At 60.1% G+C, this 228,117-nt stretch carries 213 protein-coding genes, 2 tRNA genes and 1 other RNA gene (2 of these 216 cut by a window edge); 91 read left to right on the forward strand and 125 right to left on the reverse strand.

Going from position 1 to position 228,117, the window contains the following annotated elements; translation table 11 throughout:
- From RCH06_RS00260 to moeA, 5 genes are all read left to right on the forward strand, one after another.
- Positions 1-457: the final stretch of an aldehyde dehydrogenase family protein gene (locus tag RCH06_RS00260; protein ID WP_327079427.1), read on the forward strand. Its footprint begins 977 nt before the window's first position; the window shows 457 of its 1,434 coding nt (coding positions 978-1,434); its start codon lies off the left edge, out of view; the stop codon is at positions 455-457.
- A 230-nt stretch (positions 458-687) separates the two neighbouring features.
- Positions 688-1,449, forward strand: a complete 762-nt coding sequence (locus tag RCH06_RS00265) for an SDR family oxidoreductase (RefSeq protein ID WP_327079428.1) — start codon at positions 688-690, stop codon at positions 1,447-1,449.
- Positions 1,450-1,576: 127 nt separating this feature from the next.
- Positions 1,577-2,698 carry a GTP 3',8-cyclase MoaA gene (moaA, locus tag RCH06_RS00270; RefSeq protein WP_327079651.1) on the forward strand — a complete coding sequence of 374 codons (1,122 nt, stop codon included), beginning with the start codon at positions 1,577-1,579 and terminating at the stop codon, positions 2,696-2,698.
- Between the two features lie 269 nt (positions 2,699-2,967).
- On the forward strand, positions 2,968-3,612 hold the full coding sequence (gene mobA / locus RCH06_RS00275) for a molybdenum cofactor guanylyltransferase MobA (protein WP_327079429.1): 645 nt from the start codon (positions 2,968-2,970) through the stop codon (positions 3,610-3,612).
- Entirely contained in the window at positions 3,609-4,970 is a 1,362-nt protein-coding gene (gene moeA / locus RCH06_RS00280) for a molybdopterin molybdotransferase MoeA (protein WP_327079430.1), read from the forward strand. The genes mobA and moeA overlap by 4 nt, the downstream gene beginning before the upstream one ends.
- Positions 4,971-4,982: 12 nt before the next feature.
- Here moeA and RCH06_RS00285 read toward each other — a convergent pair whose 3' ends face one another.
- The 8 genes from RCH06_RS00285 to RCH06_RS00320 form a co-directional block, all read right to left on the reverse strand.
- Positions 4,983-8,153 carry an efflux RND transporter permease subunit gene (locus RCH06_RS00285; protein WP_327079431.1) on the reverse strand — a complete coding sequence of 1,057 codons (3,171 nt, stop codon included), beginning with the start codon at positions 8,151-8,153 and terminating at the stop codon, positions 4,983-4,985.
- Positions 8,150-9,808, reverse strand: a complete 1,659-nt coding sequence (locus RCH06_RS00290; RefSeq protein ID WP_442799567.1) for an efflux RND transporter periplasmic adaptor subunit — start codon at positions 9,806-9,808, stop codon at positions 8,150-8,152. Before RCH06_RS00290 ends, RCH06_RS00285 begins: the two co-directional genes overlap by 4 nt.
- Positions 9,805-11,094, reverse strand: a complete 1,290-nt coding sequence (locus tag RCH06_RS00295) for a TolC family protein (RefSeq protein ID WP_327079432.1) — start codon at positions 11,092-11,094, stop codon at positions 9,805-9,807. The genes RCH06_RS00290 and RCH06_RS00295 overlap by 4 nt, the downstream gene beginning before the upstream one ends.
- A 72-nt stretch (positions 11,095-11,166) precedes the next feature.
- The gene (locus RCH06_RS00300; protein WP_327079433.1) at positions 11,167-11,574 is read right to left on the reverse strand and encodes a hypothetical protein; all 408 of its coding nucleotides are present in this window, start codon (positions 11,572-11,574) and stop codon (positions 11,167-11,169) included.
- Positions 11,575-11,760: 186 nt separating this feature from the next.
- Entirely contained in the window at positions 11,761-14,904 is a 3,144-nt protein-coding gene (locus RCH06_RS00305) for an efflux RND transporter permease subunit (protein ID WP_327079434.1), read from the reverse strand.
- A gap of 46 nt (positions 14,905-14,950) precedes the next feature.
- Positions 14,951-16,294: an efflux RND transporter periplasmic adaptor subunit gene (locus RCH06_RS00310; RefSeq protein ID WP_327079435.1), complete on the reverse strand. Its 1,344-nt coding sequence runs from the start codon at positions 16,292-16,294 to the stop codon at positions 14,951-14,953.
- A gap of 189 nt (positions 16,295-16,483) precedes the next feature.
- Positions 16,484-16,966 carry a ribonuclease HI gene (gene rnhA, locus RCH06_RS00315; protein ID WP_327079436.1) on the reverse strand — a complete coding sequence of 161 codons (483 nt, stop codon included), beginning with the start codon at positions 16,964-16,966 and terminating at the stop codon, positions 16,484-16,486.
- Positions 16,967-17,014: 48 nt separating this feature from the next.
- Complete coding sequence (locus RCH06_RS00320) at positions 17,015-17,851, reverse strand: class I SAM-dependent methyltransferase (protein WP_327079437.1); 837 nt, start codon at positions 17,849-17,851, stop codon at positions 17,015-17,017.
- Positions 17,852-17,863: 12 nt separating this feature from the next.
- Here RCH06_RS00320 and gloB point away from each other — a divergent pair, with 12 nt between their 5' ends.
- Positions 17,864-18,634 carry a hydroxyacylglutathione hydrolase gene (gene gloB / locus RCH06_RS00325; RefSeq protein WP_327079438.1) on the forward strand — a complete coding sequence of 257 codons (771 nt, stop codon included), beginning with the start codon at positions 17,864-17,866 and terminating at the stop codon, positions 18,632-18,634.
- Complete coding sequence (locus tag RCH06_RS00330; RefSeq protein ID WP_327079439.1) at positions 18,631-20,214, forward strand: transglycosylase SLT domain-containing protein; 1,584 nt, start codon at positions 18,631-18,633, stop codon at positions 20,212-20,214. The genes gloB and RCH06_RS00330 overlap by 4 nt, the downstream gene beginning before the upstream one ends.
- 47 nt (positions 20,215-20,261) lie before the next feature.
- On the opposite strand, the gene RCH06_RS17880 is transcribed toward RCH06_RS00330, so the two are convergent.
- From RCH06_RS17880 to RCH06_RS00365, 7 genes are all read right to left on the reverse strand, one after another.
- A complete protein-coding gene (locus RCH06_RS17880; RefSeq protein ID WP_442799568.1) occupies positions 20,262-20,567 on the reverse strand; it encodes a DUF3096 domain-containing protein in 306 nt (101 codons plus the stop codon).
- Between the two features lie 8 nt (positions 20,568-20,575).
- Entirely contained in the window at positions 20,576-21,625 is a 1,050-nt protein-coding gene (locus RCH06_RS00340; RefSeq protein WP_327079440.1) for an ABC transporter substrate-binding protein, read from the reverse strand.
- 150 nt (positions 21,626-21,775) lie between these two features.
- Positions 21,776-22,189, reverse strand: coding sequence for an MAPEG family protein (locus RCH06_RS00345; RefSeq protein ID WP_327079441.1), 414 nt, complete (start codon positions 22,187-22,189; stop codon positions 21,776-21,778).
- Between the two features lie 66 nt (positions 22,190-22,255).
- On the reverse strand, positions 22,256-22,882 hold the full coding sequence (gene recR / locus RCH06_RS00350) for a recombination mediator RecR (RefSeq protein WP_327079442.1): 627 nt from the start codon (positions 22,880-22,882) through the stop codon (positions 22,256-22,258).
- 28 nt (positions 22,883-22,910) lie between these two features.
- Entirely contained in the window at positions 22,911-23,243 is a 333-nt protein-coding gene (locus RCH06_RS00355; RefSeq protein ID WP_327079443.1) for a YbaB/EbfC family nucleoid-associated protein, read from the reverse strand.
- Positions 23,244-23,316: 73 nt separating this feature from the next.
- Positions 23,317-25,140, reverse strand: a complete 1,824-nt coding sequence (gene dnaX, locus RCH06_RS00360) for a DNA polymerase III subunit gamma/tau (protein ID WP_327079444.1) — start codon at positions 25,138-25,140, stop codon at positions 23,317-23,319.
- A gap of 313 nt (positions 25,141-25,453) precedes the next feature.
- Positions 25,454-26,221, reverse strand: a complete 768-nt coding sequence (locus RCH06_RS00365; protein WP_327079445.1) for a ParA family protein — start codon at positions 26,219-26,221, stop codon at positions 25,454-25,456.
- Between the two features lie 80 nt (positions 26,222-26,301).
- Here RCH06_RS00365 and ffs point away from each other — a divergent pair.
- The 5 genes from ffs (at position 26,302) to RCH06_RS00390 (ending at position 30,103) form a co-directional block, all read left to right on the forward strand.
- Positions 26,302-26,398, forward strand: an RNA gene (ffs, locus tag RCH06_RS00370) — signal recognition particle sRNA small type.
- Between the two features lie 94 nt (positions 26,399-26,492).
- Positions 26,493-26,888, forward strand: a complete 396-nt coding sequence (locus tag RCH06_RS00375) for a response regulator transcription factor (RefSeq protein ID WP_327079446.1) — start codon at positions 26,493-26,495, stop codon at positions 26,886-26,888.
- Positions 26,885-27,640 carry a YaiO family outer membrane beta-barrel protein gene (locus RCH06_RS00380; protein ID WP_327079447.1) on the forward strand — a complete coding sequence of 252 codons (756 nt, stop codon included), beginning with the start codon at positions 26,885-26,887 and terminating at the stop codon, positions 27,638-27,640. Before RCH06_RS00375 ends, RCH06_RS00380 begins: the two co-directional genes overlap by 4 nt.
- A gap of 22 nt (positions 27,641-27,662) precedes the next feature.
- A complete protein-coding gene (locus RCH06_RS00385; RefSeq protein ID WP_327079448.1) occupies positions 27,663-28,679 on the forward strand; it encodes a HEAT repeat domain-containing protein in 1,017 nt (338 codons plus the stop codon).
- Positions 28,680-28,702: 23 nt separating this feature from the next.
- Positions 28,703-30,103 carry a glycosyltransferase family 2 protein gene (locus RCH06_RS00390; RefSeq protein ID WP_327079449.1) on the forward strand — a complete coding sequence of 467 codons (1,401 nt, stop codon included), beginning with the start codon at positions 28,703-28,705 and terminating at the stop codon, positions 30,101-30,103.
- 34 nt (positions 30,104-30,137) lie between these two features.
- Here the strand turns inward: RCH06_RS00390 and RCH06_RS00395 are convergent, their stop codons facing one another.
- From RCH06_RS00395 to RCH06_RS00430, 8 genes are all read right to left on the reverse strand, one after another.
- The gene (locus tag RCH06_RS00395) at positions 30,138-32,417 is read right to left on the reverse strand and encodes an ATP-binding protein (RefSeq protein ID WP_327079450.1); all 2,280 of its coding nucleotides are present in this window, start codon (positions 32,415-32,417) and stop codon (positions 30,138-30,140) included.
- Positions 32,418-32,557: 140 nt separating this feature from the next.
- Positions 32,558-32,839: a hypothetical protein gene (locus tag RCH06_RS00400; protein WP_327079451.1), complete on the reverse strand. Its 282-nt coding sequence runs from the start codon at positions 32,837-32,839 to the stop codon at positions 32,558-32,560.
- Positions 32,840-33,296: 457 nt separating this feature from the next.
- Positions 33,297-33,372, reverse strand: a tRNA-His gene (locus RCH06_RS00405).
- 36 nt (positions 33,373-33,408) lie between these two features.
- Positions 33,409-35,343 (reverse strand): SurA N-terminal domain-containing protein, encoded by a 1,935-nt coding sequence (locus RCH06_RS00410; RefSeq protein WP_327079452.1) that lies wholly within the window; start codon positions 35,341-35,343, stop codon positions 33,409-33,411.
- 80 nt (positions 35,344-35,423) lie between these two features.
- Positions 35,424-35,499 (reverse strand) — tRNA-Val (locus tag RCH06_RS00415).
- An 18-nt stretch (positions 35,500-35,517) separates the two neighbouring features.
- On the reverse strand, positions 35,518-35,790 hold the full coding sequence (locus RCH06_RS00420) for an HU family DNA-binding protein (RefSeq protein ID WP_327079453.1): 273 nt from the start codon (positions 35,788-35,790) through the stop codon (positions 35,518-35,520).
- A 253-nt stretch (positions 35,791-36,043) separates the two neighbouring features.
- Positions 36,044-37,150, reverse strand: coding sequence for a tartrate dehydrogenase (locus tag RCH06_RS00425; protein WP_327079454.1), 1,107 nt, complete (start codon positions 37,148-37,150; stop codon positions 36,044-36,046).
- A gap of 18 nt (positions 37,151-37,168) precedes the next feature.
- Positions 37,169-38,047 carry an alpha/beta fold hydrolase gene (locus tag RCH06_RS00430; RefSeq protein WP_327079455.1) on the reverse strand — a complete coding sequence of 293 codons (879 nt, stop codon included), beginning with the start codon at positions 38,045-38,047 and terminating at the stop codon, positions 37,169-37,171.
- Positions 38,048-38,264: 217 nt separating this feature from the next.
- On the opposite strand from RCH06_RS00430, the gene RCH06_RS00435 reads away from it, so the two are divergent.
- Positions 38,265-39,242: a LysR family transcriptional regulator gene (locus RCH06_RS00435; RefSeq protein WP_327079456.1), complete on the forward strand. Its 978-nt coding sequence runs from the start codon at positions 38,265-38,267 to the stop codon at positions 39,240-39,242.
- Here RCH06_RS00435 and RCH06_RS00440 read toward each other — a convergent pair.
- The 4 genes from RCH06_RS00440 to RCH06_RS00455 all read right to left on the reverse strand — a co-directional run bounded on the left by RCH06_RS00440 (position 39,187) and on the right by RCH06_RS00455 (position 44,436).
- Positions 39,187-40,068, reverse strand: coding sequence for a DMT family transporter (locus RCH06_RS00440; protein ID WP_327079654.1), 882 nt, complete (start codon positions 40,066-40,068; stop codon positions 39,187-39,189). The genes RCH06_RS00435 and RCH06_RS00440 overlap by 56 nt on opposite strands.
- A gap of 71 nt (positions 40,069-40,139) precedes the next feature.
- Positions 40,140-40,706 (reverse strand): CDP-diacylglycerol--glycerol-3-phosphate 3-phosphatidyltransferase, encoded by a 567-nt coding sequence (gene pgsA / locus RCH06_RS00445; protein ID WP_327079457.1) that lies wholly within the window; start codon positions 40,704-40,706, stop codon positions 40,140-40,142.
- Positions 40,707-40,768: 62 nt separating this feature from the next.
- Positions 40,769-42,736: an excinuclease ABC subunit UvrC gene (gene uvrC / locus RCH06_RS00450; RefSeq protein ID WP_327079458.1), complete on the reverse strand. Its 1,968-nt coding sequence runs from the start codon at positions 42,734-42,736 to the stop codon at positions 40,769-40,771.
- 5 nt (positions 42,737-42,741) lie between these two features.
- Positions 42,742-44,436, reverse strand: coding sequence for a DUF2235 domain-containing protein (locus tag RCH06_RS00455; RefSeq protein ID WP_327079459.1), 1,695 nt, complete (start codon positions 44,434-44,436; stop codon positions 42,742-42,744).
- A 60-nt stretch (positions 44,437-44,496) separates the two neighbouring features.
- Between RCH06_RS00455 and earP the strand changes: the two genes are divergently transcribed.
- The 3 genes from earP to RCH06_RS00470 all read left to right on the forward strand — a co-directional run bounded on the left by earP (position 44,497) and on the right by RCH06_RS00470 (position 47,326).
- Positions 44,497-45,624, forward strand: a complete 1,128-nt coding sequence (gene earP, locus RCH06_RS00460) for an elongation factor P maturation arginine rhamnosyltransferase EarP (RefSeq protein ID WP_327079460.1) — start codon at positions 44,497-44,499, stop codon at positions 45,622-45,624.
- 147 nt (positions 45,625-45,771) lie between these two features.
- Positions 45,772-46,326 (forward strand): elongation factor P, encoded by a 555-nt coding sequence (efp, locus tag RCH06_RS00465; protein ID WP_327079461.1) that lies wholly within the window; start codon positions 45,772-45,774, stop codon positions 46,324-46,326.
- Positions 46,327-46,462: 136 nt separating this feature from the next.
- A complete protein-coding gene (locus RCH06_RS00470; protein ID WP_327079462.1) occupies positions 46,463-47,326 on the forward strand; it encodes a TIGR00730 family Rossman fold protein in 864 nt (287 codons plus the stop codon).
- On the opposite strand, the gene RCH06_RS00475 is transcribed toward RCH06_RS00470, so the two are convergent.
- The 12 genes from RCH06_RS00475 to RCH06_RS00530 form a co-directional block, all read right to left on the reverse strand.
- Positions 47,323-48,540, reverse strand: a complete 1,218-nt coding sequence (locus RCH06_RS00475; RefSeq protein ID WP_327079463.1) for an MFS transporter — start codon at positions 48,538-48,540, stop codon at positions 47,323-47,325. The two genes, RCH06_RS00470 and RCH06_RS00475, sit on opposite strands and share 4 nt — an antisense overlap.
- Positions 48,541-48,550: 10 nt before the next feature.
- Complete coding sequence (gene rmuC / locus RCH06_RS00480) at positions 48,551-49,897, reverse strand: DNA recombination protein RmuC (RefSeq protein ID WP_327079464.1); 1,347 nt, start codon at positions 49,895-49,897, stop codon at positions 48,551-48,553.
- 15 nt (positions 49,898-49,912) lie between these two features.
- Positions 49,913-50,899: a 2-hydroxyacid dehydrogenase gene (locus tag RCH06_RS00485; protein WP_327079465.1), complete on the reverse strand. Its 987-nt coding sequence runs from the start codon at positions 50,897-50,899 to the stop codon at positions 49,913-49,915.
- Positions 50,900-50,920: 21 nt separating this feature from the next.
- The gene (locus RCH06_RS00490; protein ID WP_327079466.1) at positions 50,921-52,330 is read right to left on the reverse strand and encodes a sodium:proton antiporter; all 1,410 of its coding nucleotides are present in this window, start codon (positions 52,328-52,330) and stop codon (positions 50,921-50,923) included.
- Between the two features lie 65 nt (positions 52,331-52,395).
- Positions 52,396-53,592 carry a nicotinate phosphoribosyltransferase gene (gene pncB / locus RCH06_RS00495; RefSeq protein WP_327079467.1) on the reverse strand — a complete coding sequence of 399 codons (1,197 nt, stop codon included), beginning with the start codon at positions 53,590-53,592 and terminating at the stop codon, positions 52,396-52,398.
- Positions 53,593-53,688: 96 nt separating this feature from the next.
- Positions 53,689-54,039, reverse strand: coding sequence for an FKBP-type peptidyl-prolyl cis-trans isomerase (locus RCH06_RS00500; protein ID WP_327079468.1), 351 nt, complete (start codon positions 54,037-54,039; stop codon positions 53,689-53,691).
- Between the two features lie 70 nt (positions 54,040-54,109).
- Entirely contained in the window at positions 54,110-54,751 is a 642-nt protein-coding gene (locus RCH06_RS00505; RefSeq protein WP_327079469.1) for an ABC transporter ATP-binding protein, read from the reverse strand.
- Positions 54,744-55,514, reverse strand: coding sequence for an ABC transporter ATP-binding protein (locus RCH06_RS00510; RefSeq protein WP_327079470.1), 771 nt, complete (start codon positions 55,512-55,514; stop codon positions 54,744-54,746). The genes RCH06_RS00505 and RCH06_RS00510 overlap by 8 nt, the downstream gene beginning before the upstream one ends.
- On the reverse strand, positions 55,514-57,391 hold the full coding sequence (locus tag RCH06_RS00515; RefSeq protein ID WP_327079471.1) for an ABC transporter permease: 1,878 nt from the start codon (positions 57,389-57,391) through the stop codon (positions 55,514-55,516). The genes RCH06_RS00510 and RCH06_RS00515 overlap by 1 nt, the downstream gene beginning before the upstream one ends.
- Positions 57,392-57,644: 253 nt before the next feature.
- Positions 57,645-58,421 (reverse strand): nitroreductase, encoded by a 777-nt coding sequence (locus RCH06_RS00520; protein WP_327079472.1) that lies wholly within the window; start codon positions 58,419-58,421, stop codon positions 57,645-57,647.
- Positions 58,418-58,861, reverse strand: coding sequence for an acyl-CoA thioesterase (locus tag RCH06_RS00525; RefSeq protein WP_327079473.1), 444 nt, complete (start codon positions 58,859-58,861; stop codon positions 58,418-58,420). Before RCH06_RS00525 ends, RCH06_RS00520 begins: the two co-directional genes overlap by 4 nt.
- A 22-nt stretch (positions 58,862-58,883) precedes the next feature.
- On the reverse strand, positions 58,884-59,840 hold the full coding sequence (locus RCH06_RS00530) for a histone deacetylase family protein (RefSeq protein WP_327079474.1): 957 nt from the start codon (positions 59,838-59,840) through the stop codon (positions 58,884-58,886).
- A gap of 287 nt (positions 59,841-60,127) precedes the next feature.
- Here RCH06_RS00530 and RCH06_RS00535 point away from each other — a divergent pair, with 287 nt between their 5' ends.
- The 4 genes from RCH06_RS00535 to RCH06_RS00550 all read left to right on the forward strand — a co-directional run bounded on the left by RCH06_RS00535 (position 60,128) and on the right by RCH06_RS00550 (position 65,043).
- Positions 60,128-60,673, forward strand: a complete 546-nt coding sequence (locus RCH06_RS00535) for a phasin family protein (RefSeq protein WP_327079655.1) — start codon at positions 60,128-60,130, stop codon at positions 60,671-60,673.
- 331 nt (positions 60,674-61,004) lie between these two features.
- Positions 61,005-62,063 carry an extracellular solute-binding protein gene (locus RCH06_RS00540; protein ID WP_327079475.1) on the forward strand — a complete coding sequence of 353 codons (1,059 nt, stop codon included), beginning with the start codon at positions 61,005-61,007 and terminating at the stop codon, positions 62,061-62,063.
- A 157-nt stretch (positions 62,064-62,220) separates the two neighbouring features.
- Positions 62,221-62,988, forward strand: a complete 768-nt coding sequence (locus RCH06_RS00545; RefSeq protein ID WP_327079476.1) for a 3-hydroxyacyl-CoA dehydrogenase — start codon at positions 62,221-62,223, stop codon at positions 62,986-62,988.
- A gap of 180 nt (positions 62,989-63,168) precedes the next feature.
- Positions 63,169-65,043, forward strand: coding sequence for a gamma-glutamyltransferase family protein (locus RCH06_RS00550; protein WP_327079477.1), 1,875 nt, complete (start codon positions 63,169-63,171; stop codon positions 65,041-65,043).
- A 310-nt stretch (positions 65,044-65,353) separates the two neighbouring features.
- Here RCH06_RS00550 and RCH06_RS00555 read toward each other — a convergent pair whose 3' ends face one another.
- The 5 genes from RCH06_RS00555 to RCH06_RS00575 all read right to left on the reverse strand — a co-directional run bounded on the left by RCH06_RS00555 (position 65,354) and on the right by RCH06_RS00575 (position 70,208).
- On the reverse strand, positions 65,354-66,598 hold the full coding sequence (locus RCH06_RS00555) for a RidA family protein (RefSeq protein ID WP_327079478.1): 1,245 nt from the start codon (positions 66,596-66,598) through the stop codon (positions 65,354-65,356).
- 221 nt (positions 66,599-66,819) lie between these two features.
- Complete coding sequence (locus tag RCH06_RS00560; protein ID WP_327079479.1) at positions 66,820-66,957, reverse strand: hypothetical protein; 138 nt, start codon at positions 66,955-66,957, stop codon at positions 66,820-66,822.
- A gap of 167 nt (positions 66,958-67,124) precedes the next feature.
- A complete protein-coding gene (locus RCH06_RS00565; RefSeq protein WP_327079480.1) occupies positions 67,125-67,712 on the reverse strand; it encodes an IMPACT family protein in 588 nt (195 codons plus the stop codon).
- A gap of 10 nt (positions 67,713-67,722) precedes the next feature.
- Positions 67,723-69,009, reverse strand: a complete 1,287-nt coding sequence (locus RCH06_RS00570) for a mechanosensitive ion channel family protein (protein WP_327079481.1) — start codon at positions 69,007-69,009, stop codon at positions 67,723-67,725.
- A 302-nt stretch (positions 69,010-69,311) separates the two neighbouring features.
- Complete coding sequence (locus tag RCH06_RS00575; protein ID WP_327079482.1) at positions 69,312-70,208, reverse strand: YihY/virulence factor BrkB family protein; 897 nt, start codon at positions 70,206-70,208, stop codon at positions 69,312-69,314.
- 127 nt (positions 70,209-70,335) lie between these two features.
- Between RCH06_RS00575 and dnaG the strand changes: the two genes are divergently transcribed.
- The 4 genes from dnaG (at position 70,336) to RCH06_RS00595 (ending at position 76,000) form a co-directional block, all read left to right on the forward strand.
- On the forward strand, positions 70,336-72,342 hold the full coding sequence (dnaG, locus tag RCH06_RS00580; RefSeq protein ID WP_327079483.1) for a DNA primase: 2,007 nt from the start codon (positions 70,336-70,338) through the stop codon (positions 72,340-72,342).
- Positions 72,343-72,839: 497 nt separating this feature from the next.
- Positions 72,840-75,059, forward strand: a complete 2,220-nt coding sequence (rpoD, locus tag RCH06_RS00585; protein ID WP_442799574.1) for an RNA polymerase sigma factor RpoD — start codon at positions 72,840-72,842, stop codon at positions 75,057-75,059.
- Positions 75,060-75,206: 147 nt separating this feature from the next.
- Complete coding sequence (locus RCH06_RS00590; protein WP_327079485.1) at positions 75,207-75,695, forward strand: hypothetical protein; 489 nt, start codon at positions 75,207-75,209, stop codon at positions 75,693-75,695.
- A gap of 77 nt (positions 75,696-75,772) precedes the next feature.
- The gene (locus tag RCH06_RS00595; RefSeq protein WP_327079486.1) at positions 75,773-76,000 is read left to right on the forward strand and encodes a hypothetical protein; all 228 of its coding nucleotides are present in this window, start codon (positions 75,773-75,775) and stop codon (positions 75,998-76,000) included.
- Positions 76,001-76,056: 56 nt separating this feature from the next.
- Here RCH06_RS00595 and RCH06_RS00600 read toward each other — a convergent pair whose 3' ends face one another.
- The 11 genes from RCH06_RS00600 to RCH06_RS00650 all read right to left on the reverse strand — a co-directional run bounded on the left by RCH06_RS00600 (position 76,057) and on the right by RCH06_RS00650 (position 87,911).
- Positions 76,057-77,025, reverse strand: coding sequence for a Bug family tripartite tricarboxylate transporter substrate binding protein (locus RCH06_RS00600; RefSeq protein WP_327079487.1), 969 nt, complete (start codon positions 77,023-77,025; stop codon positions 76,057-76,059).
- Positions 77,026-77,115: 90 nt separating this feature from the next.
- A complete protein-coding gene (gene glxR / locus RCH06_RS00605) occupies positions 77,116-77,997 on the reverse strand; it encodes a 2-hydroxy-3-oxopropionate reductase (protein WP_327079488.1) in 882 nt (293 codons plus the stop codon).
- A gap of 40 nt (positions 77,998-78,037) precedes the next feature.
- Positions 78,038-78,820 (reverse strand): 2-dehydro-3-deoxyglucarate aldolase, encoded by a 783-nt coding sequence (garL, locus tag RCH06_RS00610; protein WP_327079489.1) that lies wholly within the window; start codon positions 78,818-78,820, stop codon positions 78,038-78,040.
- A gap of 228 nt (positions 78,821-79,048) precedes the next feature.
- Positions 79,049-80,488, reverse strand: a complete 1,440-nt coding sequence (locus RCH06_RS00615; protein WP_327079490.1) for an aldehyde dehydrogenase family protein — start codon at positions 80,486-80,488, stop codon at positions 79,049-79,051.
- 92 nt (positions 80,489-80,580) lie between these two features.
- Positions 80,581-82,170, reverse strand: a complete 1,590-nt coding sequence (garD, locus tag RCH06_RS00620; RefSeq protein ID WP_327079491.1) for a galactarate dehydratase — start codon at positions 82,168-82,170, stop codon at positions 80,581-80,583.
- A gap of 17 nt (positions 82,171-82,187) precedes the next feature.
- The gene (kdgD, locus tag RCH06_RS00625) at positions 82,188-83,099 is read right to left on the reverse strand and encodes a 5-dehydro-4-deoxyglucarate dehydratase (RefSeq protein WP_327079492.1); all 912 of its coding nucleotides are present in this window, start codon (positions 83,097-83,099) and stop codon (positions 82,188-82,190) included.
- 180 nt (positions 83,100-83,279) lie between these two features.
- Positions 83,280-84,563 carry a TRAP transporter large permease gene (locus RCH06_RS00630; RefSeq protein WP_327079493.1) on the reverse strand — a complete coding sequence of 428 codons (1,284 nt, stop codon included), beginning with the start codon at positions 84,561-84,563 and terminating at the stop codon, positions 83,280-83,282.
- Complete coding sequence (locus tag RCH06_RS00635; protein WP_327079494.1) at positions 84,563-85,090, reverse strand: TRAP transporter small permease; 528 nt, start codon at positions 85,088-85,090, stop codon at positions 84,563-84,565. The genes RCH06_RS00630 and RCH06_RS00635 overlap by 1 nt, the downstream gene beginning before the upstream one ends.
- A gap of 70 nt (positions 85,091-85,160) precedes the next feature.
- Complete coding sequence (locus tag RCH06_RS00640) at positions 85,161-86,150, reverse strand: TRAP transporter substrate-binding protein (RefSeq protein WP_327079495.1); 990 nt, start codon at positions 86,148-86,150, stop codon at positions 85,161-85,163.
- A gap of 32 nt (positions 86,151-86,182) precedes the next feature.
- Positions 86,183-87,094 carry an SMP-30/gluconolactonase/LRE family protein gene (locus RCH06_RS00645; RefSeq protein WP_327079496.1) on the reverse strand — a complete coding sequence of 304 codons (912 nt, stop codon included), beginning with the start codon at positions 87,092-87,094 and terminating at the stop codon, positions 86,183-86,185.
- Between the two features lie 7 nt (positions 87,095-87,101).
- Positions 87,102-87,911: an NAD-dependent epimerase/dehydratase family protein gene (locus RCH06_RS00650; RefSeq protein WP_327079497.1), complete on the reverse strand. Its 810-nt coding sequence runs from the start codon at positions 87,909-87,911 to the stop codon at positions 87,102-87,104.
- 137 nt (positions 87,912-88,048) lie between these two features.
- Between RCH06_RS00650 and RCH06_RS00655 the strand changes: the two genes are divergently transcribed.
- The 12 genes from RCH06_RS00655 (at position 88,049) to mnhG (ending at position 101,385) form a co-directional block, all read left to right on the forward strand.
- The gene (locus RCH06_RS00655) at positions 88,049-88,885 is read left to right on the forward strand and encodes a FadR/GntR family transcriptional regulator (RefSeq protein ID WP_327079498.1); all 837 of its coding nucleotides are present in this window, start codon (positions 88,049-88,051) and stop codon (positions 88,883-88,885) included.
- A gap of 66 nt (positions 88,886-88,951) precedes the next feature.
- Positions 88,952-90,049 (forward strand): Gfo/Idh/MocA family protein, encoded by a 1,098-nt coding sequence (locus tag RCH06_RS00660; RefSeq protein ID WP_327079499.1) that lies wholly within the window; start codon positions 88,952-88,954, stop codon positions 90,047-90,049.
- Positions 90,050-90,258: 209 nt separating this feature from the next.
- On the forward strand, positions 90,259-90,588 hold the full coding sequence (locus tag RCH06_RS00665) for a winged helix-turn-helix transcriptional regulator (protein ID WP_327079500.1): 330 nt from the start codon (positions 90,259-90,261) through the stop codon (positions 90,586-90,588).
- A 228-nt stretch (positions 90,589-90,816) separates the two neighbouring features.
- Positions 90,817-91,389, forward strand: a complete 573-nt coding sequence (gene grpE / locus RCH06_RS00670; RefSeq protein WP_327079501.1) for a nucleotide exchange factor GrpE — start codon at positions 90,817-90,819, stop codon at positions 91,387-91,389.
- Positions 91,390-91,530: 141 nt separating this feature from the next.
- The gene (dnaK, locus tag RCH06_RS00675) at positions 91,531-93,474 is read left to right on the forward strand and encodes a molecular chaperone DnaK (RefSeq protein ID WP_327079502.1); all 1,944 of its coding nucleotides are present in this window, start codon (positions 91,531-91,533) and stop codon (positions 93,472-93,474) included.
- A gap of 192 nt (positions 93,475-93,666) precedes the next feature.
- Positions 93,667-94,809 (forward strand): molecular chaperone DnaJ, encoded by a 1,143-nt coding sequence (gene dnaJ, locus RCH06_RS00680; protein ID WP_327079503.1) that lies wholly within the window; start codon positions 93,667-93,669, stop codon positions 94,807-94,809.
- A gap of 416 nt (positions 94,810-95,225) precedes the next feature.
- Positions 95,226-98,171 (forward strand): monovalent cation/H+ antiporter subunit A, encoded by a 2,946-nt coding sequence (locus tag RCH06_RS00685; protein WP_327079504.1) that lies wholly within the window; start codon positions 95,226-95,228, stop codon positions 98,169-98,171.
- Complete coding sequence (locus tag RCH06_RS00690) at positions 98,171-98,536, forward strand: Na+/H+ antiporter subunit C (protein WP_327079505.1); 366 nt, start codon at positions 98,171-98,173, stop codon at positions 98,534-98,536. Before RCH06_RS00685 ends, RCH06_RS00690 begins: the two co-directional genes overlap by 1 nt.
- Positions 98,533-100,254: a monovalent cation/H+ antiporter subunit D gene (locus RCH06_RS00695; RefSeq protein WP_327079506.1), complete on the forward strand. Its 1,722-nt coding sequence runs from the start codon at positions 98,533-98,535 to the stop codon at positions 100,252-100,254. Before RCH06_RS00690 ends, RCH06_RS00695 begins: the two co-directional genes overlap by 4 nt.
- Positions 100,251-100,742, forward strand: coding sequence for a Na+/H+ antiporter subunit E (locus RCH06_RS00700; RefSeq protein WP_327079507.1), 492 nt, complete (start codon positions 100,251-100,253; stop codon positions 100,740-100,742). The genes RCH06_RS00695 and RCH06_RS00700 overlap by 4 nt, the downstream gene beginning before the upstream one ends.
- Complete coding sequence (locus RCH06_RS00705) at positions 100,739-101,017, forward strand: K+/H+ antiporter subunit F (RefSeq protein WP_327079508.1); 279 nt, start codon at positions 100,739-100,741, stop codon at positions 101,015-101,017. Before RCH06_RS00700 ends, RCH06_RS00705 begins: the two co-directional genes overlap by 4 nt.
- The gene (mnhG, locus tag RCH06_RS00710; RefSeq protein ID WP_327079509.1) at positions 101,014-101,385 is read left to right on the forward strand and encodes a monovalent cation/H(+) antiporter subunit G; all 372 of its coding nucleotides are present in this window, start codon (positions 101,014-101,016) and stop codon (positions 101,383-101,385) included. Before RCH06_RS00705 ends, mnhG begins: the two co-directional genes overlap by 4 nt.
- 62 nt (positions 101,386-101,447) lie before the next feature.
- On the opposite strand, the gene RCH06_RS00715 is transcribed toward mnhG, so the two are convergent.
- The 3 genes from RCH06_RS00715 to RCH06_RS00725 are packed head-to-tail and all read right to left on the reverse strand — an operon-like array spanning position 101,448 to position 105,599.
- Positions 101,448-102,641, reverse strand: a complete 1,194-nt coding sequence (locus RCH06_RS00715; RefSeq protein ID WP_327079510.1) for an FAD-dependent oxidoreductase — start codon at positions 102,639-102,641, stop codon at positions 101,448-101,450.
- Positions 102,638-103,435 (reverse strand): DUF3047 domain-containing protein, encoded by a 798-nt coding sequence (locus RCH06_RS00720; protein WP_327079511.1) that lies wholly within the window; start codon positions 103,433-103,435, stop codon positions 102,638-102,640. Before RCH06_RS00720 ends, RCH06_RS00715 begins: the two co-directional genes overlap by 4 nt.
- A gap of 1 nt (position 103,436) precedes the next feature.
- Complete coding sequence (locus RCH06_RS00725) at positions 103,437-105,599, reverse strand: FAD-dependent oxidoreductase (protein WP_327079512.1); 2,163 nt, start codon at positions 105,597-105,599, stop codon at positions 103,437-103,439.
- Positions 105,600-105,824: 225 nt separating this feature from the next.
- Here RCH06_RS00725 and mtnP point away from each other — a divergent pair, with 225 nt between their 5' ends.
- From mtnP to RCH06_RS00745, 4 genes are read left to right on the forward strand one after another with little or no spacing between them, the layout of a single operon-like run.
- Positions 105,825-106,703, forward strand: a complete 879-nt coding sequence (mtnP, locus tag RCH06_RS00730; protein WP_327079513.1) for an S-methyl-5'-thioadenosine phosphorylase — start codon at positions 105,825-105,827, stop codon at positions 106,701-106,703.
- Positions 106,704-106,734: 31 nt separating this feature from the next.
- Complete coding sequence (gene arsS / locus RCH06_RS00735) at positions 106,735-107,697, forward strand: arsenosugar biosynthesis radical SAM (seleno)protein ArsS (protein WP_327079514.1); 963 nt, start codon at positions 106,735-106,737, stop codon at positions 107,695-107,697.
- A gap of 7 nt (positions 107,698-107,704) precedes the next feature.
- Entirely contained in the window at positions 107,705-108,388 is a 684-nt protein-coding gene (locus RCH06_RS00740) for a TIGR04283 family arsenosugar biosynthesis glycosyltransferase (RefSeq protein WP_327079515.1), read from the forward strand.
- The gene (locus RCH06_RS00745) at positions 108,385-109,017 is read left to right on the forward strand and encodes a TIGR04282 family arsenosugar biosynthesis glycosyltransferase (RefSeq protein ID WP_327079516.1); all 633 of its coding nucleotides are present in this window, start codon (positions 108,385-108,387) and stop codon (positions 109,015-109,017) included. The genes RCH06_RS00740 and RCH06_RS00745 overlap by 4 nt, the downstream gene beginning before the upstream one ends.
- Positions 109,018-109,198: 181 nt before the next feature.
- Here the strand turns inward: RCH06_RS00745 and RCH06_RS00750 are convergent, their stop codons facing one another.
- Complete coding sequence (locus tag RCH06_RS00750) at positions 109,199-112,789, reverse strand: hydantoinase B/oxoprolinase family protein (RefSeq protein ID WP_327079517.1); 3,591 nt, start codon at positions 112,787-112,789, stop codon at positions 109,199-109,201.
- A gap of 40 nt (positions 112,790-112,829) precedes the next feature.
- A complete protein-coding gene (locus RCH06_RS00755; RefSeq protein ID WP_327079518.1) occupies positions 112,830-113,369 on the reverse strand; it encodes a winged helix DNA-binding protein in 540 nt (179 codons plus the stop codon).
- 166 nt (positions 113,370-113,535) lie between these two features.
- Here RCH06_RS00755 and RCH06_RS00760 point away from each other — a divergent pair, with 166 nt between their 5' ends.
- The 4 genes from RCH06_RS00760 to crcB are packed head-to-tail and all read left to right on the forward strand — an operon-like array spanning position 113,536 to position 116,768.
- Complete coding sequence (locus RCH06_RS00760; protein ID WP_327079519.1) at positions 113,536-114,522, forward strand: TRAP transporter substrate-binding protein; 987 nt, start codon at positions 113,536-113,538, stop codon at positions 114,520-114,522.
- A gap of 10 nt (positions 114,523-114,532) precedes the next feature.
- Entirely contained in the window at positions 114,533-115,042 is a 510-nt protein-coding gene (locus RCH06_RS00765) for a TRAP transporter small permease (RefSeq protein ID WP_327079520.1), read from the forward strand.
- A 33-nt stretch (positions 115,043-115,075) separates the two neighbouring features.
- Positions 115,076-116,377 (forward strand): TRAP transporter large permease, encoded by a 1,302-nt coding sequence (locus RCH06_RS00770; protein ID WP_327079521.1) that lies wholly within the window; start codon positions 115,076-115,078, stop codon positions 116,375-116,377.
- A 4-nt stretch (positions 116,378-116,381) separates the two neighbouring features.
- Positions 116,382-116,768 carry a fluoride efflux transporter CrcB gene (gene crcB / locus RCH06_RS00775; RefSeq protein ID WP_327079522.1) on the forward strand — a complete coding sequence of 129 codons (387 nt, stop codon included), beginning with the start codon at positions 116,382-116,384 and terminating at the stop codon, positions 116,766-116,768.
- A 27-nt stretch (positions 116,769-116,795) separates the two neighbouring features.
- On the opposite strand, the gene RCH06_RS00780 is transcribed toward crcB, so the two are convergent.
- The 9 genes from RCH06_RS00780 to RCH06_RS00820 form a co-directional block, all read right to left on the reverse strand.
- Positions 116,796-117,380, reverse strand: coding sequence for a hemerythrin domain-containing protein (locus tag RCH06_RS00780; protein ID WP_327079523.1), 585 nt, complete (start codon positions 117,378-117,380; stop codon positions 116,796-116,798).
- A gap of 180 nt (positions 117,381-117,560) precedes the next feature.
- Positions 117,561-118,037: a copper chaperone PCu(A)C gene (locus RCH06_RS00785; RefSeq protein WP_327079524.1), complete on the reverse strand. Its 477-nt coding sequence runs from the start codon at positions 118,035-118,037 to the stop codon at positions 117,561-117,563.
- A 64-nt stretch (positions 118,038-118,101) separates the two neighbouring features.
- Entirely contained in the window at positions 118,102-118,368 is a 267-nt protein-coding gene (locus RCH06_RS00790) for a DUF1775 domain-containing protein (protein WP_327079525.1), read from the reverse strand.
- Positions 118,369-118,377: 9 nt separating this feature from the next.
- Positions 118,378-118,563 (reverse strand): hypothetical protein, encoded by a 186-nt coding sequence (locus RCH06_RS00795; RefSeq protein WP_327079526.1) that lies wholly within the window; start codon positions 118,561-118,563, stop codon positions 118,378-118,380.
- Between the two features lie 171 nt (positions 118,564-118,734).
- Positions 118,735-119,112 (reverse strand): DUF2946 family protein, encoded by a 378-nt coding sequence (locus RCH06_RS00800; protein WP_327079527.1) that lies wholly within the window; start codon positions 119,110-119,112, stop codon positions 118,735-118,737.
- Positions 119,113-119,262: 150 nt separating this feature from the next.
- On the reverse strand, positions 119,263-120,012 hold the full coding sequence (locus tag RCH06_RS00805) for a molybdate ABC transporter substrate-binding protein (protein ID WP_327079528.1): 750 nt from the start codon (positions 120,010-120,012) through the stop codon (positions 119,263-119,265).
- 47 nt (positions 120,013-120,059) lie between these two features.
- Entirely contained in the window at positions 120,060-120,887 is an 828-nt protein-coding gene (locus RCH06_RS00810; RefSeq protein WP_327079529.1) for an extracellular solute-binding protein, read from the reverse strand.
- Complete coding sequence (locus RCH06_RS00815; protein ID WP_327079530.1) at positions 120,884-121,573, reverse strand: ABC transporter ATP-binding protein; 690 nt, start codon at positions 121,571-121,573, stop codon at positions 120,884-120,886. Before RCH06_RS00815 ends, RCH06_RS00810 begins: the two co-directional genes overlap by 4 nt.
- Complete coding sequence (locus RCH06_RS00820; RefSeq protein WP_327079531.1) at positions 121,570-122,334, reverse strand: ABC transporter permease; 765 nt, start codon at positions 122,332-122,334, stop codon at positions 121,570-121,572. The genes RCH06_RS00815 and RCH06_RS00820 overlap by 4 nt, the downstream gene beginning before the upstream one ends.
- 147 nt (positions 122,335-122,481) lie before the next feature.
- Between RCH06_RS00820 and RCH06_RS00825 the strand changes: the two genes are divergently transcribed.
- The 3 genes from RCH06_RS00825 (at position 122,482) to RCH06_RS00835 (ending at position 124,352) form a co-directional block, all read left to right on the forward strand.
- Positions 122,482-123,585: a substrate-binding domain-containing protein gene (locus RCH06_RS00825; RefSeq protein ID WP_327079532.1), complete on the forward strand. Its 1,104-nt coding sequence runs from the start codon at positions 122,482-122,484 to the stop codon at positions 123,583-123,585.
- A gap of 259 nt (positions 123,586-123,844) precedes the next feature.
- Positions 123,845-124,120 carry a BrnT family toxin gene (locus RCH06_RS00830; RefSeq protein WP_327079533.1) on the forward strand — a complete coding sequence of 92 codons (276 nt, stop codon included), beginning with the start codon at positions 123,845-123,847 and terminating at the stop codon, positions 124,118-124,120.
- On the forward strand, positions 124,077-124,352 hold the full coding sequence (locus RCH06_RS00835; protein ID WP_327079534.1) for a BrnA antitoxin family protein: 276 nt from the start codon (positions 124,077-124,079) through the stop codon (positions 124,350-124,352). The genes RCH06_RS00830 and RCH06_RS00835 overlap by 44 nt, the downstream gene beginning before the upstream one ends.
- Before the next feature lie 229 nt (positions 124,353-124,581).
- Here RCH06_RS00835 and senA read toward each other — a convergent pair whose 3' ends face one another.
- Positions 124,582-125,808: a selenoneine synthase SenA gene (gene senA, locus RCH06_RS00840; RefSeq protein WP_327079656.1), complete on the reverse strand. Its 1,227-nt coding sequence runs from the start codon at positions 125,806-125,808 to the stop codon at positions 124,582-124,584.
- 37 nt (positions 125,809-125,845) lie between these two features.
- On the opposite strand from senA, the gene senB reads away from it, so the two are divergent.
- The 4 genes from senB to RCH06_RS00860 all read left to right on the forward strand — a co-directional run bounded on the left by senB (position 125,846) and on the right by RCH06_RS00860 (position 130,617).
- Complete coding sequence (senB, locus tag RCH06_RS00845; protein ID WP_327079535.1) at positions 125,846-126,883, forward strand: selenoneine biosynthesis selenosugar synthase SenB; 1,038 nt, start codon at positions 125,846-125,848, stop codon at positions 126,881-126,883.
- Positions 126,883-127,956 carry a selenide, water dikinase SelD gene (gene selD, locus RCH06_RS00850; protein ID WP_327079536.1) on the forward strand — a complete coding sequence of 358 codons (1,074 nt, stop codon included), beginning with the start codon at positions 126,883-126,885 and terminating at the stop codon, positions 127,954-127,956. The genes senB and selD overlap by 1 nt, the downstream gene beginning before the upstream one ends.
- A gap of 239 nt (positions 127,957-128,195) precedes the next feature.
- Positions 128,196-128,795 carry a TRAP transporter small permease subunit gene (locus RCH06_RS00855; RefSeq protein ID WP_327079537.1) on the forward strand — a complete coding sequence of 200 codons (600 nt, stop codon included), beginning with the start codon at positions 128,196-128,198 and terminating at the stop codon, positions 128,793-128,795.
- A 16-nt stretch (positions 128,796-128,811) separates the two neighbouring features.
- Positions 128,812-130,617: a TRAP transporter large permease gene (locus RCH06_RS00860; protein ID WP_327079538.1), complete on the forward strand. Its 1,806-nt coding sequence runs from the start codon at positions 128,812-128,814 to the stop codon at positions 130,615-130,617.
- Between the two features lie 91 nt (positions 130,618-130,708).
- Here RCH06_RS00860 and galE read toward each other — a convergent pair whose 3' ends face one another.
- The 4 genes from galE to RCH06_RS00880 all read right to left on the reverse strand — a co-directional run bounded on the left by galE (position 130,709) and on the right by RCH06_RS00880 (position 134,169).
- A complete protein-coding gene (gene galE / locus RCH06_RS00865; RefSeq protein ID WP_327079657.1) occupies positions 130,709-131,686 on the reverse strand; it encodes a UDP-glucose 4-epimerase GalE in 978 nt (325 codons plus the stop codon).
- Positions 131,687-131,846: 160 nt separating this feature from the next.
- Entirely contained in the window at positions 131,847-132,737 is an 891-nt protein-coding gene (gene ypfJ, locus RCH06_RS00870) for a KPN_02809 family neutral zinc metallopeptidase (RefSeq protein ID WP_327079539.1), read from the reverse strand.
- Positions 132,738-132,860: 123 nt separating this feature from the next.
- On the reverse strand, positions 132,861-133,703 hold the full coding sequence (locus RCH06_RS00875) for a 2-keto-4-pentenoate hydratase (RefSeq protein ID WP_327079540.1): 843 nt from the start codon (positions 133,701-133,703) through the stop codon (positions 132,861-132,863).
- A gap of 79 nt (positions 133,704-133,782) precedes the next feature.
- Complete coding sequence (locus tag RCH06_RS00880; RefSeq protein WP_327079541.1) at positions 133,783-134,169, reverse strand: hypothetical protein; 387 nt, start codon at positions 134,167-134,169, stop codon at positions 133,783-133,785.
- A gap of 140 nt (positions 134,170-134,309) precedes the next feature.
- On the opposite strand from RCH06_RS00880, the gene RCH06_RS00885 reads away from it, so the two are divergent.
- Positions 134,310-135,257: a delta(1)-pyrroline-2-carboxylate reductase family protein gene (locus RCH06_RS00885; RefSeq protein ID WP_327079542.1), complete on the forward strand. Its 948-nt coding sequence runs from the start codon at positions 134,310-134,312 to the stop codon at positions 135,255-135,257.
- 270 nt (positions 135,258-135,527) lie between these two features.
- Positions 135,528-136,247: an outer membrane beta-barrel protein gene (locus RCH06_RS00890; RefSeq protein WP_327079543.1), complete on the forward strand. Its 720-nt coding sequence runs from the start codon at positions 135,528-135,530 to the stop codon at positions 136,245-136,247.
- 280 nt (positions 136,248-136,527) lie between these two features.
- On the opposite strand, the gene RCH06_RS00895 is transcribed toward RCH06_RS00890, so the two are convergent.
- The gene (locus RCH06_RS00895; protein ID WP_327079544.1) at positions 136,528-136,737 is read right to left on the reverse strand and encodes a DUF2788 domain-containing protein; all 210 of its coding nucleotides are present in this window, start codon (positions 136,735-136,737) and stop codon (positions 136,528-136,530) included.
- Positions 136,737-137,606, reverse strand: a complete 870-nt coding sequence (locus RCH06_RS00900) for a DUF2189 domain-containing protein (protein WP_442799570.1) — start codon at positions 137,604-137,606, stop codon at positions 136,737-136,739. The genes RCH06_RS00895 and RCH06_RS00900 overlap by 1 nt, the downstream gene beginning before the upstream one ends.
- 178 nt (positions 137,607-137,784) lie before the next feature.
- Between RCH06_RS00900 and RCH06_RS00905 the strand changes: the two genes are divergently transcribed.
- Both RCH06_RS00905 and RCH06_RS00910 read left to right on the forward strand, forming a co-directional pair.
- On the forward strand, positions 137,785-138,123 hold the full coding sequence (locus RCH06_RS00905; RefSeq protein ID WP_327079545.1) for a TraR/DksA family transcriptional regulator: 339 nt from the start codon (positions 137,785-137,787) through the stop codon (positions 138,121-138,123).
- Positions 138,124-138,341: 218 nt separating this feature from the next.
- Positions 138,342-139,226, forward strand: coding sequence for a DUF2189 domain-containing protein (locus RCH06_RS00910; protein ID WP_442799571.1), 885 nt, complete (start codon positions 138,342-138,344; stop codon positions 139,224-139,226).
- A 36-nt stretch (positions 139,227-139,262) separates the two neighbouring features.
- Here RCH06_RS00910 and RCH06_RS00915 read toward each other — a convergent pair whose 3' ends face one another.
- From RCH06_RS00915 to murJ, 6 genes are all read right to left on the reverse strand, one after another.
- Entirely contained in the window at positions 139,263-139,976 is a 714-nt protein-coding gene (locus tag RCH06_RS00915) for an SOUL family heme-binding protein (RefSeq protein WP_327079546.1), read from the reverse strand.
- Complete coding sequence (locus RCH06_RS00920; RefSeq protein ID WP_327079547.1) at positions 139,973-140,194, reverse strand: TIGR02450 family Trp-rich protein; 222 nt, start codon at positions 140,192-140,194, stop codon at positions 139,973-139,975. Before RCH06_RS00920 ends, RCH06_RS00915 begins: the two co-directional genes overlap by 4 nt.
- On the reverse strand, positions 140,191-140,394 hold the full coding sequence (locus RCH06_RS00925; RefSeq protein ID WP_327079548.1) for a hypothetical protein: 204 nt from the start codon (positions 140,392-140,394) through the stop codon (positions 140,191-140,193). Before RCH06_RS00925 ends, RCH06_RS00920 begins: the two co-directional genes overlap by 4 nt.
- A 28-nt stretch (positions 140,395-140,422) precedes the next feature.
- On the reverse strand, positions 140,423-140,995 hold the full coding sequence (gene dcd, locus RCH06_RS00930) for a dCTP deaminase (protein ID WP_327079549.1): 573 nt from the start codon (positions 140,993-140,995) through the stop codon (positions 140,423-140,425).
- 186 nt (positions 140,996-141,181) lie between these two features.
- Complete coding sequence (locus tag RCH06_RS00935) at positions 141,182-142,030, reverse strand: SirB1 family protein (protein WP_327079550.1); 849 nt, start codon at positions 142,028-142,030, stop codon at positions 141,182-141,184.
- 94 nt (positions 142,031-142,124) lie between these two features.
- Positions 142,125-143,690 carry a murein biosynthesis integral membrane protein MurJ gene (murJ, locus tag RCH06_RS00940; protein ID WP_327079551.1) on the reverse strand — a complete coding sequence of 522 codons (1,566 nt, stop codon included), beginning with the start codon at positions 143,688-143,690 and terminating at the stop codon, positions 142,125-142,127.
- Positions 143,691-143,946: 256 nt separating this feature from the next.
- On the opposite strand from murJ, the gene RCH06_RS00945 reads away from it, so the two are divergent.
- Both RCH06_RS00945 and rpsT read left to right on the forward strand, forming a co-directional pair.
- Positions 143,947-146,094, forward strand: coding sequence for a TonB-dependent receptor family protein (locus RCH06_RS00945; protein WP_327079552.1), 2,148 nt, complete (start codon positions 143,947-143,949; stop codon positions 146,092-146,094).
- Positions 146,095-146,209: 115 nt separating this feature from the next.
- On the forward strand, positions 146,210-146,530 hold the full coding sequence (gene rpsT / locus RCH06_RS00950; protein WP_327079553.1) for a 30S ribosomal protein S20: 321 nt from the start codon (positions 146,210-146,212) through the stop codon (positions 146,528-146,530).
- Between the two features lie 248 nt (positions 146,531-146,778).
- Here the strand turns inward: rpsT and RCH06_RS00955 are convergent, their stop codons facing one another.
- Positions 146,779-147,096, reverse strand: coding sequence for a DUF3579 domain-containing protein (locus tag RCH06_RS00955; protein WP_327079554.1), 318 nt, complete (start codon positions 147,094-147,096; stop codon positions 146,779-146,781).
- 252 nt (positions 147,097-147,348) lie between these two features.
- Here RCH06_RS00955 and RCH06_RS00960 point away from each other — a divergent pair, with 252 nt between their 5' ends.
- Positions 147,349-148,563, forward strand: a complete 1,215-nt coding sequence (locus RCH06_RS00960) for an aspartate aminotransferase family protein (RefSeq protein ID WP_327079555.1) — start codon at positions 147,349-147,351, stop codon at positions 148,561-148,563.
- A gap of 9 nt (positions 148,564-148,572) precedes the next feature.
- Positions 148,573-149,502, forward strand: a complete 930-nt coding sequence (gene argF / locus RCH06_RS00965) for an ornithine carbamoyltransferase (protein WP_327079556.1) — start codon at positions 148,573-148,575, stop codon at positions 149,500-149,502.
- Between the two features lie 26 nt (positions 149,503-149,528).
- Here argF and RCH06_RS00970 read toward each other — a convergent pair whose 3' ends face one another.
- The 4 genes from RCH06_RS00970 to RCH06_RS00985 form a co-directional block, all read right to left on the reverse strand.
- Positions 149,529-149,765 (reverse strand): hypothetical protein, encoded by a 237-nt coding sequence (locus RCH06_RS00970; protein WP_327079557.1) that lies wholly within the window; start codon positions 149,763-149,765, stop codon positions 149,529-149,531.
- Position 149,766: 1 nt separating this feature from the next.
- Positions 149,767-151,656, reverse strand: a complete 1,890-nt coding sequence (gene feoB / locus RCH06_RS00975; protein WP_327079558.1) for a ferrous iron transporter B — start codon at positions 151,654-151,656, stop codon at positions 149,767-149,769.
- Entirely contained in the window at positions 151,653-151,943 is a 291-nt protein-coding gene (locus RCH06_RS00980) for a FeoA family protein (protein WP_327079559.1), read from the reverse strand. The genes feoB and RCH06_RS00980 overlap by 4 nt, the downstream gene beginning before the upstream one ends.
- A 174-nt stretch (positions 151,944-152,117) precedes the next feature.
- On the reverse strand, positions 152,118-152,870 hold the full coding sequence (locus tag RCH06_RS00985) for an SDR family oxidoreductase (protein WP_327079560.1): 753 nt from the start codon (positions 152,868-152,870) through the stop codon (positions 152,118-152,120).
- A gap of 205 nt (positions 152,871-153,075) precedes the next feature.
- Here RCH06_RS00985 and kynB point away from each other — a divergent pair, with 205 nt between their 5' ends.
- Genes kynB through kynA form a run of 3 tightly spaced genes read left to right on the forward strand, consistent with a single transcriptional unit; the run spans position 153,076 to position 155,899 of the window.
- Entirely contained in the window at positions 153,076-153,747 is a 672-nt protein-coding gene (kynB, locus tag RCH06_RS00990) for an arylformamidase (RefSeq protein WP_327079561.1), read from the forward strand.
- A gap of 18 nt (positions 153,748-153,765) precedes the next feature.
- Entirely contained in the window at positions 153,766-155,049 is a 1,284-nt protein-coding gene (kynU, locus tag RCH06_RS00995; protein ID WP_327079562.1) for a kynureninase, read from the forward strand.
- 1 nt (position 155,050) lies between these two features.
- Positions 155,051-155,899 carry a tryptophan 2,3-dioxygenase gene (gene kynA, locus RCH06_RS01000; protein ID WP_327079563.1) on the forward strand — a complete coding sequence of 283 codons (849 nt, stop codon included), beginning with the start codon at positions 155,051-155,053 and terminating at the stop codon, positions 155,897-155,899.
- A 77-nt stretch (positions 155,900-155,976) separates the two neighbouring features.
- On the opposite strand, the gene RCH06_RS01005 is transcribed toward kynA, so the two are convergent.
- The gene (locus RCH06_RS01005) at positions 155,977-156,729 is read right to left on the reverse strand and encodes a hypothetical protein (protein WP_327079660.1); all 753 of its coding nucleotides are present in this window, start codon (positions 156,727-156,729) and stop codon (positions 155,977-155,979) included.
- 264 nt (positions 156,730-156,993) lie between these two features.
- On the opposite strand from RCH06_RS01005, the gene RCH06_RS01010 reads away from it, so the two are divergent.
- The gene (locus tag RCH06_RS01010; protein ID WP_327079564.1) at positions 156,994-157,242 is read left to right on the forward strand and encodes a DUF3297 family protein; all 249 of its coding nucleotides are present in this window, start codon (positions 156,994-156,996) and stop codon (positions 157,240-157,242) included.
- 152 nt (positions 157,243-157,394) lie between these two features.
- Here RCH06_RS01010 and RCH06_RS01015 read toward each other — a convergent pair whose 3' ends face one another.
- Both RCH06_RS01015 and RCH06_RS01020 read right to left on the reverse strand, forming a co-directional pair.
- On the reverse strand, positions 157,395-158,657 hold the full coding sequence (locus RCH06_RS01015; protein WP_327079565.1) for an FAD-dependent monooxygenase: 1,263 nt from the start codon (positions 158,655-158,657) through the stop codon (positions 157,395-157,397).
- A 265-nt stretch (positions 158,658-158,922) separates the two neighbouring features.
- The gene (locus RCH06_RS01020) at positions 158,923-161,898 is read right to left on the reverse strand and encodes an aconitate hydratase (RefSeq protein ID WP_327079566.1); all 2,976 of its coding nucleotides are present in this window, start codon (positions 161,896-161,898) and stop codon (positions 158,923-158,925) included.
- 389 nt (positions 161,899-162,287) lie between these two features.
- Between RCH06_RS01020 and RCH06_RS01025 the strand changes: the two genes are divergently transcribed.
- Positions 162,288-162,791, forward strand: coding sequence for a pyridoxamine 5'-phosphate oxidase family protein (locus RCH06_RS01025; protein ID WP_327079567.1), 504 nt, complete (start codon positions 162,288-162,290; stop codon positions 162,789-162,791).
- 116 nt (positions 162,792-162,907) lie between these two features.
- On the opposite strand, the gene RCH06_RS01030 is transcribed toward RCH06_RS01025, so the two are convergent.
- The 4 genes from RCH06_RS01030 to RCH06_RS01045 are packed head-to-tail and all read right to left on the reverse strand — an operon-like array spanning position 162,908 to position 168,318.
- Positions 162,908-165,526: a bifunctional aconitate hydratase 2/2-methylisocitrate dehydratase gene (locus RCH06_RS01030; protein WP_327079568.1), complete on the reverse strand. Its 2,619-nt coding sequence runs from the start codon at positions 165,524-165,526 to the stop codon at positions 162,908-162,910.
- Positions 165,527-165,579: 53 nt separating this feature from the next.
- Positions 165,580-166,242 (reverse strand): hypothetical protein, encoded by a 663-nt coding sequence (locus RCH06_RS01035; protein WP_327079569.1) that lies wholly within the window; start codon positions 166,240-166,242, stop codon positions 165,580-165,582.
- Positions 166,243-166,272: 30 nt separating this feature from the next.
- A complete protein-coding gene (locus RCH06_RS01040; protein WP_327079570.1) occupies positions 166,273-167,316 on the reverse strand; it encodes an HpcH/HpaI aldolase/citrate lyase family protein in 1,044 nt (347 codons plus the stop codon).
- Between the two features lie 15 nt (positions 167,317-167,331).
- Positions 167,332-168,318, reverse strand: coding sequence for a malate dehydrogenase (locus RCH06_RS01045; protein WP_327079571.1), 987 nt, complete (start codon positions 168,316-168,318; stop codon positions 167,332-167,334).
- A gap of 270 nt (positions 168,319-168,588) precedes the next feature.
- Here RCH06_RS01045 and RCH06_RS01050 point away from each other — a divergent pair, with 270 nt between their 5' ends.
- The 18 genes from RCH06_RS01050 to accD all read left to right on the forward strand — a co-directional run bounded on the left by RCH06_RS01050 (position 168,589) and on the right by accD (position 188,420).
- Positions 168,589-169,392, forward strand: coding sequence for a GntR family transcriptional regulator (locus RCH06_RS01050; protein WP_327079572.1), 804 nt, complete (start codon positions 168,589-168,591; stop codon positions 169,390-169,392).
- Positions 169,393-169,516: 124 nt separating this feature from the next.
- Entirely contained in the window at positions 169,517-169,963 is a 447-nt protein-coding gene (gene sdhC, locus RCH06_RS01055; protein WP_327079573.1) for a succinate dehydrogenase, cytochrome b556 subunit, read from the forward strand.
- Positions 169,964-170,038: 75 nt separating this feature from the next.
- Positions 170,039-170,404 (forward strand): succinate dehydrogenase, hydrophobic membrane anchor protein, encoded by a 366-nt coding sequence (gene sdhD, locus RCH06_RS01060; RefSeq protein WP_327079574.1) that lies wholly within the window; start codon positions 170,039-170,041, stop codon positions 170,402-170,404.
- 59 nt (positions 170,405-170,463) lie between these two features.
- Positions 170,464-172,257, forward strand: a complete 1,794-nt coding sequence (gene sdhA / locus RCH06_RS01065) for a succinate dehydrogenase flavoprotein subunit (RefSeq protein ID WP_327079575.1) — start codon at positions 170,464-170,466, stop codon at positions 172,255-172,257.
- A 45-nt stretch (positions 172,258-172,302) separates the two neighbouring features.
- Positions 172,303-173,007: a succinate dehydrogenase iron-sulfur subunit gene (locus RCH06_RS01070; RefSeq protein ID WP_327079576.1), complete on the forward strand. Its 705-nt coding sequence runs from the start codon at positions 172,303-172,305 to the stop codon at positions 173,005-173,007.
- Between the two features lie 23 nt (positions 173,008-173,030).
- Positions 173,031-173,339 carry an FAD assembly factor SdhE gene (locus RCH06_RS01075; RefSeq protein WP_327079577.1) on the forward strand — a complete coding sequence of 103 codons (309 nt, stop codon included), beginning with the start codon at positions 173,031-173,033 and terminating at the stop codon, positions 173,337-173,339.
- A 34-nt stretch (positions 173,340-173,373) separates the two neighbouring features.
- Positions 173,374-174,684 (forward strand): citrate synthase, encoded by a 1,311-nt coding sequence (gltA, locus tag RCH06_RS01080; RefSeq protein ID WP_327079578.1) that lies wholly within the window; start codon positions 173,374-173,376, stop codon positions 174,682-174,684.
- Between the two features lie 272 nt (positions 174,685-174,956).
- Positions 174,957-175,892 (forward strand): LysR family transcriptional regulator, encoded by a 936-nt coding sequence (locus RCH06_RS01085; RefSeq protein WP_327079661.1) that lies wholly within the window; start codon positions 174,957-174,959, stop codon positions 175,890-175,892.
- Between the two features lie 35 nt (positions 175,893-175,927).
- The gene (gene leuC, locus RCH06_RS01090) at positions 175,928-177,379 is read left to right on the forward strand and encodes a 3-isopropylmalate dehydratase large subunit (protein WP_327079579.1); all 1,452 of its coding nucleotides are present in this window, start codon (positions 175,928-175,930) and stop codon (positions 177,377-177,379) included.
- 214 nt (positions 177,380-177,593) lie between these two features.
- Entirely contained in the window at positions 177,594-178,244 is a 651-nt protein-coding gene (leuD, locus tag RCH06_RS01095) for a 3-isopropylmalate dehydratase small subunit (protein WP_327079580.1), read from the forward strand.
- Between the two features lie 75 nt (positions 178,245-178,319).
- Positions 178,320-179,390 carry a 3-isopropylmalate dehydrogenase gene (leuB, locus tag RCH06_RS01100; RefSeq protein ID WP_327079581.1) on the forward strand — a complete coding sequence of 357 codons (1,071 nt, stop codon included), beginning with the start codon at positions 178,320-178,322 and terminating at the stop codon, positions 179,388-179,390.
- Positions 179,391-179,659: 269 nt separating this feature from the next.
- Positions 179,660-180,799 (forward strand): aspartate-semialdehyde dehydrogenase, encoded by a 1,140-nt coding sequence (gene asd, locus RCH06_RS01105; RefSeq protein WP_327079582.1) that lies wholly within the window; start codon positions 179,660-179,662, stop codon positions 180,797-180,799.
- A gap of 252 nt (positions 180,800-181,051) precedes the next feature.
- Positions 181,052-183,616, forward strand: coding sequence for a FimV/HubP family polar landmark protein (locus RCH06_RS01110; protein WP_327079583.1), 2,565 nt, complete (start codon positions 181,052-181,054; stop codon positions 183,614-183,616).
- A gap of 44 nt (positions 183,617-183,660) precedes the next feature.
- Positions 183,661-184,455, forward strand: a complete 795-nt coding sequence (gene truA, locus RCH06_RS01115; protein ID WP_327079584.1) for a tRNA pseudouridine(38-40) synthase TruA — start codon at positions 183,661-183,663, stop codon at positions 184,453-184,455.
- The gene (locus RCH06_RS01120) at positions 184,452-185,237 is read left to right on the forward strand and encodes a phosphoribosylanthranilate isomerase (protein ID WP_327079585.1); all 786 of its coding nucleotides are present in this window, start codon (positions 184,452-184,454) and stop codon (positions 185,235-185,237) included. Before truA ends, RCH06_RS01120 begins: the two co-directional genes overlap by 4 nt.
- A gap of 28 nt (positions 185,238-185,265) precedes the next feature.
- Positions 185,266-186,570 (forward strand): tryptophan synthase subunit beta, encoded by a 1,305-nt coding sequence (trpB, locus tag RCH06_RS01125; RefSeq protein ID WP_327079586.1) that lies wholly within the window; start codon positions 185,266-185,268, stop codon positions 186,568-186,570.
- Positions 186,567-187,385, forward strand: a complete 819-nt coding sequence (gene trpA, locus RCH06_RS01130; protein WP_327079587.1) for a tryptophan synthase subunit alpha — start codon at positions 186,567-186,569, stop codon at positions 187,383-187,385. Before trpB ends, trpA begins: the two co-directional genes overlap by 4 nt.
- 162 nt (positions 187,386-187,547) lie before the next feature.
- Positions 187,548-188,420 (forward strand): acetyl-CoA carboxylase, carboxyltransferase subunit beta, encoded by an 873-nt coding sequence (accD, locus tag RCH06_RS01135; protein ID WP_327079588.1) that lies wholly within the window; start codon positions 187,548-187,550, stop codon positions 188,418-188,420.
- Between the two features lie 6 nt (positions 188,421-188,426).
- On the opposite strand, the gene RCH06_RS01140 is transcribed toward accD, so the two are convergent.
- Positions 188,427-189,491 (reverse strand): integron integrase, encoded by a 1,065-nt coding sequence (locus RCH06_RS01140; protein ID WP_442799575.1) that lies wholly within the window; start codon positions 189,489-189,491, stop codon positions 188,427-188,429.
- A 677-nt stretch (positions 189,492-190,168) separates the two neighbouring features.
- Here RCH06_RS01140 and RCH06_RS01145 point away from each other — a divergent pair.
- The 3 genes from RCH06_RS01145 to RCH06_RS01155 all read left to right on the forward strand — a co-directional run bounded on the left by RCH06_RS01145 (position 190,169) and on the right by RCH06_RS01155 (position 192,596).
- Positions 190,169-191,521, forward strand: coding sequence for an IS110 family transposase (locus RCH06_RS01145; RefSeq protein WP_442799576.1), 1,353 nt, complete (start codon positions 190,169-190,171; stop codon positions 191,519-191,521).
- 65 nt (positions 191,522-191,586) lie between these two features.
- Complete coding sequence (locus RCH06_RS01150; RefSeq protein WP_327079591.1) at positions 191,587-192,054, forward strand: hypothetical protein; 468 nt, start codon at positions 191,587-191,589, stop codon at positions 192,052-192,054.
- A gap of 53 nt (positions 192,055-192,107) precedes the next feature.
- Positions 192,108-192,596 carry a YcxB family protein gene (locus RCH06_RS01155; RefSeq protein WP_327079592.1) on the forward strand — a complete coding sequence of 163 codons (489 nt, stop codon included), beginning with the start codon at positions 192,108-192,110 and terminating at the stop codon, positions 192,594-192,596.
- Positions 192,597-192,656: 60 nt separating this feature from the next.
- On the opposite strand, the gene RCH06_RS01160 is transcribed toward RCH06_RS01155, so the two are convergent.
- On the reverse strand, positions 192,657-192,920 hold the full coding sequence (locus RCH06_RS01160) for a hypothetical protein (protein WP_327079593.1): 264 nt from the start codon (positions 192,918-192,920) through the stop codon (positions 192,657-192,659).
- 37 nt (positions 192,921-192,957) lie between these two features.
- On the opposite strand from RCH06_RS01160, the gene RCH06_RS01165 reads away from it, so the two are divergent.
- Both RCH06_RS01165 and lysS read left to right on the forward strand, forming a co-directional pair.
- Positions 192,958-193,632, forward strand: coding sequence for an LON peptidase substrate-binding domain-containing protein (locus tag RCH06_RS01165; RefSeq protein WP_327079594.1), 675 nt, complete (start codon positions 192,958-192,960; stop codon positions 193,630-193,632).
- Positions 193,633-193,804: 172 nt separating this feature from the next.
- Positions 193,805-195,370 (forward strand): lysine--tRNA ligase, encoded by a 1,566-nt coding sequence (lysS, locus tag RCH06_RS01170; protein ID WP_327079595.1) that lies wholly within the window; start codon positions 193,805-193,807, stop codon positions 195,368-195,370.
- Between the two features lie 151 nt (positions 195,371-195,521).
- Here the strand turns inward: lysS and RCH06_RS01175 are convergent, their stop codons facing one another.
- Entirely contained in the window at positions 195,522-196,706 is a 1,185-nt protein-coding gene (locus RCH06_RS01175) for a patatin-like phospholipase family protein (protein WP_327079596.1), read from the reverse strand.
- A 201-nt stretch (positions 196,707-196,907) separates the two neighbouring features.
- Here RCH06_RS01175 and RCH06_RS01180 point away from each other — a divergent pair, with 201 nt between their 5' ends.
- Positions 196,908-197,417 (forward strand): YgjP-like metallopeptidase domain-containing protein, encoded by a 510-nt coding sequence (locus RCH06_RS01180; RefSeq protein ID WP_327079597.1) that lies wholly within the window; start codon positions 196,908-196,910, stop codon positions 197,415-197,417.
- A gap of 24 nt (positions 197,418-197,441) precedes the next feature.
- Here RCH06_RS01180 and nagZ read toward each other — a convergent pair whose 3' ends face one another.
- The 24 genes from nagZ to RCH06_RS01300 form a co-directional block, all read right to left on the reverse strand.
- Positions 197,442-198,500 carry a beta-N-acetylhexosaminidase gene (gene nagZ / locus RCH06_RS01185; RefSeq protein WP_327079598.1) on the reverse strand — a complete coding sequence of 353 codons (1,059 nt, stop codon included), beginning with the start codon at positions 198,498-198,500 and terminating at the stop codon, positions 197,442-197,444.
- Positions 198,501-198,558: 58 nt separating this feature from the next.
- On the reverse strand, positions 198,559-198,957 hold the full coding sequence (gene acpS / locus RCH06_RS01190) for a holo-ACP synthase (RefSeq protein WP_327079662.1): 399 nt from the start codon (positions 198,955-198,957) through the stop codon (positions 198,559-198,561).
- Between the two features lie 10 nt (positions 198,958-198,967).
- Positions 198,968-199,798, reverse strand: coding sequence for a pyridoxine 5'-phosphate synthase (locus RCH06_RS01195; protein ID WP_327079599.1), 831 nt, complete (start codon positions 199,796-199,798; stop codon positions 198,968-198,970).
- A 14-nt stretch (positions 199,799-199,812) separates the two neighbouring features.
- A complete protein-coding gene (recO, locus tag RCH06_RS01200) occupies positions 199,813-200,562 on the reverse strand; it encodes a DNA repair protein RecO (RefSeq protein ID WP_327079600.1) in 750 nt (249 codons plus the stop codon).
- 134 nt (positions 200,563-200,696) lie between these two features.
- Positions 200,697-201,656, reverse strand: coding sequence for a GTPase Era (gene era / locus RCH06_RS01205; protein WP_327079663.1), 960 nt, complete (start codon positions 201,654-201,656; stop codon positions 200,697-200,699).
- 176 nt (positions 201,657-201,832) lie between these two features.
- Positions 201,833-202,540 carry a ribonuclease III gene (gene rnc / locus RCH06_RS01210; protein WP_327079601.1) on the reverse strand — a complete coding sequence of 236 codons (708 nt, stop codon included), beginning with the start codon at positions 202,538-202,540 and terminating at the stop codon, positions 201,833-201,835.
- Entirely contained in the window at positions 202,541-202,882 is a 342-nt protein-coding gene (locus RCH06_RS01215) for a DUF4845 domain-containing protein (protein WP_327079602.1), read from the reverse strand.
- A gap of 71 nt (positions 202,883-202,953) precedes the next feature.
- Positions 202,954-203,919, reverse strand: coding sequence for a signal peptidase I (gene lepB / locus RCH06_RS01220; protein WP_327079603.1), 966 nt, complete (start codon positions 203,917-203,919; stop codon positions 202,954-202,956).
- Between the two features lie 11 nt (positions 203,920-203,930).
- Positions 203,931-205,742 carry a translation elongation factor 4 gene (gene lepA, locus RCH06_RS01225; protein WP_327079604.1) on the reverse strand — a complete coding sequence of 604 codons (1,812 nt, stop codon included), beginning with the start codon at positions 205,740-205,742 and terminating at the stop codon, positions 203,931-203,933.
- Positions 205,743-206,126: 384 nt separating this feature from the next.
- Positions 206,127-207,584 (reverse strand): DegQ family serine endoprotease, encoded by a 1,458-nt coding sequence (locus RCH06_RS01230; RefSeq protein ID WP_327079605.1) that lies wholly within the window; start codon positions 207,582-207,584, stop codon positions 206,127-206,129.
- 117 nt (positions 207,585-207,701) lie between these two features.
- Positions 207,702-208,682 carry a MucB/RseB C-terminal domain-containing protein gene (locus RCH06_RS01235; RefSeq protein WP_327079606.1) on the reverse strand — a complete coding sequence of 327 codons (981 nt, stop codon included), beginning with the start codon at positions 208,680-208,682 and terminating at the stop codon, positions 207,702-207,704.
- A gap of 79 nt (positions 208,683-208,761) precedes the next feature.
- Positions 208,762-209,403, reverse strand: coding sequence for a sigma-E factor negative regulatory protein (locus RCH06_RS01240; protein ID WP_327079607.1), 642 nt, complete (start codon positions 209,401-209,403; stop codon positions 208,762-208,764).
- Positions 209,404-209,464: 61 nt separating this feature from the next.
- On the reverse strand, positions 209,465-210,100 hold the full coding sequence (gene rpoE, locus RCH06_RS01245) for an RNA polymerase sigma factor RpoE (RefSeq protein ID WP_327079608.1): 636 nt from the start codon (positions 210,098-210,100) through the stop codon (positions 209,465-209,467).
- Positions 210,097-210,708: a hypothetical protein gene (locus tag RCH06_RS01250; protein WP_327079609.1), complete on the reverse strand. Its 612-nt coding sequence runs from the start codon at positions 210,706-210,708 to the stop codon at positions 210,097-210,099. The genes rpoE and RCH06_RS01250 overlap by 4 nt, the downstream gene beginning before the upstream one ends.
- A 47-nt stretch (positions 210,709-210,755) precedes the next feature.
- Positions 210,756-212,000, reverse strand: coding sequence for a beta-ketoacyl-ACP synthase II (gene fabF / locus RCH06_RS01255; protein ID WP_327079610.1), 1,245 nt, complete (start codon positions 211,998-212,000; stop codon positions 210,756-210,758).
- Positions 212,001-212,072: 72 nt separating this feature from the next.
- A complete protein-coding gene (acpP, locus tag RCH06_RS01260) occupies positions 212,073-212,312 on the reverse strand; it encodes an acyl carrier protein (protein WP_327079611.1) in 240 nt (79 codons plus the stop codon).
- 175 nt (positions 212,313-212,487) lie between these two features.
- Positions 212,488-213,234, reverse strand: coding sequence for a 3-oxoacyl-ACP reductase FabG (gene fabG, locus RCH06_RS01265; RefSeq protein ID WP_327079612.1), 747 nt, complete (start codon positions 213,232-213,234; stop codon positions 212,488-212,490).
- On the reverse strand, positions 213,231-214,181 hold the full coding sequence (gene fabD / locus RCH06_RS01270) for an ACP S-malonyltransferase (RefSeq protein ID WP_327079613.1): 951 nt from the start codon (positions 214,179-214,181) through the stop codon (positions 213,231-213,233). The genes fabG and fabD overlap by 4 nt, the downstream gene beginning before the upstream one ends.
- Before the next feature lie 89 nt (positions 214,182-214,270).
- Positions 214,271-214,915: a hypothetical protein gene (locus RCH06_RS01275; RefSeq protein ID WP_327079614.1), complete on the reverse strand. Its 645-nt coding sequence runs from the start codon at positions 214,913-214,915 to the stop codon at positions 214,271-214,273.
- Positions 214,893-216,311 carry a sialidase family protein gene (locus RCH06_RS01280; protein WP_327079615.1) on the reverse strand — a complete coding sequence of 473 codons (1,419 nt, stop codon included), beginning with the start codon at positions 216,309-216,311 and terminating at the stop codon, positions 214,893-214,895. The genes RCH06_RS01275 and RCH06_RS01280 overlap by 23 nt, the downstream gene beginning before the upstream one ends.
- Positions 216,312-216,359: 48 nt before the next feature.
- The gene (locus RCH06_RS01285; RefSeq protein WP_327079616.1) at positions 216,360-217,337 is read right to left on the reverse strand and encodes a beta-ketoacyl-ACP synthase III; all 978 of its coding nucleotides are present in this window, start codon (positions 217,335-217,337) and stop codon (positions 216,360-216,362) included.
- A 4-nt stretch (positions 217,338-217,341) separates the two neighbouring features.
- Positions 217,342-218,454 carry a phosphate acyltransferase PlsX gene (plsX, locus tag RCH06_RS01290; protein WP_327079617.1) on the reverse strand — a complete coding sequence of 371 codons (1,113 nt, stop codon included), beginning with the start codon at positions 218,452-218,454 and terminating at the stop codon, positions 217,342-217,344.
- Between the two features lie 85 nt (positions 218,455-218,539).
- Positions 218,540-218,722, reverse strand: coding sequence for a 50S ribosomal protein L32 (gene rpmF / locus RCH06_RS01295; protein WP_011802449.1), 183 nt, complete (start codon positions 218,720-218,722; stop codon positions 218,540-218,542).
- 230 nt (positions 218,723-218,952) lie between these two features.
- Positions 218,953-219,498, reverse strand: coding sequence for a YceD family protein (locus RCH06_RS01300; protein WP_327079618.1), 546 nt, complete (start codon positions 219,496-219,498; stop codon positions 218,953-218,955).
- A gap of 25 nt (positions 219,499-219,523) precedes the next feature.
- On the opposite strand from RCH06_RS01300, the gene RCH06_RS01305 reads away from it, so the two are divergent.
- Entirely contained in the window at positions 219,524-220,195 is a 672-nt protein-coding gene (locus RCH06_RS01305) for a Maf family nucleotide pyrophosphatase (RefSeq protein ID WP_327079619.1), read from the forward strand.
- Positions 220,192-220,956 (forward strand): SAM-dependent methyltransferase, encoded by a 765-nt coding sequence (locus RCH06_RS01310; RefSeq protein ID WP_327079620.1) that lies wholly within the window; start codon positions 220,192-220,194, stop codon positions 220,954-220,956. The genes RCH06_RS01305 and RCH06_RS01310 overlap by 4 nt, the downstream gene beginning before the upstream one ends.
- 77 nt (positions 220,957-221,033) lie before the next feature.
- Here the strand turns inward: RCH06_RS01310 and RCH06_RS01315 are convergent, their stop codons facing one another.
- From RCH06_RS01315 to RCH06_RS01330, 4 genes are read right to left on the reverse strand one after another with little or no spacing between them, the layout of a single operon-like run.
- Entirely contained in the window at positions 221,034-222,116 is a 1,083-nt protein-coding gene (locus tag RCH06_RS01315; protein ID WP_327079621.1) for a S49 family peptidase, read from the reverse strand.
- A gap of 21 nt (positions 222,117-222,137) precedes the next feature.
- On the reverse strand, positions 222,138-222,503 hold the full coding sequence (locus RCH06_RS01320) for a Rieske (2Fe-2S) protein (protein ID WP_327079622.1): 366 nt from the start codon (positions 222,501-222,503) through the stop codon (positions 222,138-222,140).
- Positions 222,504-222,521: 18 nt separating this feature from the next.
- Positions 222,522-223,181 carry an HAD family hydrolase gene (locus tag RCH06_RS01325; protein ID WP_327079623.1) on the reverse strand — a complete coding sequence of 220 codons (660 nt, stop codon included), beginning with the start codon at positions 223,179-223,181 and terminating at the stop codon, positions 222,522-222,524.
- Positions 223,182-223,235: 54 nt separating this feature from the next.
- Positions 223,236-224,300 carry an RluA family pseudouridine synthase gene (locus RCH06_RS01330; RefSeq protein ID WP_327079624.1) on the reverse strand — a complete coding sequence of 355 codons (1,065 nt, stop codon included), beginning with the start codon at positions 224,298-224,300 and terminating at the stop codon, positions 223,236-223,238.
- 715 nt (positions 224,301-225,015) lie between these two features.
- Here RCH06_RS01330 and RCH06_RS01335 point away from each other — a divergent pair.
- Positions 225,016-228,117: the 5' portion of an Rne/Rng family ribonuclease gene (locus tag RCH06_RS01335; RefSeq protein WP_327079625.1), read on the forward strand. It continues 207 nt past the right edge of the window; 3,102 of the gene's 3,309 nt are visible here — the first part of the coding sequence; it begins with the start codon at positions 225,016-225,018; its stop codon lies beyond the right edge, outside the window.

Here is a 228,117-nt window from a genome sequence, read left to right on the forward strand (position 1 = left end):
GCAGCAACGCGTCTGGGACTTTTTAAGCGATGCGCATGTGGCGGGCATCCCCATCGTGGCGCAAGGCCAAATCGTCGATGAAGCGCCCGACGGCGGCTTTTACCAAGCCCCGACCTTGCTCTGCGACGTGCCGCCCGACCACCGGCTGGCACAAGAAGAAATCTTCGGCCCGGTGCTGTGCGCCATGAGTTTCCAGGACGAAGACCATGCCGTCGAACTGGCCAACGCCACGCAGTTCGGGCTGGCCGCCGGCATCTGGACGGCCGACGGCGCGCGCCAGTTCCGCATGGCCAAACGCGTCAAAAGCGGCCAGGTGTTCATCAACAATTACGGCGCCGGTGGCGGCGTGGAACTGCCCTTTGGCGGCGTGAAATCGTCAGGTTATGGCCGCGAAAAAGGCTTTGAGGCGCTGTATGGCTTCACCACGCTCAAGACCGTGGCCGTGCGCCACGGCTGATGGGGTAGCCTGCACCACACCGTGCGCGAAGGGCTGAAACCCGCCGCAAGCGCAACGGTTTGAGGCAGAACAGCGCATCAAACGACAGCATTGCCGCGCTGGCAGCTTCAATTTATCCATTTGCTGCGCCCAAAAGCCGTTTTATGAATGAAACAGGCCGCTTGCGCACAACAGGCGGGCGCAACGCGCTATTAAATCAGTAGTAAAAAACCCACTCAGGAGACAAACCCATGCGAGTCAAAGACAAATCCATCATCGTGACCGGTTCCGGCGGCGGCATCGGCGAAGGCATTGCCATGCGGCTGGCCGCTGAAGGCGCCAAAGTCATCGTCAACGACATCAACGTCGCGCTGGGTGAAAAAGTGGTGGCAGCCATCACCCAGGCCGGCGGCACGGCGTCATTTTTTGCCGCTGATGTCACGAAATCCGATGACGTCAAGGCCTTGGTCGATTCCGCCGTGCAGCGCTACGGCAAGCTCGACGCGATGGTCAACAATGCCGGCTGGACGCACCGCAACCAGCCTGCCCTGGATGTCAGTGAAGACGATTTCGACAAGTGCTACGCCATCAATGTCAAAAGCATTTACCTCGCCACCATTCACGCCACGCCGGTTTTCCGGGCGCACGGCGGCGGCAGTTTCATCAATATTGCCTCGACCGCCGGGGTGCGGCCGCGTCCGGGTTTGACCTGGTACAACGGCTCCAAGGGCGCGGTCATCACCACGTCCAAGTCGCTCGCGGCTGAACTGGGCCCTGACAACATCCGGGTCAACTGCATCAATCCGGTGTTCAACCCCGACACCGGCCTGTCCGCCGAATTTGCCGGCGGCCCGCTCGATGAAGAACGCAAGGCGCGCTTTCGGGCCAGCATTCCGCTGGGCCGCTTTTCGACGGCGCTGGACGTGGCCAACGCGGTGCTGTACCTGGCCAGCGACGAGGCCGACTTCATCAGCGGCGTGTGCATTGAAGTGGACGGCGCGCGCTGCGTTTGAAAAAAGACGCCGTCCTTTGACCTGCGTCACCCAGATCACGCGTATCTGCAGAGGGTAAAGCCGACAATGTGGTGGCTGGGCGGGCCAATGGGGTAAATTCACCGCAAGGCCCATCACCATGACAGACATACCACGCAAAATCATTCCCCTGGCAGACCTGCGTTATGCCAGCCGCATTCCCGCCGTTCCCGCTCACTTGACCGCGCCAACCGGCCTGCTCAGCGACACGCTGGGCCGGCCGCTGCGCGACCTGCGCATCAGCGTCACGGATCGCTGCAACTTTCGCTGCAACTACTGCATGCCGAGCGAGATTTTCGACAAGGACTATGCGTTTTTGCCGCAATCTTCACTCCTGAGTTTCGAAGAAATCACCCGTCTGGCAACCATTTTTGTCGCTCATGGCGTCGAAAAAATCAGGCTCACGGGCGGCGAGCCTTTGCTGCGCAAAAACCTTGAAGTGCTGATTGGCATGCTGTCGCGGCTGCAAACGCCGCAAGGCAAGCCGCTCGACATCACCTTGACGACCAACGGTTCACTGCTGGCCCGCAAAGCCCAGGCGCTGAAAGACGCCGGTTTGCGGCGCGTCACGGTCAGCCTCGATGCGCTGGACGACGTGATTTTTCGCGGCATGAACGATGTGGATTTTCCGGTGGCCGACGTGCTCAAGGGCATTGAAGTAGCGCAAAAAGTGGGGCTGGCACCGATCAAGGTCAACATGGTCGTCAAGCGCGGCACCAACGACAGCCAGATTTTGCCGCTGGCCCGGCATTTCCGGCACACCGGCGCGGTGCTGCGCTTTATCGAATACATGGACGTGGGCGCGACCAACGGCTGGCGCATGGACGAAGTGTTGCCGTCAGCGCAGGTCATTGACCATTTGCAGACCGAATTTCCGCTGGTTGCCATCGACCCCAACTACCCTGGCGAAACCGCCGAACGCTGGCGCTACCTGGACGGCGGCGGCGAAATCGGCGTGATCAGCAGCGTGACGCAAGCATTTTGCGGTGAATGCAACCGGGCCCGGCTGTCGACTGAAGGCAAGCTGTTCTTGTGCCTGTTCGCGAGTCAGGGCCATGATTTGCGCGCGCTGCTGCGCGGCAACTATACGGACGATCAGATTGCAGCGGCAGTAGGGCCAATCTGGCAGGCGCGCTCAGACCGTTATTCGGAACTACGCGCTGCACTGCCGCCCGACGCCAGCCCGCAAGGCAGCGCCAAGCGGGTTGAGATGAGCTACATCGGCGGCTGAGGATGGCCCCCACGCTTGTCGCTTCGCGTACTGCGCTGCCCCCCGAGGGGGCTGCTGCGCCTACGGCCCGGCGAAGCCGGTTCCGTGGCCCCGGCTGGTGGGGACGTGGCGACTCCAACGCTTGTCGCTTCGCGTACTGCGCTGCCGCTCGAAGGGGCGCTGCGCCTACGGCCCGGCGAAGCCGGATCTTTGGTCCCGGCTGGTGGGGATGTGTCGACTCCGACGCTTGTAGCTTCACTTCACTTGTTAAGAATTTTTAGGAACACTGGATGACGATGACTATAAAAACTCCCTTGCATGCTGAAGCCATTACCGGCGTGATTCTGGCGGGTGGGCGCGGCTCGCGCATGGGTGGGGTGGACAAGGGGCTGCAAAACTTCAATGGCGTGCCGCTGGCCTTGCACACCTTGATGCGCTTGTTGCCGCAGGTGGGCGAAATCATGGTCAATGCCAACCGCAATCTGGCCGCTTACGAAGCCTTTGGCGCGCCGGTCTGGCCCGATAGCACCAGCCTGGGCGACTATGCCGGGCCGCTGGCCGGGTTTATCACCGGGCTGGAGCGCTGCGAAACGCCGTATTTACTGACCGTGCCGTGCGACACGCCGCTGTTCCCGTCTGACCTGGTGGCGCGCATGGCCGACGCGATGGCACGCGAAAACGCCGACTTTGCCGTGGCGGCCGCCCGCGAAGAAGATGGGCAGCTACGGCCGCAGCCGGTGTTTTGCCTGATGGGCGTTGACATGCTCGAAAGCCTGGCGCGCTTTACGCAATCGGGTGGCCGCAAGATTGACGCCTGGACAGCGCAGCACAAAACCGTCATCGTGCCTTTTAATCAGCCGGGCGACGACACGCACAGCTTTTTCAATGCCAACACGCTGGCCGAGTTGCACCAGCTCGAATCGCATCAGCCATGAAGACGTTGGCGCAAATTGCAGCCGAACTGCAGGGCTACGACCCGCAGGCGATGACCGCCGAAGGTGTGCAGCACTTTTTGTCGCAACTGGTGACGCCGGTGCAGCAGACGCTTGAACTGCCGCTTTTTGAAGCACTGGGCCGCGTGCTGGCCGCTGACGTGATTTCGCCGTTTGATGTGCCGCCGCATGACAACTCGGCAATGGACGGTTATGCGTTTTTCGGCCAGGAACTGGTTCCCACCGAAGCCGCTTCGCCGGCTGCGCTCAACTTGCAGGTGGTGGGCACGGCGCTGGCCGGCAAGGCCTGGCAAGGCAGCGTGCAGCCCGGCCAGTGCGTGCGCATCATGACCGGCGCGGTCATGCCGGCCGGTCTGGACACCGTCGTGCCGCAAGAGTTCGTGCAATTGCAGCGCTCTGGCGACGTTGAAACCATCACGATTCCACCCGGCATTTTGCGCACCGGCGACAACCGCCGGCTGCGCGGCGAAGACCTGATGCAAGGCAAGTCAGCACTACAAAAAGGCGAGCTGCTTACGCCCGCCCGGCTTGGACTGGCGGCCTCTTTGGGCCTTAAAACACTGACCACATGGCGGCCTTTGCGCGTCGCCTACTTTTCTACCGGCAACGAAATTTTGTCGCTCGGCGAAGCACCGCGTGAAGGCGCGGTGTACGACAGCAACCGCTACACCGTTTTTGGCCTGCTCAGCCGTCTGGGCTGCCAGGTGATCGACATGGGCGTGGTGCGCGACGAACCGCATCTGCTGGAGGCCGCCTTCACCGAAGCGGCCTTGCAAGCCGATGCCATCATCACGTCGGGCGGCGTCAGCGTGGGCGAGGCCGACTACACCAAAGCGATGATGAAGAAGCTCGGCGACGTGGCTTTCTGGCGCATTGCCATGCGGCCGGGCCGCCCGATGGCCGTGGGACGAATATTACCGCTCAAATCAGCCGCCTGCGCAAGCAGCACGGGCGCAAGCAGCTATGAAAAAAATAGCACTTCTGCGGGTGCCGTGATGTTCGGCTTGCCAGGCAACCCGGTGGCAGTGATGGTGACTTTTCTGGCCTTTGTTCGCCCTGCCCTGCTGCAGATGATGGGTGCCATTACCGAACCCCTACCGCTGCTCAAGGCGCACAGCAGCGAGGCCATCCGCAAAAAGCCGGGCCGGACCGAATACCAGCGCGGCCGCGTGTCGACCGCGCCCGACGGCGCATTGCAGGTCAAGACCACCGGCAGCCAGGGCTCGGGCGTACTGCGTTCGATGGCCGAGGCCAATGGACTCATCGTCTTGCATCACACCCAGGGCAATGTCGCCGTAGGCGATGAAGTGGATGTGCTGATGTTTGAAGGCGCGGTCTAGCTTTCCATGGGCTCAGGAGGGTTCACGACGGTTTCTCCAAAACTGCCGGCGCGATGTCGTCTGCAGACGTGGTCTGCGCATCAGCAGGTAGACGGCCGGGATCACGAACATGGACAGCAGCGGCGCGGTAATCATGCCGCCCACCATAGGCGCGGCAATGCGCTGCATCACCTCTGAGCCAGTGCCCGCGCCCCACATGATCGGAAGCAGGCCGCCCAGGATCACTGCCACCGTCATGGCCTTGGGCCGAACGCGCAGCACGGCGCCTTCCCGAATGGCATCCAGCAGATCGTCGGCAGTGGTCTTGCCGCTCTTAATACGTTCGTTCCACGCTGTTTTCAAATACAGCAGCATGATCACGCCGAATTCCGCTGACACCCCTGCCAGTGCGATGAACCCGACAGCGCCCGCCACCGAGAAGTTGTAGTTGAGTAAATACAGCAGCCAGATACCCCCCACCATGGCGAAGGGCAGTGTCGCCATGATCAGCAACGCTTCCCCGAAAGAGCCAAAGCACAGGTAGAGCAGCACAAAGATGATGAGCAGCGTGAACGGCACCACCACCTTGAGCTTGGCCGTGGCGCGCTCCAGAAACTCGAACTGACCTGACCAGGAAATCGAATAACCTGGCGGCAAATTAACCTGTTTGGCCACCGCCTCTTGCATGTCTTTCACAGCAGAGCGCAAGTCCCGGTCGCGTATATCCACATAAACATAGCCTGTCAGCCGGGCGTTTTCGCTGCGAAGCATGGGGGGGCCGTCTGTGACTTTTACATCCGACACGTCGGACAGCACCAGACGCTGGCCACGCCCGGTGATGATGGGCAGATTTCGAAGTTTTTGCAAAGAATCCCGCATCTCTCGGGGATAGCGCATATTGATTGGAAAACGCTGCAGTCCCTCGACGGTTTCCCCGATATTTTCACCCCCGATCGCAGACGAGATGACCGACTGCACGTCTGAGATATTCAGCCCGAAGCGCGCGGCGTCGTCGCGCCGGATGTTGATGTCCACGTAACGTCCACCCGTCAGACGTTCGGCAAGCGCGCTGCTCACACCCGGGACATCTTTGAGCGCCAGCTCGATCTCGCCGGTAATCCGGTCAATCGTGGCAAGGTCGGCACCCGCCACTTTCACCCCCACCGGGCTCTTGATGCCCGTGGCCAGCATGTCAATGCGGTTGCGGATCGGCGGCACCCAGATGTTGGACAGGCCCGGCACCTTGACGATGCGGTCAAGTTCCTCGACCAGCTTGTCGGCGGTCATGCCGGCACGCCACTGGTCCTTGGGTTTGAACTGGATGGTGGTTTCAAACATTTCCATCGGTGCCGGGTCGGTGGCAGTTTCGGCGCGGCCCGCCTTGCCATAGACGCTGGCCACCTCAGGAACGGTTTTGATCAGGCGATCGGTCTGCTGCAGCAGTTCGGCCGCCTTGCCCGCCGAAAGACCCGGCAAAGCCGTGGGCATGTAAAGCAGGTCGCCTTCGTCAAGTCGCGGCATGAACTCGCTGCCGATGTGCTGCAACGGCCAAAGGCTGAGCACCAACGCCACGCCAGCCACCACCAACGTTAGCTTGGGCGCACGCAGCACCACTTCCAGCAAGGGGCGATACACAGCGATGAGCAGACGGTTGAGCGGATTGCTCTTTTCATCGGGAATACGGCCCCGAATCAGGTAGCCCATCAGGACCGGAATCAAGGTGATCGACAAGCCGGCGGCGGCGGCCATGGCGTAGGTTTTGGTGAACGCCAGCGGCGAGAACAGGCGACCCTCCTGGCCTTCCAGGGTGAACACCGGAATGAACGACAGCGTGATGATCAGCAGCGAGAAAAACAGCGCTGGTCCCACCTCGGCAGCCGCCTCGCCAATGACATGCCAACGGGCATTCCCTTCCAGCTTTTCGCCCGGGTGCTTGTGGTTCCAGTGTTCGAGGTGTTTGTGCGCGTTCTCGATCATCACCACCGCCGCATCGACCATGGCGCCAATGGCAATCGCAATGCCGCCCAGCGACATGATGTTGGCGTTGACGCCCTGGTAGCGCATCACGATGAACGCGGTCAGGATACCCAGCGGCAGAGAAATGATCGCGACCAAGGCCGAGCGCATGTGAAACAGGAAAATAAAACACACCACCGCCACCACCAAAAACTCTTCCAGCAGCTTGTACGTCAGGTTATCCACCGCCCGCTCGATCAGGCCCGAACGGTCGTACACCGGCACGATTTCCACGCCCTGGGGCAGGCTGGCCTGCAGCGTCTTGAGTTTTTTCTTGACCGCGGCAATGGTCTCCAGCGCATTTTTGCCGGAACGCATCACGATCACGCCGCCGGTGGCTTCGCCTTCACCGTCCAGCTCGCCGATGCCGCGCCGCATTTCAGGCCCTATCTGGATACGTGCCACATCGCCCAGGCGAACCGAGACACCGGCGTCGGTGGTCATGAGCGGTATTTTCCGGAAGTCGTCCAGGCCTTGCAGATAGCCTGATGCCCGCACCATGTATTCAGCTTCACCCATCTCGAGCACCGAGCCGCCGGCTTCCTGGTTGGCGTTCTGAACCGCTTCAACCACCTTGGTATGCGGGATGCCGTAAGCCGCCAGCTTGTCGGGGTCGAGCACGATCTGGTACTGGCGCACCATGCCGCCCACCGAAGCAACCTCGGCCACATTGGGAATGGTCTTCAATTCATACTTCAAAAACCAGTCCTGCAAGGCCCGAAGCTGCCCGGCATCCTGCGTGCCGCTGCGGTCGACCAGCGCATACTGGTAAATCCAGCCGACACCCGTCGCATCCGGCCCAAGCGTGGCCTTGGCACTTGCGGGCAAGCGCGACTGCACCTGGTTCAGGTACTCCAATACCCGCGAGCGCGCCCAGTACAGGTCGGTGCCATCCTCGAACAGCACATAGACATAGGAATCGCCGAAGAAGGAGTAACCGCGCACCGTCTTGGCGCCGGGCACCGAGAGCATCGTCGTCGTCATCGGGTAGGTGATCTGGTTCTCGACAATGCGCGGCGCCTGGCCCGGGTACGTGGTCCGGATAATCACCTGGACATCGGACAGATCCGGCAAGGCATCGAGCGATATTTTGAGCACCGAATACACGCCCCAGGCGCCCAGCATCACGGTCGCCAGCAGCACCAGAAAGCGGTTGACGATTGACCAGCGAATGAGTTTGGCAATCACTTAACGCCTCCGGCGGCTTGAGGCGCGGGAGCCAGCGGGGACACGCGGGTGAGTTGCGGCAATCCCTCGGCATCCATGTAAAACTCAAAACTCACCCGGTCGCCAGCTTGCAGATTGGGCGGCAGTTTCCCGGCAAGCGGGCGCTTGAAATCCATGGTCATCGGGCCCCACTTCAGCGCCGCAATGGCACCATGGGACAGGGTCAATGCATCAGGACCCATGGCATCGAGCTTGGCTTCACTTTCATAACGCGGTGATGTGCTCGCAGCCGCTGGCTTGGGCGCCTCGTTAAGACGGGCCTCGACCCCTTTGAGGCTGGCTTCGGAATCGATCAGGAATTGTGAAGACACCACCACACGCTGGCCGGCCTGCAGACCACGCTTGATCTCGGTCTGTCCGCCGCTTTCAATCCCGGCCTCGACATCGACCGGGCGGAACCTGCCATTGTCCTCAGCCAGTATCACTACCATGCGCTTGCCGGTCTGGATCACCGCTTCGGTCGGAATCAGCAAGGCTTTTTCGGCGCGCATGTCCTTGAACTCCATCTGAACGAACATGCCAGGAACCAGGCGACCGCCAGGATTGGCCAGTTCCAGCCGGGCTTTCAATGTTCGGGTGGCCGCGTTCACTTCCGGCAGGATGGCCTGCACCTTGCCCTCAAACGTCGTTCCCGGCGCGGCCGGACTACTGGCTTGCACCTTGGCCCCCACGCGTACCAGCGCGGCCTGGCCCTCAGGTACCTCGGCATTGGCCCAGACCGTGGACAAGCCGTTGATGCGGAACAAGGTGGCCCCTGGCATCACGGTCATGCCCTCGCGGGCCATTAATTCCACCAGCACTCCGGCGATGGGTGCCACGACGGTGAAGCGCGCTTGGGTTTTTCCAGAGGTTTCCACCCCCCGGATCTGCGCGTCGCTCATGCCGGCCTGGCGCATGCGCTGGCGGGCACCGTCGACCAGCGCGGCCAGGTCAGTGCCTTGCATGCGACGCACCGAAAGGAATTCCTCTTGAGCGGCCACCCAGTCCGGCACATAGAGATCGGCCAGTGGCTGGCCCTTGGCCACCCGATCGAGCGTGGCACGCACATGCAGGCGTTCCACGTAACCGGTCGCACGGGCCTGGACGATGGCTTGGTCGCGCTCGTTGAAGGCGATGCTGCCGACTGCGGACACCCGTGGCGACAGTGTGCCTTCGGTGACCTGTGCGGTTCGGACGCCCAGGTTTTGCTGGACGCGGGCACTCACGGTCACCTTGCCCTGGTCACCATCACTGCCGGCATAGACAGGCACCAGCATCATGTCCATAAAGGGGGATTTGGCCGGGTTGTCGAACTTGTTGCCAGGCACCATCGGATCCTGGTAATACAGGACTTTCTTGCCAACGACGGGGTCCATATCGCCCGCCTTGATGCCCGCGCTGATATGCCGGCGGGTGGCATCTTCGCCTTCGGCGATGCTTTGGGGAACCGTACCGGTCGCAGCAATGGGGCCCTGAGGGATGGAAACGGCACCGGTGCCCTTACCCGTACTCATGCCCATGCCGCGCTGCATCCCGACCATGTACAAGCCGTAGCCGGCTGCACCAAGAAAGCTGGCCATGACCAGAGCGATAACGAGGGGTTTGAGTTTCATGTTCTTTTTTGTTGGCGTGTTCATGGGCGTGCTTCAAAAGTTGCGTCTTTGGCCGATGGAATCAAATAGTTGATCTGGGCCCACAGGCGCGCGGTCTCCATCTCCAGGCGGAGTCGTTCCATTTGCATGTCGACTTCCCCACGCCGTGCTTCCAGCACGGCAGTGAGCGACCCCGCCGCACCGCGATAGGCTGCGATGGCAGCGCGCGTTCGTTCAGAGGTCAGCGGCAACAGCGAAGCGTCATAGCGGCCCAGGCGTTCACGGTTGCTTCGCCACGCCTGCAACATCGCCAGCGTCTGCGCGACTTGCATGCGCGTGCCTTCTTCGCGTTCGGCGCGCACCTGCTCCAGCAAAGCCAGCTTGGCCCCGAGTTCCCGGTCCTGGCGGTTTTTTTGACTCCATTGCAGCGGAATTGACATATTCAGCGAAAGCATGTTGGAAAAAGCCGGCCCGCGCTGGCTATACATCAGCTCGACACTCACGTCGGTTTTTTTGTTCGCCTGCGCCACCTCGACATCGGCTTGTGCCGTGGCCTCCTTGCTCATCAAGACCTCAATTTCGGGCTGGTTGACAAGGTGGGTTTCAAGATTTTCGGAATGCAAGCTGACCGTATCCAGGGCGGGTGGCGTACCCAGCGGCTTGACAGCCTCGGCACCGACCCATCGGGCCAGTTGGGTGGTTGCCGTTTCAATTTGCCGTTCCGCCTGCGCCAGACGGTCGTCAAGTTGCGCCACCGCAGAACGCGCCGCAAAAAGGTCAGCCTGCGACCCACGTCCACCACGGTAGGCCGCGTCTGCCGCTTCGATCTGCAGCTTGGCTTCGTCGCGCTGGGTAAGCAGCAACCCGCGCATCCGTTCCTGGTAAAAACGGTCCAGCCAGGCGATGGCGGTCTCGCGCTGCAAGCTGGCAAGCGCCACCCGGCGCCCCGCCTCGGCCGTTTCGGCTTCTCGCTCAAAACGGGCAGACCGCGCCTGTCGCTTGTCACTGCGGGTAATTTCCTGCATGACGCCCACCGAGCGCATCGTCATGAAGTCACGCGTCAGGCTGAATTGGTCCGGGCCATCGGCCGGCAGGTTGGTCACGCCGAGTTTGAGGACAGGATCAGGCAGCTGGCCGGCCGACACCGCCATTTCCCGCGCTGCTTTCGCGGTGGCATCCTGGGCCACCAATTGCTGGGACCGGGCAGCAGCCAGCTGCTGCGCTTGCGGCAAAGACAGGGATTCGGTCGCCCACAGCGGCACCGAGAAATGAGCCAGCAGCGCAGCCGCTGCGACCCGTCGAATCAGACGAACGAAACAAAGAGAAAACATAAAACCTCCAGACAACAAAACAAGCTGCCGAAGCACATGGCGTGCTCAGGCAGTGGCTAGGGGTTGGAGGGTTTAAATACGGAAGCAGCAGTTGCGCACGGTCAGAGGCGGCACCGTGGTGCGCCTGAGAAGCGGGGCCTGCAGGGCGGCACCCATAGGTGCGGGGGCAACGCGGGGCAGCGGGAAGTCAGTCCCCAGATCAGCCAGGGTCGCGAATCCAGGCACCTGGTATTTATCGGCGCTCTGCTGGCCGTCCTGGCAGTGCGCATGGCACAGACTGGGCTGCTCGTTGTCCATGGTGAACACCACGGATTCGGCGCACGGCATGTCGGCCTGTGCCATCAGGGTCATCTCAGCCGACTTGACCACCGTTGCAAGACCGCCAGTGCAGGAATAAGCAGCGACGGCAAATTGCATGAACAGCAGACTCACCAGCGCTAACAGCACTGTAGCGAGACGGTTGCGGCGGTTCCAGGTCATGAGAAGTGATTGGTAGGCGTGGCAAAAAATTGGAGGGATGGCTATAGGGCAGTGTAAATGCATCAAGGCAACTTGCCGGAAAACTCTGCCACGTGAAATTGATACTTCAAAAAAAATTAATGCTCGTTCCTGCAAATCCATCCGGGCCTGCGAATAGACGACCTCTGAAGACCTGCGTCCGGCTGCTTATCTCGCTGCAAACTCCGGCTGCTCTTTGGCCACCGTCGTATTGGCGCCCGGCACGGCCTTGCGGGCAAGCAAAGCGTACATGGTCGGCACCACAAACACGGTCAGCAACGTGCCCAGCGACATGCCGCCCACAATCACCCAGCCAATCTGGATGCGGCTTTCAGCGCCCGCGCCGTGCGCCAGCGCCAGCGGCAAAGCGCCCAGCACCATCGCGCCGGTGGTCATCAAAATTGGCCGCAGCCGCTGCGACGACGCCTTGACCAAGGCATCAATCATCTCCATGCCTTGAGCGCGCAACTGGTTGGTGAACTCGACAATCAAAATGCCATGCTTGGTGATCAGGCCCACCAGCGTGATCAGGCCGATTTGTGAATAGACGTTGAGCGAGCCGCCGCTCCATTTCAGCGCCAGCAAAGCGCCAATCATCGACAGCGGCACCGACAGCATGATGACCAGCGGGTCGATAAAACTTTCAAACTGCGCGGCCAGCACCAGGAAAATAAACACCAACGCCAGCACAAACACAATGACCAGCGCGCCCTGCGAATTTCTGAACTCTCTGGACGTGCCGTTCAGGTCAGTGCTGTAACCGGTCTTGAGCACCTTGGCCGCCGCCTGGTCCATGAAGCGCAGCGCCTCGCCCAGCGAGTAGTCGGGCGCCAGGCTGGCCGTGATGGACACCGAGCGGCGCTGCCCGAAGTGGTTCAGCTCGCGCGGCGACACGCTTTCACTCACCTTGACCAAGGCCGACAGCGGGATCATGGCCTCATTGCGGCCGCGCACATAAATGCGTTCGATGTCTTCGGGTGTGCTGCGGCCGCTGGCCTGGGTTTGCACCACCACATCGTATTGTTCGGCATCGCGTTTGTAGCGCGTCACATTGCGGCCGCCGAGCAGCGTTTCGATGGCTTTGGCGACCACTTCGACGCTGACGCCCAGGTCAGCCGCCTTGTCGCGCTCTACTTCGATACGCAGCTCGGGCTTGTTCAGCCGCAAGTCCACATCGGGCGAGAGAATGCCGGGGTTTTTCGCCATCTCGTCCAGCATCTGGCGCGCCACGGCGCTGAGGTTCTGGTAGCTGTCCGAGGTCTGGATGACGAAGTTGAGCGGCCGCTCGCGAAAGCCCTGGCCGAGTGACGGCGGTGTGATCGAGAACGCCGTGACGCCCGGCAGCGCGTTGAATTTGGGTTGCAGTTCGCGCGCCATGTCCATCGTCGAACGCGTGCGTTCGTCCCAGTCCACGGTTCGGTAAACCACGCTGGCCTGGGCCACGGTCGGGTTGCCGACGTTGGCAAAAATGCGGTCAAATTCCTTGAAGGGCTGGCCCATTTTTTCAAGGGCTTGCGCGTACCGGTTGGTGTAGTCAAGAGTCGACCCGTCGGGCGCATTGACGCTGGCCAGAATCACGCCCCGGTCTTCCATCGGCGAGAGTTCTTGCTTCATGGTCGGAAAAATCAGCAAAATAGCCGCGCCGCTGACCGCCATCACCGCCAGCACCAGCCAGCGCGCCTGCAACACCCCCGCTTTGGCGCGCTGGCCCAGACCGCGCGCGCCAGCCGGAGCCTGGTAACGCGTCGTCACGATCCAGCGCAGCAGCGCGCCGTAGCGGTCCGAAATACGCGTCAGCACGCGCTCCATCGTGCTGTCGAAGCGGTTCGGCGCGGGGTTGTGCTTGAGCAGCAAGGTACACAGCATGGGCGTGAGCGTCAGCGCCACCACGCCGGACACCACCACGGCACCGGCCAGCGCCAGCGCAAATTCAACGAATAGCCGGCCAGTACGCCCCGGTGTGAAGGCCAGCGGCGCATACACCGCCACCAAGGTAGCGGTCATGGTGATGATGGCAAAACCAATTTCACGCGCGCCCTTGATGCCGGCTGAAAACGGGTCCATGCCTTCTTCGATGTGGCGAAAGATGTTTTCCAGCATCACGATGGCGTCATCGACCACCAGCCCGATGGCCAGCACCAGCGCCAGCAGCGTCAGGGTGTTGATGGTGAAGCCGGCCAGGGCCATCAGCGCAAACGTGCCAATCAGGCTGACCGGAATCGTGATGATCGGAATGATGGACGCACGCAAGGTGCGCAAAAACACAAAAATCACCAGCGCCACCAGCAGCACGGCTTCAAAAATCGTGCGGTAGACATTCTTGACCGAGCGGTCGATGAACACCGAGTTGTCGTTGGCAATATCAATCAGCACATCGGGCGGCAAGTCGGCCTTGAGCTTCGGGATGGCCTCTTGCACGCCCCGGGACAAGTCCAGCGGGTTGGCCGTGGCCTGGCGGATCACGCCCACGCCGACCGCTGGCCTGCCATTCAGCCGAACCACCGTGCGCTCGTCGGCAGCGCCCTCCTCGACCCGCGCCACATCGCGAACCCTGACCGAAAACCCGTTCACAGTTTTAATCACGATGTCGCCAAACTGGGCTGGCTTGAGCAGGTCGGTTTGCGAGGTCACGCTGAATTCGCGCTGCTGCGACTCGATGCGCCCGGCGGGCAGCTCCAGATTGCTGCGGCGAATGGCGTCTTCGACATCCTGCGTGGTCAGCCGGTAGGAAGCCAGCTTGTCGGTATCCAGCCAGACGCGCATGGCGTATTTGCGCTCGCCAAAAATACGCACGTCGGCCACGCCGGTCACGGTTTGCAGGCGCGGCTTGACGATGCGGTTGACCAGGTCGTTGATCTGCAGCGGCGTCATGGATTCGCTGGAAAACGCCAGCTGGATGACCGGAAAGGCATCAGCCTCGACCTTGGCGATGACAGGCTCTTCAATCGCTTGCGGCAGTTTGTTGCGCACGCGCGACGTGCGGTCGCGCACCTCGGCAGCGGCTGAATCGGCGTCTTTTTCCAGGCGAAAGCGCACGCTGATCTGGCCCTGGTCGGCACGGCTGATTGAGGTGATGACGTCCACGCCGTCAATGCCGGCAATCGAGTCTTCAAGCGGCTTGGTCACCTGCGTTTCGATGACCTCGGCTGAAGCGCCGGCATAGCGCACGCTCACGGTCACAACCGGCTCGTCAATCTTGGGGTACTCGCGCACCGTGAGCCGGTTGAAGCTGACAGCGCCAATCAGGACGATGAGCAGCGACAAGACGGTGGCAAATACCGGGCGGCGGATGGAGATTTCAGCAAGTTGCATAAGAGGCGGTGACGGCAGTCACTCAAGGTATGGCGTGTTGCAGAAATCAGGCGGGATGACGCAGGGCCGGGCCAGCCGGTTGTTTTTCCGGCAGCTCAGCGCTGCGGGCAGGCATAGAGTCCGAGGCTGGCGCTGTGGAAATGACCGTGCCGCAAGGATTCGGGCCTGAAGCAGCCGCAGGTTTTGTACCGGTAAGCGCGCCTGCTGCTGACGACGCAGAAGACCGGGATGCTGCACTGGCAGGTCCGCTGGCCGGCCTGGCTGCCGGCGCATTGGCCAGCTCCACCACCGTCACCACCGTGCCGTCTTTTTGCACGCGTTGCTGGCCGGTTCGGACTACGGTATCGCCCGGGGCCAGGCCCTGCAGAATTTCCACCTTGCCAGGGCTTCGCAAACCGACCTTGACCTCGACGCGCTGCGTGGTGCGGGTCTGCTGGCCGAGGCCGTCCAGCAGCTTGATGACAAACTGTTTGCCGCCCTGCGGAATGAGGGCCTCTTCGGGAATGACGCTGGCGTTTTCACGCACGCCAAACACCGTGTTCACGCGCGCAAACATGCCGGGCCGCAATTGCAATGCCCGGTTGTCAATACAGCCGCGAATGCCGACCGAGCGCCCATTCGCATCAATCAGCGGATCAATCGCCTGAATCTGCGCGGTGTAGGCTTGTCCGGGCAGCGCGTCTATGTCGAGCAGCGCCGTCTGGCCGCGCCTGACTTTGGCCTGAAAGCGCTCGGGCAGCCTGAAATCAACATAAATGGCGTCAATGTCTTCAATATTCACAATGTCAGCGCCATCCTTCAGGTAGTCGCCGACATTGACCTGGCGAATGCCCACGATGCCATCGAACGGCGCAATGATCTTGAGGCGTGCGGCAGTGGCTTTGGCCAGCGCCAGTTTGGCCTGTGCCACCTGCAGGTTGGCAGCGCTTTCGTCCAGCGAACGCTGGCTGATGAAGCTTTGCGCGACCAGTTCCTGGTTGCGTTTCTGGTTGGCTACGGCAATCGAGAGTTCTGCCTGGCTTTGCTGGACTTGCGCCTGCGGCAACTGGTCATCAAACTGCACCAGCACTTGCCCCTTGCGCACCCGCTGTCCATCGGTGAAGTTGAGCCGGGTAATGCGGCCGCTGATTTCAGGGCGCAACATCACGCCCCGGCGCGAACGCAGACTGCCAACGGCGCGGGTGTCGTCGACAAGCTGCGCCAGTTCTACCCGAGCCACCTCCACCGAAGGCGGCTTGCCGGCAGCCGCGCCATTGGGTGCTTTTTGGGCGGAGGCTGCTGCGTTGACAACAGCATCGCCCGACTTTGGTTTTTGATGCCACCATGCCGCGCCTGAAGCCGCTGCAATGCCCACCACGGCGACCACGGTATAAATTACTCTTGATGCCATGAGGTGACTGAAAAATAATTTGTTATGAGAAGAAACAATCTTTCAATGTAGCAGGATGACCCTGAAAACGCAGAATTTGCCTTGGCATTCAGAAGCCGAGACGCCTGCTCTACAAAACCTTCACCCGCTTGGCTGTCAGCGCGTCTGCTGCCAGATTGGCAATGCAGGGCAATTCATTCTTTGGCGTTGTCAGATACGGCCCAGGGCACGCTCAACGCCCTTGTTGGCCAGCGCATCGGCCCGCTCATTTCCGGGGTCGCCGTTATGGCCCCTGACCCAGCGCCAGTCGATGGTGTGACCACTCGAAACCAGCAACGCATCGAGTTTTTGCCACAAGTCAACGTTCTTGACGGGAGCTTTGGCCGCCGTGCGCCAGCCCCGGGCTTTCCAGCCGTGAATCCATTCAGTAATGCCCTTGAGCACATACTGACTGTCGATGTAGAGCGTGACGCTGCAGGGCCGTTTCAGTGCGGCCAGCGCTTCGATGACGGCCATCATTTCCATGCGGTTATTGGTGGTGCCCAGCTCGCCGCCGAACAATTCTTTTTCAATGCCGCCCATGGCGAGCAATGCACCCCAGCCTCCGGGGCCGGGATTGCCTTTGCAGGCGCCGTCGGTATGAATCACGACATGTTGTGAGGAAAGGCCGGGCTCGGCAGCTGAATCGGTCATGGGTTGCTTGTGGTTTCAGGCGAACCTGGAGGTTAAAAAATCAAAAACTCAGCGTTGCGGTGTGGCGCGGCTGGCCGGCTCTTTATTGGCGACAGCGACGGCGGCGGGGGCTGGCGCTTTACGCCCTTTCCAGCCGGGCTCCAGCAGGCGCATGCCGCGCACACGCTTGACGGCCACCAGAAAATAAACCGCGCCGAAAATGGGCCACCAGCGCTCACCCGCCTTGTCCATCCAGTCAAACCGGTCCAGCCAGGGCTGGCTGGCCAGCGCGGGGCGGTAGCAGCCAAAATGCGCTGACTCTACCTCAAAGTTGAGCAGCCTGAGCCAGTCCCTGATCCGCCAGTAGCCGATGTATTCGCCGGCCTCGGGCAAAAAGGGTTCACCGTACCCAAACCGCTGGTAAAGATGCGCCCGTCGCTGGCGCAAGCCCCACAAACTGGCGGGGTTGAATCCGCTGATGACCACGCGGCCCTCGGGAACCAGCACGCGCGCGACTTCGCTCAGGGCAGAATGCGGGTCACGCCCAAGCTCCAGGGCGTGCGGCAATATCACCAAGTCCAGACTGCCTTCAGGAAAGGGCAACGCCGCCGAATCAGCCAGCAGGTCTGCGCGTGGGGAACTTATGAAATCGGCCCCCATCCCATTGACCGGGTATCCTTGCGCAGCAAGCAAAGTGGCACGCCCCGGCAAACCCGTCTGGGCCAGCCATTTGTGCGGCATGCGATTGGTTTGAAGCGCATCGAGCTCTGGCAGGCCCAGTTGCAAGGCATGGTAGCCAAAGATATCGCTCACGGCCTGGTCAAAATGTGTCTGCTCCCATGCCAGCAGGTAAGTGCCTGGCGGAGTTTTCAGCCAGTCTGTCAAACCTATAATTTCCGAGTTCATCGAGACCACTGCATGTATTTGATTCCCATTCCCGCCTTTGCCGACAATTACCTCTGGTTGTTGCATGACGGCAAACGCGCGCTGATAGTCGATCCTGGCGACGCCGAGCCGGTCTTGCGCACGCTGGCGCAATACGATCTGCAACTGGAATCAATTCTAGTCACGCACCACCATGCAGACCACACTGGCGGCGTGGCTGCGCTGCGCCAAGCGACTGGCGCCAAAGTCTATGGCCCGGCGACCGAACGCATTCCAGAACCTTTCGCACCCTTGCGGGAAGGCGACACGGTGCGTGCGCTGGGACTTGACTTCCAGGTGCTGGATGTACCGGGCCACACGGCGGGTCATATTGCGTTTTACACCCCTCACATGGACGGCAAACCACTGCTGTTTTGCGGCGATACGCTTTTTTCAGGGGGCTGCGGTCGCCTGTTTGAAGGCACGCCGGCGCAAATGCTGGCATCACTTGACAAGCTGGCGGCCCTGCCGGGTAACACCCGGGTCTGCTGCGCCCATGAGTACACGATGGCCAATCTGCGCTTTGCAATGGCCGTCGAGCCCGACAATGCAGAGCTGGCAGCCTACCAAGCGCATTGCCAGGAACTGCGCGCGCAAGGCCAGCCCACTTTGCCCAGCTCGATTCGCCAGGAAATCCAGATCAACCCCTTTTTGCGTACACGGCAAGCCAGCGTTCTGGCCGCCGTTCACCGTTTCGATGCGTCAACCCATGACGAAACCACCGTATTTGCCGCCCTGCGGCAATGGAAAAACCAATTCAAATGATGCCTCACTCCCGAATCGCCAGTTTTTCCCCTTCTTTTTCTTTTCCCAACGTTCGTCTTGTTTCGCTGTCACTGCTGCTGGTGATGTCGGTGCTGGCCGGTTGCGCCACAAAGCCGGGCCTGCCCGATGACCCCGTGCTTGCAACCGGTCCCGGCTCCGTTGCCGGGCAACACGTTCCGAAGGGGCCATTGCGCACCATTACGCCGGGCCAGATAGGTTCGCATTCGATTGCGTCCACCGAGCCGCCGAAAGAGTTATGGGATCGCATTCGCCGGGGCTTTGCCATGCCCGACCTGCAAAACGAACTGGTCACTGACCGCGAGCAGTGGTATGCCAGCCGCCCGGACTACATCCAGCGCATGACCGAGCGTTCGAGCAAATACCTGTTCCACATCGTCGAAGAGCTGGAGCGCCGGCAAATGCCGACCGAACTGGCGCTGCTGCCCTTCATTGAAAGCGCTTTCAACCCGCAAGCCGTTTCCAGTGCCAAAGCGGCCGGCATGTGGCAATTCATGCCCGCTACCGGAAAATATTTTGAGCTGAAGCAAAACGTCTTTCGGGATGACCGCCGCGACGTGCTGGCCTCGACCCGCGCTGCGCTGGATTACCTGCAAAAACTGTATGGCATGTTTGGCGACTGGCACTTGGCTCTGGCGGCCTACAACTGGGGCGAAGGAAGCGTCGGACGCGCGATTGCAAAAAACCAGAAAGCCGGTCTGGGAACCAGTTACGAAGAGCTGAACATGCCGGCAGAAACGCGGCTTTACGTGCCCAAACTGCAGGCCGTGAAAAACATTGTGGCCCATCCGGAAGCCTTCAGCGCCGAGTTGCCGCTGATTGAGAACCATCCCTATTTCCAGCAGGTTCAGATCTCGCGTGACATTGATGTGGCGCTCGCAGCGCGGCTGGCCGATGTACAAATTGAAGACTTCAAGGCGCTGAACCCGTCAGCCCGCCGCCCCGTTATCTTGGCCGCCGGCACGCCGCAAATTTTGCTGCCCTGGGACAACGCCCTGGTTTTTCAACGCAATTTTGCGGCCTACAGCCAGGGGCAATATGCTAGCTGGACGGCCTGGACAGCGCCAAGCACCATGAACGCGACAGAGGCGGCAAGGCACACCGGAATGAATGAATCCGAATTGCGCAGCATGAACAACATTCCACCCCGCATGCTCATCAAGGCCGGCTCCACACTGCTGGTGCCGCGCACTGCACTGATGGCAAACGACGTGAGCAGCCAGGTGGCCGATAACGCGCAGGTGTCACTGGCGCCTGAAATCGTGACACGCCGCACGACAGTCAAGGCACGCAAAGGCGAATCCGTCACCAGCATTGCCAGTCGTTATGGCGTGGCCGCCGCCAGCGTTGCTGGATGGAACAACGTCAGCGTCAATTCAAGCTTCAAAAAAGGCCATCAAATCGTGTTGCATCTGCCTTTTTCAGCGCGTTCAGCCGGTTCAGCACGGCCTGCACGGTCAGCGGTCAGGTCAGTGCATCAGCCCGCTTCCTCAGGCCGCACGGCGATCAAAGCGGAAAAACGAAGTGCCAGCAAAACGATTGTCAAGAGCAAAAAACGCTGAGTACTGCTACACACCAGAAACGCATCAAGCCGGGACTCGCTGCCGGGTTAAATCCGCAGCGAACCGGCTCCCAGCAGCCCGATCAGTCCGATAACGATCAGGTACACCGCCACGATAGAGTTCAAAAGTCGGGGAATCATCAAAATCAGGATGCCGGCCATAAGAGAGACGATGGGGCCGAGGCTGACTGAAACATTCATGAAGCATTCCTTGTTGTTGACTGTCAGTTTTTGGGCGGTGTTGCTCGCAGCCACACCGCCCAAAAAGTATTCAGACTGTAGGGACGCGGGCAGCTTGATACTGTAGGACAGCAGGAAGAGTTTTGAAAAGCGCTTGGTGATGCGCAGTAACAAGCCCCCGCTCAGGCCTTGAACCGTTCCTTGGCCCGCTGCGCAAAATTGTTGGTATAGGTCTTGGCAAGGTCGATCCTGTCGGGCTTGATGCTGGCATCACAACTGACCAGCGCTTTCAACGCAGTACGCGGCCCGTCTTCGGGAATGATGCCGTCAAGCGATAGGGACTCGCGAACCTTGCTGAATGACGCCAGGTAAAGCGCACGGTCATCCAGAAAATAACTTTCCGGGACGGTTTTGATGATGTCTCCGGGCCCTGCCGTTTGCAGCCACTTGAGGCCGCGAACAATGGCATGGGCAAGGGCCTGGCAGGTGTTGGGGTTTTTGCGAATGAATTCCATAGGCGCATACAGACAGGCCGCCGGCATCGGGCCGCCAAACACCTCCGCCGTGCCCTTGAGCGTACGCGTGTCGGTGATGATCCTGACATCGCCTTTTTGCTCCAGTATGGTCATCACAGGGTCAATATTGCTTAACGCGTCAATCTGGCCGAAACGCAAGGCGTCAAGCGCGCCATAAGAGGTTCCTACGCCGACGAAGCTGACATCGCCAGCACTCAGTCCGCCGCGCGACAAAGCCAGGGTGGCGATCATGTGGGTGGACGAGCCCGGTGCAGAGACACCGATTCTGCTGCCCTTCAGATCGGCAATGGACTTGTAGTTCGGCAGCGTTCTGGCAGAGACACCAAATGCAATTTGCGGTGCCCTGCCCTGCAAAACAAACGACTGGAAGAACTGGTTTTTGGACTGCAGATTGAGGGTGTGCTCAAAAGCGCCTGAACACACATCAGCCGAACCCGCCACCACGGCCTGCAAGGCTTTGGCGCCGCCGGGAAAATCATGAATCTCCACCTCCAGACCTTCGGCCTTGAAATAGCCGAGTTGCTCGGAAATGGTGAGCGGCAAATAGTAAAAAGAAGCTTTTCCCCCTACGGCAATGGTGATTTTCCGGGCTTCAGGCTGCGGCTGGGCGCGCAAATCGGGCAAGGCAAGCGCGGCTGCAGCCAGAATCGTGCTGCTGGTAAAGACACGGCGGGAAATAGGAAGCAGCCGACTCATGGAGTTTCCTCCTCCTCTCTTTTTTGTATTCCACCCAGCTTATAGGGGCGCAAAAAAACCCGCATCGGGGTCATCCCGTGCGGGTTATTACCAGCGCCTATCCCGTCGTAATGCGCCGTAACGCACCGTTACTTTAAAACCGCCAAGACTTCAGCGCCAGCCCGAAAAAAGAATGCCGATATTGACGAAAAGACCCAGCGCCCAAACGATTGACCGTGCGCTGGCATGGTTGCCCACATACATCACGATGTAGAGCCCGCGCAATGCAATGAACGCCACCGCCAAAATGTCCAGCCGCATCTGGCTGGCTTGCAACTGGTGTGCAATGACGACGGCGGCAAAGAAAAAAGGCAGCGCCTCAAAGGTATTGGCCTGGGCTGCGTTGGCCCGGGCGCGCCAGTCAGTCTGCAGGGCCAGCCAGGCACGCGGATTGTTGTTGTCGTAACCCCCTTCATGCGGGGACGTGCGCATCGTGCCGTACTTGGCAATGCCCGCGCAGACGATAGGCAGCAAGGCGGCGACCAGCACGCACCAATAAGCCACAGTGAAATGAATAGATTGCATGAGAAGCCTTAATTTTTGCTGATTCGGTGCAAAAACACCTTAACGCGCGGCCAGCGTGTGGCCAGCTTAACGCCGGTCGATCAAGGCGTGCGCAATCGTGCCAAGGTCAACATATTCCAACTCGCTGCCCACCGGCACGCCGCGCGCCAGACGCGTCACCTGCATGCCACGGCTTTTCAAGGCCTGGCCAATCACATGCGCCGTGGCCTCGCCTTCTGCCGTGAAATTGGTCGCCAGAATGACTTCCTGCACTTCGCGCGAAGCCGCCGGCAAAGGCTGGCCGGCATCGTTTTTTGGAATAACCCGGTCAAACAATTTTTGCAGGCCGATGTCGTTGGGGCCCACGCCGTCGAGCGGACTGAGCTTGCCCATCAGCACAAAATAAAGGCCCTGGTAAGCCAGCGTGCGCTCCAGCGCGGCCTGGTCGGCAGGGGTTTCAACGACGCACAGCTTGCTGCGGTCGCGCTGAGGGTTGGCGCAGGTCACGCACAACGCCTGCTCGGTCAGCGTGTTGCACAGGGCGCAGTGCTGGATGCTCTGAACCGCATGGTCGAGCGCACGCGCAATCTGCAGCGCGCCCGGCCGGTCGTGCTGCAGCAGGTGAAAAGCCATGCGTGCAGCCGATTTCGCGCCTACGCCCGGCAGTTTGCGAAAGGCCTGCGTCAGCCCTTCAAGTGCATTGGAATCTGCCATAACGCGTGCTGAAAACGAACGCTGTGGACTAGAAAGGGAACTTCATGCCGCCGGGGAGCGCCGGCATTTTGGCCGAAAGATTGCCCATTTTTTCCTGGCTGACTTCCTCGGCCTTGCGCACAGCCGCATTGAAGGCGGCCGCCACCAGGTCTTCGAGCATGTCTTTGTCTTCGGCGAGCAGGCTGGGGTCGATTTCAATGCGCTTGACATCGTGCTTGCAGGTCATTGTGACTTTTACCAGGCCGTTGCCCGCGTCTGCCGTGACTTCGACAAAAGCCAGGTCGTCCTGGGCTTTTTTGACGCTGTCCTGCATCGCTTGCGCTTGTTTCATGAGACCGGCGAGTTGTCCTTTGTTGAACATGTTTTTTCCTTTGAAAGAGAGGTTGTTAATAACTGTCGATGATCATATCGGCCCGGACAGAAGCCCGGCCCGTCTAGGGCGAAACGCTCTTGATGCTGCCCGGAACAATTTTTGCACCCCAGTTGCGCATCATGTCCTGCACAAACGGGTCATTGTGAATCAGGGCTTCGGCGTCGCGCTGGCGCTCGGCCAATGCGGCGCTGTTGCGGCGTGCTGGCGTGTCGCTGACGACTCCGGTTTCCACGCTCAGCGTCAGCGCCGTGTCGTTCAATGCGGCTTGCAAGGCGGCCTGCAACTTTTCACGCGCCGCAGGTTGGCTCAATGATTCGCGCTCTACCCGCAAAACCCAGACGGCGCCGACCCGGCTGCACAGCTCGGACTGCAAGGCAAGTTCACGCGTCAGGGCCGCAATGGTTTCGGCGGCAACCAGCTGGTTCACGATCTGGCTCCAGCCATCGCCCAGCGAAGCCTCCTGAAGGGAAATATCGGGGGATGGCGCCGCAGGCACGGCGGCTTGCGCTGCTAGAGCTTCAACAGTCGCTTCTGAATTAATAGCAGTTTGCGCATATCCAGCCTGCACAATTGGCTTATTTGGCTGATAATTTTCCTGCAAAACAGGCGCTGGCGTCGCTTGCGCAACGACGGGCAACGCGGCGGCGCTGCCCTGCGGCGAAAGGGCTTGAGGCTGCGCAGCGGGCTCAGACAGCGGCTTTTTTCCAGGCTCGGCGGCACTCCCTGGCGCTGTGGCCGGTCGTGCAGACGCCGGCGGCACAATCGCCGCGCCAGCATCGGCGGGTTTGAAGGCCAGCAAGCGCAGCAGCACCATCGTCAGGGCCGCATATTCGTCGGGCGCCAGCCCCAGCTCGCCGCGTCCGTGCAGGCAAAGGCTGTAGAGCAACTGGGTTTCGTCGGCCGGCATAAACTGCGCCAGCCGGGCCGTCTCGGCGATCTCGGGGTCATTGTCATCGTCGCCCGCGCCCATGCCCGGAACCGCCTGGAGCACCGCCATGCGCTGCAGCACGGTGGCCATTTCTTCCAGCGTGGAGGCGGCGCTCAGGCCGTTCAGGCGCAGCACTTCGGACGTTTCAACGATGGTGCGGCCATCGCCGCGCGCCAGCGCATCAAGCAGGCGAAACACATAACTGCGGTCCACGCTGCCCAGCATGACGCGTACGCTGGCTTCGTCGAGCCGGCCCGAGCCAAAGGCAATCGCCTGGTCGGTCAGCGACAGCGCATCGCGCATTGAGCCACGCGCGGCGCGTGACAGCAGGCGCAGCGCTTGCGGCTCGGCTTCCACGTTCTCAAGCGCCAGCACCTGAACCAGGTGTTCGCGCACGGTTTCGGGGGCCATCGGCCGCAGGTTGAACTGCAGGCAGCGCGACAGCACGGTGGCGGGCACTTTTTGCGGATCGGTCGTGGCCAGCACGAACTTGAGGTAGTCGGGCGGCTCCTCCAGCGTCTTGAGCATGGCGTTGAAAGCCGTGTTCGTCAGCATGTGAACCTCGTCGATCATGAAGACCTTGAAGCGGCCCACCACGGGTTTGTAAACCGCCTGCTCCAGCAACTGGGCAATTTCATCAACCCCCCGGTTGGACGCAGCGTCGAGTTCGGTGTAGTCAACAAAGCGGCCGCTGTCAATGTCCCGGCACGCGTCGCAAACATTGCACGGCTCAGCGGTGATACCGCCCTGCCCGTCAATGCCTGTGCAGTTGAGCGACTTGGCCAGGATGCGGGAAACGGTGGTTTTGCCCACGCCGCGCGTGCCGGTGAACAGATAGGCATGGTGCAGCCGTCCGGTGCCAAGGGCATTGCCCAGCGCCTGCACGACGTGCGACTGGCCGACCATTTCAGAAAAATTCTTGGGACGGTATTTGCGGGCGAGCACTAGATAGGACATGGACGCATTCTAAATTGGCTGTGGCCGGGCATTGCAGTCGCGGGATGGCGGGCGTGTCGCTGGCCGATGAAACCGTGGCGGCGGGTTTCGAGGCAGCGGATGCCTGAAAATCCGGCCCTCAGGCAGCTTGCAAATGCCATTTTCAGATAAAAACAGCCTCTGGTGCATGAAGAACGGGCGCAATCAGCTATTATTTTTATAGCATATCGTTTTTGGCGCGTCGTGGCCCGCAAGCCCGCCAGAACGGCGGTGCGCCTGCACGCCTGTCGGTGTGAGGGCTTGCGGTTTTCAGGAGAGGGTTTCGGCTGACAGGTCAGCGTGGCAGCGCGGCATGCAGCGCCACGAACGCCTGCGTCAGCTTGTGGCCGGGGTCCAGGTAGATCATGGGCAAAGACTGCTGGTGGGATTCGCGCACCCTGATGGAGGATGGCAGGTAAGGCTTGAGCACGGGCAACCCTTCGGCAATCAGTTCGTCAACGATGCGCTGCGGCAGGTTGGCGCGCGACTGGAACTGGTTGACCACAATGCCTTCAACCACCAGATCGGGGTTGTGGTCGGCCTGGATTTCCTGCACGTTTTCCAGCAGCGTGTAGAGCGCCTTGCGCGAAAAATCGTCGCAATCAAACGGAATCAGGCAGCCGCGCGCGCCAATCAGCGCCGAGCGGGTGTAGAAATTCAGGGCGGGCGGCGTGTCGATGTAAATGCGGTCGTAGCCTGCGGCCAGTTGCTCCAGCGCTTCCCGCAGCTTGAGGATTTTGTGGCGCGACTCCAGCTTGGCCTGCAATTCGTCGAGCCGGGGGCTCGAAGGCATCAGGTCCAGATTCTCGTGCGGTGTGGCCACGATGAATTCTGAAGGCAAGACCTTGTGCAGGCTGAAGCTCAAGGTGTTTTCAAAAAAATCCGCGACGCTCGGCAGCCCTTTAGCGACATGCCCGCCCATCAGGTAGGCGCTGGAATTGCCTTGCGGGTCCAGGTCAATGACCAGGGTGCGCAGGCCCTGGCTGGCGCTGATGGCGGCCAGATTGCAGGTGATGGTGGACTTGCCCACCCCGCCTTTTTGGTTGAATACGACGCGTGGCATAGGCGATTCCTTGTGCAGCAAACTTGAAACCGTGATTGTGCCTTTTTGCGCTGGCAAAACCTTCCCCTATAATCAGCGGCGACGGGCCTTCCCGCATGGTAAAGCGGCCAACCGGGTCAGATGGGGAACCAAGCAGCCCTAACTGCGGAGCCAGTGCCGGGGTCAAGGCTCGTCACCTTATTTACTGGAGCGTCTTGTCAGCTCTCCTCCTTTACTGGACATTCTGAGGCATCATCAGGAGGCAGCAATCTGCTGGATTCTGGACATGCCCATGACAACGCCTCCCAACCCGCCCGCCTCCGTTCTGGCGGCGGAAGATGATGAACATATCGCGTATTTGCTCAACTTCATGTTGACGCGGGAAAAGTACACCGTTCATCTGGCGGCCAATGGCAAAGAAGCCAAACGGTTCATCGAAAACAATCCGCCACCCTCCATCGCGCTGCTGGACGTGATGCTGCCCTTCTTTGATGGTTTTGCGCTGCTTGGAATCTTGCGCGGGCAAGCCGGCTGGAAAGCCACTCCTGTCATCATGCTGACGGCCAAGACGCAAGAGCAAGACATCGTCAGGGCGCTCAGCGCGGGCGCCAACGACTATATTGTCAAGCCATTTCAGCCAGCTGACCTGCTGGCCCGCATCAAACGACTTTCACTGCCCCGCTCATGAAAAAATTGGCTTTGTCTTTTTTAATGCTGGCGCTTTCGACCGCTTCTTTTGCCGATGTTGCCATTGCAAAGACCGTGGTCGGGGTAAGCGCTGAAACCAGCCAGTTAAGCAACAACAGCCCGGACTGGCATTCCGAATCGTTGCGCGTGGCGCGCAAGCTTGGGCAGCGCGATGTCAAGGAACTGACATTGACGCAAACACGCCGTTTTGACCTGACCGACCAGCAAATCAGCGGTTTGTATGTCACGCCGCTGTCTGACAAACTGACGGCAAGCGTTGAAGCGAACATCAGCCCTTCGCACCGGGTACTGGCCAAACACGGCATTGATGCCACCCTGCAGTATGAGTTTGCGCCGGCATGGCTGGTGCATGCCGGCCTGGGCAACAAGCGCTATGACAGCGTCAATGTCAACCAGGCCAGCCTGACGCTGGAGCACTACTTTTCATCCTTCAGCGTAGCAGCGACATGGCGGCCCGTGCGGGCATTGGGCACCCACGCCAGCGGCACGGAATTACGCGGCAGCTACTACTATGGCAATGCCAATTCCGTCGGCTTTATTGCCAGCAGCGGCCAGGAAGCGACAACCGTGAATGCAGGCACCGTGTTGCTTGCAGATGTTCGCGCAACCGCGCTCCTGGGCCGCCACTGGCTCGGCCCGCAATGGGCGGTCAATTACGCACTGTCCCACACCCGTCAAGGCAATTTCTACAACCGAAACAGCGTTTATCTCGGTGCCGAATACGTTTTCTGATCCGTATCTGACGCTAGCGTTCATGATCGGAGTGTCGGCTATCGTGTTGACGATAGTGATGATTCTGGTCATCGTCTACCTCCGTCTGAGCCTGCGAAAGAGCCTGAAGCGGGAAGCACAATTCATCGCTCTGTGGCGCCCCATCCTTCTCGAAGCCATCAGTGCCGACACGCCCCAAACCGTCCCCGAGTTCGACAGCCGGGACCAGTTGCTTTTTTTGAAGCTCTGGAGTTACCTGCAGGAATCTCTGCGCGGCACGGCCAACGACCGGCTCAATGCGCTGGCCCGGCAGGTGCATTGTGCTGTTGCAGCAAGAAATTTTTTGGCGCATGGAAACCGCTCTGAACGACTGCTGGCCATCCTGACGCTGGGCCACCTGCGGGACCAGCTTTCCTGGGAAAGCCTAGCCCTTCAGGCCACCCAACCCGACCGGCTGGCCTCGATTCATGCCGCACGCGCATTGATCAGAATCGACCCCTTGCGCGGCACCGAATGGCTGCTTCCCCTGATGCTGGCGCGGCGCGACTGGGACATTAGCCAAATTGCCAATTTTCTGGATGAAGCCCGGCAGGCATTCTGGCTGCAACTGGCGACAAAAATCCTGACCATTGACCAGAGCCAATGGACGCGCGCGCTGCAATTGGCCGATGCACTCCAGCTTCAGCTCCCGTTGAAAGCCATGCGTTTCATACTGGCTCACTGCAAATCGGTCACGACGCTGGTCGCAGCCCTGCACCTGGCCTCTGATGCCAAACTGCTGCCGTTCGTACGGCATTGCGGGCAGCATTCCGACTGGCGCGTAAGGGTTGAAGTCGCGCGCTTTCTGGGTGATTTTGGCGAGGCAGACGACATTCCCCTGCTTCAGCAGTCTTTACATGACGCGCATTGGTGGGTGCGCTACCAAGCCGCCCGGTCACTGGCCAGCCTTCCATTTTTTGGCTATGAACAGCTTCAGGCGCTGAGCAAGAAAACGGCTGATGTGCTGGTTCTTAAAATGCTGAGCCACGTCCTGGCCGAACAGCGCAGTCCAGCGACCTGAGGCCGCATGAAGACTCTATCCCGATGATCGAATTCACGACCTGGTTCATATTCGCGTATTTCATCCTGCTCAATGCAGGCTATCTGGGCCTTAATTTTTTGTCGATTTTTGCGCTTCAGAAAACCCGGCAGGAAAAGCTTCTGGACGATCTGCCCCAGGCATTCAGTGGCCTTGAGCCCGGCATCAGCATTCTGGTTCCGGCCTACAACGAAGAAGCCACGATCACGGCATCGATTCGTTCGATGTTTCAGCTGACGTATTCGGATTTCGAAATCATCGTCATCAACGATGGCTCCAAAGACCAGACCCTGGAAGTGCTCAAGCGGGAGTTTTCCCTGCTGCCGTTTCCGGATGCCGAGCGCGACGGCTTGACGACCCAGCCGATCCGGGGCGTCTACCGTTCGATCATCCATCCCAACCTGCGTGTCATTGACAAGGAAAACGGCGGCAAGGCCGACTCCCTGAATGCGGGCATCAATGCCGCCCGCCATCCGCTGTTTTGCGGCGTCGATGCCGACTCCATCCTGTCGCGCAACAGCCTGCAGCGGGTCGCAAAACCCTTCCTGAATGACCCCGACATGGTGGCTACCGGCGGCACGGTGCGGGTGGCCAACGGCTGCGAAGTCAGCGAAGGCTTCCTGACCAAGGTGGGGCTTCCGACCAATATCTGGGCCTTGTTTCAGGTCGTCGAATACCTGCGGGCTTTCCTGTTTGGCCGACTGGGCTGGTCCCAGATCAATGCCATGCTGATCATTTCAGGCGCTTTCGGCCTGTTCAAAACAGAAGTCGTGGTGGCGGCAGGCGGCTACCGCAGCAACACCATTGGCGAAGACATGGAACTGGTAGTGCGCATCCACCGCATGCTCAGGGAACAAGGAAAGCGCTACCGGATCACATTTGTCGCGGAGCCGGTTTGCTGGACGGAAGCGCCCGAGAACCGAGTCACCCTCAGAAACCAGCGCATCCGCTGGCAGCGTGGCCTTTCTGAAAGCCTGAGCAGCAACTGGGGGCTGATGTTCAGCCGCAATGGAGGCGCGCCCGGCTGGGTGGCTTTTCCGTTCATGATTCTTTTTGAATGGCTGGGGCCGCTGGTCGAGCTGGGCGGCTACCTTTTCATGCTTTATGCCTACGTCTTTGGGCTGATTTCCTGGCAGGCGTTTTCGGTGTTCCTGTTCATGGCCATCGGTCTGGGCATCCTGCTTTCGGCATCGGGTTTGCTGCTGGAGGAAATCTCGTTTCACATCTATCCCAAATTCCGTCAACTGGCGTTGCTCGCACTGGTCGTGGTGCTTGAAAACCTCGGCTACCGCCAACTCAACACCTGGTGGCGGCTGATCGGCCTTTACCGCTGGGCGCTCCAGCAGGAATCGAGCTGGGGCGAAATGAAACGCAAGGGCGTGGGGCAGCAGCCCCGGGTGCCCTGAAACGGCCTTTTTGTCAAAGGTTGCGCGCCCTGCATCAGCCAGGCGTTGCCAGCGGCAAATCAAAATAAAACTCGGATCCTTTGCCGGCTTCGCTGACGAAATCAATTTGGCCCTCATGCGCTTCGATGATGCTTTTGCAGATACTCAGACCCAGACCGGTGCCGCCCTTTTGCCGCTGGTCCGAAGCGTCTGCCTGCGCAAAGCGGTCAAAGACACGGCTGCGAAAACTTTCAGGAATGCCGCAGCCTGAATCGGTCACACTGACGCGCGCAAAGCCGGGCAGGCGCTGCAGGCGAACCGTCACTTCAGCACCGCCCGCTGGCGAAAATTTGGCCGCGTTGGACAGCAAGTTGACCACCACCTGGATCACACGGTCGGCATCCACCTTGGCCTGGGCGTCTTGGCCACTTTCACAAACCAGTTCAAACCGCACCTGATACTGGTCAGCATAAGCCTGGGTTGCCCGTATCGACTGCTCAAGCAGCGGCAATACAGGCTGAACCACCCGCTCGTAAGTCATGCTGCGCGACTCTATCTTTTCCACATCCAGAATATCGTTGAGCAGGCGCACCAGCCGCTCTGCACTCCGGTAGGAAATCCCGATCAACTCTTTGGCATCGGGTGACAATTCCCCAACCAAGCCCGAATTCACCAGACTCAGAGCGCCATAAATTGCCGTTAAAGGGGTGCGGAGTTCATGCGAGGCGGTTGAAATGAACTCATTTTTCATGCGTTCGACCTGTTTTCGCTCTGAAATATCATGCAAAAAAGCGCTGAAAAATTTCAGCTTCGGCGTGTTGATCAGGCCAATCCTGATCTCCACCGGCAGTTCCCGGCCATCGTTCGTCAGCACCAGTCGCTCCAGGTGGGTATTGATGAAGTTTGCGGAACCCGTGTTTGCAAAAACCTGCATCGTCTTGCTGATAGTGGCCTTGAATCGCTCGGGCACAAGCGTGTCGAGCGGTTGGCCCAGAATGTCTTCACGACGCCAACCCAGCATTTTTTCTGCCTGCGTGTTCCAGTCGGTAATACGACCCTCGAAATTCACGCCGATAAACGCACCCTGGGCTGTTTCAATGATGGTGTTGATGCGGTTTTCATTGTCGCGCACGCTCTCCAGCGCCTGCTTCAATTCAACCGTCCGTTGGTCTACCCGGTTTTCCAGCGTGGCATTGAGGTCTTTCAAATCAGCTTCTTTTTGCTGCAAATTGCCGATCAGGGAATTGAGCGAACCGCTCAATGTATTGACCTCTGTATAAGCGGCCTTGATGACATCGATTTTCACCGGCTGCCCTGCTTCGAGCTGCTGCGCCGAGCGCGACAGCACCTTCAAAGGTCGCGTCACGATACGTGCAACCCGCCAGCCCAGCAGCGAAAACAACGAGGCCACGGCGATGCCGATCCAGAGCACCTGCATCTGAAGGTGCTTGACTGGCAAATAGGCGTCTTCAAGGCGTTCCCTGACCAGCACTTTCCAGCCCAGTCCAGGATAGGAGTCATACCCATTGCCTCGGCTGATGCCCACCAGATACTCGTGATCATCCAGCAAACGTTCGGTATTGAAGCTATTGGTACCCAGCTGTAATTTTTTCAGGCTGTCCAGCTCCAGTTTCTGACCCTGCAGACCAGGCGGCCCCAGCAGGACGATGTTGTCAGCTGACAGGATCAGGGCATCGAGCTTGCGCGCAGCATCCACAGGCTCCATGATGGAGCGCTGGATGTCAAGCGCCCATACCCAGGAAAGGTGGGCTGCCAAAACCCCCCTTGTCGTGCCGTCAAGTCCGCCATAAGGAAAAGCGATGTCCACGAAACGCAGCGGCTCACCTGTGTTGTTGGACAAGAGTTTGGCCAGCATTTTGGCTTCATGGACGTCGCCCACATGCAGATTGTTTTTCGCATTCTGAAACCAGGGCCTGGCGGACACATCCGCATTTTCAAGCACGCCACGAGTCGCCACCAGCACCTTGCCTTGCTCGTCCGTGGCGCCTATCCATGCGTAATTGGGGTACGTTCGCTGAAGCGCATCCAGCATCCTGCGGTTTTCCGGCCCGCTGACAGGTTTGCCGTCCCGCCCGATCCGGTCGGCCATCAGCTGGACTTCACGGTAACGCTCAAACATGGCCCGGTCCAGCCGGTAGCTCATCTGGTGGGCCAACTCGGCCAGGTTGCCACCAATGCTGGCCTTGGCCTGTTTGGTGACGGTGACGTCAATCACCACCAGCAAGATGAGGGTCAGCAAAACTGACAGCAGCGAAAAACAAACCGCCAGGTAAAGACCCAAACTTTTGGCGCTGATCTGCGTGGAAGATTTCATGGCATGGGGTGGGAATATGGCAAGACTGAGGGCGTTCCGGGAATTTTCATCGGGTTTGGCGCGCCGCATCGATCGACCCGCATCGTGGCCACAAGGCTGCGGCGAAAAATCTTTCGGATGGGCACCCTACGCCAAAAGACCTACAGGAGAACCTCCTCGACAGCCAGCGTGGTCTGCAACGCATGGTCAGCAATTTGCGCCGTCATCAGCGCCAGCGACGCCAGTGGATAAGTGCCGCTGAGGATTCCTTTGTACGAGATTTCGGCGGCCACTGCCTCCTGGTCCAGCCCCTCGGTAGCGGCCACGATGCAGTCTTCCATGCTGCCCAGGCCCACATCGGCATACAGCGTCTCGCCTTCGTAGCTGACGCTGTACTCAAACAGATCTTGCTCCATCGGATCAATGTGGAAACGAACAATCATGCAATCCTCTTTTCTTCAATAGCGGGGGTGGGCCAGCATTCAGAAGATGCCAGCCGGGTTTAACCGAATCGGGTTAACGCAGGATAACCGAATAGGATATGCAATTTTTACTATCAAATTAATAGCTGCTTACGCCCGCTGATATTGCGCAAGATGCCGTTTGAATGACTATTCAAGCAGTTTTCCTGCTTTGAGGACGGACGGCCAAGGTGATGCGCCCGCTGATCTTGTTTGGCCACGCTATCAATCGCCATGTCCAGAGAAGGCTGGATGATGAATGAAATCTGTCACCTGGATTGCGGCGGCACGATTTTTCAGCTCGCAGAACCTAAAAGCTCTGTTTTTGATAGCTGTCAGTGCTTGCACAGTATGTACAGAACTCGTATTGAGACACTAAATCGACCAGACAAGAAAAAACCCTGCTACCAGATTGATAACAGGGTTTCTTTGTAAATAGTGGGGTGGCTGATGGGGCTCGAACCCACGACAACAGGAATCACAATCCTGGACTCTACCAACTGAGCTACAGCCACCGCAGCCGCTAATTATAGCGATAAAGTGACCATAAATTATGGCGTTACGCTTCCTTCTGCATTTAGCTTGCTTGGCACAGGCTTGGCAACCAAAATTTCAGCCTTTACACCTTGCTTCAAGCCGTTGTAGTAAGCCAGTGTTTCAGCCGACGTCCACCATTGGGTGTACTGGCTGCGCTCCTGCTTGGCCACAGCTTCAGCAGGCGCATCGCGCACTGCGACTTTATCGACCTTGACGATCGCATAGCCTTGAGGGCCCAGGTCAACTCCCGCAAAAACCGGCAAAGCGCTGGAATCTGCGCGCAATGCGGCATCCACAATCTGGACTGGCAGTTGCTGCGTCTGTTCACGCGATACCAAAACGGGTGCGTTCAACGTAGCATGGGCTGGTGTGGTTTTCCAGTCAGCCAGTTTGGCTGTGCCGTCCTTGCGCGCTTCTTCAGCGCTGCGCTGCGCCAGCCAGCGCTGACGCACGTTGTCCTTGACATCCGCCAACGGCTGGGTGCGCGCCGGGGTGTACTGCAGAACACGGGCCGATACCAGCTGGTTGGGCCCCACTTCAACGGCTTCCGTATTGCGTTTTTTCTCGATTGCATCAGGCGAAAAAAGGGCATTGAGAAATTTTGGATTGGCCAGCACGCCTGTCACGCCAGCGGCAGGCTGACGGGTGACGTTGGCTGCCGTTTTGATGTCGAGCTTCAAGCGCTCAGCAATAGGCTTGAGGCTGTCTGACTGTTCATACACACCGTTGGAAAACACTTCCGCCGCTTCAGAAAACTTCTTCTGGGCTTGCTGCTTTTTCAGGTCATCCTCAAGCGTTGGCTTCATTTCTTCAAAGCTGCGCTGCTTAGGCGACCGGATATCGGTCAGCATGATGATGTGATAGCCAAAATCAGACGCCACTACACCGCTGATGTCGCCTTTTTTCATGGAAAAAGCAGCATCTTCAAACGGTTTGACCATAGCGCCCCGGGCAAAAAAATCAAGATCGCCGCCATTGGGGGCAGAGCCTGGATCCTGCGAGTTTTTCCGGGCTACATCGGCAAAGGTATCAGATGACTTTTTAACGATTGCAAGCAACTCATCGGCCTTGGCCTTGGCTTTTTCACGTTCGGCAGCTGACGCAGTCTGCGAAACAGGAATCAGGATGTGGCTGGCGCGACGCTCCTCGGCACTGCTGAGTTGCTTGGCATTTTGCTCGTAGTAGGTTTTGAGGTCTGCTTCGTTGACAGTGATTCCCTTCTTGACCGTGTCGAGATCAAGCAAAACATATTCGATGTTGGCCTGCTCGGGAGCCTGAAAAAGCTTCTCGTTGGCTTTGTAGAACTGCTCAAGGTCAGCATCCGTGGGATTGAGCTTGGCGGCGTAATCGGCGGCATTGAAACGGGCAAGTTGAATCTCGCGCTTTTCAAAATAAGCATTAAGTGCCATATCCGCAGCAGGGGCAGAAGCGAAACCGCTGTTGGCCACGCCAGCCAGTACCTGACGGTTTGACAGATCAGCGCGTATGTTTGACTCGAACATTTCAGGACTCATGCCCTGAGCACCCAGCAACTGCCGGTAGCGATCCATATCAAGCGTGCCGTCTGGCTTGCGCAAGGCAGCAATCTCGGGACTGTCACGCAATTCCCGCGCCAGGCGCTGGTCACTGGTGGCAAGGTTCAGCTTGGTTGCAGTGGCGGCAACTACCCGGTCACGTACCATGCGCTCCAGCGTTGCATAGCGGGCTTCAGGCGTATCCAGCAGCTTGACATCAAGTGTCGGCATTGACGCCCGAAGACGATCCACCTCTTGCAGATGCGCGCGGTCCCATTCCGGCTGGGTGATTTCGGTTCCATTGACCTTGGCGACCACACTTCCTTTTTCAGCAGAACGATTGCTGTTCATTCCGACCAATATGAAGGACGGCACGATCAGTAAAAACAGCAGTGCCATGGTCCACTTGGTGTGCTTGCGAATGAAATCAAACATCTCGAATTTCCTGTACAACAGCCCGAACTGGGCGCAATAACAAAAAAGGCGAACCTTGGTTCGCCTTTTGTTTGAGTGGGTGGTGGGTGCTGACGGACTCGAACCGCCGACCTACGCCGTGTAAAGGCGCTGCTCTACCAACTGAGCTAAGCACCCCACTGTAAAAATTCTCTTTCAGTTCAATGCGTCCTTGAGCGCTTTGCCCGGACGAAACTTTGGAACTTTGGCTGCCTTGATCTTAATCGCATCGCCGGTGCGTGGATTGCGACCGGTACGCGCAGCACGCTTGCCGACTGCAAAAGTGCCGAAACCCACCAGAGACACAGAGCCTCCTTTTTTTAACGTGGCTTTGACCGCACCAATGGTGGAATCCAGAGCGCGCGTAGCTGCGGCTTTGGAAATATCGGCATTTTTGGCAATGTGCTCAATCAATTCAGTCTTGTTCACAAGAAGCACCTCGTTATCGGATCAATTAATCTGTTCAGCTTTAAAACGCATTTCCTGCAAGACGGCATGCGCGGTGTTCGCAGGGGCGGCATGTACGGCTTGGGAAGTGGATCCATTAAAGACATGGACTTCCGGGCTGTCAATACGGCGCAAGTTTTTAAAGCTGTGGAGCGGGATTCTAGCTTTTTTTTGGCTGACTCCGGCCCTGTTGCCAAGCGCCAAGGTTAATTTTCATGCTTGACAACATCGCGTTTCACAGTTCGACCAACGCCTGGGCAATGGCTTTACCCACGTCAGCTGTGCTGGCCTGGCCACCCAGATCAGGGGTGCGTGGTCCGCCGTTCTCGGGTTTCAAAATATGTTCAATAGCGGCAACGATGCCGTCATGCGCGTCCTTGTGGCCCAGGAACTCCAGCATCATGGCGCCGCACCAGATTTGACCGATAGGATTGGCAATATTGCGTCCGGCAATGTCCGGAGCCGAGCCATGAACCGGCTCAAAAAGTGAAGGGAACTTGCGCTCGGGGTTGAGGTTGGCACTGGGGGCAATGCCGATGGTTCCGGTGCAGGCCGGCCCCAGATCACTCAAAATGTCGCCAAACAAATTACTGGCCACCACCACATCAAAAAAGTCTGGCCGCTGGACAAAATGCGCCGTCAGGATGTCGATGTGAAACTTGTCCAGCTGAATTGCCGGATAGTTTTTCGCCATCTCGGCCACGCGTTCATCCCAGTACGGCATGGAGATTGAAATGCCGTTCGATTTGGTCGCGCTGGTCAGGTGTTTTTTAGGCCGCGTCTGGGCCAGCTCGAAGGCAAACTTCAGCACCCGGTCAACGCCGATGCGTGTGAACACCGACTCCTGCAGCACAAACTCCCGTTCGGTTCCAGGAAATGCCCTGCCGCCGATGCTGGAATATTCACCTTCGGTATTTTCCCGAACAATATAAAAATCAATTTCACCGGGCTGGCGCGGACTGCCGTCGCGCCTGACCACCGGCGCAACGATGCCCGGCATCAGCCGTGCAGGCCGCAAATTGATGTACTGGTCAAATTCGCGCCGGAACAGCAGCAGCGAACCCCAGAGCGACACATGGTCGGCAATTTTGTCGGGCCATCCCACAGCGCCAAAGTAGATGGCATCGTGCCCGCCAATCTGGTCTTTCCAGTCGTCGGGCAGCATCTTGCCGTGCTTTTCAAAATAATCCCAGCTTGAAAAATCGAAATGATCGAACTGCAGCTCAATGCCGTATTTGACGGCAGCCGCCTCCAGCACGCGAATGCCTTCGGGCATCACTTCCTTGCCAATGCCATCGCCGGCGATCACGGCGATTCTTTTTTTACCGGTTAGCTTGCTCATTACTTTTTGTCCTTGGGTTCAGGGTTTGAAAAATTGAAATGCCTCGGCCAGCAGCAGCGCCGGCGCTTCTTCGGCAATGTAGTGTCCGCACGGCAGGCGGGCACCCGACACATCATGGGCGCGCGCATGCCAGAGCTGCAGCACGTCAAAACACCGGCCAACCGCGCCATGCTCGGCCCACAAAACGCGCAGCGGCTGCGGCAATTTCATGCCGGTGGCCACGTCTGCACGGTCGTGCACCAGGTCAATCGTCGCTGAAGCGCGGTAGTCCTCGCAGATGCTCATGGCAGTGCCCGGAATTTGCGCGCAACGCTCGTACTCGGCCAGCGCAGCCGGCGCAAATGCCGCCAGCCCCGCATGTCGCGCGCCCATCACGCTGTGCAGATAGCGCACCGGATCAGACTCGATCAGGGCTTCAGGCAGAGGTGAAGGCTGGATCAGAAAGAACCAGTGCCAGTAAGCCCGGGCAAACGCATCTGACGTGTGGTCGTACATGGCCAGCGTCGGTGCGATGTCCAACAACATCAGCCGCTGAACCGCCTCGGGATGGTCAGCCGCCAGGCGATGCGCCACCCGCGCGCCCCGATCGTGAGCCAGTACCTGAAACTGCGAAAACCCGTGGTGATGCATCACGGCCATCGCATCAAGCGCCATCGCCCGCTTGGAATACGCATGGTGGCCAACGTCTGATGGCACCCGCACCGAATCGCCATAGCCGCGCAAATCCAGCATTACCACGGTGAACAGGGTGGCCAGCTCATCGGCCACGGCATGCCACATCACATGCGTTTGCGGATGGCCGTGCAGCAGCAAAAGGGGGGCGCCCTGCCCGCCCCGCAACGTGCGCAAGCGTCCGGCCGGCCCTTCAATATCGGACGCGATAAAGTTTTTAAACATCTGCAGGCCTTGATACCTCGGGCCGCAGCCATCGGGCGACGGCTTGCCGCAAGATGCCCGCAGAAGAGCGTCTCAGTGAACGCCCGCCCTGATCAGGACAGCGAATGGATGGCATGCAAAGTCTCCGTGCGTATGGTTGCTGACAGCTGATTCTGCACAAGCTGCAAACTTTATTCAATCAATAATCAGGCAATCAATTATTTCCGTATGGGCAAGAATGGAACGCAGCGATCTGGAATTGGTAGTGGCCGTACGTGATCACGGCAGTCTGGCGGCGGCGGCGCGCAGTCTGGATGTAGCCGCACCAGTGGTCACCAAACGACTGGCCGCGCTGGAAGCACGGCTGGGCCAGCGTCTGTTTCAGCGCACCACGCGGCGCGTCAGCCCGACAGCAGAGGGCGAGACGATTTGCGCGCGCGCAGTGGTGTTGCTGCAGGGTTTTGCCGCACTGGAGGCCGAGCTGCAGGAGCGCAAGGCAGAACCGACCGGCTTGATTCGGCTGGCCGCCACTTTTGGCTTTGGCCGCCTGTGGCTGGGGCCGGCGTTGGCCAGATTTCAGGAGCGCTATCCGCGCATCGACATTCAGCTGCAACTCACCGAGCAATTACCTGATCTGGCTGCTGAAGGATTTGATGGTGCCATCTGGCTCTGGTCGGTACAGGGCCGGCAAGCGGCGCAATGGGTGTCGCGGCGGCTGGCGTGCAACCAGCGGGTTCTGGTCGCCACGCCCGGCTACCTGCAGCAGCACGGCGCACCGATTCGTCTGGAAGACCTTGGCAGCCATGCCTGCCTGATCGTTCGGGAAAACGGTAATGCCCAAAACCAGCAATTCAACACCTGGACGCTGCACAAAGGCGGCAACAAGCTCCCTGAGCGCGTCAAGGTTCAGGGCCCGCTGGCGAGCAATTCAGGCGAACTGGTGCGTGACTGGTGCCTGGACGGGCGCGGCATCATGCTGCGCAGCTTGTGGGACATTGCGCCGTGGCTGGCTTCAGGCCAACTGGTGCGGGTGCTGGCCGACTACGCCATGCCTGACGCCGACATTCACTGGCTGGCGCCTTATCGCACCGATTCGCCCCGGCGTATCCGGCTGCTGATCGATTTTCTGGTCGCCCAATTTCAGGATTCGCCCTGGAAAACTAGGCGGCCTGCGGCTTCGCAGGACGCACCACCAGGCTCACACCTAATGCCGTAATCGCCGTACCAATCACGGTCGCCAGCGTGATGGCTTCACCAAACAGCAGCCACGCCATCACGACGGTAGTGGGCGGCACCAGGTACAGCAAGCTGGTGACCGAAGTCGCTGCGCCGCGCTGGATCAGCAAGTAAAGCAGCGAGCTGCCGCCCAGCGTCAGCGCCAGCACTGACCAGGCCATAGACCCCATGAACTCGGCATTCCAGACAATGGCTTCGCTTTCCATCAAGGCGAACGGCAAGGTCACCAGCAAGGCCGCCGCCAGCTGGATGGCATTGGCGCTGCGTACATCGGTCGGTTGCACAAAATGCTTCTGGTACAGCGTTCCGACCGTGATGCTGAACAGCGCAAATACCGCACAGCCCAGCGTCAACGCAGTGACTTCACTGCCGCTGCCAAATTTTCGGGCCACCACCAGCAGCAAGCCACCCAGCCCCAACGCCAGCCCCGTCCATTGGCGCGGCGTGACCTGGGTTTGCGACGAATTCAGCTCCGCCGGCGCTGCGGCCCAAGACAGCCAAAGCGCTGTCAGCACCGGCTGCAGGCCGACGATCAGCGCCGTCAGGCCCGACCCCATGCCGCCTTTGACGGCAACCCAGACACCGCCCAGATAACCGGCATGCATCAGCACGCCGGTTACGGCCAGATGCTGCCATTGCTCGCGACCTTGCGGCCAACGCGCACGGGCAAACCGGATCCAGATCAGAAAACAAACAATGGAAAAGGCATAGCGCAGCACCAGAAAAGTCAGCGGCGGCGCGTACGGCAGGCCGAATTTGGCCACGATGAAACCGGTGCTCCAGATCAGCACGAACACGGCCGGCATGGCCCGGATCAGACGATTGGAAGAGGTAGCGGCGCTCAAAACCAGGCCGCTTCAGCAAGCGTGAGTGCGCGTCATTTGGCCCGCTTGCGGATTTCAGGAATCGCTTTTTGCAGGTAATACACCATCGACCAAACGGTCAGGATGGCTGAAATCCAGATCAGCCAGGTGCCCCAGATCGGCGTGTTGATGACACCGAACAGGCGTCCGTCATACAGCAGGAAAGGAATCGCAATCATCTGCACGGTGGTCTTGACCTTGCCGAGCATATGAACGGCCACGCTGCGCGACGCGCCAATCTGCGCCATCCATTCGCGCAGCGCCGAAATGGCGATTTCGCGGCCAATGATGATGAGCGCTACAAACACATCGGCGCGCTGCAAATGCACCAGCACCAGCAAGGAAGCACAAACCAGAAACTTGTCCGCCACCGGGTCCAAAAATGCACCGAAAGAAGACGCCTGGTTCAGCTTGCGGGCCAGATAGCCGTCCAGCCAGTCGGTGGCGGCAAACACCACGAACATCACGGTAGCAATCAAGTTGCGTTCGGCAAAAGGGATGTTCAGGTAAAAAACTCCCACGATCAGCGGAATCGCGACGATGCGCGTCCAGGTCATTAAAGTGGGGATGGTCCAAAACATAGTGCCGATTTTGGCATGCGCCGATGACTGGCCGCACAAGCCGGTGCAAGCCGCCGTGTTTATCAGTGCAAGGCGCGGTAAATCTCTTCGGCCAGTTCGGTGGAAATGCCGTCCACCATCGCAATGTCCTCGACGCTGGCCGATGCAATGCCGCGCACGCCGCCAAAGCGTTGTAGCAGGCTGGCGCGTTTTTTCGGGCCAATGCCGGGAATATCTTCCAGCCGGCTGCCGCCGACCCGCACCTTGGCCCGCTTGGCGCGCATGCCGGTGATGGCGAAGCGGTGCGCTTCGTCGCGAATCTGTGCAATCAGCATTAGCGCCGCCGAATCCCGGCCCAGATAAACTTTCTCGCGCCCGTCGGCAAACACCAGCTCTTCCAGCCCCACCTTGCGGCCCTCGCCTTTTTCAACACCGGCAATCAGCCCCAGGTCCAGCCCCAGCTCGACAAACACTTCACGCGCCATCGACACCTGGCCCTTGCCGCCATCGACCAGCACCAAATCCGGCAGCGTGGCTTCGCCATTGCGCGCCGCCTCGGCCAGCCGGGTGTAACGGCGTGTCAGCACCTGGCGTATGGCCGCGTAGTCGTCACCGGGCGTGATGCCTTCGATGTTGTAACGCCGGTATTCGCTGTTTTGCATCTTGTGCTCCTTGAACACCACACAAGACGCCTGCGTCGATTCACCGGCGGTGTGCGAGATGTCGAAACACTCGATGTGCAAGTCGTCCAGGTTGTCCATCGGCAACTCCAGCGCTTCGGCCAGCGCCCGGGTGCGGGCTTGCTGCGAGCCCTGCTCGGCCAGCAGCCGCGCGAGCTGCAAGCTGGCATTTTTCTGCGCCATTTCCAGCCAGACGCGGCGCTGCTCGCGCGGCTGGTGAACCGCCGCCACGCGGTGGCCGATCTGCTCGACCAGCGCCGCCATCAGCTCTTTATCGACTGGCTCGCTGACCACCAGCGTGGGCGGCACTGGCACATCGATGTAGTGCTGCGCAATGAAGGCTTCAAGCACCAGCGCTTCAATGGATTTGCCGGCTGGCGCTGGCTGATGCACGTCACCGGCTTCGGGCACATCGGCATCGAGCGCCGCCACGTCGGTGGCGTGCTCCACATGCGTCGGAAAATAAGGCCGGTCGCCCAGATGACGGCCGCCGCGCACCATCGCCAGGTTGACGCAGGCTTTGCCGCCCTGCACTTTCACCGCCAGGATGTCCACGTCCACGTCGCCGTTCTTGCCGCCCAGCTCCATCGACTGCTGGTGCAGGATTTTCGACAGCGCCGACATCTGGTTACGCAACTCGGCGGCTTGCTCAAACTCCAGCCGGTCGGCGTGTTGCAGCATTTTCTTTTCCAGCTCACCGAGGATTTCCTGCGTCTGGCCCTGCAAAAACCGCTCGGCGTTGGCCGTGTCCAGCGCATATTGCTCGGGCGACACATGGCCCACGCAAGGGGCCGAACAGCGCTTGATCTGGTACAGCAAACAGGGCCGGGTGCGGTTGTTGAACACCGTGTCTTCGCAGGTACGCAGCCTGAACACTTTTTGCAGCAAAAGAATCGTGTCCTTCACCGCCCAGGCGCTGGGGTAAGGGCCAAAGTAATGGTGCTTTTTCTCGACCGCACCCCGGTAATAAGCAATGCGCGGGAAGGCGATGGCCGCCGGCGCGCCGCCCTCGGGCCGGGGTTGGGCGGCGGTCAGCTTCAGGTACGGATAGCTCTTGTCGTCCCGAAACAGGATGTTGTACTTCGGGTGCAGCGTCTTGATGAGGTTGTTTTCCAGCAGCAGCGCTTCGGCCTCGGAACGCACCACCGTGGTTTCCATGCGCACGATCTTCGTGATCATGTGGCCGATGCGCGTGCCACCGTGGTTTTTCTGGAAATAACTGGTGACGCGCTTTTTCAGGTTGCGCGCCTTGCCCACGTAGAGCACGCCGTCGTCGGCGTCGAAATAGCGGTAAACGCCCGGCAGCGCGGGCAAGGCGGCCACTTGGGCCAGCAGTTCGGGGGAATGGTCGGCGTTGGGTTGCAAAGACATGGCACCTATTTTGCCGCGCCCCAGACCAGCAAAACGGCGCATCCCGCCAGCCCGGCCCATTTGGCAGCCGATGCCACGCTCATGGCCAGCCCCACGAGCAGCTCGGCTTGGGGCAGCAAGGTGCTGGGAAACCCATAGACCAGCCACAGCGTGAGCAAGTTTTCCGCCAAGTCGGCTGCAACAAAGACAAAGGCGCTCAGCCCCAGCAAGTTAAGGGCCGCCGCAGGCCGCTCGGCCGCGCGGCGCAAGCCCGCCACGCGCGCAAAGGCCCAGCTCACGGCACGCGCCACTAAATAACCATAGGCAGCAATCAAGCCCAAGTCTGCGAGCAATGCGCCGGCCACCGTGCCGGGCACCGGCAGCGTCGCCGTGGGGTTGTCGCCTGAGAGCCACCAGCCCAATTGCCAGCCGGCCAGCGACACGTTGGCAGCGCTGGCTGCAGGCAACGCCGTGACCAGCACCCGCAGGCCTTGCCACAGCGACATGCGGGCCGGGTCGATGGCACCACTCAGCAGCGCGCCACTCAGCAGCCAGCACACCAGCAGTGCCAGGGTCGCCACAACCAGCCCCAACCAGGAACGTGGCCGCGCCCAGACGGTGTCGGCAGGAAAGGCCAGCGCCAGTTGCGCCACCGAAGGATGCTCGACCGGATACGCCGGCAGTGTGCCGCCGTGCGCTGTATCGACCTCATACGTGTTGCGCACTTGCAGCCCTACCAGCGCCCAGAGCGGCGCCGTGAAGGTTTCGCTGTGCACCTTGGGCAACGCCATGAAACCGGCCACGCCCGCCGTGCGCTGCGCCCTGAGCATGGCGCACTCGTCGAGCTGGCCTGCGTCGTTGAGCAGCCCCGGCGCCAGCCGCAGCCCGCACGCCACCGACTCTTCCAGCATCCAGTGCAGTGCTTCGTTGGACAGGCGCGACGCCGAGGTGACGTAGCCGCCACCCACATCGCGGTGCGACCCCGCAAACCACAGCTGGCGAATGCTCTGGCCATGAGCGGCGTAATCAAAGCGCGGGTCAATGTAATAGGGGCGCGGCGCAAAGGAACGCCGAAACTCGTCTAGCGCCAGGGCTTGGCGGACATGGTGAAAGCGCTTGTCCACAATGGTGGGCGACGCGGTGATGACGCGGCGAAACAGCGGCGCACCCACCGACTCCACCGTGTCCCACACGCCGACGAACCAAATCGGCGCCTGCCGGTGATCGTCGGCGCAAAACAGTGCACTGATCTGCTCTTTGATCCGCTGATAGTCGCCCTGGCTTTGCTGGCGGTCAGAAAAATAGAGGTGCAGCAGCGTTGGCACCAGCCCCTGCATTTCGGGGCGCAGCAAGCCGAACTGCGTGACCAGGCCGCCCAGGCTGCGCGCCGTGAAGGCGCCACGCGAAAACCCATACAGAAAAATCTGGTCGCCCACCCGGTAGTGGCGCATCAGAAACACATAGGCGTCGGCAATGTTTTCGTAAATTCCCCGGCCAAACGCCAGCCCGCGCAGCCTCTCAAAGCGCCGGCTGAGGTTGTCAGAAAAAGTCGCGCCCGGCAACTCGCCCGGATTGCCAACGCCGGGGTCGTAGTAAAGCAGCTGGTCACCACCGCTCAGGGCCAGCAACTCGCACAGCTTGGTCACGTTGGTGTCGTGACTGCCACCGGTCAGGGTGCTGTTGGTGCCGTCGCAACAAACGATCAATTGCCGAGGTGCCATGAAAACCCTTTCTGCCCAGCCAAGCCTGGTTTGACTTTAGTTTTTGATCACAATAGCCGCATGACGAATCTGCGCTTTTGGGACATTTTCTGCAAGGTCATCGACAACTTTGGTGACATTGGCGTGTGCTGGCGTCTGGCCGCCGACCTGGCCACGCGCGGCCACCGCGTGCGCTTGTGGGTCGATGATGCTTCAGCGCTGGCCTGGATGGCGCCTAGCGGCTGCCAAGGCGTTGACGTTTTAACGTGGCATGAACCGCTGGCCCTGAACGCCGCCGAATTGGCCCGTCACCCTTGCGAGGTGCTGATCGAATCGTTCGGCTGCGAAGCCGCTCCTGAATTTATAGCTGCTTGCGCCCGTCAGTCAAGCACAAGCGACCTGAAACCCTTGTGGATCAACCTCGAATACCTGTCGGCAGAGGCTTATGTCGAACGTTGCCATGCCCTGCCCTCGCCGGTGCAAACCGGCCCGGCGGCTGGCTGGCTGAAGTGGTTTTTTTATCCCGGCTTTACCGAATCCACCGGCGGCCTGCTGCGCGAGCCCGATCTGGAACAGCGGCAAGCCCGTTTTGACCGCCGCGTCTGGCTGGCGGCCCAAGGCATTGAATGGCGCGGCGAAAAGCTGGTGTCGCTGTTTTGCTACGAGCCCGACGCGCTGCCCGGCCTGTTGCGGCAGTTTGCGCAGCACGGGCTGAACGGCGAGCCGGTGCGGCTGCTGGTGGCGGCAGGACGGGCTACCGCCGCTGTCAAAACCGCTTTTAATGATGAAATAGCCTGCTTGCGCAATACGGACGGGCGCAACCTGCTATCTTTTTCATACCTTCGCCTGCTGCCGCAAACTGAATTTGACCACTTGTTGTGGGCTTGCGATTTGAATTTTGTGCGCGGCGAAGACTCGGTGGTGCGCGCGCTGTGGGCCGGCAAGGCATTTGTCTGGCAAATCTATCCGCAGGACGACGAGGCGCATCTGGACAAGCTCGATGCTTTTCTGGACTGGCTGCAAGCGCCGCCTTCACTGCGAAATTTTCACGCCGCCTGGAACCGCCAGGGCACTGGCCAGCCACCGAAAGAAGTCCCGGCGCTTGACCTGCCCGCCTGGCAAGCCTGCGCGCTCGCCGCCCGTAAACGCCTGATGGCCGGGGACGACCTGTGCACGCGGCTGGTTGGGTTTGCAGAAAAAAGCCGCTAAAATCATCGGCTCTGCGGATTAGCCTGTTGGGCCAAACGCACCAACGTCCGATAAACAGGCATTTAATCGGCCAAACAACCCACCGCAGAACCTGCACGACAACTGCAGACGTTTGGCGGTCCACCTCAGTAAATCAGTAAGACTGCTATGAAAATCGCTCAAGAAATCCGCGTCGGCAACGTCATCATGAACGGCAAAGACCCGATGGTCGTGCTCAAGACCGAATACAGCCGGGGCGGCCGCAATTCGGCCACCGTGCGCATGAAGCTCAAAAGCCTGATCGCCACCTTCAACACCGAAGTCGTGTTCAAGGCTGACGACAAGCTGGACCAGGTTTTTCTGGACAAGAAGGAATGCACCTATTCGTACTTTGCCGACCCGATGTATATCTGCATGGACGCCGAGTACAACCAGTACGAAGTCGAAGCCGAAAACATGGGCGACTCGCTGAACTACCTGCAAGATGGCATGGACCTCGAAGTCGTGTTCTATGACGGCAAGGCCATTTCGGTCGAAGTGCCGACCAGCGTGCAGCGCGAAATCACCTGGACCGAGCCTGCCGTCAAAGGCGACACTTCCGGCAAGGTTTTGAAGCCCGCCAAGATTGCCACCGGCTTTGAAATCGGCGTGCCTATTTTTGTGGCGCAAGGGGACGTGGTTGAAATCGACACCCGCACCGGCGAGTACCGCAAACGTGTCTGATCTGCAGAGCTTTGCGGCTCACGCTGATTTTTAGAAAAGGCTCCACACGGAGCCTTTTTGCATGATGCGCAGACACTGGCAACGGGCAAAATTGCCCGGCTTGCGCGCTTACTTCACTTTTTAAACCGAACGGCTCATGGAACAAACACAAGACTTATCAGAAGACCGCCTGGCCCATGCCTGGGCTGAGCTGCAAGCGCTCTCCAGTGACACCACGCCACTGCAGCCTCATGCCAACCGGCTGGCTTTTGCAGACCCGGAGTTTTTGCTGCGCCGCGAAATTCGCGGCATCCGGATGCAGCTTGAAATGCTCAAGCCTGAAATCGAGCAGCAGGCGCAAGGCATTGACAACACCGTCGTGGTGTTTGGCAGCGCCCGCTTCCCGGCCCCCGAGCAGGCCAATGCAGCATTCAAGCTGGCCGAAGAAAGCGGCGATGAAGCGGCACTGACGCTGGCGCAGCGCCATTTGCGCAACGCCAACTACTACGACCAGGCACGCCTGTTTGCGCGCATCGTGGCGGGCTACAGCAACCCGCGCCCGGCAGCGGAGCAGTTGTTCATTTGCACCGGCGGCGGGCCGGGCATCATGGAAGCGGCCAACCGGGGCGCACAGGAAATGGGCGCACTGACCGTGGGTTTGAACATCGTGTTGCCGCACGAGCAAGGCTCCAACCCGTACGTTTCACCGTCGCTGAACTTCAAGTTCCATTATTTTGCGATGCGCAAAATGCACTTCATGATGCGTGCCAAGGCGCTGGTGGCTTTTCCGGGCGGATTCGGAACGCTTGATGAATTGTTTGAAATCATCACCTTGGTGCAAACCAAAAAGGCCAAACCGGTGCCCATCATTCTTTTTGGCAGCCACTACTGGAAACGGCTTTTCAACATCGACCTCATGATCGAGGAAGGTGTGATTTCACCTCAGGACATTGCGCTCTTCAAGTACGTTGACACGCCAGAAGCGGCTTGGGAAGTGATTCGGGCGTTCTACGAACTCTAGGAGTTTTTGCCGGCGCCAGGCGGGCCAACAGGCTGGTCTGCGTGAAAGCTCAAGCTGTCCCTAAGCAGCCAGGCCAGGCGCGACCCCGCACCCACCAGCGCCCCGGTGGCCCAGAAAACGCCGGCAATGCCAATCAGCGCACCGGCTGAACCAAACAGCATCGGCATCATGACACTCGACGCATTGATGGTCATGAGGCGCAACCCCAGCGCCTCGCCGTGACGCGCTTCGGGCGTGATCTGGTGCAGCATGCTCATGATCATCGGCTGCACCATGCCCAGCGACAAGCCCAGCAACACCGAACAAATCCCCATGCCCAGCGCCGAGCGCATGAACGGATAAACCGCAAACAGCACGGCCGTCGCCAACATGGAAAAAGCGAGCACGCGCCACTCTTTCAGGCGCGCAGCCACCAGCGGCAGCAGCATGCGGACGACAGCGGCAGCGATTGCAAACGCACCCAAAATGGAGCCAATCACCGAGGCACTGATGCCTCTTTCAAAGCCCAGCACCGGCACCACGAAGGTATGCACATCCCAGCACGATGAAAGAAACCAGTTCACCAGCAGCAGCCGCCGAAATGTCGGCTGGCGCAGCAAATCCCAGGCTTTGGGCCGCGACCCGGCGCTTGCGGCAACCACCGGCGGCAGCTCGCGGGTATTGCGAACCAGAAACCAGGTGACCAGCGGCAGGACGGCCATCATGAAAAAAGCCGCCCGGTATCCCCACAGGCTGCCGGGCGTGGTGCCCGCATGGTCAATCAGCAGACCGGCGGAAAACGGCCCGACAAAGTTGGAAATGGCCGGGCCAATGGCCAGCCAGCTGAACACCTGGCGCAGTTGCAGCACGCCACCGGCCGCCCGTCCGACATGCCGCTGCAGAGCAATGATGGCCCCGCCGGTCGCGCCGCCGGTCAGCAGCGCGGCCAGGCACAGCACCGGAAACACCGGAAAGGCCACTGCCGCACCCGCTCCGGTGACCGCCGCCAGCACGCTGTAGCTGACCGGACGCCGCAAGCCGTGGCGGTCGGCAAAGCGGCCTGCGGGCAGCGCCAGAAAGACCTGTGTCAGGGCAAACAGCGCCAGCAGCACGCCCACAGCAGCCGGGCTGTAGCCTTCGCGCAGCGCCAGCAGGGGCGCGGCCATACGCATGCCCGCCATGCAGGCATGCAAACAGATCTGCGCCAGGATCAGCCGGGCCAGCGCGCGCGTCATGCTACTTGCATCACTCCGGCTCCAGCCCTTTGTCCAGCGGAATCAGGCGGGCGGCATCGGCTTCTGGCAGGGCTTCGATGTTGCGCAGCGCCTTGCCCATCACGCGGCTGCGCTGCTCGGCGCTGGTCAAGGTGTTGAGCACGGTTTCGGTCTGCGACTTGACCTTGGCCAGCACGTCGCCGAACTTGCCAAACTCGGTCTTGACCGCGCCCAGCACCTGCCACACCTCGCTGGAACGCTTTTCCAGCGCCAACGTCCTGAAACCCATTTGCAGCGAATTGAGCATCGCCAGCAGCGTGGTCGGGCCGGCCAGCGTGATACGGTGGTCACGCTGCAGGCATTCAATCAGGCCGGGGCGGCGCAGCACTTCGGCGTACAGGCCTTCGGTGGGCAAAAACAAAATCGCAAAGTCGGTGGTGTACGGCGGCTCAATGTATTTTTCAGAGATCGATTTGGCCTCCAGCCGGATACGCGTTTCCAGCGCCTTGCCGGCGATTTCAGCGCCCGGCCCATCGGCGCGCTGCTGCGCATCGAGCAGCCGCTCATAGTCTTCGTTCGGAAATTTCGCATCAATCGGCAGCCACAGCGGCTCCCCCGAGTCAGAGCGGCCCGGCAGCTTGATGGCGAAATCGACTGGGTTCTTGCCGCCGCGCCGCGTCACGACCTGCGCCGCGTACTGCTCGACGGTAAACACCTGTTCCAGCAGGGCTGCGAGTTGCGCTTCGCCAAAAATTCCGCGCGTTTTCACGTTGGTCAGCAAATGCTTGAGGTCGCCCACGCCTTGTGCCAGCGTTTGCATTTCACCCAGCCCCTTGTGGACTTGTTCGAGCCGGTCAGCCACCTGCTTGAAGCTCTGGCCGAGCCGCGTTTCCAGCGTGTTTTGCAGCTTTTCATCGACGGTGCGGCGCATTTCGTCGAGCTTGTCGGCATTGCTTTGCTGCAGTTGTGCGAGCTGCTTTTCCAGCGTTTCGCGCACCTCGCCCATGCGGCGGGCATTTGATTCGCTCAGCGAATGCAGCTGCACGCTCAGGGTGTCTGACAAGGTTTTTTGCAGCAGGCCTAGCTGCTGCGAAAACGCATCGATCTGCGTGTTCTGGCTGCGCGTGGCTTCGGCGCTTTGCTGCACCAGCGTTTGCTGGAAAGTGGCAAACACGCTGGCCAGTTCCTGACGGCTGCTGCGCGCGTTGTCGCTGATTTCACGCCGCAATTCGCGCTCCAGCCGGTCGTTGACATCTGCAAAGCCATTCAGCAGTTTGGCATTTCCATCGTCTGCAGACGCAACCGGCGGACGTACCACCAGCCAGACCAGCAACAGCAGGTTGGCCAGCAGCAAGGCCAGCATCAGCCAGAATTCCATGCGCAGGCTCGCTATTTATTTAATAGCTAGCACCGCAGGATTCAAGGGCGTGAGCGGCTTGTTTCCTGTAAAAAATGCGATCAGGTTGTCAGCCGCCAGACTGGCCATCGCCAGGCGCGTCGGCAGCGTGGCGCTGGCGATGTGCGGCGTCAGCACCACATTGGGCACGGTGAGCAGGTCGGGATGCACCGACGGCTCGCCCTCAAACACGTCCAGCCCGGCGGCTGCAATAGTCTTGTTGCGCAAGGCAGCTGCCAGCGCGGCGTCATCGACAATGCCGCCGCGTGCAATGTTGACCAGCGTGGCCGTTGGCTTCATCTGCGCCAGTTCGGCGGCACCGATGGTGTGATGCGACGCCGGCGAATACGGCAGCACCAGCACCAGGTGGTCAGCGGTCTTGAGGAGTTCTTCCTTGCTGACATAGCGGGCCTTGCACTCGGCTTCAAGCGCCGCGTCGAGCCTGGAGCGGTTGTGGTAAATCACCTTCATGCCAAAGCCGTGCGCACCGCGTTTGGCAATGCCCTGCCCGATGCGGCCCATGCCCAGAATGCCTAACGTCGCGCCGTGGATGTCGGAGCCGGCAAACATGTCGTAGCTCCATTTTTTCCACTGACCGGCGCGCAGGTAGTGCTCGCTTTCAGTGATGCGGCGGGCAGTCGCCATCAGCAATGCAAAGCCGAAATCGGCGGTGGTTTCGGTCAGCACATCGGGTGCGTTGGTGGCCAGCACGCCGGCAGCGGTCATGGCGGCGATGTCAAAGTTGTTGTAGCCGACGGCCATGTTGGCGCAAATCTTGAGCTGCGGACAAGCGGCCAACACCTCGGCATCGATGCGGTCGCTGCCGGTGGTAAAGGCGCCCGCCTTGCCTTGCAGCCGCTCGATTAGCTGGGCTTTGGACCAGGTTTCGTCGGCCTGGTTGGGTTCGACGTCAAAGTACTGTTCAAGCCGCTCAATGACTTCGGGGAACACGGCGCGGGCCATCAGGATTTTGGGTTTGCTCATGGGAAATGTTGGCCTTCTTTGTTAGAACCAGATAAAGGTCATGATGATGAACAGGGGAATCAGCACGCCACCAGACCACAGCATGTAGCCAAAAAAGCTCGGCATTTTTACGCCCCGGTCTTCGGCAATCGCCTTGACCATCAGGTTGGGCGCGTTGCCAATATAGGTGTTCGCGCCCATGAACACGGCGCCGGCTGAAATGGCGGCCAGCGTGCCGGCGAAGGTCGTCATCAGCGCCTGCGGATCGCCGCCGGCGGTGTTGAAGAACACCAGGTAGGTCGGCGCATTGTCCAGAAACGAGCTGAGCAGGCCGGTAGCCCAGAAATACATGGCCGGGTTGGGCGAGCCGTCTGGACGCGTTACGGCAGACACCACTGCGCCAAAAGGCCCATCGGTGCCAGCCTTGAGCATGGCAATGACCGGAATGATGGTCAGGAAAATGCCGGCGAACAGCTTGGCCACTTCAAGCATCGGGCCCCATGAAAACTGGTTGTCGTCATGGACTTTGGCCGACGTGATTTTCAGCGACAGCAAGGTGATGGCCAGCAGCCCGGCATCGCGCACCACGCCCGGCAAACCCACGTCAGTGCCGGCGATGTTGAACACCACGGGCGACTTCCAGAAACCACTGAGCAGCACCAACCCGGCAACAAAGCCCAGCAACCAGAAGTTGACAGCGCCGTCAAAGCCAATGCTGCGGGTGTCGGGCGTCGGGTCCAGCGGGCCAATTTCTTCTCGCTGGTGATAAAACCACATATCAAGCGCATAAAAAATCGCCAGCAAACTGCCAATCAGGAACAGCGTTTCAGGAAAGATGTGGCTCACAGTCCAGAAAAAATCCACGCCTTTCAGGAAACCCAGAAACAGCGGCGGATCGCCCAGCGGCGTCAGCGAACCGCCGGCATTTGACACGATGAAGATGAAAAACACCACCACGTGCGCCGTGTGCGACCGGTTGTCGTTGGCCCGAATCAGGGGCCGGATCAGCAGCATCGATGCGCCTGTGGTGCCCATGACACTGGCCAGTACCGCGCCAATCGCCAGGATGACCGTGTTCAGCCCCGGACTGCCGTGCAGGTTGCCGCGTATGTGAATGCCGCCGGCCACCGTAAACAGCGCCGTCAGCAGAAAAATGAACGGCAGGTATTCAGCCAGCAGCGCATGCATGAAGCTGGCACCAGCCAGGCCGGGGCCGTAAACCACCGCAAAGGGCAGCAGAAAAACCAGCGACCAGGCGGCCGTTATCTTGCCAAAATGATGGTGCCAAAAGCGGGAAACCAGCAGCGGCAGCAAAGCAATCGACAGCAGCAAGCCGGCAAAAGGAACGCCCCACAGCACAGAAAGTTCACTACCCTGCAGTTCGGCGGCAAACGACAGGCCGGGGCAGAGTGCGAGCAGCATCAGCGCCGCTGTCCAGCGGAAAGCTTTCATTTATATCTCCAGGGTAGCGCGCCCTGCCGGCGGCTGGCGCGGGCGGCCATTATCGAACGTGAAAATCAGGCAGGCGTTGGGATGTCAAATACCTGGCGCAGATAGGCTAAATATTTTTCGTCGTTACACATGTTTTTAGACGGCGTATCAGACAGCTTGGCGACCGGCTGGCCGTTGCAGCGCAGCATCTTGATGACGATTTGCAGCGGCTCGTAGCCGAGGTCGTTGGTCAGGTTGGTGCCAATACCGAAGGCCAGCTGGCAACGCCCCCTGAACCGCTGGTACAGCTCGATGGTTCGGGGCATCGTGAGCGAATCACTGAAAATCAGCGTCTTGGTTTGCGGGTCGACGCGATTTTTAATGTAGTGCGCCAGCATGCGCTCGCCCCACTGGAAAGGGTCGCCGCTGTCGTGGCGCGCGCCATCGAACAGCTTGCAAAAGTAAAGGTCAAAATCGCGCAAAAAGGCGCTCATGCCGTAGACATCCGACAACGCAATGCCCAGGTCGCCCCGGTATTCCTTGGCCCACACCTCAAAGCCGAACACCTGGCTGTCCCGCAAACGCGGGCCCAGCGCCTGGCACGCCTGCAGATACTCATGCGCCATCGTGCCCAGTGGAATCAAGCCCAGCTTCATGGCGTACAGCACATTGCTGGTTCCGGCCAGTTGCCCTTTGGCGCCTGTGCCCAGGCGGCTTACCAGCGTGCGCAACACCTCTTCGTGCCAGTCCTTGCCAAAACGCCGGCGCGTGCCGTAATCGGCAATCTTGAGTTCGCCCAGACCCGCCGCCTGCAACTCCCCGATTTTGGTGTCCAGCCGTTTGCGGCCTTCGCTCAAATCGGGTTGCTTTTGGGTGTTGCGGAAATAAACCTCGTTAATGATGGCCAGCACCGGAATTTCAAACAAGATCGTGTGCAGCCACGGCCCCTTGATCGACACCTCAATCTCGCCCGATGGCAAGGCGTTGACGCTGACGTATTTTTCGTTGAGCTTGAAGATGCCGAGAAAATCGACAAAATCGCTCTTGATAAAACGCATGGCTTTCAGATAGGCGAGTTCAGCATCCTGAAAATGCAGCCGGCACAGGCCGCGAATTTCTTCGCGTATCTCGTTCACAAAAGGTGCCAGATCGGTGATGCCAGGCGCGCCGGCATTGCGGCACTTGAACTGGTATTCCACCTCGGCACCGGGGAACTGGTGCAGCACCACCTGCATCATGGTGAATTTATACAGATCGGTATCGAGCAGGCTGGTGATGATCATGGTGAACGCTTAAAAAGCCAGAAGAGAAAATCCGCTGCCCAGACTCGCGCCCCAAGGCGGCGAGTCGGGTGCAAGGGTCAAACCATCAAGGCCGAATCACGTACCCAGAAAATCGACTTCAAACAGCAACGTAGCATTGGGCGGAATCACGCCGCCTGCGCCGCGTGCGCCGTAGCCGAGTGCCGCTGGAATGACCAGCCGGCGCGTACCGCCCACCGACATGCCCTGCACGCCTTCGTCCCAGCCCTTGATCACTTCGCCAGCACCCAGCGAGAACTGAAACGGCTGGCCACGGTCTTTGCTGGAGTCAAACTTGGCGCCCTGCACGCCGTCGTTGAAAAGCCAGCCGGTGTAATGCACCTTGACGTATTGGCCGGCTTTGGCAATGGCGCCGGTGCCGAGCACGGTGTCTTCGTACTGCAGTCCTGATGGAGTCGTGGTGGTCATGGCAATGTCCTTTTAAACAATGACGGGAGAGATGAAAAAGTTGAATTGGCCGCACAAGCTCGGGCCAGTTTCACGAGCCTCCGACTTTACCTGCAACCAGCCCCAGCAAGCGGTCGGCGCGCGAGGCCAGCAGGCGATTTTGCTCGACCACCAGCAGCGCCATGCCTTCGCGCTTGAGCAGCAACAGCGCATCGCGAATCGACTCCACCAGCACCGGCGCAATGCCTTCGCAAGGCTCGTCGAGCAGCAGGATTTTCGGGCCGGTCATCAAGGTGCGGGCAATCGCCAGCATCTGTTGCTGGCCGCCGCTCATCTGGGCCGCAGGCCGATTCAAGAGGGTTTTGAGAACGGGAAACAAATCGAGCGCCCGGGCTTCAAGCGCCTTGGCATTTTTACCCGCCGCGACGTGCAGGTTTTCACGCACCGTCAGCTCGGTGAACAAACGGCGGTCTTCAGCCACATAACCCAGACCGGCTTGCGCGCGCCGGTGCGTTTCCCAGCGTTCGATGGCCACCAAGCCCGTCGGCGTCTGCCAGCGAATCTGGCCTTCGGTGCGCACTTCCAGCCCCATGATGGCTTTGAGCAGCGTCGATTTTCCGGCGCCGTTCAGGCCTTGCAGCACCAGCATTTCACCGGCCTGCACGCGCAATGAAACGTCAAACAACGCCTGCGCCTGGCCATAAAAAGCGTTGAGCTGGTGAACTTCAAGCATGGGCGGCTCCTTCGACGGGTTGGTCATCCAGACTTTCGCCCAGGTAAAGCCGGCGCACCGTGGCGTCGCGCGAAATTTCCTCGAACGAGCCTTGTGCGGCCAGCTGGCCCTCAATCAGCACCAGCACGCGGTCGGCCACGCCCGCCACGGCGTCCATGTTGTGCTCGGTGTACAGCACGGCCATGCCCTGCCCGGCCAGCTTTTTGACCAGCTGCATCAGGCTGGCGCGTTCGGCTTCACCCAAGCCGGCAGCGGGCTCGTCGAGCAACAGCAGTTTGGGACTCGCCGCCAGCGCCATCGCCAGTTCCAGCCGCTTTTTGGCGCCATAAGGCAGGCGCAAAACGTCTTCGTTGGCCACATCGGTCAAGCCGGTTTCCTGCAGCAGCGCGCTGGCGGCTTCGCGCGACTGTCCATCCAGCCGTTTAAAGGCCGAAATGGCCTGATGCGCACGACTGGCCTGTATGGTCAGCTGCACATTTTGTAGCACCGTGAGGGCTTCAAAGACCTGCGCTACCTGAAAGGTTCGTGCCACGCCATGCTGCAGGCGAGCCGCCGGAGCCAGCTTTTCGAGCGCCCTGCCGTTCCACAGGATATGGCCGCCCGTCAGCGGATACTGGCCGGCAATGCAGGCAAAGCAGGTCGATTTACCTGCGCCGTTGGGGCCAATCAGCGCCACGCATTCCCCGGCGGCAACGTCAAAGCTCACGCCATCGACGGCATGGACGCCGCCAAAATACTTCACCAGTTGTTGAACCTGCAGCATCAGCGGTTTACCTCAGTGATGCGATGACGCCGCACGCCCAGGCGAGCCATCAATCCCAGCAGACCCGACGGCGAAGCCACCATGATCAGCATGATGAACAGCCCGAGCAGGCCGCGCCAGTACGTCACTTCCCGGCCCAGTTCAGCGCTGGCATAGGTCAGCACCAGGCTGCCCACCACCGCGCCCCAGAGCTGGTGCACACCGCCCAGCAACACCACCAGCAAGGCATCGACCGACGTGGACACGGCAGCTAAAGACGGAAAAACGGCTCCTTTGTGCGCGGCAAACAACCCGCCCGCCAGACCAGCCAGCACCGCGCTTTCGACAAACACCCGGTACTTGAGCCAGCCCACCGACAGCCCCGACGCCGCCGCGCGCAAAGGCGCATCGCGCACGGCCTGCAGCGCCGCGCCCATCACCGACTGGCTTAAAAACCGCAGCGCGAACACCGACGCCAGCGCCAGCACCACCAGCAAGGCATAGAAAACCGGACGGCCGTCGTCAGTAACCAGCGTGAGGCCAATCAGCCCGTTGTCGCCGCCGGTCAGGTCTACCCACTGCGTGGCGCTGGCCCAGATCACCTGCGCCAAGGCCAGCGACAGCATCGCCAAATACACGCCGCTGCTGCGCACCACCGCCGCGCCAAACACCGCCGCCACGGCCAGCGCCGCGCCGCAACCGGCGGCCAGCGCCACCGGCAGCGAAGCGCCCCACAGCGTGTGCGACAAGGCCGCGCCATAGGCACCGAGCGCAAAAAACGCCGCATGGCCAAAGCTGACCAGCCCGCCCAGCGCCATCATTGATTGCAGGCTGATGCCAAAGATCATCAAAATCAGCGCGTCAGCGGCCAGCGTCTGCCAATAGGCACCACCGCCCCAAGCCAGCGCCGCCAGCAACGCAAAAGCCACGGCAATTAACGCCTGCCACCCGCCCCCCAGCGCCACACCGCGAAACTTCTGCGCCGCTTCCCGCGCGCCGCCGTGTTCCAGCGATGCAGCGGGCATGCCCTTGAGCCCCTGCGGCCTGAACACCAGCACCACCGCCATCGTCAAAAACACAATCACCAGCGTGGCCTGCGGAAACACACTGATGCCAAAGGCATGCACCAGGCCAATCAGCAAGGCCGCGACAAACGCACCGCCAATACTGCCCAGCCCGCCCGTCACGACGACGACGAAGGTTTCGACGATCACGTTCATGTCCATCTGCAAATGCGCCGGTTCGCGCGGCAATTGCAGCGCGCCACCCAGCCCGGCCAGCGCGCAACCCAGCACCACCGCGCCAAGCATCAGCGGTTTGGGGTTCACGCCCAGCGCGGCCAGCATGGAACGGTCTTGCGTGGCAGCGCGCAGGCGCTGACCAAACAGCGAACGCCGCAGCAAAAGATGCAGCCCCAGCCAGACCAGCGGCCCGAGCACAATCATCGCCAGCTGGTACACCGGAAAAAACTCGTCCCCAATCTGCACCGAGCCCTTGAGCCCCGGAAAGCGCGGCGCAAACACCTCGTCCGGCCCAAAGCTCCATTGCATCGCGTCGTGCATCGCCAGGCTCAGGCCGAACGTGGCGACCAGCTGGTAAAGCTCGGGCGCGCCGGACATTCGCCTTAACAAGAAGAATTCGGCGACAGCGCCCGCCAGTCCTGCGCAAGCAGCTCCCAAAAGAATAGCAAGCAGGTACAGCGGCAGACTTTCGCCCCAGGCCGGAAACCAGTTGGTCACCCAGTGCGCCGTAAACAGCGCACCCAGCATGAAAAAACTGCCATGCGCAAAATTGACAATCCGCGTCACGCCAAAAATCAGCGTCAACCCTGCCGCCATCAAAAACAGCGTGGTGGCGTAAGACAAGCCGCCGAGCAGCTGAACGACGGAGAAGGTCATGCGGCGGCAGGGCTGCGACTGGCGGCTGTTGACACGTCAAGACGAGCGCAGTGAGCCGCCTGAACGTGCAAGCTATGGCTAAGTAACTGGCTTTGCAAAGTCTTATAGGGAATCAGCACAGCAGGCAAACCCACAAGCGTGGCGGCATCCGCGTCAAACCAGCCAGGGCCGCGGAACCGGCTTTGCCGGGCCGCAGGCGCAGCGTCCCCTCGGGGGGCAGCGAACCACACGCAGTGGGGAGCGTGGGGGCCCATCACTCCAGCCAGGTCGTAAATTCAGCCGCACTCACACGCGGCGTGCGATAGGTATTGACCCGCGCTGACTCATCGGCATACCCCAGCGCAATGCCGCAGACCAGCATCTCGCTGTCGCCCGCGCCGATGTGCGGCAGGATGATTTTGGCAAAGCCGTTCCAGGCGGCCTGCGGGCAAGTGTGCAGGCCATGGCCGCGTGCGGCGATCATGAAGTTTTCCATGAACATGCCGTAGTCCAGCAGCGAGCCCCGGCCCATCACGCGGTCGAGCGTAAACATCAGGCCGACCGGCGCATCAAAAAAGCGGTAATTGCGCTGGTGCTGCGCATGCATCTTGTCCTTGTCGCCTTTGGTGATGCCCAGCAGCCCGTACAGGCCCCAGCCGTTTTCGCGCCGCCGGTCAATGTACGGCGATACCCATTTTTCAGGGTAATAGTCGTATTCCTCTTTGTAATCAGAAGCCAGCGCCGGGTTATCGCGCAGCGCGTCATGCGCCAGGCAAACCTTGTCGCTCAGGCTTTGCTTGCTGGCGCCCTGCAGCACATAGGCTTTCCACGGCTGGGTGTTGGTGCCCGACGGGGCGCGGCTGGCAAGTTCCAGCAAATGCAGGATGAGGGCGCGGGGCACGGGCGCGGGCAAAAACTCGCGCATCGACTGCCGGCTTTCTATCGCCCGGTCAACCGCATTGAGCGGCGGTGCCGACGCGCTGCTGGGCGCATCGTCCGGCGCAAAATCGCCCGCGACCACAGGATGGGAAGGTAAAACAACAGGCTTCATTTCAGTGGCTCCAGTACAGACATGAGTTCAGGCGGCAAGGGCGCAGGCCGGCGCAGGGCGCGGTCTACATACACATGGACAAAATGGCCTTTGGCGGCGCAAGGCAGGCTTTCATCGCCCGGAAACAGCGCCACTTCGTAACGCACGCTGGACGCGCCAACATGCGCCACGCGAATGCCGGCCACCACCGGCTCGGGAAAGGCCAGCGGCGAGAAGTAATTGCATTGGGTTTCCACCACCAAGCCAATCACCGGGCCGGCATGAATGTCGAGCGCGCCGCGTTCAATCAGCAGGCCGTTGACGGCGGTGTCAAACCAGCTGTAATAAACGACGTTGTTGACGTGGCCATACATATCGTTGTCAGCCCAGCGGGTGCCGATGTCGCGAAAGGCTTTGTAGCGGCTGCGCAATTCAGCTTGGGGTCGAGCGGGGTGTGTCATGACGCGCTATTTTGCCAGCGCCTCAGCCGGCCGGATTCCACTTGCGCCAATAGTCAACTGCCACCCGGTAGGTGTTCATCTGCACCTGAACGGTTTGATCAATATCGACGCCGTAGCCGCCGGCCATGGAAAACGCCAGCGGAATGCGGCGCTGCCAGGCCCAGTCAAAAACGCGGCGGTCACGCGCTTCCAGCCCGTCAAAGCTCAAACTCAGTCGCCCCAGGCGGTCGCCCTCAAACGGATCAGCGCCGGCCAGGTACAGAATCAGCCCCGGAGTGAAGCGCCGGTCCAGCTCATCCAGCGCGTGCTCCAGCGCCTGCAAATACGGCGCGTCAACACAGCCGTCGGGCAATTCGACATCCAGGTCACTGTCCTCCTTGCGAAACGGAAAATTCTTTTCTCCGTGCAGCGACAGCGTGAACACGCTCGGGTCGCGGGCAAAAATGCTGGCCGTGCCATTGCCCTGATGCACATCCAGATCAATCACCGCCACCTGTAGCGGTGCCCTGGCATGGCGATGCAGCCGCGCCCACTCGGCCTGCATCAGCCGGGCGGCCACCGCCGAATCGTTGAAGACGCAAAACCCGCCGCCCTTGTGGGCATACGCATGGTGCGTGCCGCCCGCCAGATTGGCCGCAATGCCTGCGGGCTGTGCGCCGGCCCGCAATCCCAGCGCCCTGCGCGCGGCGGCCAGGGTAGCACCCACCGAGCGGCACGCCCTTTCGGCCATGGCGGGGCTCCAGGGAAAACCGATTTCACGCTGCTCAGGCGCAGGCAAAGTGCCCTGCATGATGGCTTCTATGTAAGCAGGCGTGTGGACAAGGGCAAGTTCCCCTTCGCTGGCAGCGGGTGCCTGGGCCAGTTGCACGGCAGGCAGCTCGCTCGCCACACGTTCGCGCAGCAAGCTGTATTTGCGCATCGGAAAGCGATGCCCGGTGGGCAGGGGCAGAACGAAGTTGTCAGCGTAAAAAGCATGCACGTGGCAGGTATCCAGAATTAAAAGCCAGGCGCTTGAATCAGCCTGCGCACTTGCGGCTTGCCAGCGAAATCAGCGCCCTGCAGGGAGTTGCCTGGGGTTGATGCATCTCAAGTCGACACAGTCTCGTCACCCTAGAATATTAAAAGCAGACAGGCACACCTAAAATGCGGCGTTGCAACAATGAAGGGTTGCAAAACCAAGGGTATCTTCCTATAATCGGCTTCATGTTGCAGTGCAGCAATTCAGCGCAAAGCAACTATTTAACCTTAACTACTGTATTGGAAATTATTATGCTGACCGCTGAACAAATCATGGCATCGCACAAAGCCAACATCGAAACCCTGTTCGGTTTGACCCAGAAAGCCTTTGAAGGCGTTGAAAAGCTGGTCGAGCTGAATGTGCAAGCCACCAAAGCAGCCCTGGCCGAAACCGCCAACAACGCACAAGCTGTCATGGGCGCAAAAGACGCACAAGAACTGTTGGCCCTGCAAGTCAGCATGGTTCAGCCTTTGGCTGAAAAAACCGCTGCCTACAGCCGTCACCTGTACGAAATCGCCCAGTCGTCCAGCGCCGAAATCAGCAAGTCTTTTGAAGGCCAGACCGCTGAAGCCCAGAAAAAAGTGGCTGAACTGATCGACAGCGCTACCCAAAATGCACCTGCCGGTTCCGAAACCGCAGTGACCATGATGAAAAGCGCCATGACCGCTGCCAACACGGCGTTCGAGTCCGTGCAAAAAGCCGTCAAGCAAGCAGGCGACATGGCCGAAACCAATTTCAAATCGGTTTCCGAGTCAGCCGTCAACGCTTCCAAGAACGTGACCAAAAAACGTTAATAACCGCTGAGCCTTTGCTGCCAACGCAGCCAAGACTCGCGTAAAAAATTGTCTTTCCGATTCCTTGCAGAAGCTTCCAGTTTCTCGGTTCCGTTCAAGCCCAATCTTTCGGTTGGGCTTTTTTTTGCTTAAAACACCTCCCTGCGTATGAGTGGCGGGCGGCCTGTTGAACCCGGTAAATGCCGGCAAACGGCTGCAATGGCACTGGTGATCCAGGTTGCAGCCCAACACTTGAGCGATTTTGCAATGCAGCTATTTCAGCGTCAAAGAGAGTGCGACTAATTCGCATTTGCATTAAACTCGGTAACTTTCAAGCCCTCAGGATTCCCACATGTTCAAAAAATTGCCGTTATTGACCGGTCTTGCCCTGGCTGCCGCCACCTTGTTCGGCGCTGTTGGCACTGCCAGCGCGCAGGATCAGGTTCTTAACCTGTATTCAGCCCGCCATTACCAGACCGATGAAGCGCTTTACAGCAATTTCACCAAGGCCACCGGCATCAAGGTGAACCGGGTCGACGCCGACGATGCCGGCATCTTGGCGCGCCTGAAGGCCGAAGGCGCGGCGTCGCCTGCCGACGTGATTTTGCTGGTCGATGCCGCCCGCCTCTGGAAAGGCGATATTGAGGGCCTGTTCAAACCAATCAAGTCGCCCGCGCTGGAAGCGGCCATTCCGGTCAACCTGCGGGCCAAGGCAAGCCCTGAAGGCACGACCTGGTTCGGCTTTTCCACCCGCGCCCGCGTCGTCGTGTATGACAAGCTGAAGGTCAAGAAGGCCGATGTCGACACTTACGAGGAACTGGCCGATCCGAAGAACAAGGGCCTGCTGTGCACCCGTTCGGGCGCCCATCCGTACAATCTGTCATTGTTTTCAGCCGTCACCGAGCATCTGGGCGCAGCCAAGGCCGAACAATGGCTCAAGGGCCTGGTGGCCAACATGGCGCGCGACCCCAAGGGGGGCGACACCGACCAGATCAAGGCCGTGGCCAGCGGTGAGTGCGGCGTGGCGCTGACCAACACGTACTACCTGGCGCGCATCATGCGGTCAGACGCACCAGCGGACAAACTGGTGGCTGACCGCGTCGGCGTGGTATTTCCCAACCAGGAAACCTGGGGCACGCATGTCAACATTGCCGGCGCCGCCGTAGCTAAAAATGCCAAGCATCCGGAAAACGCCATCAAGTTCATGGAATACCTGGCCAGCCCGGACGCGCAAAACTATTTTGCCAACGGCAACAACGAATGGCCCGCCGTGGCCAGCGTCAAGGTCAACAACCCGGCGCTCCAGGCCATGACAGGCGGCAGCTTCAAGGCCGACACCATTCCCGTCAGCACCATTGGCTACAACCAGATCAAGGTGCAGCAAATGCTGGACCGCGTCGGTTTCAAGTAATCAAGCAACGCTTGCATCAAAGCCCGGTCGCTCAAAAGCTTCCGGGCTTTTTTCATGCGCGATAATTGGCGGCTGGATTGACGTTGACGTAAACGTCAATTTGCATTGTTGCGCTTCTTTTCACGTTTTTTCAACTTTCAACTTCAAGGAACATCTCATGGACATCGCAGGCAAAGTATTTATCGTCACCGGCGGCGCATCAGGCCTGGGTGAAGGCACGGCGCGCATGCTGGTCGCCAACGGCGGCAAGGTCGTGATTGCCGACATGCAGGCGGAAAAAGGCGAAGCCATCGCCAAGGAACTGGGCGAAGGAAATGCCGCGTTCGTCAAGTGCGACGTGAGCCAGGAAGCCGACGGCCAGGCAGTCGTTGCCAAGGCCGTGTCCATGGGCAAGCTGATGGGCCTGGTCAACTGCGCCGGCATTGCACCGGCTGAAAAAACCGTCGGCAAGAACGGCGCGCACAGTCTGGCGGTGTTCAGCAAGACCATCACGGTCAACCTGATTGGCAGCTTCAACATGATCCGCCTGGCGTCTGAAGCCATGTGCAAGAACGAGGCCGAAGCCACCGGCGAGCGTGGCGTGATGATTTCCACCGCGTCCGTGGCCGCCTACGACGGCCAGATAGGCCAGGCCGCCTACAGTGCGTCCAAGGGTGGCATTGTCGGCATGACACTGCCGATTGCCCGTGATCTGGCGCGCAACGGCATCCGCAACATGACGATTGCCCCCGGCATTTTCGGCACGCCCATGATGTTTGGCATGCCGCAAGAAGTGCAGGATTCGCTGGCCGCTTCGGTGCCCTTCCCTTCGCGCCTGGGCACGCCGCAGGACTACGCCAAGTTGGCCAAGCACATCTTTGAAAACGACATGCTCAACGGCGAAGTGATCCGGCTCGACGGCGCAATTCGCCTCGCACCGCGCTAAAGCACCCCGGCATGCGCGGCCAGTCTGCGCCGCGCACGCTCTGTTTTTAATAGCTGACAGCGCCCGTCCTGCATGCACAACCTGCCAAAAACTCATTAAAACCGCCTGAACTGGCGATAAACGCCACAAAAGCAACGCGCTGCCGTAGCATGACGACTCATCCAACCCGGAGGAGATCGCATGAAACGTCTGTTAAGCACCGTTGCACTGGCCAGCCTGCTGGCCGCCTGCGCCAATACACCTGCCACCCGCCCGCCGCCACAGCTGTCTAGCGCGCCCGGCACCGTCGTGCAGCAACCCGAAAGCGCGACCGGCTTTACGCCCAAACCCGGCTGGGCCACCACCCAATTTTCCGTTGCGGCGGCCAACCCGCTGGCCACGGAAGCGGGCTACCAGATTCTCAAGGCTGGCGGCACGGCGATTGACGCAGCCATTGCCGTGCAAATGGTGCTGACGCTAGTCGAACCCCAGTCCAGCGGTATTGGCGGCGGCGCATTTTTGTTGCACTCCAGCGGCGGCAAAGTCGAAGCCTTTGATGGCCGCGAAACCGCCCCGGCATCGGCCAACGAAAACCTCTTCATCGGCGCTGACGGCAAGCCCATACCGTTTTACGACGGCGTGGTCGGCGGCCGCTCGGTCGGCACGCCCGGCACGGTGCGCATGCTGGAGATGGCGCACAAGCAATACGGCAAGCTGCCGTGGGCCAAATTGTTCGAGCCGGCTATTGCGCTGGCCAACAACGGCTTCAAGGTCAGCGCCCGGATGGGCACGCTGCTGAAAGACGAAAAATACCTGAAAAACGACCGCACAGCGGCCGCTTATTTCTACCAGCCCGACGGCTCGCCGGTTGCGATTGGCACCACCTTGCGCAATCCGGCGCTGGCCGACGTGCTGCGGCAAATCGCCAGCAAGGGCTCCAGCGCGCTGCTGACCGGCCCGGTGGCGCAGTCCATCGTGGCCAAAGTGCAGGGCCACCCGAGCAACCCGGGCCAGCTTTCCATGAGCGATCTGGCCGGCTACCAGCCCAAGAAACGCGACCCTATCTGCGCCGACTACAGCGCACGCGGCAAGGCGTATGTGCTGTGCGGCATGCCGCCACCCAGCTCCGGCGCCATTGCCGTCGGCCAGATTCTGGGCATGCTGAACAACACGCCAGCGGCTACGCTGGGCCTGGTCACCGGCATGGGCGGCGTCCCCGGCACCCCCAGTCCCACACCTTCGGCCGACTGGTTGCACCTGTACACCGAGGCCTCGCGCCTGGCTTTTGCCGACCGCGCGCAATACTTGGGCGACCCCGACTTCGTGCAACCACCCGGTGGCAGCTGGATGAGCCTGCTTGACCCGGCCTACCTGAAATCGCGCGCCAGCCTGATCCAGCCGGCCGGCCCGAGCATGAAGGTGGCCAAGCCCGGCGTGCCCGGCCTGGTCAGGACTGCCTATGCGCCCATGCCGGATCAGATCGAACATGGCACTTCACACATCAGCATCGTCGACAGTTTTGGCAACGCCCTGGCCATGACCACGACGATTGAAGACCAGTTCGGCTCGCGCCTGATGAGCGACGGCGGCACCGGCAAGGCGGGCGGCTTCTTGCTGAACAACGAGTTGACCGACTTCAGCTTTGCGCCCACTGACGCCGAAGGCAAGCCAGTCGCCAACCGCGTGCAGCCTAACAAGCGGCCACGCTCGTCGATGGCGCCGACGTTGGTGTTCGACAAGGCTACCGGCCAGTTAGTGATGAGCGCCGGCAGCCCCGGCGGCGCGCTGATCATCCACTTCACCGCCAAGACGCTGTACGGCGTGCTGAACTGGGGACTGCTGCCTCAGCAAGCGATTGACCTGCCCAACTTCGGCTCGCTCAACGGCCCGACGCTGCTGGAAGAAAACCGCTTTGCCCCAGCCACCGTCGAGGCACTGCGCGCGCGCGGTGCCGAAGTGCGCGAACTGCCAATGACCAGCGGCCTGCAAGCCATCACACGCGGCGACATCCACGGCAAGCCCATGTGGTTGGGCGGCGCAGACCCCCGGCGCGAAGGCGTGGTGATGGGGGATTGAGGTAAATATCAATGAAATAGTGCTGTAGCGCATGATGGACGTGCGCTGACAGCTATTAAAAAAAGAGCACGCTTGCGGTGTATTGCAAGCGTGCTTTTTTTCGTGGGTTTCTGCATCAGACGATGCCTGTGCGCTTGTGCCACTCAGCCGTCAGCGGCTGCTTGCGACAAAGCGCTTTGCGGCATTTTATCCAGCCGTGACTGAACCAGTATTCTGAGTTTGCTTTTCAGGCTGGCGCATACGCCGTCAAACTCAGCGCCCACATTTCCAGGCAGATTGAATAGCTGATGTATTTAAATACAACTGCCTTTTATGCGGCAGGAGGCGTTCCTTCAGCATTGGACACCACGGCATCGATTTGGATTAGCGCATCGCCAGGCAGTGCTGAAACGCCAATAATTCTTCGCGCAGGAATACCGCCCGGAAAGAACGTTGTATAAATTTCGTCTACTGCATCGATATCTTCGATATTTTTAAGGGCGATATTTATTTTGACGACATCGCCCATAACGTGGTCAACGCTTTCCACAATGGCCTTGATATTTTTCAGGCACTGATCCGCTTGCTGCTTAATACCACCCGTCACCATTTCACCAGTTTTCGCGTCCACAGGCAATTGTGCTGAAATATGGTTGTAATGAGAAAATGCAACCGTCTGTGAGCCGGCGCTTTGGGGAGCGTTGTCTGTATTATTTGCCTTTATGACGATATTGCGTGTATCTTCAGGTGCCTGTGGCGGTGTACCGTCTCCGTGTGACACGACGGCTTCGATTTGCACCAAGGCATCTTCAGGCAAAGCTGATGCGACAACGGCGGTCAATGCAGGCATATAACCTGTGAAAAATGTTGTAAAAACTTCTTTTGCGATCTCGATGTCCGGGATATTCTTGACGAATAGAGTGACTCGAACAATGTCGTCCATCACATGGTCAATACTTTCCAAAATAGCTTTAATATTATTAAAGCACTGACCCATCTGCTCTTTTATACCGCCCGCTACTATTTCACCGGTTGTCGGGTCTATAGGCAATTGCGCTGAAATGTTGTTGTAATGAGAAAAAGCTACTGTTTGTGTAGAAACAGAATTTCTCGGCGCATTTTGCGTATTTCTTGCCACTTTTACAAGGTCACCTGTCTGCGGCGCATTGGGAATGGTGCCTTCACCGTGCGACACAAGCGCTTCAATTTGCACCAAAGCGCCCATAGGCAGCACTGCGACGGCAAGTACCGTACGTGCAGGAAGATAACCGGGAAAGAAAGGTACAAAAACTTCATCGACCGCATTAATGTCCGAGATATTCTTGACGAATACAGTGACACGAACAATGTCATCCATCACATGATTAATGCTTTCCAAAATGGCTTTAATGTTATTAAAGCACTGGCCGGCCTGCTCTTTTACACCGCCAGCGACTAATTCACCAGATTTTGGATCGACAGGGAGCTGGGCTGAAAGATTATTGTAATGAGAGAAGGCTACGCTTTGTGAATACACGCCCTTGCCTTGTGGTGCATTTGCGATGTTTTTTGCGGAGATAGCGTTATAGTTACTCATAAAAATATGGACTCTTTATTTTATATTTAGACATTGATTGACCATGATTTAAAAATCATCTTTTTATATTGAAAATCTGACTTCGTATAAAAACTCCTCAACTCAACCAGTTGACATGGGCGAAAAATGATCAATCACTGAGGCACAGCGGGCACGGGGGCGTTTGCCGACAGCTGTTTACCCGCTTACTGGCTATCGACTTTGCCGAATCGGTTGTCAGGTCAAAGCAGCAGCATCGCCTTTGCGACAGCTTCGACCATCGCCTTGTGCGCTTCGCCTGCTCCCCCCTTGTCTACAACCTGATTCAGGGTATTTCCATCAATATCAAAGAACAGTCGGCGCGAAAGATTCAACGCCATTTCGAATGGTCACCGCCTCAAGTTTTATTGTATACACATTGAATTGCACTATGTATGCAATGTCGAACTTTAGCAGGGGAAATGATCAAGCAACACCCGCTTCATGGCCTCAACACAGCCAGCGGCCGTTTTGCATGTTTTCTTGGTGTGGCCGCAGGCAGCGGCGCTCAGGCAGCGCGGCTGAACTGCAACGCGCCGCGCAGCAAGTTGCGCGCTGACGCTTCAAACGCCTCGGCCTGGCTGGCCTTCATGCGCAGCACCAGGGTGACGGCGTCGGCGTAGGCGGCGTCCAGCACGGTGACCTGCTGCTGTTCACACAGGCGGCGCAGGCTGGATTCGTCGGCGAACTGCAGCACGCAGCGCCGCTCGCATTGCGCCTCAACGGGCTGCAGTTCAGCGGTTTTCACGGCTTCTGAAATGGCCTGGCCGTAGGCGCGCGTCAGGCCGCCGGCGCCCAGCTTGATGCCGCCCCAGTAGCGCACGACTACCGCCAGCACGTTCATCAAGTCCTTGTGCATCAGCACGTTGTACATGGGCTTGGCCGCCGTGCCGGACGGCTCGCCGTCGTCGTCCAGCCCCGAATCGCCGTCGCACACCAGCGCCCAGCAGACATGGCAAGCGCCGGGATGCTGCCGGCGCTGATCGGCCAGCAAAACTTGCGCTTCGGCCCGGCTGCTGGCGGCAAACAGCATGCCGATGAAGCGGCTTTTCTTGATGACGATCTCAAAGCTGGCGGGCGCGGCGAGTTGCTGCATGGCGCAAACTTCAGGCCTTGCGCAGGGCCTGCACGGTTTCGGCCCGCTGCACCATGCCGATGCGCAAATCGTTGCCGGTCGGGCTTTGGTACAGGCGCAGGCCGAACTCGGGCAGGATGGACAACAGGTGGTCAAAGATGTCGTCCTGTGTGCTTTCGTAGACCGCCCAGGCGGTGCTGGCGGTGAAGCAATACACCTCAATCGGCACGCCTTCGGGCGTGGGCTCCAGCGTGCGTACCATCAGCGTCATGCCTTGGTGAATGCGGGGGTTGCCGCGCAGGTACACCTCGATGTAGGCGCGAAAAGTGCCGATATTGGTCAGTCGGCGCTGGTTGGCCGGAAACGTTCCTTTTTCGCCCAGCGCAATCTCTGTCTGGCTGTTCAGCTCGGTCAGCACGGCACGCTTGCCTTGCAGGTAAGGCCGCAGCAGCGCGATATTGCTCAGGTAAGCGATGTCGGCGTCTTCCAGAAAGCGCACCGAGCTGGCGTCCAGCCGCAAGGTGCGCTTGATGCGCCGCCCGCCCGACTCGCTCATGCCGCGCCAGTTGCGGTAGCTTTCCGACATCAGCCGCCAGGTGGGAATGGTGGTGATGGTCTTGTCCCAGTTCTGCACCTTGACGGTGTGCAGCGCAATGTCGACCACATCGCCGTCAGCCCCGACCTGCGGCATTTCAATCCAGTCGCCCAGGCGCAGCATGTCGTTGGACGACAGCAGCACGCCGGCGGTGAAAGACAAAATCGTGTCCTTGAACACCAGCATCAGCACCGCCGACATGGCGCCCAGCCCCGACAGCACAATCAGCGGCGAGCGGTTGAACAGCGTGGCCGCCGCAATGATGCCGGCGGCCACCATCAGGATCAGTTTTCCCAGCTGCACATAGCTCTTGATGGAGCGCACTTTCATGGCGACGGTCTGGCCGTCGCCTGCTACGCCCTGGTGTTGCGCCAGCAGCAACGCGTCCAGCATGGCCAGCAGCGAGCGCACGATCTGGATCACCATGAGGGCCAGGGCCACATTGCTCATCACCGTGACGACCTTGGCACTCAGGTAGGGCACTTCTTCGATACCGATCAACATCACCATCAGCGGCAAGACCTGCGCCATGCGGCGTATCGCGGCGTCGGCCAGCACCACGTCGGTCAGCCTTGAATTGGCCCGATTGCGGATGCGACGCAGCACCGGCATGAACACCAGCACCATCAAAAAACGCACCACCACGGCCAGGGCCAGCAACGCCGCCAGCCCGGCAAAAGCCTGTAGCCAGGGTTCGAGTTTTGTGAAATAAGAAAGATTCAATGCAAGCCCGTCCTCAGGATGAAAAGCCAGTCAGACCGGCCAGGGGGTATTTGGTTCGCAAGCTGCGTTGCGGGCCGCCAAAAGCCGCACCAGCAACTGCAAGCATGCGCTGCAGTGCAGAATATCAATGAAAACTGCCTCTTGCGCACAGCTGTCGGGCGATAACAGCTATATAAATCATAGCGATTTTTGCTGCTGATTGAACCCGCCAAGCCTGGCCGTCACATTCAAACTTCGGGCGTTAACGGGCCAAAGTTTTGCTGCTACTCGTCCCAGTCCATCGCACCAAGCCACCAAAGCGGCTAATCCGTATGCAGCGGCTCCGGCGGCGCTTTCGGGCCTTTGCTGCCGATGCGTTCGTATTCTGAAATCACCTGCGCGCCCAGCAGCAGCAGCGTTGCGGCAATCTCCAGGCTCAAGAGCACCACAATGGCCGTTGTCAGTGAGCCATAGACCACGCCCACCTGCGACAGCGTAGCAAAGTACCAGACCAGCACATGGCGCGTCAGCTCCCAAAGCAGCGCCGCCGTGACGCCGCCCATCAGCGCCCGGCGCAGCGACAGCTTGCCCACCGGCATCACCATGTACACCGAAGTCAGCACAAAGATTTCACCCGTCAGCCCCAGCAAATACAGCAGCAGCAGCGAAAACCGGTTGAGCGACCAGCTCATGCCCAAAAACTCGACACTTTTTTCACCCAGCGCCTGAAAGCTGCCCGCCACCAGCGTCACCAGCAAAAACCCCAGCCCCAGGCAAAAGATATAACAGTACGGCAGCACGGCAGACACCAGAAAATGACGCCGCCGAATCGCCACGCGGTGCAAAAAGATGACCGACATGGCGTTTTCCAGCACGGTAAACGCCAGCGAGCTGAAAAACAGCATCGTGCCCAATAAAACCCAGCCCAATACCTCCCGGTGCGCCAGAAAATTCTTCAGTTCGTTGACGATGAAATCCGATTCGCCCGGTGCCAGCCAGCCGATGTAACGGCCCAGCGACGCCAGCAAAACCGACTGGTCAATCACATTGGACAGCGCAATCGCAATCAAAATCAGCAGTGGAACAATCGACAGCAAGGCGTAATAAGCGACAGCGCCGGCCAGCAGCAGGCCCTGGTTGGCGCGAAAGCCCTTGATCACCTGCAGCGCAAAAGCGCCCGGGTGGCGAAGTACGTAAACAGCCTGCGGTTCAAGCATCATGAGAAGGCCACGGCAATGCGCAGGGCAGAAAAAGGAGTGGCGTTCATTATGCGTGGCGGGTTGGCCGGCTTCCTAAGCCGGTGGTGCCGCTGGCTATGCTTAAATTGCGCCTCAACTTTTTTCCCTCATGGCCATACCCCAATCATTCATTCAGGAGCTGCTGGCGCGTGCCGACGTCGTCGATATCGTCGGGCGCTATGTGCAGCTCAAAAAAGGCGGCGCCAATTTCATGGGCTTATGCCCGTTTCATGGCGAAAAATCGCCCTCTTTCAGCGTCAGCCCCGCGAAACAGTTCTACCACTGCTTTGGCTGCGGCAAAAACGGCAATTCCATCAGCTTCCTGATGGACCACGCCGGCATGACCTTCATTGAAGCCGTCAAAGACCTGGCCCAGCAGTACGGCTTGCAGGTGCCCGAAGACGACGTTTCGCCACAAGACCGGGCCAAAGCCGCCCAGATGCGCGAACAACAGGCCACGCTGACCAGCGTGCTGGAGAAAGCCGGGCGGGCTTACATCAAGAATTTGCGCACATCGGCGCGGGCCATCCAGTATTTCAAGCAGCGCGGCGTCTCGGGTGAAATCGCCAAAACGTTTGGCCTAGGCTATGCGCCTGAAGGCTGGCGCACCCTAGCCAGCGTGTTTCCTGACTACAACGATGCGTTGCTGGTGGAAAGCGGCCTGGTCATCACCGGCGAGCCGGGCGAAGAAAACGCCGCTGGCGAGGCCAAGCGTTACGACCGGTTCCGCGACCGCGTCATGTTTCCGATCCGCAACGTCAAGGGCGAATGCATCGGTTTTGGCGGCCGCGTACTGGGCGACGAAAAACCCAAATACCTCAATTCGCCAGAAACGCCGGTTTTCAGCAAAGGGCGCGAGCTCTACGGGCTGTTTGAAGCCCGCCCCGCCCTGCGGCAGCACGGCTACGCGCTGGTGACTGAGGGCTATATGGACGTGGTGGCGCTGGCGCAACTGGGATTTGCCAACGCCGTCGCCACGCTGGGCACGGCCTGCACGGCAGAGCATGTGCAAAAGCTGTTTCGCTTTACCGATTCGGTGGTCTTCAGCTTTGACGGCGACAGTGCTGGCCGGCGTGCGGCGCACAAGGCGCTGGACGCCGCCCTGCCCTTTGCCAGCGACGTGCGCACGGTCAAGTTTTTGTTCCTGCCCGCTGAGCATGACCCGGACAGTTTCATCCGCGAGCATGGCCAGGAAGGCTTTGCCGCCTATGTCGCCAAGGCCGTGCCGCTGAGCAAATTCATGCTCGAAGCCGCCAGCGAAGGCTGCGACCTGGACACCGCCGAAGGCCGCGCCCACATGGCCAGCAACGCCAGGCCGCTGTGGAGCGCACTGCCCGAAGGCGCGCTCAAGCCGCAGTTGCTGGCCGAGATTGCCGAGCAGGTCATGATCGACAGCCGCGAACTGCTGCAGCTATGGCAGGCGGCGTCCGGGAGCCGCAAGCCGAACTATAAAAACAATAGCACTCTGCGCACGCCCAGCAAGGGCCACCAGCCAGAAAGACACGCAACGGCAGATCAGCATCAGGATATGCCTGCCTTTGATGACTACCCGCCGAGCTTTCATGATGAGAGCGACTACAACGCCTCGGAACCGCATTTTTCGCCCACGCCGCAGACCGCCCCCAAAGGCAAATTCAGCCGCCCCGGATTCACGCCACGCCAGGCGCCGCGCCGGGTCGCAGGCCGCATCCAGCCCGCCAGCCGCGAAGACCGGGTGCTCAGGCTGCTGCTGACCGAGCCGCAAAGCTGGGATCGGCTCAGCACCGAAGAGCACGAATTGCTGATCGCCCTGCCCGCGCCGCACGGCCCGCTGTTTGCCTGGCTGGAAAGCCAGTTGCATGAGCACGGCCCGCAATCCTGGACGGTTTTGCGCGAGGGCTTGCGCGGTCATGCCCACGAACACCATGCCGTGGCCCAGTTTGCCGAAGTGCTGGAAGGCGTGGACTACGACTGGGGCGAAACACGCAAGATATTGGTGCAGCTTCAGCAACTCAAGCGCGACAGCGAAATAGCCGATCTGGTGGCCCGTGCATCCAGCGAGCCGGCGGTGCTGGAGCGTTTGCGCGAATTGCTGGCCCAATCGCGCCACGAAAAAACACTGTCGAAACCCGCATAAACAAAGGGCTTGCGCGGGTTGAATGGTATAATCCGATTTTTCCCGCAAGCGCGACAGCAACACCTCCGGCACCGGCCCCCTTCCACCCAAGGGACACTCACACACGAGACGGCCAATTCCCCGCAAGGACTGCATTCCAAATGTTCGCCCCACCAGTTTGCCAAAAAATCAAGCAGCCCTGTATTTTTTGCACCGGCTGCCTTTATTTTTTTACCGCCCTCAAATTGAATTCTGATTTTTTGCCGCCGCATCGCCTTGCCCTTGAGTTCGGGGCGCCAGCGCATGTTTCCTGACTGCTGATTGATCGATAGCCAGCCCTTGCACCCTGACCCGACAACTCGAAGCTTGATGCGCTTTTATGCAACCCTGCCTTCAAATCGCCTGCAAAGGCTGCAGCTACAAGTGCTTGAAAAATCCGTAAAGCCCGCCATATCCATTGCATCCAGTCCCGACATGCCCCGGTGCGTAAAAAGTATCCAAATTCTGCAAAACCCGATCTGTCTCTGAAGAAAGTCCCCGCCATGCAGCCAAAGTCAACCCAAGCCCAACTCCTTGCTGCTGCAGATGCCCTGCTCAAAAGCGCAGCACCTGCCAAAAAGAAACCCGGACGTCCACCCAAAGCCCCCGCCGTGGCCGGTGCGCCTGTGGCCGCCGCCCCTGCCGTTGCCGCCAAGCGGGCCAAAAAGGCCAAAGATTCCACAATTGACGGCGACGAAGACATGTCGGACATCGAAGCGGAATTTGCCGAAGAGCCTGCCGTGGTAGAAGCCGCGACGGCGACGACGACGGAAAAAGTCAAGCCGCTGCGCATGAAGATCAGCAAGGCGAAAGAACGCGCCTTGATGAAAGAATTCGGCCTGGACGAAACCGTCTTGTCCGAAGAAGACATCCTCAAGCGCCGCCAGCGCCTGAAAGCCTTGATCAAGCTCGGCAAGACGCGCGGCTACCTGACGCACGGCGAAATCTCTGACCACCTGCCCGACAAGCTGGTCGATGCCGAGACGCTCGAAGTCGTCATCAACATGCTCAACGACATGGGCGTGGCGGTGTACGAGCAAGCGCCGGACGCCGAAACCCTGCTGCTGAACAACACCGGCGCCACCGTGGCGACCGAAGAAGAGGCCGAGGAAGAAGCCGAAGCCGCGCTGTCAACCGTTGACAGCGAATTTGGCCGCACTACCGACCCGGTCCGCATGTACATGCGCGAAATGGGCACGGTCGAGCTGCTGACGCGTGAAGGCGAGATCGAGATTGCCAAGCGCATCGAGGGCGGCCTGATGCGCATGATGGAAGCCATTTCTGAAAGCCCGGCGACGATTTCCGAAATCATGCGGCTGGCCGAGGAAATCCGCGAAGGCAAGGTCGTTATTTCGACTGTGGTGGACGGCTTTACCGTTGCCGACGAGGCCGATGACTATGTGGCCGAGGAAGACTTTGACGAATTCGATGAAGACGACGACGACGACGGCAAGGGCGGCTCCAAGGCGCTGACCAAGAAGCTTGAAGAGCTGAAAAAAGAAGCGCTGACCCGCTTCGAGAAGGTTGGCGCATATGCCGAAAAAGTCCAGAAAACCTATGAAAAAGAAGGCTACGGCACGCCGGTTTACCTGAAAACGCAAAAAGCCCTCAGCGACGAGCTGATGACGGTGCGTTTTACCGCCAAGACGATTGAAAAGCTGTGCGACCTGCTGCGCGGCCAGGTGCTGGATGTGCGCAAGAAGGAACGCGAACTGCGCAAGATCATTGTTGAAAAATGCGGCATGCCGCAGGAAACCTTTATCAAGGATTTCCCGCCCAATTTGTTGAACCTGAAATGGGTCGAGAAGCAGGTCGCTTCGGGCAAGCCGTGGTCCAACGTGATGGCGCGCAACATTCCGCCGATTCAGGAACTGCAAACCAAGCTCGGCGAATTGCAGTCCCGCGTCGTGGTGCCCCTGGCGCATCTGAAGGACATCAACAAGCGCATGAACGATGGCGAGTCCAACTCGCGCGATGCCAAGAAAGAAATGATCGAGGCCAACTTGCGGCTAGTGATTTCGATTGCGAAAAAGTACACCAACCGCGGCTTGCAGTTCCTCGATTTGATCCAGGAAGGCAACATCGGCCTGATGAAGGCGGTCGACAAGTTTGAATACCGCCGGGGCTATAAATTTTCGACCTACGCGACGTGGTGGATTCGCCAGGCCATTACCCGCTCGATTGCCGACCAGGCGCGCACCATCCGCATTCCAGTCCACATGATCGAGACGATCAACAAGATGAACCGCCTGTCGCGCCAGCATTTGCAGGAGTTTGGCTTTGAGCCGGACGCCAGCATCCTGGCCGAGAAGATGGAGATTCCGGAAGAGAAAATCCGCAAGATCATGAAGATCGCCAAGGAGCCAATCTCGATGGAAACGCCGATTGGTGACGATGACGACAGCCACTTGGGCGACTTCATTGAAGACGGCGCCAACACCGCACCGCTTGAAGCGGCGATGCAGGCCGGACTGCGCGATGTGGTCAAAGACATTCTCGACAGCCTGACGCCGCGCGAAGCCAAGGTGCTGCGCATGCGCTTCGGCATCGAGATGTCCACTGACCACACGCTGGAAGAAGTCGGCAAGCAGTTCGACGTGACGCGCGAGCGCATCCGCCAAATAGAAGCCAAGGCGCTGCGCAAGCTCAAGCACCCAAGCCGCAGCGACAAACTGCGCAGCTTTATCGACACGCTGTAAAGCCGGTTAACCCTGCCAGCGGCCAGCGCCTTTTTTGCAAGGCACTGGCCGCTTTTTCATGCGCGGGTGCTGCAATTGAAGCGCGCATTGCATACGCATAAATAGTTTTAGCACCGCCTGATGCCCAACCGACTACCGGAAAAACCCATGCGTCCTTTTTACCCCGCTTTGTTGGTTTTTTTCGCCGGCGCGGGTGTGTCTGCTGCCCCTGCATCGCCCACCTGGCTCACGCTCGTGGGCGATCCGAATAATCCGAAAGCGGACTACATCGAGTTTGACCCCAGCGGTTTGGCGCGCGACAACGGCCTGCCAACGCTCCCTGTCAGGGGCAGCCGGGCACGCGCCAGAACCAGCCAGGAAGGCATCGTGTTTCGCTCGTTTGAAGCGGTGGTTGCCGTGCAGTGCAAAAAAAGAACGGCGCACTTTGTGAGTACTTCGTTCTACGCACAACCTGACTTCAAGGGAACGCCATTCAGAACGGTCGTTTTTGCCCCTTCCGACATCCGCCTCATGGCGTTCCGGGAAATCAAGGGAGAGCCCACGCTGCGCGTCGTGCGTGCGGCCTGCAACACGGCCATCAAAACCATAGAGCCTGGCACCGCGCCTGAAGTTGAATCGCAGGCGCTGAAGCTATAGCCCACGCTCCGGGCTGAAAAGCTGAAAGTGACTGCGCAATGCGGGTCAGCAGTTCTGGCCGCGTGGTCGGGTCTTTCATGTATTTACTGCAGAGCGGCGACATGCGGCGGGGCGGAATAGCCATCAGAATGAATATTCCAGGCGCGCAGTTTGATCTGCGCGTGGCCCCTGCCGGCAGACAAAAGCCTGCAAAGGCAGAGCACGCTTTTGAAATTGACCTGCATTTCCAGGTCTTTTTTATAGTTGCAGCGCCACCAACGGCCTGCGGGGCGACGGGGCGATGCAAATTTCAATTTTATGCATGAAACAGGCCTCCGGCGCACGTCGGACGTTCGCTGGCAGCTATCAAATCAGGAGTCGCTCAGTCCAGCTTGATCTGGGCCTGCTCGACGACCTTGGCCCAGCGGGCTTTTTCACGGATCAAAAATTCGTCCTGCTGCAACGGCGTCATGGTCACCACTTCTGCCCCCTGCCCGGCCAGCTTGGCCCGAACGTCGGGCTGGCGGATGACCTTGATCAGTTCGTTGTTGAGGCGGTTCAGGATGGCGGGCGGCGTGCCGTTGGCCACCAGCATGCCTTGCCAGGTGCCGGACTCGAAACCGGTCAACCCTTGCTCGGCCAGCGTCGGCACGTCGCCAATCAGCGGCATGCGACTGCCTTTGGAAACGCCCAGGATCTTGAGCTTGCCGCTTTGCACAAACGGCAACGTTGCCAGCATGCCGTTCATCAAGATCTGGGTTTGCCCGGCAATCGTGTCGGTAATCGCCTGCGAGCCGCCCTTGTACGGGATGTACAGCCATTTGGCGCCACTGGCACGCTCAACCGCCACGCCGGCCAGGTGCGGCGCGCTGCCCATGGCGGTGACGGCAAAGTTCAACTCGGTTTTTTTCGACAGCGCCACCAGCTCCTTCAGGTTGTTGGCCGGCACTGACGGATGCACCACCAGCAGGTGCGGCGAATAGGCCAGCATGGTCACGCCGCGCAGATCCTTGACCGGATCAAAAGGCAGCTTGGTGTACACCGACGGGCTGATGGCCAGCGCGCCGGTGTCGCACAGCAGCAGCGTGTAGCCGTCGGGTGCCGACTTGGCGACGTAATCGGCGCCCAGGTTGCCGTTCGCGCCGGCCTTGTTTTCGACAATGACGGACTGCTTGAGCGCTTCAGACAGCGGCTGGGCAATCGACCGGGCAATGATGTCCGACGAGCCGCCCGGCGGGTACGGCACCACGATGCGGATCGGCTTTGACGGCCAGTGGGGCGACTGCGCGCTGGCAGTGCCCAGACCGAGGGCCAGCGTAACCCCCATGAGATCACGACGGTTGATGGACATGATGCGTCTCCTGCATTGAGTGGATGCCTGGGTTGCCCGCCCTCAAGGCGGCAGCCCTGAAGGGGTTTGAAAACCGTTTGCCGAATGCGTTCAGGCGACGGTGTGGTTGGCCATGATTTCCAGGCTGCGCACGAGCGCGGAATGGTCCAGGTCCTGCATGCCGTTGGCGGCGCAGACCTGCATCAGCTGCGCTGCGCCAGCCGTTTGCGGCAGCGCCACGCCCAGCGCGCGGGCACCGGCCAGCGCCAGGCTCAAATCCTTTTGGTGCAGGCCGATGCGAAAGCCCGGGTTGAACGTGCGCTTGATCATGCGCTCGCCATGCACCTCCAGGATGCGCGACGCAGCAAAGCCGCCCATCAGCGCCTGGCGCACCTTGGCCGGGTCGGCGCCGGCCTTGCTGGCAAACAGCAGCGCCTCGCCGACGGCGGCAATATTCAGCGCCACGATGATCTGGTTGGCGACCTTGCAGGTTTGGCCGTCGCCATTGCCGCCGACCAGCGTGATGTTCTTGCCCATCAACTCGAACAGCGGCTTGACGCGTTCAAAGGCTTCGTCAGGCCCGCCCACCATGATGGTCAGGCTGGCCGCCTTGGCACCGACTTCGCCGCCCGACACCGGTGCGTCGAGGTAGTCGCAGCCGAGCGCGTTGATTTTTTCAGCAAATTCCTTGGTTTCCATGGGCGAAATGGAACTCATGTCCACGACCGTCTTGCCTTGGCTCAAGCCGCTGGCCACGCCGTCATCGCTGAACAGCACCTTGGCCACATCGGGGGTGTCGGGCAGCATCAAAAAGATAATGTCGGCTTTTTGCGCCACTTCCTGGGCTGAGGCGCAAGCGCTGGCCTGGCCGGTCAGCAGTTCGGCAGACACCTCGCTGCGGGTATGCAGGAACACTTCATGTCCTGCGGAGATCAGGTGGGCGGCCATGGGCGCGCCCATGATGCCGAGGCCGATAAATCCAAGTTTGCTCATTGTGGGCTCCAGTCAAAAAGAAATAAAAAGTATCGCGAAATCAGTTGCGGTAGCGGTCGCACAAGGCTTGCGTGGCCGAGCGGAACGCGCCCAGGTCGCTGCCGACGCCGACAAAGGTGGCGCCCATCGCCATGTAGCGTCGCGCATCGGCCTCGACCGGTGCCAGAATGCCGGACGGTTTTCCGCAGGCCTTGGCATCGGCAAACACGGCGGCAATCACGGCCTGCACGTCGGGGTGTCCGGAATTACCCAGGTGGCCCATGCCGGCGGCCAGGTCGGACGGCCCGACAAAAATGCAGTCCACGCCGTCGATGGCGGCAATCTCACGCGCTGCCGCGACGCCGGCCTGGTTTTCGATTTGTACCATCACGCAGATGTGTTCGTTGACCGATTTGAAATAGTCGGGAATCGTGCCGTAGCGGTTGCTGCGCTGCGACACCGACACGCCGCGAATGCCTTGCGGCGGGTAGCGCGTGGCGGCCACTGCGCGCCGCGCATCGTCAGCGCTTTCGACAAACGGGATCAGGAAGTTGTAGAAACCGGCGTCCAACAGGCGCTTGATTTCCACCGCATCGTTGCAGGTCGGGCGCACGACTGGCGCACTCGCGCTGTCTTTCAGCGCCATCAGCTGCGGAATGAAGGTCGTCACGTCGTTGGGCGAGTGTTCGCCGTCGAGCAATATCCAGTCGAATCCGGCCACGCCCAGCACTTCGGTGGTGATGGCATTGGACAGCGACGACCAGCAGCCGATCAGCCTTTTGCCGGCCCGCAAATCACGCTTGAGGCGGTTGGGAAAACTCTGGTAAGGGCTTGCCTGTGTCATGGAATTTCTCCTGTTGCCGCTGGCCGCTATCCAATGGCCGGGCTGTTGACAAATAAAAAAGGGGCTGCTTGCGTCGCACCCCGGATGGGGTTGCAAACTGCTTTTAAGTATCAAACAGGCCTTATGTGCATGTCTGACGTGCGCAAGCAGCTATTAATTAAATAGCGAAAACAGGCTTTGCCTGGACAAGGCCTTGAGGCGTGGCAGCTTTCATGCGGCCTTGATCATTCACGCCAGCGTGTAGGCCGTCTTGACGACGGTGTAGAACTCCTGCGCATAACGCCCCTGCTCGCGCGGGCCGTAGCTGGACCCCTTGCGGCCACCAAACGGCACGTGGTAGTCCACGCCGGCGGTGGGCAGATTCACCATGACCATGCCCGCCTGGCTGTGGCGCTTGAAATGCGTCGCGTATTTCAAGCTGGTGGTGGCCACGCCGGCGGCCAGGCCAAACGGCGTGTTGTTGGCTTCAAACAGCGCTTCTTCGTAGCCCTTCACGCGGATGATGCTGGCCACCGGACCAAACACTTCTTCGCGGTTGATGCGCATGTCAGCCGTAGTGTCAGTCAGCAGCGCCGGGGCCATGAAAAAGCCGTCGGTTGACAGCTTCAGGCGCTGGCCACCGGCCAGCAGCACCGCGCCTTCTTTCTGGCCAATATCGACATACGACAAATCCTGCTCCAGCTGCGACAGCGACGACACCGGGCCAATGTCGATGCCGGCGGCCAGCGCATCGCCGACTTTCAACGTGGCCATGCGGGCCTTCATGGCTTCGACAAATTTCGGGTAAATGCCTTCGGTGACGATCAGCCGGCTCGACGCCGTACAGCGCTGGCCGGTGGAGAAAAACGCGCTTTGCACGCTGAGTTCGACCGCCTGGGCCAGGTCGGCGTCGTCCAGAATGACCTGCGGGTTCTTGCCGCCCATTTCCAGCTGGACTTTTTTCAGGTTGACCGCGCACTGCTGGGCAATGCGGGCGCCCACAGGTTGCGAGCCGGTAAAGCTGATGGCATCGACTCCTGGATGATTGACCAGCGGGTCGCCAATCACGCTGCCCCGGCCCATGACCAGATTGAACACGCCGGCCGGAATGCCGCTGCGGCTGATGATCTCGGCCAGCGCCCAGGCGCAGCCCGGCACCAGGTCGGCGGGTTTCATCACGACGCAGTTGCCGTAGGCCAAAGCAGGCGCGATTTTCCAGGCCGGAATGGCAATCGGAAAATTCCACGGCGTGATGATGCCGACCACGCCAACCGGTTCGCGGGTGATTTCCACGCCAATGCCGGGCCGCACCGAAGGGACGACCTCGCCCGTCAGGCGCAGGCATTCACCGGCAAAGAACTTGAAGATATTGCCGGCTCTGGCCGCTTCGCCAATGCCCTCAAGCTTGGTCTTGCCTTCTTCCCGGGCCAGCAGGGTGCCGAGTTCTTCACGGCGCGCCAGAATTTCGGTGCCGATCTTGTCCAAGGCATCGGCTCTAGCCTGAATGCTGGAAATCGACCAGGCCGGAAAGGCAGCGCGCGCGGCTTGCACGGCGGCGTCCAGTTGCGTGGCGCTGGCCTGGGTGTAGTCACCGATCACGTCAAGCAGGTCGGACGGGTTAATGTTGGGCGTGTAGCCGGTGCCAGCGATCCATTCGCCACCGATCAGGTTGTCGTGTTGTTGGGTCATTGTTTAATCCTTGAATGTTGTGGGTTGAAAGGCGAAAGCGATGGCGTTCCATTCGTCATTCCTGCGCAGGCGGGAATGACGGCGGTGTGTATTCAGGTCACGGGTGCCGGGTTGAACAGCACCAGCGCGTTGTGCAGCTTCCAGTGTTCGGCCCAGGTTTTCTTGCGGCCGCTGGCCACGTCGAGCATGAACTGGAACAGCTCGCAGCCCACGTCTTCAATGCTGGCGTCGCCGTCGGCAATTCGTCCGGCGTTGATGTCCATCAGGTCATGCCAGCGCCGCGCCAAGTCGGTGCGAGTCGCCACCTTGATGACCGGCACTTCGGCCAGGCCGTAAGGCGTGCCGCGTCCGGTGGTGAACACATGCAGGTTGATGCCGGCGGCCAGTTGCAGCGTGCCGCAAATGAAGTCGCTGGCCGGCGTGGCCGCGTAGATCAGCCCCTTTTGTTTGACCTTTTCGCCCGGTGACAGCACGCCGCTGATGGGTGCGCTGCCGGACTTGACGATCGAGCCCATCGCTTTTTCGACAATGTTGGACAAGCCGCCCTTCTTGTTGCCCGGCGTGGTGTTGGCGCTGCGGTCAACCTTGCCTTTTTCCAGGTAAGCGTCGTACCAGGCCATTTCGCGGATCATCGCTTGCGCCACTTCCGGCGTGCTGGCGCGCGATGTCAATTGGTCGATGCCGTCGCGGACTTCGGTGGTTTCCGAGAACATCACTGTCGCGCCGGCGCGCACCAGCAAATCGGTGCAAAAACCCACTGCCGGATTAGCCGTGACGCCAGAGAATGCATCGCTGCCGCCGCACTGCACACCGACGACGAGTTCGCTGGCAGGCACGGTTTCGCGCCGGCGCGCATTGAGCTTTTCCAGGTGCAACTCGGCCGCGCCCATGATCGAGTCGATCATCGACATGAAGCCGACATGGTGTTCCGACTGCAGGCAGACCACATCGAGCGGCGCGTCTGCCGTCATACCGACATCGGCGACGTTGCGCTCGTCCATGATGGGAATAGTGCCGGGCGGCAGCAGGCGCTCGGGTTGTAATTTTTCGCAGCCCAGGCTGACGACCATGACCTCGCCGCCAAAGTTGGGGTTCAGCGTGATGTTGCGCAGCGTGCGGATCGGGATGATCGCGTCCGGCGCATCAATCGCCACGCCGCAGCCATAGCTGTGCTCCAGCCCCACCACGTCATCGACATGCGGGAAGCGCGGCAGCAATTCATCCTTGATGCGCTTGACGGCGAACTCGACCACGCCGGCCACGCACTGCACGGTGGTGGTGATGGCAAGGATGTTGCGGCTGCCGACCGAGCCGTCGGCATTGCGGTAGCCCTCAAAGGTGTAACCCTCCAGCGGCGGCATGGGTTCGGGTTTCACGGTAGCAATCGGCAGGTTGTCCAGACCGCGCGCATCCGGCATTTCCAGCAAGCGCTCATGCACCCAGCTGCCGGCCGCAATGTCTTTGACGGCATAGCCGATGGGCACGTTGTAGCGCCGCACAATGCCGCCCTGCGGCAAGTCCACCAACGCGACCTTGTGGCCTTGCGGCACCTTGTCGCGCAAGGTCAAGCCGTTGGCAAAAACGGTGCCCGCCGGCAGGCCGCCATCGTTCACGACGATGGCCACGTTGTCAGCCTCGTGCATGAGGATGTAGCGGGGCTGGGAACTTGGCACGGAGGTCATGGAAAAACTCCGGTGGGTTACTGCGGGCCAAGCGTCTTGATCAACGCGGACAGCGCTTCCATCTCGGCCGGTTTCAGGTCAATTAGGGGTGTGCGCACCGGACCGGCGCTGTGTCCAACGAGGGTGGCACCGGCCTTGACAATGCTGACGGCGTAACCTGGACTCTTGTTGCGAATCGCCAGGTACGGCATGAAAAATTCTTTGAGCAGGCGGTGCTGCGTCGCCATGTCGTCGCTGGCGACGGCATGGTAGAAATCCATGGCCGTTTTTGGGATGAAGTTGAACACTGCCGACGAATACACCGGCGTGCCCAGCGCCTTGTAGGCGGCGGCATAGACTTCTGCGGTGGGCAAGCCACCCAAATACGAGAAGCGGTCACCCATCTTCAGGAAAATGGAGGCCATGGTTTCGATGTTGCCCACGCCGTCCTTGAAGCCGATCAGGTTCGGGCAGCGGTCAGCCAAAATCGCCAGCGAATCAGCGGTGAGCTTGCAGACATTGCGGTTGTAAACGATGACGCCGAATTTGACGCTCTTGCAAACCGCCTCAACATGGGCAATCAAGCCTTCCTGACACGCTTCCATCAGGTAATGCGGCAACAGCAAAATGCCGTGCGCGCCCAGGCGTTCGGCTTCTTGCGCGCAGGCAATGGCAAAGCGCGTCGGGCCACCGACGCCGGCAATGATGGGCACCTTGCCCCGGCAGGTGTCCACTGCCGTCTTGATGATGAGCGGATATTCATCGCCCGTGAGCGAGAAAAATTCGCCCGTGCCGCCAGCCGCAAACAGCGCCGTGGCGCCATAAGGAGCCAGCCACTCCAAGCGTTCGGCGTAGCTTTTGGGGTTGAAGTCGCCTTGGGTATCAAAGTCGGTGATTGGAAAAGACAGCAGGCCGGAGCTGACAATGGTTTTGAGTTCTTGCGGATTCATGAAAAGCTCTTTAAATAAACTTTGATTTGAAGGGTGCGAAGGCAGCGCAATGCGGCGGCCAGCACAGCGTGGATTCACGCCGTGCTGACGGCCCTCCTGTATCTAGCCGCTGGCGGCTTGTCAGGAGGAGACTGGAAGGAAGCAATTGATCTGGAAAGCAGCTTTTGAAAAAGTGCCGGCTTATTTCAGCAACAGATTCGGCAGCCAGAGCGACAGCGCAGGGATATAGGTCACAGCCAGCAGCACCAGCATGAGCGCACCAAAGAACGGATACAGCGCCTTGACCACCTTTTCAATCGGCAACTTGGCCACTGCAGCACCCACGAACAGCACGCCACCAACGGGCGGTGTGATCAGGCCCATGCCGAGGTTGACCATCATGATCATGCCGAAATGCACCGGATCAACGCCCATCGCGGTGACGACGGGCAGCAAGATCGGCGTCATGATCAGGATCAGCGGCGCCATGTCCATCAGCGTGCCCAGCACCAGCAGCAGCACGTTGATCATCATCAAAACGACATACTTGTTGTCTGAAACACTGGTAAACAGCTCGGTGATTTGCTGCGGAATCTGCATCAAGGTCATGACGTAGCCAAAGCTGGCAGCAAAGCCAATCAGGATCATCACGATGGACAGCGTCTTGACGGTGCGGTGCACCAGCTTGGGCAGCTCGTTCCATTTGTAGTCGCGGTAGATAAACATGGTGACAAAAAACGCCCAGATCACGGCAATCGCGGCGGATTCGGTGGCGGTGAAAACACCGGTCAAAATGCCGCCCAGAATAATCACCATCGTCATCAAGCCCCAGAGCGCGTCAATGCAAATCTTGATGGCCTGGCGCATGGGAATGCGTTCACCCTTGGGAAAATCGCGTTTCTTGGCAATGAACAGGCACATGCCCGCCAGCGTCAAGCCCAGCAGCAGCCCCGGCAAAATACCCGCCAGGAACAAGGCGGCAATCGACACGCCGCCGCCCGCAGCCAGTGAGTAAATCACGGCGTTGTGGCTGGGGGGAATCAAGATCGCCTGCACCGAACCGCTGACCGTCACGGCGGTGGCGAAGTCACGCGGATAGCCTTTCTTTTCCATCTCCGGAATCAGCACCGAACCAATCGAAGCCGTGTCGGCCATGGACGAGCCCGAAATCGCGCCGAAAAAGGTCGAAGCCAGAATGTTGACCAGTGACAGGCCGCCCCGGATAAAACCGACCAGCACGCTGGCAAACGCCACCAGCCGGCGCGACATGCCGCCCTCGGCCATGATGGCGCCGGCCAGCACAAAGAAAGGAATGGCCAGCAGCGAAAACTTGTTCACGCCACTGGCAATGGCAATCATGACGGCGTCGAGCGGAATGTCGATCCACCAGGCACCGACCAAGGCGGCCAGACCCAGGGCATACGCCACTGGCATGCCGATGATCATCAGACCCAAAAATGAGCCGAGCAGAATAAAAGCATCCATCAGAGCGCTCCCGCTTCAATTTTTTCGTGGTCGAACGTGACCACCGCGCGCTGGCCCTGATAGCCAATGAAGATGTGCTCCAGAATAAACACCAGCGTCAGCAGGCCACCCAGCGGCACTGGCAGATAAGTCGCGCCCACTGGCATCCAGGACAGGTCACCGATGGTCTGGTGCCAAGTCCCCATGACCAGCTTGAAGCCATAAAAAATCATGAACACAGCGACGGACAGCATCAAAAGATCGACCAACCGAGCGCACAGCCAACGCAATTTCACGGGCAGGCGATCGGTAATCATCGCCACGGCAATATGCGCACCTGCACGGTAGGTGGCGGCAGCGCCCAAAAAGGTGAACACCACCATCAGCAAGATGGAAACAGGTTCGGGCCATTGCGAGCCGGTACCCAGCACATAGCGGGCAAAGATGCCCCAGGGAATGATCAGCGACATGACAAAAACCGCTGCACCGGAAATCCAGATGCAGGCCAGGTAGAGCATGTCGTTGAAACGAAGAATATTATTTTTCATGGTGCTATCCGGTCGGACGCCACCGGGGCGAAGCCATTGCTGGCAGCCGCCCCGGCTTGGGTCACAGGTCTCAGTTGGACTTGGTGGCGTCGATGCGCTTCATCAGATCCGTGAAATCGGCGCCGTACTTGGCACGCACCGGCGCAGTCGCATCAAAGAAAAGCTTCTGGTCAACCGGCACGAACTCCACGCCAGCAGCTTTGAGCTTGACGGTGTAATCCGCCACGCTCTTGTCCCACAGCACGCGTTCTTCCATCTGCGCTTCACGGGACAGCTTTTTAATCAGCGCCTTGTCGTCGGCCGACAGCTTGTCCCAGGTGACTTTAGACATCACCAGCAATTCCGGAATGATGAAGTGATTGGTCTGGGCGTAGTACTTTGTGCCCGTCGTGAAGTGGTTCGACGTGTAAAGGCTGGGGACATTGTTTTCTGCACCGTCGATCACACCGGTCTGCAGCGCACTGAACACTTCGCCATAGGCCATTGAAATTCCGTTGCCGCCCATGGCATTCATGGTGTCGACAAACAACGGGTTGCCCTGCATCCGGACCTTGATGCCCTTCAAGTCGGCCGGTGTCTTGACCAGTTTCTTGGTGTACAGATTTCGGGCACCGCTGTCCATCCAGCCCAGCGCCACCAGACGTGCCGGACTGTCAGTGATCTTTTGCAGCAGTTCGGCGCCAATCGGGCCGTCAATCACAGCGCGCATGTGTGGAATGTCACGAAACACGAAAGGCATGTTGAACACATTCACATCGGGTGCCACCGGCCCCACCACGCCCAGCGAGATGCGGGCAATTTGCAAGGCACCGATCTGGACTTGCTCGACGGCTTCCTTTTCCTGGCCCAGCACCGCGCCGGGGTACATCTTCAACGTGATGCGGCCTTTGGTGGCGGCGTCCAGTTTTTTGCCCATGTTTTCGACTGCGACCACAGTCGGGTAACCGGCCGGCTGGTTGTCCACCGCCTTGAGCACCATCTTTTGCGCCATCGCGCCAAAAGACGCGGAAAGGGCAACAACCGCCACTGCGGCAGCCACAAAATTTCTACGGAAAGTCATGCTTGTCTCCTTGAAGGAACGGGTTAAAAGTTTTAAACGGGAACAGGTGAAAAAACAGGCTCAGGCAGCCCGCGTACGCCGGGGCGCAGCGCAAACACACCGCCGGCCAGCGGCTGGTCAGATAAATCGATACCGTCGGGGCGAATCGATGTCACGAACAAGGTGTCCAGGCCCGCGCCGCCAAAGGCGCACATGGCCGGTTTTTTGACCGGCACGGCCAGCGAGCGGTCGAGCTTGCCGCCAGGTGTGAAACGGTGAATCAGGCCGGCGTCGTTGCCGCAAATCCAGTAGCAGCCGTCGGCATCCACCGCCGCCCCATCGGGCCGGCCTGGCAGCGGGTTCATATCGATGAACAGGCGGCGATGGGTCGGCGTGCCCGTCTCCAGGTCGTAGTCATAAGCCCAGACCGACTGCACCGAAGGGTGCGAGTCCGACAGGTACATCGTGCGGCCGTCAGGGCTGAAGGCCATGCCGTTGGGCGTGATGAAGCCATCTAACAGCTTCGTCAATCCACTCTTCTTTTGATAGCTGTAGACGCAGCCTGTGCTTGCGCCAGCGGTCATATTCATCAACATTGTGCCGGCCAGGAAGCGGCCCTGGCGGTCGCAGCGGCCATCGTTGAAGCGCATGCCCGGCATGGCATGGCTGACGGGGGCCAGACTTTCAAAGCCGAGTTGTCCGTCGTCCTGAAGTTGCAGCGCGAAAATGCCGCTTTCTGCGCCGGCAATCCAGCCGCTTGATGCGTCCATGCGTGCCACGCAGGCCAGCATTTCGGGTGCCAGCCAACTGCGGCTCTCGCCCGTGGCGGGCGTCCAGCGGCACAGGGTGCGCGCCGGAATATCGACCCAATAGAGGGCTTGTTCTGCGCCGTGCCAGACAGGGCTTTCGCCGGTTCCGTTGCGCGCATCGAGCACCAGCTCGGCCTTGATGGTGTTGGCAGTCATGGCTTGATCAGTCGCCAAACGGGCCGGCCACCACAAAGCCGCCGCCCTGGTACAAAGCTACTGGGTCGGTCAGGTCGGGAGAATTTGTGCGGGCATAAACAGCGTCCCGGAACACGTCCGAGCTGTCTTGCGGCACGTAGCCAATATGGCGCGCGCGGCTGTTGTCCCACCACGTGACAGCGTTGTCGGACATGCCAAAAATGATACTGTGGCCCAGCACCGGCGTGGTTAGGCAAGCAGTAATCAGGCGGTGCAGATCGTCAAAACTCAGCCAGGTCGCCAGCATGCGGCGGTCTTTGGGTTCGGCAAACGAGGAACCGATGCGCACGCAGGCGGTTTCAATGCCGTAGCGGTCAAAGTAAAAGCGTGACAAGTCTTCGCCGAAGGCTTTGCTCAGGCCGTACATACCGTCGGGCCGGGCCGGATGGTCGGCGGTGAGGGTTTCGTCCTGGCGATAAAAGCCCGTGACATGGTTGGAGCTGGCAAACACCACGCGCTTGACGCCGTGCTTGCGGGCCGACTCATAGAGGTTGTAGGCGCCCAGAATATTGGCCTGCAAAATCGGGCCAAACGGGCCTTCAACCGACATGCCGCCCAGGTGAACAATGGCGTTGACGCCAGCCACCATCGCGTCAACCGCCGTTGCATCCGCCAGGTCGGCCAGGACGATTTCCTCGCCTTCGACGGCCTCACCAAAAGACTGGACATCTGACAACCGCAGAACGGAACAATTGGCTTTGAGCCGCTCGCGCAAGGCTTTTCCCAAACCACCGGCCGCGCCCGTCAGCAGCAATTTTTCATGCACTTTTATCGTCATTTTTCGAGGCCGTTTCTTTGTAAAACACTGGACAATTCCATCAGTTTTGATAGAGTCAAACCCATCAAACGTCAGTCGTATGTTGTCTGATGACTCAAATTGTCCAATTGCGCTTTTAACCTGTCAATGGTTTTTAAATGAACTCATGGAAAACACCTAGTCAGCCCCAAACCGCCGATATCGGCAACGCGCACCCGAGCGGGGAGGTGTTGCCGCGCCCACGCCGGCCACGTGGACTGGTCGGTGAAATCGTCGAAAGCCTGTCCGGCAGCATCCGCTCGGGTGATTTGCAACCGGGTGAAAAACTGCCGACCGAAGCTGAAATCATGGCCCGGTTTGACGTCAGCCGCACGGTGGTGCGCGAGTCGCTTTCCAAGCTGCAGGCGTCGGGTCTGGTTGAAACGCGGCACGGAATTGGCACTTTTGTGCTGCAGCCGCAGGAAACCAGCAACTTCCGGATCACGGCTGAAGACTTTGCTACCGTGGCCGATGTGATCTCGGTGCTGGAACTGCGCATCAGCCTGGAAACCGAGGCCGCCGGCCTGGCCGCCCAGAGGAGAACGCCTGAAAACCTCCAGGCTATGCAAAGCGCGCTGCAGGCTTTTCAGCACTCGATTTACCAGGACTCTGACGCCGTGCCGCCCGACTTCCAGTTCCATATGGAAGTCGCCCATTCAACCGGCAACCGGCATTTTGCCGACCTGATGACTTACCTGGGCACCATGATCATTCCGCGCACCCGCGTCAACACCATGCACACCGCCCCCGAAGGCCGGCTGAATTACCTGGAGCGCGTCCACGGCGAGCACGAAAGCATCTTCAACGCCATCCGCGACCAGGACACCGAAGCCGCGCGCGCCGCCATGCGCACCCATCTGGCCAACAGCCGGGAACGCTTGCGCCGGGGCAGCAACGCGCACACGATGCAGCCTGAAGCTGAGTTGGCAGGCTTGCCTGTTCATGCTCCGCATTAAATCCCGCTAGGAAACCTCCTTGAGTTGTACGACAACTTAAAAGAATTTTTATATCTCACTACCGCTATGCCACCCCACTCTGCCCAAATCAAGCCACTTGCTGACACCTCCAGCACCGGCCCGGTCAACGAGCGCTTGCGTATCGCCGTGATTGGCGCGGGACTCGCCTCGGCACCGCATTTTTTGAGTCTGGCCGATCTGGCGAGTGAAGTGGAGGTTGTCTGGGTCTATGGGCGCAGTGCCGAGCGCCTGTCAAGTGTCGTCACGCCCGGCGCAGCCCGCAAGACGAGCCGGCTTGAAGACATTCTTGAAGATGCCAGCGTCAAGGCCGTGCTGGTGCTGACGCCGCCCAACACGCACCTGGAACTTGTGCAGCGCGCAGCCCGGGCCGGCAAACATGTGCTGGTCGAAAAGCCGCTGGAAATCAACCTGGAACGCGCTGCGGCGCTGGTGCAAGCCTGCGAGGCGGCGGGCGTCACGCTGGCGGTCATGCTGCAGCATCGTTTGCGTGACGCTGCCGTAGGGCTGAAGGCGTTGATGGACGCCGGTGAACTGGGCCAGCTGGTCAGCGCCAGCGCATCCATCCGCTGGTGGCGGCCGCAAAGCTATTACGACGAACCGGGGCGTGGCACGCTGGCCCGCGACGGCGGCGGCGTGCTGATCACGCAGGCCATTCATACGCTGGATTTGCTGCTCAGCCTGACCGGCTTGCCCAAGCGCGTGACCGGGCTTGCGGCTACTTCGCCGGTGCACCGCATGGAAGGCGAAGACACGGCGGCCGCGCTGCTGCACTATGCGGGCGGCGCCATCGGCATGGTGCAGGCGACCACGGCGGCTTATCCCGGCTTTGCGGAGCGCATTGAACTCAATGGCACGCTGGGCTCGGCCACGTTGGAAGCCGGCGAACTGCGGGTGCTGTTTGCCGACGGCACAACACGCATGCTCGGAACGCCCGAGGCTTCAGGCGGCGGCGCGAATCCGATGGCGTTTGACCATGCCGCCCACCGTGCCGTGCTGCAAGACTTCATTCGCGCCGTGCAGCAAGGCATTGCCCCTGCCATGACGGGCCGTTCGGCGCTGGCCGTGCAGCAGGTGATTGAAAGCATCATGGAATCGTCCAGAACCCGAAGCACGATTTCATTGACGCCTTCAGCACCGCGCTGACGCCTGAAGGCATGCTGGGCCAGGCGGCCGCTTTTACGCAGGCGGCTTGAAGCCATTTATTTAAGGGTTTTTGGCCGCCAGTCCAAACAGCACGGGCACCATCAGCTATAAAACTCGTAGCAAAACAGATTTTGCGTTATATTTGGCGTCACGCTATTTGCGGAACCCCCACCGCCCCCTGTCAACCGACCGACCCGAGGAAATAAACCATGAGTGCCAAAGAAAACGCCGCCGTCAACCTGTTGCTTGAACTGCTGGAATCACGCTATGCACTGCGTGTCCTGTGGGCCCTGAAAGACGGCCATCCGCAAACCTTTCGCCTGCTTCAGGACAGCATTGGCAGCATCACGCCCAACACCTTGAACACCCGTATCAAAGAATTGCGCGCAGCCGGCTTGCTGGTGCATGGCGAAAAAGGCTACACCGTCACCACGCTGGGCGCTGACCTGCTCAAACGCCTCAATGACCTGCAGGCGTTTGCCGGCAAGTGGGCCATCAGCCAGACCAAAGTCAACGCAGAAAAAGCCAGCCAGGCCTGAGCCTCAGGCTGCAGCTTCAAAAAAACAGGCCTTGTGCCTGTTTTTTTACGCCTGGGCCGCGCTGGCCAGAGCTGGAATTCAGGCTGGCGGTAAAGAGGCAGCGGGTGTTCAGCCGTCTGCAATTTTTAGTCAGACCAAATTTCATGACCAATACTCAAATCCCTGGCTTGAAAAGGGCTTTGCAATCCCAAACTAGTCAACTTAGCAGCTTCAAAGATTTTCACCACTATGTCCGAGAACAAACACCCCGAGCACAACCAGGCCCTGACAGGCGCACCCAGCCCTGAAGAACTTGAAGCGGCGCAGGCCGCCAACGAGTTCGATGCCATGAACGCGGCGAACGAGGCGCAAGCCCAATTGTCCGTTTTGCAAGCCAAAAACACCGAACTGTCCGACAACTACCTGCGCGCCAAGGCGGAGGCTGAAAACGCCCGTCGCCGCGCCGACGACGAAATCTCCAAGGCGCGCAAGTTCGCCCTTGAAAGCTTCGCCGAAAGCTTGTTGCCGGTGCTTGACAGCTTTGAAGCCGGCCTGGCATTGAAAGAAGCCACCGGGCAACAGCTCCGCGAAGGCTCTGAAGCCACGTTGAAGCAACTCAAAAGCGCCCTGGAGCGCAACAAGGTCATCGAGATCAACCCGGAAGCCGGTGCAAAGTTCGACCCACACCAGCACCAGGCCATCAGCATGGTGCCCGCGCCGCAGCAGGAAGCCAACACCGTGGTCACTGTGCTGCAAAAGGGCTATCTGATTGCCGAGCGCGTGCTGCGCCCTGCGCTGGTCACTGTCGCCGCACCGCACTAACAGAAAACTGACAAAAAAGCGGCTCAAGCCCTTGAAGTTGAAAAACTTATCCGCAACTCTCAAGCAGCTTGATGAACCCGGCAGCCAACAACGCTTGAGCCGGCATCCAAACCTTAACCAAACAATAAACTGGAGTAAATCATGGGAAGAATCATCGGTATCGACTTGGGCACCACCAACAGCTGCGTCGCCATCATGGAGGGCAACACGCCCCGCGTCATTGAAAACTCGGAAGGCGCGCGCACCACGCCGTCCATCGTCGCCTACCAGGAAGACGGTGAAGTGCTGGTCGGTGCTTCGGCCAAGCGCCAGGCCGTGACCAATCCCAAAAACACGCTCTACGCTGTCAAACGCCTGATTGGCCGCAAGTTCGCTGAAAAAGAAGTGCAAAAAGACATCGGCCTGATGCCTTACTCGATCGTGCCTGCCGACAATGGCGACGCCTGGATTGAAGTGCGTGGCAAAAAACTCTCGGCCCAGCAAGTCAGCGCCGACATCCTGCGCAAAATGAAGAAGACGGCTGAAGACTACCTTGGCGAGCCCGTCACCGACGCAGTGATCACCGTGCCCGCGTACTTCAACGACGCCCAGCGCCAAGCCACCAAAGACGCCGGCCGTATTGCCGGTCTGGATGTCAAGCGCATCATCAACGAGCCTACCGCTGCCGCCCTCGCCTTTGGCCTGGACAAGCAGGAAAAGGGCGACCGCAAGATTGCTGTGTATGACCTGGGCGGCGGTACGTTCGACATCTCGATCATCGAGATTGCCGATGTCGACGGCGAAAAGCAGTTTGAAGTGCTGTCTACCAACGGCGACACCTTCCTGGGTGGCGAAGACTTTGACCAGCGCATCATTGACTACATCATTGACGAGTTCAAGAAAGACTCCGGCGTCAACCTCAAGAACGACGTGCTGGCCCTGCAGCGCCTGAAAGAAGCCGCTGAAAAAGCAAAGATTGAACTGTCGAACAGCGCGCAGACCGACATCAACCTGCCTTACATCACTGCCGATGCATCAGGCCCGAAACACCTGAGCGTCAAGATGACCCGCGCCAAGTTAGAGAGCCTGGTCGACGAACTCATCGAGCGCACGATTGTTCCTTGCCGCACGGCGGTCAAGGATGCCGGTATCAGCGTGGGCGACATTCAGGACGTGATCCTGGTCGGCGGCATGAGCCGTATGCCGAAGGTGCAGGAAAAGGTCAAGGAATTCTTCGGCAAGGAGCCGCGCAAGGACGTGAACCCCGATGAAGCCGTGGCCGTGGGCGCTGCGATTCAGGGCCAGGTGCTGTCGGGCGACCGCTCTGACGTGCTGCTGCTCGACGTGACGCCACTCTCCCTGGGTATCGAAACCATGGGCGGCGTGATGACCAAGATGATCAAGAAGAACACGACCATCCCGACCAAGTTCGCCCAGACCTTCTCGACCGCTGAAGACAACCAGCCGGCCGTGACGATCAAGGTGTTCCAAGGCGAGCGCGAGATTGCATCGGGCAACAAAGGCCTGGGCGAGTTCAACCTTGAAGGCATTCCGCCAGCCTCGCGCGGCACGCCGCAAATTGAAGTGTCGTTCGACATTGACGCCAACGGCATCCTGCACGTCGGTGCGAAAGACAAAGGCACCGGCAAGGAAAACAAGATCACCATCAAGGCCAACTCGGGCTTGTCGGAAGCTGAAATCCAGCAGATGGTCAAAGACGCTGAGCTGAACGCCGAAGACGACAAGAAAAAAGTCGAATTTGTGCAAGCCAAAAATAGCGCCGAAGCCATGGTTCACAGCGTGAAAAAATCGCTGACCGAATACGGTGACAAGCTCGATGCGCCTGAAAAGGAAAAAATCGAAGCCGCCATCAAGGACATGGAAGAAGCCCTGAAGTCTGACGACAAAGACGCGATTGAAAGCAAGAACGCCGCATTGATGGAAGCCAGCCAAAAGCTGGGCGAAAAAATGTATGCCGACATGCAGTCTTCGCAAGCTGCTGGCGGCGACACAGCCGGTGCAGCAGGGGCCGAACAAGCCCAGGCCAAGCCCGCCGCTGACGACAATGTGGTTGACGCTGAAGTCAAGGAAGTTAAGAAGGGCTGACAAAAACTGGCCACATGTGGCTCGCCGACTGCATGAAAGTGCCTAGTTGGCGCAAGAGCGGAAACCAGGAGCAATCCCGGATTTCCGCTTTTGCGTTTTACCGCTTCATGCAATGGCTGGCTTTTCTGGCTGCTTTGGCCCTCTTTGCCTTTGTTGACCGCTGAACTTTTAACAATGATTGCCTGACCTGACATGGCCAAAAAAGACTATTACGACACGCTGGGCGTTCCCAAGAACGCCAGCGACGACGACATCAAAAAAGCCTACCGCAAGCTTGCGATGAAACACCACCCTGACCGCAATCAGGGTGATGGCAGCAAGAATTCGGAAGAAAAATTCAAGGAGGCCAAAGAGGCCTACGAGATGCTTTCAGATGCGCAAAAACGCGCCGCCTACGACCAGTACGGTCACGCCGGCGTAGACCCGAACCGGGGCGGCGGCCCGGGCGCAGAAGGCTTTGGCGGTTTTGCCGAGGCTTTCGGCGATATTTTTGGCGATGTGTTTGGCGGGCAGCGCGGCGGCCAGGGCGGCGGCGGCGGTCGGCAGGTTTACCGGGGCGGCGACCTGAGCTATGCGATGGAAATCACGCTTGAAGAAGCGGCCACCGGCAAGGATGCCCAGATCCGCATTCCCAGCTGGGACGATTGCAGTATTTGCCAGGGCAGTGGCGCCAAGCCGGGCACCAAGGTGGCGACCTGCACCACTTGCCACGGCCACGGCGTCGTGCAAATGCGCCAGGGCTTTTTCAGCGTGCAGCAAACCTGCCCGCAGTGCAAGGGCACCGGCAAACTGATTCCATCCCCGTGTGTGGCTTGCCACGGCGTGGGCAAAACCAAGAGCAACAAGACGCTGGAAGTCAAAATTCCGGCGGGCATTGACGACGGGATGCGCATCCGCTCGACCGGCAACGGCGAACCCGGCACCAACGGCGGCCCGCCCGGCGACCTGTACATCGAAATCAGGATCAAAAAGCACGCTATCTTTGAACGCGAAGGCGACGACCTGCACTGCGCGGTACCGATCAGTTTCACCACGGCCGCGCTGGGCGGTGAAATTGACGTACCCACGCTGGCCGGCAAAGCCGCCATCGACATTCCCGAAGGCACGCAGGCCGGCAAGCAGTTCCGGCTGCGCGGCAAAGGCATCAAGGGCGTGCGTTCGAGCTATCCGGGCGATCTGTATTGCCACATCTCGGTCGAAACGCCCGTCAAGCTGACCGAACACCAGCGCAAGCTGCTCAAGGAACTGGACGAGTCAATCAAAACCGGCGGTGCCAAGCATTCCCCCAGCGAAGAAGGCTGGACTGACAAGCTGAAAAGTTTCTTCGGCGCCTGAGCCGGGCAGCACAACCCGGCCAGCTGCAACGGCCATGACGGCCAGCGCACTGCCTTCCTGAAAAAAAAGCCGGATTCAATCCGGCTTTTTTTATGGCATTGCCGGTCTGGGGTAGCGAATAGCAGCAGCGGGCCAGTGGGTGAATTTTTTGACTATGCCGTGATTTCAGGCAGCAAGGCCTCTTATCGGCGGGTTACGGAACGATTGCAGGCCTGTATTTAAGCCAAACAGGGCTGTTGCGCAATGTGGACGTGCGCTGTCAGCTATCAGGTTCATAGCAAAATTACTGCCTTCAACGCTTTTTGCACGCACACGCCCGCCAGTGCTGCCGCGCCTGCAGCGGTATTTCTGAAAATACCCATACGCTTGGGCGTGCGACGGGGCGCGCAGAAACCTGCCCGTAAAATCGTTCGGGCATGCCCCTTATCACCCTCATCGCCCTCCCCTTCTTTGGCAGCTTTCTGGCGGCACTGTTGCCCGCCAATGCGCGCAATGCCGAATCGACGCTGGCCGGCCTGATCGCGCTGTTTTGCACCGTGCAGGCAGCGCTGTACTTTCCGCAAATTGTCGATGGCGGCGTGCTGCGCCAAGAAATTGAATGGCTGCCGGCGCTGGGCCTGAACCTGGTGATCCGGCTGGACGGCTTTGCGTGGATGTTTTGCATGCTGGTGCTGGGCATTGGCGCGCTGGTGGTGCTGTATGCGCGCTACTACATGTCGCCGAGCGACCCGGTGCCGCGATTTTTTTCCTTTTTTCTGGCGTTCATGGGGGCGATGACGGGCATCGTGCTGTCGGGCAACATCATCCAGCTGGCTTTTTTCTGGGAACTGACCAGTCTTTTTTCGTTCTTGCTCATCGGCTACTGGCACCACCGCAAGGATGCGCGGCGCGGCGCGCGCATGGCACTGACCGTAACCGGCACGGGCGGGCTGTGCATGCTGGCTGGCATGCTGGTCATGGGCCACATCGTCGGCAGTTATGACCTGGATGCGGTGCTGGCGGCCGGTGCGCAGATTCGTGCGCATCCGCTCTACCTGACGTGCCTGGTGCTGGTGCTGCTGGGTGCGCTGACCAAAAGCGCGCAGTTTCCGTTTCATTTCTGGCTGCCGCACGCGATGGCCGCGCCGACGCCCGTGTCGGCCTATCTGCATTCGGCCACCATGGTGAAGGCCGGTGTTTTTTTGCTGGCGCGCATGTGGCCGGTGCTGGGCGGCACCGAACCGTGGTTCTGGTTGGTCGGCGGCGCGGGGTTGATCACGCTGCTGATTGGCGGCTACGCGGCGATGTTCCAGAACGACCTGAAGGGCTTGCTGGCGTATTCAACGATTTCGCACCTCGGCTTGATTACCTTGCTGCTGGGCCTGAACAGCCCGCTGGCGGCAGTGGCGGCGGTGTTTCACATCATGAACCATGCGACCTTCAAGGCGTCGCTGTTCATGGCGGCGGGCATTGTGGACCATGAAAGCGGCACGCGGGACATTCGGCGGCTCTCTGGCTTGCGCCGGATGATGCCGGTGACCGCCACGCTGGCGATGGTGGCCAGTGCGTCCATGGCGGGCGTGCCGCTGCTCAACGGGTTTTTGTCGAAGGAAATGTTCTTTGCCGAAACCGTATTCATCCAGGCCAGTCCGCTGATCTCCACGCTGCTGCCGGTGGCGGCCACCGTGGCGGGCATGTTCAGCGTGGCCTATTCGCTGCGCTTTATCGTCGATGTATTTTTTGGCCCGCCCGCCACCGACCTGCCCCAGCAACCGCACGAACCCCCGCACTGGATGCGCGTGCCGGTCGAGCTGCTGGTGCTGGCTTGTCTGGTGGTGGGCATATTTCCGGCCTGGTCGATGGGCCAGTTTTTGAATGCTGCGGCGCTTCCGGTGGTGGGCGGCGAGTTGCCCGCTTTCAGCCTGGCCGTCTGGCACGGCCTGAACACGCCTTTTTTGATGAGCATTGTGGCCATGCTGGGCGGCACTGCGATGTATTTGCTGCTGCGTCGCCAGCGCGCGCTGGGCCGGGTCGATGCGCCGATATTGATGCATCACCTCAACGGCAAACGCATGTTTCACCATGCGCTGGCGCTGCTGACGATGTTGGGCCGCCAGGGCCGCCGGCTTTTTGGCACGCAGCGCCTGCAGTGGCAAATGCTGTGGCTGCTGCTCGCGGCCTTGGTGGCAGGCACGCTGCCGTTGTGGAGCAAGGGCCTGTATGTGGGCAACCGCGCTTCGCTGGCGCTGTCGCCGGCTTTTGCCATGCTCTGGGCGGTCGGCGGGGTCTGCGCGGTCGGCGCTGCCTGGCAGGCCAAATACCACCGCATGGCGGCGCTGACGCTGATGGGCGGGGCCGGCCTGTGTACCAGCATCACATTTTTATGGTTTTCTGCGCCTGATTTGGCGCTGACGCAACTGGTAGTGGAAATCGTCACCACGGTGCTGATTTTGCTGGGTCTGCGCTGGTTGCCCAAGCGCCAGGAAAGCCTGCGCCTGATTGGCCGGGCCGAGCGACGCGGCACGCGCCGGCGCCGGATTCGCGATTTGGCGCTGTCGGTAGGGGCAGGCACTGGCATGGCGCTGCTGGCCTGGGCCATGATGAGCCGGCCCTTTCCCGAAAGCACGTCAACCTTCTTTCTGGAACGCGCACTGACCGACGGCGGCGGCAGCAACGTGGTCAACGTCATGCTGGTGGACTTTCGGGGCTTTGATACGTTTGGCGAAATCGTCGTGCTGGGCATCGTGGCGCTGACGGTGTATGCGCTGCTGCGGCGCTTTCGCCCGGCGATTGAAACCATGGACTTGCCCGAGCAGCAGCGCGCCCTGCCGGCCGATCTGGCCACCGACCTGCTCAACCCGCGCCTGGCCCTTGATACGGCGGTGGGCTATTTGATGGTGCCGGCCGTGCTGGCCCGGCTGCTGCTGCCGTTGGCCGTGATGGTGGCGGTGTTTTTCTTCCTGCGCGGGCACAACGAACCAGGGGGCGGTTTTGTGGCCGGGCTGGTGCTGTCGGTGGCGCTGCTGCTGCAATACATCATCTCGGGCACGCAGTGGGTCGAGGCGCACCTGTACTTGCGGCTGCGGAGCTGGATTGCCGTGGGCTTGCTGCTGGTGCTGGCGACGGGCCTGGGGCCGCTGGTGTTTGGCTACCCTTTCCTGACCAGCCACACCGCCCACTGGACGCTGCCGCTGATTGGCGACATTCATGTGGCCAGCGCAACGTTTTTTGACCTGGGTGTTTTTTCTCTGGTGGTCGGCTCGACGATGATGATTTTGACGTCGATTGCCCACCAGTCGGTGCGCGGCCACCGCTACCACGCCAGAATGGCCGAAGAAGCCCAAGAGGCGGCATTGGCCGCCGCCGCAACGGAAGGCCGCTGATGGAAATTGTTCTGGCCATTGCCATTGGTGTGCTGACCGGCTCGGGCGTGTGGCTGCTGCTTCGCCCGCGCACTTTCCAGGTCATCATGGGGCTGGCGCTGCTGTCGTATGCCGTCAACCTGTTCATTTTCAGCATGGGGCGGCTCGGGCTGGCGCTGGGCAAGGCACCGGTTTTGCAATCGGGTGTCACGCCAGCATTAATCAATTACGCCGATCCGATGCCGCAAGCACTGGCACTGACCGCCATCGTCATCGGCTTTGCCATGACGGCGCTGTTTTTGGTGGTGTTGCTGGCCTCGCGCGGCATGTCGGGCACTGACCATGTCGATGGCAGCCAGTCCGACGACACGCCGGAAATGCCATGAGCGCCTTGACGACCCTGAACGAAGTCATGGCGCCGCTGATGCCGCACCTGATGCTGGCGCCCATTCTTTTGCCCTTGCTCACGGCGGCACTGTTGCTGCTGATGGGCGAAGACCGGCCGCGCTTCAAGCTCATCGTCAATTTGCTGTCCACATTGCTCGGCCTGGGCGTTGCGCTGGCCTTGCTGGGCTGGGCCAACCAGCAGGGCACGGCGTCCACCATGGACGTTTACCTGACCGGAAACTGGCCCGCGCCCTACGGCATCGTGCTGGCGCTGGACCGGCTGTCAGCGCTGATGCTGGTGCTGACCAGTGTTATTGCGCTGGCGTCAAGCGTGTTTTCTGCCGCCCGCTGGCACCGGGCCGGGGTTCATTTTCACCCGCTGTTCCAGCTCCAGCTGATGGGGCTTTGCGGCGCTTTCCTGACTGCCGACCTGTTCAACCTGTTCGTTTTTTTCGAGATCATGCTGGCCGCCTCCTACGGCTTGCTGCTGCATGGCTCGGGCCGCGCGCGCGTGCAATCGGGGCTGCATTTCATTGCCGTCAACCTGGCGGCGTCGTCGCTGTTTTTGATTGGCGCGTCCATGCTGTATGGCCTGACGGGCACGCTGAACATGGCCGATCTGGCGCAAAGCATTCCCGAGGTGGCGCAAACCGACCGGGGCTTGCTGCATGCCGCCGTCGGCATTTTGGCGACGGCCTTTTTGATCAAGGCGGCGGTGTGGCCGCTGAACTTCTGGCTGGTGCCGGCCTACAGCGCGGCTACCGCGCCGGTCGGGGCGCTGTTTGCCATCATGACCAAGGTCGGCATTTATGTGATCTTGCGACTGTGGCTGCTGCTGTTCGGCTTAGAGGCCGGCGCGTCGGCGCAGTTTGGCAGCCTGTGGCTGATCGGCGGCGGCATGCTGACGATGGTGTTTGGCGCCATCGGCATGCTGGGCGCGCAGCGGCTGGGCTATCTGGCCGGTTTTGCCGCCATCTTGTCGTCGGGCAGCCTGCTGGCGGCTGTCGGGTTTGGGCAAAACGGCTTGACGGCCGGTTTGCTGTATTACCTGCCCAGTTCCACGCTGGCTATCAGCGCGCTGTTTTTGCTCGCCGACCTGATGGATCGCTGGCGCAATGACGGCGCCAGCGTAGCGCCGCATGACAACGACGACGCGCCGTTCCTGACCGCCGAGCTGGTGCCCACCAAAGGCCTGAACCTGGACGATGACCAGGAAGCGCTGACGGGCCGGGTGATTCCCGCCGCCGTCGCCCTGCTGGGCCTGGCGTTCATGGCCTGCACACTGGTAATTACCGGCTTGCCGCCGCTGTCCGGCTTTGTCGGAAAATTTGCCATGCTGACGGCTTTGCTCAATCCGCTGGGGTTGGGTGCCGTGGCGGCGCAGCCCCCCGGCGCGGCGGGCTGGACACTGCTGGCGCTGCTGATTGGCACCGGCTTGATCGCCTTGATTGCCCTGACGCGGGCCGGCATTTTGCATTTTTGGGCCACTTACGACCGCGCGCCGTTGCAGTTGCGGCTGCTCGAAGGCCTGCCGATTGCCGGCCTGCTGGGCGCGTGCGTTGCCATGACGCTTTACGCCGGGCCGGTCATGCGCTACATGCAGGCCACCGCCGATGCGCTGCACACACCGAGCCTGTACATCAAGGCCATCATGTCGGCCCGCCCCATCCCCGGCCCGCAAGCGCCGCGCGTTGAACCCGTCAAGGAAGCCCCATGAAACGCCTGTTGCCCGCGCCGCTGCTGTCGGTGGCGCTGTTTGTGCTGTGGCTGCTGCTTAACCGCACGGTGGGGCTGGGCCATGTGTTGCTGGCATTGCTGCTGGCGCTGGCCATTCCGGTGTTTACCGCCGGGCTGCGGCCTGTGCCAGTGCGCATCCGCAAGCCGGGTGTGGCGCTGCGCCTGTTGCTGACGGTGGTGGGCGACTCGGTGCAGTCGAACATCGCCGTAGTGCGCCTGCTGCTCAAACCCGGCCGCCCCAGCCATACGCCGGCGTTCGTGCATGTGCCACTCGACATGCGCGACCCCAACGCGCTGGCCATGCTGGCCTTGATTGTCTGCATTACCCCCGGCACGGCCTGGGCCGAGTTGTCGCGTGACCGCACCACCTTGCTGCTGCATGCCCTGGATGTCAGCGACACCCGTGCCATGGCGGCGCAGATCAAGGCGCGTTACGAGCGCCCGTTGATGGAGATTTTTGAATCATGAACCCGATACTTTCCTGGGCGCTGCCACTGGCGCTGTTCATGCTGGCGCTGGCAATGGCCTGCACACTGGCCAGGCTGATCAAGGGGCCGGCGGCGCAAGACCGCGTGCTGGCGCTGGACTGCATGTATGTCAACGGCATGCTGGTCATGCTGGTGCTGGGCATTATTTATGGCGACGGCCATTATTTTGAAGCGGCGCTGCTGGTGGCGCTGCTGGGGTTTGTCAGCACCACGGCGATGGCCAAGTTTTTGCTGCGCGGCGAGGTGATCGAATGACGGAAGTGGACCTGCCGCTGTGGGCCGAAGCCCTGGTGTCCGCGCTGGTGCTGCTCGGCGCGGCCATCGCCCTGCTGGGCTCTTTCGGCTTGCTGCGGCTGAAGACATTTTTTGAGCGCATCCACGTGCCGGCCATCATTGCCACGCTGGGCTGCTGGTGCATCACGCTGGGAACGGTGCTGTTCTTTTCACTGCAGAAAAACGAGCTGGCCGTATTCCCCTTGCTGATCACGTTTTTTATCGCTATCACGGTGCCGATTGCCACTATTTTTCTGGTGCGCGCTGCCTTGTTTCGGGCACGCCAGATGGGCAAGGACGTACCGCCCAGCGTCAGCCAGCCAGTCCGGCCAGGCAGCAGGGACTTCTGAATTGATAGCAGCTTGCGCCCGCTGGTATTGCGCAACAAGCCTGTTTGGCATAAAAATCTGACTCAAACCGCGTAGCGCGCCACAAACTCGCGGTCGATGCGGTTTTTCCAGCGCCAGACCCACGCGCCCTCAACGGCCAGCCCGCCCCACACCGCAATCGCATGCTGGCCGCCACACGCCAGCAAATTAAGTGCGCGTGCTTGCGGCATATAGGGCTTGAGCGGCTTGCCTTGACAGGCGGCGCGCAAGTTGGCCAGCAGCGGCGGGCCGGCGCGCACCGCGTACACGCCGCTTCGCGCATGCGGCGCATCGACGCGGCTGGCCACATCGCCAGCGGCAAACACCGCCGGATGGCTGGTGCTTTGCTGAAAGGCGTTGACGGCCACAAAACCGCCCTCGTCCAGCGCCAAACCGCTGCCGGCCAGCCACGCCGGCGCTTGTGCGCCCAGCGCCAGCAGCGGCACATCGCAGGCCAGTCGCTGGCCGTTGCCCAGCCGCATACCGCCCGCATGAAGGCACACGCACGACTCAGCCAGCACCTCAATCCGAAGGCGTTGCAAGACCCGGGCAATGCGGCGCTGCACACCCGCCGTATAGCTGGCGCCCGGTGGCTGCGCGCCACTGAGCAGCGTCACCCGGCTGCCAGGCGCCAACGCCGCCCCGCGCAGCGCATGCGCCGCCGCCATCGCCAGCTCCAGCCCGGCTGCGCCTGCGCCAACCACCACCAGACGAATTTTTTGCTGCTGCGCCATCGCCATGACGCGCGGCCAGAGCTGGCCGAAGGCTTCGATGGGCCGCACGAACAAGGCATGCTCGCGCGCGCCCGGCATCTGCAGCTCAATCTTTTGGCGGTCCATGACCGGGCCAGTGTCCAGGCTCAGCCAGTCGTAGGTCAGCGTCTTGCCACTGGCCAGCGTCACGATGCGGGCCTCGGCGTTCAGCCCCGTTGCGCTGCCTTGCACATAATTCACCCTGCTCCGCGCCAGCAGGCTGTCGAGCGGAATCATGCAGTCGGCCAGCGCGTAATGTCCGGCGACAAACCCCGGCACCATGCCCGAATAAAGCTGGCGCGGATGCGGTGCGACCAGCGTGACGGTCAAGTCGGCAGGCCGGTCTTGCGCCAGGCCGTGCAGCACCTGCACATGGGCATGGCCTGCGCCCAGCAGCACCAGATGCCGCTTGACTGCTGGCGCGGGGCTTGCCGGCGCAGCGCCGGCTTTATCGGCAGGCTTGGCCTGGCTTTCAGCCGGCGTCATGGCGACAGCGTGATGTCGCCGACATAGCCCAGGCTCTGGCCGGCGGTGTTATCCGAGTCGGCGCCCACCAGAAGCCCCTGCAAAGGCGGCACGGTAGCGGATTCCTTGCCGAAGGCGCGCTGGAAGTCGGCCGTCAAATCTTGCGAGTGCGCCACCCACTTGCCCAAATGCAGCTCGCCGCTGTCGGCCACGATCATGCGCAGACGGTGCGAGAACGCGTTGTCAAGCAGCGTTCCGGCGGGCAAAGTAGCGTCCCAGACATAGCACAAGGTGGCGGCAGGCAGGTTTTCGCCGCTCGCCGAGCGGGCGGCGCGCAGCAGGTTACGCTCGATAAAACCGACTTGCTCCAGCGGCATGTCAAACAGCACGCAGACCTTGAGCGGCGTGTCGTCGCCGGCCTTTTGCCGCAAGTCGGTGCCGCGCAGCGGCTGGTCAAGCCGCCAGCGCCAGCGCAGTTTCGTGCCAGGGGTCAGCGCCAGGGCGGGCAAGTCATGCACCAGGTTGGCATAGGAATGGTCGGTCTGCACGCGCAGCACGGGCCGGCCCTCCAGCGGCACCATGTCAAAGCGTGTCAGCGGCTTGTTGGCCTTGGGCAAGCCCACCACGCGCCACGGCGCAGGCGGCATCGCGCCACTGGCCGATGAAAAAGGGTGCAGATTCGCCGCCGTCGCCGCTGGCGGGGCAGAATCCTGGGCAAATACCGGGCTTGCGCATGCGCACAGGGCGCTGCCAGCTATCAAAAGAATAGTGCGATAAAAAGAAGAAAAGCGCCTTGCGGCGAAATGCAGTGTCATGTCAGCCTCGTTTCCAGTCGTGGTATTTTCGTACCCATTCAAGTAGCCGCACCGGCTGGTGTGCGCGTTTCCATTCACCAGCCGCGTATTTATTCGCTTCCGACAGCGTCGGGTAGGTGTGAATGGTTGAAAGAATCTTGTTCAGCCCCAGCCCGTGCCGCATCGCCAGCACGTATTCGGCCAACAAATCGCTCGCGTGCGTGCCCACAATCGTCACGCCGAGGATCTTGTCCTTGCCCGGCACCGTCAGCACTTTGACGAAACCGCGCGCGTCGCTGTCGGCAATGGCGCGGTCTAAATCGTCGATGTGGTATTTCGTCATTTCGTAGGCCACGCCTTTTTCCTTCGCCTCGGCTTCAATCAGGCCGACGCGGGCGACTTCCGGGTCGATGAATGTCGTCCACGGAATCACCGAATAGTCAGCCTTGAACAGCTTGAACTCGCCAAACAGCGCATTCACGGCGGCATACCAGGCCTGGTGCGACGCCACATGCGTTAATTGGTAGGGTCCGGCCACGTCGCCGGCAGCATAAATATTCGGGTAGATGGTTTGCAAATAGTCGTTGGTGGGCACGGTGCGTTCGGTCGAAATACCGAGTTCTTCGAGGCCATAGCCGTTCAAGCGCGCCGCGCGGCCAACGGCGCAAATCAGCTGGTCGAATTCGATGCGCTTTTCAATGCCCTCGTGCGCAACCCACAAGGTTTTAACGCCGTCCACGTTTTCGCAGCGCAGCGCCTCGTGGCCGGTTAGCACCTGCACACCGTCAGCGGCCAGTGCGTCACGCGCCAGGGCCGAGACTTCTTCGTCCTCGCGGCTCAGCAGGCACGCGCCTTTTTCCACCTGCGTGACTTCTGCGCCCAGCCGCGCAAAAGCCTGTGCCAGCTCGCAGCCAATCGGCCCGCCGCCCAGCACCACCAGGCGCTTGGGTACGGCGTCCAGTTGCGCAAACACGTCCCACAGCGTGTCGCTGGTGACATAACCCACGTCGTCCAGGCCCGGCAGCGGCGGCCGGGCAGGCCGCGCGCCCGCTGCAATCACGATGCTGCGGGTGGTCAGCGTTTGCGTGCGGCCATCGTTCAGCGCAATTTCCACCGTCCACGGATTGACGATGCGGGCGTGGCCTTGCAGCACCTCCACGCCCAGCGCCGTGTAACGCGCCACGCTGTCGTGCGGCGCAATCGTGCGGATGACTTTTTCAATCCGCTGCATCACCGCCTTGAAGCTGAAATCAGGCGCGGTATCGCTCAAACCGTAATCAGCCCCGTGCCGCATCTGGTGCGCCAGCTTCGCGCTGCGAATCAAGGCCTTAGACGGCACGCAGCCATAGTTCAGGCAGTCGCCGCCCATCTTGTGCGCTTCCACCAGCGTCACCTTGGCTTTCACCACGGCAGCAATGTAGGCCGTCACCAGCCCGCCGGCCCCCGCGCCAATCACGACCAGGTTTCGGTCGAACCTCGACGGTTTCATGCCTTTCCAGCGCGCATACACCTTGCGGCGCTTGAAGAATCCCAGCACTTTGTTGACCGCCAGCGGCAGCAGCCCCAACAGCACGAAGGAACCCAGCAACGCCGGCGACAAAATCGACTGCAGCGAGTCGATTTTGGCAATCTGCGTGCCTGCGTTCACATACGCCACGGTGCCCGCCAGCATGCCAATCTGGCTGACCCAAAAGTAAGTCCAGGTTTTGATACGGGTGAGGCCCATGAGCAAATTAAGCGCAAAAAACGGCACCACCGGAATCAAGCGCAGCGAGAAAAGATAGAACGCGCCTTCTTTGTCAATGCCCTTGTTGATGTCGTCCAGACGCCGGCCAAAGCGCGCCTGAATGGTGTCCCGCAGCAGGTAGCGCGCCGCCAGCATCGCCAGCGTAGCCCCAATGGTCGAGGCCAGCGACACCACCAGCGTGCCCCACACCAGCCCGAAACTGGCACCGCCCGCCAGCGTCAAAATCGTCGCGCCCGGCAGCGATAGCGCGGTCACCGCCACATAGACCGCAAAAAACACCAGCGTCACCATCACCGGTTTTTCATCGAACAGCGCATCGAAAGAAGCCTGGCTGTCCTTGATGAACGCCAGGCTGAAATAGCGGCCCAAGTCCAGCGCAAAAAAAGCGACGATGCCGGCCAGCAGCAAGGCGGCGATCAGAAATTTGCGTAGATTCAAGAAGGCCCCTGGAATTTGTTTTTGTGCTTGATTTGGACCGAAGCCTGATTTTCGCCAAAAAAAGCGTCTCGCCCTGTAGGGAAAAGTCCGGTTCACCCACCGACCCGGCAAGGGGACTTCGACCTACTCCCCGCAGGCGTTCAGGAAAACTCGGACAAAATCAAGGCCGGAACATCCTCGTTCCCGGACACGCGCCCAGTCCCACTTCACCCAGGAATTTCAAGCATGAGTCAAGCATTGGTCGGCATCATCGGAGGCAGCGGCCTTTACCAGATGGACGCGCTGGAAGGCGCACAAGAGCACGCCATCAGCACGCCGTTTGGCCCGCCGTCGGACGTGCTGGTCACGGGCCGTGTGCAGGGCGTGCCGGTGGTGTTTTTGGCCCGGCATGCGCGCGGCCACCGCCTGCTGCCGCATGAAGTGCCCTACCGCGCCAACATCCACGCCATGAGGCAGCTCGGCGTGCGCTACCTGCTGTCTGTGTCCGCCGTGGGTTCGCTGAAGGAAGACTTCAAGCCCCTCGACATGGTGCTGCCCGACCAGTTCATCGACCTGACCAAACGCCGCGACAGCACGTTTTTTGGCCAAGGCGCGGTGGCCCATGTGTCAATGGCGCAGCCGGTCTGCCCGGCCGCCGCCGGCGTGCTGGCGAAAGCGGTACGCAACGTGCTGGCGCGTGAAGCGCCCGGGCACGGCGTGACGCTGCACGAAGGCGGCACCTATGTGTGCATCGAAGGCCCGCAGTTTTCCAGTCGGGCTGAATCCAACTGGTACCGCAGCATGGGCGGCGGCGTGATCGGCATGACCAACATGCCCGAAGCCAAGCTGGCCAGAGAGGCCCAAATCGCCTACACCACGCTGGCGCTGGTGACCGATTTTGACTGCTGGCACCCGCGCGAGGCGCATGTGACGGCCAACATGGCGCTGGCCAACCTGTTCAAAAACGCGGGCCGCGCGCAGCAGGTGGCGGCTGAAGCCATCCGCCTACTGGGTGCCGAACAGCCCGTCAGCGAGGCGCACACGGCGCTGCAAAACGCGCTGGTGACGCAGCCGGGTGACATGGCCCCCGAGGTGCGCGCCCGCCTGGCCGCGCTGCTGGGCTGAACTTTCCAGCCCCATCACACCCTATTGATCTATGCACGCTACCTTACCCCTGCTGAAAAAAATCCGCTTTCCGGCAATTGACCGCGCGCGTCTGGACACACTGCAAGTCAACCTGGGCTACCGATGCAACCAGACTTGCGTGCACTGCCACGTCAACGCCGGACCGCACCGCACCGAGATGATGGACGCGGCCACCCTGGCGTTGATTCCTGAAGTGCTGGCGGCGCGCGGCCTGGGCACGCTGGACCTGACCGGCGGTGCGCCTGAGCTGCACGACGGCTTTCGCGGCCTGGTGCGTGCTGCGCGGGCGCAAGGCGTGCGGGTGATTGACCGCTGCAACCTGACCATCCTGTTTGAGCCGGGCCAGCAAGATCTGGCCCAATTTCTGGCTGATCAACAGGTCGAGGTGGTGGCTTCCATGCCGTGCTATTCAGCCGCCAACGTGGACAAGCAGCGCGGCAATGGCGTGTTCGACCTGAGCATTGCCGCGCTGCAACAGCTCAACGCACTGGGCTACGGCCAGCCCGGCTCCGGCCTGGTGCTGAACCTGGTCTACAACCCGCAGGGTGCGTCGCTGCCGCCCGAGCAGCAGGCGCTGCAGGCCGACTACAAGCGCGAATTGCTGGCGCATTTCGGCATCGTCTTCAACGAGTTGTTTGCGCTGACCAACATGCCCATCCAGCGCTTCGGCTCGACGCTGGTGTCCAAGGGCACGTTTGACAGCTACTTGGACTTGCTCAAAAACAGCTACCAAGCACAGAACCTGGCGGGCGTGATGTGCCGCAACACCGTGAGCGTGGACTGGCAAGGCTGGCTGTCGGACTGCGACTTCAACCAGCAGCTTGGCTTGCCACTGGGCAACTCCGGCGTGCAAAAGCATTTGCGCGACCTGCTCACAACCAGTCTGGACGGCAAAGCCATTCGCGTGGCCGGCCACTGCTACGGCTGCACGGCTGGCCAAGGCAGCAGCTGCGGCGGCGCGCTGGAACACTGAGCGCGCGATGACGCCGATTCGCCTGTCGGTGGTGATTCCCGCGCTGAACGAGGTGGCGGGGATTTCGCGTGTGCTACAAGCGCTGGCCCCGCTGGTGGCACGCGGCGCGCAACTGCTGGTGGCCGATGGCGGCAGCAACGATGGCACGGTGGCACTGGCGCAGGCTGGCGGCGCGCAGGTGGTGCATGCCCCACGCGGACGCGCGCTGCAGATGAACGCAGGCGCGCAGCAGGCCAGCGGCGACGTGCTGCTGTTCCTGCACGCCGACACCCGGCTGCCGCTGGACGCCGACCGATTGATTGCCCAGGCACTCGCCAAGGGCCAGCAGGTCTGGGGCCGTTTTGATGTGCGCATTGCAGGCCAGCCGCGCATGCTGCGCGTGATTGCCGCGTGCATGAACCGGCGCTCGCGCTGGAGCGGCATTGCCACCGGCGACCAGGCGCTGTTCATGACCCGCGCCGCATTCGACGCCGTGGGTGGATTCCCGGTGCAGCCGCTGATGGAAGACATTGAAATGTCAAAGCGACTGCTGAAATTGTCGCGTCCCGCCTGCCTGCGCGCACGCGTGGTCACCTCGGGCCGGCGCTGGGAAACGCACGGCGTGTGGCGCACGGTGCTGCTGATGTGGAGGCTGCGCCTAGCCTATTGGCGCGGCGCTGCGCCCGAGCGGCTGGCGGCGCTTTACAAATGACTGCGCCCCACAGCGCCCGGCTGGTGGTGTTTGCCAAAGCGCCGCAAGCCGGCCAGGTCAAAACCCGGCTGATTCCGGCGCTCGGGGCCGAGGGCGCCGCTGCGCTGGCGCAGCGCATGCTGACGCATGTGTTGCAGCAAGCCCTTCAAGCCAACGCCGGGCCGGTCGAGCTGTGCATGAGCCCGCCGCCCGGCGACCCGGCCTGGAACCACACTGCTATTCCCGCTGGCGTGTTGCGCACCGCCCAAGGCGAAGGTGATTTGGGCGAGCGCATGGCCCGCGCAGTCCGGCGCGTAACCGCTGAAGTTGGCATGCCGGTGCTGCTGATGGGCAGCGACTGCCCGGCGCTGACAGCCGCCGTGATCCAAGAAGCCGCACGCCAATTGCAGACGCACGATGCGGTCTTGGTGCCGGTGGCCGACGGCGGTTATGCGTTGATCGGGCTGAAGTCGCCCTGCCCCACGCTGTTTGCCAAGATGCCATGGAGCACGGCCAGCGTTGCCGCCGAAACGCTGGCGCGCATGGCCGCGCTGGGCCTCAAGGTGTGGCGCGGCCCGCTGCTACACGACATCGACGAGCCGGCCGATCTGGCGCACCTGCCTGCAGGCTTTCTTGACCCGGATAATTGATGAAAGCAAGGCGTTGCGCACGCTGTACGTGCGCTGACAGCTATTTATTTCATAGCATTTTTCATCACCACCCACACAGGCGGTTGCTACTACTGAATTGATAGCTGCAAGCGCCCGTATCCATTGCGCAACGCGGGTATTTGATGCAAAAACACCCGGCCACCCACGGCCTGACGACGCGTCAAGCCACGCCAAACCCACCGCCGCCCGGCGTGTGAATCTCGAACACGTCCCCCGGCAGCATCTCCGCCTGGCCGATATGCCCCAGCCCCTCAACGCTGCCATCGGCCCGCACCACGGTGTTTTGACCGACCTGCCCCGCCTCGCCGCCCGCCATGCCGAAAGCGCCGTGTTTTCGACCGTTCGACAAGATGCTGGCCGTCATGGCTTGGAGGAACCTGACGCGCCGCACGCCGCCATGGCCGCCATGCCATTTCCCCGCGCCGCCCGAACCCTGGCGAATCTCGTAGCTTTCCAGCCGCACCGGAAAGCGGAATTCCAGCACTTCCGGGTCGGTCAGGCGCGAATTGGTCATGTGGGTCTGCACCACGCTGGTGCCGTCAAAGCCGTCGCCCGCGCCGCTGCCACCCGAGATGGTTTCGTAGTACTGGTGCCGGTCATTGCCGAAGGTGAAGTTGTTCATCGTGCACTGGCTGGCGGCCATCACACCCAGCGCGCCATACAGCGCGTTGGTGATGCAGCTGGACGTTTCCACGTTGCCCGCCACCACCGACGCGGGCGGGTTCGGGTTCAGCATCGAGCCGGCCGGAATGATCACCTTCAGCGGCTTGAGGCAACCGGCGTTCAGCGGAATGTCGTCATCGACCAGCGTGCGGAACACGTACAGCACGGCCGCCATACAGACCGCCGTCGGCGCATTGAAGTTGTTGGTCTGCTGCGCTGACGTGCCGGTGAAATCAATCTCGGCGCTGCGATTCTGCGTGTCCACGCGAATCGCCACCTGAATCTGCGCGCCGTTGTCGAGCGGCAGGGTGAACGCACCGTCTTTCAGCCGCGTGATGACACGGCGCACCGACTCTTCGGCGTTGTCCTGCACATGGTTCATGTAGGCCAGCACGACTTCCAGACTGAACTGCTCGACCATCTTGCGCAGCTCCTGCACGCCTTTTTCATTGGCGGCAATCTGCGCCTTCAGGTCGGCCATGTTCTGCTGCGGGTTCCTTGAAGGATATTCGCCGCTTTCCAGCAGCGCCACCATGTCGGCCTCGCGCAGCACGCCGCGGTCCACCAGCAACACGTTGTTGATCTGCACGCCTTCTTCTTCAATGCGCGTGGAAAACGGCGGCATCGAGCCCGGCGTGATGCCGCCGATGTCGGCATGGTGTCCGCGCGAGCCGACGTAAAACGTGGGCTCCGTGGCGGTGCCCAAATAGACCGGCGTGATGACCGTGATGTCAGGCAAATGCGTGCCGCCGTGGTACGGGTCGTTCAGTACATAGACGTTGCCCGGCTGCATCTTGCCGGTGTTCTCGCGGATCACGGTCTTGATGCTTTCGCCCATCGAGCCCAGGTGCACCGGCATGTGCGGGGCGTTGGCAATCAGGTTGCCTTTGGTGTCAAACAGTGCGCAGCTAAAGTCCAGCCGCTCCTTGATATTGACCGAGTAGGCGGTGTTCTGCAGCTGCAGCCCCATCTGCTCGGCGATGTTCATGAACAGGTTGTTGAACACTTCGAGCAGCACCGGGTCGACCGTCGTGCCGACTGCAAACTTGATAGCGCGCGGCACCCGCCGTTCAAGCACCAGGTGGTCAAACGACGTTAAATTCGCTTCCCAGCCGGACTCGACCACGGTGGTGGCGTTTTGCTCGGCAATGATGGCCGGGCCGGCAATGATGTCGCCCGGCTGCAGGTCTTCGCGCACGACCAGCGCGGCATCGTGCCACTGGCCGCCCGAATACATGCGAACGGTTTCGCGGCGTGGCACGTCACGCGGCGCATGCAGCGCGTGGCGCGGCTCGGCCGGTGCGTCGCCTGCCACCACCGCCTCGACCGACACGGCTTCGACGACCAGGCCCTTGCCCTGCATCAGGAAAGCAAAGCGCTGGCGATAAGCGGCTTCAAAACGGGATTCGATCTCCGGCAAGCTGCCAAACGGCACGATCAGCGCGGAGTCGCTGCCTTCGTAACGCACATGCACGCGCTGATGCGTGGTGATGGCGCCCGTGCTGACCTGCTGGCGCTGCAACTCGGCTTCGGCCGTGGCAGCCAGCGTCTTGAGTGCGTCGGCAATATCAGGCAAGGCGGCCTCTGTCAGCTTGCGCTCAACCGCCTGCTCGCGAATCACGTTCTGGTCGGCCAGCCCCATGCCGTAGGCGCTGAGCACGCCGGCCAGCGGATGCACAAACACCTTGATCATGCCCAGCGCATCGGCCACCAGGCAGGCGTGCTGCCCGCCCGCGCCGCCAAAACACTGCAGCGTGTAGCGCGTCACATCGTAGCCACGCGCGACCGAAATCTTCTTGATGGCGTTGGCCATCTGCTGCACCGCGATGTTGATAAAGCCCTCGGCCACTTCCTCGGCGCTGCGGCCCGTCTGCAGCGCCAGTTCGTCGAACTTGATCTGCACGGCCTCGGCACTCAGGGATTCATTCGCCTGTGGGCCAAACACCTTGGGAAAGTAGCGCGGCTGGACCTTGCCAACCATGACGTTGGCGTCGGTCACGGCCAGCGGACCGCCGCGCCGGTAGCTGGCCGGTCCCGGGTTGGCGCCAGCGCTTTCAGGGCCGACGCGAAACCGCGCGCCATCAAACGCCAGCACCGAGCCGCCGCCCGCTGCCACGGTGTGAATACTCATCATCGGCGCACGCATGCGCACGCCGGCCACCTGGGTTTCAAACTCACGCTCAAATTCACCCGCGTAGTGCGACACGTCTGTCGAGGTGCCGCCCATGTCAAAACCGATCACCTTCTCAATGCCCGCAATCGCCGCCGTGCGCGCCATGCCGACAATGCCGCCGGCTGGCCCACTCAAAATCGCGTCCTTGCCCTGGAACGCATGCGCGTCACTCAAGCCGCCCGAGGATTGCATGAAGAACAGCTTCACGCCCGGCATTTCGGCCGCCACCTGCTCGACATAGCGGCGCAGGATGGGCGACAAGTACGCATCGACCACGGTGGTGTCGCCCCGGCTGACGAACTTCATCATCGGGCTGGTTTCATGCGAGGTGCTGATCTGCGTGAAGCCGACTTCTTCAGCGATGCGCTTGGCGGCCTTTTCATGGCCGGTGAAACGGTAGCCGTGCATGAAAACAATCGCAACACTGCGGAGCCCTTGCTGGTATTGCGCCAGCAGCTCTCTTTTCAATAGCGCTTCATCCAGTGGCTGCAGCACCTCGCCCTGCGCGCTGACGCGCTCTTGGGCTTCGACCACGGCGCTGTAGAGCAGCTCGGGCAGTACGATGTGACGGTCAAACAGGCGCGGACGGTTCTGGTAGGCGATGCGCAGCGCATCCCTGAAACCTCGGGTGGTGACCAGCAGCGTCGGCTCGCCCTTGCGCTCCAGCAGCGCGTTCGTAGCCACGGTAGTGCCCATCTTCACGCAATCGACCACGTCGGCGCTAACCGGCTCGCCGGCCTTCAGGCCCAGCAGGTGGCGAATGCCGGCGACGGCCGCGTCGCGGTATTGCTCAGGGTTTTCAGACAGCAGCTTGTGCGTGACCAGCGAGCCATCAGGGCGCTTGCCGACCACGTCGGTGAAGGTGCCGCCCCGGTCGATCCAGAATTGCCAGCGCTTGGTGCCATTTTTTTCCATGAGGTGCCCAGAAGGTGAAGAGGATGAAAGGGTGAAAAGGTCAAAGGCTGGCGGCCGAGCGCGCGGCCTGGTCGTAGATGCCCGACAACAGGCGGAGCAGACGTGCCAGCTCGCCAATGTCGCGGTTCAACCCGTCGTCAGCATTGAGCGCGTTGATCAGGCACGATTCGCGGATTTCGCGGTAGCGGTTGACATGCTCCAGCCCCAGGTCGGTGCAGGCATAGGTCACGTCCTTGCCGCTTTTACTGGACACCACCACGCCCAGGTTCTGCAGTTTCTTGAGCGAATAGTTGATCAGATGCGTGTCTTCGACATTCATGATGAAGCAGATGTCGGCCAGGCGCTTGTTGCGCGCGCGGTGCGTGACATGGTGCAGCACCAGCACATCGAGCGGCGTCAGGTCCGGCAGGCCGGCCGCACTCATGCAGTGCACCACCCAGCGGTGAAAAGCATTTCCCGCCACGATCAGGCCAAACTCGAATTCGCTCATCTCGGCGCTGCGCGGCGACACCAGATGCGCCGACGAGACGATGGAAGAAGCGGGTGTCGCGCGGGATGCCGGAAGGTCGTTTTTTTTCATATCAAGCAGGCTCGGGGCTGGCATCTTTGTTGCATGGGTAAATTGTAGGCAGTTAAATCACAATTCATCAACGATTTGTTGACATTCAGGGAAAACACCCAGCTGGCGTCCCCCAATGCCAATTACATTTGACAACCAACTTTGCCATTCACCCACTGGAGCTTTCATGAAACGTCGTCTGTTTGCACTGACCACCACCGCGGCCGCGCTGACCCTGGCCCTGGCCGGCGGCGCGGCTTTTGCCCAAACCAAATGGGACCTGCCGGCCGCCTACCCGGCGACCAACTTCCACAGCGAAAACCTGGTGCAGTTTGCCGCCGACGTCGACAAGGCCAGCGCCGGCAAGCTGAAAATCACGGTGCATGCCAACGGCGCACTGTTCAAGGCACCCGAAATCAAGCGTGCCGTGCAGGGCGGACAGGCGCAGGCCGGCGAAATTCTGCTGGCCAACTTCCAGAACGAGTGGCCGCTGTTCGGCGTCGATGGCCTGCCCTTCCTGGCCGACAGCTATGACCAGTCGATGAGACTCTACAAGGCGCAAAAGCCTTTCCTGGAGAAAAAGCTGGCCGAGCAGGGCATGGCGCTTCTGTATTCGGTGCCATGGCCCACGCAGGGAATCTTTTCCAAGAAACCGCTCGATGCGGGCGCTGACCTGAAGGGCATGAAATGGCGCGCCTACAGCCCGTCCACCGCGCGCATCGCCGAGCTGGTGGGCGCCCAGCCGGTCACGGTGCAGGCTGCCGAGTTGTCGCAAGCCATGGCCACAGGCGTGATCGAGTCCTACATGTCCTCCGGCTCCACCGGCATGGACACCAAGACCTATGAAAGCCTCAAGTACTTTTATGACACCCAGGCCTGGTTGCCGAAAAATGCGGTCATCGTCAACAAGGCCGCTTTTGATGCGCTCGATGCGCCGACGAAGCAAGCGGTGCTCAAGGCAGCGGCAGACGCCGAAGTGCGCGGCCTGGCCGCGTCGAAAAAGACCAATGCCGATTCGATCGACAAGCTCAAGGCCAACGGCATGAGCGTCATGCCGCCGTCGCCGCAGCTCAAGGCCGACATGAAGAAGGTTGGCGACGTGATGCTCAAGGAATGGCTGGAAAAAGCCGGCCCCGAGGGCAAGGCGCTGATCGACGCGTACAACAAGTCCTGAAGCACGACGGATGCGAAAAACGCTCGATGCCCTGTACAACGGCGCCGCTGGACTGGCCGCGCTGTTCCTGGTTGGCCTGCTGGCGATGGTGGTGCTGTCCATCGTCAGCCGGCAGCTGCATTTTCATGTGCCGGGCACCGACGCTTATGCGGGCTACCTGATGGCGGCCAGCGGATTCCTGGCGCTGGCCCACACGCTCAAACGCGGCGAACACATCCGCGTGACGCTGATTTTGGGGGCGCTCACCGGGCCCTGGAAAAAAGGGCTGGAACTGTGGGCACTGGGCTTTGCCAGCGCGCTGACCGCCATGTTTGCGTATTACTGCTGCCGCCTGGCCTGGCAGTCGCACAGCTTTCATGACATTTCCACGTCGAGCGACGCCACCGCGCTGTGGATTCCGCAACTCGGCATGGCGGTCGGCGCGGTGATCCTGGCGATTGCCTTTGTCGATGAGCTGGTGCTTGAAATCACCGGCAAGCGCGTGCCTTACAGCAGCGCTGAAGCGCTGCGCAATGAATAAACCAATCCACCCTTACGCCTCAAGCGCCCTCTTATGAACGACCTTGCCATCACCGCCGCCCTGCTGGCGGCCCTGCTCTTGATTCTGGGCAGCGGCGTCTGGGTCGGCCTGAGCCTGACCGGCGTGGCCTGGATGGCGGTGACGCTGTTTTCCTCGCGCCCGGCTGGCGACGCCATGGCGGTCACGGTCTGGGGCTCGTCCTCCAGCTGGACATTGACCGCCCTGCCCCTCTTTATCTGGATGGGCGAAATCCTGTTTCGCACCCGGCTGAGCCAGGACATGTTCAAGGGCCTGGCGCCCTGGGTGCAGGGCCTGCCGGGGCGGCTGCTGCACACCAACGTGATCGGCTGCACGATTTTTGCCGCCGTGTCGGGGTCAAGCGCTGCCACCTGCGCCACCATCGGCAAGATGACGCTGCCCGAACTGACGCGGCGCGGCTATCCCGAGCACATGGTCGTCGGCACGCTGGCCGGCGCCAGCACGCTGGGCCTGTTGATCCCGCCGTCGATCATCATGATCGTTTATGGCGTCGCCGCCGAGGTGTCGATCTCCAAGCTGTTCATCGCCGGCGTGTTTCCGGGGCTGCTGCTGGCCGCGCTGTTCTCGGGCTACATCATTTTCTGGGCACTGCGCCATCCCGAGCAGGTGCCGGCCGCCGACGGCAAGACCACCTTCATGGAAAAAATCGCCAGTTCGCGCAGCCTGATTCCGGTGGTGCTCCTGATTGCCGCCGTGCTGGGCTCAATCTATTCCGGCGTGGCCACCGCCACCGAGGCGGCCGCTGTCGGCGTGGTGGGCTCGCTGGTGCTGTCCACGCTGCAGGGTTCGATGAACTGGGCGACGTTTCGCGATGCGCTCATGGGCGCCACCCGGCTGTACTGCATGATCGCCCTGATCCTGGCCGGTGCGGCCTTCCTGACACTGGCGATGGGCTATGTCGGCCTGCCGCGCCACCTGGCCGAATGGATTGGCACGCTGGGCCTGAGCCGGGCGCAGCTGATCGTGGCTTTGGCGGTGTTCTTCATCATTCTGGGTTGCTTTCTCGACGGCATCTCGATGGTCGTGCTGACCATGGGCGTGCTCATGCCGACAGTGCAGGCGGCCGGCATCGACCCGATCTGGTTCGGCATTTTCGTGGTGCTGGTGGTCGAGATGGCGCAGATCACGCCGCCGGTCGGCTTCAACCTGTTCGTGCTGCAGGGCATGACCGGACGCCAGCTGACCTGGATTGCCAAGGTCACCATGCCGATGTTTTTCCTGATGTGCGCGGCGGTGGCGCTGATCTATGTCTTCCCGGGCATCGTCACCTGGCTGCCGCAAAAGATGGCCAACTGACGCCATGGCAGCGGTACTGGCGATTTGCATCGGCGCCTCGGTGGGCGCGCTGTCCCGCTGGGGCCTGGCGCTGTGGCTGTCGCCCGGCGGCGTGATTCCGTGGGGCACGCTGGCGGCCAACTTGCTGGGTGGCTACCTGATTGGCATCGCCATCGCTGTTTTTCAGGCTATGCCGCATCTGGACCCGGTTTGGCGCTTGTTGCTGATTACCGGCTTTCTGGGCGGGCTGACGACGTTTTCCACCTTTTCGGCAGAAGTCGTGATCTACCTGATGGAAGAGCGCTATGGTCTGGCGGCTTTTACCGCTTTGCTGCACGTGATGGGCACGCTGCTGGTGACGGTCGCTGGCATCAAAACGGTTACTTTTTTCATAGTAGCCCGCGCAGGCTAGGCTTGCGCCAGGGCTGCTTTTAACGCATTAATTGTCGCCCAGCCCGATGGGTGCAGGTGCCCGCATCACGATGCGCGTAAACAGGCGGTCATAGGCCGGGTCTGGCGAATATTTGCCGGTCAGCGGATCGCAGTTTTTTTCAAATGCCGCATCAAGCGCTTTCCATTGGGCATCGGTCAGCACCTTTTCAGCGACCGGCAAAATCGCGGTTTCTTCGAGCCGCATGTGCTCCAGGTAAAAAGTCACGTACTGCTTGCACGCGTCTACAAAAGCAGCCCGGCGCGACTCCCCCAGCAGTTCCCAGCCCAGCAGCTGATGCTGGAGTTCGCGAACGGTTTTTTCACCGTTCATGTGGTCACTTTCCAGTTTTTGAACCGCCGCCATCACCGAGGGCGCGGCCCGCACCACATGCGGAAACAGCAAGTCAGACTCTTTCGGGTGATGCAGGCGTTCGGGGAATTCATCGATATAAAACAGCATCGCGCGCAGCACGTCGAAAAACTTTTCCGGGTTGTCTCCGGGGCCACGCTCGACCATCATGCGCATGGAGCGGAGCATGGCGGCCAGTGACGAATGCTCGTCGCGGATGATTTGCAGGCTGGGGTGTTTCATGGCGGTCTCCTCAAGTTTTTATGACGAGCGCACAGCATGCCTTGCACCCGGCCTGCAGGCCATGACACAGGTCAAGTCTTCATCAGCTTGAAGGCCTGCGCCAACACGACGTTACAGGGGCACGGCCAGAGCGCAGGCTTTCCTGCGATAAATCCAGGCCTGCTGCGCTTACTTTCAAAGCTAGTGAGCGCCGTGATCTGGCGCTTTTCCCGCAGCCTTTGCGCCCGGGGCGGTCGTGCTGACAGGCACGCTGACTTCCATGCGGGTTTCCACGCCCTTCGCATCCTGAAAGCGCAGCGTCAGCGGCACGGTGGTGCCTTTGGGCAAGCCCTGCTTCAGCTCCATCATCATGACGTGGTAGCCGCCGCCCGGCTTGAGCTGCACCGTTTGCCCCAACGGCAGGTCCAGCACCGGCACGGCGCGCATTCGCATGATGTCGCCGTCCATCTTCATTTCATGCACTTCCGCCACGCCCGCCACCGGCGATGAAACGCCGACCAGTTTGGAGCCGTCTTTGGCGGTGATATTCATGAACGCACCCGTGCCTTTTTGGCCGGGTACGGTGGCGCGCACCCAGGCGTCTTTGACTTCGACAGTTTGGGCATACAGGGTGCTGCAGGCAAGCAGCAGCGAAGCGGTCAATACTTTAAGTTTCATGGCAATCTCCAGAAGCAAGTTTCAAAAAAAATTCAGACCGGAATGATTTCCGGCTGAACGGGAATCAGGGTTGGGCGAGTTTTGCGGATTGGGTGGTCAGCGTCCAGCCGGCTTTCGGGTAGGGCTTGACCCCCTGAAAACCGGCAGGAATCTGCACCGACACGCCCGTGGTGGCCGCGCCCTGGCAACCGTGGCCAACCTGAAAAACTACTTTGTACGTGCTGCCGGCCAGCGCCGTTTCGTCCGCCAGCGAAATATGAGAAAAAGCGGGCAAGGTCAGCATGCCAAGGGCACCAGCAGCTATTGTTTTTGCAGCAAATGAAAATTTCATGGTCAACTTTTATAAAGAGTGGGAATGTGGGATTCCGCGCTGGCTTGCACGCCGAACTTCAAGCGGGTATTTGCTCAATGTATCGCCGGGCGTGGCGACGCCATCGCTGCGTTCCTTGCTGCGCGAATCGGCACAGGTTGCGCTGCCGTTGAAGTCCATCACCCCGGCCTGCACATCGGGGTCATTGAGGGCCACTTCCCTGCCGTGAGCCTTGACTCGGCACCACGCGGGCAAACTAAAAAATGCAGGAAAAGGTCGGTTGGGCTGGATGAGTCTCATGAAATCCACGCTTTGAACGGAACGATAAAAGGCGTGCTGGCCGAAACACGGTCAACACGCAATGCGCCTCAGCAGAGGCTTATCGGTTCAAAGTGCGGGAGGCCCGCGACTGAAAGGCAGTCCGGGTATCGCGGCGGTCAGGTTCGCCGGAACATCCGCTTCGGCCACGTGCAGGCCCGGAAAGCTGGGAATCGCCAGCACCGCCAGCGGCGGCGACGCCCAGCCCAGTGAGGCGCACAAATTGCAATGCGCGCCCGCCGGCGGCGCATCATCCAGGCCCGCATCGGCAACGCTGGCCAGGTGGGTGTTCACGCTGCAAATGCCGCTCAACTGGCCGCTGCGCACATCCTGCGCCAGCGCCGACACCGGCGCCCACAACGCCGACAGCACGGCGAGAAAACTCAACCAGGCGGCCAGGCGTGCCCATACGGCAAGGGTCGGGCGGGAATGAGGTGGGTAAAGCACGGCGCGATTATAGGGACGGGCGTGATGGTCAATTCAGCGAAATCTGCCAGCGCTGAAACCGTGATATCGCTCGCTACGGCAGACGCATCAACGCAAGCTCAAGGAGTCGGCGCTGCTGGCGAGCATGACCGCACCAGACAGCGCAAACCCTCAAGGCTGGCCAAAGCCGTAACGCTGCAGCACGGCCTGCGCGGGCGGCGACACCATGTAGTGCAGCAGTTGCGCCGCTGCAGCATCACCCTGCCGGGCCGCCACACCGTAACGCGCGGCCACCTGCAAATCCGGCGGAACGTCGATGATTTTCAAGCGCGGCACTTCACGCTGGGCCGCCACGGCATTGGTGCAATAGGTCAGAAACATGTCGGCCTGGCCCTCGCCCATGATCCACGCATAGGTGCTGCGTCCGGGCGGCGGTCGGGGCGAGTCCGCGCCGCCGGTCAGCTTGAGCGCCTTGGCGTCCAGCAGCGCATACGCGCCGGGCTGCAGCACCTCGGCGCGGCGGAACAAAGCCCACGCATAGTCGCCCGACGGATCGGCTTTCGGCGTCGAGGTTCCGACCCGTATCTCGGGCCGCAGCATCGTTGCCAGCAGCGTTTGCGGACTGGTCGTCACGGAAGGTGCCGCCAGCACGCACATCTGGTTGAGCGCAAACACACTGGGCACCGTCCAGCCGCCAGCCTGCGCCAGCCGCTGCGGATGGTCCATATCCGCTGACGCGAACACCTGCGCTGGCTCCCCTTTTTCAATGCGCTCACGCAGCAGGCCCGAAGCGCCAAAAGTCAGCCCCACCTTCTGGCCGGTTTGCGCTTCAAACTGCCGCGCCACCTCGGTCAGCGCGTCGCGCAAGCTACCCGCTGCATAAAGCTGCAGTGGCGAAGTCTGGGCGTGTGCGGTGGACATGGCAAACGAGGCGGCGAAGGGCAACAACATGCTTAACCAGCGGCGCATCATTTGTCGGCGTTCGGAAAGAACAACTGCTCGCCGCCGATTTTGTAGCTGGCAATGACGTTCTGGCCAACCGGCGAAATCACCCAGTCCACAAACTTCTGCGCTTCTGCGGCCTTGACCTGCGGATGCTTGGCCGGGTTGACGACCATCACGCCGTATTGGTTGAACAAGCGCTTGTCGCCCTCAACCAGCACCGCCAAATCCGCGCGGTTTTTGAAGTTCAGCCACGTACCACGGTCGGCCAGCACATAAGCGCCCAGGCTGGAGGCCATATTCAGCGCCGGCCCCATGCCGCAACCGCAGGCTTTGTAGCCGGCAAAAGCGGTCGGCTCGACGCCCGCCGTTTTCCAGTAACGCAATTCAGCTGCATGGGTGCCGCTCTTGTCGCCGCGCGAAATAAAACCGGTATTGGCAGCGCTGATTTTTTTCATGGCTTCGGTGATGTCCTTGCCCTTGACTTTTGCCGGATCAGACGCCGGGCCGATCAGCACGAAGTCGTTGTACATGACCGGGTAGCGCTTGAGGGCATCCCCTTCGGCCACCACTTTTTCTTCGGCCACCTGGTCGTGAACGAACAGCACATCGGCGTCGCCCCGGCGGCCCATGTCGATGGCCTGGCCGGTGCCGACGGCCACCACTTTTACGTCGATGCCGGTGGCTTTCTTGAACTCCGGCAGCAAATACGGAAACAGCCCCGACTGCTCGGTCGAGGTCGTGGACGCCATCACGATGCTGGGCGTCTGCGCTATCGAAACAGTAGCTGCCAGCGCAATCGGGAGTAGCGCAAAGAGCCTGAAAGGCTTGAAAAACCTGTAAAAACCATTCATCCGAGTTCTCCTTTTAAAAAATTGGCAGCGGCTGGGGGCAAAGGCCCGTCAAAAAACCGGTTTTTCGGCAAATCGGCCACCAGCTGGCCCTGCTCCAGATACAGCACACGGCTGGCCAGGCGCTTGACCTGGCCCAGGTTGTGGCTGCTGAAAATCAGCGTCATGCCGTCGCCCGCAAATTCGGCGATCAGCCGTTCGACCTCACGCTTGGCGGCCGGGTCCAGGCTGGACGTGGGCTCATCGAGCAACAACACCTGCGGCTTGAACGCCCAGGCTCGCGCCAGCGCTACGCGCTGCTGCTGCCCGCCCGATAACGCCTTGGCATGGCGGCCAGCCAGATCGGCCAGCCCGACCCGTTCCAGCGCCTGCAGCGCCTGCGCCTTGGCCGGTTTCCAGGCCACGCCCCTGAGCCACAAGCTCAGGGCCACGTTTTGCAGCACGCTGGCGCGCAGCATGTAGGGACGCTGGAACAGCATCGCCTGGCGCAGCCGCGCATCGTGCTGCAAGCGGCCCTCCGTTGGCGTAATGAGTCCGTGCAGCGTTCGCAGCAACGTGCTTTTTCCGCTGCCATTGGCGCCCACCAGCGCCAGCCGTTCGCCGGCGCTGATGCGCAGCGTGCAGCGGCGCAAGGCCTGCACGTGGCCAAAATTCACGCTGACGCCTTCCAGGCTGAACATCGGCGTCATGACGCGGCGCTCCCGTTGGCAGTTTGGGCCAGCAGCACTTTTTCAGCGGCATGCAGCGGGTCATCACGCCGCTCGCTCCAGCGCCGCACGCCGGCCAGCAGCACATTGAGCAGCAGCACCACGCCCAGCAGCACCATGCCTAGCGCCAGCGCCAGCGGCAAGTCGCCCTTGCTGGTTTCCAGCGCAATCGACGTCGTCATCACCCGCGTGAAGCCTTCAATATTGCCGCCCACCACCATCACCGCGCCGACTTCTGAAACAGCCCGGCCAAACGCGGCAATCAGCACCGTGAGCAAGGTATAGCGCTCGTCCCACAGCAGCAGCAGGCTGCGCACAAAGCGCCCCGCGCCCAGCGACTGGAACTGCTCGCCGTGGCTGCGGTCGGCGTCGTCAATCGTTTGGCGCACCAGCGCCGTCACCATCGGCAGCACCAGCACGCTTTGCGCCAGCACCATCGCCTTGAATGAAAACAGCCAGCCCAAAAAGCCCAGCGGCCCGCTGCGCGACAGCAGCAAATACACCACCAGCCCCACCACCACCGAAGGCAGCGCCAGCGCGGTATTGAGCAGCGCCAGCACGACCGCCTGACCCCGAAACCGCGCCACGCCCAGCCAGGCGCCCAGCAGCAGACCGGCGCTGCAAGCCATTAGGCAAGCCAGCGCGCTGACCGCCAGCGAACGGCCCACGATGCCGGCAAACAGCGGATCCAGTGAAGTAATAAGAGAAAAGGCGGTAACGGCGCTATCGGAAAAGGTGTTCATGGGTCGGGTAATGGCGAGACTGTAGCGCAGCGTTCCCTGCTTCTGAGCCGCTAGGTAATAGTCGCTATGAAGCGGTTTGCATAGGAAAAACGGGCCGCTTCATGCCGTGCCGCGCCGTGGACCGCATCGATAATCCGGGCACATCTCATGCACAAAGTCGAACTCTCTTACCTCCTGAGCCCGCAACGCGGCAAAGACGCGCTGATCCGCAACCCGATGATGGACATCCTGCATGCCGTCAGTCAGCAGGGCTCGATTTCAAAAGCGGCCAAGGCGCTCGATTTTTCTTACCGCCATGTCTGGGGCGCGCTTAAAGACTGGGAGCAGACGCTGGGCCGCAGCCTGATCGTCTGGGACAAAGGCCAGCGCGCGCGCCTGACCGAATTTGGCGAAAAGCTGCTCTGGGCCGAACGCCAGGCGCAGGCCCGGCTGGCCCCGCAAATCGAAGCCTTGCGCGGTGACATAGAACGCGCTTTTTCCACCGCGTTTGACGATAACGCCCATGTGCTGACGCTGTTTGCCAGCCATGACGCGGCGCTGTCGGCGCTGCGCGACCAGACCAGCGCGCACGGCCTGCACCTGGACATCCGCTTCATGGGCAGCGTCGATGCGATGGCGGCGCTGAACGACGGGCGCTGCATGATGGCCGGGTTTCACGTACGTGACCAGCCGGCGCGGCATTCGGCGGTGGCGCGCACCTACCGCAGCCTGCTCAAGCCGGGCCTGCACAAACTGATCGGCTTTGCGCACCGCCAGCAAGGCCTGATCGTGGCCAAAAACAACCCGCTGCAAATTCAAAGTCTGGCCGATCTGGCGCAGCCCGGCATGCGCTACGTCAACCGCTCCGAAGGCACCGGAACGCGCGTATTGCTCGACGACCTGCTGGCCGAAGCCGGCCTGATGCCCTCCGCTATTCAAGGCTACGACAGCCAGGAACCCTCGCACACCGCCGTGGCGCAAGCCATTGCCAGCGGCGCAGCCGATGCCGGCCTCGGCATTGAAGCCGCCGCCCGCGAAAAAGGCCTGGGGTTTGTGCCCCTGGTGCAAGAGCGCTATCACCTCGTCTGCCTGAAGTCCGAACTGCCCACGCCGCAAGTGCAGGCGCTGATCAAGGAACTGCAAAGTGACGAATGGCAAACCACGCTGAACCAACTGCCCGGCTACAGCGGCAAGCAAGCCGGGAGCGGCAAGGTGCTGTCCTTGCGCGCGTTGTTGCCTTGGTGGAGCTACCGGAAGGCGAAAGCGGGTTGAGGGTGGGTGGATTGGGCTTTGTTAGCCGGGTTATGCATTGAATCAGGCTCTGGCGCACTAGGGACGGGCGCTGGCAGCTATTTTTTTGATAGTGAACATGATCTGAATTTACAGAAGTCATGGATTCAATTAAGCCTGTTTAAAATCTTTTTATGACTTCGGAAATGCAATGGAGCGGCTTCTCCGTCCATTAAATTTATACCCGTGCAATACCAAGTCATGGCTTGTTTCGCATGGTTTTTGTAGATACACTAACCACATGGCAATCACCTACGATCCAGTCAAGTGTGCAAGGACGCTGGCTGAACGGGGGCTGCACTTCGGCGACGCCGAGCTGGTTTTTGCCGGTGTCACCCTGGAAGTTGAAGACACACGCAAAGACTATGGCGAAAAACGCATTGTTTGCTACGGCCTTTTGGCAGGTCGAATGGTTGTTTTGGGTTACACGCCGCGTGGCGCGGATCGCCACATCTTCAGTATGAGGAAAGCCAATGAACGCGAACAAGCCCGCATCGCGCCACTCCTTGAAGTCTGACTTGGCGCGTGTTGATGCGCATATGGTGAAGGCTGAGGAATATGACGAGCTGCCTGAATTTACAGACGAAATGCTCGCACGCGCAAAGGTCAACAAAGGCGGTCGGCCCTTGTCTTCAAATCCACGCAAGCTGATCTCGTTGCGACTGCCCGTCAACGTGATCGAACAATGGAAATCCACCGGTCCCGGCTGGCAAACCCGGATGGCGGAACGATTGAGCAAGGTTTGTTGAAATAACCCGACTGGGTTCAGCGATTTTCCAAGTCATCAAATAGCGGCTTCACTATTTTTTGGTGCTCATGCATGTTTGAAAAATTCGATGCAGCCGACGCAAATTTCACATTGATAAACAGCAAGCAGCTTTGGCAAGCAAGCTGATCACCAAAGCTGACGTCAGCACCGAATTTTTATATCAAATAAGCCTCCAGCGCAATCCACACGTGCGCAAGCAGCTCTTTATTTCATAGCGCACAAGACCTGAAACCGCAAAACACATCATCCCGCTCAGGCAAGTAGAAATTGCGGTATTTCGGATATTTCATGCGCGCACGGGTCGCGAACGAGCCGCCGCGCAAGACCTTGTGGGTGTCAAACCAGGGTTGCGAATAGGTCTGGTACGGATCAGGCGCAAAACCCGGATAGGGCCTGAACGTCGTGCCCATCCACTCCCACACCCCGCCCCAGCGAAAACCCCGGCGCGACGCGGTGTGCGCGGCCACTTCCCATTCCACCTCGGCGGGCAGGCGGCGGCCGGCCCAGCGGCACCAGGCGTCGGCCTCCCACCAGGTCATGTGCATGGCGGGCTGAGTGCCCTGCATGCGCATGGGCTGGCCAAACCGGGTCTGGATGACCGCGCCGCTGCCGATGCCGATTTGCTCGACGTAACGCGGCCCCCGGCGGCCCTCGCCGGCCGCCTGCGCCTGCAGCCATTGCCAGCCGTCCGGATGCCACAGTTCTTGCCGGTCGTAGCCGCCATCGGCGACAAACTCGACGTACTGCGCCCAAGTGACGGGCTGGGCGTCGATTTCAAACTCGGGCACGCTGATGGCATGCACGGTTTTTTCGTTGTCGAACGCAAAGCCCGAACCGGCGCTTGAAGCGCTGCCCATCTGCCAAGTGGTGGCCGGAATCAGCATCGGCTCGCGCAGCGCCATCGGGGGAGGCGTAAAGGCTAACTGCAAGGGCTTGTCCAAGGGCAGGCCAATGGTCTGCGCCATGAGGGTCAGTGCTTCGCCGTGCATGTCTTCATGAAACAGGCACAGGCGGTAAAAGTACAAGGCGTCATCGTCGCTGTCGGCTTTTTCAAGCAACTCCAGCGTACTTTCCAGCGTGTTCAACAGATACGCCCGGCAATTGGCCATGTCCGGCACGTCGAGCGTCCAGCGCGTGTCATGCGGCACCTGGTCTGAATCCCACCAACGGTCTGCGTTGGGCTCAATGGACGCCTGGCGGGCCTGCGCCGGGTCGCAACGCGGGCCCCGCGCCCGCTGCAGGTTGCGGCCAATCCAGCGTTCCTGAAACCAGGCCACATGGCCCAGTTCCCACAGCGGCGGGTTGAGCGTGGCAAGCAGCGGCACGGCAAAACCAGTTTTCTCCAGCGCATTCTGGTACTGCCCAAAAAGGTGCAGCGTATGATTGCGCGCGTCCATCAGCGCAAGCGACAGGAGTTCCCGCCCCGCCTTGCGCATGAGGGGTGAATCGATCAACTCGGGTGATGTATTGGGTATGGAATCTAAAGCCAAAACAGTGGTCCTGGTAAGCCCGGCGATGGCCGAATCCAACAACGGCAACTGGCACACCGCGCACCGCTGGGCAAATTTCTTGTCGAATCATTGTGACATTGCGCTGTTGCCGCATTGGCCGTCGCCGTCGTTGCAGCGCACACCGCAAGCGATGGTGGCGCTGCACGCCCTTCGTTCGGCAGCTTCAATCCGGGCTTGGGCCGAAGCCTGTCCGGGCAAACCGCTGATTGTGGTGCTCACCGGCACCGACCTGTACCGCGACATCCATACCGATATTGAAGCGCAGCAGTCGCTGGCGCTGGCGACGCATCTGGTGGTGCTGCAGGATGCCGGACTGGCGGCGCTGCCCGAAGCATTTCGCGGCAAAGCACAGGTGATTTACCAGTCGGCCCCGGCGTTGAAGCCTGCCGAAAAATCCACGCGCCGCTTTGGCGCGCTCATGGTCGGCCACTTGCGGGACGAAAAAGACCCGCTGACCTTCATGCGGGCAGCCACCCGCGACTTTGACGCAGGCATTTATTTTGCGCAAATCGGCATGGCGCTGGAACCGCATTTTGCCGACGCTGCCCGCGCCACAGAACAACACACCGCGCGCTACCGCTGGCTTGGCGGCTTGAGCCGTGCGACCACCCGCCAGCGCATCAAGCGCGCGCACGTTCTGGTGAACTGCTCGCTGATGGAAGGCGGCGCGCATGTCATTCTGGAAGCCGTGCAGTCGGGAACGCCGGTGCTGGCGTCGCGCATCAGCGGCAACATCGGCATGCTGGGCGAAACCTATTCGGGCTACTTTTCACCCGGCGATGACGCGCAACTGGCGGCGCTGGTGCGGCGCTGTGCGGCGGAACCGGATTTCTTGGCGCTGCTGCAAAGCCAGTGCAACGCGCGGGCCGGCCTGTTTTCACCGCATGAAGAAAAGCGCCTTGTCATAAACTTGCTGGCTTCTGCGCTAGGCGGCCTTGACAGTCCTGATAGCCTGCGCAACCGGCCTTCCCTGTCTTTTCTGCCTTTGAAAGCATCCTGATGACCACATCCGACACCCTGAAAATTCCCGCCACGCCCCGCCTGACCAGCCTGTCGCATGGTGGCGGCTGCGGCTGCAAGATTGCACCCGGCGTCCTGAGCGAAATCCTGAAAAATTCCAGCAACATGCCGGGCCTGAACCTGCCGCCCGAACTGCTGGTGGGCATTGAAACCGCCGACGATGCAGCGGTTTATAAGCTCAATGACGAGCAGGCCCTGATTGCCACCACCGACTTCTTCATGCCCATCGTTGACGACCCGTATGACTTTGGCCGCATTGCCGCGACCAACGCCATCAGCGACGTGTACGCCATGGGCGGCACGCCCATCATGGCGCTGGGTATCGTCGGCATGCCGATCAACGTCCTGCCACTGGAAACCATCGGCGCCATCTTGCGCGGCGGCCAGGATGTGTGCCGCGATGCCGGCATTCCGATTGCCGGCGGCCACACGATTGACTCGGTCGAGCCGATTTACGGCCTGGTGGTGATGGGGCTGATTCACCCTTCGCGCGTCAAGAAGAACTCGGGGGCCAAGCTGGGCGACGTGCTGATTCTGGGCAAGCCGCTGGGCGTCGGCATCTTGTCGGCGGCGCTGAAAAAAGAAGCGCTGAGCGCCGAAGGCTACGCGCAGATGATCGCCGTCACCACACAGTTGAACAAGCCGGGCATTGAGTTGTCAAAGATGGAGGCAGTGCATGCCCTGACCGACGTGACCGGCTTTGGCCTGCTCGGCCACGGACTGGAACTGGCGCGCGGCGCGAACCTGAAAATGCAGATTCAGCTGGACCAGATTCCGCTGCTGCCCGGCGTGCTTGAACTTGCGGAGCAAGGCATGGTCACCGGCGCGTCAGGCCGCAACTGGGACGGCTACAGCGCAGAAGTTTCACTGCCAGACAACATCAGCGCAGCCCGAAAAGCCCTGTTGAGTGACCCACAGACCAGCGGCGGCCTGCTGGTCGCCTGCGCACCCGAAGCCGCTGATGCGGTGCTGGAATGTTTTAAGCGCCACGGCTTTGAAGGCGCGCGTCAGATGGGCACGATGATCGAGGGCAGCGGCGTCGAGGTTTGCTAGGGCGCTTGCCAAAACGCTGATGCGAGCCAGCCCGCGAGCTTGGCCACCCGGAGCGCGGACATGCAGACTTTGCCCGTGCGGGGCTGTTTTATTTTTTGCGGGAATATACCGTGATGGCAAAAGCCAGCGGCTTTTATAGTTGTTCTTACAATCCCCACTCACGCAAAGCTTGATCCGTCGGACGCAATCCTGTCCTGCGGATTATTTTTTGCGCATGTCCTTTATCCCGGAGACAAAAATTGCACGCATTACTCAAGTTCTCAAAGGCAGTCGACTGGCTGAACACGCAGGTAGGCAAATATTCGATCTGGCTGATCCTTGCCGCCACCGTCGTCAGCGGCGTCAACGCTGTCATTCGCAAGCTCTTCAACATGAGCTCGAATGCTTATCTGGAAGTGCAATGGTATTTTTTTGCCGCCTCGTTCTTGCTGGCTGCGGGCTACACGCTGCTGAACAATGAACACGTCAGGATCGACGTGGTGTCCAGCCACCTCTCCAAACGTGGGCAGATGTGGGTGGACATCATCGGTTTTACGTTCTTCCTGACGCCCATTTGCGTGGCGATTCTCTGGTACGGCATTCCCTTTTTCCTGCAGGGCTTTGAGTCCGGAGAAATGTCACAAAATGCCGGCGGCCTGATCCGCTGGCCGGTCTACGCCATGATTCCGCTGGGTTTTACGCTGCTGATGTTGCAGGGCTGGTCCGAGCTGATCAAGCGCTTCGCTTTCTTGCAGGGGCTGATTGAGGACCCGACGCTCAAACCGGTTGCAAAAACCGCCGAAGAAGAACTGGCCGAATCGATTCGCCGGCTGGCCGAATCAAAATCCAGCGCCGCTTGAGTAGCAGGAGACACACGTGGAATTTTTGAGCCAAAACTTTGCCCCGATCATGTTCGCGGGCCTTTTTCTTTTTCTGCTGGTAGGTTTTCCGGTGGCGTTCAGCCTGGGGGCCTGCGGACTGTTCTTCGGCTTTATTGGCATCGAGCTGGGTTTGCTGCCCGAAGCGCTGATTCAGGCGCTGCCGCTGCGCCTGTTCGGCATCATGCAAAACGACACGCTGCTGGCCATTCCTTTCTTTACCTTGATGGGCCTGATCCTGGAGCGCAGCGGCATGGCCGAGGATTTGCTGGACACGATTGGCCAGCTGTTTGGTCCGGTTCGCGGCGGTCTGGCGCTGGCCGTGATTTTTGTCGGCGCGTTGCTGGCGGCGACCACGGGCGTCGTGGCGGCGTCGGTCATTTCGATGGGCCTGATTTCGTTGCCCATCATGCTGCGCTATGGCTATGACCGGCGCATTGCCGTCGGTGTGATTGCTGCTTCTGGCACGCTGGCGCAGATTATTCCGCCGTCACTGGTGCTGATTATTCTGGCCGACCAGCTTGGCCGCAGCGTGGGCGACATGTACAAGGGCGCGTTTCTGCCGGGCTTTTTGCTGACCGGTTTTTATGCCGGCTATGTGATGCTGCTGGCCATTTTCAAACCGAAATGGGTGCCGGCGCTGCCGTTGGAAGCGCGTATTTTTCGGGAGCCCAGCGGCTCCAGCGGCACGCCTTCATTGCTGCTGCTGACGATCGTGAGCGCGGGCGCAGCCATCTTTTTTGGCCGGCATATTGCCGATGTCCACACCTGGTGGAGCGGTGAACTGGTGACCAGCGTGCCCAAGGACGAAACCATCGTCGTGTCGCTGTGCGTGGGCGTCATGCTGGCTTTCGTGATTGCGGTCATCAACAAGGTGACACGTTTGGGGCTGCTGTCGCGCATGGCCGAGCGCGTGACGTTTGTGCTGATTCCGCCGCTGCTGCTGATTTTTCTGGTGCTGGGCACGATTTTTCTGGGCGTGGCCACGCCAACCGAAGGCGGCGCAATGGGGGGGCTGGGCGCGCTGATCATGGCGCTGGTGCGTCGCCGTTTGAGCCTTTCGTTGCTCAAGCAGGCGCTCAACACCACCACCAAGCTGTCGTGCTTTGTGGTGTTCATCCTGATTGGCTCGACGATTTTCAGCTTGGTGTTTCAGGGTGTCGATGGCCCGCGCTGGGTCGAGCATTTGCTGACCGGCCTGCCCGGCGGTCAGGTCGGGTTCTTGATCGTGGTGAACATCCTGATCTTTTTCCTGGCTTTTTTCCTGGACTTTTTTGAGCTGTCGTTCATCGTCGTGCCTTTGCTGGCCCCGGTGGCGCAGGCGCTGGGCATTGACCTGATCTGGTTCGGCGTGCTGCTGGCCGTCAACATGCAGACATCGTTCATGCATCCGCCGTTTGGTTTTGCACTGTTTTACCTGCGCAGCGTCGCGCCTACCCTGCCGTATACCGACCGCGTGACCAAAAAGTTGATCCAGCCGGTCACGACCATGCAAATCTACTGGGGCGCAGTGCCTTTTGTGGTGATCCAGATCATCATGGTCGGCCTGATCATTGCGTTTCCGGGCATTGTGTCGAGCGAAATTGAAAAGCCCAAAGTGGTTGATATGGAAAAAATCCGGCTGCAGATGGAAGCCGACGTCAACCAGTCGGAAGCGGCCGAAATGGCCACCCCGGATACGGGTAATGGGGCCGAGGTACCAGGCGGTCTGATGCCCGAGCCAGAACCGCTGGATGCACCGGCTATCGAGGACAGCGAGCTGTTCAAGCCCAAAAGCGACACCGCGCCAGAAGTGAAGAAATAGCGATTGAGCGGCCTCGTCTGGCTTGACTGATTGCCAAATTAAAAAAAGCCCGAAAGGGCTTTTTTTAACGGCTTAACTATTTCGCAACGACTCATTGATAGCCATTCGGGTTGCCGCTTTGCCAGCGCCAGACATCGGTACACATGTCGGCCAGTGTGCGCTCCGCGCGCCAGCCCAGCAGGCGCTGCGCCAGCGCCGGGTAGGCGTAACACTGCGCCACATCGCCAGGGCGGCGGGCCGCCATCTGACAGGGAACAGGCCGGCCGCTGGCCAGCTCAAACGCTTTCACCACTTCCAGCACACTGTTGCCGCTCCCGGTTCCGAGGTTGACGGTAAAACTCTCGCCGCTTTGCAGCAAGCGCTGCAAAGCGGCCACATGCCCTTGCGCCAAGTCCTGCACATGAATGTAGTCCCGCACACCGGTGCCGTCTGGCGTGGCGTAGTCGTTGCCATAGACATTCAGGAAAGGCCGTTTGCCAATCGCCACCTGCGCGACAAAAGGCATGAGGTTGTTGGGAATACCGCTTGGGTCTTCGCCAATCAGACCACTCGGATGCGCCCCAACCGGGTTGAAATAGCGCAACACGCCCAACTGCCAGGCCGGATCGGCCACCTGCATCGCCGCCAGCATGTCTTCAATCACAAGTTTGGTGTGCCCATAGGGATTGGTGTGCTGGCGCGGAAAATCTTCGGTGATCGGCACCGAGGCCGGGTCGCCATAGACCGTGGCGCTGCTGGAGAACACCAGCGTCTGGCAATTTGCAGCCTGCATCGCTTCAAGCAGGCTGACCGCGCCGCTGATGTTGTTGCGGTAATACTTCAGCGGCTGGGCGACGCTTTCGCCAACCGCCTTGTCGCCGGCGAAATGCATCACGCCAGCCACCTGATGGCGGCGCAGCACTGCTTCAACCCAAGGCGTGTCGAGCACATCGCCTTGTTCGCACACGACCGCCCTGCCGGTGATTTGCGCCAGGCGCTGCAGCACGGCGGGATGGCTGTTGGAAAAATTGTCAAGAATGATGGGCGTAAAACCCGCTTCGATCAGCGCAACGCAGGTGTGGCTGCCGATATAGCTAGCTGCCTGATTTCAACATAGCAATGACGAAATCAGCCCCATGCGCAATACAGACGGTCGTTGTCTGCTATAAATTTAGGAGTACTTAAATCGTTGACCTTTGCAACAATGGGTCCCTGAAAAATGCATTACGCCTCCAAGAAAACCTGACAGCTTATAAATTCCGGGCGCTGAAGGTATCGCAGGCCTTGACGCTGCCGTTGTTAAGACCGGCATCAAACCACCGCTGGCGCTGGGCGCTGGTGCCGTGGGTAAAACTCTCGGGCACGACCGCGCCGCCGCCAGAGCGCTGCAGCGCATCGTCGCCAATTTTGGCGGCGGCGTTCATGGCTTCTTCCACATCGCCCTGCTCCAGAATCTGGCGGGCGCTCTGGGCATGGTTGGCCCAGACGCCGGCAAAGCAGTCGGCCTGCAGCTCCAGCTTCACGCTCAGGACGTTGTATTCGGCCTTGCTGACACGGCCGCGCATCTGATCCATCTTGCCGCTGATGCCCAGCAGGTTCTGCACATGGTGGCCGACCTCATGGGCAATCACGTAGGCCTGTGCAAAATCACCGGGCGCACCGAGCTTGTTTTTCAGGGTTTCATAAAACCCGAGGTCGATGTAGACCTTTTGGTCGCCGGGGCAATAAAAGGGCCCCATCGCGGCCTGACCCTGACCGCAAGCGGTTTGCGTGGCACCGCGAAACAGCACCAGCCGGGGCTCCTTGTAGGTGGCGCCGCCTTTGGCAAACACGTCTTTCCAGACATCTTCGGTATCGGCCAGCACGGTAGAGACAAAAGCGGCCATGCGGTCATCGGCGGGTGGCTTTTGTGCGGGCGTTTGCTGCTGCACTTGCGCTGTGGGCGCGCCGCCACCGCTCAATAGGTTCAGAATAGTGAGCGGGTTGATGCCGAATACCCAGCCGCCCAGCAGCGCCACCACGATGGTGCCAATGCCGATGCTGCGCCCGCCCAACAGGCCGCCACCGCCGCCGAAACCGCCTCCGCCATCGCTGCGCCGGTCTTCGACGTTGTCAGATTCACGATTGCCTTCCCATTTCATGGTGCCTCCAAATACAGTGTTAGTGCGCTGACTGTGGTCTTGACGACCGCCAAGTCAGCGCGAGATAAAATTAAAGCAGGCGATGGCATGGTTTTATGCGCACTCATGCCGGTAAACAGGAAGCTATTTGAAACGAACTGCCAGCCCTTCCAGCGCACCGGCGATGTCACCCTGTGCGTCAATTTCAGTGTGCCATGTTTGACCTGACTGCACTGGATGGGCGTCTGTCAGCGTGCCCGTGGTGACCACATCACCCGCCTTCAGCGCGGGCGCGCCAGGGTTCGCGCGCAATTCCCGGACAAAATGCAGCAGCGCCTGCACCGGACCGTCCAGCACATTCGCGCCTTTGCCTTCATCTTTCAGCCCGCCGTCGCCGTACAAACGCAGCTTCAAGCTGGCGAGTTGCTCAATCACCTGCAGGGAAGGCGTTTCGGCAGGTAGTTGAATGCGATGCCCGACCAGCAAAAGGCCATGCAGACCGGCGTCGGCCACGGCTTGCGCTGCCGTGAATTTCCAGTGGGCAAAATGGGTGTGGACAATTTCAAAACCATGCGCCACCCAGTCAAGCGACGCTACCAATTGCTCTGCGGTGCAATCGGACGGCGGCGCAGCGCGCAGGCAAAAAACAATTTCGGGTTCGATGCGCGGCTCGCACAAGCCATCGAGTGACAGCACGCCTGCATTCGGCGCGTCGGGTGCCACCTGAGTCATCGTGCTTTGCCAGACCGTTCCCCAGATGGGCGCGTACACCTCATAACGCGGCCAGATGCTGCGGTTGGTGAAACCCACCTTGTAGCCCACCGGCACATCGCCTTGGGCAGTGCGGGCCTGGCGCACTGCGAGCGCAAGCGCATAGGCCTGGCTCAAGCTGGCAGGAACGGTCGGTGACCAGTTCAGCGGGCGGCAATTAAAGCGTGCATCGGCCAGATCAGTCAGCAGGTCAAGCGAGGCATGGCAGTCATTCATGAGCAAATAATAGTCAATTGGGGCGCTGCTGATGCGGTGCGATGCATATTCCGGTTTTCAGGCCGCCAGATGCGCCGCATTAGCGGCTGGCAAAAGCAGTCGACATGAAGCCCTGCACCGCGCGTGTTGCAGACGGCATCACGCTTGCGCTTTGGTCTGCCATCTGAATGACTGGAGAATGGGCTTGCGCCTCAAACGAACTGGTGTAGGTCGAGTACGGATTGATAGTGGCATTGATCCGCTCAATGCATTGGTTGCGCTTTGGCCCCGAATAGGTTTTTGAGCAGTCTGCCATCTCTGTTTGGGCATAACTGTAATAAGCATCGCGGACATGGGCTTTTTCAACCTGGCCGTTGGCGACCAACGCCAGCGCCGCCAGCTGGCATAGAAATACAAGGCCCGCAGCTACTCCAAACAGCACCTTAGAAGGCATCGTGTCTACTTTTTCCACACGCTCAGAAAACATGGCTCCACTCCGAATTTTTTGCTGTGTCGATGCTAAATGTCGAAGCTGAAAGCGAGTTTCGGTAATTTGCGCGTTAATTTGTAGGATAAAAGCGTCTTCCCGGGCAACGTCCTGCAAGTGGAACGGTTTAGCATCAGGGCATGACTTCTGCACCCCCTAACCCCCCCTCTTCGCAACTTCTAAACCCGGCGCAGACTGCCGAGCGCTTGCCGTATCCAAAGCTGCTGGAAGAACTGGTCAGCCTGCTGCAAGACCGCGATGTTCAGGTTCCGCCGCGCCTGGTGCTGCCGCTGGCGGGCGGTGGCAGCCTGTTTGTGATGCCGGCGCTTGATGCGCGCACGGCCATCACCAAACTGATCACCTTCACGCCCGCCAATACAGGCAGCAGCCGAGCAACGATTCAGGGCGACGTGGTAGTGTTTGATGTGCCCTCGGGGGAACGCAGGCTGGTGCTGGACGGCCCGACGATCACGGCGCGGCGTACGGCGGCGGTTTCGGTGCTGGCGGCGCAACGACTGGCCCCTTGCAAACAGGGGCCGGTGCTCATCGTCGGTGCGGGCGTGCAGGGAAAATCCCATCTGGAAGCATTTGCTGAAGGCATGGGCATCACGGAATTTTTCATTGCGTCACGCAGTGCAGCCAGCGCCGAACGGCTGGTGGCGCACGCGCAGGCGCTGGGCCTGAAGGCGCGCGTAGCGACGGATGCCAATGCGGCGCTGGCAGAGTGCCCAATGGCAGTCACCTGCACACCCGCCAGCGCGGTAGTGTTGAGCGCACTGCCACGGCCAGACGGTTTTATAGCCGCCGTGGGGGCGTTTACACCAGAGATGGTGGAGTTGAGCGCCAGCCTGTGCCAATACATGGCCGAACATGGCACAGTGGTAGTGGACACCACCGATGCCGGACATGAGGCCGGTGACCTGCTTCAGGCCGGGCTCGAAGTCGCCCGATTTGCCAGCTTGGCAGACGTGGTACGCAGTCCGGCTTTTGAAATCAAGGGGCCGGTGCTGTTCAAAAGCTGTGGCTGGGCGGGGTGGGATCTTGCAGCGGCCCGTACAGCCCTACAGGAACAAGCCCAAGCTTTTTGAAACGCGTCATTGCACAGCGTATTTCAGAATTCATGAAAAGGCCATGATTCACACCATTTCCAGCAGTAGCGTGAATCATGCATACCCCCACAACCGCCGTTTACCTGAAGAAAATCACTTGTAAACAGGAAAACCCTGCATAAAAACAGAAAGAATCTTTCAGTAAATATGGTAAAAATAAACCTTCTCTTGAAGACGCCGCGCATGTAACATTGGTTCGCCCGTGAAAACGTCGTAACCCGTTGTTCATTAACCTGATTGAAAGTGATTATGAAAATCTCGTCCCTCGCCGCCGCCATTGTTCTTGGCTTGTCCGGAACTGCCGCCTTTGCTCAGGCCACCGATTCCGGCTGGTACATTGCGCCAACGGTGGGAGTTACTCTGAACGACAGTGTCCGCGGCGCAAACACAGGCGCAGGTGTGGGTTTGGCAGTTGGCAAGGTATTGAATGAAAAGTGGAACGTGGAATTTGGCGTCCAACGTCTCAGGTTCGTCAGTAGTGATATTGGCAATGACGACGACCAAGGCAGCATCGGCGTTGATGCGCTCTACTTTTTCAATCGCAATCCAGACTTTGCTCCTTACGCAGTGGCTGGACTCGCTTATGCCCTGGAAGCCCGCCCATATGGCCCTTACGCGAGGAACGACAACTTGCTCATCAAAGCGGGTTTAGGTTTTACCAAGAAATTGAGCCAGAATATTGACTTCCGCACGGATGTACGCTACCAGTGGCATAACAACAAAACTGGTGTGATTGGGTACAAAAGTGCGAGCGACGTAGGTGACTGGGTCGTCTCGGCCGGCTTGAACATCTATTTTGACGGCAGAACACAAGCTCCAGCGCCTTACGTAGCACCGGCTTATGTGGCACCTGTTTATGTTGCCCCTGAGCCTGTCGCCGTGACGCCAGCACCAGCTGCGATGCCTGTGCAACCTGCCCCAGCGCCTTATATGGCACCTATACGTGCAACCAAGCCAGACCGCAACTAAAAATCGAGCGCTGTAAATGACCTGATCCAGCAAACTCCACCTCAAACCTGCCGCTTTTTTAGCGTGCTGGTATGGGGCGAGGGAGTTTCCCGTATCCGGTGATTACAGTCCTTTTCTATTCCCTGAACTCCAGCATTCAGGGAATGGCTTCATTGCTACATCAAGCCGCAGCTTGCAACGCCCACATTGCAAACACAGCGACAGTTGATTATTGATAAGCCTTACGCAATAGCCACTTCAGCCCTGCAAGGCGAAAACTCAAAAGCTCTGGTCAGACGCCCTACTTTTCCAGTATCCACTGAATAACGTACTTGGCGACAAAGCCCACCATACCAAAAGCCAGCCCCAGAAAGATCACGAAAGTGCCAAACTTTCCGGCCTTGGACGACCATGCCAGCTGGCCAATAATGAACAGCATATAGAGCATGAAAGCGCCCACACCGAATGACAGGCCGAAAGCTGCGACCTGCTCTTCCGAAAACCCGAACATCAGGCGACTCCCTCGGGCGGTAGGCGTTCGGGCAGTAGGCTAGCATCTACTAGATCGCGGTAGGCATGCCAGCTGGCATGACCCAGCAGGGGCAGCACCACCACCAGCCCCAGCAGCAACGTAGCCAGGCCAAAAATCGTCAGCAGCATGATCAGCGCGGCCCAGAAAGCCAGCGGAGCTGGATTGGTCAGCACCGCTTGCCAGCTCGTCAGCACCGCCTGCAGCACATCGACCCGGCGATCCAGCAGCAGCGGCATAGCAATTACGCTGGACGCAAAAATAGGCACCGCCAGCAGCCCGCCCATGGTGAGCCACAGCTCAAACACATAGTGGCCGGGAGCCAGTACGACGTGGCGCAAAAAATCCAGTGGCGTATTGACAGGCTCGACCGCCATCAAGGTGATGAGTGCCGCCGATGTCAGCACCCATCCGGTGCCCGCCAGCGCCAGCAGCAGGCCAAAACGCACCATGCCCCAGTAGCCGCCGCTGACGGCATAGCGCGAGTATTGCCAGCGCGTCCAGGTCTTGACAATCAGCTGCAGATTGACGGCTTCACCCCGCTCAATGGCTCGGCTGATGGCATACAGGCTGGTAGCCAGCACCGGCGCTATCACCAGAAAACCCGAGAAAGCACCCGCCAGCAGCCAGAAATGATCGCCCGCCAGCAGCACCAGCAAGCCGCCAAAGACCGCCGGCAGCACGCCATGCGCCAGGCTCAGCCAGCCACCACGTTGCATGTCCTGCGCACCGCGCACCAGCCAACTCAAGGGCTGCGCCAGCCCAATGCTGCGAATGACTGGCAAGGTCAGCGCGCCACGGGCTGCCGGTGGCGGAAGGGGTGAAGGAGGAGGAACGTTGGAATGGGACACGATGGGCTTGAAGCTTACCTGCAAACCTCACGGCAATACTTGATCTATGGCAACTGTTCAACTGCCGCACGGGCCACAACCCAAGCACAGCAGGTCGTGAGAACTGTTGACCCTCGTCAAAGACAGCGCTTGGGATCCGGGCGCATTATGAACCCGTACCCACCAAGGAGCCGACTGAATGACCCCGCAACAAACGAATCCTTACCGCCAGCAATTACTCGCCCTTCGCGCCACCCTGCTTGAGCAAATAAACGTGCAACGCGGCGGCGTGGTTAGCCGCGCGCAAGCCGCCGCCGACCATTTTGAACGCCGCGAGGATTCAAGTGCGCAAGTGGCCACCGAGCGCGAGCTGGAGTTCGCCATCGGCGAGCGTGAAGTCGATGAACTTGTCACCCTCGACGCCGCACTGGCGCGCATTGAAGCAGGCACTTATGGTGAATGCACGGATTGCGGCGTCAGCATTCCTGCGCCCAGGCTGCAGGCCAGCCCCGAAGTGACACGCTGTATCCCGTGCTAGGAAAAAGTGGAGCATCTGGGCTCCGCCTGATTTATATATTTTTGCTCGTCCCTCGCCTGAAAAAGTGGTTGTGGCAGGCTACCGCCCTTGCCCTCAGGCCCAACGATGTCAGCAGCAAGGGACTGCACCGTGTGCAGCCCGGTATTCCCTAATGGTCAAGCCAGGTCTAAATGGTTAGTCTGGGGGTGATTCAGATCAGCCTCCTTCCACAAAGCGTCATGACCTCTCCCACTCCCTCTGCAAACGGCAGCCCGCTGGCGGCTGCGCCTCCTGCCGACGAACTCCCGGTCATGGCCGAGCCGTATGTGCTGCCGCCCCCCACCGGCCCGCAGGCGCTGATGACAGAACTCGGTTTTGGCGCGCCTTTTCGCTGGCTAGCCGCTGGCGGCCGCGATCTGCGGGCGCATCCGGGCATTGGCCTTTTTTATGGTGCATGTTTCTGGCTCATGGCGTTGACACTCGGTGCGGTTTTTCGCGCCAAGCCTGAATACACGCTGACGATTGCCTCGGGCTGCCTGCTGGTCGGGCCTTTTCTGGCGATGGGTTTGTATGAAGTCAGTCGCCGCCGCGAACTCGGCCTGGTGCCCGAACTGAGCGTGTCGCTGACCTGCTGGGACAGCCATATCCGCAGCATGGGCATGCTGATTTTGGTGCTGATCGTGCTGGAATTGCTGTGGGGCCGCGCTTCGCTGGTGGTGTTTGCGGTGTTCTTCAACACCGGCATGCCGTCCACAACGGGCGTTATCAATGCCATCTTCAATGCTGAGAACCTGGAGTTCATCGGGGTTTACCTGACCGTGGGCGGCATGTTTGCGGCGCTGGTGTTTTCTACCGCCGTGGTGTCGATCCCGATGATTCTGGACCGCGACACCGATGCCGTGTCAGCCGCCATCACCAGCATTCGTGTGGTGTTTTCCAACCCCGGCGTGATGCTGCTGTGGGGCGTATTAATCACGCTGCTGATTACCGTGGCGCTGCTGCCGTGGGGTTTGGGCCTGGTGGTGATCGGTCCGCTACTCGGACATGCCACCTGGCACGCCTACCGGGGCGCAGTACGCTGGCAGGAAGCTGATGAACCGGCCAGCGTCACCGCCCAAGACTGAAGCCACCGTAAAAAACGGCCTGTGAACGCCAGCAGTTCAGGGGTTTTTAACTTCCACCTGAATCTCGTTTCGCCGCCACATGGGCAGCGTCCACGGCGGGTCATAGCGTGCAAGCTGCGCCGCGCCGACGGGCTGCAGTTGGCGCGACCGCATCCAGGCCGTCAGTTCATCGGTTTTTTGCTGCACCTTGGCGTCCGTGTTCAAGCCCGAGTAACTTAGCACGGCAAACGTCCGGGCGGGCAGCTCGCGCAGGCTGACCGCCGGGTTGACCGGCTTGGGCAAGGTCTGCATTGAATACTCGCCAGGCATCACGAACTGAATTCGCCACTGGCTGGCAGTCGCCATTGAGGCGTCAGCGGCCACCGGCTCTGCCGTGACCGGGGCCGTCATGGCGATTTTTGCGGAGCGGGCCACCGGCTCCAGCGTAACGGGCGCAGTCATGGCAATTTTTGCCGAGGCGTTGTCAGCCCCGGCGGCCGTCACAGTGTTGTTGCCAAAAATGTAGTCGGCAATCACCCTGAAGCCCTTGCCGGATGCCGCGTCCATGTCGCCCTCAACCAGCGTTTCCGCCACGATAACCGGCGCATAGCGGCGCAGCTGGTAGCTGCCGTCCTCGGTCAGCACATCAAACCTGGGTTCTTCAACAGCCATCGCCATGCTCCCTGCAGTGATTCCGGCCATCAGTATGGCGGCAAAGCGCCCGGAGCGACGCCATGCCGCCGGATTCAAGGTCAAGTCATCGAATTTCATACCCACCCCTGTTTCCAGACTTCTTCGTTTTGCAAGTCACGCCAGGCAACGCGTTGCGTGGCGCGTGAAAAAACCGCCTCGATCTCTACCCACTCTGCGTTGTCGCCTGCCACCAGCGGCTCGATCACCTTCGTGACCAGAAAATGCTTGTCCTTTTGCACGGGCTGCACCGCTGTCCATTTGGAAAGCAGGAGTTTTTTGGCATTCAGGGGGTTCATGCGCCGGGCTGACGATCAGCCGTCCGGAGTTCAGCAGGGGCTTCATCCGCAGCGTCATGTGCTGCTTCGACTGAAGGCACGTCAGGCAAACCCGGCGCGCACATTTTTTCTCCGTCCCAGCGCTGGCCGCACCAGCACTGGCCTTCTGCATTGATCATGCAGGTGCCGGTTCCGCAGCAGCGGGGGTCGTCATTTCTCATGGATTTTCTGGCCTTTTATAGATGGGCTTCAGGCCTTGGGCAGCGTCACGCCGACCTGGCCCTGGTATTTGCCGCCCCGGTCTTTGTAGCTGACTTCGCAGACATCGTCCTTGTCGCTTTCAAAAAACAGCACCTGCGCGCAGCCTTCGCCGGCATAAATGCGGGCGGGCAGCGGCGTGGTGTTGGAAAACTCCAGCGTGACGTAGCCTTCCCATTCAGGCTCGAAGGGCGTGACGTTGACGATGATGCCGCAGCGCGCATAGGTGCTTTTACCCAGGCAAATGGTCAGCACGTTGCGCGGAATGCGGAAGTATTCGAGCGTGCGGGCCAGCGCAAAGCTGTTGGGCGGAATGATGCAGCTGTCGCCATGCATGTCGACAAAGCTTTTTTCATCAAAATTCTTCGGGTCTACCACCGTGCTGTGGATGTTGGTAAACACCTTGAACTCGGGGGCGCAGCGAATGTCGTAGCCGTAGCTGGAGGTGCCGTAGCTGATGATCTTCTGGCCATCGCGTTCACGCACCTGTTTTGGCTCGAAGGGCTCGATCATGCCGGTGGTTTCGGCCATGTGTCGAATCCATTTGTCGCTTTTGATACTCATCGGGAAAGGTTCCTTGGGTTTTCCGTGATTGTAGGCAGCCAAGCCCGAAACTCGCGGTTCAAAAGCCTTGGTTTTGACCTTTTGGTTACCTTGGCAAGCATACCGCTCAGTAGCAAATAGCTATCAAATAAATAGCTGACAGCGCACGCTGGATAAGCGCAAGAGCCGTATTTGATGTGAATTTCACTACCTGGCGCGGCGCAACTGGGCCACCCGCTCGGCGATGGCGTCAATGTCCAGCGCCTCGTCGGCATGCGCCAGGTACATTTCCAGATCAGCCACCGCATAGGCCACGTCGCCCTGGGCTGCCCAAGCCAGGCCCCGGTCGCGGTATTCGCTCCAGGCGTCGGGTTGCAGCACGATCAGGCGGTCTTGCACGGCAATCAGGCGCGGCCAGTCTTCCTGGGTTTTGTGGATTTCCTGCAGGTTGCGCAGCATCCGGCTGATGATGTCGCGCGGCGGCGCTGACTGCAAATACAGCCCCATCGGCACTTCAAACTCTTCGCTGATGGGACTGCGCTGGCGAAAAGGCGCCAGCCGCTCGGCCAGTTCTTCGCGGCTCAGCGACTGGCCGTTGAACGGGTCAATCACCACCTGGCCTTTGGGCAAATTGACCTTGACCATGAAATGCCCCGGAAACGCCACGCCGCGCGCATTCAGCCCCAGGCCCACGGCCAGCTCCAGCCACAGCACCGCCAGCGTGATCGGGATGCCCCGGCGCGTGCGCAGCACCGTATTGAGGAAGCTGTTGTCGGGGTCGTAGTAGTCGTTGATATTGCCGCCAAAACCCAGGTCCCGAAAGAAGAACTGGTTCAGCGCGCGCAGGCGCTGCAACTCGGGCGCATCGCCCGGCAGGCGGCGCTTGAGGCGGGCCAGCAGCTGATCGACATCGCCCAGCACCTGCTGCACATCGAGCTCCGGGTATTCGTCTTGCGCCAGACTGACGGCGGCCTCTAGCAAGGGGAAATGCGCATCGCTTTGCACGAGGCTTGAGAAATATTGCAGCGGTGACGGGACGGCCAGATTTAATTGCATGGCGCTACTTTCTCACAATCTGGCGCACGATGTGCATCGGAAAGATCAGCCGGGCTTGCGGTTCATCAAGTGCGTGCCAATCGGGGCAGCTCAATCAGCGCCGCAGCAACTGGCGAAGCTTCAGGCCAGACACCCACAGCACTACAAAATAAATAGCAGCAGAGGCACACAGCACAAGCGCCATCAGCCCGATTCGCTGAAAATAGTGCTGCTTCAGACCAATCCAGTTGAAACCCTCGGCGGCCCAGAGCAAAAATGCCCCCAGCAGCGCACTGGCCGAAAAAACCTGCAGCCCAAACAGCAGCCAGCCCGGTGCCGGCGTGTAGCTGCCGCGCCGAATCAAGCCGACCAGCAGGCACGACGCATTGATGAGCGCGCCAATGCCAATCGCCAGGGCCAGCCCGGCATGCTGAAAATACGGCACCAGTGCCAGATTGAGCAACTGCGTGATGACCAACACAACAATGGCAATCTTCACCGGCGTCTTGATGTTCTGGCTGGCATAAAAACCCGGTGCCAGCACCTTGATGGCGACCAGCCCGAGCAAGCCCGCGCCGTAGCCCATCAGCGCGGTGGTGGTCTGCTGCACGTCGCGGTCAGAAAAAGCGCCATAGTGGTACAGCGTCGCCACCAGCGGCTCCGAAAACGTCAACAGCGCCACCGCGCAGGGCACGGCCAGCAGCACGACAATGCGCAGCCCCCAGTCGAGCATGGCCGAGTATTTGGCGGCATCGCCTTCGCCCTTGGCCGCTGCCAGTTGCGGCGTCAGCACGACGCCGATGGCGACGCCCAGCATGGCGGTCGGAAACTCCATCAGCCGGTCGGCATAGGTCAGCCAGCTGACGCTGCCGGGCGCCAGGTGCGAGGCGATCTGGGTGTTGATGAGCAAGGAAATTTGCGCGACGCTCACGCCCAGCAAGGCCGGCACCATCAGTTTCGCTATTTTTTTAGTAGCTGGATCTGCCCATGCAGCCTTCACGGCAGACCAATTGAACCCAATTTTCGGAAAAAGTCCGAGCCGCAGCAGGGCCGGCGCTTGCACGCCCAACTGCAGCACGCCGCCCAGCATCACGCCCACGCCCAGCGCATAGACCGGCTCGATGCCCATCGAGTTGAACCACGGCGCGCCCAGCCAGGCCGCACCAATCATTGAAAAATTGAGCAGCACCGGCGTGGCCGCCGGCACTGCAAAATGCCGCCAGGTGTTTAGCACGCCCGACGACAGCGCCACCAGCGACATGAAGGCAATGTACGGAAACATCCAGCGCGTCATGAAGACCGCCGCTTCGTAGCCACGCGGTTCTTGCTGCAGGCCGCTGGCCATCGCCCAGACCAGCAGCGGCGCGGCTGCCACGCCAATCACGCAGGTCAGCAGCAAGATCCAGGTCAGCAGCGTCGCCACCCGGTCAATCAGCAGCTTGGTTTCGGCTTCGCCATGCTGCGCCTTGTTGGCGGCCAGCACCGGCACAAAGGCCTGGCTGAAAGCGCCCTCGGCGAACAGGCGGCGAAACAGGTTGGGAATCCGGAAGGCCACATTGAAAGCATCGGTCATGGCGCTGGCGCCAAAGCTGGATGCAATCAGCAATTCCCGCACCAGGCCGGTGACGCGGGAAATCAGTGTGAACAGGGAGACGGTGGAGGCGGATTTGAAAAGTGACACGGCAGGAGTTTATGCGCTGGCAGCTTGCCGCCGGGCGCTCAGGTGATGGGGAATTGGTGGGTGGCGCAGATTCAGAACCGCGCAAGGTTGAGAATTATCAACTGACGGGCCGGCAGCAGTCGTTCCCGATGCGCGGCTGCCGGTAGCCCATCAACTGACGGGTGCGCCAGGAAAAGGTTAAGCCTGGCCGGCGAAAATCGTCAAGAATCACCCCGTCAAGACTGACAGCCCTTCAGACACTTCAAGCTAAAAAACGATGAAATCTTTCACGATCAGTGCAAGCAGCCTGCCAAGCGTCAGCGAAAAAACCCCGTCGGCGGCGCTGGCCCCGCCGGTCTTTTCACGCCATGGCGTCGCACAGGCCGCTGCGGCATGGCTTGCCACCGCGCTGCTTGCGCCCAGCGCGCAGGCGCAGGATCAACCCGGCCCGTCCCTGAAAGAAGTCGTCATCAGCGCCAGCCGGGCCGAGCAGCGCCGCTTTGATGCGCCAGGCGCGATTGACGCCGTGCAGGTCGATCCGTTTCGCACCGCCTCCCCGCTGGTCAACCTGTCCGAACTGATGGGCAGCGTGCCCGGCCTGCAGATCCGGGACCGGCAAAACTTTGCGCAGGATTTGCAGGTGTCGGTGCGCGGCTTTGGCACGCGCTCGACCTTTGGCGTGCGCGGCGTGCGCATCCTGGTCGACGGCATTCCGGCAACCATGCCCGATGGCCAGGGCCAGGCGGCCACTGCCAGTTTGACCTCGGCCAAGCGCATCGAACTGCTGCGCGGCCCGTTAGCGCAGCTCTACGGCAACGCGGCGGGCGGCGTACTGCAGGTATTCACCAAAAACCCGCCGGTGACGCCGGACAAGCCCGAGTACAGCCTGTCCGCCGGCGTCGGCTCGGACGGCCAGCGCCACATCGCCGCCGGCATGGCGGGCGGCAGCGACACGCTGGGCGGGCTGCTGGATGTGTCGCGCTATTCAACCGACGGTTTTCGCGACCACAGCGCGGCCCGGCGCGAGCAGCTCAATGCCAAGGTGGTTGCCAAGCCGTCGGCTGACACCACGATTACCGGCATCGTCAACCTGTTCCGCCAGCCGCTGGCAGAAGACCCGCTCGGGTTGACGCGTTCGCAGTTCCAGCAAAACCCGCGCCAGGTGGTGCCGGGCGCCATCACCTTCAACACCCGCAAAACCATTGAGCAAAGCCAAGCCGGGCTGGTGGTCGAGCACAAGCTGACCGCCAGCGACACGCTCAATGCGCGCGTTTATGGCGGCACGCGCCAGGTAGACCAGAAATTGGCCTTCCAGACCAATGGCGTGGTGAACCTGGACCGGAGCTACGGTGGCGTCGGTGCCAGCTGGACGCATGCGATGCAGGTGAACCAGTTGCCGGTGCGCTGGACAGTGGGCGTCGAGGCCGACCAGCTGCGCGAAACCCGCAAGGGCTTTGACAACATTGCCGGCAACAACGGCCCGTTGCGCCGCAACGAAGACGACACCGCACGCAACAACGATGTGTTCGGCCAGATCGACTGGACCTTTTCGCCCGACTGGCAGGCGATTGCCGGTGTGCGCGCCAGCCGGGTGAAGTTCAGTGTCGATGACCGCTTCAACCCGGCGGCCAAAAGTACGAGTGGCCGCGTCGAATACCGCAACACCAGTCCCGTCATTGGTCTGGTCTGGCATGCCGCCGAAACCCTCAATGTGTACGCCAACCTGGGCACCGGATTTGAAACCCCGACGCTGGCCGAAAGCGCCTACCGGCCGGGCGGCGCGCCGGGGCCGAACTTTGCGCTCAAGCCGTCCAAAAGCACACAGGGCGAAGTCGGCGTCAAGCTACGCAGCGGCCCGCACAGTTTTGACGCGGCGCTGTTTGAAGCCCAAAGCAAGGACGAAATCGTGTCGTCGCTGTCGAGCGGCGGCCGGGCGGTCTTCCAGAATGCCGACAAGACCACCCGGCGCGGCCTGGAAGCGTCGTGGTCGGCCCACTGGGCCGGCGGTCTGGACACGCGCCTGGCCTACACGCTGCTCGATGCACGCTTCGAGTCGGCCTACGCCGGTGCGCAAGGCCCGGTGCCCGCCGGCAACCGTCTGCCCGGTGCGCCCCGGCACAGCCTGTTCGCCGATGTGCAGGCCAGCCTCACCGAATCGGTCAAGGCCGGTCTGGAAACGCGTCTGGAAAGCAAGACGTGGGTCAACGACCTGAACGCCGACGCAGCGCCGGGTTACACCGTTTTCAATGCGAGCCTGAGCCGCGAATTTCGCTTTAATGGCGCGAAGCTGTTGGTGTATGGCCGCATCGACAACCTGCTGGACAAGGCCTATGCCGGCTCGCTGATCGTCAATGACAACAATGGCCGCTATTTCGAGGCAGCGCCGGGGCGGCGGCTGTTTGTTGGTGTGCGTAGTGTGTTTTGAGCTGTTCAGCGCAGGCACACAACGCCAAGAAGCCAGACGAAACCGTCGCCATCGTATAATCGCGGGCTTTGCTGCATCATCCACAGACTCCTCCCAGGATTAAAGGAAATTTATTATGGCAACCGCCAAACCCAAGAAAAAGAACCCCCGCCTCGCCTCCGGCCGCAAACGCGTCCGCCAGGACGTCAAACTCAACGCCGCGAACACCTCGCTGCGTTCCAAATACCGCACCGCTGTCAAGAACGTTGAAAAAGCTGTTCTGGCCGGTGACAAAGACAAAGCCAAAGACCTGTTCGCCAAGGCCCAAAGCATTGTGGACACGATTTCTGACAAGGGCATCTTCCACAAGAACAAGGCAGCACGCGACAAGAGCCGCCTGTCTGCCAAGGTGAAAGCCCTGGCCCTCAAAGCCGCCCCGGAAACCGCCACCGCCTGATCATTCAGGCAAATCGCCCGGACTGATTTCTCAACAAAACCAGTCTGCCGTTTTGTCGGGTGCGCTGCAGCAAAAGTAAAAAACCGCCTTCTGGCGGTTTTTTTATGGGCGAATCTTTTTATTTGCTATCAAAAAAATAGCTGCTTGCACCCGCCCTGCTTGCAAAAGAATGCTATTTAATGCAAAATCCGCTTGTTTTTGTCCACTGACGACGGGCGGACTCATGCAACCCAAGTCGCCCGCAAGTCTCAGCGCCGGGGCGGATCAGGAATCAGGCAGGCCTCAACCATTTGCAGGTCGTTGTCTTTGGCAAAATTGAGGGCGAAGTCCCAGGCCATCGGCTCTGCATCGCGCAGTTCAGCATTCACCACCACGCATTTGACGCCGTTGACGACCGTGGGAACGCACCAAGGCGAGTACGTCAGGTGACTGCCGAGCTGCGGTCCGCCGGGGCGGAACTGGCTCATGACGCCGCATAACCGGTCGGCCCAATCGCTGGGCCGGAAGGTTTTGCCATCATGCGTAATGCCCTGGATAAAGACTTCTTTGGGGGAATTGGAGACCATCTGATGGAAGGTTTTGGTGCGGGCCTGAGGTAAGGATAAACCCCCATGCTGCGCCGCACAACAATTCTATCTTATATAAGACTCAGCGCTTATCAGCGCCATTTTCAGGCGGTGTTGACACTGTGCGCAACGCGCATGACAGTGATGCGGCATCGTCACGAAAGCGCGCGAAGTCTGCGCCTAAAATAAACTGCTGACCCGCTCAATTTGTCGCGGCCACTTTGTTGTTTGCTACTGTTCCGGAGTTTTCCCATGACCGCTGCCCCGCCCGATCACATCGAAGCCACCTCCCCCCACGTGATGAACACCTATGGCCGACTGCCCATCGCACTGTCGCACGGCCAGGGCTGCCGCGTCTGGGATGTGAACGGCAAGTCCTACCTCGATGCGCTGGGCGGCATTGCAGTCAACACCGTCGGCCACAACCACCCCAAGCTGGTGGCCGCCTTGCGCGACCAAGTCGGCAAAATCATCCACAGCTCCAATTACTACCATGTGCCGCTGCAGGAAACGCTGGCGGCCAAGCTGGTGGAACTGTCGGGCCTTGAAAACGTGTTTTTCTGCTCAACCGGGCTGGAAGCGAACGAAGCGGCGCTCAAGCTGGCGCGCAAGTTCGGCCACGACAAGGGCATTGAGCGCCCCGAAATCGTGGTCTATGAAAAAGCCTTTCATGGCCGCAGCATCGCCACCCTGAGCGCCACCGGCAACCCGAAAGTGCAGGCCGGTTTTGGCCCGCTGGTGGAGGGGTTTATTCGCGTGCCGATCAACGACATCAACGAACTGAAAGTCGCCACCGAAGGCAATCCGAATGTAGTCGCTGTGTTTTTTGAAGCCATTCAGGGCGAAGGCGGCGTTCATCCGATGGACAACGCGTATTTGCAACAGGTGCGCGCGCTGTGCGACGAGCGCGACTGGCTGCTGATGATTGATGAAGTGCAGTGCGGCATGGGCCGCACCGGCAAATGGTTTGCGCACCAGTGGGCCGGCATCAAGCCGGACGTGATGCCGCTGGCCAAAGGGCTGGGTTCGGGCGTGCCGGTGGGCGCCGTGGTGGCCGGCCCCAAGGCGGCGCATATTTTTGGCCCTGGCAACCACGGCACCACCTTTGGCGGCAATCCGCTGGCGATGCGGGCCGGCGTGGAAACCATCCGCATCATGGAAGAAGAAGGCCTGATGGCCAACGCGGTGGTGGTGGGCGACCATTTGCAGGCAGCCTTGAGGCGGGAACTGGGCGGCGTGCCGGGTTTCAAGGAAGTGCGCGGCAAAGGCTTGATGCTGGGTGTGGAGCTGACCAAACCCTGTGGTGTGCTGGTCAGCCGCGCGGCTGAAAACGGCCTCTTGATTAGCGTCACCGCCGACACCGTGATCCGCATGGTGCCTTCGCTCATCATGACGACCGCTGAGGCCGATGAAGTCGTGGCGATTTTGTGCCCTCTCATCAAGCAATTGCTGCAGGAAGGCGCGTAACCCATGACCATGGCCGGCCCCCCCACCCCGCTCAAGCACTACCTGCAGTTCAGCGACCTGAACGCTGATGACTACGCTTACCTGTTCGCACGTGCCGCGCTGATCAAGAAAAAATTCAAGGCCTACGAAAGACACCAGCCGCTGATCGACCGCACGCTGGTAATGATTTTCGAGAAAGCCTCGACCCGCACCCGCGTGAGCTTTGAGGCCGGCATGTACCAGCTGGGCGGGACGGTGGTGAACCTCACCACCGAGGGCAGCCAGCTGGGCCGCGCCGAGCCGATTGAAGACAGCGCCAAGGTCATCAGCCGCATGGTGGATTTGGTGATGATCCGCACCTTCGAGCAGACCAAGATCGAGCGCTTTGCCGAGCATTCGCGGGTGCCGGTCATCAACGGCCTGACCAACGAATTTCATCCGTGCCAGATTTTGGCGGACATCTTTACCTACATCGAACACCGGGGTTCGATCCAGGGCAAGACGGTGGCCTGGGTGGGCGACGGCAACAACATGGCCAACACCTGGCTGCAAGCCAGCGAAATTTTGGGTTTCAAGGTGCATCTGAGCACGCCCGGCGGCTATGAGGTAGACCAGTCGATTGCGGGGATTCGCTCGACTGAAAGCTACCAGGTCTTCAAAGACCCGATGCAGGCCTGCGCCGGCGCTGATCTGGTCACCACCGATGTCTGGACCAGCATGGGCTTTGAAGCCGAAAACGAAGCCCGCAAAACGGCCTTTGCCGACTGGTGCGTGGACAGCGACATGATGCGCGCGGCCCAGCCCGATGCGCTGTTCATGCATTGCCTGCCCGCGCACCGGGGCGAGGAAGTCATGGCCGACGTGATCGATGGCCCGCAGTCCGTGGTCTGGGACGAGGCCGAAAACCGCATGCATGTGCAAAAGGCGTTGATGGAGTTTTTGTTGCTGGGCCGCCTGTAAAAAGGAATGGAGTAGAACCCCTGCTGTCAACGCTCCGGTTTCATCCACAGCGGCTGCCGTTGCCCTTCAGCGCCAGCCGCTGCAGCGGGTTTACCCGTCGTGCCGCAGCCGCTGCAACTGCTGCATGCGCCGCAACCCGGCTTTTCACCCAGGTTTTTCTGCACCCGCCCCAGCCGGCGACGCAGGCCGGCGGGCATCCAGTACCACAGCGCATAAGCAGCGGCAAAAGCCACCATGATTCCAGCGATCCATTGCTGCAGCATCTCAAGTACCTCCCCATAACAACGTCAGCCGGTACGTGATCCAGCTGGCGCCATAGGCCAGCCCGAACATGTAGCCCGCCATGAAAAAGGCGTAGCGCCAGCTGTTGGTTTCGCGCCGCACCGTGACCAGCGTGGAGATGCACTGCGGTGCAAACACATACCAGACCAGCAGCGACAAGGCGGTGGCCAACGACCAGGTCTGCGCAATCACCGGCCCCAGCGCCGACGCCACGTCATTGCCCGTCGCCGACAGCGCATACACCGTGCCCAGCGCACCGACCGCCACTTCGCGCGCTGCCAGCCCCGGCACCAGGGCAATCGCAATCTGCCAGTTGAACCCGATGGGCGCAAAAATCACCTGCAACGCATGGCCCAGACGCCCGGCCAGGCTGTATTCAATCGCCGGGCCAACTGCACCTGCGGGCGGCGCAGGAAAGGTCGACAAAAACCACAGAATCACCGTCAGCGCCAGAATGATGCCGCCCACGCGCCTGAGGAAAATCATCGCGCGTTCATGCAGCCCCATCGCCAGCTGGCGCAGACTGGGAATCCGGTAGGCGGGCAACTCCATGATCAGCGGCGTTGGCCGTGCATGGCCGCGCCACAGCTTGAACACCGCCGCCACCGCCATCGCGCTGGCGATGCCGCCGACATACAGCGCAAACATCACCAGCCCCTGCAGGTTGAAGATGCCCGCCACCGTGCGCTCGGGAATGAACGCGCCAATCAAAAGCGCATACACCGGCAGGCGCGCCGAGCAGGTCATGAGCGGCGCAATCATGATGGTGACCAGCCGGTCGCGCCAGTGCGTAATCGTGCGCGTTGCCATCACGCCCGGAATGGCGCAGGCAAAGCTCGACAACAGCGGAATGAACGAGCGCCCCGACAGGCCGACGCTGCCCATCACGCGGTCGAGCAGAAAAGCAGCGCGCGGCAGATAGCCCGAATCTTCAAGCACCAGAATGAAAAAGAACAGGATGAGAATCTGCGGCAAAAATACCAGCACGCCCCCCGATCCGGCCAGAATGCCATCGATCAGCAGGCTTTGCAGCACGCCGTCGGGCATGTACGTGCGCAGCTCGCCAGAGAGCCATTCCATGCTTGACTTGATCGCGTCCATCGGCAGGTTGGCCCAGCTGAACACGGCCTGAAACATCAAAAACAAGATCACGCACAGCAGCGCCATGCCCCACAGCGGATGCAGCACGATGCGGTCAATGGCATCGTCGGTGTTCAGGCTGTCCGGCGGCGACTGCACCGCCAGCCGCATGATGCGGCGAACTTCGAGTTGGGTGTCCATGACTTGGTCGAAGCTCGGTGCTTGCCAGGCGGCAATGCCGTCGGGCTTCGTGCCGGGCGCAGGCCAGTCGTCCAAAAAGCGCAGCAACTCCTGCGCGCCATCGTGGCGCACGCCGACTGTTTCAACCACCGGCATGCCGAGTTCGCGCGACAGCACCGCCTTGTCAATGACGATGCCGGCGCGGCGCGCGGCGTCGCTCATGTTCAGCGCCAACACCATCGGCAAGCCCAACGCCCGCGCTTCCAGCACCAGCCGCAAATTGAGCTGTAAATTGGTCGCATCGGCCACGCACACCAGCCGGTCGGGCAAGGGCTCGCCGGGACGCCGGCCAATGACAATGTCGCGCGTCACGGCTTCGTCAGCGCTCAGGGCATTGAGGCTGTAGGCACCGGGCAAATCGAGCACCATGACGCGGTGGCCGGACGCCGTCAGCACTTGGCCTTCCTTGCGCTCGACGGTCACGCCGGCATAGTTGGCGACCTTCTGGCGGCTGCCGGTCAGCAAATTGAACAGCGCGGTCTTGCCACAATTGGGGTTGCCCAGCAGCGCCACCCGCAGCGGCCCGCCGACGGCATTGACAGCGGCGGTCATGCAGCGACTGTCAGTGGACCAACACGAATCAAGGCGGCCTCATGGCTGCGCAAAGCAAACGTCGTGTGCCCTACGCGCACCGCCAGCGGGTCATTACCGGGAAAACCGCGCGCCATGACCTGCACCGGCTCGCCGGGCAAAAAACCGATTTCCAGCAGGCGCAGCAAGACTTCGCGCTCCTCGTCATCGCCTGCCGGCATCAGCCTGAGCACCTGCGCGGTCATGCGACGCGGCAATTCATCGAGTCCGATGTCTGCCGTACCCGAGGGGAAATGGGCCAAAGTCATGGTGTGCCGCACTTTTAAATGAAAATGATTCTCATTATAGAAGTAGCGGATACCAGCGTGTGCGCCGTTGTGCTGAATTTATTTGATCCAGGTCATCTGGCCACATCAAAGCCCCGGCCTGGCTGGCGCTTCAAGCTATCGAAGGCGTTCCAGAAAATGCCTGGCGCGCCCGTGTCAGCCCCTACCGACAAACGGCATCTTCGTCGCCATGATGGTCATGAACTGGATGTTGGTGGTCAAAGGCAGCGCGGCCATGTGCACCACGGCGTCGGCCACTTCGCTGGCGTCCATCATCGGCTCGATGGCGATTTCGCCGTTGGCCTGCGGCACGCCGGTCGCCATGCGCGCCGACAACTCGGTCAGCGCATTGCCAATGTCAATTTGTCCGCAAGCAATGTTGTACTTGCGGCCATCGAGCGAAATGGCCTTGGTCAGGCCGGTGATGGCATGCTTGGTGGATGTGTAAGGCGCTGAATTGGGCCGGGGCGCATGGGCAGATATGGAGCCGTTGTTGATGATGCGGCCGCCCTGCGGCAACTGGTCTTTCATCAGCCTGAAAGCGCCCTGCGCGCACAAGAAGGAACCAGTCAGGTTGATGTTGACGACGTTTTGCCACTGGTCGAACGTCAGGTCTTCAAAGCCGGCGCGCGGCGAATTCACGCCGGCGTTGTTGACCAGCACGTCCAGGCGGCCAAACTTTTCCTTGATCGTGGCAAACAGCGCATCGACCGACTCGGGCCGGCTCACATCGGTGGCCACCGGCAGCATGCGGTCGCGGCCTGCTGCGCTGGCGACTTCTTCCAGCGGCTCAATGCGGCGTCCGGCCAGCACCACACGGTAGCCCGCTGCCAGCAGCGCCAGCGCGACGGCCTTGCCAATGCCGGTGCCGGCACCGGTCACGAGTGCCACTTTGTCATTTGAATTCATGGAAGCCTTTGTCTGTATCGTGGGTTGTGAAGAGGACGAAGGCTGAGGGTCAGCCCCGAAGGGCGATTTTGCCCGAGCCTGCGCGCGGCAATCCGGCCTGCGCTTCAAGCCCAGTTTTCAGCCCCATGCTTGAAGCTTCAACTATTTCAGACGCTGTTGGAAATAACCGACACCACGGCTTTTTTGGCAATGCTACCTTCAGGCCATGACCGATTCTGCCTCCCCTTTCAGCGCCCAAACTGCCCGCCCCACGCCCTTGAAAATCTGGGACATCTCGCCCGCAGTAGACGCCGATGCCGCAGTTTTTCCGGGCGACACCGCCTATTCACAGCAGCTGCATTTTTCACTCGCGCCCGGCTGCCCGGTCAATGTCAACCGCATCACGCTGTCGCCGCACACCGGCGCGCATGCCGATGCGCCCATGCACTACGCCAACGGCGCGGCTGCCATTGGGGCCGTCGATTTGCAGCCTTATCTCGGCCCCTGCCGCGTCATCCATTGCCTTGACTGCGGCCCGCTGATCAAACCTGCGCACATCGCCCACGCGCTGCACAACCTGCCGCCCCGCGTGCTGGTGCGCACGGCGCGCACCGCCAGCCAGTCCTGGGCATCATTTACGGCCTTTGCGCCCGCTACGCTTGCGCTGCTAGCTACCAAAAACATAGTGCTTGTCGGCATCGACACGCCCAGCGTCGACCCGGCCACCAGCCAGGACTTGCCCAGCCACCAGTTGCTGCTCAAGCACCATTTGCGCGTGCTGGAAAACCTGGTACTCGACGACGTGCCCGAAGGCGACTACGAGCTGATCGCCCTGCCGCTCAAGCTGACCTGCGCCGATGCATCCCCCGTTCGCGCCATCCTGCGCGAACTTCCCTGAAAAAAAGAGGCTTCAAATATGACCCTGACCCTGCAAGACTGCCGCGCGCTTGACGCGCAAGACCCGCTGCACGCCCTGCGCGACCAGTTCACGCTGCCCGAAGGCGTGATTTACCTTGACGGCAACTCACTCGGCGCGCTGCCCAAAACCGCCGCCGCCCGGGTCGCCCAAGCGGTGACGAGCGAATGGGGCCAGGGCCTGATCCGTTCCTGGAACAGCGCCGGCTGGTTCGACCTGCCGCAGCGTCTGGGCAACAAGATTGCGCCGCTGATTGGTGCGCAGCCCGGCGAAGTCGTGGCCACCGACAGCACGTCGATCAACCTCTATAAAGTGCTGAGCGCCGCCCTCAACATCGCCGCCGTGGACAGCCCCGAGCGCCAGCTGCTGGTCAGCGAGCGCAGCAATTTTCCGACCGACCTCTACATCGCCGAAGGGCTGTGCCAAGCGCGCGGCCTGCGCCTGCTGCTGGTCGAACCCGAAGACATTGCCGCCGCCTTGACGCACGAAGTGGCGGTGTTGATGCTGACGCATGTCAACTACCGCACCGGTGCCATGCACGACATGAAAGCCGTGACCGCCGCCGCGCATGCCGCAGGCATCCTGACGGTCTGGGATTTGGCGCACAGCGCGGGCGCGGTGCCGGTGGACTTGACCGGCGCGGGCGCTGATTTTTCTGTGGGTTGCGGCTACAAATACCTCAACGGCGGGCCGGGTGCGCCGGCCTTTGTCTGGGCACACCCGCAACACGCCGACCGCTTCTGGCAGCCGCTGTCAGGCTGGTGGGGCCATGCAGCGCCGTTTGCCTTCACGCCCGACTACCAACCGGCCCCCGGTATCGCGCGCTTTTTGTGCGGCACGCAACCCATCTTGAGCCTGACGGCGCTCGATTGCGGACTCGACACCGTGCTGGCTGCCGAGCCGTTGGGCGGCATGGCGGCGCTGCGCACCAAGTCGCTGGCGCTGACGGATCTGTTCATCACGCTGGTCGAAGAACGCTGCGCCGGCCACGGCCTGGCGCTGGCCACGCCGCGCACGCATGCCCGGCGCGGCTCGCAGGTGTGCTTGAGCCGTTCGAAAGGCGCGCATGCCATCGTGCAGGCGCTGATTGCACGCGGCGTGATTGGCGATTTTCGTGCCGGCGATGGCGCAGCGGGCGGGCACCCGGACATCTTGCGCTTTGGTTTTACGCCGCTTTACATCGGTTTTGAAGACACGTGGAATGCGGTGGAGCACCTCAAGCAAGTGCTGGAAACCGGCGAATGGACGCAAGCCCGGTTCAGCCAGAAAGGCGCGGTGACCTGACATGCAAGATACCCGCCAACCCGCCGACATCGTGCGCGATGAAAAAGCCCAGCTCGACTTCAGCCAGTCCATGAGCTATGGCGATTATTTGCAGCTTGACGCCATTTTGGGCGCACAAAAACCGCTGTCGCCCGCGCACGACGAAATGCTGTTCATCATCCAGCACCAGACCAGCGAACTGTGGATGAAACTGATGCTGCACGAGCTGCAAGCTGCCATCGGCAATGTGGCTCAGGACGAGCTGGACAGTGCCTTCAAAAAGCTGGCGCGCGTCAGCCGCATCATGGCGCAGTTGGTCAGCGCGTGGGACGTGCTGGCCACCATGACGCCGCCCGAATACAGCGCCATCCGGCCGTACCTGGCCCAGTCCAGCGGATTCCAGAGCGCGCAATACCGCTGCATCGAGTTTGCGCTGGGCAACAAGAACGCCGCCATGCTCAAGCCCCACGCGCACCGGCCCGACTTGCTGGCGCAGGTGCAGGCCGCCTACGAAGCGCCGTCGCTGTACGACGAAGCGCTGCGCTTGCTGGCCCGGCGCGGCCTGGATGTACCCACCAGCCACACCGCGCGCGACTGGACGCAGGGTTATCAGGAAAACGATGCGGTGCAAGCCGCCTGGCTGACGGTGTACCGCGACCCGAAGCAGTACTGGGACTTGTACCAGTTGGGCGAAGAACTGACCGACCTGGAAGACGCCTTTCGGCTTTGGCGCTTTCGCCACGTCACCACAGTGGAACGCGTGATTGGCTTCAAACGCGGCACCGGCGGCACCGGCGGCGTGAGTTACCTGCGCAAGATGCTGGACGTGGTGCTGTTTCCGGAAATCTGGAAACTGCGCACGGATTTATAGATAATTTAAGAAAAATACGGCTGATGCGCATGACTGGCGGGCGCAAGCAGCTATTTTTTCAATAGCAATTCAGGTTTTCAAGAAGGGCCAGCCGTGCGCCACCGGCCAGAATCCGGGCACACCGTGGCCGGTACGCCGTTCAGCCAGAGTTGTTCTTCATTCGGCTGCAGCAAGTTGGCGGGGGCGATGTCAAAGGCGACGCCCAGCGCGTGCCCTGCCGCTTCAATGGGCAGCTCCCAAGTCAGGAAGAATTGGCTGCAATCCTGACCAGGTGCGAAGTCGGCGGCATCAAAACTGCTGCTGCAGCGCTGAATAACGGCGTGCGGCTGGCCGGTGTCGAAGATCACGGCGGTGCCGCGCGTCAGCGGGATGCGCTGGCCTGTCGCGGGGAAATGCAAGTCCAGCCCCTTGTCTTCGCTCAGGAAGAGATTGCAAAAGGCGGCGGCGCTGTATTGCGCCGCGTCGTGGTGGTACTTTGCGCCACGGCAGGCCATCAGGGCGATGCTGCTTTCGGCCAGCACGTCCGGCAGGCCGAGTGCGCGCGTCCAGTCGTCCACCGCCTGCACGCAGCGCCTGTAGTCAAGCCAGCGCGTTCTGGCGCGTGGCAACGACAGGGACTCGACATCTCCGGCTTCCAGTTCGAGGCGCAATGCTTCCCTTTCGCAATCTGCAACTAATCGTGCAGAAAGCGCAGGCACGTCGAGCGTGGCGCATAGCACGACACCCCCGACGCTTCGACTGCGCAGGGTGTCGCCGCTCCGGAAACAAGAAATCAAGCGGTGTTGCACGTGATGCGGTGGGGGCGGGGTTGAGGTGAATGACTGGCGTATTTTGAGTTGCTGCACAGGGCTGGATTTTGCGGGGAACCCGTCGCCGTTTCAACGGCAAAACCAAAATCGCGTGTTTCGGAGAGGTCGATTGTCGACTCAGCAACCCTGCGAAATGCCCAACAGCCTTCAGGTTTGGAACACCTGTTTGAGTCCCACACGTTGACCAAAAACGCGCCGCGACGGGTGGATGTCTGCGCGTCCGAGGGTGAACGCGCCAAATCAGGGAAAATCGCGGGTTATCCACGTTAACCGAGAACCCTCCAGATGACCGAAACCACCCCCTTGCCCACTTTGCCCGACCGCCTGTCCGTCGACCCGCGCAGCCCCCATCACGTCGCTGCGGCGTTCGAGCAGGACGTGGGCATTCGCCTGAATGGAAAAGAGCTGATGAATGTTGAGGAATACTGCATCAGCGAGCGCTGGGTCAAGGTGCCCGCAGGCAAGGCGCTGGATCGCAAGGGCCAGCCGCTGATGATCAAGCTCAAAGGCACGGTCGAAGCGTTTTATAAGTAGCATTTCTTGGCCTTTCGCACACGCGACAGGCATCACGCAGCATCAAAACCCCACGCGCAAGGTTTTTGATGCTGCGCAGTTCGTTTTATCACGCCGTTTAAGCCTCTAGCGCACTACCCGCCTGCGCAAGCTGATCTATATTTAATAGCAAGCTAGGGTGCGGAATTAGCAGCCCCATACAGCCACGGCAAGTCCAGCACCTTTTCCCGCAGCAGCGTCATCGACGCATCGCGCGCCCAGCGCAGGGGCCCTTGCGCATGAAAAATCTGGCCGTTGCGCTGAGACCTGGCCTGCACGCGGGCATTGCGCTGCCAGCGGTTCAGGGCGTAGCGTTGCAGCATGGTCGGCACATCCAGGGCCGGATCCAGCGCGTGGGCCAGCGCAGAACCGAGTTCGGCGGCATCTTCAATCGCCATGCCCGCGCCTTGCGCCAGATAAGGCCGCATCGGGTGCGCGGCATCGCCAAGCAAGGCCACGCAGCCTTTGGCCTGCTGATGGGCACCGCTCATGGGCGGGCGGTCGCACAGTGCCCACAGACGCCAAGCCGGCTGGTTCTCAAGGCCGCCATCGGTCACCGCCTGGATCAGGTCGCGCAGCATGGCGGCGGTGAAGCGGGTGGCCTTTTGCAGTTCTGCCCCGTTGGCGCTGTGGTCCCAGCTCTGCAAGTCGCCCTCGACCTGACCGTGAACGATGGCGACGACATTCAGCCATTCGCCGCCGCGCACCGGGTAATGCACGACGTGCAGTTTGGGCCCCAGCCAGACGGTGACCTGCTGGCTGCGCAGCCGCTCGGGCAGACTGGTTTGCGGCAACATGGCGCGGTAAGCCAGATGCCCGGTGACGCGCGGCGGCGCGTCGTTCAGCATCAACTGGCGAATGCGGCTCCAGAGTCCGTCGGCACCAATCAGCGCATCGCCTTCGACTTCAAGCAAGGGCTTGGCGCTTGAGCCTTCTGCCAGCACGCTGGCGGCCATTTCTTCGACTTGAAGCGTCACTTCGCGCCCGCTGTCGGCGTAACTGGCCACGCACGTGTCCAGATTCAGCCACACGTTGTCCTGCGCTTGTACCGCCTGAAGCAGCAACGCATGCAGATCGGCGCGGTGAATGGTGGCGTAAGGCGCGCCGTATTTTTGCAGCGCCCGCTCCCCCAGCGGCAGCACGCCCAGTTCACGGCCCGACACCGCATCGCGCACCTGCAGCCGGGACGGAAACGCCGCGCTGTGCGCCAGTGCGTCCTTCAGCCCCCAGCCATGCAGCAAGCGAGTCACATTCGGCCCAAGCTGAACGCCCGCGCCGACTTCGCTGAACATCGCGGCACGTTCGTACAGCCGCACCTCCCAGCCCGCGCGCGCGGCTGACAGCGCAGCCGCCAGCCCGCCGATGCCGCCGCCGGCAATCAAGGCCTGCCGAATCATGGCCCCCACGCCCGCTCACTGCGTGTAGCGAACTGCCCCCCGAGGGGGCGGGTTTTTCCTTGGGACGGCCCGGCGGAAAAATCTGGCCCCCACGCCCGCTCACTGCGTGCAGCAAGCTGCCCCCCGAGGGGGCGAATTTTTCCTTGGGGCGGCCCGGCGTAAAAACCTGGCCCCCACGCTCGCTCACTGCGTGCGGCGAACTGCCCGCTCAGGGCATTAACTTCCCCTGACACAACCCGGCCGGAAACTGCTTTGCGGGCATTCATCAGGCAAGCAGTTGCCGCAAGACATACGGCAGGATGCCGCCGTTGCGGTAGTAGTCCACCTCAATCGGCGTGTCCACCCGCAAGATCACCGTGATTTCCTGGCGTGTGCCGTCGGCGCGGGTAATGACGAGTTGGGCTTCGCTTTGCGGTTTGAGCTGGGGGTGCGGAATCACGTCCACCGTTTCAGAGCCAGTCAGCTTGAGCGACTCCCACGAATCGCCCGGCTTGAACTGCAGCGGCAGCACGCCCATGCCGACCAGGTTTGAGCGGTGAATGCGCTCAAAACTACGCGCCACCACGGCCTTGATGCCGAGCAGTTGCGTACCCTTGGCCGCCCAGTCGCGCGACGAGCCGGTGCCGTATTCCTCGCCGGCAAAAATAACCGTCGGTGTGCCTTCATCCATGTATTTCATGGCGGCGTCGTAAATCGGCATTTTTTCGATCACGCTCTCTGGCGTGCGGTGGCTGGGGTGAAACAGCGTGACGCCGCCCTCCTCACGCGAGCCGTCCTTGTCAGCCGGAATCATCAGGTTCTTGATGCGCACGTTGGCAAACGTGCCGCGCATCATCACGTCGTGGTTACCCCGGCGCGAGCCGTAGCTATTGAAGTCGGCTTTTTGCACACCGTGCGCCTGCAGCCACTTGCCGGCGGGCGAGCTGCCCTTGATCGAGCCGGCGGGCGAAATGTGGTCGGTGGTGATGGAGTCGCCAAACAGCGCCATGATGCGCGCGCCGCTCACCGAATATTCATTGTTTTGGCCACCAGCGCTTGCTGCACCTGCGGCAGGCGCTTTCATTTCCATAGCAAAATCGCTGAAGAAAGGCGGCTCGGCAATGTACGTGCTGGTCGGCCAGGTGTAGCTGTTGCCGGTTACGCCGTGGATGTTTTCCCAGAGCTCACCCGGTTCAAGCTTGACCTTGGCGTAATTGGCACGGAAAGCTTCGCCGTTCATCGCGTACTTCATCAGCGCATGAATTTCTTCGCTGGTGGGCCACACGTCGCGCAAAAACACCTCTTTGCCGTCGGTGCCCTTGCCCAGCGGCTCGGTGGTCAGGTCACGCAGCACACTGCCGGCGAGTGCGTAGGCCACGACCAGCGGCGGGCTGGCCAGAAAGTTGGCCTTGATATTCGGGTGAATGCGCGCCTCGAAATTTCGGTTGCCCGACAGCACGGCGGCGCACACCAGGTCACTGTTATTGATGGCTTCGTTCAGCTCCGGCGTCAGGTCGCCCGAGTTGCCGATGCAGGTGGTGCAGCCGTAGCCGACCAGGTCAAAGCCAAGTTGCTCCAGATAAGGCATCAGGCCGGTTTCAGTCAGATACTCGGTGACGATGCGCGAGCCGGGTGCCAGCGAAGTCTTGATGTGCGGCTGCACGCGCAGGCCCGCCTCGACGGCTTTTTTGGCCAGTAGCCCGGCAGCCAGCAGCACGCTGGGGTTGGACGTGTTGGTGCAGCTGGTGATGGCGGCGATCAGCACATCGCCGTTGCCGACACTCAGGCCTTTTTCAGTGTCTGCGACGGCCGGCTTGCTGGCATTGGCCGCTTCGCCGCCTTGCTCATGCGCCATGGCCAGCGTCGGGCGATTAGCCTCCATTTCAACCACCGAGCGGGCAGCGCCCACCGGCGTAGGCGGTGCAGCGGGCAAGGGATCGTTGCGGCCTTCATCGCTGTGGCGCACCAGATGGCGGGTGTTGAGCATGCCGGCGGGCTGGTTAAAGCCATTTTCGGCATTTGATTTGCTGAACAATGAACTGAACTTGCTGGCGACGTCACCCAGCTCAATGCGGTCTTGCGGCCGCTTGGGGCCGGCCAGGCTGGGCCGCACATCGTCCAGATCCAGCTTCACGACCTGCGAGTAGTCAATGTCGCCGGCCTGGGCCACGCCAAACAGGCCTTGCGCCTTGAAGTAAGCCTCAAAGGCCTCGATTTCGTCGTCGGTACGGCCCGTGCCCCGGAAGTAATCGATGGTTTTTTCATCGACCGGGAAAAAGCCCATCGTGGCGCCGTATTCAGGTGCCATGTTGCCGATGGTGGCGCGGTCGGGCAGCGCCAGGGTGCGCGTGCCTTCGCCAAAAAACTCGACGAACTTGCCGACGACCTTTTCACGGCGCAGGGTTTCGGTCACGCGCAGCACCAGGTCGGTGGCGGTGACGCCTTCGCGCAGCTTGCCGGTCAGCTCCATGCCGACCACGTCGGGCGTCAGCAAATACACCGGCTGGCCGAGCATGGCGGCTTCGGCCTCAATCCCGCCCACGCCCCAGCCGACCACGCCAATGCCGTTGATCATGGTGGTGTGGCTGTCGGTGCCGACCAGCGTGTCGGGGTAATACACAGCACCGTCTTCATCGCCGGTCTTGTGGACGCCGCGCGCCAGAAACTCAAGATTCACCTGGTGCACGATGCCAAAGCCCGGCGGCACGACGCCAAAGGTATCAAACGCCTGCATGCCCCACTTCAAAAATTCGTAGCGCTCGCGGTTGCGCTGGAATTCGAGCTTCATGTTCAGATCAATGGCGTCTTTGGTGCCAAAGTAGTCCACCATGATCGAGTGGTCAACCACCAGATCGACCGGCACCAGCGGCTCGATAGCCTTGGGGTCTTTGCCCAGCTTGACAGCCACGCTGCGCATGGCAGCCAGGTCGGCCAGCAGCGGCACGCCGGTAAAGTCCTGCAGCACCACGCGCGAGACAACAAACGGAATTTCAGCACTGCGCTCGGCATTCGGCACCCAGTTGGCCAGCTCGGCAACGTGCTCTGCTGTCACTTTTTTACCGTCGCAGTTGCGCAGCACCGATTCGAGCACGATGCGAATCGACACGGGCAAACGCTTGACCGTAGGGAACTGCGCGGCCAGCGCCGGCAGCGAGTAAAACTTGCCGGTTTTTCCGGAAGCGGTCTGGAAACTTTGCAACGTGGAGGCGAATGCCTGGGCGGCATGGGGATCAAGATTGGCGGAAATGGGCGTAGTGGCCATGACAGACTCCTTTTTGTTAAATCAGCAAACCCTATTCTGGCAGGCGCCATGCCGTTACGGGGTAAGACAAGGCCATGTCCTGAATGAATCTGCCGCTCTTGAAACTGCGGCCAAATCGGCTTGGCAAAGCGGACTGCGTTTTTTCGCCCGGCGTTTGCAATGCGTTAAATGCTGCATATTTAATAGCGCATTGCGCCCGTCCAGCATGCGCCAGAGCATGTTTTGTTTAAATAAATGCGCCACAGGCACCGCCCGGACCCCTGCCGCACTGATCGCCCGGACGACTCGGCTGTCAGCATGCACCGACAGCCAGACAAGCCGGCGGCTGATGACTTTTTACCGGGCGTTGTCTACAGTCAATCCATCTTTCACCAACTCACGGAGTGTGCATGTCTAAGACTGAAACTGATCACGACAAATTATGGGAACTCATCAAGGACACCAAGTTCGGGATGTTCACGCACCAGCACGCTGGCGGCATGCTGCACAGCCAGCCGCTGACCACGCAGAACAAGGCGCTGGACGAAGGCGTCACGCTCTACTTCTTTGTTTCGAGCAAGGGCGAAGTCGCTGAACATGTGGCTGAAAACGACCAGGTCAATGTCGCCTACGCCAACCCTAGCAGTGACAGCTATGTGTCCGTGTCCGGCCAAGCCTTGATCGTTGAAGACATGGGCAAAAAGGAAGAACTCTGGTCGCCGATGGCCAAAGCCTGGTTCCCGGGTGGCCCGACCGACCCCGATCTGGCGTTGCTGCAAGTACGTATCACCCACGCTGAATACTGGGATGTGACCGAGAGCAAGATGGTTCAGCTGGCCAAAATGGCCAAGGCCGCCCTTACGGGCAAGCCGCCAGAAAAAATGGGTGAGCACAAAGAATTGCGCATGTCCTGACAAGTCAGTACATGCGGCGCAAGCCCATGAAAAAAGCCCCGCTGTGCGAAACACAGCGGGGCTTTTTTCATGGCGCACAGCCCGCCTTCAAAAGGCTGGGCTGTGCACCGTGCCGTTTATGCGGGCAAGGCGTCTGGCTTGATGGTGTCGGCCATGTCGGTGTAGTCCTTGACCTGGTCGAAGTTCAGGTACTGGTACACCTGCTCGCTGTCAGCGGTCAAGACCTGCATGTCGGCCATGTATTCGGCCTTAGTCGGAATGCGGCCCAGCTTGGAGCAAATTGCAGCCAGTTCAGCAGAACCAAGGTAAACGTTGGAATTTTTGCCCAAGCGGTTCGGGAAGTTACGCGTCGAGGTCGAGAACACGGTCGCGCCCTCTTTCACCTGCGCCTGGTTGCCCATGCACAGCGAGCAGCCCGGCATTTCCATGCGCGCACCGGCAGAACCCAACACGCCGTAATGGCCTTCTTCAGTCAACTGCTTGGCGTCCATCTTGGTCGGCGGTGCCATCCACAGCTTGACGGGAATGTCACGCTTGCCTTCGAGCAGCTTGGACGCGGCGCGGAAATGGCCAATGTTGGTCATGCAGCTGCCGATGAACACTTCGTCGATCACGCTGCCAGCGACATCGCTCAGGGTTTTTACATCGTCCGGGTCGTTCGGGCAGGCCACGATCGGCTCGTGAATGTCGGCCAGATCAATTTCAATGACCGCAGCGTATTCAGCGTCGGCGTCGCCCTTGAGCAATTGCGGGTCGGCCAGCCATTTTTCCATCGCGGCAATGCGGCGCTTGATGGTGCGCACGTCCGAGTAACCGGTGGCAATCATCCACTTCAGCATCGTGATGTTGCTGGTGATGTACTCGATGATCGGTTCCTTGTTCAGGTGCACCGTGCAGCCGCCGGCAGAACGCTCGGCAGACGCATCGCTCAATTCAAACGCCTGCTCGACCTTCAGGTTTGGCAAGCCTTCGATTTCCAGGATGCGGCCCGAGAAAATGTTGACCTTGCCTTGTTTGGCGACGGTCAGCAAGCCAGCCTTGATGGCGTACAGCGGAATGGCGTTGACCAGGTCGCGCAGCGTGATGCCGGGCTGCAGTTCGCCCTTGAAGCGCACCAGCACCGACTCGGGCATGTCCAGCGGCATGACGCCAGTGGCCGCGCCAAAGGCCACCAGGCCGGAGCCAGCTGGAAAGCTGATGCCGATGGGGAAACGCGTGTGGCTGTCGCCGCCGGTGCCGACGGTGTCAGGCAACAGCATGCGGTTGAGCCAGCTATGGATAATGCCGTCGCCCGGACGCAGCGGAATGCCGCCCCTGTCGCTCATGAAGTCAGGCAGTTCGTGGTGCATCTTCACATCGACTGGCTTGGGGTAAGCAGCGGTGTGACAGAACGACTGCATGACCAAGTCCGCAGAAAAGCCCAGGCAGGCCAGGTCCTTCAGCTCGTCGCGGGTCATCGGGCCGGTGGTGTCTTGCGAGCCGACCGAGGTCATCTTGGGTTCGCAATACGTGCCGGGACGCACGCCCTGGCCTTCTGGCAGGCCAACCGCGCGGCCGACCATTTTTTGCGCCAGCGTAAAGCCACGGCCACTGTCTTCCGGGTTGGTCGGCAGACGGAATAAGGTAGACACAGGCAGACCCAGCGCAAAACGCGCCTTGGCGGTCAAGCCACGGCCAACAATCAGCGGAATGCGGCCGCCGGCGCGCACTTCGTCAAACAGCACGTCGCTTTTCAACTTGAATTCGGCGATGACCTGGCCGTCTTTCAGTGCTTTGCCGTCGTAGGGACGCAGCTCGATCACGTCGCCCATCGCCATCTGGCTCACGTCGAGTTCGATGGGCAGCGCGCCGGAGTCTTCCATGGTGTTGTAGAAAATCGGCGCAATTTTCGAGCCCAGGCAGACGCCGCCGAAACGCTTGTTCGGCACAAAAGGAATGTCTTCGCCGGTGAACCACAGCACCGAATTGGTGGCGGACTTGCGTGAAGAACCGGTGCCCACCACGTCGCCGACGTAGGCAACCAAGTTGCCCTTGGCCTTGAGTTCTTCAATGAACTTGACCGGGCCGCGCTTGCCGTCTTCTTCAGGAATGACGCCGGGGCGGGCATTCTTGTGCATCGCCAGGGCGTGCAGTGGAATGTCGGGACGGCTCCAGGCGTCAGGCGCAGGCGACAGGTCGTCGGTGTTGATTTCGCCAGCCACTTTGAAAATGGTCAGCGTGATGGACTCAGGCACTTCGGGGCGGCTGGTGAACCACTCGGCATCGGCCCAGCTTTGCAACACGGCTTTGGCGTATTTGTTGCCCTTTTCGGCTTTTTCCTGCACGTCGTGAAACTGGTCGAACATCAGCAGCGTATTTTTCAGGCCGCTGGCGGCTTGCGTGGCGACGCTGTCTTGGGCGTCGTCGAGCAACTCGATCATCGGGCTGATGTTGTAGCCGCCCAGCATGGTGCCCAGCAGTTGCGTGGCTTTTTCGCGCGAGATGAGGCTGCATTTTTCGCTGCCGTGGGCCACGGCGGCGAGGTAGCTGGCCTTGACCTTGGCGGCGGCATCGACACCGGCCGGAACGCGGTGCGTGATGAGGTCGACCAAAAAGGCTTCTTCGCCTGCAGGCGGATTCTTCAGCAGCTCAATCACCTCGCCGGTTTGTTTGACCGACAAAGGCAGCGGTGGAATGCCTGAAACGGCACGTTCGGCAACATGGTTGCGATAGGTTTGCAAAAACTCGGATGACATGGCTACTCCTCTAATTAAATGGGTGGGCGCTGGCAGAAACTGAAAAATGCGGCTTACCGGCTACTGGCAGGCGGCAGCGCATCCAGAATGCTGGCAGGCGGATTGAGCTTGAGGTTCTGGGCCACTTCAAGTTGCGCCGGGGTCGTGCATTCATCAGCCAGGCGGATGCCGAGCTTCTGGCTCATCAGCATGGACTTGTTGGCCAGTTGCAGCCACACAGCGCCGGCTTTCTGGTCTTCCAGGCGGATAGCGCCCGTTGACGTAGCAACCGGGAACATGCGGAAGTCGAAGTTTTTGCCGTGCATGTCGAAATAGCCCGGATTTTTGGCATCAGCAGTCAGCGTGACCGACGCACCCAGCTCGCACGGTATCTTGCCGACCTGAACACGCTCGGCAATGGCCAATTCGGCAGGCGTCATGGCGGCTTCAGCGGCCTGGATGCCGGCGGCCACGTTGACGGCGGTACTCTTGAGATTGGTGCGGCTGGCAGAGACCGCCTTCTTTTTGCCAGCGTGCTTGTCGGACTTGGCCGCTGAGGACTTGGTGGACTTGGCCGCCTTGGTGGCAGCAGGTTTTGCCGCTTTGGCAGATTTGGTCTTGCCAGCCGTCGGCTTGTCAGAGGTCTTGGTCGTTTCGGACTGCGCAACGGGCGCAGCACACAAGAGGAAAGCGGCAGCCAGCGCAGCAGCAAGGCGGGCAAGGGGTTGGGTTTTCATACGATTCCTGGGAGGGGGGTAGATTGGCGCTCAGACAAGAGCAGCCTGAAAATAAACCTGGGCATCAGGCGGGAGGACGCTGCCGGTCTGGTGGGCCCGCTCCAGCACCTGCCAGAAGTAGCGATAACTCGCGCGATCATGCAAATTACCATCAAAACTGATTGGTGCCCAATCTGCACGGGCACCAGCAGCTATTATTTTTGTAGCATTTTCGATGTCCGCCTCACTCGGGGCAAAGGCCTCAAGGATGGTGCGGATCTGACCCGGATGAATGCTCCACATCCGGGTATAGCCGAGTTCGCGCGCTGCACGGCGCGCCGCCAGCGTCAGGGCGGCGGCATCATTGAATTCCGTGACCACGCAATGCGAAGGCACTTTGCCGTACGCATGACAGGCAGACGCAATTTCGAGCTTGGCGCACACCACCAGCGGATGCGTGAACTGGCCCTGGCTGCTCATGGCATCGGCGGGAATCGCGCCGCCATGGCTGGACACAAAGTCCATCAAGCCAAAACTGAGCGACTGCACCCGGGGGTGGGCAGCAATTTCAAACGCGTTGCGCACCGCAAGCGGCGACTCGATCAGCACATGCAGAGGCAACTCTCCAGCCGATGCGGCCAGCAGCGCCTGCTCTGCCTTGAGCACGTCGGCGATACAATCCACCTTGGGAATCATGATGTGCGACAGCCGGCTGGCCGCTTGGCCGGCAATGGTGGCCATGTCAGACTCGAACGCCGGGTGATCGACTGCATGCACGCGAACCGCGACGCGGGCTTTGTCGCCGGCCAGCGCAGCCAGCGAAACCACCATCGCGGCGTGGTCGGCTTCACCGCCGACAGGCGCACCGTCTTCGCAGTCCAGCGTCACGTCGAAAACGCAGGCACCAAACTCTTCAATCATTTCGGCCTGCAGTTGCAGGCTCTTGCGCATTCGCGCCTCGACACCGCTGTAATGGTCGCAAACCGGCAGCCAAAGCGCTGCGGCCTGCGCCCCCAGAAGAACCTCGCGCGGATGCACCGCAGGAAAGGGCGCGATGCCGGGCGGGTTCATGCCTGCGCTGCGCACAAAGTTCATGGGTAGGCGCGGGATTTACAGCAGATGGGCAACGCCGGTCTGCTCGCCTTGCAGCTCTTCCAGCGTCTTGTTGATGCGTTCCTGGCTGAAGGCGTCGATTTCCAGGCCTTCGACGACTTTGTATTCGCCGTTTTCGCACGTCACGGGGAAACCGAACATCGTGTCTTTTGGAATGCCGTACTGGCCGTCCGACGGAACGCCCATCGTGACCCATTGGCCGTTGGTGCCCAGCGCCCAGTCGCGCATGTGGTCGATGGCCGCGTTGGCAGCCGATGCAGCCGAAGAAGAACCGCGCGCTTCAATGATGGCCGCGCCGCGTTTGCCAACCGTAGGCAAGAACGTGTTGGCGTTCCATTCCTGGTCGTTGATCATCTGGGCGACGCTCTCGCCGTTGATTGTGGCAAAACGGTAGTCGGCGTACATAGTGGGCGAGTGGTTGCCCCAGACGGTCAATTTTTCGATGTCGGCCACGGCCTTGCCGGTTTTGGCAGCGATCTGGCTGGCAGCGCGGTTGTGGTCCAGGCGCAGCATGGCGGTGAAGTTCTTGCGTGGCAGGTCAGGCGCGCTCTTCATGGCGATGTAAGCATTGGTGTTGGCAGGGTTGCCAACCACCAGCACCTTGACGTCGCGGCTGGCGACGGCATTGAGCGCCTTGCCTTGCGCCGTGAAAATGGCGCCATTGACGGCCAGCAGCTCGGCACGTTCCATGCCGGGGCCACGTGGACGCGAGCCCACCAGCAAGGCGTAGTCGGCATCCTTGAAGGCGGTCATCGGGTCGCTGTGTGCGGTCATTTCAACGAGCAGCGGGAACGCGCAGTCGTCGAGCTCCATCATCACGCCCTTGAGGGCCTTTTGCGGGCCGTCAACCGGAACTTCCAGCAATTGCAAAATCACGGGCTGGTCTTTGCCGAGCATTTCGCCCGAGGCAATGCGAAACAGTAACGCGTAACCGATTTGACCGGCAGCACCAGTAACTGCAACGCGGACGGGTTTTTTGCTCATGATTAACAACTCCAGGAAAGTTAAAAAATTTGTTGGATCAGAATTTGAAATGAGATTTCGGGGTCAGTCCGGGCGTTCGGGTGGAATAAAAGCACCTCCCGTACCTGAAAATCAGACAGACCGCGCGTTGTGCTCAGGGCGGCATTTTACGCTTGAAAACAAGCCCGGTCAATTTGTCTTATGTCTTATATAAGATATGATTAGGTCTGAGTTCATATCCGGGACAAACGCTGCACGGCGCAGGCTTGGTGCCCGGCTCAAATTCGCTGTATGGCAACTACCCCCTCTTTTTTACCTGACATTTCCCTGGCGCTCCATGCGCCAGAGCTGGCTGCGCCTGCAAGACTGACACCCGCCTTCAGCCCGTTGTACCAGCAAATCAAAGTCCTGATCCTGAAAAGCCTGCAGGCCAGCGAATGGAAACCGGGCGAGCCAATCCCCAGCGAGATGGAGCTGGCAGCGCGCTTTCGCGTCAGTCAGGGCACCGTTCGCAAGGCGATTGACGAACTAGCCGCTGAAAACCTGGTGATTCGCCGCCAGGGCAAGGGCACGTTTGTTGCCACGCATTCCGAACAGCATGTGCAATACCGTTTCCTCAGGCTCATGCCAGACAGTGGCGACATCAGCAGCGAAGGCCCGGCTGAAAGGCAAATCATCGAATGCAAACGGCTGCGCGCTACTGCCGACATTGCACGCCCATTGGCGTTGCGTACCGGCGAAGCCGTGCTGCAACTGCGCCGTGTACTGGCGTTTCAAGGTGCACCCACAATCGTTGAAGATGTCTGGCTGCCGGGCGGCCCGTTCAAGGGCCTGACCACTGACCGGCTGGCAAGCTACAGCGGGCCGATGTATGCGCTTTTTGAAACTGAATTTGGCGTCCACATGGTTCGGGCAGAAGAAAAAATCCGTGCCATTGCAGCCGATGCCGTTTCAGCCAGATTACTGGATGTTCCACAAGGCGAGCCCTTGCTGAGCGTCGAACGAATTGCCTACACCTACAACGACATTCCGATGGAACTTCGCCGGGGTCTGTACCGCACGGATACGCACCATTACAAAAATTCACTCAGTTAAGAAGAAGCCAGCGAAAGCCCATGACACTGTAAGCAATGCTGCATTGCAATAGAATTAAAATGTGGGCTTATCCATCAAGCCTTGCTTAGTTACCACCCGGTTACCACAACGAAAGCCAATAAAAATGACAGAGCTGGCATCCACTCAGCGCGCCAAGCGACCCGAGTTCCGCAATATCAACGCATTCACCGACCTTCCCAGCTATCGACTGCCACTTGCGGCCCTTGTCTCGATCCTGCACCGCGTCAGCGGGGCCATCATGTTCATCCTGATGCCCTTTATTATCTGGATGTTCGACACCTCGATTTCCTCCGATATTTCTTTTGCCCGCTTTAAGTCAGCCTTCAATCTGGGCATGCTGGGCGTGCCGGGCTTTCTCTGGAAACTGGTCGCACTGGCGCTGATCTGGGCCTATCTTCACCATTTCATGGCAGGTATTCGCCACTTGTGGATGGACACCAGCCATGAATCGGTCAGCAAGAGTTTCGGCCGGCAGTCTGCCGCCGTCACGTTGATCCTGAGCATTGGCCTGACGCTCGTGCTGGGTGCCAAGCTGTTTGGCCTGTATTAAAAATTGAAAGCTTGCAGCGCAGTGAACGTCGGAAGACGGCCCACGCTTCGCTCAACTGATTAAAGAAAGCAAATCATGTCTGTCAATTACGGCTCCAAGCGCATCGTTGTCGGCGCACACTACGGCACTCGCGACTGGCTGGCCCAGCGCATCACTGCAGGCCTGATGGCTGTTTTCACCGTGCTGCTTCTGGCGCAGGTGATTTTCAGCAAGGGCCCTGTCGGCTACGACCAATGGGCTGGCATCTTCTCGCACCAGTGGATGAAGGCGCTCACTTTCACCGTGATTGTTGCCCTCCTGATGCATGTATGGCTGGGAATGCGCGACATTTTGATGGACTACATCAAACCGGTCGGTCTGCGTCTGTTTTTACAGGTTTTCACCATTGTCTGGCTGGTTGCTTGCGCAGGCTGGGGTATTCAGGTGCTGTGGCGCCTTTAAACCGACAGGTCTTTCTCAAGTCAAACCCAGCCGCTTACGGCCTCCACGATTAAAAAAACATGACTGCTACTTCCAAACTTCCAAAGCGCAAATTTGACGTTGTCATCGTCGGTGCTGGCGGCTCCGGCATGCGCGCCTCGCTGCAACTGGCCCGTGCCGGCCTGAATGTTGCCGTTCTGTCCAAAGTGTTTCCGACCCGCTCGCACACCGTGGCGGCGCAAGGCGGCATTGGCGCGTCGCTCGGCAACATGTCCGAAGACAACTGGCACTACCATTTTTATGACACCGTCAAGGGCGGCGACTGGCTGGGCGATCAGGATGCCATCGAATACATGTGCCGTGAAGCTCCCAAGGTTGTGTACGACCTGGAGCACATGGGCATGCCGTTTGACCGCAACCCGGACGGCACGATTTACCAACGTCCCTTTGGCGGCCACACCGCCAACTATGGCGAAAAGCCAGTCCAGCGCGCTTGCGCTGCCGCTGACCGCACCGGTCACGCCATGCTGCACACGCTGTACCAGCAAAACGTCAAGGAAAAAACCAGCTTTTTTGTCGAATGGATGGCGCTGGACTTGATTCGCGACGAGGCCGGCGATGTGGTCGGCGTGACGGCGCTCGAAATGGAGACCGGCGACGTTCACATCTTTGAAGCAAAGACCACCCTGCTCGCCACCGGTGGCGCAGGCCGCATTTTTGCAGCATCGACCAACGCTTTCATCAACACCGGCGACGGCTTAGGCATGGCGGCGCGCGCCGGCATTCCGCTGGAAGACATGGAGTTCTGGCAGTTTCACCCCACCGGCGTTGCCGGCGCCGGCGTGCTGCTGACCGAAGGCTGCCGTGGCGAAGGCGCGATTTTGCGCAATTGCAATGGTGAACGCTTCATGGAACGTTATGCGCCCACGCTCAAAGACCTGGCACCGCGCGACTTCGTTTCACGCTCGATGGACCAGGAAATCAAGGAAGGGCGCGGCTGCGGCCCGAACAAGGACTACATCCTGCTCGACATGACACACCTGGGCGTTGAATCCATCGCCAAGCGTCTGCCTTCGGTGCTGGAAATTGGCCATAACTTCGCCAACGTTGACATCACCAAGGAAGCCATTCCGGTGGTTCCGACCATTCATTACCAGATGGGCGGCATTCCGACCAACATTCATGGTCAGGTCGTCACGCAAAATGCGGCCAACGAAAGCGAAGTCGTCAAGGGTCTTTACGCCGTCGGTGAATGTTCCTGCGTCAGCGTGCATGGCGCGAACCGCCTGGGCACCAACTCACTGCTCGACCTGCTGGTTTTCGGTATTGCTGCCGGCAACCATATTGTTGAGTACAACAAGACCACCACCCACAAGGCGTTGCCGGCTGACGCTGCCGACAAGTCGCTGGCCCGTATTGCACGCCTGGACAATGCGACTGACGGCGAATACGCACAAGACGTAGCCAATGACCTGCGCGCCGCCATGCAGATGCATGCTGGTGTGTTCCGCACCCAGGCCATTTTGGATGAAGGTGTCGCCAAAATCGCTGCCATGCGCGCCCGCGTTGCTTCCATCGGCTTGAAAGACAAATCCAAGATTTTCAACACGGCCCGCATCGAAGCGCTCGAAGTAGAAAACCTGATCGAAGTCGCAGAAGCCACCATCGTGTCTGCTGCGGCCCGCAAGGAAAGCCGTGGCGCGCATTCGGTCGACGACTACGGCGACACCCCAGAGCATCCGAACGGTCGCAACGACACCGAATGGCACAAGCACACGCTTTGGTACAGCGAAGGCAATCGGCTGGCCTACAAGCCCGTCCAGATGACGCCACTCACCGTTGAATCCGTACCGATGAAAACGCGTACCTTCTAAACGAGCGTCTGCGACCCCATAAATCGAAAGAATCGAGAACCCCCGATGACCAAACGTACTTTCCAGATTTACCGCTACGACCCCGATACCGACGCCAAGCCGTACATGCAAACCATCGAGGTCGAACTCGACGGCCATGAGCGCATGCTGCTGGACGCATTGATGAAACTCAAGGCGCTGGACCCGACCATCAGTTTTCGCCGTTCCTGCCGCGAAGGCGTCTGTGGCTCGGACGCCATGAACATCAATGGCAAGAACGGCCTGGCTTGCCTGACCAACATGAATACGCTCAAGGGCACCATCGTCCTGAAACCCCTGCCCGGCCTGCCAGTCGTGCGCGACCTGTTCGTCGACATGACGCAGTTCTTCAAGCAGTACAACTCGATCAAGCCTTACCTGATCAACGACAACGTACCGCCCGAAAAAGAACGTCTGCAAAGCCCTGAAGAGCGCGAAGAGCTGAACGGCCTGTACGAATGCATTTTATGTGCCAGCTGCTCCACGGCCTGCCCGAGCTTCTGGTGGAATCCTGACAAGTTCGTCGGGCCGGCCGGCTTGCTGCAAGCCTACCGTTTCCTGGCTGACAGCCGCGACGAAGCCACGGCAGAGCGCCTGGACAACCTGGAAGATCCGTACCGCCTGTTCCGCTGCCACACCATCATGAACTGCACCGACGTTTGCCCCAAAGGCTTGAATCCGGCCAAAGCCATCGGCAAAATCAAGGAAATGATGGTCCTGCGGACTGTCTGATCACGGCATTGCAATCCTCTTTCATGAACACACCGGACGCGCTGCTCGATGAGCGGAGTTTGAGCAAGTTACGGTGGCGCTGCCGCCGTGGCCTGCTTGAAAACGACCTGCTGATCGAGAAGTTTTTTCTTCGCTACCAAGCAACGCTCAGTGTCAGGCAAGCCCAAGGCTTGAATGATTTAATGGATTTGTCCGACAACGATTTGATGGACCTCCTGCTGCGACGCAAAGAGCCCGAACTGCTTTCTGATTTGCCTGCAAGGACAAGCGCCTCAACCCCCGAAGCCCTTGAAGTTTTAAGCATGCTGCGCCCTGGGGCTCCGGCTCCCTAACTCAACCCCCTCTGACAAGAGAGAAAGAACATTCATGAAGTTAGCTGACAACAAAGCCACACTGTCCTTCAGCAATGGCAGTCCCAGTGTTGATTTGCCCATTTATCAGGGCAGCGTAGGGCCGGACGTCGTCGACATCCGCAAGCTGTATGCACAAACCGGCATGTTCACCTATGACCCCGGTTTCCTGTCCACCGCAGCGTGCCAGTCTGCAATTACCTACATTGACGGCGACAAGGGCGAACTGCTGTACCGTGGTTACCCGATCGAGCAACTCGCCACTAATTGCGATTACATGGAAACATGTCACCTGCTGCTCTACGGTGAGTTGCCCAATGCCGATCAGAAAAAGGATTTTGTCAGCCGCGTGACCAACCACACGATGGTCAACGAGCAGATGCAGTTTTTCCTGCGCGGTTTCCGCCGTGATGCGCACCCGATGGCCATCATGACGGGTCTGGTCGGCGCCTTGTCGGCCTTCTACCATGACAGCACCGACATCACCAACCCCGAACACCGTGACATTTCAGCCATCCGCCTGATTGCCAAGATGCCCACGCTGGTGGCCATGGCTTACAAGTACACCGTGGGCCAGCCCTACATGTATCCCAAGAACAACCTGAGCTACGCCGGCAACTTCCTGCACATGATGTTTGCTACGCCTTGCGAAGAATACAAGGTCAACCCGGTGCTTGAGCGCGCTCTGGATCGCATTTTCACACTGCACGCTGACCACGAGCAAAACGCCTCCACCTCTACCGTGCGCCTGTGCGGTTCGTCCGGTACCAACCCGTTTGCGGCCATTGCTGCTGGTGTGGCCTGTCTCTGGGGCCCGGCCCATGGCGGGGCCAATGAAGCCTGCCTCAACATGCTCACCGATATCCAGAAAATGGGTGGCGTGGCCAAGGTAGGCGAGTTCATGGAGAAGGTCAAAGACAAGTCCTCCGGCGTCAAGCTGATGGGTTTTGGTCACCGCGTCTACAAGAACTACGACCCGCGCGCCAAGCTCATGCAGGAAACCTGCAAGGAAGTTCTGGCCGAGCTGGGCCTGGAAAACGACCCGTTGTTCAAGCTGGCCATGGCGCTGGAAAAGATTGCACTGGAAGACGACTACTTTGTCTCACGCAAGCTCTACCCCAACGTCGACTTCTACTCCGGCATTGTGCAGCGCGCCATCGGCATTCCCACACCTCTGTTCACCGCCGTGTTTGCGCTGGCACGCACCTCAGGCTGGATTGCCCAGCTCAATGAAATGATTGGCGACCCCGAGTACAAGATTGGCCGTCCGCGCCAGCTCTTCACTGGCGCGACCCAGCGCGACGTCAAGCCGCTGAACCAGCGTTAATTTTTTAAAAAGACTTTTCGGGTCTTTTCCAAGCCCGCCTGATGGCAACATCGGCGGGCTTTTTAACGTTATTTGCTCTTTATTTAATAGCGCACTGCGCCCACTCAGCATGCACCAGAGGCTGAAAACATTCATTTTTTGGCATTGCGGCAGTCATTTTCATAAAGTCCCCACTTGACAAGCCAGCCATCGCGTTTTGCGATGACAAGAACAATAATATCAAGGCAAAATTGCAATTCATCGTAAAACACGATGACTTTATTTCTATGTCCATCAAAAGCTCTGAACGCAACTTCACCCGACGCATCGACCTGACCTCGCTGCAGCTGTTCGTCGCCGTGTGCGAGCTGGGCAGCATTGGCAAGGCCGCCGAGCGCGAATACATTGCGGCCTCTGCCGTCAGCAAGCGCCTGAGCGACCTCGAAGCCACGCTGGATACGCCGCTCTTGTACCGCCACACCCGGGGCGTTGACCTGACACCGGCGGGCGAAAGCTTGCTGCACCATGCGCGTTCGGTGCTGTTCAGCCTGGAAAAAATGCAGGGCGAGTTGAGCGAATACGCCGATGGCGTGCGCGGCCATGTGCGCGTTCATGCCAGCATTTCAGCCATCATTCAATTTTTGCCCGAAGACCTGGGCGCGTTCATACGCCAGCACACAGAAATCAAGATTGACCTGGAAGAGCACCTCAGCACCGAAGTGGTCCGCGCAGTGCAGGAAGGCACGGCCGACCTGGGCGTGTGCAACACCGCCAACGGCATTGGCCAGTTGCAAACGCTGCCCTACCGCCATGACAAGCTGGTGCTGATTGTCCCCAGAGGCCACGCGTTGTCTGCGCAAGGTGCTATTCATTTTGAAGAAGCACTGGACTACGACCATGTGGGGCTGCACTCCAACAGTTCAATTTACCTGGCCATGCGGCAAGCCGCCGCCGCCGTCGGGCGCACCATCAAGCTGCGCATTCACGTCACCGGCCTTGATGCCATGTGCCGCATGATTCACAACGGCCTGGGCGTCGGTGTCATGCCGCAGCGCGCTTTTGACCTCATGCATGGCGTGGGCGAACTGGAATCCGTGCTGCTGCTCGATCCCTGGGCAGACCGCCAGATCGAACTGGTGGCACGCGACTTTTCCACCCTGCCGCTGACTGCGCGGCTGCTGGTTGATCACCTGACGCAGCCACAGTCAGCCCCGCCCGCATCCCCCTAAAATCACCCACAAACCACGCTTTGAAGGAAAACTCTATGGGACGCACCCTCTACGACAAAATCTGGGACGAGCACGTCGTTCATACCGAAGAAGACGGCACCTCGATTCTGTATATCGACCGCCACCTGGTCCATGAAGTGACCAGCCCGCAAGCCTTTGAAGGGCTGCGCGAAGCTGGCCGCAAGGTCTGGCGCATCAGCTCCATCGTTGCGACTGCCGACCACAACACGCCCACCACCGGCTGGGAACTGGGTTACGACGGCATCACGGACTTGGTCAGCAAAGAGCAAATCCTCACGCTGGACAGCAACATCAAGGAATTCGGCGCGGCGGCCTTCTTTCCGTTCATGTCCAAACGCCAGGGCATCGTGCATGTGATTGGCCCTGAAAACGGCGCAACGCTGCCCGGCATGACGGTGGTTTGCGGCGACTCGCACACCTCGACGCATGGCGCGTTTGGCGCGCTGGCCCACGGCATAGGCACCAGCGAAGTCGAGCACGTCATGGCCACGCAAACCCTGCTGGCCAAAAAAGCCAGGAATATGCAGATCTTGGTCGAAGGCAAGTGCGCGCCCGGCGTCACCGCCAAGGACATCGTGCTGGCCATCATTGGCAAGATTGGCACGGCGGGCGGTACCGGCTACACGATTGAATTTGCCGGCTCGGCGATCCGCGCGCTCAGCATGGAAGGCCGCATGACGGTCTGCAACATGGCCATCGAAGGTGGCGCGCGCGCCGGCCTGGTTGCCGTGGACCAGAAAACCATTGATTACGTCAAGGGCCGCCTGCTGGCCCCCGGCACCGACCCCAAGACCGGCCAATTTGTCGGCGGCCCCGAATGGGACATGGCCGCACGCTACTGGGCCACGCTGCATTCGGACGCCGACGCCCAGTTTGACGCCGTGGTCGAACTCGACGCCAGCCAGATCCTGCCGCAGGTGAGCTGGGGCACGTCGCCTGAAATGGTGCTGTCGATTGAAGGCCGCGTGCCCGACCCGGAAAAGGAAAAAGACGCCAACAAGCGCAGCGCCATCGAACGCGCGCTGACCTACATGGGTCTGGAGCCGGGCAAGGCGCTCAATGACCTGTACATCGACAAGGTGTTCATCGGCTCGTGCACCAACAGCCGGATTGAGGACATGCGTGAAGCCGCTGCCATCGTGAAAAAAATCGGTCAGAAAGTGGCTAAAAACGTGAAGTTGGCAATGGTGGTTCCGGGCTCTGGCTTGGTCAAGGAGCAAGCCGAGCGCGAAGGGCTGGACAAGATTTTCATCGCCGCCGGCTTCGAGTGGCGCGAACCGGGTTGCTCCATGTGCTTGGCCATGAACGCTGACCGGCTGGAGCCGGGCGAGCGTTGCGCGTCCACCAGCAACCGCAACTTTGAAGGCCGACAAGGCGCCGGTGGTCGCACCCATCTGGTCAGCCCGGCGATGGCCGCTGCTGCTGCCGTGCATGGGCACTTCGTGGATGTGCGCCAGTTTGCCTAGGCCGCGCAATGGGCATCGTTTTGTTGTTGATCGCGTTCTTTGTCGCGGTCGTCGCTTTCCACATCACCCAGTGGTTGTTGCGCGGAAAAAGCTGGGCACCATGGCAAAAGTGGCTGATGGCCTGGGCCTCGGCCCTGGCATTTGGCGCTGCCGGTTTTGGCGTCGCGATTTTGGCCTTTAGAACGCCCTCGGGGCATTTTTAAAAAATCATCAAATGAATAAGTTCACCCTGCACACCGGCCTCGTGGCCCCGATGGACCGCGAGAATGTCGACACCGACGCCCTCATTCCCAAGCAATTCCTCAAGTCGATCAAAAAAACCGGCTTTGGCGTAAATTTGTTTGACGAGTGGCGCTACCTGGACGCCGGTTTTCCGGGCCAGGATCCGGCCAGCCGCAAACCAAACCCCGACTTCGTGCTGAACCAGCCGCGCTACCAGGGCGCGTCCATCTTGCTGGCGCGCAAGAATTTTGGTTGTGGCTCCAGCCGCGAACATGCGCCGTGGGCGCTGGACCAGTTCGGCTTTCGCGCCATCATTGCGCCCAGCTACGCCGATATTTTCTTCAACAACAGCTTCAAAAACGGCCTGCTGCCCATCGTGTTGCCCGAAGCGCAAGTGGCCCAACTGTTTGACGAAGTGGCCGCCTTCCCCGGCTACCAGCTCACCATTGACCTGGAACGCCAGGTCATCGTCAAGCCGCAAGGCGATGAATTGCCGTTTGACGTGCAGGCGTTTCGCAAATATTGCCTACTCAATGGCTTTGACGACATTGGCCTGACCTTGCGGCAAAGCGACAAGATCAAGGCTTTTGAAGCTGAACGGCTGGCAAGCAAGCCCTGGCTGAACCACACCGTCCCGGTTTAATACAAATTAATGGTCAAATCATGCTCTTGCGCATGCCAGATGGGCGCAAGCAGCTATAAAAAAGAGAGTAAAAAAATGAAAATCGCAATTCTTCCCGGTGATGGCATCGGCACCGAAATCGTCGCTGAAGCGGTCAAGGTGCTCAACGCTTTGGACCTGAAATTTGAAACTGAAACTGCGCTGGTGGGCGGTGCCGCCTACGACGCGCACGGCCACCCGCTGCCCGAAGCCACGCTCAAACTGGCCAAGGAGGCCGACGCCATCCTGTTCGGTGCGGTCGGTGACTGGAAATACGACACGCTGGACCGCCCGTTGCGCCCCGAGCAAGCCATTTTGGGCCTGCGCAAAAACCTTGGTCTGTTCGCCAACTTCCGCCCGGCCATTTGCTACCCGCAACTGGTCGATGCGTCGAGCTTGAAGCGCGAACTGGTGTCGGGCCTGGACATCCTGATCATCCGCGAGCTGACTGGCGACATTTATTTTGGTCAGCCGCGCGGCCGCCGCATTGCAACGGACGGACACTTTCCCGGTGCCGAAGAAGCCTTTGACACCATGCGTTACTCGCGTCCCGAGATTGAGCGCATCGCCCATGTCGCTTTTCAGGCCGCCCGCAAGCGCGGCAAACGCGTCACCAGCGTGGACAAGGCCAACGTGCTGGAAACTTTCCAGCTCTGGAAAGACGTGATGACTGAAATCGGTCTTCAGTACCCTGACGTGGCGCTCGACCACATGTATGTCGACAACGCCGCCATGCAACTGGTCAAGGCGCCGAAAAAATTTGACGTGGTGGTCACCGGCAACATGTTCGGTGACATCCTGAGTGACGCCGCCGCCATGCTGACCGGCTCCATTGGCATGCTGCCTTCGGCCAGCCTGAACGACAAGAGCCAAGGCTTGTACGAACCCAGCCACGGCAGCGCACCCGACATTGCGGGCAAAGGCGTGGCCAATCCGCTGGCGACGATTTTGAGCGCGGCGATGATGCTGCGATTTAGCTTGAATCAGCCCGAAGCTGCTGCCCGCATCGAAAAAGCTGTGGACGCCGTGCTGACGCAAGGCCTGCGCACGCCCGACATTTACAGCGAAGGCACGAGGAAAGTCGGCACGGTGGAAATGGGCGCTGCGGTGGTAAAGGCACTGGGCTAAAGCTGGCCATTCCTTTTTCTGGTCGCCACCACGCGATAGCGCCGTGTCAGCCAGCGAAAAGGCAGCCGTCGTTACAATAAGCGGATGTGTAAAAGTCTTGTTGCCGTCAAATTTCCTGCTGCTTTGCCAGCAGGATGCGGCGCACCGGTTCTTGCACAGATCATCCCAACGACCACCATTAAAGGCTGACAAGCCCGGTTCGTCGTGCCCTCCGGCCCGATGAGCCGGGCCAAAAAGCCGATTTTTTCGTACTTTTTAAGGGCAACCCCATGAAACTCAAAGGCAATCTCACAGGACTCGTCGGCTGGCGCGGCATGGTCGGCTCGGTCTTGATCGACCGCATGCAGGCCGAAGGCGACTTCGAACTGATCGAACCGGTTTTCTTCTCGACTTCAAACGCCGGCGGCCAGGCCCCGGCGCAGGCCAAGAACGAAACTACCCTGCAAGACGCTTTCGACATCGACGCCCTAAAGAAGTGCGACATCATCCTGAGCACGCAAGGCGGCGACTACACCTCGGAAGTGTTTCCAAAACTGCGCGCCGTTGGCTGGACCGGTCACTGGATCGATGCGGCCTCAACCTTGCGCATGAACGACGACGCGGTCATCGTGCTGGACCCGGTGAATCTGCCCGTCATCCAGAACGCGCTGGTCAAAGGCGGCAACAACTGGGTCGGCGGCAACTGCACCGTCAGCTGCATGCTGATGGGCGTGGGTGCGCTGTACAAGGCCGGACTGGTCGAATGGATGACCAGCATGACGTACCAGGCGGCGTCCGGCGGCGGCGCGCAGCACATGCGCGAGTTGCTGAACCAGTACGGCACGCTCAACAGCGAAGTCAAGGCGTTGCTGGACGACCCTAAATCGGCCATTCTTGAAATCGACCGCCGTATTCTGGCGAAGCAACAGTCGTTGACTGCCAGTGAAACCGCCAACTTCGGCGTTCCACTGGGCGGCAGCCTGATTCCCTGGATCGACAAGGATCTGGGCGACGGCATGAGCAAGGAAGAGTGGAAAGGCGGCGCCGAAACCAACAAGATTCTGGGCCAGGGCGCCAGTTTTGGCACGGCTGCAACGCCGGTCGATGGTTTTTGCGTGCGCATTGGCGCGATGCGCTGCCACAGCCAGGCGCTGACCTTCAAGCTCAAGAAAGACGTTCCGCTGGCTGACATTGAGGCCATGATTGCCGCTGACAACGCCTGGGTCAAAGTGATCCCCAATACGCGGGAGGCTTCAGTCAAAGACCTGACCCCCGTCGCGGTAACAGGCACCATGCAAATTCCGGTCGGACGCCTGCGCAAGCTGGCGATGGGGCCTGAATACCTGGGCGCTTTCACGGTGGGTGACCAATTGCTGTGGGGCGCTGCCGAGCCGTTGCGGCGCATGTTACGCATATTGATTGAAGCCTGAGCCTGAAAGTACACCGGCTGACAACATACAATATTGCTTCGTAACAAGTTGCTTCATTGCGTTGTCGTCAGGCTACGGATAAAAGCGGGGATTTCCCTGCATATCCTGGGTGTCAGCGCATTAGGCAATGTCTCAACTTGTCAGCGCCAAACCTTGATGTTAAGGTTGTTTTTCAAAAATCAGCATCAAGGATTCTGTGCGCTCAAGCAGTAATAAGTTTTTTTCAGTCCGAGTACCGGAGGCTCAAAATCCATGAACAATCTCGGTCGCTGGCGCTTGGGCGCCATGGCAAGTGCCGTCGCATTACTGGGGAGCATGGCAAGTCTTGAGGCTCACGCTGTCGCGTTGGGCCGAATCACGGTTCAATCCGCTTTGGGCGAGTCACTTCGCGCAGAAATCGACGTTTCAGATCTTTCTGCAGAGGAAGCTTCCAGTTTGCGGGTGGGCGTTGCAAATGCCGACGCCTTCAGGGCTGCCGGACTTGAATACCCTTCAGCTGCAGCCGGTATGGACATCACGCTGCAGCGGCGTGCGAACGGCAAAACCTATTTGCGCCTGAGCAGCAACCGCGCTATCAACGACCCCTTCGTGGATCTGATTCTTGAAGCCAAGTCGTCTTCCGGGCGTATTACCCGCGACTACACCATGCTGTTTGATCCGCCTAATCTGCGCACCAACAGATTGACTGCGGCAATACCTGGAGACCCGGCATTTTCCCGGGCGCCAGTTGCCAGCGCCACAGCGCCCGCACGGGAAACTCCGCAGCCTTACTCGCCACCGTCGGCAACTCGTCCTGTCACAGCCGCCAGGGCACCGGTAGCCAGAGTTCGGCCTGCTGAAGAATTGCCTGCAGGTGTCAGGCAGGTCACGGTTCAATCCGGTGACAACGCCAGCCAGATTGCGGCTCAGAACAAACCTGATAACGTTTCACTCAACCAGATGCTGGTGGCCTTGCTCAGAAGCAATCCCAATGCCTTCGTTGGCGGAAATATCAACATCCTTAAATCTGGCGCCGTGCTGGATATACCCGATGCGCAGGCCGCCACGGCACTGAGCCCCAAAGACGCAACAAGAATACTGACGGCCCAAAGTGCGGACGTCAATAACTCTCGTCGAAAAATCGCCCAAGTCGCACCCGACGCACAGACCGACAATGCAGGTCGCCAAATCGGTAACAAAGTACAACCCAAGGTTGAAGACAGTGCACAAGCCAGCACGACACCCGACAAGCTGACGCTTTCCAAAGCAGAGGTTCAGGGCAAGTCTGCCAAAGATCTGGAGGCCAAGGACGCCGCAGGCCGTCTGACAGAGCTGTCCAAAAACATCACCGATTTGAGCCAGCTGGGCGTTAAACCGGCAGCCACGACCGGCACAGCCTCACCAGGCACTCCAGTACTTGCGCCCGGAGTCAGTTCGGCGACGGGAACGACAGCCACTGCGGCCGTACCGGCGCTACCTTCAGCCAGTGCAGCCGATTCATCAGCATCTCCAGCGAACGCAGCGCCTGCTCCTGCTCCTGCTGCCACGGCGTCCGAGTCCGCAGCCGCAGCCGCAGCCAGGGCGGTCACGGCACCCGCCATCATCAAGCCACCTGTGGTCGTAACGCCACCTCCGCCTGAATCAGGCCTGATGGACTTGATTCGCGACAACACGCTGATCCTGCTGGGTGCAGGGGGTGTGCTGGTATTGTTGGCAGGCCTGGGGTTTGCCCGCCATCGCAGAAACAAAAAAAGCGACAACGTTGACAGCTCATTCCTTGACAGCCGCATGCAGCCAGACTCGTTCTTTGGCGCCAGCGGCGGTCGGCTCATCGACACGCATGAAAACAATCCGAGCGGCTCTTCGCTCTCTTATTCGCCCAGCCAGCTTGACGCAGCGGGTGATGTAGACCCGGTAGCCGAAGCCGACGTGTACCTGGCCTATGGCCGTGACCAGCAGGCGGAAGAAATTCTCCGTGAGGCTTTGCGCACGCATCCTGGGCGACTGGCCATCCACACCAAACTGCTTGAGATTTATGCCAAGCGCCGCGACCACCAAGCTTTTCAAAGCGTTGCATTGTCGGCCTTCAAAGTCAGCAAAGGACAGGGTTCCGAATGGGCTTACATCACAGAGCTGGGCCGCGATCTGGATCCTGAAAATGTGACCTATCAACCCGATGTCGGGCCTTCAGACAGCATGCTTGAACACAGCTCGTCTGCGTTCATGCCTGTGAGTGGCAGCGCGCCGCTGGATGAAATAGGCTCGGCTGAAGGCCCAAAGGCCAAGGCGCTGGATATGGACCTTGATCTGGACCTGGATTTCTCACTGGATGATGCGCCCGCCACGGCAGGTGCTGCTGCCGCCACGCTGCCCGCCGAGAAGCCATCAGCATCCCTGAATCCGGCTGACATGAACTTTGACCTGAATCTGGATCCGCTTCCGGCAACCACCCAACCAGTGCCCACGCCTCCTGCCGTTTCCGCGTCGACAAAACCTGAACTTCCGGATCTTGAATTTTTCTCTGAAGGACTGGACTTCACACCAGAGCCGTTTGTGCCCCCCAAACCGTCCCTTACAAAGGCCGCACCCATCAGCCAGAGCGGCATGCTGGAGTTTGACCTCAACTCGCTCTCGCTTGATCTTGACCCCTCGACGCAATCGCCGTTGCTGCCCCTGAGCACGCCTGAAGAAGATCCGCTTGAAATCAAGTTTCTGCTGGCTGAAGAGTTCCGCATCCTGGGCGACGCCGATGGCGCGCGGTCATTGGCCGATGAAGTTGTGGCCAAAGCCACGGGGCCGCTGAAAGTCAAGGCGCAAGCCTTCCTGAATGCCCTGTGACCAGTACCGCTGACCAAAGCGCATTCACCCCGGAAAAACCTTCCGTGAGGATTGCGCTGGGCATCAGCTACAGCGGCAGCGCCTACGAAGGCTGGCAAAGCCAGCTTTCCGGCAAGACGGTCCAGGACAAGCTGGAGCTGGCTTTAAGCAAATTTTCTGTCCAGCCGGTGCGCGTGATGTGCGCTGGCCGTACCGACGCTGGCGTCCATGCACTGATGCAGGTGGTGCATTTTGATACGCCGCTGCAACGCGAAACAGCCTCCTGGGTGCGCGGCACTAATGCTTTTCTGCCTTCTGACATCGCCGTGCAATGGGCGCAGCCCGTGCCAGACACATTTCACTCGCGCGCCAGTGCGATTGCCAGGCGCTACGCCTACGTCGTGCTGGAATCACCGGTTCGCCCCAGCGTCGAAGCCGGGCGTGTCGGCTGGGTTTACCGCCCGCTTGATGGCGCGGCCATGCGCCAGGCTGCCCTATACCTGATGGGCGAGCACGACTTCAGCTCGTTTCGGGCTGCGCAATGCCAGGCCAAGTCGCCCGTCAAAACCATGAAACGCATTGATATTTCGCAGCGCGCTGGCGCCGGTTCACGCTATTGGCGCTTCGAGTTTGAAGCCAACGCTTTTTTGCACCACATGATCCGCAACATCATGGGCTGCCTGCTGGCCATTGGCCAAGGCAGTCACCCGCCCGAATGGCTGGCCGAAGTGGTCGAAGCCAGGCGCCGCGATGCCGCCGCCCCGACTTTCTCACCGGACGGTTTGTATTTTTTGGGGCCGGTTTACGAAGAGCGTCATGGTTTGCCCTCGCGCACGGCGTCTTATGATTGGCTGCCATGAAAACACCTGCGCCCACGCTATCCGCCCTGGAACAAACCGGGGGCGGTGAAGTCCCCCTGCCCTTGCCAGCTTTCGTGCGCACGCGCATCAAAATTTGTGGCCTGACCCGAGAAGAAGACGTAGATGCCGCCGTGGCTGCCGGGGCAGACGCCATCGGCTTTGTCATGTATGAACACAGCGCGCGCTACGTCACGCTGGACCGCGCTGCAGAACTGGCCCGTCGCCTGCCGCCGTTTGTGACGCCAGTACTGCTTTTCGTCAACGCGGCTGCTCCTGAAATAATAGCTGCTTGCGCCCGTATACCGTGCGCATTGCTGCAATTTCATGGTGATGAGACGCCTGAAGACTGCCTGCAGTGGGGTCGACCCTTCCTGCGTGCCGCCCGCATTCCCCTGGACGAAAACCTTGAAACCGGCGGTCTTCGGTTTGATCTCTTAAAATACGCCCAAGATTATTCAGCAGCCCAAGCCATCTTGCTCGACGCCCATGTCGAAGGATTCGGCGGAGGCGGAAAAACATTCAATTGGTCACTGCTTCCTCCAAGCGTCAACGCTCACCTCGTTTTGTCTGGTGGGTTGACGCCTGCAAACGTGATCGATGGTATTTTGCAAGTCAGGCCACGCTGCACCACGCTGGCCGTTGATGTGAGCTCAGGCGTCGAGATTTCCAAGGGAATCAAGAGCCTTGAGAAAATCAATCAATTCGTCGCCGCCGTTCGTGCGGCCGACGAGTCATTCAAAAACCTTTCGGGACAGCCCAGGCATGCTGAGCGCAGCCAATAGCGGCGCTGTCCCCAACTGAGCAAAGACCATGTACGACTATCAACAACCTGACCTCGCCGGCCATTTCGGCATTTACGGCGGCAGTTTCGTCTCTGAAACCCTGACCCACGCCATCAACGAGCTCAAAGCCGCCTACGCCAAGTACCAGCACGACCCGGAGTTCATTGCTGAATTCCACTACGAGCTGAAGCACTTCGTCGGTCGCCCCTCGCCCATTTACCACGCCGCGCGCATGAGCCGCGAGCAAGGTGGCGCACAGATTTACCTCAAGCGCGAAGACCTCAACCACACCGGCGCGCACAAGATCAACAACACCATCGGCCAGGCCATGCTGGCGCGCCGCATGGGCAAGCCGCGCATCATTGCCGAAACCGGCGCGGGCCAGCACGGCGTGGCCACCGCCACCATTTGCGCCCGCTACGGGTTGGAGTGCGTGGTGTACATGGGCAGCGAAGATGTCAAGCGCCAAAGCCCCAATGTGTATCGCATGAACCTGCTGGGCGCCACCGTGGTGCCCGTCGAGAGCGGCAGCAAGACCCTGAAAGATGCGCTGAACGAAGCCATGCGCGACTGGGTGGCCAATGTGGACAACACCTTCTACATCATCGGCACCGTGGCCGGCCCGCACCCTTATCCGATGATGGTGCGCGACTTCCAGAGCGTCATCGGCACCGAATGCTTGACGCAGATGCCCGAGATGAACCTTGGCAAACAGCCTGACGCGGTGGTGGCCTGCGTGGGCGGCGGCAGCAATGCCATGGGCATTTTTCATCCCTATATTTCGCATGAAGCCACCCGTTTGATTGGCGTCGAAGCCGCTGGCGAAGGCATGGACAGCGGCAAGCATTCAGCCTCCTTGCAGCGCGGCCTTCCCGGCGTGCTGCACGGCAACCGCACCTACGTCCTGCAAAATGAAGACGGCCAGGTCACCGAAACGCACAGCATCAGCGCCGGGCTGGATTACCCCGGCGTCGGCCCTGAGCATGCGTTTTTGAAAGATATCGGCCGCGCCGAATATGTCGGTATCACCGACACCGAAGCGCTGGAAGCCTTTCACTACCTGTGCCGCACCGAAGGCATCATTCCGGCGCTCGAATCAGCCCATGCCGTCGCCTATGCCATGAAGCTGGCCAAAACCATGCGCAGCGACCAAAGCATTTTGGTCAACCTCTCGGGCCGGGGCGACAAAGACATCGGCACCGTGGCTGACCTGTCGGGCGCTGATTTCTATGACCGGCCTTCCATGCGCGGCCTGTCCGTCAAAGGCGGCGTCGTCACGTCACCCGATGCGTTCGACGCCAGCGGTGCCAAAGGCGCAGGGAGCCAGTCATGAGCCGTATTGCAACCACTTTCTCGCGCCTTAAAACCGAGGGCCGCAAGGCCTTGATTCCCTACGTCACCGCAGGCTTTCCGTTTGCCAATGTCACGCCCGAACTGATGCACGCCATGGTGGCCGGTGGCGCCGACGTGATTGAGCTGGGCGTGCCTTTTTCTGACCCCAGTGCCGACGGCCCGGTGATCCAGAAAGCCGGCGAAAAAGCGCTTGGCTTTGGCGTTGGCCTGGTTCAGGTGCTGGACATGGTGCGCACCTTTCGCACAACCGACAGCACCACGCCCGTCGTGCTGATGGGTTACGCCAATCCGGTCGAGCGCTACGACATCAAGCACGGCGCAGGCGAAGCCGAAAGCGCGTTCATCCGCGACGCCGCCGCCGCCGGGGTCGATGGCATGCTGATCGTTGACTATCCGCCTGAAGAATGCGCCCTGTTTGCCGCCCGCCTGAAGGCGCACAACATGGACCTGATCTTTTTGCTCGCCCCCACCAGCACCGACGCGCGCATGGCGCAGGTGGCCGAGGTGGCCAGCGGTTATGTCTATTACGTCTCGCTCAAGGGCGTAACCGGCGCCGGCACGCTCGATGTGGATGCGGTCGCGGCCATGCTGCCGCGCATTCGCCAGCATGTCAGCGTGCCCGTGGGGGTGGGTTTTGGCATTCGTGACGCCGCCACGGCCAAAGCCATCGGCCAGGTAGCCGACGCCGTGGTGATTGGCAGCAAGATCATCCAGCTGATTGAAAACCAGCCGCGTGACCAGGTGGCCGCCGTGGCGCATGACTTCCTGAAAGAAATCCGGACGGCGCTGGACTGACTTTTGCCCGTTCACCCCGGCGCATAATGGCGCTTTTCGCCCGGTCAGCCAGTCCTTCTGGCGCCCGGCGCGTCTCTCTGATGTTTAACGTTTGACGATGCTTGAGGCCGCCCTTTGCTGAAAAATGCAGCGGCAGTCGCAAGCCAACAAGGAAACGACACCATGTCCTGGCTAGAAAAACTCCTTCCGCCCAAAATCAGCCCCACCAACCCGACCGAGCGCCGCACCATGCCGGAAGGCTTGTGGATCAAGTGCCCCAGCTGCGAAGCCGTGCTGTACAAGACCGATCTGGAAAAAAACCAGAACGTCTGCCCGCAGTGCAGCCACCACCACCGCATTGGCGCGCGTGACCGGCTGAATGCCTTTCTCGACGCCGAAGGCCGCTACGAAATTGGCCAGGAAGTGCTGCCCGTCGATGCGCTGAAGTTCAAGGACAGCCGCAAGTACCCCGAGCGGCTCAAGGAAGCCATGGAAAACACCGGCGAAACCGATGCGCTGGTGGTCATGGGCGGCGCACTGCACAGCATTGGCGTCGTCGTGGCCTGCTTTGAATTCGACTTCATGGGCGGCAGCATGGGCAGCGTCGTCGGCGAGCGTTTTGTGCGCGGCGTTCACACCGCCATCGAGCAAAAAGTACCGTTTATCTGCTTCACCGCCACCGGCGGCGCACGCATGCAGGAAGGCTTGCTCAGCCTGATGCAGATGGCAAAAACCAACGCATCGCTGACCCGACTGGCCAAAAAAGGCCTGCCGTACATCAGCGTGCTGACCGACCCGACCATGGGCGGCGTCAGCGCCGGTTTTGCCTTTATGGGCGACATCGTGATTGCCGAGCCAAAAGCCCTGATCGGGTTCGCCGGCCCGCGCGTCATTGAATCGACCGTGCGCGTAACGTTGCCACCCGGCTTTCAGCGCGCCGAATTCCTGCAAACCAAAGGCGCGATCGACTTCATCTGCGACCGCCGGGAATTGCGCAAGACCGTCGCCAACTCACTGGCGATGCTGCTCAAGCAGCCGGCAGATGCAGTGAGCTGAGGTTTTTCACAGCGTATCAAACGGGCTCAGCACCCCGCGCCCGCCTTTGTTCAACACATGGGTGTAAATCATGGTCGTGCTGACATCGCTGTGGCCCAGCAACTCCTGTACCGTCCGGATGTCGTAGCCCGCCTGCAGCATGTGCGTGGCAAACGAATGGCGCAGCACATGCGGCGTGATGATCTTGGCCGATCCGCTGGTTGCCCCAGTTTGCGCTCCGCCTGAATCCATCGCGGACGTGACGCCCACACCCATGCGCCGCGCGCCTTCGCGCACTGCCCGCTGTACCGACTCGGGAAACACATGGTGACGCCTTTCCACGCCATCACTTCGCGGATCAACGGCCCGCGAGGCTGCCGGAAAGACATATTGCCAGCCCCACGCCTTGCCGGCATTGGGGTATTTGACGGCCAGCGCATGCGGCAAATACACCTCGCCAAACCCGGCTTCCAGATCGCGCTCGTGGATGAGTTTGGCGCGCTGCAATTGCGCCTGCAGCGGAACGATCAGGTTTTCGGGCAAGACGGTGATCCGGTCTTTGTTTCCTTTGCCTTCGCGAATAATGATTTCCCGACGCTCAAACTCCACATCCTTGACCCGCAGCCGCAGCGCTTCGAGCAAACGCATGCCGGTGCCATAAAGCAAACTGGCAATCAGCCACATCGGCCCATTGAGCTGCATCAGCAGGTCGCGCACTTCACGCGTCGTCAGCACGACCGGTAAACGTTTGGGTGTTTTGGCCTGAACCACCTCATCCAGCCAAGGTAAATCAATGCCGAGTAGTTGTTTGTACAGATAAAGCAGCGCCGCCTTGGCCTGATTTTGCGTGGATGCCGATACATTGCGCTCGACGGCAAGATAACTCAAAAATGCCTCAACTTCAGCAGCGCCCATGTCGCACGGATGGCGTTTGCCATGAAACAGAATAAAGCGCCGTGCCCAGTCAATATAGGTCTGCTCTGTGCGAATGCTGTAGTGCCGGGTGCGCAGGTGAATGCGCAGTTGCTCCAGAAGTTTTGGAGGCCGTGAAGGTGTAGATTCCAGTGATGGCGCGGATGACCGTGAAGGCATGTTCATCCGTTAAATTTTAGGTTTGCCTAAATGGTTTTGCAACCTGCTAACCCGTTGAAAATAAAAAGAAAGTTCTGAATTTTTGTTGTATTAGATTGTAAGTACGGGTAGGATTCAGTTGTCCAATATACGTTAGGTTTGCAGAAATTCCCTATGCCAAAGTTCACGTCCAAGGTGCTGCTGGCGCACGCCCTGCCTGTGCTTCCAGCTATGCTTTGTGTAGCGCTGGCGCTTTCGCGCTTTTCGCTTCCGGGTTGCGCCAAGCGTGTCGGTTCAAACACCAAGGTTCTAACCCGGCATTGCAGTGGATCGGCTTCGCAACCACTGAATTTCAACGTTAGCGATCCAACCGGCCGCGCCCGGACTCCGAGCCGAAGAAACTTATGTGGCAGGCGCTGGAGCGCTGGAGTATCGTTGCAGTGCGTGCCACACATGACCGGTAAGCCATTGGTGCCTTTGAGGCCCGTACGTTAGCGTGGTCGGGTTGCGTCTTCGACACTGGTGAGGCGCATGGCAGGCCTCTGGCTTGCCATGACCATCCCGTTTAAGAGACTGAGCATTCGAGACGTTTATCCCGCGTGGCATGCATTGCTTGAACCCTTGACACAAAGGAGTGCGCCATGCCCAGGACTGTCGGCAAATCAGCTCAGGCCTTATCGGCCTGCCAAGCCAAGCCCATCCCGATACGCAAGCGAGCCAAGGCGGCAAGCTTGAGCATCGCCTACCCCAACGCTTGCGGCATTGACATCGGTGCCACCAGCCATTTTGTAGCCGTGCCTGCCGAGCGCGACGACGAGCCGGTGCGCGAATTTGCAGCCTTCACCGCCGATCTTGAGCGTCTGGTGCAGTGGCTGCGCAGGTGCCACATCACGGCCGTGGCCATGGAGTCGACCGGGGTGTACTGGATACCGCTGTACGAGATGCTCGACGCGGCCGGCTTTGAAGTGCATCTGGTCAACGCCCGTCACGTCAGGACCGTGCCTGGGCGCAAGAGCGATGTGCTGGACTGTCAGTGGCTGCAGCAACTGATGAGTTATGGCCTGCTGCGCGGCGGCTTTCGACCTGCCGAGGAGGTCTGCGCGCTGCGCGCCGTCTGGCGTCACCGCGACATGCTGCTGTCCTACCAGGCCCGCCATGTCCAGCATCTGCAAAAGGCCATGACACAGATGAATGTGCAGTTGCACCACGTCATCTCCGACATCATGGGCGTGACCGGCCAGGCCATCATTCGCGCCATCGTGGCGGGCGAGCGCGATGCTGCCACGCTGGCCCGGCTGCGGGACCGGCGCATCAAGGCGAACGAGGTCGAGGTCGCTCAAGCACTGCAGGGCCACTGGCGCGACGAGCATTTGTTTGCCCTCAAGCAGGCCTTGGCCTTGATCGATACGTACGCGGTGCAAATCGCCCAGTGCGATGACAAGCTGCAGCAATTGCTGAGCAACCTCAAGGGCCACGAGTTGCCCGAGGATGGCTTGGGCGCACCCAAGCGCGGCACCCCGGCCAAAAACGCGGTCGGCTTTGACGCACGAACTTCTCTGTTTGAAGCCAGCGGCGTTGATTTGACGCGCATACCAGGAATTGACACCAGCACGGCATTGAAAGTCATCAGCGAGATTGGCGTTGATCTGGCGCGCTTTCCCAGCGTCAAGCACTTTACCTCCTGGCTGGGCTTGTGCCCGGGCACGAAGATCTCCGGGGGCAAGGTGCTTTCAAGTGCCACCAAGCCCTGTGCCAACCGCGCCGCCCAGGCCTTGCGCATGGCCGCGCAGGCGCTGCGCAAAAGCCAAACCGCGCTGGGTGCGCATCACCGTCGGCTGTGCTCGCGCATGGACAAAGCCAAAGCCATCACCGCCAGCGCGCACAAGCTGGCCCGGCTGGTGTATTTCATGCTGACCAAAGGACAGGCCTTTGTCGAGACCGGGCAGGATGAGTACGAGGAACGGTATCGCCAGCGGGTGGTGCAAAATCTGGCCAAGCGAGCCCGTGCAATGGGCTTCGAACTCAAACCCAAGGAGCTACGGCCTGCATGACTTTAGACTTCAAAAATCCAGGGCAGGCTGGGGAAGTTTCTTAAGAGAAGCTCTACTCACCTCCGATGTCGCCGTCCGCCATATCAATCCTCAAAGCGCTCGAGAAATCAGGAGATTTGTCGCTCGAAGAAATCACGGCCTTAATCCCAAAAAAATATGGCGATCATCGGGATTTCTACGTATTCGCCAGTCTTGCCACGCAGGGCTTTGTGGACGATGGCATGCAACCTGATCTAAGAGATTCGGATTCGCCGAAACCAGAACCAAAGGAGCAGCTTTTGTCTTGGAAGTACTTCGCAATGAGTTCTGCTGAAAAAACTGCTACCTACCGCGGGCGAAGCTGGTCAATACATGGTGGAAACGAAACATTGAAGGGCCAACGGTTTTCATTGTCAGGCAAGGGAAATCTCTACTTGTCCGAGGCCAAAACAAAGCGATTCGACCGCGCATTTGCCATTGGCTCTGGCATCCTCATTGGAATCATCGTTGCTCTCGCCGCCGTCCTCATCGAACGCTATGTAAAGGGTGTCTAACCTGGCATTGCAGTGGATCGGCTGCGCCGCCCACTGAATTTCGACGTTAGCCAATGCATCGAACAATCCTCAACTACAACAAACCACTTCTTCACCAAGCCGTTCTTGGCTTTTGGTGGCGCGTCGTCGGCTTTCGCTTTCTTGTGGCGCTTGCACTGGTCGCCACTGGGCTCACCGTGTCCATTCGCGGAGGCGACACATCATGGTTCGTAGGTGTGCTGGGGAGCGTGCTCGTTCTCGGCATCTGCTTCGCTGTGGGGCTGTATGTTGTTCACTATCGCAACGCTATGCATAAGCTGAGGGCTATGGGCAGCCCTCAAGCCACTCTTGAAGCTTCCGAAAATTCTTTATCACTATCTTCTAGTGCTGGTACTGCGTCGCTCCCATGGTCTGCCGTTACCGAGGTGTGGCAGTTCAAGACTTGCTGGCTACTTGTGCTTTCCAAGTCCCAATTCGTCACTTTGCCGCTGGCGAGCTTGCCGCCGGAGTTCGCGGCATTCTTGCTCGCCCGGGTACAAGCCGCAGGAGGCAAAGTTGGCTAACAATTCATTCGAGGCGGACGGCTTCGCCGCCGCTCAATTCAAGCCGTTAGGTTTGCAAAATCATCCATGCCAGAATTCATACGCCAAAGTGCCGCTGACGAACGCTCTGCCTGCGCTTACAGCTATTTTTTTAATAGTAAATTCCTTATCGTTTCCTACCGCGCTGCTGCGCCAGACGCGCCCGTCCTGGCCACAGTTTTCTGACCTGCAAAGCGCATCCTGAAAAATGAAGTTCACGCCAGCGTCATGCGATCCACGCGGTACGCGCAGCGCAAGTCCTCGCCGCAAATCAGCATTCGCCGCATGCGCCGAAAAAGAGATCATGGGATGATGTCAGGCTACCAATTTGAAGCCTCACACCATGTCTGAAATCCTGACATTGAATTCTCTCCCGCTCTTTCCTTTGGGCACCGTGCTGTACCCCGGCGGCTATTTGCCGCTGCAGATTTTTGAGGTGCGCTACCTCGACATGATTGGCAAATGCCACAAGACCGGCGCGCCGTTTGGCGTGGTGTCGCTGACCGAAGGCTCGGAAGTGCGCAAACCGGCCAGCGCCACGGCCAAAGATGCCAAGCCAAACGGTGATGCTTTTGCCAATGAAGCCTTCAACACCGTCGGCACACTGGCCACGATCAGCCACTTTTCAGTGCCGCAGCCCGGCCTGATGGTGTTGCAGTGCCACGGCATTCACCGTTTTGAGATTACCCGGCGCGAAAAACTCAAGCACGGCTTGTGGATCGCTGACGTGACCCGGCTTGAAGACGACATGCCCGTCAGCATTCCGCCTGATCTGCAAAAAACTGCTGATGCGCTAGACCAGCTGATCAAAGGGCTGCGGCAAAGTGACACGCCGCCTGAAAAAATGCCCGTGCTGCCGCCCTACCGCCTGGACGACTGCGGCTGGGTCGCCAACCGCTGGTGCGAGTTGCTGCCGATGCCGCTGGACCTCAAGCAGCGCCTGATGGAGCTCGACAACCCGCTGGTTCGGCTGGAACTGGTCTGCGACATTCTGGAACGCACCGGCATTTCCCTCTGATGGCGCGGGCAAGCGGCCTTTGATGCGGGCAAAGATGGCTCTCAAGCGGCGCGGCCTGAAAAACGCATCCTTAAAAACTTAAAATCATTGATTCGGCGTTTTCAGCGGCGCCTTGAGCAGCCTGGCGCTTGCGCCCACCCGCCCCACCTTTTTATTTCCGGAACACTGACCTATGTCCAGCCACCCGACTTCTTCTGCAACCGGCAGCATTGCCCCCGCCCACCACGACGAAAACCAGCTGATGGTCGAGCGCCGCGAAAAGCTCAGCGCCTTGCGTCAACACCAAGCCGACGGCAAAGGCGTGGCGTTCCCGAATGACATCAAGCCCGGCCATCGCGCCGAAGCGCTGTTTGCCGAATACAGCCACCTGAGCAATGAAGAGCTGGAGCCGCTGGCCGTCAAGGTGCATGTGGCGGGCCGCATGATGCTCAAGCGCGTGATGGGCAAGGCCAGCTTTGCGACGTTGCAGGATGCGTCGTTTGGCCCGTCGGGCGGCCGCATCCAGCTCTACATCAACAACGCCGGCGTGGGCGAAGACGTGCATGCCGCTTTCAAGCACTGGGATTTGGGCGACATCGTGTCGGCGACCGGTCTGCTGTTCAAAACCAAGACGGGCGAGTTGTCGATTCATGCCGACAGCATCCGGCTGGTGACCAAAAGCCTGCGCCCGCTGCCCGACAAGTTCCACGGCATGGCGGACCAGGAAGTCAAATACCGCCAGCGTTATGTCGATCTGATCATGGACGAGTCGGCACGCAAGCGTTTCATGGCGCGCAGCAAGGCGGTCAGCGGCATTCGCGAGTTCATGGTGTCGCATGATTTTCTGGAAGTCGAAACGCCGATGCTGCATCCGATTCCGGGCGGTGCGAATGCCAAGCCGTTCAAGACGCACCACAACGCGCTGGACCAGGAAATGTTCTTGCGCATCGCGCCCGAGCTGTACCTCAAGCGGCTGATCGTCGGCGGTTTCGAGCGCGTGTTCGAGATCAACCGCAGCTACCGCAACGAAGGCATCAGCGTTCGCCACAACCCCGAGTTCACCATGATGGAGTTCTATGCGGCGTGGTGGAACTACACCGACCTGATGGCCTTCACCGAAGACCTGATCCGCGACATTGCGCAAAAAGTCTGCGGCTCGCTGCAACTGAGCTACGCTGACAAGCCGGTGGATTTGAGCCAGCCGTTTGAGCGCCTGACGATTCGCGAAGCCATCCTCAAGCACACCGACGCAGGCGACCACGTGGACAACGCCGAATGGCTGACCAATGCCCTGAAAAAGCTCGGCTTGAGTGAAGCCAAGAACCGCCTGGCCGGCCGCTCGCTGGCCAGTTTGCAGGTGCTGTATTTTGAGGAAACGGTGGAAGACAAGCTCTGGCAGCCGACCTTCATCATGGAGCACCCGACCGAAATCTCGCCGCTGGCGCGCGCCAACGACGAACGCCCGGAAGTCACCGAGCGCTTTGAGCTGTACATCACGGGCCGCGAATTCGGCAACGGTTTCAGCGAGTTGAACGACGCCGAGGAACAAGCCGCGCGGTTCAATGCGCAGGTCGATGCCAAGGACGGCGGCGACGACGAAGCCATGTTCTACGACCACGACTTCATCCGCGCGCTGGAATACGGCATGCCCCCGACCGGCGGCTGCGGCATCGGCATCGACCGGCTGATGATGCTGCTGACCGACAGCCCCAGCATTCGCGACGTGATCTTGTTCCCGGCGCTGCGCCGCGAAGCGTGACGTGCAGGCGCTTTAGCGGGTTCTTTTTGCTAGCTAATTCATAGCTGACAGCGCTTGTGCAGCGTGCACCACAGGCCTTTTCAATGCTGAAAAGGCCTTTTTTTCGTCAGAATGGGTTTGGTGGGGCGCGATTTTTGGGTAGGTTGCTGTTTCAGCCCAAAAGAGACTGTTTTCTGTCGGGGGCGACGGTTGCCCGTTCCACCGGCAGGCGCAGGTCGTCCAGGTAGTCGCGCGCAATATCGACGGTGCATTCGACGCCCAGCATCGGGTAGTTTTGGGCCAGCCATTGGGCCGCGCAGCGCCGGCCCAGATCGCGCAAGCCGTGGATCAGGCCGGCCTCGGTTGACGCCTTGGTCGAGGCGCTGTAGGCGTCCAGCGCTTTACCGCCGTCAATGCGGTGCATCAGCACGTCCTTGTACTGCGACGCTTCGAGCTTGCCTTCGGCCAGCAGGCGCTTGACAAAATCAATCGCGCGCATTTCGGCGACCAGCCCGGCATTGAAGGTAATTTCATTCACGCGGTCGGCAATTTCGCCGGGTTGGGTCGGCAGCTTGTCCCGCTGGATCGGGTTGATCTGAACCAGCATGATGTCGCGGCTCTGGCATTCGTAGAGCAGCGGGTGCAGCGCCGGGTTGCCGGTGTAGCCGCCATCCCAGAAATGATCGCCCTCAATCTCGACCGCCCGGAACACCATGGGCAGGCAGGCCGACGCCATGACCGCGTCGGCCGTCAGGCGCTGGCCTGAAAACACCTCGGCCTTGCCGGTGCTGACGCGCGTGGCCACCACGAACACCTTGGGCGTCGCCGGGAAAGGGTGCGCCGCCAGCCGCTCGAAATCGACCTGAGAGGCCAGAAAATCCTTCAGCGGGTTGATGTCAAACGGGTTGCTCTGGTAAGGCGACAGGCTGCCCGACCAGTAGCGGGTGAGTTCATCGGTCCAGCGCGAAGCCGACCAGATGCCGCTGCCCAGCTGTCCCAACAAAACATTGAACGGTGCGCGCTGCCACAGCGACAGTGATTTTGATAACGAAGACGACACGGCGCTCAGGTCAATAATGCCATTCCAGAAATTCGCCAGCGCCTGCCGCACCGCTTCATAGCGCGCAAGCCGGGACTGGCCGGGGGCGCTGACCAGCCCATGCGCCAGCACCACGGCGTTCATGGCGCCGGCGCTGGTGCCGCTGATGCCTTCGATGTCAATGCGGCCGTCTTCCAGCAGCGCGTCCAGCACACCCCAGGTAAAAGCGCCGTGTGATCCGCCGCCCTGCAGTGCGAGGTTGACCAGGCGATGGCGATTCTCGGGAGGAGCGACGGGAGAGTTGCTGGAATGCTTCATGCATAAAGCCTAACAAAAAAGCGGGCTGAATCTTTACGCATAAACCGGCTGGGGCGCTATTGGGCAGCCGGTCTAAAATCCGCTCCGGCTCCGCCGCGTGGCGAAGTGACCGAAAAAACGCCCCGTTTTATGCCTTTTAGGGCGCTAGCGCATAGTTGGCGTGCGCAACCAGCTATTAAAAAAGTAGCACATAAGATTCCAATGAAATACCTCATGGGCTACCCGGACAGCCTCAAAGCCCAAGTGCAGCAGTTGCAGACACAAGGCCGGCTCGGCGAAACGCTGCTGGCCAAATACCGCCACGCTCACACCGTGCGCACCGACAAGGCGTTGTACGACTATGTAATGACGCTGAAAAATGATTTTTTGCGCAATTCCGAACCGCTGAACAAGGTGATGTTTGACAGCAAGCTACAGATCATCACGCACGCACTGGGCACGCACACGACGATTTCACGCGTGCAGGGCAACAAGCTCAAGTCCAAACGCGAAATCCGCGTCGCGTCGCTGTTCAAGGACGTGCCGGAGGAATTTTTGCGGATGATTGCGGTGCACGAGCTGGCCCACATCAAGGAAAAAGACCACGACAAGGCGTTCTACAAACTCTGCACCTACATGGAGCCGCAGTACCACCAGTACGAGTTCGACCTGCGCGTGTACCTGACGCACATGGATGCGTCAGGCAAGCTGGACTGGCCGACCCCGAACTGACCCGACTGCCAGGTCAGCAAACCATCAGGGAATCAACCCCAGCGCGTGCATGTAGGCGGGCAACACCATCAGCTCGTCCCATTCATGGGCCGGCGTGGTGGGCAGCAGCGCCAGGCGGCGTAATTCGCTGGCTTCCTGGGCGTCCCACTCGCCCTTGAGCAGCGCTTCGGCCATGCCGTCCAGCAGTTCATCGACCGGCTTGCCCTGCCCCACCGACTGGTTGCACAGCAGCACCATGTCGCAGCCAGCGTTCAGCGCGGCGACGGCGGCCTGCGTGTAGCTGACTTCGACGCCGTCAAGCAAGCGGGCACCGGCCATGCTCAGGTCGTCGCTGAAAATCGCGCCGCCAAAACCGAGCTGGCTGCGCAGGATGAAGTTCAGCCATTTGCTCGAAAAACCGGCGGGCCGGGCATCGACTTTGGGGTAGATCACATGCGCCGGCATCACGCTGGACAGCGTGGTGTTGAGCCATTCATAGGGCGCGGCGTCGTCTTTCAAAATGGCTTTGAGCGTGCGCGTGTCCACCGGAATGTCGGTGTGCGAGTCGGCCTTGACGAAGCCGTGGCCGGGGAAATGTTTGCCGCAGTTGGCCATGCCGCTTTGCAGCAGGCCGTGCATCAGGCTTTTGGCCAGCAGGCTGACCACGCGCGGGTCGCGGCCAAAAGCGCGGTCGCCAATCACGCTGCTTTCGCCAAAATCGAGGTCGAGCACCGGCGTGAAACTGAAATCAACGCCGCAGGCGCGCAACTCGGCCCCCAGCACATAACCGCAGGCGGTGGCTGCGTTGGTCGCGGCCAGCTGGTCGCGGGTCCATTGCGCGCCCAAAGCGCGCATGGGCGGCAGATGCGTCAGGCCGTCGGTGCGAAAACGCTGCACCCGGCCGCCTTCGTGATCGACGCAGATCAGCAGGTCGTCGCGCAGGGCCTTGATCTCGGCGCACAGCTTGCCGAGTTGCTGGCGGTCTTTCCAGTTGCGGGCGAACAGGATGATGCCGCCGGTCAGCGGATGCTTGAGGCGGCGGCGGTCGTCCTTGCTGAGTTTGAGACCGGCGATGTCGATGATGAGAGGGGCGTGCTGGGTCATGGGGTTATTCTTGAAGTCACTATGAAATAAATAGCTGCTTGCGCACGAGCAGCATGCGCTAGGGGGCTTTTTTCTCTACAACGCAAAAACTGGCGGCGTAGTCGGTTTCGTCGGTCACGCTGACGTGGGCGGATAGTTGGCGCGCGTCAAACCAGTCTTTCAGCGCGCCGTGCAGCACGATCTCGGGCTTGCCGCTGGACACTTTGGTGATCTCGCAGTTTCGCCAAGTCATGGGCATGCGCATGCCCAAACCGATGGCTTTGCTGAACGCTTCCTTGGCAGAAAAGCGGGTAGCCAGGTAACTGACGCCCCGGTCTGGCCAGCGGGCGCTGCGCTCTGTCCACGTGGCCAGTTCGCCGTCGCTCAAGATTCTTTGCGCAAAGCGCTCGCCGTGCCGCTCAAGGCTGGCGCGGATGCGGCGGATGTCGCAGATGTCGGTGCCGATGCCGTAAATCATCAGGCCAGCGTCAAACGGTAGTGGCCGGCGCAAACGCCTCATTGATGCAGTTCAGATAGCCTTTCACCGTGGCGTCGTAACCCAGTTCCAGTGCGTCGGCCACCAGCGCATGGCCGATGGACACTTCCAGCACACCGGGCACGGCGCGCAGGAATTCGGCCAGGTTGTCGCGGTTCAGGTCGTGGCCGGCATTCACTCCTAAATTAATAGCTACTGCCGCCCGTGCAGTCTGCGCAAACTGGCTTAATACCTTGTTTTTTTCAGCGCCGGACCAAGCCCGCGCATAACTTTCGGTGTACAGCTCGACCCGGTCAGCGCCGACGGCTTTGGCAGCTTCCATGGCTTCCGGAACCGGGTCCATGAACAGGCTGACGCGCACGCCGCGCGCATGCGCGTAGTCGATGTGCGGCTGAAGCAGCTCGGCATCGTGCGCAAGATTCCAGCCGTGGTCGCTGGTGAACTGGTCTTCGGTGTCGGGCACAAAAGTGCACTGGTGCAGCGGCAGGCCCCGGGCGGACAGGTCGCGCACGAAATGCATCAGGTTTTGCAGCGGATTGCCTTCAATATTAAATTCACAATGCGGCCAGTCCTTCATCAGCGCCGCCAATTCATAGACATCGTCGGCGCGGATATGGCGCTCGTCGGGCCGGGGATGCACCGTGATGCCCTGCGCACCCGCCTGCAGGCACAACTCGGCAGCGCGCAGCACGCTGGGAATATCAAGATTTCGGGTGTTGCGAAGCAGCGCCACCTTGTTGACATTGACGGACAGGGCCGTCTTTTGCGTGCCGGGTGGATGCGCGGGGTGTGACCGATGGTCGGAATGAAATAGAGCAATCATGGCGAAATCAATCTTTAAAGGGCTTGCAGGTCCATCATCATTTGCCGGGTTTTCAGAACCCTTACGCCGCAATGGTAGTGCAGCAAATTACGCAACTGCAATTTGAGCGCATTCGCCGCCGGCACACAGGCCCGCAAGGTGTCGGAAAACAGGGATTTCTCAGTCAAGGACGCTTGCAATGCCTGCCACTGTTCGCCGGGCAAGCTGACGCGGTCATCGGCATGGGCCAGCCGCAAGCCGGCTTCGGCCACCAGTACATAGTGCTGTTGCGGCAGCACGGCAGCCAGCGTCGCGGTCTCGACATCCAGCAACGGCAGCAGGCCAATATCGCGCAGCAGGCGCAACTCAAAAGCGCGCAGCGCGAGCTGCAGCGTGTCGGGGTTCTGGCTGGCCAGCAGCTGGACAGTGGCGGCATAAGCGTCAAACAGCACCGGATGCGGGTCGTCTCTGGCCAGCAGGCGCATCAGCAGTTCATTGAGGTAATACCCCGACAGCAGCGCGTCGCCGCTGGGCATGACATGGCCGCCCTGCCATTCGGCGCTCTTGAGATTGCGGATTTCCGCATCGCCGCCAAACGCAACATGCAGCGGCTGCATGGGCAGCAAGATGGGCCGAAAGCTGGAACTGGGTTTTTTAGCCCCGCGCGCCACCAGCGCCACCCGGCCATAGTGACGCGTGAACACATCCAGGATCAGGCTGGATTCGCTCCAGTCGTAACGGTGCAGCACATAGGCGGGCTCGTTACTGATGCGTTGAATGGCCAAGGTGAAACAGGTGCCAGGTCAGGTCAATGACATTTCAGCGAAAGGTCGCAAGCGCGAGTCTGCGCTTTTCCCAGCAGGGGCCGCAGGACTGGCTTTGCCAGACTGCAGGCGCAGCGGGGAGCGTGGGCGCTCGATCACTCATAGCCAAATGTCTTGACCCGCGCTTCGTCATCGGCCCAGCCGGAGCGCACCTTGACCCAGATTTCCAGGAACACCTTGCCGCCGGTCAGCGCTTCGAGCTCGTGCCGCGCCTCGGTGCCGATGCGCTTGAGTTTTTCGCCCTTCTCGCCAATGATCATGCCCTTGTGGCCGTCGCGCTCGACGACGATGGTGGCCGCTACCCGGCGCAAATTGCCCTCTTCCTCGTACTTGTCGATGATGACGGTCGAGGTGTAGGGCAGCTCGTCGCCGGTCAGGCGAAACAGCTTTTCGCGGATGATCTCGGCGGCCATGAAGCGGTCGCTGCGGTCGGTCAGCGCGTCCGCCTCGTACATCCACGGCTGCACCGGCAGGTATTTTTCGCAAATGCCGAACAGGCGCTCGACATCCTTGGCATTGTTGGCCGACATCGGCACGAACTCGGCAAAGTTGTGCCGCTCCTGCATGGAACGCAGCCAGGGCGCGATTTCAGCGCGGCGGTGAATCAGGTCAAACTTGTTGGCCAGCAAAATGGCCGGTGTTTTTTCGGGCAGCAGCGACAGCACCTTGGCGTCGGCCAGGTTGAACTGGCCGGCTTCCACGACAAAAACAATCAGGTCAACGTCGTTCACCGCGCCGACCACGGTGCGGTTCAGCGAACGGTTCAGGGCGTTGCCGTGCCGGGTCTGAAAGCCCGGTGTATCGACAAACACAAACTGCGTCGCAGAGCGGGTGCGCATGCCGGTGATTCGGTGGCGCGTGGTCTGCGCCTTGCGCGAGGTGATGCTGACTTTCTGGCCCACCAGCGCATTGAGCAAGGTGGATTTGCCGACGTTGGGCTTGCCGACAATCGCAATCAGACCGCAACGCTGCTCGCCCACGGGCGGAATAGTGGAGGCACTGCTGCCCTCTGCAGATACCGCCGCTCCGCGAAAAGCCGAGGCCTGGGCCAGCATCGCGCTGATCGCGTCCTGGCTCTGGGCTGGCTCCGGGGAGGCGGGAAATGCTGGCGTGGCCGCAGCCGCAGCCTCGGGCGAGGCGTTGGCGGGCGGGGTGGATTCGTGGTTGTCGGTACTCATATTCAATTCAATCTTTTTGGGTAGCAGCCTGCTCGGGCAGTTGCCGTAATGACTCAGGAAGCCAGGGTCTTGACGAACGCCAGCATGGCTGTTGCGGCGGCCTGCTCGCCGGCTCGGCGCGATACGCCCGTGCCACGCTCAGCGCGGCCATATTCGGTGATGGCACATTCCACCTCGAAGGTCTGCATGTGGGCGGCGCCTGTGGTGCCGACCACCCGGTACAAAGGAAGGTGCATTTTGCGGCCTTGCAGCCATTCCTGCAATTCGGTTTTCGGGTCTTTGCCGATGGCCTTCATTTTCGGATTCACTTCGACATCCTTGAACAGCCGGCGCACCAGCTGGTCGGCCTTGTCATAACCGGCATCCAGATACACCGCGCCGATCACGGCTTCAAGTGCATCGGCCAGCATGGACGGCCGGTTCTTGCCGCCAGACCGGGCTTCGCCCTCGCCGAGGCGCAGCAGGTCGGGCAGACCCAACACCACGGCCAGCTTGTGCAGGGTGTCTTCCTTGACGAGGTTGGCACGGGCCCGAGACAAATCGCCTTCGGGCAAGTCTTTCAAGCGCTCGTAAAGCAAGCCGGCCACGGCCAGATTGAGAACCGAATCCCCGAGAAACTCAATGCGCTCATAGTGATCTGCCGAAAAGCTGCGGTGCGTCAGCGCCTGGACAAGCAGTTTAGGGTTGGCAAACTCATGCTGCAGGCGCTTTTGCAACGCCTGCAAAGCCGGGCTGGAAGTGGGAGCTGGAGTCGGACGCACTTATTTGGATCGGCCGTTGTACTTGAGCAGCAAGAAGGCCGGGCCGGCCAGATGAACTTCACGGGTGTAGGCAAAAGCCACCACGGTCTTGTCGCCCTCTTTGCTCACATCAAGGTCTTTGCCGGAAATGGAATGAATGTCGTCAATCTGCCCGGCTTTGTCGAAAATAGACCGGACTTCCGCCACGGTATTGCCCGTCGCCGCTTTGGTGGCGGCCTTGGTAATGGCCTGGAACTCCATCAGTGTGGGAAGCACCTGGGCGGCCACGATGCCGACGAATGCCAGCACCGCGCCGACAAACAAAATACCAATAAAGGAAATACCACGTTGCTGATGTTTCATATGTGTTTGCTCCGGCTGAAAATGTACGAAAGGACGGCGACCTCAAGAGTGCAATGCCGCCTTGGCCCTGATTACTGGAAACTGCCAATGCGCTTGAGGTTACCGAAATTCATCCAGACAAAAAATGCCTTGCCAACGATGTTTGCCTCTGGCACAAAACCCCAGTAACGCGAATCCAGCGAATTGTCCCGGTTGTCACCCATCATGAAGTAGTGCCCGGCTGGCACTTTGCAGACGACCCCTTCGGTGCTGTAGCGGCAGTTTTCCCTGAACTTGAAGTTGTCGGCACCGGCGATAAACGACGGCCGATCGTCGTCATTGAGCAAGCGATAAGTTTTGTCACCGTTGGTCTCTTCAAACTGCTTGGCATAGCGCATCGAATCCACATCAAAAAACTCGGGCAGCGGCGTCTTTGGCAAAGGCTTGCCATTGATGGTGAGTTTTTTGTTCAGGTAAGCCACCTCATCACCCGGGATGCCGACGACCCGCTTGATGTAGTCCAGGCTGGGCTTGGGCGGGTAACGGAACACCATCACGTCGCCGCGTTCGGGGCTGTGGTTGTCGAGTACCTTGAGGTTGATGACCGGCAGACGCACGCCGTAGTGAAATTTGTTGACCAGAATCAAGTCATTGACCAGCAACGTCGGAATCATGGAGCCCGATGGAATCTTGAAAGGCTCAAACAGGAAAGAGCGCAGCAAAAAAACGATGATGATGACCGGGAACAATCCCGCCGTCCAGTCCAGCCACCAAGGCTGCATGATGAGCCGGCTTTTGGCTTCAGTGGTGTTGTCATCCACCTGGTTGATGCCCATTTTGGCCAGTTCAGCATGGCGTTTGGCGGCATTGGCTTCAAGCGCAACCACTGCCTTACGGCGTTGCGGCAAAAAGTAGAGTTGTTCAGCCACCCAGTAAATGCCCGTCACCACGGCAGCCAGAAACAGCAGGACAGAAAAGTTGCCCTCGACCATGCCGAAGTACCAGGCAGCGCCATAGCCGACAAACCCGGCCAGCACCAGCGCCGTGATGGAACTCATGACGCCGCGCATCAGTCTTCTACCTGCAAGATAGCCAGGAATGCCTCTTGCGGCACCTCGACCGAACCGATTTGTTTCATGCGCTTCTTGCCTGCTTTCTGCTTTTCAAGAAGCTTCTTTTTACGGGAAATGTCGCCGCCATAACACTTGGCAATCACGTTTTTACGCAATGCCTTGATGGTTTCGCGCGCAATAATGTTGGCCCCGATGGCCGCCTGAATGGCGACATCGAACTGCTGGCGCGAAATAATCTCGCGCATTTTGGCCACCACGGCCCGCCCGCGATACGCCGACTGGCTGCGGTGAACAATGATCGACAACGCATCGACCTTGTCGCCGTTGAGCAAGATATCGACCTTCACCACGTCAGAGGCACGGAACTCCTTGAACTCATAGTCCATTGACGCATAGCCGCGCGACACCGATTTGAGCTTGTCAAAAAAGTCCAGGACAATCTCGCCCAGCGGCATTTCGTAGGTCAGCATGACCTGCTTGCCGTGATAAGCCATGTTCAATTGCACGCCGCGTTTCTGGTTGGCCAGCGTCATGACCGCGCCGACATAGTCTTGCGGCATGTACAGATGCACAGTGACGATGGGCTCGCGGATCTCGGTCACGCGGCCGCCGTCTGGAATTTTCGACGGATTTTCGACCTTAATGAGCTCGCCATCGACCTTGAGCACCTCATACACCACGCTGGGCGCGGTGGTAATCAGGTCCTGGTCAAACTCGCGCTCCAGCCGTTCCTGCACAATTTCCATGTGCAGCAGGCCCAGAAAGCCGCAGCGAAAGCCAAACCCCAGCGCTTCACTGACTTCCGGCTCGTAATGCAACGACGCGTCGTTGAGCTTGAGCTTTTCCAGTGCATCGCGCAGCGACTCGTACTCGCTGGCTTCTGACGGATAAAGTCCGGCAAACACCTGCGGCTGGATTTCCTTGAAGCCCGGCAGGGCTTCGGTTGCCGTAAAAGCCGCGCCGCCAGTGCCGCCCTTGATCAGGGTGATGGTGTCGCCCACGCGGGCTGCCTGGAGTTCCTTGATGCCGGCAATCACAAAACCGACTTCGCCGGCTTCTAAGGCCGGGCGCGGTTCGGTGTGGGGCGTGAAAACGCCCAGCTGCTCGGCGTTATAGGTGGCTTCGCTGGCCATGAGCTTGATGCGGTCGCCTTTGGCGAGTCGGCCATCGACCACACGCACCAGCATGACCACGCCCACATAGGCGTCATACCAGCTGTCAATAATCATGGCGCGCAGGGCCGCGGCCGGATTGCCTTTGGGCGGCGGGATGCGGGCCACCACGGCCTCCAGAATCTCGTCAATGCCCATGCCGCTCTTGGCGCTGCAGGGAATCGCATCGGTGGCATCAATGCCGATGACTTCTTCGATTTCCTGCCGGGCGTTGTCGGGGTCGGCCTGCGGCAAATCCATCTTGTTGAGCACCGGCACCACGGTCACGCCCAGATCAAGCGCTGTGTAGCAGTTGGCCACGGTCTGCGCCTCAACGCCCTGGCTGGCGTCGACGACCAGCAGCGCGCCTTCGCAAGCCGACAGGGAGCGGCTGACTTCGTAAGAGAAGTCAACGTGGCCCGGGGTGTCGATCAGGTTAAGGTTATAGATCTGGCCATCAAGCGCCTTGTACTTGAGCGCAGCGGTTTGCGCCTTGATGGTGATGCCACGCTCTTTTTCGATATCCATCGAATCGAGCACCTGCGCACTCATTTCGCGATCCTGCAGGCCGCCGCAACGCTGGATAAGCCGATCCGCCAAGGTGGATTTACCGTGATCAATATGCGCAATGATCGAAAAATTTCGGATGTGATTCATCAAGAAAAACGCCTAGCTACTTGAATATATTGAAAAAAAAGACAGACCATCACAGAAGAACATAAAAAAAGGCGCGTCTGGCAGTGACGCGCCCTGAACCAACCCTCTATGGCAACTGCGAAAGCTGGAATCCCATTGCAGGTGGAAAGCCTGCAATAAACAGCCCGGAAATCGGCAACTTGTTGATGTCAGGCACTGACACAGGGCACCTTGTGGCACAAGATTTTTGCTGTTTTAGAGGGCTTGATACTTCGCGATCCATGCCTGGGCTTTCACGCTGAACTTAAGAAGGCTTGGGCAGCGATCAACAAAAACATCGCTGAAATGCTGCTGCATTCTACCCAGCCTCACCCCACTCCCCATTTCCTGGCGCCAAGCCGGCCCTTAACGTGCCGGCTTGAGGATCAAAAACTGGGCCAAGTCGCCGCGCCGCACCAGCACCGTCATGTTCTTGGTCTTGTCGATTTTCGCCAGCGCCGCCTCGAAACTCTTGAGCCCTGCGACTTCCGTGTTGGCGATGGACACAATCACGTCGCCTTCGCGCAGTCCGGCACGGGCAGCCGCCCCTTCAACCGCATCCACCTTGACGCCGCCCTTGATATCCAGTTCTTTCTTCTGTGCATCGGTTATTTCACTGACCGACAGGCCAATCGCCTGTGCCGGCCCCGCCACCGGGGGCTTGGCACCTGACTTGGCAGCGGGACGGGCAGGCTTGTCGGCTTCCACTTGGGCGATCGTGACCGACAAATCCTTGGTAGCGCCACGCCGGAATACCGTCACCGTTGACTTGGTGCCTGGCTTGACATTGCCGACGATGCGCGGAAGGTCGCTCGACTTTTCAATCGCCCGGCCATCGAACTTGACGATGATGTCACCGGCTTCTATGCCCGCTTTTTCAGCAGGCCCACCGCTTTCCACGCCTCTGACCAGTGCGCCCTGGCTTCTACCCAAGCCAATGGCCTCGGCCACGTCCTTGCTGACCTGGTCGATTTGCACGCCAATACGGCCGCGCGTTACTTTTCCGCTGATGCGCAACTGCTCTGACACGCGTATCGCCTCGTCAATCGGAATCGCAAAGGAAATACCCTGAAAGCCCCCCGAACGTGAATAAATCTGGCTGTTGATGCCAACGACTTCGCCACGCATGTTGATTAAAGGCCCGCCGGAATTGCCGGGATTGATAGCCACATCGGTCTGGATGAAGGGCAGATAGTCGCCGGTGTCGCGCTGCTTGGCACTGACAATGCCTGCCGTCACGGTATTTTCAAGTCCGAACGGTGACCCGATGGCCATGACCCATTCGCCCACCCGCAACCGGCTGATGTCACCAATTTTGACGGCGGGCAGGCCCGTCGCGTCGATCTTGACCACCGCCACATCACTGCGTTTGTCAGCGCCCATGATTTTGGCCTTGAACTCGCGCTTGTCGGTCAGTGTGACGATGACTTCATCCGCACCTTCGACCACATGGGCATTGGTCATGACAAAGCCGTCCGCCGTCAAGATAAACCCGGACCCCACGCCACGCGGTATCTCTTCGTCGGGCTGACCTGAGTCCGGACGGGGCGCACGCGGCATGTTGGGCGGCACGGGAATGCCGAAACGCTTGAAGAACTCCAGCATTTGCTCATCCACATTCCCGGCGGCCGAGGCCCTGGTTTTTTCCAGTGTCCGGATGTTGACAACCGACGGCCCCACCTGATCCACCAGATCGGTGAAGTCAGGCAAGGTGCGTGTTTGCGCCCACACCGGCGTTACAGGCATAACGGCGGCGGTGGCTGCGACGGCCATCAGGCTTGCGGCCAGGTAAGGGCGCAGGGATTTCAGGTTCAATTCAAGCATCTTCAGCCTTGTCATAAAGAGTAGTGGGCAAGCAAACCGGCGTGTCGTAAAGGAGTCAAAAGCGGCGAATTCACGTAGAAAACAAAAATTTGTTTCTTGGGCCAAACAGCCCGATTTTTACTTTTTTCGTTCCAGTCCGCTGGCAAAAAGTTTCAAGGTGGCAAGAGGAACTTCACCCACCAGGGTGATCCAGTACGGATCGAGCTGTTTGGTCATGGTCTGGGTAGCGCCCAGCGAAAGGCTGGATTCGCGGATATGGCGCTGCCGGTCAAGAGGCTCTACAAAAATGGAAACCGATGCCAGGCCATCCGAAAAAATCCATTGCAGCTGTCCTTCGCCAGGTGCGGTGCTGGCAGTCGGTAATGTGGCTGAAACGGGCCGCCGGTAGCAACTCATGGGATTGAAACCGGCCACAGGCGTCTTCAACTCCCAGCCCTCGGCACTCGCGCTTGTTTTGACCAGCACCGGCTTTTCGACGCGGTAACCGTCGGTGCGGCCCATCATCTGGAGAATTTTGTCGGTTTTGACGGGTGCATCCAGCTGGAGTTCTGAAAATGCAGCTTGCTCCAGTACGCGGCCATCAGCGTCCAGCGTTTGCAGCTTCACCACCAGGCCGTTCTTGCGCTCGGTCCAGACACGATACCCAAAGCGCAGGTTGTCCCTGGGCACCAGCGTCACGATGTCGGCATCCACGCCAGCCACACGCTCAATGCCTTCTTGCCGAAATTTATAAAAATCAGCAACCCGGCTGTCAGCCGATTTGAACAATTCAGAGAACAAACCCAAGGACTCACGTTTTTCGCTGCGCGCCACTTTGTGATTGGGCAGGAAAGTCATCACCTGGTTGTTGTTGCGGAAGATAGAGCGCGGCGCGCCCGTCAGGATTTCAACCCGCTCTACCTGCTGCTTGCCTTCGCACATGTGCCATATCTTGGCGCTGGACATGTTGCCGCCAGCGGATACAACAAAGGTTCCTATATAGGACTGGTTGGTCGAGGCTTCATGCATTCGCATCAACCAGCCATTCAGGCTTCGGGAATCGGCTTCGGGTGCCGTCACCACAGGCGTCGCTGGCACTTGCGCCGCTACATAATTCATAGCTGTCAGCGCACACAGGGCAAGCACAAGCGGCCTGAAAGGCTTAAAAATCATGGTTAAAGAAGACTTTCTGCGCACCTCAACGCCCGCCAACAGCCTGTGCATGCTGCGGCAACTCAAAAGCGGCATTTCTCAAAAATCCCGACGATTCCTGCAGCGCCGACGCAACACCGAACTGCCGGTGGGCGGCCAGCAACTCGTCCAGCCGGGCGTCGCGGACCATCGGGCCTTGCGCCGAGGTGAGCACGATTTGCGGGGCAGCGCCTTGCGCCAGCTGAGGCAAGGCCGAAGGAGCCAGAAACACGGAAGCATTCCATGCCATCGCAGACACCGCCGCCAGAGAAGCCACACCGGCCACCAGTTTCCAGCGAAAACTGCTGTCATTGGATGCCGCACCCCGGTGATGGACCACCTCGGCCAAGGGTTGTGCCGGTACGGCGGTCACCACCTCTACCGGATTCGGTGCCACGCCGGCAATGGATTCCTGCGCCAGCCGGTTGTGAAGCCGCCGGACAAAATCCAGATCAGGATCGGCCGCCATCGGAACCAACGTCTGCGCTGGCGCACGCAACACATCGCCGATCAAGTGATAGGTATTCCAGCAGTCCAGTGAAGTATCGTCTCGGGCGCACGCATCAAGTGCGGCCGACAACTCTTCGTCGCCCAATTCACCGTCTGCCAATGCAGACAGGAGTTCGCTGGTGGTTACGGAGGGTTTCATGGGTTTTATGGGCAGCGGGTCTGCCGATTTTGTAGTCACTGGATGCAGAGACGGATAGAAGTTACCAACGCTTGCCCGTCTGGTTTTCAAGCAGCGGTTTCACTTTTGCAGAAATCGCTTCACGCGCCCTGAAAATTCGAGACCGCACTGTACCAATGGGGCAATTCATGGCTTCCGATATCTCCTCGTAGCTCAATCCTTCTATTTCCCGCAAGGTGATCGCTTCGCGCAACTCCTCCGGCAGGGCTTGCATGGCGGTGTTGATGATTTCTGCAATTTCCTTGCTGGCCAGCACCGCTTCAGGCGTTTCTGAGCTGGTTAGTTCGTTTTCAACGCGGGAAGTTTCATCATCGTCATCAGATTTGTAGGCATTTTCAGAAACCGTCGGATTGCGCTTGAGATCCATCAAGGCTTTTTTGGCGGTATTGATCGCAATCCGGTAGAGCCAGGTGTAGAACTGGGCCTCGCCCCTGAACTGGGCCAGGGCGCGGTAAGCCCGGATAAAAGTTTCCTGGGAAATGTCCTCTACCAAATCCACATCCCGAACCATGCGCCCTATCAGGCGCTGAATGCGCCGCTGGTATTTGATGACCAGCAATTCAAACGCTTTCTGGTCGCCGGCAACGGTGCGTTCAACCAGCAAGGCGTCGCTGTCGACGGCCTTTTCGGCAGCAGCCGGTGGCAGGTCGGCGCTCATGGATTTGCTCGCGAAATATTGACAGGCGACTGTGTCATTGATGCGGCCGCCATTGAAGAAGGCAATGGTGAAAGCGCAGAAGAGGCAGCGTCGTCTGGCAACCGGGCAGAAGAGGCAGCGTCGTCTGGCAACCGGGCAGAAGAGGCAGCGTCGTCTGGCAACCGAGCAGAAGGGTTTTTATGCGGCGAATACACCGCCCTGCGTAAATCCAGCCAGCGCTCAGGCATGGCGCTTTTTTCCAGCCACAACCACATGCTGGCATGCGCCTGATTTTCGAGCCGCAGCAACAGACTGCGCTGAAAATCGGCAATCACTGACACTTCATGCTCAGCGATGCCAGCCTGGTAGCCAGCACTTTCCCAGCGCCAAACGTCCCCGTCCCACGCCAGTTGACCGGCGGGAAGTCGAATCCAGCTGGTTCGCGCCGCAGCGCCTGCAAGCAGCATGGTAACGATGGCCAGCACCATTCGCCAATCCTGCTGGCGTGTGGCGTACCACCACAGCCACACCGCGCCGACCCCGGCCATCCACAAGCCCAGCAACAAAGCGCCCAGCAAATGAGAGCGCCCAAGCGGATAAACGACCGGCGGAGCGTTGTGGCGGTTCAAGGCAGTGAGCGCTTTGACATGCGCCGGAGCAGGAAAATCAAGCCCTGTCAGACGCGCTTGAACACCAGCGTGCCGTTGGTGCCGCCAAAGCCAAAATTATTCTTCACCACGATGTCGAGGCGGGCATCACGCGCCGTGTTGGCGCAGTAGTCCAGATCGCACTCGGGATCCTGATTGAAGATGTTGATGGTGGGTGGGATTTTCTGGTGGTGCAAGGCCAGCACCGAAAACACCGATTCAATACCACCAGCGCCGCCCAGCAAGTGGCCCGTCATGGATTTGGTTGAGCTGACCACCATTTTTTTAGCATGGTCGCCAAAGGCGGCCTTGATGGCGTTGGTTTCGTTCAAATCACCCAGGGGCGTTGAAGTGCCGTGGGCATTGAGGTAGTCAACCTGGTCGACATTGACGCCGGCATTTTTCAAGGCCATCGCCATGGAACGACGCGGGCCGTCCACATCGGGCGTCGTCATGTGAAAAGCATCACCGGTCATGCCGAAGCCGAGAACTTCGGCATAAATCTTGGCACCACGCGCCTTGGCATGTTCATACTCTTCGAGCACCAAGACCCCTGCGCCCTCGCCCAACACAAAGCCGTCACGGTCTTTGTCCCAGGGACGTGATGCGGTCTTGGGGTCTTCATTGCGGGTCGAAAGGGCACGGGCCGCCGCAAAGCCGCCCACACCCAATGCCGACACAGTGGCTTCAGAGCCGCCCGCCACCATGACATCGCAATCACCGTATTCAATCATGCGAGCCGACAGGCCAATGGCATGAAGACCGGTGGTGCAGGCTGTCACGACCGCTATATTGGGGCCCTTGAAACCGAATTTGATGGAGACATGGCCGGAGATCATGTTGATGATGGTCGCCGGCACAAAAAATGGGGAAATGCGACGCGGGCCGCGCTCTACCAGCTCACCGTGCATACGCTCGATCAGCGGCAAGCCGCCAATGCCTGAGCCGATATTGCAGCCGATCCGCGTTGCCAACTCATCGCCCAGCGCCTCGCCAGTAGGCAAACCGCTGTCAGCGACCGCCTGGCAGGCTGCAGCCAAACCCAGGTGAATGAAGCGATCCATGTGCCGGGCTTCTTTTTCGGGGATGTAATCCGCGATGTTGAATCCCTTGACTTCGCCTGCAAACCTGCAAGATAGACTGCTTGCATCAAAATGGGTGATCAAGTCAATGCCGGGGGTTCCGGCAAGCACACTGGACCAGGAATCTGCCACGGTATTTCCTACCGGGCTGACACATCCCAGACCTGTCACGACGACACGACGACGGCTCATTCAGTATTCCTGGAAAAACCTGAAAAGACCGAAGAGGTTTTTCAGGTTGGTGACGGCTAAGGCGTGAAGGCCTTAGGCCTTTTGATGGGTGTTTGCGTAATCAATCGCGTTCTGGACGGTGGTGATTTTTTCGGCATCTTCATCAGGAATTTCAATGCCAAATTCGTCTTCCAGTGCCATGACCAACTCTACGGTGTCAAGGGAATCAGCGCCCAGATCAGCCACAAAGGACTTTTCGCTGGTGACTTGACCTTCTTCAACGCCAAGTTGTTCGGCAATGATTTTCTTAACACGTGCTTCGATATCGCTCATAAATCCCTCTGAGGGTTGTAAATTAATCCGTGATTTTACCGCGTTAGGACTCGTTCCCTAAGCACCGGGCCGGACGGATAAAAACCGGCTTCGATTTCCTGTGTTTTACCACTTTCGGGGAGCTGTTTGAATCACACGTTCGCAACGCCCTGCATTCAACAGCCACTGTTCACTGTTACATGTACATTCCGCCATTGACATGGATTTCCTGGCCCGTAATGTAGCCGGCTTGCGGGCTGGCCAAAAAAGCCACCGCATGCGCAATATCCTGCGGTTTACCGAGGTGCCCCAAAGGAATTTGTCCGAGCAATGCTTTTTGCTGTTCTTCTGGCAAACGGGCTGTCATGTCGGTTTCGATAAAGCCAGGTGCCACGCAATTGACCGTGATGCTGCGCGAGCCGAGTTCACGCACCAGCGCACGGGTCATTCCTGCAACACCCGCCTTGGCTGCAGCGTAATTGGCCTGCCCTGCATTACCGGATGCGCCCACCACCGAGGTGATGCTAATGATGCGGCCATAACGCTGCTTCATCATGGTCCGCATGACCGCGCGGCTCATGCGAAACACCGCCTTCAAATTGGTGTCAAGCACGGCATCCCAATCATCGTCTTTCAGGCGCATTGCCAGCATGTCGCGGGTAATTCCGGCATTGTTTACGAGTACCTGCAAGCCGCCGTATCCGCTCACGATGCTGTTGACCAGCGCCTCGGCAGCAAGTCCGTCGTTCACATCGAGTTTCTGGCCGACACAGCGGGGATAGGCGGCCAGCGTACGGCTGATTTTTGCAGCACCTTCTTCGGTGGTCGCCGTGCCTGTCACGCACAAGCCCTGCTTGGCGAGTTCCAACGCAATAGCCGCACCGATACCGCGCGAAGCGCCGGTGACCAGGGCTGCCTGGCCTTCAAACTTGATTTCGCTCATGCCAGCATTTCCTTCACGGCAGCCAAAGAGGCTGGATCAAATAACGGGGCACCGGTCAACGCCGGATCAATTCTTTTGGCCAAGCCAGCCAGCACCTTGCCGGGCCCGCATTCAACCAGCGTCGTCACGCCCTTCGCCTGGATGGCTTGCACGCATTCGACCCAGCGCACCGGGCCAAATGCCTGACGATAAAGCGCTTCACGAATACGATCGGCGTCGGTTTCGATGCTGACATCGACATTATTAAGGACAGGAATTTGGGGCGCGGCCAGCGTGATGCCGGCCAGTTTTTCCTTGAGCTTGTCGGCCGCCGGCTTCATCAGGCTGGAGTGAAAAGGTGCTGATACCGGCAATGGCAAGGCGCGCTTTGCGCCGTTGGCTTTGAGGATTTCGCAGGCTTTGTCCACCGCCGCCTTACTGCCGGCAATCACGGTTTGCAAGGGGTCGTTGAAATTGACGGCTTCGACGATTTCCTGCGTAGCAGGGCCGAACGACTGCACGGCTTCAGTGCAGCCCTCAATCACCTTAGCGGCATCCATGCCCAAGATAGCAGCCATCGCTCCTTTTCCGACGGGTACGGCGTCCTGCATGGCCTGCGCCCGAAAACGCACCAGAGGCGCTGCCTGCGCCAGGCTCAATACGCCTGATGCGACCAGTGCCGAGTATTCGCCCAGCGAGTGACCTGCCACCACAGCAGGCAGCACGCCGGTTTCAGCCATCCAGACCCGGTAAGCGGCAACACCGGCCACCAGCATCACCGGCTGGGTGTTGGTGGTCAGGGCCAGCGCTTCCTTGGGGCCATTTTTAATAAGTTGGCCAATATCCTCGGCCAATGCGTCGGACGCTTCCGCCAACGTTTGCATCACGACAGGGTGATTACCCCACGCATCCAGCATGCCCACGGACTGAGAGCCCTGGCCAGGAAAAACAAAAGCAAACGATTTCAAATGAAGACTCCGGTTATCAATCGAAAAAAATAATTGCGCTCATTGTAGGAAAAGGCGGTTCAGCCGTGCCGAATTCTGTTTGCACCGCCTCAAGAAGACAGCCGCTGGCTGACTGCCCTCGCCGGCCTGAATCGAAGCAGCAAGGCTTGCGCGCCAGCTTTCATACATTGAAAAAATGCGGCCACGGCCAGCCACGGGTCGATAAGGTAGTCCCAAAGATTGGTCGACTCCATCAGGCCGGCAGTCCATGCCAGCAAGGCCAGACCGATAAGCAAAGGCAACAGCCGTAATCCCTTGATCCAGAACACCAGCGACAGCGCCAGCAGAGCAGCCCACATCCCCCATGAACCCCAGCCGAGCCGGTAAGCATCCCAGTTGCCCCATCCCAAGGCCAATGGATATAAAAATAGAGCACCCAAGACAATGACACCGTTCAAAGCCATGCGCTCCTGAGTGGCGATGACAGGAACCCTGAACAGGCGCTGCGCCAAACCCAAGCAGCTCAATGCCACCAGCGTCACACTCAGGTCTGAACTGATGCCACGGACGTAAGCCAGTAGCGGCAGTTGCGCGGCCCCCACGGGAAGCCACAACAGCACAGAACAGGCGAGTACGACCCATTTTCCCCACCCGGAGACGCCATGCCGGGCGGTCAGCAACCGCAAGCCTGCGGCGTACAGCACCAGATCAATGCCCAGCAGGGCCACCAGATCAGTGAGCGGTGGGAGCAGCATGGCTTTGAACTGGTGATCCAGCGTCAGGTTGAAGCACTTGCAGCGGATCAAGCCGGACATGCTTGATTCGGCTGCGATGCCAGGTGTAGACCAGATGCAAGTAGCCATCGCGGCTTTGCAGCAGATAAGGATAGGAAAATTCCTGCGCGCAAATGTCCGCGCCACATAACTGGCGTTTCGCGCTTGCCACATAAGCCTGTGTCTGCGCGGGGCTGGCGCCGTGGGCCTGAAGCTCATCGCTCAGCAATCGTTCATAGTTGCCAACGGAAAAGCGCGCTTCAGGATGGGGCGATGCCTCTACAGTCCAGGGCATTGCGCCCTCAAAAGAGCCGCCGACCGGGGCCTGCAACAAGGCCAAAACTTCGCGATTTTTGGGATGGGTGTTCAAGGCCAGCCACTGCTGACCAGTGCCAGTCACCACGCCGGCCAGCGCTGAATCCGGGTTGGGCCAGGTTGTGGCGCGGGTGGCAGACCAAGTGTTGCCCGCATCAGCGGTGGTGGACATCATCACGGCAGTAGATTGTCCGGAGCGCATATAAGCCTGCGCGCGCCGGGAGTCTTCCACCAGCACCACCGGTTGCAGACTGGTCTGGCTGCCAGGAATACGGGTTTTATCAAGCACTTGCCCTTGAGGACTGACGCGCAGGATTTCAGCAAATTTGCTCACAAACTCGTGATACACCGGCAAACCGATTTCTCCATTTTCATAAAAAATCGGTGCGCCCTTGACAAGGGTGCTGATATTGAGAAAAGGCGAAGTCACCAACCTTCGGGGAGCACTCCAACTGATGCCGTCATCGGTAGAGCGCAGCCAGGTGATCGAACTGCCAGCCCATCCCCCCAGCGACACATTCACCATTGCGAGCATGAGCGAATCGTCAGGCAGGCGGGCAATCACCGGGTTGCCTAATTTTTTAACATAGCGCCACAGGCCATGCTGAAGCTGCGTCCGGTCAAAAAGCGTGGTTTCCTCGCCCCATTGCAAGCTGGCTGCGTCCATGACGGCGGTTTTTATCGCCACATCCCCGGCTCCCTCGCGCGAGCCCGAGAACCAAACAGCGCGCAAACGACCGTCACGCATCTCAGCCACGGAAGCAGCGTGAACGGCCTGACCCGGACTGGAGGAAACAAACCGGGCATCAAAATGGAAACGGCCATCGACAGAGCGCTGTTGCTGGGGCAGGCTTGTAGCCGTTGCAGCCGTTGCAGCCGTTGCAGCCTCGACCAAAGAGCGCGGCGCGTTTACCGAAGAGACTGACCGCTGCACCACCACTGCAAAATTTGGAGCCGGCAAGCGATTGAAGATTTTCCAGCCTGCCAGCGCAAACGCCGCCACCAGCATCACTGCGGCGACGTAATCCTTCCGGTGCGCAAAGCCTGGCATCCTGGTGCTCAAGCAGCCTCCAGCCCGTCAGGACGGCACTGATGAATACAACCGGCCATTTCAGTACTTGAGAAGCACCGCACCCCAAGTGAAGCCGCCGCCCACGCCTTCGAGCATGACGATGTCGTCCTTTTTGACCTTGCCACTGCGCACCGCTTCGTCCAGCGCAAGCGGAATTGAAGCTGCCGACGTGTTGCCATGCTGATCCACGGTGACGATCAGCTTTTCAAGCGGTAATTTCAATTTTTTGGCCGTGCTGTGCATGATGCGCAAATTGGCCTGGTGCGGGATCAGCCAGTCGATATCTGCTTCCGTCAGGTTAGCTTTGGCAAGCGTCGCGCGGGCGGCGCTTTCAAGCACGCTGACCGCCAGCTTGAACACAGCCTTGCCGTCCATCTGCAGGAGCGGGCTGCCCAAAACCTGGCCACCCGACACATGGCCGGGCACACTCAAGATACCGACATGCTTGCCGTCGGCATGCAAATCACTGGCCAAAATTCCGGCTGTTTCCGAAGCTTCAAGCACCACTGCGCCTGCGCCGTCACCAAACAGCACACAGGTCGTGCGGTCAGAAAAATCAAGAATGCGCGAGAACACTTCTGCGCCAATCACCAGTGCTTTGCTGGCGGTGCCGGTTTTGATCATGGCGTCAGCCACCGTCAAGGCATAGACAAATCCGCTGCACACGGCCTGGATATCGAAGGCCGGGCAACCGGCAATTCCCAGCTTGTGCTGCAAGATGCAAGCCGCCGACGGGAACACCATGTCTGGCGTCGAGGTGGCCACAATGATCAGATCAATGTCAGCGGCCTGCAAACCTGCGGCTTCGAGGGCACGCTTGGCCGCTTCCAGACCCAGGTCGCTGCTGGTCACATCGGGCGCTGCAAAGTGGCGCGCCTTGATCCCCGTACGCTCCACAATCCACTCGTCAGAAGTCTCTACCCCTTTGGCCGCCAGTTCTGCGGCCAGTTCGGCATTGGTCAGACGGTGCGGCGGCAAATAGCTGCCGGTGCCAGTGATGCGTGAGTAACGGGTCATTGAATTAGTGCGCCGGGGTTGAAAAGTTGGATTCGACGGGAGGAAGTGTGGCCGCCGGAACGCCTTCGGCGGGAAGTGCAGCTCTGGCGGCTACCAGCAAAGGCGCGGCATGGGCGATACGTTCGCGGACTCTTTCCAGCAGATTATTCCGGGCCGCATCATAAGCTCGATTCAGCGCCTGCTCAAAAGAAAACACATCGGCGGAACCATGGCTCTTGAAGACCAGCCCGCGCAAGCCGAGCAGTGCAGCGCCGTTGTAGCGTCTGTGGTCAAAGCGTTTTTTGAACGCAGACAGCACAGGGTAAGCCACCACAGCCGCCATTTTTGTAAAGATATTTCGGGAGAACTCTGCCTTGATGTAGTCACCAATCATATGGGCCAGACCCTCACTGCTCTTGAGCGCCACATTGCCGACAAAGCCGTCACACACCACCAGATCGGTCGTGCCCTTGAAAATATCGTTGCCTTCGACATTTCCATAAAAATTGATATCGCCGGAATCAGAAGCGGCCCTGAGCAGCTTGCCGGCTTTTTTGATCATGTCACCGCCTTTGATCGCCTCTTCGCCGATATTGAGCAGTCCGACAGTGGGCGATGGAATATCAGCAATGGCAGCCACCAGCGCCGAGCCCATGACGGCAAACTGCAGCAAATGCTCTTCAGTGCAGTCTACGTTTGCACCCAAGTCCAGCATGGTGGTGGCCTTTCCCGCTGCATTGGGCAACTGGGAAGCGATGGCAGGGCGGTCAATGCCTTCGAGGGTTTTGAGCACATAGCGGGCAATTGCCATCAGCGCGCCCGTATTGCCACCAGAAACTGCCACCTGGGCGTGTCCATCCTTGACCTGATTGATGGTCACCCGCATGGATGAATTTTTCTTGCGCCGCAATGCAATTTCGATGGAGTCATCCATCGTGACCACCTCACTGGCAGCGACGATTTCGCACCTGGCATGCGCCTGCAACTGGGCATGCAATGCATGCGCGGCAAGCACTTCGGGCTGGCCCACCAGAACCAGCTCGGCATCAAGATGCACCTGCAAAAAGGCCAGACTGGCCGCGAGGGTGACATCGGGACCGATATCTCCCCCCATGGCATCGACAGCAATCCTGATCATGGGCGGACCAGTTCAGTCAAAAGTGAAAATTTTGGCAAAAGAAAGGCCCGCAGGATGAGTGCGGGCCCGTGCTTGAGACGTGAAATTACGCTTCAGCTTTGGTTTTGAGCACCTTGCGGCCACGGTAAAAACCGGTAGGGCTGATATGGTGACGCAAATGGATTTCGCCGGTGGTGGATTCCACGGCAATACCCGGCACGTTCAGTGCGTTGTGCGAACGGTGCATACCGCGCTTGGAAGGGGATTTTTTGTTTTGCTGGACGGCCATGATTCGCTCCTGACGGATGATAGTGTTGGTAAATTCGCACCAAATTTTGAAGTCTGGTGAACTGAAACTCTCCATTTTGAGGGAAAGCAGCATCACTACCTTGGTACGCGAAGCCTTGGATTATAGCCCGAGACAAAACCGCTGTGATTCCAGCGGCCTTGCCTGTTTCATCGGGTTTTCCTGCCAGCACGGCGCTGGCAGTCAAAAAAACCCGTTCCGGCTACCGGCTTTTATTTTTTCAGCTGCGCCAGCACTGCGAAAGGATTGGGTTTTTCGCCGGCCTCGGCGGCTTGGGCGGCCAGCGCCTCTTCACCCACCTGAAGCACCGGGGCCACCGGGCATTCGTCATGCATGGGCACCAGCGGCAGGGCCATCAGCAACTCGTCCTCCAGCACGGTGAGCAAGTCGAAATGCGGCTCCATCACCAGCAGGTCTTCCTCGGACTCATCGTCTTCGGCCATCGCAATGTCTTCCGTGGCCACAAAGCGATACCACTGATCCACCTCCAGCGGCGTCGCCACCGTGCCCATGCAGCGCTGGCAGGTTAGCGGCACTGCGGTTTTGGCCACCAAATGCAGCCAGACATCGTCGTCAGCGCCAGAACCTGGCCGCAATTCGGCCCTAGCCTCCCAATTTACAGTGGAATCGGGCGCTAGCGCTTTCGCCTCCTGCGCAAGGCGCTCCATATTTTGTAGCAGAGTAGTTTCTATGAGCGGCACGCCCTCTTGGGCGAAGGCCTGCATATTGAGCCGGCGGGCATGAAGAGATTTGGACATGCGTGCAGTGTAAGAGAATCACGCCATGAACCCTGCCGCCCTTCCCGCCCACGAATCCCCTGAAATACCACACGCCGCTACGGTGAACCTGCCCGCCAGCCGCCCGCTCATCCTGGGTTCCACCTCGCGCTATCGGCGCGAATTGCTGCAGCGACTGCACATCGCTTTCGACGTGGTCGCGCCCGATGTTGACGAAACGCCGCTGCCCGGTGAAACGCCGCGCAGACTCGCCGAGCGTCTGGCGCTGGCCAAAGCCCATGCTGTGGCCCGCCTGCATCCCCACGCCGTCGTTATTGGCTCTGACCAGGTGGCTGACCTGAACGGTGTGCCGCTGGGCAAGCCCGGCAGCCACGAACGCGCAGTCATCCAGTTGCGCCAGATGCGCGGCCAGACCGTTATTTTTCAAACAGCCGTTTCCGTAGTTTGCAGCGAAAGCGGTTTTGCGCAAAGCAGCCTGGCCGCTGTCCGGGTGAAATTTCGCGATCTGAGCGATCACGAAATTGAAAATTACCTGCGCATTGAGCAGCCCTACGACTGCGCCGGCAGCGCCAAAAGCGAAGGTTTGGGCATTGCACTGCTCGAGTCAATCGACAGCGATGACCCGACCGCGCTGGTCGGCTTGCCGCTGATCCGTACCTGCAAAATGATCCAGGCCGCCGGTGTGGTCCTGCTGACAAACCCGAAAGCCGCCGCATGAGCATCGCCAAAGGAAAACTTTATCTGGTGCCCGCACCGCTTGATTTCGGCTGTGACGCGCAAGCCCCGCTGCAAGAGGTGATGCCCTTGGGCACACTGCAGATTGCAGCCCGGCTGTGCTGCTGGATTTGCGAGAATGCCAAAAGCACACGCGCTTACCTAAAACGCATCAATGAGTTGCAGCCCTTGTCCACACCAGTGCAGGCCCTCAACATTCAGGAATTGCCGCGCGAAGTTCACAAAAAGGGCGACCACGCCGGCCAGTTTGACGCCCGGCCGCTGCTGGTGGCCGCTTTGGAAGGCCGCGATATGGGCCTGGTCAGCGAAGCTGGTATGCCCGCCATTGCTGACCCCGGCTCGTCAGTCGTGCGTGCCGCACATGACCTGGGGCTGCAGGTCGTGGCGTTAACCGGGCCGATGTCGTTGATGCTGGCGCTGGCCAGCAGCGGTCTGAACGGACAAAATTTCGCCTTTGTCGGCTACCTGCCGCAAGACCCGTCCGGGCGCGCCCAGCGTATTCGGGAGCTGGAATCGCTGGCGCTGAAAACCGGCCAGACCCAGCTTTTCATTGAAACCCCCTACCGCAACGCCGCCCTGCTGCAGGGGCTGCTGCAAACGCTGCAGGGCAATACCCGGCTGGCGCTGAGTTGCGGGCTGACGCTGACTAACGGCGTGTCACGCAGCGCGCAAGTCAGCCACTGGAAACGCGACAAACCCGTATTACCGCTGGACTTGCCCACCGTTTTTTGTATTGGCCGATGATCGGAAATTGCTGAATTTATCCGTAAAAAGGCCCGCAGTCTGCGGGCTTTTTTACGGAATCAGGCAGCACAAGCGCATTAACGCAAGGCCGGAATCGCTTTGAACGCCTTCACGGCACCTTCGCCCATGGCCGCACCAAACTTCTTGGCCAGCCGCTCGGCGACGTTGTCGCGGCGGGTGTAGTCGATGATTTCATCCACCTTGATGACTTCGCGGGCCACGTAGTCCAAGTTGCCCAGATGGTCGGCCAGACCCAGTTCTACCGCTTGTTGGCCACTCCAGAACAGGCCGCTGAACATCTCGGGCGTTTCTTTCAGGCGGTCGCCGCGTCCGGCCTTGACCACGGCAATGAACTGCTGGTGAATCTGGTCCAGCATGGTCTGTGCAAAAGCGCGCTGCTTCTCGCTTTGCGGACTGAATGGATCCAGAAAACCCTTGTTTTCGCCAGCGGTCAACAGTCGGCGCTCAACGCCCAGCTTGTCCATCAGGCCGGTAAAACCAAAACCGTCCATCAGCACGCCAATGCTGCCCACAATGCTGGCCTTGTCGACAAAAATCTGGTCAGCCGACACAGCGATGTAATACGCTGCCGAGGCGCAGCTTTCTTCAACCACGGCATAGACCGGCTTTTTGTGTTTGGCCTTGAGCCGCAGGATTTCGTCGTTCATCATGCCGGCCTGCACCGGGCTGCCGCCGGGCGAATTGATCAAAAGCACGATGGCTTTGGAGCCGGGGTCTTCAAACGCGGTGCGCAACGCGGCATTGACAAACTCGGCACTGGCATCAGCACCGGCTGCAATTTCACCCTTGATTTCAATTACCGCCGTGTGGGGAACGCTGGCGTCGGTGACCGGACTGCCGCGATGCAAAGCCATCCACACCAGCGCTACAAAAAACAGCAGCCACGACAGCCGGACAAAGGTTTTCCAGCGGCGGGTGGCTTTTTGCTCATTGAGCGCGGCAAAGGCCAGCTTTTCCAGTGTTGCCCTTTCCCAGCCTGGCGCACTGGAAGGATCCACGACAACCGATTTTTTTGCATTCAATTCAGGAGCACCCTGCGCCCGTGCGGAAAGGACTTCGGGCTGATTTGGCTGAAATTCTGGCTCCTTGGACGAATCAAAAGAAGGGTCGGTGTTACCGGGACGGTTGGAATCGTTCATGGGCGCTAGTTTAGAGAAATATTAAAACAACAGCGGCTGCAAGTTATAGGCGGTATGCCAATAAACCACACCTTCACGCTCTGAAAGCATGATCTTGACCAGCCCGCCCCGGCACGGGCCTGCGGCGCACTGGCCGGTATCGGGCCGGTAGGCCGCGCCGTGGCTGGCGCACAGCAGCCACTGGCCGCTGTCGTCAAACACCCGGTTCGGCTGCCAGTCCAGCTCCATCGCCACGTGCGTGCAGCGGTTCAGGTAAGCCTGCGGAAGGCCTGCAAAACGAACGGCAAAGGCGCGGCAGGTCTGACCTGCATAAACCAGATCGAAGGGCACGGCTAGACCGCCTTCTGCCAGATCATGGCTGTTGCAAAGCGGTATCAACTCGTCCATGACTGCTTTGCGCCGGAATCAACCGTGAACCATCAGCCAGTCGTGTAGTTCCTGCACCGAATGCGCCACGTGCAGCGGATTGAGGACGGTGAACGCTTCAGGCTCATGCGCGCCGTAGCTCACGCCGACGCTCGGGCAAGCGGCGTTCAGCGCCATCTGCAGGTCGTGCGTGGTGTCGCCAATCATTAATATGCGGTCGGCAGGCAGGTCGAACTGCGCCATCAGTTCATGCAGCATCAGCGGATCGGGTTTGCCGGCGGTTTCGTCGGCGGTGCGAGAGCCGTCAAAAACGCCTTTCAGCTCCACGCTTTGCAGCGCCTCGTCAAGCCCGCGCCGTGATTTGCCAGTGGCGACCGCCAGCAGATGGCCACGCACCTTGAGCGCATCGAGCAGCGGCAAGACGCCGGCAAAAAGACTCAGGTCGTTGAAGTGCCTGGCGTAATGGTGCTGGTAACGTGCGCCCAATTCGGGATATTTTTCAGTCGGCACGTCAGGCGCGGCATGGGCCAGCGCCTGCATCAGGCCCAAGCCGATGACGTAAGCGGCGTCCTTGTCGCTGGGTTTTTTACCGCCTACGTCCACCGTCGCTGCCTGAATACAGCGCACGATGATGGCCGTGGAGTCAAACAGGGTGCCGTCCCAGTCAAAGGCAATCAGGTCAAATTTTCGAGTGTGCATGGCCCGGATTGTCGCTGGCACGAATGCGCCAGCGTGGCCGGCCCACGCAATTCCTCAGGAATTCTCAGCTTCTGCGGCAGGCGCGGACGTCCAGGCGGGTAAAAACTGCTGCAATTCTTGAGGTAGCGACGCCTGCAGCTGAACCGCTTTGCGGGTTTTGGGATGGTTGAATTTCAGGCTCCAGGCGTGCAGGAACATGCGTTTGAGCGAAGGCGCATCAAGACTGCTTTTTTGCAGCGTCTTGTTCAACTCAAAATCGCCATACTTGTCGTCGCCAGCAATCGGATGCCCTTCACCGGCCAAATGCACACGGATCTGGTGGGTGCGGCCGGTCTTGATGGTGACTTCGAGCAGCGAGAACGGCGTGCTGGGCGCCAGCGGATTGGCGGCGATCTGGGCTTTCACCTTGACCAGCGTGACCGAACGCATACCGTCGGGATGGTCGTTGGGGACGATCTTGACGCGCCGCTCGCCGTTGGGCAGCAGGTACTTGTGCAGCGCCTTGTCGATCACGCGCTGCTTGGCCGGCCAGTCGCCGCTGACCAGCGCCAGGTAAACCTTGTCCGTCTCGCGTTCACGGAATTGTTCTTGCAGCAGCTTCAAAGCCATGCGGCGCTTGGCGATCAGCAAAATGCCGCTGGTTTCACGGTCGAGCCGGTGCACCAGTTCAAGAAAATCGGCTTCGGGCCGGGCCATGCGCAGTTGCTCGATGATGCCAAAGCTCACGCCGCTGCCGCCATGCACGGCCACGCCCGCCGGCTTGTCGATGGCGAGCAGAAAATCGTCCTCAAACAAAATCGGAAACTCTGCGGCGGGTGCATAGCCACCGACCGTCGAGCTGGCACCGTGGCGGGCCACTTCCTGGGCCATGATCTGGGCTTTTTGCTCGGCCCGCTCTGACGTGCGCACTGGCGGCAGGCGCACGATGTCGCCCGCCTCAACGCGGGTATCAGCGTGCGCCCGGCCCTTGTTCACGCGCACTTCGCCGCTGCGGATGATGCGGTAGACATGCGTCTTGGGAACGCCCTTGAGCTGGCGAATCAGGAAGTTGTCAAGCCGCTGGCCGGCGTAGTCTTCATCGACGGTGACCAGCGTCGCCTGCGGAAGAGTCACCGTCACTGGTTCGGGATTGTTGGGAGCTGGCGAGGCCTGAATTTGGGGCTTGGCCGCTGCAAAAATGGGGCGGACAGGCGCTTTTGCCGGGCGTTTTGCTTTGCCTGAAGCTGCCCCTATAATGTGTTTCACTAGCGATACGCTGTAAGTAGTTGATCTGTCTGGAGTTTAGTCCACACCTATCCAAGCCCTTGAAAAGGCCTGCAAACAGCCTCGCTGGAAGGTCGATGCCACTGGTGGCTTTAACTTGCAAACGACACGTGCCCGGCACCTCGTCACAAGGAAATTGCCATGCAGACGAGCCGACGTTTTGCGAATACAACTACGGAATACCCTTGTGTGCAGCCTCAAGTCACTCACCGGCTGGCTGCATACGGATCCAGTGAGATCAAGTCCTTGAACGGTAACCTTCTGATGACAACACGGGTCAGTCTGATTTTTAGTTGCCTGCGGCGCCTTCTGGCCCTGCTTTATGGCATAAATCAGCCTGTCGTCCATGTACAGCGGGCGCAAGCAGCTACTATTTTTGTAGCACATCCTGCCGGAAACTACTCACTCCATCCACGCGCCTACGCCGAGACTGAAACTGGCTGACTGATTTTTCAGTCGGCCAGTTTTCTGTCAAAAGCTCTCCGGCAATTCCCCACGTTCGCATTGCGTTGCTTGCCTGGCGTCGTTCGCCCATTTTTGGCTTTAGAACGAAGAAGATTTAGGAACACCCATGAAACGCATGCTGGTAAACGCCACCCAGGCCGAAGAACGCCGCCTGGCGATTGTTGACGGACAAAAACTCCTCGACTACGAAATTGAAATTGAAGGGCGCGAACAACGCAAGGGCAACATCTACAAGGCCGTCGTCACCCGCGTCGAGCCGTCGCTCGAAGCCTGTTTTGTCGATTACGGCGAAGACCGCCACGGCTTCTTGCCGTTCAAGGAGATCTCCAAGCAATACTTCACCCAAGGCGTGTCGGTCAGCCAGGCACGCATCAGCGATGTGATCCGCGAAGGCCAGGAACTGCTGGTCCAGGTCGAAAAAGAAGAGCGCGGCAACAAGGGCGCAGCCCTGACGACTTTTGTCTCGCTGGCGGGCCGCTATGTGGTCTTGATGCCCAACAACCCGCGCGGCGGCGGTGTGTCGCGCCGTATCGAAGGCGAAGACCGGGCCGAGCTCAAAGAAAACATGGACAAGCTGGAATACCCGGCCGGTGCCAGCATCATTGCCCGCACCGCCGGCATTGGCCGCAGCGCCCCTGAGTTGCAATGGGACTTGAACTACCTGATCAAGCTCTGGACCGCGATTGACGGCGCCGGCAAAGGCGGCAAGGGCGCCTTCCTGATCTACCAGGAATCGAGCCTGGTGATTCGCGCCATCCGCGACTACTTCAACAGCGACATCGGCGACATTTTGTTTGACACCGACGACGTCTACGAGCAAGCCCGTCAGTTCATGGCCCACGTGATGCCCGAGCATGAGCACCGCGTCAAGCGCTACCGCGACGACGCACCGCTGTTCTCGCGCTTCCAGATTGAGCACCAGATTGAATCGGCCTACGCCCGCACGGTGCAACTGCCTTCTGGCGGCGCCATCGTGATTGACCACACTGAAGCACTGGTCAGCGTGGACGTGAACTCGGCGCGCGCCATTAAGGGCGGCGACATCGAAGAAACCGCCACCCGCACCAATTTAGAGGCTGCTGACGAAGTGGCGCGCCAGATGCGTCTGCGCGACCTGGGCGGCCTGATCGTCATTGACTTTATCGACATGGAAGAGTCGCGCAACCGCCGCGACGTGGAAAACCGCCTGCGCGACGCGCTGCGCCAGGACCGCGCCCGCGTGCAGTTCGGCACGATCAGCAAGTTTGGCCTGATGGAAATGAGCCGTCAGCGCCTGCGCCCGGCGCTGTCAGAAGGCTCTTCGATTCCTTGCCCACGCTGCGGCGGCTCGGGCCATATCCGCGACACCGAAAGCTCGGCGCTGCAAATTTTGCGCATCATCCAGGAAGAGTCGCTCAAAGACAGCACGGCCTCGGTGCTGTGCCAGGTGCCGGTCGATGTGGCGTCTTTCCTGCTGAACGAAAAGCGCTCGGAAATCAGCAAGATCGAGATGAAGCAGCGCATCAACGTGCTCTTGGTTCCGAACAAGACGCTGGAAACGCCCAACTACAAGCTGGAGCGCCTGAAGCACGACGACCCGCGTCTGGACAACATCGAAGCCAGCTACAAGATGGCCGACGAAGCGGACGACGCCACCACGGTGACGCGCCGCAGCCAGGAAAAGCACAACAAGCAGGAACCCATCATCAAGGGCGTGCTTCCCGATGCACCGGCTCCGATTGCGCCTCCAAAACCTGTCGCCGTTGCGCCGGTTGCCGCCAAAGCGCCGCCACTAGCGCCGGCTCCAGCACCTGCACCCGCAGAAACCGGCCTGTTTGGCTGGATCAGGAACCTGTTCGGCATGGCGGATACGCCAGCGCCAGTACCGGCTCCAGCGCCTGTCTTCAATGAAGTGAAAAACGACCCCGCACAAGGCGACGCGCCGCGTGAAGGCCGTCCTTATGAAGCACGCGGTGAACGCGCAGACCGTGGCGAGCGTACCGAGCGCGGTGGTCGTGATGGTCGCCGTAGCAACACGCGCAACCGCAGCGAAGGTGCGCCCGCCGAAGGCCGTGCCGAAGCACGTCCGGAAGGCCGCAACGGTGAACGCCGTGAACGCCCCACCGAAGGCCGCGCAGAAGGCCGCACCGAAGGCAGCCGGCCAGAACGCCAGCCCCGCCAGGAGCGTCCGGCCGGCGAGCAGCCGCGCGCTGAAAACCGCAACGAGAGCCGCAACGAAGTCCGCAATGACAACGTCAGCGACGCCCAACCGCGCCAGGAGGGCTTGAGCCGCGAAGGCCGTGGCGAACGCAACCGCCCACGCGCTGATCGCCCGGAGCGCACAGAGCGTCCTGAACGCGGTGAGCGCATTCCACGCGATGCCGTCGAGCAGGATCTGGCACTCGCCAATCAGGCAGCCATGGCGGCGGCAATGAACGGCGATGCTGCGCCGCGCCAGGAAAGGCCCGCGCAGGAGCCAGGCCGTGACGGCGAGCGTCGCCAGCAAGGCGCACGCAACGAAGGCCGCAGCCATGAAGCCCGCCCTGAAGCACGTGGCGAGGAGCCGTCTGGCGAAGGCCGACGCGAACGTGGCAATGGACGCCGTAACGAACGCCGTGACGAGCGCACCGACGGCATCGCCGCACCGGTTGCCGGCACGCAGGCGGACAGTTTCGACGCCGCCCATCCCGCCGTTGTGTCCGGCTTGGGCGAAACGGAAAACCTGCTGGCCCCGGTGTCTTCCACCGAAGTTCAGCTGCGCCTTGAAGGCCAGGAAGAAAGCCAGGAGCGCCCGCCACGCGAACGCCGCAGCCGTGACCGCTATGGCCGCGACCGCCGTGAACGCAACGAGCAGCCGGTCGAAGGCCAGGACGGCATCGCCAAAACTGAAGCTTTTGTGCCTAATGAGGTGCAGATGCAGGCAGAGCGGGCGACGTTAGCTACTGAATTGGTAGCGCCTGTGAGCGTGCCTGAAGCAGCGCCAGTCAGCCCGGCAGCTGCGCCTGAAGCGCTGGCGTTGAAGCCTGCAGAGGTTGCAGAAGTTGCAGAGCCAGTGCCAGTGCACAAGCCGGTTGATGCGCCAGTAGCAGCACCCGCACCCGTTCTTGCTGCGGCTCCTGCACCACAACCTGCGCCGGTCTCTGCACCCGCCCCATCGGCCAGCGCCTTGCCCAAGGTGCAGTCGTATGACCTGCCTTTGCAAGACCTGGCGCAGGTTGCCGAAAGCTCG

Origin of the sequence: Polaromonas sp. CG_9.5, from assembly GCF_035984465.1 — a bacterium.
Taxonomy (GTDB): Bacteria; Pseudomonadota; Gammaproteobacteria; order Burkholderiales; family Burkholderiaceae_C; genus Polaromonas.

What these genes read in the sequence shown, in the direction of transcription:
- RCH06_RS00265 (WP_327079428.1), top strand. Translation starts at nt 688, where the DNA reads ATGCGAGTCAAAGACAAATCCATCATCGTGACCGGTTCCGGCGGCGGC.
- mobA (WP_327079429.1), top strand. Translation starts at nt 2,968, where the DNA reads ATGACGATGACTATAAAAACTCCCTTGCATGCTGAAGCCATTACCGGC.
- moeA (WP_327079430.1), top strand. Translation starts at nt 3,609, where the DNA reads ATGAAGACGTTGGCGCAAATTGCAGCCGAACTGCAGGGCTACGACCCG.
- RCH06_RS00290 (WP_442799567.1), bottom strand. Translation starts at nt 9,808, where the DNA reads ATGAACACGCCAACAAAAAAGAACATGAAACTCAAACCCCTCGTTATC.
- RCH06_RS00295 (WP_327079432.1), bottom strand. Translation starts at nt 11,094, where the DNA reads ATGTTTTCTCTTTGTTTCGTTCGTCTGATTCGACGGGTCGCAGCGGCT.
- RCH06_RS00300 (WP_327079433.1), bottom strand. Translation starts at nt 11,574, where the DNA reads ATGACCTGGAACCGCCGCAACCGTCTCGCTACAGTGCTGTTAGCGCTG.
- RCH06_RS00305 (WP_327079434.1), bottom strand. Translation starts at nt 14,904, where the DNA reads ATGCAACTTGCTGAAATCTCCATCCGCCGCCCGGTATTTGCCACCGTC.
- RCH06_RS00310 (WP_327079435.1), bottom strand. Translation starts at nt 16,294, where the DNA reads ATGGCATCAAGAGTAATTTATACCGTGGTCGCCGTGGTGGGCATTGCA.
- rnhA (WP_327079436.1), bottom strand. Translation starts at nt 16,966, where the DNA reads ATGACCGATTCAGCTGCCGAGCCCGGCCTTTCCTCACAACATGTCGTG.
- RCH06_RS00320 (WP_327079437.1), bottom strand. Translation starts at nt 17,851, where the DNA reads ATGAACTCGGAAATTATAGGTTTGACAGACTGGCTGAAAACTCCGCCA.
- gloB (WP_327079438.1), top strand. Translation starts at nt 17,864, where the DNA reads ATGTATTTGATTCCCATTCCCGCCTTTGCCGACAATTACCTCTGGTTG.
- RCH06_RS00330 (WP_327079439.1), top strand. Translation starts at nt 18,631, where the DNA reads ATGATGCCTCACTCCCGAATCGCCAGTTTTTCCCCTTCTTTTTCTTTT.
- RCH06_RS00340 (WP_327079440.1), bottom strand. Translation starts at nt 21,625, where the DNA reads ATGAGTCGGCTGCTTCCTATTTCCCGCCGTGTCTTTACCAGCAGCACG.
- RCH06_RS00345 (WP_327079441.1), bottom strand. Translation starts at nt 22,189, where the DNA reads ATGCAATCTATTCATTTCACTGTGGCTTATTGGTGCGTGCTGGTCGCC.
- recR (WP_327079442.1), bottom strand. Translation starts at nt 22,882, where the DNA reads ATGGCAGATTCCAATGCACTTGAAGGGCTGACGCAGGCCTTTCGCAAA.
- RCH06_RS00355 (WP_327079443.1), bottom strand. Translation starts at nt 23,243, where the DNA reads ATGTTCAACAAAGGACAACTCGCCGGTCTCATGAAACAAGCGCAAGCG.
- dnaX (WP_327079444.1), bottom strand. Translation starts at nt 25,140, where the DNA reads ATGTCCTATCTAGTGCTCGCCCGCAAATACCGTCCCAAGAATTTTTCT.
- RCH06_RS00365 (WP_327079445.1), bottom strand. Translation starts at nt 26,221, where the DNA reads ATGCCACGCGTCGTATTCAACCAAAAAGGCGGGGTGGGCAAGTCCACC.
- RCH06_RS00375 (WP_327079446.1), top strand. Translation starts at nt 26,493, where the DNA reads ATGACAACGCCTCCCAACCCGCCCGCCTCCGTTCTGGCGGCGGAAGAT.
- RCH06_RS00380 (WP_327079447.1), top strand. Translation starts at nt 26,885, where the DNA reads ATGAAAAAATTGGCTTTGTCTTTTTTAATGCTGGCGCTTTCGACCGCT.
- RCH06_RS00385 (WP_327079448.1), top strand. Translation starts at nt 27,663, where the DNA reads ATGATCGGAGTGTCGGCTATCGTGTTGACGATAGTGATGATTCTGGTC.
- RCH06_RS00390 (WP_327079449.1), top strand. Translation starts at nt 28,703, where the DNA reads ATGATCGAATTCACGACCTGGTTCATATTCGCGTATTTCATCCTGCTC.
- RCH06_RS00395 (WP_327079450.1), bottom strand. Translation starts at nt 32,417, where the DNA reads ATGAAATCTTCCACGCAGATCAGCGCCAAAAGTTTGGGTCTTTACCTG.
- RCH06_RS00400 (WP_327079451.1), bottom strand. Translation starts at nt 32,839, where the DNA reads ATGATTGTTCGTTTCCACATTGATCCGATGGAGCAAGATCTGTTTGAG.
- RCH06_RS00410 (WP_327079452.1), bottom strand. Translation starts at nt 35,343, where the DNA reads ATGTTTGATTTCATTCGCAAGCACACCAAGTGGACCATGGCACTGCTG.
- RCH06_RS00425 (WP_327079454.1), bottom strand. Translation starts at nt 37,150, where the DNA reads ATGAGCAAGCTAACCGGTAAAAAAAGAATCGCCGTGATCGCCGGCGAT.
- RCH06_RS00430 (WP_327079455.1), bottom strand. Translation starts at nt 38,047, where the DNA reads ATGTTTAAAAACTTTATCGCGTCCGATATTGAAGGGCCGGCCGGACGC.
- RCH06_RS00435 (WP_327079456.1), top strand. Translation starts at nt 38,265, where the DNA reads ATGGAACGCAGCGATCTGGAATTGGTAGTGGCCGTACGTGATCACGGC.
- RCH06_RS00440 (WP_327079654.1), bottom strand. Translation starts at nt 40,068, where the DNA reads ATGCCGGCCGTGTTCGTGCTGATCTGGAGCACCGGTTTCATCGTGGCC.
- pgsA (WP_327079457.1), bottom strand. Translation starts at nt 40,706, where the DNA reads ATGTTTTGGACCATCCCCACTTTAATGACCTGGACGCGCATCGTCGCG.
- uvrC (WP_327079458.1), bottom strand. Translation starts at nt 42,736, where the DNA reads ATGTCTTTGCAACCCAACGCCGACCATTCCCCCGAACTGCTGGCCCAA.
- RCH06_RS00455 (WP_327079459.1), bottom strand. Translation starts at nt 44,436, where the DNA reads ATGGCACCTCGGCAATTGATCGTTTGTTGCGACGGCACCAACAGCACC.
- earP (WP_327079460.1), top strand. Translation starts at nt 44,497, where the DNA reads ATGACGAATCTGCGCTTTTGGGACATTTTCTGCAAGGTCATCGACAAC.
- efp (WP_327079461.1), top strand. Translation starts at nt 45,772, where the DNA reads ATGAAAATCGCTCAAGAAATCCGCGTCGGCAACGTCATCATGAACGGC.
- RCH06_RS00470 (WP_327079462.1), top strand. Translation starts at nt 46,463, where the DNA reads ATGGAACAAACACAAGACTTATCAGAAGACCGCCTGGCCCATGCCTGG.
- RCH06_RS00475 (WP_327079463.1), bottom strand. Translation starts at nt 48,540, where the DNA reads ATGACGCGCGCGCTGGCCCGGCTGATCCTGGCGCAGATCTGTTTGCAT.
- rmuC (WP_327079464.1), bottom strand. Translation starts at nt 49,897, where the DNA reads ATGGAATTCTGGCTGATGCTGGCCTTGCTGCTGGCCAACCTGCTGTTG.
- RCH06_RS00485 (WP_327079465.1), bottom strand. Translation starts at nt 50,899, where the DNA reads ATGAGCAAACCCAAAATCCTGATGGCCCGCGCCGTGTTCCCCGAAGTC.
- RCH06_RS00490 (WP_327079466.1), bottom strand. Translation starts at nt 52,330, where the DNA reads ATGAAAGCTTTCCGCTGGACAGCGGCGCTGATGCTGCTCGCACTCTGC.
- pncB (WP_327079467.1), bottom strand. Translation starts at nt 53,592, where the DNA reads ATGATCATCACCAGCCTGCTCGATACCGATCTGTATAAATTCACCATG.
- RCH06_RS00500 (WP_327079468.1), bottom strand. Translation starts at nt 54,039, where the DNA reads ATGACCACCACGACTCCATCAGGACTGCAGTACGAAGACACCGTGCTC.
- RCH06_RS00505 (WP_327079469.1), bottom strand. Translation starts at nt 54,751, where the DNA reads ATGCTTGAAGTTCACCAGCTCAACGCTTTTTATGGCCAGGCGCAGGCG.
- RCH06_RS00510 (WP_327079470.1), bottom strand. Translation starts at nt 55,514, where the DNA reads ATGCTGCAGGTTCAACAACTGGTGAAGTATTTTGGCGGCGTCCATGCC.
- RCH06_RS00515 (WP_327079471.1), bottom strand. Translation starts at nt 57,391, where the DNA reads ATGACCTTCTCCGTCGTTCAGCTGCTCGGCGGCTTGTCTTACGCCACC.
- RCH06_RS00520 (WP_327079472.1), bottom strand. Translation starts at nt 58,421, where the DNA reads ATGAAGCCTGTTGTTTTACCTTCCCATCCTGTGGTCGCGGGCGATTTT.
- RCH06_RS00525 (WP_327079473.1), bottom strand. Translation starts at nt 58,861, where the DNA reads ATGACACACCCCGCTCGACCCCAAGCTGAATTGCGCAGCCGCTACAAA.
- RCH06_RS00540 (WP_327079475.1), top strand. Translation starts at nt 61,005, where the DNA reads ATGTTCAAAAAATTGCCGTTATTGACCGGTCTTGCCCTGGCTGCCGCC.
- RCH06_RS00545 (WP_327079476.1), top strand. Translation starts at nt 62,221, where the DNA reads ATGGACATCGCAGGCAAAGTATTTATCGTCACCGGCGGCGCATCAGGC.
- RCH06_RS00550 (WP_327079477.1), top strand. Translation starts at nt 63,169, where the DNA reads ATGAAACGTCTGTTAAGCACCGTTGCACTGGCCAGCCTGCTGGCCGCC.
- RCH06_RS00555 (WP_327079478.1), bottom strand. Translation starts at nt 66,598, where the DNA reads ATGAGTAACTATAACGCTATCTCCGCAAAAAACATCGCAAATGCACCA.
- RCH06_RS00560 (WP_327079479.1), bottom strand. Translation starts at nt 66,957, where the DNA reads ATGGCGTTGAATCTTTCGCGCCGACTGTTCTTTGATATTGATGGAAAT.
- RCH06_RS00565 (WP_327079480.1), bottom strand. Translation starts at nt 67,712, where the DNA reads ATGCAGCAACTCGCCGCGCCCGCCAGCTTTGAGATCGTCATCAAGAAA.
- RCH06_RS00575 (WP_327079482.1), bottom strand. Translation starts at nt 70,208, where the DNA reads ATGATGCTTGAACCGCAGGCTGTTTACGTACTTCGCCACCCGGGCGCT.
- dnaG (WP_327079483.1), top strand. Translation starts at nt 70,336, where the DNA reads ATGGCCATACCCCAATCATTCATTCAGGAGCTGCTGGCGCGTGCCGAC.
- RCH06_RS00590 (WP_327079485.1), top strand. Translation starts at nt 75,207, where the DNA reads ATGCGTCCTTTTTACCCCGCTTTGTTGGTTTTTTTCGCCGGCGCGGGT.
- RCH06_RS00595 (WP_327079486.1), top strand. Translation starts at nt 75,773, where the DNA reads ATGTATTTACTGCAGAGCGGCGACATGCGGCGGGGCGGAATAGCCATC.
- RCH06_RS00600 (WP_327079487.1), bottom strand. Translation starts at nt 77,025, where the DNA reads ATGTCCATCAACCGTCGTGATCTCATGGGGGTTACGCTGGCCCTCGGT.
- glxR (WP_327079488.1), bottom strand. Translation starts at nt 77,997, where the DNA reads ATGAGCAAACTTGGATTTATCGGCCTCGGCATCATGGGCGCGCCCATG.
- garL (WP_327079489.1), bottom strand. Translation starts at nt 78,820, where the DNA reads ATGACACAGGCAAGCCCTTACCAGAGTTTTCCCAACCGCCTCAAGCGT.
- RCH06_RS00615 (WP_327079490.1), bottom strand. Translation starts at nt 80,488, where the DNA reads ATGACCCAACAACACGACAACCTGATCGGTGGCGAATGGATCGCTGGC.
- garD (WP_327079491.1), bottom strand. Translation starts at nt 82,170, where the DNA reads ATGACCTCCGTGCCAAGTTCCCAGCCCCGCTACATCCTCATGCACGAG.
- kdgD (WP_327079492.1), bottom strand. Translation starts at nt 83,099, where the DNA reads ATGAATCCGCAAGAACTCAAAACCATTGTCAGCTCCGGCCTGCTGTCT.
- RCH06_RS00630 (WP_327079493.1), bottom strand. Translation starts at nt 84,563, where the DNA reads ATGGATGCTTTTATTCTGCTCGGCTCATTTTTGGGTCTGATGATCATC.
- RCH06_RS00635 (WP_327079494.1), bottom strand. Translation starts at nt 85,090, where the DNA reads ATGAAAAATAATATTCTTCGTTTCAACGACATGCTCTACCTGGCCTGC.
- RCH06_RS00640 (WP_327079495.1), bottom strand. Translation starts at nt 86,150, where the DNA reads ATGACTTTCCGTAGAAATTTTGTGGCTGCCGCAGTGGCGGTTGTTGCC.
- RCH06_RS00645 (WP_327079496.1), bottom strand. Translation starts at nt 87,094, where the DNA reads ATGACTGCCAACACCATCAAGGCCGAGCTGGTGCTCGATGCGCGCAAC.
- RCH06_RS00650 (WP_327079497.1), bottom strand. Translation starts at nt 87,911, where the DNA reads ATGACGATAAAAGTGCATGAAAAATTGCTGCTGACGGGCGCGGCCGGT.
- RCH06_RS00655 (WP_327079498.1), top strand. Translation starts at nt 88,049, where the DNA reads ATGAACTCATGGAAAACACCTAGTCAGCCCCAAACCGCCGATATCGGC.
- RCH06_RS00660 (WP_327079499.1), top strand. Translation starts at nt 88,952, where the DNA reads ATGCCACCCCACTCTGCCCAAATCAAGCCACTTGCTGACACCTCCAGC.
- RCH06_RS00665 (WP_327079500.1), top strand. Translation starts at nt 90,259, where the DNA reads ATGAGTGCCAAAGAAAACGCCGCCGTCAACCTGTTGCTTGAACTGCTG.
- grpE (WP_327079501.1), top strand. Translation starts at nt 90,817, where the DNA reads ATGTCCGAGAACAAACACCCCGAGCACAACCAGGCCCTGACAGGCGCA.
- dnaK (WP_327079502.1), top strand. Translation starts at nt 91,531, where the DNA reads ATGGGAAGAATCATCGGTATCGACTTGGGCACCACCAACAGCTGCGTC.
- dnaJ (WP_327079503.1), top strand. Translation starts at nt 93,667, where the DNA reads ATGGCCAAAAAAGACTATTACGACACGCTGGGCGTTCCCAAGAACGCC.
- RCH06_RS00685 (WP_327079504.1), top strand. Translation starts at nt 95,226, where the DNA reads ATGCCCCTTATCACCCTCATCGCCCTCCCCTTCTTTGGCAGCTTTCTG.
- RCH06_RS00690 (WP_327079505.1), top strand. Translation starts at nt 98,171, where the DNA reads ATGGAAATTGTTCTGGCCATTGCCATTGGTGTGCTGACCGGCTCGGGC.
- RCH06_RS00695 (WP_327079506.1), top strand. Translation starts at nt 98,533, where the DNA reads ATGAGCGCCTTGACGACCCTGAACGAAGTCATGGCGCCGCTGATGCCG.
- RCH06_RS00700 (WP_327079507.1), top strand. Translation starts at nt 100,251, where the DNA reads ATGAAACGCCTGTTGCCCGCGCCGCTGCTGTCGGTGGCGCTGTTTGTG.
- RCH06_RS00705 (WP_327079508.1), top strand. Translation starts at nt 100,739, where the DNA reads ATGAACCCGATACTTTCCTGGGCGCTGCCACTGGCGCTGTTCATGCTG.
- mnhG (WP_327079509.1), top strand. Translation starts at nt 101,014, where the DNA reads ATGACGGAAGTGGACCTGCCGCTGTGGGCCGAAGCCCTGGTGTCCGCG.
- RCH06_RS00715 (WP_327079510.1), bottom strand. Translation starts at nt 102,641, where the DNA reads ATGACGCCGGCTGAAAGCCAGGCCAAGCCTGCCGATAAAGCCGGCGCT.
- RCH06_RS00720 (WP_327079511.1), bottom strand. Translation starts at nt 103,435, where the DNA reads ATGACACTGCATTTCGCCGCAAGGCGCTTTTCTTCTTTTTATCGCACT.
- mtnP (WP_327079513.1), top strand. Translation starts at nt 105,825, where the DNA reads ATGAGTCAAGCATTGGTCGGCATCATCGGAGGCAGCGGCCTTTACCAG.
- arsS (WP_327079514.1), top strand. Translation starts at nt 106,735, where the DNA reads ATGCACGCTACCTTACCCCTGCTGAAAAAAATCCGCTTTCCGGCAATT.
- RCH06_RS00740 (WP_327079515.1), top strand. Translation starts at nt 107,705, where the DNA reads ATGACGCCGATTCGCCTGTCGGTGGTGATTCCCGCGCTGAACGAGGTG.
- RCH06_RS00745 (WP_327079516.1), top strand. Translation starts at nt 108,385, where the DNA reads ATGACTGCGCCCCACAGCGCCCGGCTGGTGGTGTTTGCCAAAGCGCCG.
- RCH06_RS00750 (WP_327079517.1), bottom strand. Translation starts at nt 112,789, where the DNA reads ATGGAAAAAAATGGCACCAAGCGCTGGCAATTCTGGATCGACCGGGGC.
- RCH06_RS00755 (WP_327079518.1), bottom strand. Translation starts at nt 113,369, where the DNA reads ATGAAAAAAAACGACCTTCCGGCATCCCGCGCGACACCCGCTTCTTCC.
- RCH06_RS00760 (WP_327079519.1), top strand. Translation starts at nt 113,536, where the DNA reads ATGAAACGTCGTCTGTTTGCACTGACCACCACCGCGGCCGCGCTGACC.
- RCH06_RS00765 (WP_327079520.1), top strand. Translation starts at nt 114,533, where the DNA reads ATGCGAAAAACGCTCGATGCCCTGTACAACGGCGCCGCTGGACTGGCC.
- RCH06_RS00770 (WP_327079521.1), top strand. Translation starts at nt 115,076, where the DNA reads ATGAACGACCTTGCCATCACCGCCGCCCTGCTGGCGGCCCTGCTCTTG.
- crcB (WP_327079522.1), top strand. Translation starts at nt 116,382, where the DNA reads ATGGCAGCGGTACTGGCGATTTGCATCGGCGCCTCGGTGGGCGCGCTG.
- RCH06_RS00780 (WP_327079523.1), bottom strand. Translation starts at nt 117,380, where the DNA reads ATGAAACACCCCAGCCTGCAAATCATCCGCGACGAGCATTCGTCACTG.
- RCH06_RS00785 (WP_327079524.1), bottom strand. Translation starts at nt 118,037, where the DNA reads ATGAAACTTAAAGTATTGACCGCTTCGCTGCTGCTTGCCTGCAGCACC.
- RCH06_RS00790 (WP_327079525.1), bottom strand. Translation starts at nt 118,368, where the DNA reads ATGAAATTTTCATTTGCTGCAAAAACAATAGCTGCTGGTGCCCTTGGC.
- RCH06_RS00805 (WP_327079528.1), bottom strand. Translation starts at nt 120,012, where the DNA reads ATGTCCACCGCACACGCCCAGACTTCGCCACTGCAGCTTTATGCAGCG.
- RCH06_RS00810 (WP_327079529.1), bottom strand. Translation starts at nt 120,887, where the DNA reads ATGAATGGTTTTTACAGGTTTTTCAAGCCTTTCAGGCTCTTTGCGCTA.
- RCH06_RS00815 (WP_327079530.1), bottom strand. Translation starts at nt 121,573, where the DNA reads ATGACGCCGATGTTCAGCCTGGAAGGCGTCAGCGTGAATTTTGGCCAC.
- RCH06_RS00820 (WP_327079531.1), bottom strand. Translation starts at nt 122,334, where the DNA reads ATGAACACCTTTTCCGATAGCGCCGTTACCGCCTTTTCTCTTATTACT.
- RCH06_RS00825 (WP_327079532.1), top strand. Translation starts at nt 122,482, where the DNA reads ATGCACAAAGTCGAACTCTCTTACCTCCTGAGCCCGCAACGCGGCAAA.
- RCH06_RS00830 (WP_327079533.1), top strand. Translation starts at nt 123,845, where the DNA reads ATGGCAATCACCTACGATCCAGTCAAGTGTGCAAGGACGCTGGCTGAA.
- RCH06_RS00835 (WP_327079534.1), top strand. Translation starts at nt 124,077, where the DNA reads ATGAACGCGAACAAGCCCGCATCGCGCCACTCCTTGAAGTCTGACTTG.
- senA (WP_327079656.1), bottom strand. Translation starts at nt 125,808, where the DNA reads ATGCGCAAGGCGGGGCGGGAACTCCTGTCGCTTGCGCTGATGGACGCG.
- senB (WP_327079535.1), top strand. Translation starts at nt 125,846, where the DNA reads ATGGAATCTAAAGCCAAAACAGTGGTCCTGGTAAGCCCGGCGATGGCC.
- selD (WP_327079536.1), top strand. Translation starts at nt 126,883, where the DNA reads ATGACCACATCCGACACCCTGAAAATTCCCGCCACGCCCCGCCTGACC.
- ypfJ (WP_327079539.1), bottom strand. Translation starts at nt 132,737, where the DNA reads ATGAAATGGGAAGGCAATCGTGAATCTGACAACGTCGAAGACCGGCGC.
- RCH06_RS00875 (WP_327079540.1), bottom strand. Translation starts at nt 133,703, where the DNA reads ATGAATGACTGCCATGCCTCGCTTGACCTGCTGACTGATCTGGCCGAT.
- RCH06_RS00880 (WP_327079541.1), bottom strand. Translation starts at nt 134,169, where the DNA reads ATGTTTTCTGAGCGTGTGGAAAAAGTAGACACGATGCCTTCTAAGGTG.
- RCH06_RS00885 (WP_327079542.1), top strand. Translation starts at nt 134,310, where the DNA reads ATGACTTCTGCACCCCCTAACCCCCCCTCTTCGCAACTTCTAAACCCG.
- RCH06_RS00890 (WP_327079543.1), top strand. Translation starts at nt 135,528, where the DNA reads ATGAAAATCTCGTCCCTCGCCGCCGCCATTGTTCTTGGCTTGTCCGGA.
- RCH06_RS00895 (WP_327079544.1), bottom strand. Translation starts at nt 136,737, where the DNA reads ATGTTCGGGTTTTCGGAAGAGCAGGTCGCAGCTTTCGGCCTGTCATTC.
- RCH06_RS00905 (WP_327079545.1), top strand. Translation starts at nt 137,785, where the DNA reads ATGACCCCGCAACAAACGAATCCTTACCGCCAGCAATTACTCGCCCTT.
- RCH06_RS00910 (WP_442799571.1), top strand. Translation starts at nt 138,342, where the DNA reads ATGACCTCTCCCACTCCCTCTGCAAACGGCAGCCCGCTGGCGGCTGCG.
- RCH06_RS00915 (WP_327079546.1), bottom strand. Translation starts at nt 139,976, where the DNA reads ATGAAATTCGATGACTTGACCTTGAATCCGGCGGCATGGCGTCGCTCC.
- RCH06_RS00920 (WP_327079547.1), bottom strand. Translation starts at nt 140,194, where the DNA reads ATGAACCCCCTGAATGCCAAAAAACTCCTGCTTTCCAAATGGACAGCG.
- RCH06_RS00925 (WP_327079548.1), bottom strand. Translation starts at nt 140,394, where the DNA reads ATGAGAAATGACGACCCCCGCTGCTGCGGAACCGGCACCTGCATGATC.
- dcd (WP_327079549.1), bottom strand. Translation starts at nt 140,995, where the DNA reads ATGAGTATCAAAAGCGACAAATGGATTCGACACATGGCCGAAACCACC.
- RCH06_RS00935 (WP_327079550.1), bottom strand. Translation starts at nt 142,030, where the DNA reads ATGCAATTAAATCTGGCCGTCCCGTCACCGCTGCAATATTTCTCAAGC.
- RCH06_RS00945 (WP_327079552.1), top strand. Translation starts at nt 143,947, where the DNA reads ATGAAATCTTTCACGATCAGTGCAAGCAGCCTGCCAAGCGTCAGCGAA.
- rpsT (WP_327079553.1), top strand. Translation starts at nt 146,210, where the DNA reads ATGGCAACCGCCAAACCCAAGAAAAAGAACCCCCGCCTCGCCTCCGGC.
- RCH06_RS00955 (WP_327079554.1), bottom strand. Translation starts at nt 147,096, where the DNA reads ATGGTCTCCAATTCCCCCAAAGAAGTCTTTATCCAGGGCATTACGCAT.
- RCH06_RS00960 (WP_327079555.1), top strand. Translation starts at nt 147,349, where the DNA reads ATGACCGCTGCCCCGCCCGATCACATCGAAGCCACCTCCCCCCACGTG.
- argF (WP_327079556.1), top strand. Translation starts at nt 148,573, where the DNA reads ATGGCCGGCCCCCCCACCCCGCTCAAGCACTACCTGCAGTTCAGCGAC.
- RCH06_RS00970 (WP_327079557.1), bottom strand. Translation starts at nt 149,765, where the DNA reads ATGCTGCAGCAATGGATCGCTGGAATCATGGTGGCTTTTGCCGCTGCT.
- feoB (WP_327079558.1), bottom strand. Translation starts at nt 151,656, where the DNA reads ATGACCGCCGCTGTCAATGCCGTCGGCGGGCCGCTGCGGGTGGCGCTG.
- RCH06_RS00980 (WP_327079559.1), bottom strand. Translation starts at nt 151,943, where the DNA reads ATGACTTTGGCCCATTTCCCCTCGGGTACGGCAGACATCGGACTCGAT.
- RCH06_RS00985 (WP_327079560.1), bottom strand. Translation starts at nt 152,870, where the DNA reads ATGAATTCAAATGACAAAGTGGCACTCGTGACCGGTGCCGGCACCGGC.
- kynB (WP_327079561.1), top strand. Translation starts at nt 153,076, where the DNA reads ATGACCGATTCTGCCTCCCCTTTCAGCGCCCAAACTGCCCGCCCCACG.
- kynU (WP_327079562.1), top strand. Translation starts at nt 153,766, where the DNA reads ATGACCCTGACCCTGCAAGACTGCCGCGCGCTTGACGCGCAAGACCCG.
- kynA (WP_327079563.1), top strand. Translation starts at nt 155,051, where the DNA reads ATGCAAGATACCCGCCAACCCGCCGACATCGTGCGCGATGAAAAAGCC.
- RCH06_RS01010 (WP_327079564.1), top strand. Translation starts at nt 156,994, where the DNA reads ATGACCGAAACCACCCCCTTGCCCACTTTGCCCGACCGCCTGTCCGTC.
- RCH06_RS01015 (WP_327079565.1), bottom strand. Translation starts at nt 158,657, where the DNA reads ATGATTCGGCAGGCCTTGATTGCCGGCGGCGGCATCGGCGGGCTGGCG.
- RCH06_RS01020 (WP_327079566.1), bottom strand. Translation starts at nt 161,898, where the DNA reads ATGGCCACTACGCCCATTTCCGCCAATCTTGATCCCCATGCCGCCCAG.
- RCH06_RS01025 (WP_327079567.1), top strand. Translation starts at nt 162,288, where the DNA reads ATGTCTAAGACTGAAACTGATCACGACAAATTATGGGAACTCATCAAG.
- RCH06_RS01030 (WP_327079568.1), bottom strand. Translation starts at nt 165,526, where the DNA reads ATGTCATCCGAGTTTTTGCAAACCTATCGCAACCATGTTGCCGAACGT.
- RCH06_RS01035 (WP_327079569.1), bottom strand. Translation starts at nt 166,242, where the DNA reads ATGAAAACCCAACCCCTTGCCCGCCTTGCTGCTGCGCTGGCTGCCGCT.
- RCH06_RS01040 (WP_327079570.1), bottom strand. Translation starts at nt 167,316, where the DNA reads ATGAACTTTGTGCGCAGCGCAGGCATGAACCCGCCCGGCATCGCGCCC.
- RCH06_RS01045 (WP_327079571.1), bottom strand. Translation starts at nt 168,318, where the DNA reads ATGAGCAAAAAACCCGTCCGCGTTGCAGTTACTGGTGCTGCCGGTCAA.
- RCH06_RS01050 (WP_327079572.1), top strand. Translation starts at nt 168,589, where the DNA reads ATGGCAACTACCCCCTCTTTTTTACCTGACATTTCCCTGGCGCTCCAT.
- sdhC (WP_327079573.1), top strand. Translation starts at nt 169,517, where the DNA reads ATGACAGAGCTGGCATCCACTCAGCGCGCCAAGCGACCCGAGTTCCGC.
- sdhD (WP_327079574.1), top strand. Translation starts at nt 170,039, where the DNA reads ATGTCTGTCAATTACGGCTCCAAGCGCATCGTTGTCGGCGCACACTAC.
- sdhA (WP_327079575.1), top strand. Translation starts at nt 170,464, where the DNA reads ATGACTGCTACTTCCAAACTTCCAAAGCGCAAATTTGACGTTGTCATC.
- RCH06_RS01070 (WP_327079576.1), top strand. Translation starts at nt 172,303, where the DNA reads ATGACCAAACGTACTTTCCAGATTTACCGCTACGACCCCGATACCGAC.
- RCH06_RS01075 (WP_327079577.1), top strand. Translation starts at nt 173,031, where the DNA reads ATGAACACACCGGACGCGCTGCTCGATGAGCGGAGTTTGAGCAAGTTA.
- gltA (WP_327079578.1), top strand. Translation starts at nt 173,374, where the DNA reads ATGAAGTTAGCTGACAACAAAGCCACACTGTCCTTCAGCAATGGCAGT.
- leuC (WP_327079579.1), top strand. Translation starts at nt 175,928, where the DNA reads ATGGGACGCACCCTCTACGACAAAATCTGGGACGAGCACGTCGTTCAT.
- leuD (WP_327079580.1), top strand. Translation starts at nt 177,594, where the DNA reads ATGAATAAGTTCACCCTGCACACCGGCCTCGTGGCCCCGATGGACCGC.
- leuB (WP_327079581.1), top strand. Translation starts at nt 178,320, where the DNA reads ATGAAAATCGCAATTCTTCCCGGTGATGGCATCGGCACCGAAATCGTC.
- asd (WP_327079582.1), top strand. Translation starts at nt 179,660, where the DNA reads ATGAAACTCAAAGGCAATCTCACAGGACTCGTCGGCTGGCGCGGCATG.
- RCH06_RS01110 (WP_327079583.1), top strand. Translation starts at nt 181,052, where the DNA reads ATGAACAATCTCGGTCGCTGGCGCTTGGGCGCCATGGCAAGTGCCGTC.
- RCH06_RS01120 (WP_327079585.1), top strand. Translation starts at nt 184,452, where the DNA reads ATGAAAACACCTGCGCCCACGCTATCCGCCCTGGAACAAACCGGGGGC.
- trpB (WP_327079586.1), top strand. Translation starts at nt 185,266, where the DNA reads ATGTACGACTATCAACAACCTGACCTCGCCGGCCATTTCGGCATTTAC.
- trpA (WP_327079587.1), top strand. Translation starts at nt 186,567, where the DNA reads ATGAGCCGTATTGCAACCACTTTCTCGCGCCTTAAAACCGAGGGCCGC.
- accD (WP_327079588.1), top strand. Translation starts at nt 187,548, where the DNA reads ATGTCCTGGCTAGAAAAACTCCTTCCGCCCAAAATCAGCCCCACCAAC.
- RCH06_RS01140 (WP_442799575.1), bottom strand. Translation starts at nt 189,491, where the DNA reads ATGCCTTCACGGTCATCCGCGCCATCACTGGAATCTACACCTTCACGG.
- RCH06_RS01150 (WP_327079591.1), top strand. Translation starts at nt 191,587, where the DNA reads ATGTCGCCGTCCGCCATATCAATCCTCAAAGCGCTCGAGAAATCAGGA.
- RCH06_RS01155 (WP_327079592.1), top strand. Translation starts at nt 192,108, where the DNA reads ATGCATCGAACAATCCTCAACTACAACAAACCACTTCTTCACCAAGCC.
- RCH06_RS01160 (WP_327079593.1), bottom strand. Translation starts at nt 192,920, where the DNA reads ATGATCTCTTTTTCGGCGCATGCGGCGAATGCTGATTTGCGGCGAGGA.
- RCH06_RS01165 (WP_327079594.1), top strand. Translation starts at nt 192,958, where the DNA reads ATGTCTGAAATCCTGACATTGAATTCTCTCCCGCTCTTTCCTTTGGGC.
- lysS (WP_327079595.1), top strand. Translation starts at nt 193,805, where the DNA reads ATGTCCAGCCACCCGACTTCTTCTGCAACCGGCAGCATTGCCCCCGCC.
- RCH06_RS01175 (WP_327079596.1), bottom strand. Translation starts at nt 196,706, where the DNA reads ATGAAGCATTCCAGCAACTCTCCCGTCGCTCCTCCCGAGAATCGCCAT.
- RCH06_RS01180 (WP_327079597.1), top strand. Translation starts at nt 196,908, where the DNA reads ATGAAATACCTCATGGGCTACCCGGACAGCCTCAAAGCCCAAGTGCAG.
- nagZ (WP_327079598.1), bottom strand. Translation starts at nt 198,500, where the DNA reads ATGACCCAGCACGCCCCTCTCATCATCGACATCGCCGGTCTCAAACTC.
- acpS (WP_327079662.1), bottom strand. Translation starts at nt 198,957, where the DNA reads ATGATTTACGGCATCGGCACCGACATCTGCGACATCCGCCGCATCCGC.
- RCH06_RS01195 (WP_327079599.1), bottom strand. Translation starts at nt 199,798, where the DNA reads ATGATTGCTCTATTTCATTCCGACCATCGGTCACACCCCGCGCATCCA.
- era (WP_327079663.1), bottom strand. Translation starts at nt 201,656, where the DNA reads ATGCTGGCCCAGGCCTCGGCTTTTCGCGGAGCGGCGGTATCTGCAGAG.
- RCH06_RS01215 (WP_327079602.1), bottom strand. Translation starts at nt 202,882, where the DNA reads ATGAAACATCAGCAACGTGGTATTTCCTTTATTGGTATTTTGTTTGTC.
- lepB (WP_327079603.1), bottom strand. Translation starts at nt 203,919, where the DNA reads ATGAGTTCCATCACGGCGCTGGTGCTGGCCGGGTTTGTCGGCTATGGC.
- lepA (WP_327079604.1), bottom strand. Translation starts at nt 205,742, where the DNA reads ATGAATCACATCCGAAATTTTTCGATCATTGCGCATATTGATCACGGT.
- RCH06_RS01230 (WP_327079605.1), bottom strand. Translation starts at nt 207,584, where the DNA reads ATGCTTGAATTGAACCTGAAATCCCTGCGCCCTTACCTGGCCGCAAGC.
- RCH06_RS01235 (WP_327079606.1), bottom strand. Translation starts at nt 208,682, where the DNA reads ATGAATTATGTAGCGGCGCAAGTGCCAGCGACGCCTGTGGTGACGGCA.
- RCH06_RS01240 (WP_327079607.1), bottom strand. Translation starts at nt 209,403, where the DNA reads ATGAAACCCTCCGTAACCACCAGCGAACTCCTGTCTGCATTGGCAGAC.
- rpoE (WP_327079608.1), bottom strand. Translation starts at nt 210,100, where the DNA reads ATGAGCGCCGACCTGCCACCGGCTGCTGCCGAAAAGGCCGTCGACAGC.
- fabF (WP_327079610.1), bottom strand. Translation starts at nt 212,000, where the DNA reads ATGAGCCGTCGTCGTGTCGTCGTGACAGGTCTGGGATGTGTCAGCCCG.
- acpP (WP_327079611.1), bottom strand. Translation starts at nt 212,312, where the DNA reads ATGAGCGATATCGAAGCACGTGTTAAGAAAATCATTGCCGAACAACTT.
- fabG (WP_327079612.1), bottom strand. Translation starts at nt 213,234, where the DNA reads ATGAGCGAAATCAAGTTTGAAGGCCAGGCAGCCCTGGTCACCGGCGCT.
- RCH06_RS01275 (WP_327079614.1), bottom strand. Translation starts at nt 214,915, where the DNA reads ATGCTGCTCCCACCGCTCACTGATCTGGTGGCCCTGCTGGGCATTGAT.
- RCH06_RS01285 (WP_327079616.1), bottom strand. Translation starts at nt 217,337, where the DNA reads ATGACCCGTTACTCACGCATCACTGGCACCGGCAGCTATTTGCCGCCG.
- plsX (WP_327079617.1), bottom strand. Translation starts at nt 218,454, where the DNA reads ATGATCAGGATTGCTGTCGATGCCATGGGGGGAGATATCGGTCCCGAT.
- rpmF (WP_011802449.1), bottom strand. Translation starts at nt 218,722, where the DNA reads ATGGCCGTCCAGCAAAACAAAAAATCCCCTTCCAAGCGCGGTATGCAC.
- RCH06_RS01300 (WP_327079618.1), bottom strand. Translation starts at nt 219,498, where the DNA reads ATGTCCAAATCTCTTCATGCCCGCCGGCTCAATATGCAGGCCTTCGCC.
- RCH06_RS01305 (WP_327079619.1), top strand. Translation starts at nt 219,524, where the DNA reads ATGAACCCTGCCGCCCTTCCCGCCCACGAATCCCCTGAAATACCACAC.
- RCH06_RS01310 (WP_327079620.1), top strand. Translation starts at nt 220,192, where the DNA reads ATGAGCATCGCCAAAGGAAAACTTTATCTGGTGCCCGCACCGCTTGAT.
- RCH06_RS01315 (WP_327079621.1), bottom strand. Translation starts at nt 222,116, where the DNA reads ATGAACGATTCCAACCGTCCCGGTAACACCGACCCTTCTTTTGATTCG.
- RCH06_RS01320 (WP_327079622.1), bottom strand. Translation starts at nt 222,503, where the DNA reads ATGGACGAGTTGATACCGCTTTGCAACAGCCATGATCTGGCAGAAGGC.
- RCH06_RS01325 (WP_327079623.1), bottom strand. Translation starts at nt 223,181, where the DNA reads ATGCACACTCGAAAATTTGACCTGATTGCCTTTGACTGGGACGGCACC.